General features: G+C 62.0%; 197 protein-coding genes, 7 tRNA genes and 2 pseudogenes (2 of these 206 only partly in view). 131 read left to right on the top strand and 75 right to left on the bottom strand.

Features of this window, described 5'->3' with window-relative positions:
- The 4 genes from SAZ10_RS19825 to SAZ10_RS19810 form a co-directional block, all read right to left on the bottom strand.
- Positions 1-778: the 5' portion of a D-TA family PLP-dependent enzyme gene (locus tag SAZ10_RS19825; protein ID WP_318611074.1), read on the bottom strand. The gene continues 293 nt to the left of window position 1, outside the view; the window shows 778 of its 1,071 coding nt (coding positions 1-778); it begins with the start codon at positions 776-778; its stop codon lies beyond the left edge, outside the window.
- A 2-nt stretch (positions 779-780) separates the two neighbouring features.
- Positions 781-1,662 (bottom strand): MurR/RpiR family transcriptional regulator, encoded by an 882-nt coding sequence (locus SAZ10_RS19820; protein ID WP_318611073.1) that lies wholly within the window; start codon positions 1,660-1,662, stop codon positions 781-783.
- Positions 1,663-1,889: 227 nt separating this feature from the next.
- Positions 1,890-2,957, bottom strand: coding sequence for a sn-glycerol-3-phosphate ABC transporter ATP-binding protein UgpC (locus SAZ10_RS19815; protein WP_318611072.1), 1,068 nt, complete (start codon positions 2,955-2,957; stop codon positions 1,890-1,892).
- 6 nt (positions 2,958-2,963) lie between these two features.
- Positions 2,964-3,734, bottom strand: a complete 771-nt coding sequence (locus tag SAZ10_RS19810; protein WP_318611071.1) for an SDR family NAD(P)-dependent oxidoreductase — start codon at positions 3,732-3,734, stop codon at positions 2,964-2,966.
- A gap of 170 nt (positions 3,735-3,904) precedes the next feature.
- Between SAZ10_RS19810 and SAZ10_RS19805 the strand changes: the two genes are divergently transcribed.
- From SAZ10_RS19805 to SAZ10_RS19785, 5 genes are all read left to right on the top strand, one after another.
- Positions 3,905-5,143 (top strand): sugar ABC transporter substrate-binding protein, encoded by a 1,239-nt coding sequence (locus SAZ10_RS19805; protein WP_318611070.1) that lies wholly within the window; start codon positions 3,905-3,907, stop codon positions 5,141-5,143.
- Between the two features lie 293 nt (positions 5,144-5,436).
- Positions 5,437-6,306, top strand: a complete 870-nt coding sequence (locus tag SAZ10_RS19800; RefSeq protein ID WP_318611069.1) for a sugar ABC transporter permease — start codon at positions 5,437-5,439, stop codon at positions 6,304-6,306.
- The gene (locus tag SAZ10_RS19795) at positions 6,303-7,136 is read left to right on the top strand and encodes a carbohydrate ABC transporter permease (RefSeq protein WP_318611068.1); all 834 of its coding nucleotides are present in this window, start codon (positions 6,303-6,305) and stop codon (positions 7,134-7,136) included. The genes SAZ10_RS19800 and SAZ10_RS19795 overlap by 4 nt, the downstream gene beginning before the upstream one ends.
- A gap of 13 nt (positions 7,137-7,149) precedes the next feature.
- Entirely contained in the window at positions 7,150-7,521 is a 372-nt protein-coding gene (locus SAZ10_RS19790) for a RidA family protein (protein ID WP_318611067.1), read from the top strand.
- An 85-nt stretch (positions 7,522-7,606) separates the two neighbouring features.
- Positions 7,607-9,085 carry a M81 family metallopeptidase gene (locus tag SAZ10_RS19785; protein WP_318611066.1) on the top strand — a complete coding sequence of 493 codons (1,479 nt, stop codon included), beginning with the start codon at positions 7,607-7,609 and terminating at the stop codon, positions 9,083-9,085.
- Here the strand turns inward: SAZ10_RS19785 and SAZ10_RS33635 are convergent.
- Positions 9,082-9,141: pseudogene (locus SAZ10_RS33635) on the bottom strand (DUF1232 domain-containing protein); the annotation flags it as partial. The gene SAZ10_RS19785 and the pseudogene SAZ10_RS33635 overlap by 4 nt on opposite strands.
- Positions 9,142-9,315: 174 nt before the next feature.
- The gene (locus SAZ10_RS19780; protein ID WP_318611065.1) at positions 9,316-10,101 is read right to left on the bottom strand and encodes a hypothetical protein; all 786 of its coding nucleotides are present in this window, start codon (positions 10,099-10,101) and stop codon (positions 9,316-9,318) included.
- Between the two features lie 155 nt (positions 10,102-10,256).
- Between SAZ10_RS19780 and SAZ10_RS19775 the strand changes: the two genes are divergently transcribed.
- The 15 genes from SAZ10_RS19775 to SAZ10_RS19705 all read left to right on the top strand — a co-directional run bounded on the left by SAZ10_RS19775 (position 10,257) and on the right by SAZ10_RS19705 (position 27,887).
- Positions 10,257-10,904 (top strand): DUF4129 domain-containing protein, encoded by a 648-nt coding sequence (locus SAZ10_RS19775; RefSeq protein ID WP_318611064.1) that lies wholly within the window; start codon positions 10,257-10,259, stop codon positions 10,902-10,904.
- Entirely contained in the window at positions 10,901-12,106 is a 1,206-nt protein-coding gene (locus SAZ10_RS19770) for a DUF4350 domain-containing protein (protein WP_318611063.1), read from the top strand. Before SAZ10_RS19775 ends, SAZ10_RS19770 begins: the two co-directional genes overlap by 4 nt.
- Positions 12,093-13,049, top strand: coding sequence for a MoxR family ATPase (locus tag SAZ10_RS19765; RefSeq protein WP_318611062.1), 957 nt, complete (start codon positions 12,093-12,095; stop codon positions 13,047-13,049). The genes SAZ10_RS19770 and SAZ10_RS19765 overlap by 14 nt, the downstream gene beginning before the upstream one ends.
- Positions 13,046-14,359 (top strand): DUF58 domain-containing protein, encoded by a 1,314-nt coding sequence (locus tag SAZ10_RS19760; RefSeq protein WP_318611061.1) that lies wholly within the window; start codon positions 13,046-13,048, stop codon positions 14,357-14,359. Before SAZ10_RS19765 ends, SAZ10_RS19760 begins: the two co-directional genes overlap by 4 nt.
- Entirely contained in the window at positions 14,356-15,390 is a 1,035-nt protein-coding gene (locus SAZ10_RS19755; RefSeq protein WP_318611060.1) for a stage II sporulation protein M, read from the top strand. Before SAZ10_RS19760 ends, SAZ10_RS19755 begins: the two co-directional genes overlap by 4 nt.
- A gap of 25 nt (positions 15,391-15,415) precedes the next feature.
- Entirely contained in the window at positions 15,416-16,252 is an 837-nt protein-coding gene (locus tag SAZ10_RS19750; RefSeq protein WP_318611059.1) for an RDD family protein, read from the top strand.
- A 119-nt stretch (positions 16,253-16,371) separates the two neighbouring features.
- Positions 16,372-16,445 (top strand) — tRNA-Cys (locus SAZ10_RS19745).
- 65 nt (positions 16,446-16,510) lie between these two features.
- On the top strand, positions 16,511-17,167 hold the full coding sequence (locus SAZ10_RS19740; protein WP_318611058.1) for a protein-L-isoaspartate O-methyltransferase: 657 nt from the start codon (positions 16,511-16,513) through the stop codon (positions 17,165-17,167).
- 164 nt (positions 17,168-17,331) lie between these two features.
- A complete protein-coding gene (locus SAZ10_RS19735; protein WP_412535249.1) occupies positions 17,332-18,741 on the top strand; it encodes a TolC family outer membrane protein in 1,410 nt (469 codons plus the stop codon).
- A 339-nt stretch (positions 18,742-19,080) separates the two neighbouring features.
- A complete protein-coding gene (locus SAZ10_RS19730; protein WP_318611057.1) occupies positions 19,081-19,938 on the top strand; it encodes a PopZ family protein in 858 nt (285 codons plus the stop codon).
- A gap of 61 nt (positions 19,939-19,999) precedes the next feature.
- Positions 20,000-20,383: a YbhB/YbcL family Raf kinase inhibitor-like protein gene (locus tag SAZ10_RS19725; protein WP_318611056.1), complete on the top strand. Its 384-nt coding sequence runs from the start codon at positions 20,000-20,002 to the stop codon at positions 20,381-20,383.
- Positions 20,384-20,676: 293 nt separating this feature from the next.
- A complete protein-coding gene (locus SAZ10_RS19720) occupies positions 20,677-23,457 on the top strand; it encodes a valine--tRNA ligase (protein ID WP_318611055.1) in 2,781 nt (926 codons plus the stop codon).
- A gap of 367 nt (positions 23,458-23,824) precedes the next feature.
- On the top strand, positions 23,825-25,012 hold the full coding sequence (locus SAZ10_RS19715; protein WP_318611054.1) for an outer membrane protein transport protein: 1,188 nt from the start codon (positions 23,825-23,827) through the stop codon (positions 25,010-25,012).
- Positions 25,013-25,345: 333 nt separating this feature from the next.
- A complete protein-coding gene (gene ilvD / locus SAZ10_RS19710) occupies positions 25,346-27,070 on the top strand; it encodes a dihydroxy-acid dehydratase (RefSeq protein ID WP_318611053.1) in 1,725 nt (574 codons plus the stop codon).
- Positions 27,057-27,887 carry a tetratricopeptide repeat protein gene (locus SAZ10_RS19705; RefSeq protein ID WP_318611052.1) on the top strand — a complete coding sequence of 277 codons (831 nt, stop codon included), beginning with the start codon at positions 27,057-27,059 and terminating at the stop codon, positions 27,885-27,887. The genes ilvD and SAZ10_RS19705 overlap by 14 nt, the downstream gene beginning before the upstream one ends.
- Before the next feature lie 21 nt (positions 27,888-27,908).
- Here the strand turns inward: SAZ10_RS19705 and xth are convergent, their stop codons facing one another.
- The 3 genes from xth to erpA all read right to left on the bottom strand — a co-directional run bounded on the left by xth (position 27,909) and on the right by erpA (position 30,948).
- The gene (xth, locus tag SAZ10_RS19700) at positions 27,909-28,700 is read right to left on the bottom strand and encodes an exodeoxyribonuclease III (RefSeq protein WP_318611051.1); all 792 of its coding nucleotides are present in this window, start codon (positions 28,698-28,700) and stop codon (positions 27,909-27,911) included.
- A 98-nt stretch (positions 28,701-28,798) separates the two neighbouring features.
- Positions 28,799-30,253 (bottom strand): NCS1 family nucleobase:cation symporter-1, encoded by a 1,455-nt coding sequence (locus SAZ10_RS19695; protein ID WP_318611050.1) that lies wholly within the window; start codon positions 30,251-30,253, stop codon positions 28,799-28,801.
- Between the two features lie 347 nt (positions 30,254-30,600).
- Positions 30,601-30,948, bottom strand: coding sequence for an iron-sulfur cluster insertion protein ErpA (gene erpA / locus SAZ10_RS19690; protein WP_318611049.1), 348 nt, complete (start codon positions 30,946-30,948; stop codon positions 30,601-30,603).
- 72 nt (positions 30,949-31,020) lie between these two features.
- Here erpA and SAZ10_RS19685 point away from each other — a divergent pair, with 72 nt between their 5' ends.
- The 14 genes from SAZ10_RS19685 to SAZ10_RS19620 all read left to right on the top strand — a co-directional run bounded on the left by SAZ10_RS19685 (position 31,021) and on the right by SAZ10_RS19620 (position 48,301).
- A complete protein-coding gene (locus tag SAZ10_RS19685; RefSeq protein WP_318611048.1) occupies positions 31,021-32,244 on the top strand; it encodes a deoxyguanosinetriphosphate triphosphohydrolase in 1,224 nt (407 codons plus the stop codon).
- A gap of 59 nt (positions 32,245-32,303) precedes the next feature.
- Positions 32,304-34,061 (top strand): arginine--tRNA ligase, encoded by a 1,758-nt coding sequence (gene argS / locus SAZ10_RS19680; RefSeq protein WP_318611047.1) that lies wholly within the window; start codon positions 32,304-32,306, stop codon positions 34,059-34,061.
- A gap of 102 nt (positions 34,062-34,163) precedes the next feature.
- Positions 34,164-37,502, top strand: coding sequence for an SPOR domain-containing protein (locus tag SAZ10_RS19675; RefSeq protein WP_318611046.1), 3,339 nt, complete (start codon positions 34,164-34,166; stop codon positions 37,500-37,502).
- Between the two features lie 153 nt (positions 37,503-37,655).
- A complete protein-coding gene (gene nagZ / locus SAZ10_RS19670; RefSeq protein ID WP_318611045.1) occupies positions 37,656-38,672 on the top strand; it encodes a beta-N-acetylhexosaminidase in 1,017 nt (338 codons plus the stop codon).
- A gap of 60 nt (positions 38,673-38,732) precedes the next feature.
- Positions 38,733-39,530, top strand: coding sequence for a ScpA family protein (locus SAZ10_RS19665; RefSeq protein ID WP_318611090.1), 798 nt, complete (start codon positions 38,733-38,735; stop codon positions 39,528-39,530).
- Positions 39,527-40,273, top strand: a complete 747-nt coding sequence (gene scpB, locus SAZ10_RS19660) for an SMC-Scp complex subunit ScpB (RefSeq protein WP_318611044.1) — start codon at positions 39,527-39,529, stop codon at positions 40,271-40,273. Before SAZ10_RS19665 ends, scpB begins: the two co-directional genes overlap by 4 nt.
- A gap of 64 nt (positions 40,274-40,337) precedes the next feature.
- A complete protein-coding gene (locus tag SAZ10_RS19655) occupies positions 40,338-41,441 on the top strand; it encodes an ABC transporter ATP-binding protein (RefSeq protein ID WP_318611043.1) in 1,104 nt (367 codons plus the stop codon).
- A 35-nt stretch (positions 41,442-41,476) separates the two neighbouring features.
- Positions 41,477-41,698 (top strand): twin-arginine translocase TatA/TatE family subunit, encoded by a 222-nt coding sequence (locus tag SAZ10_RS19650; protein ID WP_318611042.1) that lies wholly within the window; start codon positions 41,477-41,479, stop codon positions 41,696-41,698.
- Between the two features lie 50 nt (positions 41,699-41,748).
- A complete protein-coding gene (tatB, locus tag SAZ10_RS19645) occupies positions 41,749-42,498 on the top strand; it encodes a Sec-independent protein translocase protein TatB (protein ID WP_318611041.1) in 750 nt (249 codons plus the stop codon).
- The gene (gene tatC / locus SAZ10_RS19640; protein WP_318611040.1) at positions 42,495-43,349 is read left to right on the top strand and encodes a twin-arginine translocase subunit TatC; all 855 of its coding nucleotides are present in this window, start codon (positions 42,495-42,497) and stop codon (positions 43,347-43,349) included. Before tatB ends, tatC begins: the two co-directional genes overlap by 4 nt.
- A 257-nt stretch (positions 43,350-43,606) precedes the next feature.
- Positions 43,607-44,929, top strand: coding sequence for a serine--tRNA ligase (gene serS, locus SAZ10_RS19635; RefSeq protein WP_318611039.1), 1,323 nt, complete (start codon positions 43,607-43,609; stop codon positions 44,927-44,929).
- Positions 44,930-45,162: 233 nt separating this feature from the next.
- A complete protein-coding gene (surE, locus tag SAZ10_RS19630) occupies positions 45,163-45,921 on the top strand; it encodes a 5'/3'-nucleotidase SurE (protein WP_318611038.1) in 759 nt (252 codons plus the stop codon).
- Positions 45,918-46,571: a protein-L-isoaspartate(D-aspartate) O-methyltransferase gene (locus tag SAZ10_RS19625; RefSeq protein WP_318611037.1), complete on the top strand. Its 654-nt coding sequence runs from the start codon at positions 45,918-45,920 to the stop codon at positions 46,569-46,571. The genes surE and SAZ10_RS19625 overlap by 4 nt, the downstream gene beginning before the upstream one ends.
- 143 nt (positions 46,572-46,714) lie before the next feature.
- Complete coding sequence (locus SAZ10_RS19620) at positions 46,715-48,301, top strand: peptidoglycan DD-metalloendopeptidase family protein (RefSeq protein ID WP_318611036.1); 1,587 nt, start codon at positions 46,715-46,717, stop codon at positions 48,299-48,301.
- 49 nt (positions 48,302-48,350) lie between these two features.
- Here the strand turns inward: SAZ10_RS19620 and SAZ10_RS19615 are convergent, their stop codons facing one another.
- Entirely contained in the window at positions 48,351-49,226 is an 876-nt protein-coding gene (locus SAZ10_RS19615; RefSeq protein ID WP_318611035.1) for an ATP-binding protein, read from the bottom strand.
- Positions 49,227-49,397: 171 nt separating this feature from the next.
- Between SAZ10_RS19615 and yajC the strand changes: the two genes are divergently transcribed.
- From yajC to SAZ10_RS19595, 4 genes are all read left to right on the top strand, one after another.
- Positions 49,398-49,736: a preprotein translocase subunit YajC gene (yajC, locus tag SAZ10_RS19610; protein ID WP_318611034.1), complete on the top strand. Its 339-nt coding sequence runs from the start codon at positions 49,398-49,400 to the stop codon at positions 49,734-49,736.
- A 47-nt stretch (positions 49,737-49,783) separates the two neighbouring features.
- Complete coding sequence (gene secDF, locus SAZ10_RS19605) at positions 49,784-52,336, top strand: protein translocase subunit SecDF (protein WP_318611033.1); 2,553 nt, start codon at positions 49,784-49,786, stop codon at positions 52,334-52,336.
- Between the two features lie 2 nt (positions 52,337-52,338).
- Positions 52,339-52,728 carry an Mth938-like domain-containing protein gene (locus SAZ10_RS19600; protein ID WP_318611032.1) on the top strand — a complete coding sequence of 130 codons (390 nt, stop codon included), beginning with the start codon at positions 52,339-52,341 and terminating at the stop codon, positions 52,726-52,728.
- 258 nt (positions 52,729-52,986) lie between these two features.
- Positions 52,987-53,796: a phytoene/squalene synthase family protein gene (locus SAZ10_RS19595; protein WP_318611031.1), complete on the top strand. Its 810-nt coding sequence runs from the start codon at positions 52,987-52,989 to the stop codon at positions 53,794-53,796.
- Between the two features lie 44 nt (positions 53,797-53,840).
- Here SAZ10_RS19595 and SAZ10_RS19590 read toward each other — a convergent pair whose 3' ends face one another.
- The 3 genes from SAZ10_RS19590 to SAZ10_RS19580 all read right to left on the bottom strand — a co-directional run bounded on the left by SAZ10_RS19590 (position 53,841) and on the right by SAZ10_RS19580 (position 56,567).
- Positions 53,841-54,287, bottom strand: a complete 447-nt coding sequence (locus SAZ10_RS19590) for a hypothetical protein (protein ID WP_318611030.1) — start codon at positions 54,285-54,287, stop codon at positions 53,841-53,843.
- Positions 54,288-54,448: 161 nt separating this feature from the next.
- Complete coding sequence (gene trmFO, locus SAZ10_RS19585) at positions 54,449-55,858, bottom strand: methylenetetrahydrofolate--tRNA-(uracil(54)-C(5))-methyltransferase (FADH(2)-oxidizing) TrmFO (RefSeq protein ID WP_318611029.1); 1,410 nt, start codon at positions 55,856-55,858, stop codon at positions 54,449-54,451.
- 568 nt (positions 55,859-56,426) lie between these two features.
- Positions 56,427-56,567, bottom strand: a complete 141-nt coding sequence (locus SAZ10_RS19580; RefSeq protein WP_318611028.1) for a DUF1127 domain-containing protein — start codon at positions 56,565-56,567, stop codon at positions 56,427-56,429.
- 403 nt (positions 56,568-56,970) lie between these two features.
- Between SAZ10_RS19580 and SAZ10_RS19575 the strand changes: the two genes are divergently transcribed.
- The 3 genes from SAZ10_RS19575 to SAZ10_RS19565 all read left to right on the top strand — a co-directional run bounded on the left by SAZ10_RS19575 (position 56,971) and on the right by SAZ10_RS19565 (position 60,720).
- Positions 56,971-57,055 (top strand) — tRNA-Leu (locus tag SAZ10_RS19575).
- Between the two features lie 185 nt (positions 57,056-57,240).
- On the top strand, positions 57,241-58,680 hold the full coding sequence (tig, locus tag SAZ10_RS19570) for a trigger factor (protein WP_318611089.1): 1,440 nt from the start codon (positions 57,241-57,243) through the stop codon (positions 58,678-58,680).
- 162 nt (positions 58,681-58,842) lie between these two features.
- Entirely contained in the window at positions 58,843-60,720 is a 1,878-nt protein-coding gene (locus SAZ10_RS19565; protein WP_318611027.1) for an ABC transporter ATP-binding protein, read from the top strand.
- A 60-nt stretch (positions 60,721-60,780) separates the two neighbouring features.
- Here the strand turns inward: SAZ10_RS19565 and SAZ10_RS19560 are convergent, their stop codons facing one another.
- The 3 genes from SAZ10_RS19560 to map all read right to left on the bottom strand — a co-directional run bounded on the left by SAZ10_RS19560 (position 60,781) and on the right by map (position 64,634).
- Positions 60,781-62,880, bottom strand: coding sequence for a hypothetical protein (locus tag SAZ10_RS19560; RefSeq protein WP_318611026.1), 2,100 nt, complete (start codon positions 62,878-62,880; stop codon positions 60,781-60,783).
- A 140-nt stretch (positions 62,881-63,020) separates the two neighbouring features.
- A complete protein-coding gene (gene radC / locus SAZ10_RS19555; RefSeq protein WP_318611025.1) occupies positions 63,021-63,770 on the bottom strand; it encodes a RadC family protein in 750 nt (249 codons plus the stop codon).
- Positions 63,771-63,806: 36 nt separating this feature from the next.
- Positions 63,807-64,634 carry a type I methionyl aminopeptidase gene (gene map, locus SAZ10_RS19550; protein ID WP_318611024.1) on the bottom strand — a complete coding sequence of 276 codons (828 nt, stop codon included), beginning with the start codon at positions 64,632-64,634 and terminating at the stop codon, positions 63,807-63,809.
- Positions 64,635-64,879: 245 nt separating this feature from the next.
- Between map and SAZ10_RS19545 the strand changes: the two genes are divergently transcribed.
- The gene (locus tag SAZ10_RS19545; RefSeq protein ID WP_318611023.1) at positions 64,880-65,041 is read left to right on the top strand and encodes a hypothetical protein; all 162 of its coding nucleotides are present in this window, start codon (positions 64,880-64,882) and stop codon (positions 65,039-65,041) included.
- Positions 65,042-65,066: 25 nt separating this feature from the next.
- Here SAZ10_RS19545 and SAZ10_RS19540 read toward each other — a convergent pair whose 3' ends face one another.
- The 9 genes from SAZ10_RS19540 to nanR all read right to left on the bottom strand — a co-directional run bounded on the left by SAZ10_RS19540 (position 65,067) and on the right by nanR (position 74,792).
- Positions 65,067-67,031, bottom strand: a complete 1,965-nt coding sequence (locus tag SAZ10_RS19540) for a hypothetical protein (protein WP_318611022.1) — start codon at positions 67,029-67,031, stop codon at positions 65,067-65,069.
- Positions 67,032-67,043: 12 nt separating this feature from the next.
- Positions 67,044-68,141 (bottom strand): sn-glycerol-3-phosphate ABC transporter ATP-binding protein UgpC, encoded by a 1,098-nt coding sequence (locus SAZ10_RS19535; RefSeq protein ID WP_318611021.1) that lies wholly within the window; start codon positions 68,139-68,141, stop codon positions 67,044-67,046.
- A 28-nt stretch (positions 68,142-68,169) separates the two neighbouring features.
- Entirely contained in the window at positions 68,170-69,015 is an 846-nt protein-coding gene (locus SAZ10_RS19530; RefSeq protein ID WP_318611020.1) for a carbohydrate ABC transporter permease, read from the bottom strand.
- The gene (locus SAZ10_RS19525) at positions 69,012-69,953 is read right to left on the bottom strand and encodes a sugar ABC transporter permease (protein WP_318611019.1); all 942 of its coding nucleotides are present in this window, start codon (positions 69,951-69,953) and stop codon (positions 69,012-69,014) included. Before SAZ10_RS19525 ends, SAZ10_RS19530 begins: the two co-directional genes overlap by 4 nt.
- An 87-nt stretch (positions 69,954-70,040) precedes the next feature.
- Entirely contained in the window at positions 70,041-71,699 is a 1,659-nt protein-coding gene (locus SAZ10_RS19520; protein ID WP_318611018.1) for an extracellular solute-binding protein, read from the bottom strand.
- A gap of 157 nt (positions 71,700-71,856) precedes the next feature.
- Positions 71,857-72,906, bottom strand: coding sequence for an NAD(P)-dependent oxidoreductase (locus SAZ10_RS19515; RefSeq protein ID WP_318611017.1), 1,050 nt, complete (start codon positions 72,904-72,906; stop codon positions 71,857-71,859).
- 15 nt (positions 72,907-72,921) lie between these two features.
- On the bottom strand, positions 72,922-73,707 hold the full coding sequence (locus tag SAZ10_RS19510) for an HpcH/HpaI aldolase family protein (protein ID WP_318611016.1): 786 nt from the start codon (positions 73,705-73,707) through the stop codon (positions 72,922-72,924).
- A 27-nt stretch (positions 73,708-73,734) separates the two neighbouring features.
- Entirely contained in the window at positions 73,735-74,085 is a 351-nt protein-coding gene (locus SAZ10_RS19505) for an antibiotic biosynthesis monooxygenase family protein (protein WP_318611015.1), read from the bottom strand.
- Positions 74,082-74,792 (bottom strand): transcriptional regulator NanR, encoded by a 711-nt coding sequence (gene nanR, locus SAZ10_RS19500; RefSeq protein ID WP_318611014.1) that lies wholly within the window; start codon positions 74,790-74,792, stop codon positions 74,082-74,084. The genes SAZ10_RS19505 and nanR overlap by 4 nt, the downstream gene beginning before the upstream one ends.
- A gap of 250 nt (positions 74,793-75,042) precedes the next feature.
- On the opposite strand from nanR, the gene SAZ10_RS19495 reads away from it, so the two are divergent.
- Both SAZ10_RS19495 and SAZ10_RS19490 read left to right on the top strand, forming a co-directional pair.
- Positions 75,043-75,342, top strand: coding sequence for a hypothetical protein (locus SAZ10_RS19495; protein WP_318611013.1), 300 nt, complete (start codon positions 75,043-75,045; stop codon positions 75,340-75,342).
- A gap of 437 nt (positions 75,343-75,779) precedes the next feature.
- Positions 75,780-77,108 (top strand): glucoamylase family protein, encoded by a 1,329-nt coding sequence (locus tag SAZ10_RS19490; RefSeq protein ID WP_318611012.1) that lies wholly within the window; start codon positions 75,780-75,782, stop codon positions 77,106-77,108.
- 210 nt (positions 77,109-77,318) lie between these two features.
- Here SAZ10_RS19490 and SAZ10_RS19485 read toward each other — a convergent pair whose 3' ends face one another.
- Positions 77,319-78,584 carry an MFS transporter gene (locus tag SAZ10_RS19485; RefSeq protein ID WP_318611011.1) on the bottom strand — a complete coding sequence of 422 codons (1,266 nt, stop codon included), beginning with the start codon at positions 78,582-78,584 and terminating at the stop codon, positions 77,319-77,321.
- Positions 78,585-78,919: 335 nt separating this feature from the next.
- On the opposite strand from SAZ10_RS19485, the gene SAZ10_RS19480 reads away from it, so the two are divergent.
- Together SAZ10_RS19480 and SAZ10_RS19475 are read left to right on the top strand one after the other, a co-directional pair.
- Positions 78,920-79,813 carry a glycosyltransferase family 2 protein gene (locus tag SAZ10_RS19480; RefSeq protein WP_318611010.1) on the top strand — a complete coding sequence of 298 codons (894 nt, stop codon included), beginning with the start codon at positions 78,920-78,922 and terminating at the stop codon, positions 79,811-79,813.
- Positions 79,814-80,017: 204 nt separating this feature from the next.
- A complete protein-coding gene (locus SAZ10_RS19475; RefSeq protein ID WP_318611009.1) occupies positions 80,018-81,088 on the top strand; it encodes a glycosyltransferase family 4 protein in 1,071 nt (356 codons plus the stop codon).
- 15 nt (positions 81,089-81,103) lie between these two features.
- On the opposite strand, the gene SAZ10_RS19470 is transcribed toward SAZ10_RS19475, so the two are convergent.
- Positions 81,104-81,289 carry a hypothetical protein gene (locus tag SAZ10_RS19470; RefSeq protein WP_318611008.1) on the bottom strand — a complete coding sequence of 62 codons (186 nt, stop codon included), beginning with the start codon at positions 81,287-81,289 and terminating at the stop codon, positions 81,104-81,106.
- Between the two features lie 138 nt (positions 81,290-81,427).
- On the opposite strand from SAZ10_RS19470, the gene SAZ10_RS19465 reads away from it, so the two are divergent.
- The 9 genes from SAZ10_RS19465 to SAZ10_RS19425 all read left to right on the top strand — a co-directional run bounded on the left by SAZ10_RS19465 (position 81,428) and on the right by SAZ10_RS19425 (position 99,693).
- Positions 81,428-82,420, top strand: coding sequence for a DUF4007 family protein (locus SAZ10_RS19465; protein WP_318611007.1), 993 nt, complete (start codon positions 81,428-81,430; stop codon positions 82,418-82,420).
- The gene (locus tag SAZ10_RS19460) at positions 82,413-85,847 is read left to right on the top strand and encodes a hypothetical protein (protein ID WP_318611006.1); all 3,435 of its coding nucleotides are present in this window, start codon (positions 82,413-82,415) and stop codon (positions 85,845-85,847) included. The genes SAZ10_RS19465 and SAZ10_RS19460 overlap by 8 nt, the downstream gene beginning before the upstream one ends.
- 52 nt (positions 85,848-85,899) lie before the next feature.
- Complete coding sequence (locus SAZ10_RS19455) at positions 85,900-86,712, top strand: phosphoadenosine phosphosulfate reductase family protein (protein ID WP_318611005.1); 813 nt, start codon at positions 85,900-85,902, stop codon at positions 86,710-86,712.
- A 14-nt stretch (positions 86,713-86,726) separates the two neighbouring features.
- A complete protein-coding gene (locus SAZ10_RS19450) occupies positions 86,727-88,613 on the top strand; it encodes a hypothetical protein (protein WP_318611004.1) in 1,887 nt (628 codons plus the stop codon).
- Positions 88,610-90,163, top strand: a complete 1,554-nt coding sequence (locus SAZ10_RS19445) for a hypothetical protein (RefSeq protein ID WP_318611003.1) — start codon at positions 88,610-88,612, stop codon at positions 90,161-90,163. The genes SAZ10_RS19450 and SAZ10_RS19445 overlap by 4 nt, the downstream gene beginning before the upstream one ends.
- Complete coding sequence (locus SAZ10_RS19440) at positions 90,160-95,397, top strand: FtsK/SpoIIIE domain-containing protein (RefSeq protein WP_318611002.1); 5,238 nt, start codon at positions 90,160-90,162, stop codon at positions 95,395-95,397. The genes SAZ10_RS19445 and SAZ10_RS19440 overlap by 4 nt, the downstream gene beginning before the upstream one ends.
- Positions 95,394-96,563 carry a cysteine desulfurase family protein gene (locus SAZ10_RS19435; RefSeq protein WP_318611001.1) on the top strand — a complete coding sequence of 390 codons (1,170 nt, stop codon included), beginning with the start codon at positions 95,394-95,396 and terminating at the stop codon, positions 96,561-96,563. Before SAZ10_RS19440 ends, SAZ10_RS19435 begins: the two co-directional genes overlap by 4 nt.
- A 155-nt stretch (positions 96,564-96,718) precedes the next feature.
- Complete coding sequence (locus SAZ10_RS19430) at positions 96,719-98,782, top strand: AAA family ATPase (RefSeq protein WP_318611000.1); 2,064 nt, start codon at positions 96,719-96,721, stop codon at positions 98,780-98,782.
- Positions 98,779-99,693, top strand: a complete 915-nt coding sequence (locus SAZ10_RS19425) for a hypothetical protein (RefSeq protein WP_318610999.1) — start codon at positions 98,779-98,781, stop codon at positions 99,691-99,693. The genes SAZ10_RS19430 and SAZ10_RS19425 overlap by 4 nt, the downstream gene beginning before the upstream one ends.
- 458 nt (positions 99,694-100,151) lie before the next feature.
- On the opposite strand, the gene SAZ10_RS19420 is transcribed toward SAZ10_RS19425, so the two are convergent.
- From SAZ10_RS19420 to SAZ10_RS19410, 3 genes are all read right to left on the bottom strand, one after another.
- Positions 100,152-100,227: transfer RNA gene (locus SAZ10_RS19420), tRNA-Glu, on the bottom strand.
- A 334-nt stretch (positions 100,228-100,561) separates the two neighbouring features.
- Positions 100,562-101,830: a YcbK family protein gene (locus SAZ10_RS19415; protein ID WP_318610998.1), complete on the bottom strand. Its 1,269-nt coding sequence runs from the start codon at positions 101,828-101,830 to the stop codon at positions 100,562-100,564.
- A 300-nt stretch (positions 101,831-102,130) separates the two neighbouring features.
- Complete coding sequence (locus tag SAZ10_RS19410) at positions 102,131-103,981, bottom strand: class I poly(R)-hydroxyalkanoic acid synthase (RefSeq protein ID WP_318610997.1); 1,851 nt, start codon at positions 103,979-103,981, stop codon at positions 102,131-102,133.
- A 254-nt stretch (positions 103,982-104,235) separates the two neighbouring features.
- Here SAZ10_RS19410 and SAZ10_RS19405 point away from each other — a divergent pair, with 254 nt between their 5' ends.
- The 5 genes from SAZ10_RS19405 (at position 104,236) to recJ (ending at position 110,748) form a co-directional block, all read left to right on the top strand.
- Entirely contained in the window at positions 104,236-104,649 is a 414-nt protein-coding gene (locus SAZ10_RS19405) for a hypothetical protein (protein ID WP_318610996.1), read from the top strand.
- A 353-nt stretch (positions 104,650-105,002) separates the two neighbouring features.
- Entirely contained in the window at positions 105,003-106,220 is a 1,218-nt protein-coding gene (locus tag SAZ10_RS19400; protein WP_318610995.1) for an LL-diaminopimelate aminotransferase, read from the top strand.
- Between the two features lie 49 nt (positions 106,221-106,269).
- Positions 106,270-107,583, top strand: a complete 1,314-nt coding sequence (locus SAZ10_RS19395; protein ID WP_318610994.1) for a homoserine dehydrogenase — start codon at positions 106,270-106,272, stop codon at positions 107,581-107,583.
- A gap of 320 nt (positions 107,584-107,903) precedes the next feature.
- Positions 107,904-108,902 carry a class II fructose-bisphosphatase gene (gene glpX, locus SAZ10_RS19390; protein WP_318610993.1) on the top strand — a complete coding sequence of 333 codons (999 nt, stop codon included), beginning with the start codon at positions 107,904-107,906 and terminating at the stop codon, positions 108,900-108,902.
- 43 nt (positions 108,903-108,945) lie between these two features.
- On the top strand, positions 108,946-110,748 hold the full coding sequence (gene recJ / locus SAZ10_RS19385; protein ID WP_318610992.1) for a single-stranded-DNA-specific exonuclease RecJ: 1,803 nt from the start codon (positions 108,946-108,948) through the stop codon (positions 110,746-110,748).
- A 12-nt stretch (positions 110,749-110,760) separates the two neighbouring features.
- Here the strand turns inward: recJ and SAZ10_RS19380 are convergent, their stop codons facing one another.
- The 3 genes from SAZ10_RS19380 to folE all read right to left on the bottom strand — a co-directional run bounded on the left by SAZ10_RS19380 (position 110,761) and on the right by folE (position 113,167).
- Positions 110,761-111,732 carry a patatin-like phospholipase family protein gene (locus tag SAZ10_RS19380; protein WP_318610991.1) on the bottom strand — a complete coding sequence of 324 codons (972 nt, stop codon included), beginning with the start codon at positions 111,730-111,732 and terminating at the stop codon, positions 110,761-110,763.
- 85 nt (positions 111,733-111,817) lie between these two features.
- On the bottom strand, positions 111,818-112,276 hold the full coding sequence (gene hisI, locus SAZ10_RS19375) for a phosphoribosyl-AMP cyclohydrolase (protein ID WP_318610990.1): 459 nt from the start codon (positions 112,274-112,276) through the stop codon (positions 111,818-111,820).
- 252 nt (positions 112,277-112,528) lie between these two features.
- Complete coding sequence (gene folE, locus SAZ10_RS19370) at positions 112,529-113,167, bottom strand: GTP cyclohydrolase I FolE (RefSeq protein ID WP_318610989.1); 639 nt, start codon at positions 113,165-113,167, stop codon at positions 112,529-112,531.
- 239 nt (positions 113,168-113,406) lie between these two features.
- On the opposite strand from folE, the gene SAZ10_RS19365 reads away from it, so the two are divergent.
- The 6 genes from SAZ10_RS19365 (at position 113,407) to SAZ10_RS19340 (ending at position 118,032) form a co-directional block, all read left to right on the top strand.
- Positions 113,407-113,856 (top strand): iron-sulfur cluster assembly scaffold protein, encoded by a 450-nt coding sequence (locus tag SAZ10_RS19365; protein WP_318610988.1) that lies wholly within the window; start codon positions 113,407-113,409, stop codon positions 113,854-113,856.
- 5 nt (positions 113,857-113,861) lie between these two features.
- Positions 113,862-114,155: a nucleotidyltransferase family protein gene (locus tag SAZ10_RS19360; RefSeq protein ID WP_412535248.1), complete on the top strand. Its 294-nt coding sequence runs from the start codon at positions 113,862-113,864 to the stop codon at positions 114,153-114,155.
- On the top strand, positions 114,155-114,520 hold the full coding sequence (locus tag SAZ10_RS19355; RefSeq protein ID WP_318610987.1) for a DUF86 domain-containing protein: 366 nt from the start codon (positions 114,155-114,157) through the stop codon (positions 114,518-114,520). The genes SAZ10_RS19360 and SAZ10_RS19355 overlap by 1 nt, the downstream gene beginning before the upstream one ends.
- Positions 114,513-114,836 carry a membrane protein insertion efficiency factor YidD gene (gene yidD, locus SAZ10_RS19350; protein ID WP_318610986.1) on the top strand — a complete coding sequence of 108 codons (324 nt, stop codon included), beginning with the start codon at positions 114,513-114,515 and terminating at the stop codon, positions 114,834-114,836. Before SAZ10_RS19355 ends, yidD begins: the two co-directional genes overlap by 8 nt.
- Positions 114,837-114,987: 151 nt before the next feature.
- Entirely contained in the window at positions 114,988-116,970 is a 1,983-nt protein-coding gene (thrS, locus tag SAZ10_RS19345) for a threonine--tRNA ligase (RefSeq protein ID WP_318610985.1), read from the top strand.
- A 120-nt stretch (positions 116,971-117,090) separates the two neighbouring features.
- Positions 117,091-118,032, top strand: a complete 942-nt coding sequence (locus tag SAZ10_RS19340; RefSeq protein WP_412535247.1) for a lysophospholipid acyltransferase family protein — start codon at positions 117,091-117,093, stop codon at positions 118,030-118,032.
- A 1-nt stretch (position 118,033) separates the two neighbouring features.
- On the opposite strand, the gene SAZ10_RS19335 is transcribed toward SAZ10_RS19340, so the two are convergent.
- Positions 118,034-119,005, bottom strand: a complete 972-nt coding sequence (locus tag SAZ10_RS19335; protein WP_412535246.1) for a hypothetical protein — start codon at positions 119,003-119,005, stop codon at positions 118,034-118,036.
- 133 nt (positions 119,006-119,138) lie between these two features.
- On the opposite strand from SAZ10_RS19335, the gene SAZ10_RS19330 reads away from it, so the two are divergent.
- On the top strand, positions 119,139-119,726 hold the full coding sequence (locus SAZ10_RS19330) for a nitroreductase (RefSeq protein ID WP_318610984.1): 588 nt from the start codon (positions 119,139-119,141) through the stop codon (positions 119,724-119,726).
- Between the two features lie 8 nt (positions 119,727-119,734).
- Here the strand turns inward: SAZ10_RS19330 and SAZ10_RS19325 are convergent, their stop codons facing one another.
- Both SAZ10_RS19325 and SAZ10_RS19320 read right to left on the bottom strand, forming a co-directional pair.
- Positions 119,735-120,613: a CoA ester lyase gene (locus SAZ10_RS19325; protein WP_318610983.1), complete on the bottom strand. Its 879-nt coding sequence runs from the start codon at positions 120,611-120,613 to the stop codon at positions 119,735-119,737.
- Between the two features lies 1 nt (position 120,614).
- Complete coding sequence (locus tag SAZ10_RS19320; protein ID WP_318610982.1) at positions 120,615-121,067, bottom strand: MaoC family dehydratase; 453 nt, start codon at positions 121,065-121,067, stop codon at positions 120,615-120,617.
- A 204-nt stretch (positions 121,068-121,271) separates the two neighbouring features.
- On the opposite strand from SAZ10_RS19320, the gene SAZ10_RS19315 reads away from it, so the two are divergent.
- Positions 121,272-122,393: a DUF2336 domain-containing protein gene (locus SAZ10_RS19315; RefSeq protein WP_318611085.1), complete on the top strand. Its 1,122-nt coding sequence runs from the start codon at positions 121,272-121,274 to the stop codon at positions 122,391-122,393.
- 16 nt (positions 122,394-122,409) lie between these two features.
- Here SAZ10_RS19315 and aat read toward each other — a convergent pair whose 3' ends face one another.
- The 6 genes from aat to SAZ10_RS19285 all read right to left on the bottom strand — a co-directional run bounded on the left by aat (position 122,410) and on the right by SAZ10_RS19285 (position 127,764).
- A complete protein-coding gene (aat, locus tag SAZ10_RS19310) occupies positions 122,410-123,036 on the bottom strand; it encodes a leucyl/phenylalanyl-tRNA--protein transferase (protein ID WP_318610981.1) in 627 nt (208 codons plus the stop codon).
- A gap of 11 nt (positions 123,037-123,047) precedes the next feature.
- Complete coding sequence (gene accC / locus SAZ10_RS19305) at positions 123,048-124,391, bottom strand: acetyl-CoA carboxylase biotin carboxylase subunit (protein WP_318610980.1); 1,344 nt, start codon at positions 124,389-124,391, stop codon at positions 123,048-123,050.
- A 19-nt stretch (positions 124,392-124,410) separates the two neighbouring features.
- On the bottom strand, positions 124,411-124,884 hold the full coding sequence (gene accB, locus SAZ10_RS19300; RefSeq protein ID WP_318610979.1) for an acetyl-CoA carboxylase biotin carboxyl carrier protein: 474 nt from the start codon (positions 124,882-124,884) through the stop codon (positions 124,411-124,413).
- A gap of 34 nt (positions 124,885-124,918) precedes the next feature.
- Entirely contained in the window at positions 124,919-125,353 is a 435-nt protein-coding gene (aroQ, locus tag SAZ10_RS19295) for a type II 3-dehydroquinate dehydratase (RefSeq protein ID WP_318610978.1), read from the bottom strand.
- 133 nt (positions 125,354-125,486) lie between these two features.
- The gene (locus SAZ10_RS19290; protein ID WP_318610977.1) at positions 125,487-126,308 is read right to left on the bottom strand and encodes a DsbA family protein; all 822 of its coding nucleotides are present in this window, start codon (positions 126,306-126,308) and stop codon (positions 125,487-125,489) included.
- A gap of 52 nt (positions 126,309-126,360) precedes the next feature.
- Positions 126,361-127,764 (bottom strand): M48 family metalloprotease, encoded by a 1,404-nt coding sequence (locus SAZ10_RS19285; RefSeq protein ID WP_318610976.1) that lies wholly within the window; start codon positions 127,762-127,764, stop codon positions 126,361-126,363.
- A gap of 145 nt (positions 127,765-127,909) precedes the next feature.
- On the opposite strand from SAZ10_RS19285, the gene SAZ10_RS19280 reads away from it, so the two are divergent.
- The gene (locus tag SAZ10_RS19280; RefSeq protein ID WP_318610975.1) at positions 127,910-129,058 is read left to right on the top strand and encodes a pyridoxal phosphate-dependent aminotransferase; all 1,149 of its coding nucleotides are present in this window, start codon (positions 127,910-127,912) and stop codon (positions 129,056-129,058) included.
- 68 nt (positions 129,059-129,126) lie between these two features.
- On the opposite strand, the gene SAZ10_RS19275 is transcribed toward SAZ10_RS19280, so the two are convergent.
- Positions 129,127-132,165, bottom strand: coding sequence for an Rne/Rng family ribonuclease (locus SAZ10_RS19275; RefSeq protein WP_318610974.1), 3,039 nt, complete (start codon positions 132,163-132,165; stop codon positions 129,127-129,129).
- Between the two features lie 68 nt (positions 132,166-132,233).
- Here SAZ10_RS19275 and SAZ10_RS19270 point away from each other — a divergent pair, with 68 nt between their 5' ends.
- The 4 genes from SAZ10_RS19270 (at position 132,234) to prfB (ending at position 137,979) form a co-directional block, all read left to right on the top strand.
- Positions 132,234-132,659 (top strand): hypothetical protein, encoded by a 426-nt coding sequence (locus SAZ10_RS19270; protein WP_318610973.1) that lies wholly within the window; start codon positions 132,234-132,236, stop codon positions 132,657-132,659.
- 126 nt (positions 132,660-132,785) lie between these two features.
- Positions 132,786-134,033: an N-acetylmuramoyl-L-alanine amidase gene (locus SAZ10_RS19265; RefSeq protein WP_412535252.1), complete on the top strand. Its 1,248-nt coding sequence runs from the start codon at positions 132,786-132,788 to the stop codon at positions 134,031-134,033.
- A gap of 199 nt (positions 134,034-134,232) precedes the next feature.
- The gene (locus SAZ10_RS19260; RefSeq protein WP_318610972.1) at positions 134,233-136,686 is read left to right on the top strand and encodes a penicillin-binding protein 1A; all 2,454 of its coding nucleotides are present in this window, start codon (positions 134,233-134,235) and stop codon (positions 136,684-136,686) included.
- Positions 136,687-136,847: 161 nt separating this feature from the next.
- Positions 136,848-137,979 (top strand): peptide chain release factor 2 gene (gene prfB, locus SAZ10_RS19255; protein ID WP_318610971.1). Its coding sequence is split into 2 segments (ribosomal slippage): positions 136,848-136,913 and positions 136,915-137,979, totalling 1,131 coding nucleotides; the frame shifts between segments, so codons are not numbered across the junction.
- Between the two features lie 61 nt (positions 137,980-138,040).
- Here prfB and SAZ10_RS19250 read toward each other — a convergent pair.
- Together SAZ10_RS19250 and SAZ10_RS19245 are read right to left on the bottom strand one after the other, a co-directional pair.
- A complete protein-coding gene (locus SAZ10_RS19250; protein WP_318610970.1) occupies positions 138,041-139,294 on the bottom strand; it encodes a M23 family metallopeptidase in 1,254 nt (417 codons plus the stop codon).
- A 236-nt stretch (positions 139,295-139,530) separates the two neighbouring features.
- Positions 139,531-139,998: a peroxiredoxin gene (locus SAZ10_RS19245; RefSeq protein ID WP_318610969.1), complete on the bottom strand. Its 468-nt coding sequence runs from the start codon at positions 139,996-139,998 to the stop codon at positions 139,531-139,533.
- 242 nt (positions 139,999-140,240) lie between these two features.
- Between SAZ10_RS19245 and SAZ10_RS19240 the strand changes: the two genes are divergently transcribed.
- From SAZ10_RS19240 to SAZ10_RS19230, 3 genes are all read left to right on the top strand, one after another.
- Entirely contained in the window at positions 140,241-143,582 is a 3,342-nt protein-coding gene (locus tag SAZ10_RS19240) for a DUF3971 domain-containing protein (RefSeq protein ID WP_318610968.1), read from the top strand.
- A gap of 148 nt (positions 143,583-143,730) precedes the next feature.
- Positions 143,731-144,303 (top strand): LemA family protein, encoded by a 573-nt coding sequence (locus SAZ10_RS19235; protein WP_318610967.1) that lies wholly within the window; start codon positions 143,731-143,733, stop codon positions 144,301-144,303.
- A gap of 4 nt (positions 144,304-144,307) precedes the next feature.
- The gene (locus tag SAZ10_RS19230; protein ID WP_318610966.1) at positions 144,308-145,504 is read left to right on the top strand and encodes a DUF3137 domain-containing protein; all 1,197 of its coding nucleotides are present in this window, start codon (positions 144,308-144,310) and stop codon (positions 145,502-145,504) included.
- Between the two features lie 210 nt (positions 145,505-145,714).
- Here the strand turns inward: SAZ10_RS19230 and tyrS are convergent, their stop codons facing one another.
- On the bottom strand, positions 145,715-146,968 hold the full coding sequence (gene tyrS / locus SAZ10_RS19225; RefSeq protein ID WP_318610965.1) for a tyrosine--tRNA ligase: 1,254 nt from the start codon (positions 146,966-146,968) through the stop codon (positions 145,715-145,717).
- Positions 146,969-147,060: 92 nt separating this feature from the next.
- Between tyrS and SAZ10_RS19220 the strand changes: the two genes are divergently transcribed.
- Complete coding sequence (locus SAZ10_RS19220; protein WP_318610964.1) at positions 147,061-148,185, top strand: anhydro-N-acetylmuramic acid kinase; 1,125 nt, start codon at positions 147,061-147,063, stop codon at positions 148,183-148,185.
- Between the two features lie 396 nt (positions 148,186-148,581).
- On the opposite strand, the pseudogene SAZ10_RS19215 reads toward SAZ10_RS19220, so the two are convergent.
- Both SAZ10_RS19215 and SAZ10_RS19210 read right to left on the bottom strand, forming a co-directional pair.
- A pseudogene (locus SAZ10_RS19215) lies at positions 148,582-148,767 on the bottom strand (YegP family protein); the annotation flags it as partial.
- Positions 148,768-148,908: 141 nt separating this feature from the next.
- Positions 148,909-149,583 (bottom strand): alpha/beta hydrolase, encoded by a 675-nt coding sequence (locus SAZ10_RS19210; RefSeq protein ID WP_318610963.1) that lies wholly within the window; start codon positions 149,581-149,583, stop codon positions 148,909-148,911.
- Positions 149,584-149,817: 234 nt separating this feature from the next.
- Here SAZ10_RS19210 and SAZ10_RS19205 point away from each other — a divergent pair, with 234 nt between their 5' ends.
- The 8 genes from SAZ10_RS19205 to SAZ10_RS19170 all read left to right on the top strand — a co-directional run bounded on the left by SAZ10_RS19205 (position 149,818) and on the right by SAZ10_RS19170 (position 156,979).
- Entirely contained in the window at positions 149,818-150,975 is a 1,158-nt protein-coding gene (locus SAZ10_RS19205) for a cysteine desulfurase family protein (protein WP_318610962.1), read from the top strand.
- A 272-nt stretch (positions 150,976-151,247) separates the two neighbouring features.
- Positions 151,248-152,762: a Fe-S cluster assembly protein SufB gene (gene sufB, locus SAZ10_RS19200; RefSeq protein WP_318610961.1), complete on the top strand. Its 1,515-nt coding sequence runs from the start codon at positions 151,248-151,250 to the stop codon at positions 152,760-152,762.
- A complete protein-coding gene (locus SAZ10_RS19195) occupies positions 152,759-152,905 on the top strand; it encodes a hypothetical protein (RefSeq protein ID WP_318610960.1) in 147 nt (48 codons plus the stop codon). The genes sufB and SAZ10_RS19195 overlap by 4 nt, the downstream gene beginning before the upstream one ends.
- 29 nt (positions 152,906-152,934) lie before the next feature.
- Entirely contained in the window at positions 152,935-153,690 is a 756-nt protein-coding gene (sufC, locus tag SAZ10_RS19190) for a Fe-S cluster assembly ATPase SufC (protein WP_318610959.1), read from the top strand.
- A gap of 9 nt (positions 153,691-153,699) precedes the next feature.
- Positions 153,700-154,968, top strand: a complete 1,269-nt coding sequence (sufD, locus tag SAZ10_RS19185; RefSeq protein ID WP_318611083.1) for a Fe-S cluster assembly protein SufD — start codon at positions 153,700-153,702, stop codon at positions 154,966-154,968.
- On the top strand, positions 154,961-155,347 hold the full coding sequence (locus tag SAZ10_RS19180) for a VOC family protein (protein WP_318610958.1): 387 nt from the start codon (positions 154,961-154,963) through the stop codon (positions 155,345-155,347). Before sufD ends, SAZ10_RS19180 begins: the two co-directional genes overlap by 8 nt.
- Positions 155,340-156,578, top strand: a complete 1,239-nt coding sequence (locus tag SAZ10_RS19175) for a cysteine desulfurase (RefSeq protein WP_318610957.1) — start codon at positions 155,340-155,342, stop codon at positions 156,576-156,578. Before SAZ10_RS19180 ends, SAZ10_RS19175 begins: the two co-directional genes overlap by 8 nt.
- A gap of 5 nt (positions 156,579-156,583) precedes the next feature.
- Positions 156,584-156,979, top strand: a complete 396-nt coding sequence (locus tag SAZ10_RS19170; protein ID WP_318610956.1) for an SUF system Fe-S cluster assembly protein — start codon at positions 156,584-156,586, stop codon at positions 156,977-156,979.
- Positions 156,980-157,015: 36 nt separating this feature from the next.
- Here SAZ10_RS19170 and SAZ10_RS19165 read toward each other — a convergent pair whose 3' ends face one another.
- On the bottom strand, positions 157,016-157,339 hold the full coding sequence (locus SAZ10_RS19165; protein WP_318610955.1) for a DUF1236 domain-containing protein: 324 nt from the start codon (positions 157,337-157,339) through the stop codon (positions 157,016-157,018).
- A 188-nt stretch (positions 157,340-157,527) separates the two neighbouring features.
- Between SAZ10_RS19165 and sufA the strand changes: the two genes are divergently transcribed.
- Entirely contained in the window at positions 157,528-157,914 is a 387-nt protein-coding gene (sufA, locus tag SAZ10_RS19160; protein WP_318610954.1) for a Fe-S cluster assembly scaffold SufA, read from the top strand.
- A 91-nt stretch (positions 157,915-158,005) separates the two neighbouring features.
- The gene (locus SAZ10_RS19155) at positions 158,006-158,266 is read left to right on the top strand and encodes a DUF2171 domain-containing protein (RefSeq protein ID WP_318610953.1); all 261 of its coding nucleotides are present in this window, start codon (positions 158,006-158,008) and stop codon (positions 158,264-158,266) included.
- Between the two features lie 184 nt (positions 158,267-158,450).
- Here the strand turns inward: SAZ10_RS19155 and SAZ10_RS19150 are convergent, their stop codons facing one another.
- A complete protein-coding gene (locus SAZ10_RS19150) occupies positions 158,451-158,948 on the bottom strand; it encodes a GFA family protein (protein WP_318610952.1) in 498 nt (165 codons plus the stop codon).
- Positions 158,949-159,045: 97 nt separating this feature from the next.
- Here SAZ10_RS19150 and SAZ10_RS19145 point away from each other — a divergent pair, with 97 nt between their 5' ends.
- Positions 159,046-159,372, top strand: coding sequence for a TfoX/Sxy family protein (locus SAZ10_RS19145; RefSeq protein WP_318611082.1), 327 nt, complete (start codon positions 159,046-159,048; stop codon positions 159,370-159,372).
- A 49-nt stretch (positions 159,373-159,421) separates the two neighbouring features.
- On the opposite strand, the gene SAZ10_RS19140 is transcribed toward SAZ10_RS19145, so the two are convergent.
- From SAZ10_RS19140 to SAZ10_RS19130, 3 genes are all read right to left on the bottom strand, one after another.
- Positions 159,422-160,963 (bottom strand): DEAD/DEAH box helicase, encoded by a 1,542-nt coding sequence (locus tag SAZ10_RS19140; RefSeq protein ID WP_318610951.1) that lies wholly within the window; start codon positions 160,961-160,963, stop codon positions 159,422-159,424.
- Positions 160,964-161,277: 314 nt separating this feature from the next.
- Entirely contained in the window at positions 161,278-161,700 is a 423-nt protein-coding gene (locus tag SAZ10_RS19135; protein ID WP_318610950.1) for a VOC family protein, read from the bottom strand.
- A 107-nt stretch (positions 161,701-161,807) separates the two neighbouring features.
- Positions 161,808-162,581 carry an NAD kinase gene (locus tag SAZ10_RS19130; RefSeq protein ID WP_318610949.1) on the bottom strand — a complete coding sequence of 258 codons (774 nt, stop codon included), beginning with the start codon at positions 162,579-162,581 and terminating at the stop codon, positions 161,808-161,810.
- Positions 162,582-162,690: 109 nt separating this feature from the next.
- Here SAZ10_RS19130 and SAZ10_RS19125 point away from each other — a divergent pair, with 109 nt between their 5' ends.
- The 3 genes from SAZ10_RS19125 to SAZ10_RS19115 all read left to right on the top strand — a co-directional run bounded on the left by SAZ10_RS19125 (position 162,691) and on the right by SAZ10_RS19115 (position 163,576).
- On the top strand, positions 162,691-163,098 hold the full coding sequence (locus SAZ10_RS19125) for a GFA family protein (RefSeq protein WP_412535251.1): 408 nt from the start codon (positions 162,691-162,693) through the stop codon (positions 163,096-163,098).
- An 83-nt stretch (positions 163,099-163,181) separates the two neighbouring features.
- A tRNA-Thr gene (locus SAZ10_RS19120) sits at positions 163,182-163,257 on the top strand.
- 160 nt (positions 163,258-163,417) lie between these two features.
- Complete coding sequence (locus tag SAZ10_RS19115; protein ID WP_318610947.1) at positions 163,418-163,576, top strand: hypothetical protein; 159 nt, start codon at positions 163,418-163,420, stop codon at positions 163,574-163,576.
- Between the two features lie 63 nt (positions 163,577-163,639).
- Here SAZ10_RS19115 and SAZ10_RS19110 read toward each other — a convergent pair whose 3' ends face one another.
- Positions 163,640-164,068, bottom strand: a complete 429-nt coding sequence (locus SAZ10_RS19110) for a hypothetical protein (RefSeq protein WP_318610946.1) — start codon at positions 164,066-164,068, stop codon at positions 163,640-163,642.
- 140 nt (positions 164,069-164,208) lie between these two features.
- Between SAZ10_RS19110 and SAZ10_RS19105 the strand changes: the two genes are divergently transcribed.
- Together SAZ10_RS19105 and SAZ10_RS19100 are read left to right on the top strand one after the other, a co-directional pair.
- Entirely contained in the window at positions 164,209-164,376 is a 168-nt protein-coding gene (locus SAZ10_RS19105; RefSeq protein ID WP_318610945.1) for a hypothetical protein, read from the top strand.
- Positions 164,377-164,453: 77 nt separating this feature from the next.
- Positions 164,454-164,966, top strand: coding sequence for a hypothetical protein (locus SAZ10_RS19100; RefSeq protein WP_318610944.1), 513 nt, complete (start codon positions 164,454-164,456; stop codon positions 164,964-164,966).
- Between the two features lie 395 nt (positions 164,967-165,361).
- On the opposite strand, the gene bhcR is transcribed toward SAZ10_RS19100, so the two are convergent.
- Complete coding sequence (bhcR, locus tag SAZ10_RS19095; RefSeq protein ID WP_318610943.1) at positions 165,362-166,189, bottom strand: HTH-type transcriptional regulator BhcR; 828 nt, start codon at positions 166,187-166,189, stop codon at positions 165,362-165,364.
- Positions 166,190-166,366: 177 nt separating this feature from the next.
- On the opposite strand from bhcR, the gene gcl reads away from it, so the two are divergent.
- Genes gcl through SAZ10_RS19080 form a run of 3 tightly spaced genes read left to right on the top strand, consistent with a single transcriptional unit; the run spans position 166,367 to position 169,874 of the window.
- Positions 166,367-168,148: a glyoxylate carboligase gene (gene gcl / locus SAZ10_RS19090; RefSeq protein WP_318610942.1), complete on the top strand. Its 1,782-nt coding sequence runs from the start codon at positions 166,367-166,369 to the stop codon at positions 168,146-168,148.
- Between the two features lie 11 nt (positions 168,149-168,159).
- Positions 168,160-168,957 carry a 2-oxo-tetronate isomerase gene (otnI, locus tag SAZ10_RS19085; protein ID WP_318610941.1) on the top strand — a complete coding sequence of 266 codons (798 nt, stop codon included), beginning with the start codon at positions 168,160-168,162 and terminating at the stop codon, positions 168,955-168,957.
- Positions 168,958-168,980: 23 nt separating this feature from the next.
- Positions 168,981-169,874 carry a 2-hydroxy-3-oxopropionate reductase gene (locus SAZ10_RS19080; protein ID WP_318610940.1) on the top strand — a complete coding sequence of 298 codons (894 nt, stop codon included), beginning with the start codon at positions 168,981-168,983 and terminating at the stop codon, positions 169,872-169,874.
- Positions 169,875-169,931: 57 nt separating this feature from the next.
- Here SAZ10_RS19080 and SAZ10_RS19075 read toward each other — a convergent pair whose 3' ends face one another.
- Positions 169,932-170,786 carry an RNA methyltransferase gene (locus tag SAZ10_RS19075; protein WP_318610939.1) on the bottom strand — a complete coding sequence of 285 codons (855 nt, stop codon included), beginning with the start codon at positions 170,784-170,786 and terminating at the stop codon, positions 169,932-169,934.
- 235 nt (positions 170,787-171,021) lie between these two features.
- On the opposite strand from SAZ10_RS19075, the gene SAZ10_RS19070 reads away from it, so the two are divergent.
- Positions 171,022-171,106, top strand: a tRNA-Tyr gene (locus SAZ10_RS19070).
- A gap of 132 nt (positions 171,107-171,238) precedes the next feature.
- On the opposite strand, the gene SAZ10_RS19065 is transcribed toward SAZ10_RS19070, so the two are convergent.
- A complete protein-coding gene (locus SAZ10_RS19065; protein ID WP_318610938.1) occupies positions 171,239-172,051 on the bottom strand; it encodes a glycoside hydrolase family 16 protein in 813 nt (270 codons plus the stop codon).
- Positions 172,052-172,433: 382 nt separating this feature from the next.
- On the opposite strand from SAZ10_RS19065, the gene SAZ10_RS19060 reads away from it, so the two are divergent.
- The 3 genes from SAZ10_RS19060 (at position 172,434) to tuf (ending at position 175,082) form a co-directional block, all read left to right on the top strand.
- Positions 172,434-173,528 carry a CapA family protein gene (locus SAZ10_RS19060; RefSeq protein WP_318610937.1) on the top strand — a complete coding sequence of 365 codons (1,095 nt, stop codon included), beginning with the start codon at positions 172,434-172,436 and terminating at the stop codon, positions 173,526-173,528.
- Between the two features lie 138 nt (positions 173,529-173,666).
- Positions 173,667-173,740: transfer RNA gene (locus SAZ10_RS19055), tRNA-Gly, on the top strand.
- A gap of 166 nt (positions 173,741-173,906) precedes the next feature.
- Positions 173,907-175,082: an elongation factor Tu gene (gene tuf / locus SAZ10_RS19050; protein WP_318610884.1), complete on the top strand. Its 1,176-nt coding sequence runs from the start codon at positions 173,907-173,909 to the stop codon at positions 175,080-175,082.
- Positions 175,083-175,190: 108 nt separating this feature from the next.
- Here the strand turns inward: tuf and SAZ10_RS19045 are convergent, their stop codons facing one another.
- Complete coding sequence (locus SAZ10_RS19045; protein ID WP_318610936.1) at positions 175,191-175,508, bottom strand: hypothetical protein; 318 nt, start codon at positions 175,506-175,508, stop codon at positions 175,191-175,193.
- On the opposite strand from SAZ10_RS19045, the gene SAZ10_RS19040 reads away from it, so the two are divergent.
- Both SAZ10_RS19040 and SAZ10_RS19035 read left to right on the top strand, forming a co-directional pair.
- Positions 175,501-176,928 carry a hypothetical protein gene (locus tag SAZ10_RS19040; RefSeq protein ID WP_318610935.1) on the top strand — a complete coding sequence of 476 codons (1,428 nt, stop codon included), beginning with the start codon at positions 175,501-175,503 and terminating at the stop codon, positions 176,926-176,928. The two genes, SAZ10_RS19045 and SAZ10_RS19040, sit on opposite strands and share 8 nt — an antisense overlap.
- A 112-nt stretch (positions 176,929-177,040) precedes the next feature.
- A tRNA-Trp gene (locus SAZ10_RS19035) sits at positions 177,041-177,116 on the top strand.
- A gap of 150 nt (positions 177,117-177,266) precedes the next feature.
- On the opposite strand, the gene SAZ10_RS19030 is transcribed toward SAZ10_RS19035, so the two are convergent.
- Entirely contained in the window at positions 177,267-178,538 is a 1,272-nt protein-coding gene (locus SAZ10_RS19030; RefSeq protein WP_318610934.1) for a cytochrome P450, read from the bottom strand.
- Between the two features lie 191 nt (positions 178,539-178,729).
- Between SAZ10_RS19030 and SAZ10_RS19025 the strand changes: the two genes are divergently transcribed.
- From SAZ10_RS19025 to SAZ10_RS19005, 5 genes are all read left to right on the top strand, one after another.
- On the top strand, positions 178,730-179,512 hold the full coding sequence (locus SAZ10_RS19025; RefSeq protein WP_318610933.1) for an SDR family oxidoreductase: 783 nt from the start codon (positions 178,730-178,732) through the stop codon (positions 179,510-179,512).
- 126 nt (positions 179,513-179,638) lie between these two features.
- Positions 179,639-180,673 (top strand): threonine/serine dehydratase, encoded by a 1,035-nt coding sequence (locus SAZ10_RS19020; RefSeq protein WP_318610932.1) that lies wholly within the window; start codon positions 179,639-179,641, stop codon positions 180,671-180,673.
- Positions 180,670-181,584, top strand: coding sequence for an SMP-30/gluconolactonase/LRE family protein (locus SAZ10_RS19015; protein ID WP_318610931.1), 915 nt, complete (start codon positions 180,670-180,672; stop codon positions 181,582-181,584). Before SAZ10_RS19020 ends, SAZ10_RS19015 begins: the two co-directional genes overlap by 4 nt.
- A gap of 152 nt (positions 181,585-181,736) precedes the next feature.
- The gene (locus SAZ10_RS19010) at positions 181,737-183,179 is read left to right on the top strand and encodes an NAD-dependent succinate-semialdehyde dehydrogenase (protein WP_318610930.1); all 1,443 of its coding nucleotides are present in this window, start codon (positions 181,737-181,739) and stop codon (positions 183,177-183,179) included.
- Positions 183,180-183,266: 87 nt separating this feature from the next.
- Positions 183,267-184,538 (top strand): four-carbon acid sugar kinase family protein, encoded by a 1,272-nt coding sequence (locus tag SAZ10_RS19005; RefSeq protein WP_318610929.1) that lies wholly within the window; start codon positions 183,267-183,269, stop codon positions 184,536-184,538.
- Between the two features lie 46 nt (positions 184,539-184,584).
- Here SAZ10_RS19005 and SAZ10_RS19000 read toward each other — a convergent pair whose 3' ends face one another.
- The 5 genes from SAZ10_RS19000 to SAZ10_RS18980 form a co-directional block, all read right to left on the bottom strand.
- Positions 184,585-185,487: a DMT family transporter gene (locus SAZ10_RS19000; RefSeq protein ID WP_318610928.1), complete on the bottom strand. Its 903-nt coding sequence runs from the start codon at positions 185,485-185,487 to the stop codon at positions 184,585-184,587.
- Positions 185,488-185,572: 85 nt separating this feature from the next.
- Positions 185,573-186,952 (bottom strand): aminotransferase, encoded by a 1,380-nt coding sequence (locus SAZ10_RS18995; protein ID WP_318610927.1) that lies wholly within the window; start codon positions 186,950-186,952, stop codon positions 185,573-185,575.
- A gap of 147 nt (positions 186,953-187,099) precedes the next feature.
- A complete protein-coding gene (locus SAZ10_RS18990; protein ID WP_318610926.1) occupies positions 187,100-188,260 on the bottom strand; it encodes an acyl-CoA dehydrogenase family protein in 1,161 nt (386 codons plus the stop codon).
- Positions 188,261-188,379: 119 nt separating this feature from the next.
- Positions 188,380-189,645, bottom strand: a complete 1,266-nt coding sequence (locus SAZ10_RS18985) for an acetoin dehydrogenase dihydrolipoyllysine-residue acetyltransferase subunit (RefSeq protein ID WP_318610925.1) — start codon at positions 189,643-189,645, stop codon at positions 188,380-188,382.
- 4 nt (positions 189,646-189,649) lie between these two features.
- A complete protein-coding gene (locus SAZ10_RS18980) occupies positions 189,650-190,516 on the bottom strand; it encodes an IclR family transcriptional regulator (protein ID WP_318610924.1) in 867 nt (288 codons plus the stop codon).
- 199 nt (positions 190,517-190,715) lie between these two features.
- On the opposite strand from SAZ10_RS18980, the gene SAZ10_RS18975 reads away from it, so the two are divergent.
- The 8 genes from SAZ10_RS18975 to SAZ10_RS18940 all read left to right on the top strand — a co-directional run bounded on the left by SAZ10_RS18975 (position 190,716) and on the right by SAZ10_RS18940 (position 199,455).
- Entirely contained in the window at positions 190,716-191,729 is a 1,014-nt protein-coding gene (locus tag SAZ10_RS18975) for an ABC transporter permease (RefSeq protein ID WP_318610923.1), read from the top strand.
- A 41-nt stretch (positions 191,730-191,770) separates the two neighbouring features.
- Positions 191,771-192,586 carry an ABC transporter permease gene (locus SAZ10_RS18970; protein ID WP_412535250.1) on the top strand — a complete coding sequence of 272 codons (816 nt, stop codon included), beginning with the start codon at positions 191,771-191,773 and terminating at the stop codon, positions 192,584-192,586.
- The gene (locus SAZ10_RS18965; RefSeq protein WP_318610921.1) at positions 192,583-193,653 is read left to right on the top strand and encodes an ABC transporter ATP-binding protein; all 1,071 of its coding nucleotides are present in this window, start codon (positions 192,583-192,585) and stop codon (positions 193,651-193,653) included. The genes SAZ10_RS18970 and SAZ10_RS18965 overlap by 4 nt, the downstream gene beginning before the upstream one ends.
- A complete protein-coding gene (locus SAZ10_RS18960) occupies positions 193,646-194,680 on the top strand; it encodes an ABC transporter ATP-binding protein (protein ID WP_318610920.1) in 1,035 nt (344 codons plus the stop codon). Before SAZ10_RS18965 ends, SAZ10_RS18960 begins: the two co-directional genes overlap by 8 nt.
- Before the next feature lie 42 nt (positions 194,681-194,722).
- Positions 194,723-195,982 carry a CaiB/BaiF CoA-transferase family protein gene (locus tag SAZ10_RS18955; RefSeq protein ID WP_318610919.1) on the top strand — a complete coding sequence of 420 codons (1,260 nt, stop codon included), beginning with the start codon at positions 194,723-194,725 and terminating at the stop codon, positions 195,980-195,982.
- Between the two features lie 243 nt (positions 195,983-196,225).
- Positions 196,226-197,533 carry an LLM class flavin-dependent oxidoreductase gene (locus SAZ10_RS18950; RefSeq protein ID WP_318610918.1) on the top strand — a complete coding sequence of 436 codons (1,308 nt, stop codon included), beginning with the start codon at positions 196,226-196,228 and terminating at the stop codon, positions 197,531-197,533.
- Positions 197,534-197,591: 58 nt separating this feature from the next.
- A complete protein-coding gene (locus SAZ10_RS18945; RefSeq protein ID WP_318610917.1) occupies positions 197,592-198,476 on the top strand; it encodes a transketolase in 885 nt (294 codons plus the stop codon).
- Between the two features lies 1 nt (position 198,477).
- Positions 198,478-199,455 carry a transketolase family protein gene (locus SAZ10_RS18940; RefSeq protein ID WP_318610916.1) on the top strand — a complete coding sequence of 326 codons (978 nt, stop codon included), beginning with the start codon at positions 198,478-198,480 and terminating at the stop codon, positions 199,453-199,455.
- 150 nt (positions 199,456-199,605) lie between these two features.
- Here SAZ10_RS18940 and SAZ10_RS18935 read toward each other — a convergent pair whose 3' ends face one another.
- Positions 199,606-200,118: a flavin reductase family protein gene (locus SAZ10_RS18935; protein WP_318610915.1), complete on the bottom strand. Its 513-nt coding sequence runs from the start codon at positions 200,116-200,118 to the stop codon at positions 199,606-199,608.
- Between SAZ10_RS18935 and SAZ10_RS18930 the strand changes: the two genes are divergently transcribed.
- The 3 genes from SAZ10_RS18930 to SAZ10_RS18920 all read left to right on the top strand — a co-directional run bounded on the left by SAZ10_RS18930 (position 200,117) and on the right by SAZ10_RS18920 (position 202,213).
- A complete protein-coding gene (locus SAZ10_RS18930; protein ID WP_318610914.1) occupies positions 200,117-200,452 on the top strand; it encodes a hypothetical protein in 336 nt (111 codons plus the stop codon). The two genes, SAZ10_RS18935 and SAZ10_RS18930, sit on opposite strands and share 2 nt — an antisense overlap.
- Positions 200,453-200,468: 16 nt before the next feature.
- Complete coding sequence (locus SAZ10_RS18925; protein WP_318610913.1) at positions 200,469-201,368, top strand: LysR substrate-binding domain-containing protein; 900 nt, start codon at positions 200,469-200,471, stop codon at positions 201,366-201,368.
- 164 nt (positions 201,369-201,532) lie between these two features.
- Positions 201,533-202,213 (top strand): TetR/AcrR family transcriptional regulator, encoded by a 681-nt coding sequence (locus tag SAZ10_RS18920; RefSeq protein WP_318610912.1) that lies wholly within the window; start codon positions 201,533-201,535, stop codon positions 202,211-202,213.
- A 90-nt stretch (positions 202,214-202,303) separates the two neighbouring features.
- Here the strand turns inward: SAZ10_RS18920 and SAZ10_RS18915 are convergent, their stop codons facing one another.
- Positions 202,304-203,620, bottom strand: coding sequence for an LLM class flavin-dependent oxidoreductase (locus SAZ10_RS18915; RefSeq protein WP_318610911.1), 1,317 nt, complete (start codon positions 203,618-203,620; stop codon positions 202,304-202,306).
- A gap of 268 nt (positions 203,621-203,888) precedes the next feature.
- Between SAZ10_RS18915 and SAZ10_RS18910 the strand changes: the two genes are divergently transcribed.
- The 3 genes from SAZ10_RS18910 to SAZ10_RS18900 all read left to right on the top strand — a co-directional run bounded on the left by SAZ10_RS18910 (position 203,889) and on the right by SAZ10_RS18900 (position 206,746).
- Entirely contained in the window at positions 203,889-204,692 is an 804-nt protein-coding gene (locus SAZ10_RS18910) for a shikimate dehydrogenase (RefSeq protein ID WP_318610910.1), read from the top strand.
- A gap of 69 nt (positions 204,693-204,761) precedes the next feature.
- Entirely contained in the window at positions 204,762-206,102 is a 1,341-nt protein-coding gene (gene otnK / locus SAZ10_RS18905; protein WP_318610909.1) for a 3-oxo-tetronate kinase, read from the top strand.
- Positions 206,099-206,746 carry a class II aldolase/adducin family protein gene (locus SAZ10_RS18900; protein WP_318610908.1) on the top strand — a complete coding sequence of 216 codons (648 nt, stop codon included), beginning with the start codon at positions 206,099-206,101 and terminating at the stop codon, positions 206,744-206,746. The genes otnK and SAZ10_RS18900 overlap by 4 nt, the downstream gene beginning before the upstream one ends.
- A 47-nt stretch (positions 206,747-206,793) precedes the next feature.
- Here SAZ10_RS18900 and SAZ10_RS18895 read toward each other — a convergent pair whose 3' ends face one another.
- The 4 genes from SAZ10_RS18895 to SAZ10_RS18880 all read right to left on the bottom strand — a co-directional run bounded on the left by SAZ10_RS18895 (position 206,794) and on the right by SAZ10_RS18880 (position 210,785).
- On the bottom strand, positions 206,794-207,915 hold the full coding sequence (locus tag SAZ10_RS18895) for an ABC transporter ATP-binding protein (RefSeq protein ID WP_318610907.1): 1,122 nt from the start codon (positions 207,913-207,915) through the stop codon (positions 206,794-206,796).
- A 10-nt stretch (positions 207,916-207,925) separates the two neighbouring features.
- Positions 207,926-208,732, bottom strand: a complete 807-nt coding sequence (locus tag SAZ10_RS18890) for an ABC transporter permease (RefSeq protein ID WP_318610906.1) — start codon at positions 208,730-208,732, stop codon at positions 207,926-207,928.
- Positions 208,729-209,568 carry an ABC transporter permease gene (locus tag SAZ10_RS18885; RefSeq protein ID WP_318610905.1) on the bottom strand — a complete coding sequence of 280 codons (840 nt, stop codon included), beginning with the start codon at positions 209,566-209,568 and terminating at the stop codon, positions 208,729-208,731. The genes SAZ10_RS18890 and SAZ10_RS18885 overlap by 4 nt, the downstream gene beginning before the upstream one ends.
- Before the next feature lie 161 nt (positions 209,569-209,729).
- Positions 209,730-210,785, bottom strand: coding sequence for an extracellular solute-binding protein (locus tag SAZ10_RS18880; RefSeq protein WP_318610904.1), 1,056 nt, complete (start codon positions 210,783-210,785; stop codon positions 209,730-209,732).
- Between the two features lie 177 nt (positions 210,786-210,962).
- Between SAZ10_RS18880 and SAZ10_RS18875 the strand changes: the two genes are divergently transcribed.
- Both SAZ10_RS18875 and SAZ10_RS18870 read left to right on the top strand, forming a co-directional pair.
- Positions 210,963-212,360, top strand: coding sequence for an aminotransferase class III-fold pyridoxal phosphate-dependent enzyme (locus SAZ10_RS18875; RefSeq protein WP_318610903.1), 1,398 nt, complete (start codon positions 210,963-210,965; stop codon positions 212,358-212,360).
- A 131-nt stretch (positions 212,361-212,491) separates the two neighbouring features.
- Positions 212,492-213,061, top strand: a complete 570-nt coding sequence (locus SAZ10_RS18870) for a malonic semialdehyde reductase (RefSeq protein ID WP_412535245.1) — start codon at positions 212,492-212,494, stop codon at positions 213,059-213,061.
- A 216-nt stretch (positions 213,062-213,277) separates the two neighbouring features.
- Here SAZ10_RS18870 and SAZ10_RS18865 read toward each other — a convergent pair whose 3' ends face one another.
- The 5 genes from SAZ10_RS18865 to SAZ10_RS18845 form a co-directional block, all read right to left on the bottom strand.
- Entirely contained in the window at positions 213,278-214,237 is a 960-nt protein-coding gene (locus tag SAZ10_RS18865; protein ID WP_318610902.1) for an aminotransferase class IV, read from the bottom strand.
- 235 nt (positions 214,238-214,472) lie between these two features.
- Positions 214,473-216,083, bottom strand: a complete 1,611-nt coding sequence (locus SAZ10_RS18860; RefSeq protein ID WP_412535244.1) for an ABC transporter substrate-binding protein — start codon at positions 216,081-216,083, stop codon at positions 214,473-214,475.
- A 28-nt stretch (positions 216,084-216,111) separates the two neighbouring features.
- Positions 216,112-218,289 carry a dehydrogenase E1 component subunit alpha/beta gene (locus tag SAZ10_RS18855; protein ID WP_318610901.1) on the bottom strand — a complete coding sequence of 726 codons (2,178 nt, stop codon included), beginning with the start codon at positions 218,287-218,289 and terminating at the stop codon, positions 216,112-216,114.
- Between the two features lie 20 nt (positions 218,290-218,309).
- Complete coding sequence (locus SAZ10_RS18850) at positions 218,310-219,827, bottom strand: 3-hydroxyacyl-CoA dehydrogenase (RefSeq protein ID WP_318610900.1); 1,518 nt, start codon at positions 219,825-219,827, stop codon at positions 218,310-218,312.
- 19 nt (positions 219,828-219,846) lie between these two features.
- The gene (locus SAZ10_RS18845) at positions 219,847-220,629 is read right to left on the bottom strand and encodes an enoyl-CoA hydratase-related protein (RefSeq protein ID WP_318611079.1); all 783 of its coding nucleotides are present in this window, start codon (positions 220,627-220,629) and stop codon (positions 219,847-219,849) included.
- A 666-nt stretch (positions 220,630-221,295) separates the two neighbouring features.
- Here SAZ10_RS18845 and secE point away from each other — a divergent pair.
- The 8 genes from secE to rpoC all read left to right on the top strand — a co-directional run.
- Positions 221,296-221,499 carry a preprotein translocase subunit SecE gene (secE, locus tag SAZ10_RS18840; protein ID WP_318610899.1) on the top strand — a complete coding sequence of 68 codons (204 nt, stop codon included), beginning with the start codon at positions 221,296-221,298 and terminating at the stop codon, positions 221,497-221,499.
- A 26-nt stretch (positions 221,500-221,525) separates the two neighbouring features.
- Complete coding sequence (gene nusG, locus SAZ10_RS18835; RefSeq protein ID WP_318610898.1) at positions 221,526-222,053, top strand: transcription termination/antitermination protein NusG; 528 nt, start codon at positions 221,526-221,528, stop codon at positions 222,051-222,053.
- A gap of 169 nt (positions 222,054-222,222) precedes the next feature.
- Positions 222,223-222,651 carry a 50S ribosomal protein L11 gene (gene rplK, locus SAZ10_RS18830; RefSeq protein WP_318610897.1) on the top strand — a complete coding sequence of 143 codons (429 nt, stop codon included), beginning with the start codon at positions 222,223-222,225 and terminating at the stop codon, positions 222,649-222,651.
- 4 nt (positions 222,652-222,655) lie between these two features.
- Positions 222,656-223,357, top strand: a complete 702-nt coding sequence (gene rplA, locus SAZ10_RS18825; RefSeq protein ID WP_318610896.1) for a 50S ribosomal protein L1 — start codon at positions 222,656-222,658, stop codon at positions 223,355-223,357.
- Between the two features lie 374 nt (positions 223,358-223,731).
- On the top strand, positions 223,732-224,250 hold the full coding sequence (rplJ, locus tag SAZ10_RS18820) for a 50S ribosomal protein L10 (RefSeq protein ID WP_318610895.1): 519 nt from the start codon (positions 223,732-223,734) through the stop codon (positions 224,248-224,250).
- A gap of 52 nt (positions 224,251-224,302) precedes the next feature.
- Positions 224,303-224,686: a 50S ribosomal protein L7/L12 gene (gene rplL / locus SAZ10_RS18815; protein ID WP_318610894.1), complete on the top strand. Its 384-nt coding sequence runs from the start codon at positions 224,303-224,305 to the stop codon at positions 224,684-224,686.
- Between the two features lie 274 nt (positions 224,687-224,960).
- Entirely contained in the window at positions 224,961-229,097 is a 4,137-nt protein-coding gene (gene rpoB / locus SAZ10_RS18810) for a DNA-directed RNA polymerase subunit beta (protein WP_318611078.1), read from the top strand.
- A gap of 161 nt (positions 229,098-229,258) precedes the next feature.
- Positions 229,259-230,686, top strand: partial view of a DNA-directed RNA polymerase subunit beta' gene (gene rpoC / locus SAZ10_RS18805; RefSeq protein WP_318610893.1) — the 5' end (the start) only. It continues 2,769 nt past the right edge of the window; 1,428 of the gene's 4,197 nt are visible here — the first part of the coding sequence; its start codon is at positions 229,259-229,261; the stop codon falls past the right edge of the window.

Raw genomic sequence — 230,686 nt, 5'->3', positions numbered from 1 at the left:
TGGGGTGGCTGACCACGGTGGCGAGCACAGTCAGTGCGCAGTCGTGATAGGCGGTAGCGCCTTTGCCGACCTGGTAGCGGTCCATGTAGATGTAGGTGCCAGGACGGTATTCGGTGACGATGCGCCGGTCGGGGTTGCGCCACATATCCGGCGTGCCGCCGCTGGTGACGATTTCGCAGGCGAGGCCATCGCCTGCAAGCCGGTCGCGAATCGTAACCAGCCGCTCCTCTGCCTCTGCCGGATGGCCGGCTGCGGGATAGGTCATCAGGCCGCCGAAGGCGAGGCCCTGCGCTCCCGCGATCTGTCGGGCGAGCGCCAGCGCCTCCTCGGCATCCTGCACGCCGCAGCGGCCGCCGCCGGTGTCGCACTCAATCAGTACCTTGAGCGGCCGGCGCTTGTCGGCGAAGGTCTCGGCGAGGCCCGCGAGCGTGGTCGCGCTATCGGCGGTGACGGAGAGCGTCACGCGGTCGTGCAGGGCCTTCAGGCGTGCGAGCTTCTGGCGGCCGAGAATATTGTAGGGAAGGAAGATGTCGACGAGGCCGGCGTCGGCCATCACCTCGGCCTCGCCGATCTTCTGGCAGGTGATGCCGACCGCGCCGGCCTCCACCTGCTTTCGCGCGAAAAAGGGCAGCTTGTGCGTCTTGATGTGCGGGCGAAGCTTCACTTCCGCCGCGTCGGCATGGGCCTGGGCGCGAGCGATGTTGGCGAGCGCGCGGTCGAGATCGATCAGGACGGCGGGTGTGTCGATCTCGTCGACAGTTCTCGGGCGGGCGTTCATTTTCAATCCCCTATCGGCAGGCGTGGGTTGTCGACCTTGAGCATGTTCACGCTTTGCTTGATGCGCCTCAGATTCTCGAGGACCTTCGGGCCGCGCGCCTCGGCGGTCGCGGTGGCAATCATGTCGACGATGGCAAGCAAGGCGAAGCGCGACGAGGTGGGCTTGTAGACATTGCCGTCCTCGAGGGGCTGGAAATGGATGACGGTCTTGGCTGCCTTGGCGAGCGCGGAATCGGGCGCGGTGATCGCGACGGTCGCTGCGCCATATTGGCCGGCGACCTCAACCGCTTCGACGACCGAGCGTGCGAAGCCGGAGACCGAAAAGGCGATAAGGGTCGTGTCCGGCGCGGCGACGGCCGCATACATGCGCTGCAGCTGGCCATCGACTTGCGCGACCGCGGAGAGCCCCAGCCGGAAGAGCCGGTTCTGCATTTCCGTGGCCATCATCGAGGAGATGCCGCCCGAGCCGATGCACAGCACGTTCTGCGATGCGGCGATGCGGTTCGCGACGGCGACAAGGGTCGTCATGTCGAGGTTTTCCGCGACGCGCTCGATGGCAGCGATCGCGGCTCCGGTGATCGCCGAGGCAATGCGCTGCTCGCGGGCGTCGCGGGAAACGGGCTCCGGCGACAGATACGGACCGCCGATAGCTAGCGCCTGCGCGAGATAGAATTTGAAGTCGCGCAGGCCTTCGCAGCCGAGATTGCGGCAGAAGCGGGTGACGGTCGGCTCGGAAACCCCGATGCGCGCGGCGATATCGGAGATCGCCGCCTTCGACACGAAATCCGGATCGGAAAGAACGAGGCTTGCCAGCCGCCGGTCCGACTTGGTCCCGTCCTGCGCTACCATTTGGAGGCGCGTGATGATGTCGGCGGGGGTTTTCATGGCGGGGCGCAGGCCAACTGCTTGTGGAGGTCGCGCGCTGTCGCGCCCCCCTCTGTCCTGCCGGACATCTCCCCCGCAAGGGGGGAGATTGGACGGCCGATTTGATTTCGCCAACTGTCAACGTTGGCGATTGGCGAAACCCAGGATGACAGCCAATCTCTCCCCTTGCGGGGGAGATGTCCGGCAGGACAGAGGGGGGGAACGCAGAGCACAGACATCAACAGCTTTTACACCGGCAACCCCGTCACCTTGTCAAACAGGTGAATATTCTCAGGTGCGACAGTCACGGGAAGCTGGTCGCCGGATTTCACCTTGATGCGTTCGCGGAAGACAGCGCGCACCGTGTCGCTGCCGACCGAGCCGTAGACATGCGTCTCGGAGCCGGTCGGCTCGACGACATCGACCTTGATCGTCATGCCGTTATCCGAATTGCCGATGACGAAATGCTCGGGCCTGATGCCGGCCTCGATGGTGCTGGCCTGCAGCGCATCCTTGCGGGGCAGGGGCAGGCGGCCGCCATCGGTGGTTTGGAAATATGTCGCTGCCGGCGTCGCGTTGAGGGCGCCCGAGACGAAGCTCATCGAGGGCGAGCCGATGAAGCCGGCCACGAATTTGTTGGCCGGGTGATCATAGAGGTCGAGCGGCGCGCCGACCTGCTGGATCTGGCCCTGGTTCATGACCACGATGCGATCGGCCATCGTCATCGCCTCGATCTGGTCGTGGGTGACGTAGACCACCGTCGATTTGAGGCGCTGGTGCAGCGCCTTGATCTCGGTGCGCATCTGCACTCGAAGCTGCGCGTCGAGATTCGACAGCGGCTCGTCGAACAGGAAGACCGAGGGCTCGCGCACGATGGCGCGGCCCATGGCGACGCGCTGGCGCTGGCCGCCGGAAAGCTGGCGCGGGAAGCGATCGAGATAGGAGTAAAGATTGAGGATGCCGGAGGCCTTCTTCACCTTCTCGTCGACCTGAGCTCCTGTCTCGCCGCGGATGCGCGGGCCGAAGCCGATGTTTTCCGATGCCTTCAGGTGCGGGAACAGCGCATAGGACTGGAAGACCATGGCGATGTTGCGCCGCTGCGGCGGTAGCTCGTTGGCCCGCACGCCGCCGATGACGAGGTCGCCCGAGGTGATCGTCTCCAGACCCGCGAGCATGCGCAGAAGGGTCGATTTTCCGCAGCCGGACGGCCCGACCAGAACCACGAATTCGCCGGTCGCGATGTCGAGGTTGATGTCCTCCAGGATGCGGTGATGGCCGAAGGATTTCGAAAGGTTGCGGAAGGAGACGTCGGTCATGTTTCGCTATCCTCCCAGAATATCGTCGATGAAGGGCAGGTAGCCGGCGGTCACCCCGGCATCGACCGGCAGCACGACGCCGGTGATCCCGGAGGCGCGCTCGGAGGCGAGGAAGGCGACCGCCTCGGCCACTTCCGAGGCGTTCACGATGCGACCGAGCGGATAAAGGCCCTTCAGCCGGTCCATGATTTTCGGATCCCTGGCGAGGCGGTGGTCCCACGCCGCGGTGCGGATCGAGCCGGGCGCGACGACATTGGCGCGCACGCCGCTCCGGCCGAGCTCCACCGCGATCGATTTCGCATAGGCATTGATGCCGGCCTTCGCCGCGGCATAGGCCGGATTGCCGAAATGCGCGAGCGCGTTGACCGATGAGATGAAGACGACGCTGCCGGAGCCGCGGCGGCTCATGGCCTTCACCAGAGGATCGGCGAAGCTCATCACGCCGGCAAGGTTGAGGTCGAGCTCACGCTCGATCGCTTCCGGCGTGAGCCCGGCCAGGGTTTCGGCGCGTGTCCAGCCGGCATTGTTGATGAGCACGTCCGGCACGCCATCCTTGTCCAGGATCGTCTGAGCGGCCGTTTCGATAGAAGCTTTGTCGAGAAGGTCGAAGACGTGGCGCGAGGCGATACCTGCGCTCTTCAGCGCCTCCATGGACTGGTCGCAGCCAACGACGCGCGCGCCACGCTCGGCAAACAGCGAAACCAGGGCGGTACCGAGGCCGCCGCCGGCTCCGGTGATGACAACGCTTCTGCCCTCGAAATCGCCTGCTGCAGCCATGTTCCAGCCTCCGGATTTTTTTGATCTGGGCTACGCCGGAAAATGTAATTTAGCAACAGAATAATCTACTTGATCGCCAAAGAATAGCCGATAATGTAGGAAAGTCACATCAGTCTGTGCCGGCTCCGGCATGGGAAGCGTGCAAAGCGCAAACAAATGGGAGACTTGAAATGAATCTTGCGAAATGGACCGTCGGCCTGATGGCCGGCGTCGGAATGCTCGCGCTCGCCGCTCAGGCCGATGCCGGCGAAGTGCGCGTCACGGTCGCCGAATACAGCTCCAAGACCGGGCCCTATTTTGAACAGGTGAAGAAGGAATTCGAGGCGAAGAACCCCGGCATCACGATCAAGTACGAGATCGTGCCGTGGGACGTGCTGCTCCAGAAGCTCACCACCGATATCGGCGCCGGCACCAATGCGGACCTCTCCATCATCGGCACGCGCTGGCTGATCGACTTCGTCCAGCAGGACGTAGCCGAGCCGCTCGACAGCTATATGACGCCCGACTTCAAGGGCCGCTTCATCGACACGTTCCTGTCGCCGTCGATCATGGATGGCAAGACCTACGGCCTGCCGATCGCGGCCTCGGCGCGCGCCATGTATTACAACAAGGAACTGCTGGAGAAGGCCGGCATCAAGGAGCCGCCGAAGACCTGGGCCGAGCTCAAGGATGACGCAGCCAAGATCAAGGCGCTCGGCAACGATGCCTTCGGCTTCGGCTTGCAGGGCAAGGAGATCGAGACCGACGTCTATTATTATTATGCAATGTGGTCGTTCGGCACCGAGATCCTGAACAAGGACGGCACCTCCGGGCTTTCGACGCCGGGCGCGCTGGAAGCTGCCAAGCTCTACAAGTCGATGATCGACGAGGGGCTCACCGAGCCAGGCGTGACCTCGCTCAACCGCGAGGACGTGCAGAACCTCTTCAAGCAAGGCAAGATCGGCATGATGATCACCGCGCCGTTCCTGTCCAACCAGATCAAGGAAGAGGCGCCGAAGCTGAAATATGGCGTGGCGGCAATTCCGGCCGGCCCGACCGGCGCACGCGGCACCTATGGTGTGACCGACTCCATCATCATGTTCAAGAACTCCAAGAACAAGGAAGACGCCTGGAAACTGCTCGATTTCCTGTTCACCACCGAGCAGCGGGCCAAGTTCACCCAGGGCGAGGGCTTCCTGCCGGTGAACAAGGAGGAGGCCAAGATGGACTACTATGTCAACAACGCCGACCTCGCCGCCTTCACGAGCCTGCTCCCCGACGCTCGCTTCGCGCCGGTCATCCCTGGCTGGGAGGAGATCGCGCAGATCACCTCCGACGCCATGCAGAAGATCTATCTCGGCAAGCCGGATGAGATCGAGCCGACCTTGAAGGACGCGGCCGCCAAGGCGAACAAGGTGCTCGGGAAGTGAGATTTGCGGCGGCGCGCTTCGGTTGCGGGGCGCGCCGCTAGTTTGTGCGCTAAACTTCAGTAGTTGGCGCTGCCCCTCACTGCCCTGCCGGGCATCTCTCCCCGCAGGCGGGGAGAGAGACGCTCCCTTCGATGATTTCGCCAATCGGCGGCGTCGCAGAAGGGGCGCCGGCAAATCGGCCGGCCTCCTTCTCCCCGTTTACGGGGAGAAGTGCCCGGCAGGGCGATGAGGGGCAGCGCCAACGTCGAAAGTTATCTGCTACCTTCTGTCGAGGCTCTTGATTTCCAGCGCCGATGCATAGCCGCACGCTGCCCTATCTCCTCACCTTGCCGAGCCTGTTTCTGGCGGCGGTGGTGATCTTCTGGCCGGTCTGGGACCTGATCCAGATCTCGATGCATGACGTCAACCGCTTCGGCCAGCTTCGCGGCTTCAACGACTTCGCCAATTTCTACGCCCTCATCAATGATCCCGATTTCATCGCGGCGCTCTGGCGGACGGGGTTCTGGACGGTCGCGGTGGTCGGCGGCGCGCTGCTCCTCTCGATCCCTGTGGCGCTGATCCTCAACACGGATTTCTACGGTCGCGGCGTCGCCCGCGTCATCATCATGCTGCCATGGGCCGTGTCGCTCACCATGACGGCCGTCGTCTGGCGCTGGGCGCTGAACGGCGAGAGCGGCATGCTCAACTCGGCGCTGATGGGGCTCGGCATCATCAGCCAGAACATTCAGTGGCTGGCGAGCGCCACCACCGCTTTCCCGATGCAGATTGCGATCGGGATCCTGGTGACGGTGCCGTTCACCACGACGATCTTCCTGGGCGGGCTGTCGTCCATTCCCGACGATCTCTATGAGGCCGCGGCACTTGAGGGTGCGACTGCGTTCCAGCAGTTCCGTGAAATCACCTTTCCGCTCCTGAAGCCGTTCATCAATATCGCGATCGTCCTGAACACGATCTACGTGTTCAACTCCTTCCCGATCATCTGGGTGATGACGCAGGGCGGTCCCGCGAATTCGACCGATATTCTTGTCACGCACCTCTACAAGCTCGCTTTCCGCATCGGCAAATTGGGAGAGGCATCCGCAGTGTCGCTGGTGATGTTCGTGATCCTGTTGATCTTTACCATGATCTATGTGCGGCTCGCCATGCGGGAGAGCCGCGCATGAGGAGCCGCGACGCCAAGCTGAAGCGTTCGATCATCGCCTGGCTGCTGCTCGCGCCGCTGATCATCGTCACGCTGTTTCCCTTCGCCGTGATGTTCCTGACGGCTGTGAAGCCGCGCACGGAGGTGCTCTCACCGACCTGGTGGCCGAGCGAGTTCCGCTGGTCGAATTTCTCCGACATGTGGGTGGCGACCGGCTTCGGCAGGGCGCTTCTCAACTCGATATACGTCTCGGGGCTCGCGACGGTCGGCGCGATCCTTGTCTCGATCCCGGCCGCATACGCGATGTCGCGTTTCCGCTTCGCGGGCTACAGCGCATTCCGCCAGTTCCTGCTGATCTCGCAGATGATCTCGCCGATTGTCCTGGTGCTGGGGCTATTTCGGCTGATGGCTGCCTGGGGACTGATCGAGAGCACGACGGCGGTTGGCTTCGTATACATGGCCTTCAACGTCGCGTTCACCGTGTGGATGCTACAGAGCTATTTCGACACGATCGCGCGCGATCTCGAGGAGGCGGCGTGGATGGAGGGCGCCGGCCGCTGGCTCACTTTGCGCAAGGTGTTCCTGCCGCTCTGCCTGCCGGCGATCGCGGTCACGGCGATCTTCACCTTCATCAATGCCTGGAATGAGTTCGTCGTGGCGCTGACCATGCTGCGCAGCCAGGCAAGCTACACGCTGCCGATCCAGGTTTTCTCGCTGGTCGCCGGCCGCTACACGATCGAGTGGCATCATGTGATGGCCGCGACGCTGCTTGCTACCTTGCCCGTCGCGATTCTATTCACCTGGCTGCAGCGCTATCTCGTGAGAGGCCTTGCGCTGGGTGCCGTCAAATAACAGGAGTTAGGGAATGTCACGCAAACAGGTGTTCGGAACCTCGCATGTGCCGCTGTCGCCGGCGGTCAGGGCAGGGGACTTCGTCTACGTCTCGGGCCAGGTGCCAGCCCGCGCGGACGGCACCATGGTCGAAGGCGGCATCGAGGCCCAGACGAGGCAGGTGCTCGACAACGTCAAGGCAGCCCTGGCGCTCGCCGGCGCGACCATGGACGACGTGGTGAAGACCACCGTGTGGATCGAGGATGCCCGCGATTTCTCGGGCATGAACAAGGTATATGCTTCCTATTTTTCCAAGAAGCCGCCGGCGCGCACCACCGTCGAATCTCGGCTGATGCTCGACATCAAGGTCGAGATCGAGGCAGTGGCCTACGCGCCTGCCAAGTGACGTGCGCAGGCCCCTCTCCACCGCGTTTGCCGCAGGTGGTGGGCGGGCCATAGTGCAGCACTGTTGAAAAGATCGGGTCTTCCCAATGCGCATCTTCACCGCCTCGCTGGCTACCGAGACGAACACCTTCTCGCCAGTGCCGACCGACCGCGCTTCGTTCGAGGCGGCCTTCTATGCTGGGCCGGGCAAGCATCCGGAGACGCCGACGCTGTGCTCCTCGCCGATCGTGGCGCTGCGCCGTCGCGCGTCGGGCGACGGGCTGACGATCATCGAAGGCACTGCCGCCTGGGCCGAGCCCGGCGGCTTGCTGCAACGCGCGGCATATGAGGGGCTGCGCGACGAGATCCTGTCCCAGCTCCGTGCGGCGCTTCCCGTGGATGCCGTGATCCTTGGCCTGCACGGCGCCATGGTCGCGCAGGGTTATGACGATTGCGAGGGCGACCTTCTGGCGCGTGCGCGCGAGATCGTCGGGCCAGATGTCACGGTCGCGGCGGAGCTCGATCCGCACAGCCACCTGACGCCGAAGCGGGTCGCGGCGGCGGATATCCTCGCCGCCTTCCTCGAATTCCCGCATACGGATTTCTACGAGCGCGGCGAGCATGTCGTTCATCTCGGGCTGAAGGCGGCGCGAGGGGAAATCAAGCCGGTCATTTCGACCTTCGACTGCCGGATGATCCAGGTGCTGCCGACGAGCCGCGAGCCGATGCGCTCCTTCGTCGATCGCATCAAGGCCCTGCAAGGCAGGGACGGCGTGCTTTCCGTCTCTGTCATCCACGGCTTCATGGCGGCCGACGTGCCGGAGATGGGCACACGCATCATGGTCCTCACCGACGGCGACAAGGCCAAGGGCGATGCGCTGGCCGAGCAGCTCGGCCGCGAGCTCTACGCGATGCGCGATTCGCTCGCCATGGAGATGCTCACGGCCGACGAGGGCATCGCGCGTGCGCTCGCGGCGCGCGCCGAAAACCACGCCAAGCCGGCCGTGATCGCCGACGTGTGGGACAATCCCGGCGGCGGCGTGGCAGGTGACGGCACGATCGTGCTCAGGAACATGCTCGAGCGAGGGGTGAAGAAGCTCGGGGTTGCCACGATATGGGACCCGATCGCAGTGACGTTCTGTCATGCGGCGGGCGAGGGCGCTGTGATCGAGCTTCGTTTCGGCGGCAAGGCGGGACCGCAGGCCGGCGAGCCGATCGACGCGACGGTGCGCGTCGTACGTGCCGTCGAAGAGGGGTGGCAGAGTTTCGGGCCGAGCCGGGTGACACTGGGGCCGGCGGCGCTGGTACGCATCGAAGGCACCGAGATCGACATAATCCTGAACACCAATAGGACCCAGACCTTCGAGCCTGACATCTTCTCCAATCTCGGCGTCGATCCGCTGGCGAAGGACATCCTTCTCATCAAATCGACCAACCACTTCTATGCCGGCTTTGCGCCGATCGCGGCCGAAGTAATCTATGTCTCGGCGCCAAGCTCCTATCCGAGCAACCCCCGCGCTACCAATTACCGGAAGCTGACGCGGCCGATCTGGCCGCGCGTGCCCGATCCGTGGAGAACGAACTAAAGATTCAGATCATCCAGGTAGCCTAGCACCGAAATCCAGTCGGGTATCAGATCTAGAGCGGCGTGCGTTTAAATTGAACCGCCACGCCGCTCTATCTCTTTGTTTAAGCATCGGATTCGTCCGAAAACCGCTACGCACTTTTCGGTCCGATGCTCTAGAGGCCGAGCGTGTGGGCCGCGCCGGCACCGGCATGCCGACCCGGCGCTCCAGAGTCTCGCGTAAGACAGCACTTACGAGAATATCTTGGCCAGTTCCTGAACGCTCGTGCCTTCCTTGACCTGGCGCAGCTCGACATAGCTTACGGCGCTGGCGGTGGAGAACACCATGGAAAGGATGCTCTGGACCAGCGCCGCTACGACAAGGCCCAGCACTGAGCCGAGCACCGGCACGATCATGCCGAACACCCATTGGATGATGATCGCCGCTATGACGAGGATTAGGAAAAGGCCGAACAAGGCCCAACGGCTGCCTTTGGTCAGCGCTGAGCTCCGGCCCATGCTGCCGAGAACACCTTGCCGTTCCTGCACCAACACCGGGACTGCCAGGCTCCAACGCAGAAAAAGTATGATTCCGGGCACGATGAGCAGCGCGAAACCTATCACCACGCCTATGCCTGCCAGCAGACCGATTCCGATTGCCGGCAGGAGAACTGAAAGAGCGGTGGAGATGCAATCGCCGATCGACGGAGACCTGTCACTCAGGTCCTCGATGGTCGCTCGGATCAAGGCGGACTGGAGCAATGCGGCCAGAACGATGGAGATCAATCCGCCGATCACGCCGAAGAGTACTGTGCTGCCGATCATGCCTGGATCCGCCTGAAGCGTGTTTGGATCGGTGGCCGCGATGCCGTTCAATCGATTCCAAATCAGAAATTGAAGAATCAGTGTCGGAATACCCGAGAAGATCACGGCCAGTCCGATCCAGAGGCCGATGTTGCGGCCGATGACCGCGAAGGTGGTTCCGAACACCTTGCCGATCTCGAACCTGCTTCCGATCTGCGAAGTTGCGACTGCCATAGCTTGCCCCTCCATTGTGCTGACCAGCACTAAAAACCCAGCTTCAACTTGCCAAGGTTCACTGCCGCCGTCCAGACAACTTGAGCATGAGTTAACAGTCTCTCCACTTGCATTTGATCCATTACACCGTCAGTCTCGAATTGGGCGAGGGGTAAATGAACGCAAACGCAGCAGAAGCTGGTCAGTCCATGACGTCGGCCGCCATGCGGTTCGCCGAGGCGCACCGGCAGCTGCTGGCGGACGACACGATCCAGTTCGATCTGCCGGCGTTCCTGCCTCCCAAGCCGCCCGAATGGCTGCGCCCACTCAGCGAATTCCTGTCTTGGCTCGCGCCCTACACGATCTATTTGTTTTGGGGGGCTGTGATCATCGGCGGCTTGATCATCGCGCTACTGATCTTGCTCGAGCTGAAAGGCGTCGCCTGGCGCGTTCCGTGGCAAGGCGGGCGGGCATCGCCCGAGGCCGAGGAGATGTGGCGCCCCGACGGGGCACAGGCGCAGATCCTGATCGCGGAGGCCGATGCGCTGGCTGCCGAAGGCCGGTATGAAGAGGCTGTCCATCTGCTTCTGCGCCGCAGCGTTGCCGACATCGTCACCCGCATGCCCGATTTCCTGCGGCCTTCGCTGACGGCACGCGATATCGCGGGCCATCAGTCAGTGCCGCCGCGTGCACGCAGCGCCTTCGGGGAAATCGCTCGCGTCGTCGAGGCAGGGCTGTTCGCGCGTCGGCCGGTCGGATCCGAAGGCTGGAAGGAGGCCCGCCGTGCCTATGAGAGGTTCGCCTTCTCGGATTCATGGGCATGACCGTGGCATCCGATTCGCCCGCGGCCGAACAGCCGTTCAACCGCAGGACGCTGTTGGCGGGGATCCTTGCCAGCCTGCTCGCGGCGGCGGCCTTCTTCCTACTGTCTACCCATGCCCCGGATTTTCGCCTCGGAGCCAAGGGCGGCGCGACGCCGCTTTCGAAGAGCGGTATCGGCTTTGCCGGCTTGGCAGAGCTGATGCAACTCACAGGCGAGCCGCCGCGAATGGCACGCAGCGATGAGGACATCGACAGCCCGGCGACGCTGATCGTCACGCTATCGCCCGACAGCGATGCCGCCGCGCTCGACCATCTGCTGGAGCACAGGCAGTTCCGGACCACGCTCTTCATCCTGCCCAAATGGCAGACGATCCCGTCCCCGACGCACCAGGGTTGGGAAATGAAGCTCGGGCGCTTGCCGCCGGGCGAGATAGATCGCCTGCTCGACCGGATTGCGAAGCAGCGTCTCGGAACCGGCGAGAGCAAGGTCGGTACGGTCGTCATCGCCGGCCATGGCGTTGCCGTTCCGCCGCAACTGCAGTGGATCGAGTCGTCTTCGCGTGTGATCGCAGCAGGTCCGGGGGAGGGTGTGCTGGTCGCGGGTCGGGACAAGGCGCATTACGTGCTCGCCGATCCCGATTTCCTCAACAACGCCGCGCTGAAGGATCCGCAGAAGGCCGCGGCGGCGCTTGACCTGATCAATTCGCTGCGCGCGGCCGATGAGCCGGTGCTGTTCGATCTCACGCTGCATGGTGCGGGGCGCACGCATGATCTGGCCAGGCTGCTGGTCGAGCCGCCATTCCTGGCTCTCACGCTCACTGTCCTGGTCGCTGCGGCACTGGCGTTCCTGCATGGCCTCGTCCGCTTCGGATCGCCGCAGCCGGAACAACGCGCCATCCCGTTCGGCAAGCAGGGCCTTGTCGATACAACCACGACGCTGCTGCGCCGTGCCGGGTATCTGGGAGGGCTCGGCGGCCACTATTCGGCGCTCATGCGGAGCCGTGCGGCTACGCTGCTCGGCGCACCCCAATCTCTCAATGGCGAGGCGCTCGATGGGTGGCTCGATTCCCGTGACAAGAGCGAGCCCGGAGGTTTTAGCAGGAGACTGCGGGCCGCCGCTGCGGCGACGGGTGAATACGACATGCAGCAGACGGCACAGCAATTGCACGAATGGATTGCGAGGAGGCTCGGTGAAAATCGATGACGTAAAAGCCGCAGCAGCGCGGATCAGGAGCGAGGTCGGCAAGGCGATCACCGGACAGGCCGATACGATCGACCTGATGCTGACCGCGCTTTTTGCCGGTGGGCATATATTGCTCGAGGGCCCGCCCGGAACCGCGAAGACGATGATCGCACGCTGCTTTGCGCAGGCGCTTGGCGTCGCCTATGGTCGCATCCAGTTCACGCCCGATCTGATGCCCGGCGATATCGTGGGCGCGAATATCTACAACTTCCAGACAGGCCAGTTCACGCTGACGCGCGGCCCGATCTTCTGCGATCTGCTGCTTGCCGACGAGATCAACCGCACGCCGCCGAAGACTCAGGCCGCGCTACTTGAAGCCATGCAGGAGCACGCGGTCACCTTCGACGGCACGACGTATTCGCTCGGCAGCCACTTCATGGTCGTGGCAACACAAAATCCGATCGAGCACCAGGGTGTTTACCCGCTGCCTGAGGCGCAGCTCGACCGTTTCCTGTTCAAGCACCGGGTCACCTATCCATCCGTCGAGGAAGAGCGAGCAATCATCGCACGGCATGCCAGCGGCACGCCGACGCATGAGTTCGACGGTTACGACATCGAGCCGCAGATCGACCGCGCCTCGCTGGAGGCGGCGATTGCGGCCGTCGGATCGGTCACGCTGGTCGACGAGGTAGTGGACTATGTGGCCGCGCTGGTGCGCCGCACGCGCGCAAGCCCCGAGCTCGAGGTCGGGGCAAGTCCGCGCGCCGGCGTGATGCTGGCGCGCGCGGCACGGGCGCGCGCGGCACTCGACGGACGCGCCTACGTCATCCCGGACGACGTCAAGGCGCTCGCCGTCTCAGCACTCCGTCACCGCGTGATCCTCTCGGCGGCAGCACAGATCGACGGACGACAGGTCGAGGAGATCGTCGCCGACCTGGTCGATCAGACGGAAGCACCGCGTTGATCTACCCGAGCGGCCGAGCAGTATGGGCAGCCGCGGCCGGAGCCGTGCCGGCATTTCTGATCGCTCTGGCGCTGCCGTCGGCCTGGTATCTCGGCCTGATGTGGATCTGCCTGCTGCTTGCTTTTCTGGGTGTGGACGCGACCACGGGGCCAGGACTGACCGCGCTGACGGCGAGGCTCCAGGCGGCGCCGCAGGCAGGCGTCGGCGGGCAATTTGCGGTCACGGTCGATGCACGCTTCGCTGGTGAGGCTCCGACCGTGGTCGAGGCGCGCATCGGCCATGACCAGCGTGTTGCGCCGGTGGAGGTTGCCGGTGGGAAACTGGCGCTTGCCGGCGGAAGCGGGGCGCTCGCTGTGAATTTTCGAGCCTTGCGCCGCGGACTGGCGACGTTCGATCGAGTTTGGGTGCGCTGGCGCGGCCCGTTCGGGCTCGTATGGAAGCAGACGACTATCCCCACGGGCGGCATAGTCGCCATCCTGCCCGACGTCAGCAGTGTCCGCGATGCGGCTATTTCGTTCCTGCAGCGCGAGGCGATCCAGGAAGGACAGGCGCAAAGGCGCGCGGGCCAGGGCCGCGAATTCGAATCGCTGAAGGATTATCAGCCCGGCATGGGGCGCCGGATGATCGACTGGAAGCGCAGCGCATGTCATGGCAAGCTGCTTGCGCGCGAGTTCCGCATTGAACAGAACAACAATATCGTTCTGGCGATCGACAGTGGGCGCCTGATGTGCGAACCGGTCGACGGCATCCCGAAAGTTGACCGGGCCGTGACGGCGGCGCTGCTTTCGGCCTTCGTTGCGCTGAGAGGCGGTGATCTGGTCAGCCTGTTCAGCTTCGATGCGCGGCCGCGAGTGGCCAGCGGCTCGGTGCGCGGTGCCGGGAGCTTCGCCGAGATCCAGAAGCGGGCGGCCGAGATCGAGTATTCCACGGAAGAGGCCAATTTCACGCTTGCGCTGACGACGTTGGGCTCGAAGCTCGACCGGCGCTCGCTGGTCGTAATCTTCACCGACTTTGCCGATACGATCAGCGCCGAGCTGATGCTGCGCACCGTCGGCCGGATAACGGAGCGGCATCTGGTGCTGTTTGTACTGATGAGGGACGTCGAGCTGGAAAGCCTGGCCGACGAGCGGCCAAGGAGCCCCGAAGATGTGGCGCGTGCCGTCGTTGCCGGCAAGCTGTTGCGCGAGCGTCAAGTGGTGATCGGCAAGCTCAAACTGCTTGGGGCCCACGTGATCGAAAGCGACTATCGGCAGCTGGGGCCCAGTCTGGTCGAGCGCTATCTGCAGTTCAAACGGGACGACCTTCTGTGAACGAGGCAGCGCGCGAGCATGAGACAGTGCAGGAGCATTCGCTGCGTCAATCGCTTGCCAGCTTCCGTTCCGATCGCGAAGCGGGCTGGAAGGCATTCGAGGCGCTTCTCGACCGCGTCGAGAAGCGCTCGCCCAAGGCACTTGCGGAAGAAGAGCTGCTGTCGCTGCCGATGCTCTACAGATCGGCACTCTCCTCGCTGTCGGTGGCGCGAGCAACCTCGCTCGACAACGCGCTGATCGCCTATCTCGAGTCGCTCTGCCTGCGCGGATATCTCTACCTGTACGGCACGCGCCGCGGGCTGGCTCCGCGGATCGCGTCCTTCTTCCTGCATGACTGGCCGGCGGCGGTGCGTGACCTCTGGCGCGAGACGCTTGTGTCGTTCGCGCTGATGACGGTCGGCGCGATTGCGGGCTTTCGGCTGGTAGCTGCCGACAAGAGTTGGTTCGACGCAATTATTCCGCCGAGCCTGGCCGGAGGGCGCGGTCCCGATGCCTCGGCCGAGGTCCTGCGCACCATGCTTTACGATGGCGGCAGCGGGTTTCTCTCAGGTTTTGCCGCGTATCTTTTCACGCACAACGTCCAGGTTGCGATCCTTGCTTTCGCGCTCGGCTTTGCGCTGACCGTTCCGACCGTGCTGCTCGTCCTGTTGAATGGCTGCATGCTGGGCGCTCTCCTGCAGGTCTATTCATCCAAGGGACTGGGCATCGAGCTCGGCGGCTGGCTGGCGATCCACGGAACGACCGAGCTTTTCGCCATCATGCTCGCCGGCGCGGCCGGAATGCGCATCGGCACCCGGATCGCGTTCCCCGGAGACCTGACGCGAATGGCAGCAGCCGCGCGAGCTGGCCGCGTCGCGGCAAGCGCCATGGTCGGCGTCACGGTGATGCTGCTCTTCGCAGGCGTGCTGGAAGGTATAGGGCGGCAGACGATTACGGGCGATGTCACGCGTTATGCGATCGGCGGCGGCATGCTCGCATTCTGGCTGGCCTATTTTTATCTGGTGCAGATGGTGGCGCATGGCGAAAGCTAGACGGCGTCTACGAGCATCATCCACTGTGCGTTCGCTGGTGACGCCGGAAGGCGTGGATCTGCAGGTGAGATTGGGCGAGGCTGGCAGCCGCGCGGCCGCTTTCCTGCTCGATATGGTCATCCTGGTGGCGGCTGCGGTCGCGGCGACGATCATCACTCTGCTCGGGCTGGGCGCGCTCGGTTTCAATTTCGCGGAGCCGCTCGTTATCGCCTGGCTCATCCTGATTTTCTTCCTGCGTAACGTCTATTTCACTGCCTTCGAGGCAGGTCGGCGCGCCGCGACCCCGGGGAAACGGATCATCGGCCTGCGCGTCATATCCCGTGATGGCAGCGGGCTGTCGGTCGATCAGGTCATCGCCCGCAACCTGATGCGCGAGATCGAGGTTTTCCTGCCGCTTTCGATGCTGGCGGCGCGCGCCGAACTCGGGATCGCCGACACGCTGACGTCGATTTTCGGAATGGCCTGGGCGCTGCTGTTCAGCGTTTTCCCCTTCTTCAATCGCGACCGTCTGCGGATCGGCGATCTTCTGGCCGGCACCTGGATCGTCGAGGCGCCGAAACGCGTTCTGGCCGGTAGCCTCGCCAATCAGCGCACCGCGGCTGCCAAGGCATTTCGCTTCACCTCAGATCAGCTCGAGGCTTATGGCATCGCGGAGTTGCACAAATTGGAGGAAGTGCTGCGCGGCGGCAACGAGGCTGCCCTGCAGACGGTGGCGGCGACGATCCAGGCAAAGATCGGCTGGACGGGCAAGAAGCAGGGGGAGGTGCGCCCCTTCCTGATTGCCTATTACGACGACCTCAAGGCTCATCTCGAGCGCAAGCTGCTGCTCGGCAAGCGCAGGGCCGACAAATATTCCCGCTAGTCTCAGGCCCGGAACCGGATCCGGAACGGTCATTCAGAAATTTGGAGAACGCACAACGCCGCCTTGACGCGAATCCGGGGCTAACCTATTGAAGCCGCCTAGAACGCCGGCAGCGGCGGGGCCTCGTGGCGGAGTGGTTACGCAGAGGACTGCAAATCCTTGCACCCCGGTTCGATTCCGGGCGAGGCCTCCACCTCCTTCCGAATTTGCCGCCGCCTCTGCAGGCTAAATGTCTTCTTTAGCAGGGGCCGACCGGACATGAACGCCGATTTCTCCGAACTCAGGACGAAGATGATCGATGGGCAGTTGCGCACCACCGACGTCACAGACACAGCCGTCCTGGACGCGATGCTTGCCGTGCCGCGGGAAGCTTTCGTCGATGAGAAGCGCCGGCCGCTCGCTTATATCGACGAGGATATCGAGATAGCGCCGTCGCGCTACCTGATGGAGCCCTCGCCGTTCGCGAAGCTTTTGCAGCTTGCCGCGATCACGCCGGCCGACCGCGTCCTCGATATCGGCGCGGGTACCGGCTACTCGTCCGCCGTGCTGTCGCGGCTTGCCGGTTCCGTTATCGCGCTCGAAAGCGACCCGGCGCTTGCCGAGCGCGCGAAGGCCGCGCTGGCCGAAACCGGGGGCGGCAATGTCACCGTGATCGTCGGCCAGCTGGATGAAGGCTATGCTGCAGGCGCTCCGTATGACGTGATCATCGTCGAGGGCGCGGTCGGGAGACTGCCCGAATCGCTCTTCTCCCAGCTCGGTGAGGAGGGCCGCCTGGTGGTGATCGAGGGTCGCGGAAACGCGGGTATTGCCCGGCTTTATCTCAAAACCGGCGGTTCGATCACCGGTCGAAGGGCCTTTAATGCGGCAGTAAAGCCACTACCCGGCTTCGAAAGTACGCCTTCGTTCGAATTCTAAGCACGTCTCACTTGATCATTCGTGTCATGCGTGGCCATGTTGTGGGAGGTTTGCTTCCGGCCGGAAGTTGAGGCAAAATTGTCCATGGGGATCCGGCACGGGGGGTATTGTCCCGAATCGGGATAACTGTCACTGGGGGCTCTTTGAGACGGATGAGGGGTCACGTGTCGACATTGCGTAACAGCGCAGCTGCTGTGTTCCTTGCCTCTGCGGCCGTGTTCCTGGCCGTTCCTGCTTCGGCTGAGACGATCGGCGGGGCGCTGGCCAAAGCCTACACCCATAACTCCGCGATGAACTCGGCCCGCGCCGGCGTGCGCGTGACCGATGAGAACGTGGCGATAGCCAAATCAGGCTATCGCCCGATCATCCAAGGTGTGGGGAGCCTCGACTATACCTACAGCCACCTCTATCCCAGCAGTCGCAATCCAAACGCGGCATTCTTATCCGGCGGCAACCGCGAAACCGCCGCATCGTTCGGTATCCAGATATCGCAGACGCTGTTCGACGGACTTCAGACCAGGAACAATACGCAGGCGGCCGAGGCGCGCGTGCGCGCTGCCGACGAAAGCCTGCGCAATACCGAGCAGAATACGCTGTTCAGCGCGGCGAGCGCCTATATGGACGTGATTCGCGATCGTCAGATCGCGGTATTGCGCGAACGCAACCTCGAATTTTTGCAGGAGCAGGTGCGAGCCGCGCGCTCGCGCTTCGAGGTGGGCGAGGGTACACGCACCGACGTCGCCCAGGCGGAAGCGAGCCGCTCCCTGGCGATCGCGCAGCTTGCCTTGGCGCGCGCGACGGCGCAGACCAGCGCTGCGACGTATCACCAGGTCATTGGTGAAGAGCCGGGCAAGCTTGCCTCGCCCGGGCCAGCGAAGGGCCTGCCGAAGGGAATCGACTCGGCCTTCGCGATCGCCGCCGCCGAACATCCCGCAATCCTCGCCACCCTGCACCTGGTCGACGCAGCCGGCTTCGTCGTCAAGGCATCGGAGGGCGCGCTTTTTCCGCAACTTTCAGCCACGGCAAACGTGGCGAGCAATTACCGCCTTGACACCCCAGCTGGTTCGTCGGCGGACGGTACGGTCAATTCGGCCTCGGCGGGGTTGTCATTGACAGTGCCCCTCTATCAGGGTGGCCGCGTCGCCGCGACGGTGCGGCAGTCGAAAGAAACGCTCGGCCAGGCGCGCATCGAGGTCGACGTGACACGCGATCAGGTTCGCGCGGCGGTCGTCTCGGCCTGGTCGCAGTTTACAGCTGCACAGCAGAACGTGTCGGCCAATCGCGATCAGGTCGCAGCGACGCAGCTTGCACTTGCTGGTGTCATCGAGGAGCGCAAGGTCGGCCAGCGCACTACGCTCGACGTGCTCAACGCGCAAGCGGATGTGATCACTGCACAGATTAACCTTGTCAGCTCCGAGCACGACGTGGTCGTGGCGAGCTATGCGATCCTTTCGGCCATCGGTCATCTTTCGGCAGGCCGGCTTGGGCTCGCAGTGGCCGAGTACAATCCCAAAGAGCACTACAACGCCGTCAAGGACAAGTGGTTCGGCCTGCGCACCCCGGACGGTCGCTGAGCCGAGGCGCGCGCTCTACGCCGCTCGATCTTTGTTTGTTTGTGCCATTGGGTTTGACCGAAAAGCGCGGCAGCGTTTTTCGCTGCCGTGGTGCTTCGCTTTGGCCTCGTGCGCCGGCGTCCGTTCATTTCATCTCGGCGACACCGGTGCATCGGGCAGCGCGTTGCTTGCCGGCCACATATGGGTCGTCAGTTCCGATCGTCCCTGTTGAAATCGGCCCAGCCTTCGGATGAGGGATTCTCTCTCTCACGACAGTCGGTTACGCTTGGCTAGATGATTCGTCGCGCGGCCAGGGGAAGGCGCGACATAAACAAGGTCACAAGGGCGGCGGATGTGACGATGGCTCAAGCAAGCAGCGCTCAGCGCGAACCTTCGATGGAAGAGATCCTGGCGTCTATCCGCCGGATCATCGAAGATAGTGACAATGCCCGCAAGCAACCGGAGGAGCAGGTGCCGCGCTCTGTCGTGGAACCTGAGATGCCGGCCAAGACCGAGATCGAGACGTTCCGAGCCGAGCTCGGGCGAGTTGCCGAGGCTGGCGCCGACAGGCGTCCGGCCGCTGCAGCCGCTGCGCCTTCGGTTTCCGCCACGCGCAATCCGATGCCGGTGAGTGAATTCGCACCCAAGCCGTTCCGGCTGTCGGAGGTGCAGGCACAGATGGCAAAAGAGGCGGGGCAGCCGAAGGCTGCCGAGCCCGACAGAAAGCCGATCAGTCTGGCTGACGTGCAGCAGCAGCTTGCCAAGGACGCAAGCGCAGCTCAGCGACCGCAGGCAGTTGCTCCGGTCCCGACCGTTGCGACGCAAACGACCGCGGAAGCGCAGTCAAAGGCATTGCCGCAGGAGCCTGTGGCCGAGGCGAAGACCGAAGGCCTGGCCTCGGAGTCGAATTCCGAGAAGCCTGCCGGCGCCATGGCAGTCGGCTGGAGGCGCGAAGAGCCTCAGCCGAGGACCGATGCTCTCTCGTCGAGCCTGGAGGCGATCGCGAAGCCTATCATCTCGCCGGTTGCCAGCCGTCAGGTGGCCGCTGCTTTCGGGCAGCTCTCCGAAGCCTTCGCGCTGCGCGCCAACAAGACCTTCGACGAAATGGCCGAGCAGATGTTGAGACCGATGCTTCAGGAATGGCTCGACAACAATCTGCCGGTGCTTGTGGAGCGGCTGGTGCGCGAGGAGATCGAGCGCGTTGCACGCGGGATCTAACCAACATTGACTATCGGCTGACCCTGGCGTCATCATCGGCAGGATGATGACGGAGGTTGCCGTGTCGTCGAAGTCCCTGAAGTCGCTGATTATTGTTTGCGCTGCCCTGTTCGGCTCGACCGGGACGGCTTCGGCGTTCGGCCTGACCTTCGAGTGGGGGCCGACCAAGAAATGCTTCGATCCTAAGTCGCCCCCGGCGAAACTCGTCGACGTGCCCAAGGGCACCAAGAAGCTGCGCTTCAAGCTCACCGACCTCGATGCCGTCGGCTATCCGCATGGCGGCGATACGATCAGCTATGCCGGGAAGAACAGTTTCCCGTACGGCGCCTTCCACTATACCGGCCCATGCCCACCGTCCCCGCACACCTACATGCTCTCAGTCGAAGCGCTCGACGCCGGCGGAAAGACGCTCGCGAAAGCGGACGCCAGGAAGCGCTTCCCCTAAGAGTGATGATGTGCGGCCAAGGTTGGCACGAGCCGCCCGGGATCGCGGTTCCGAACGCTGGCAGGACTGATTCAGGGCCCCTCAGCGAACTCCGAGAATCGCGACGCTGGTTGCCAAAGTGTCCCAGGATCACCAAATGCGGTTGCTCGATCCCGTTGACTTGATCTAACCCTTCCGGTTTACAGCGTGCCTTCGCGACGCGTTGTCGGCTCAATTCTTAGTCTATCTACCGGCCGGCCGGTTATGATCCAGGCCAACGACCGACCTGCTCGGCACATCACGGACCGTTTCGAATGCTTGACAAGACCTATGACGCCAAAGCCGTCGAGCCAAAGATTGCCAAGACGTGGGAGGAGGCTGACGCCTTCCGCGCCGGCGCGGGCGCGGCCGAGGACGCCGAGCCTTTCACCATCGTCATCCCGCCGCCGAATGTCACCGGCTCCCTGCATATGGGCCATGCGCTCAACAATACGCTGCAGGACATACTGGCGCGCTTCGAGCGCATGCGCGGCAGGAACGTGCTCTGGCAGCCAGGCATGGACCATGCCGGTATCGCCACCCAGATGGTCGTCGAGCGGCGCCTAATGGAGCGGCAGATTCACCGTCGTGAAATCGGGCGCGAGGAGTTCATCCGCCGAGTCTGGGAGTGGAAGGCCGAGTCGGGCGGCATGATCCTCAACCAGCTGAAGCGGCTCGGCGCGTCCTGTGATTGGTCGCGCGAGCGTTTCACCATGGATGAGGGGCTTTCGAAAGCCGTCATTGAGGTGTTCGTCACCCTTTACAAGCAGGACCTGATCTACAAGGACAAGCGCCTTGTGAACTGGGACCCCAAGCTGCTCACCGCGATCTCCGATCTCGAAGTCGAGCAGGTCGAGGTGAACGGCAATCTCTGGCACCTGCGTTATCCGATCGAGGGAGCGAGCTTCGATCCCGAGAACCCTTCTACATTCATCACAGTCGCCACGACGCGTCCGGAGACAATGCTCGGTGATACCGGCGTCGCCGTGCACCCAAAGGATGATCGCTTCCTGCACCTCATCGGCAAAAAGGTGATTCTGCCGCTTGTGGGGCGCAGGATCCCAGTCGTCCCCGACGAATATTCGGATCCCGAGAAGGGAACCGGCGCAGTCAAGATCACGCCCGCGCATGACTTCAACGACTTCGAGGTCGGCAAGCGCCACAAGCTGCCTGCCATCAATGTGATGACGGTCGAGGCAGCCCTAAACCTCAGGGATAACGACGATTTCCTCGCAGGCCTTCAATCGACGCCTCAGCTGGAGGCGACGATCGATGCCTTGCACGGCCTCGATCGCTTCGAGGCACGCAGGAAGATCGTCGAGATGATGGAGGCAGGCGGCTTCCTGGCCAAAATCGAACCTCACCGCCACGCAGTGCCGCATGGCGACCGCGGCGGCGTGCCGATCGAGCCGTTCCTCACCGACCAGTGGTACGTCAAGGCGGCCGAGCTTGCCAAACCCGCGATCGAATCGGTCAGGGAGGGCCGAACCAGGTTCGTGCCCAAGAACTGGGACAAGACCTATTACGACTGGATGGAGAACATCCAGCCATGGTGCATCTCCCGCCAGCTCTGGTGGGGTCACCAGATCCCTGCCTGGTACGGACCCGACGGCCAGGTGTTCGTCGAGAGGACTGAGGAGGAGGCGCTGCACGCGGCGATCCAGCACTATATCGCCCATGAAGGGCCGATGAAGGCGCTGGTCGAGGACCTGCTCGAAAACTTCAAGCCGGGCGAGATCCTGACCCGCGACGAGGACGTGCTCGATACCTGGTTTTCGTCGGCATTATGGCCGTTCTCGACGCTCGGCTGGCCGGACGAGACGCCTGAGCTCGAGACCTACTACCCCACCAACGTGCTCGTCACCGGCTTCGACCTCATCTTCTTCTGGGTCGCCCGCATGATGATGATGGGCATCCATTTCATGGGGACCGAGCCGTTCCACACAGTCTATATGCACGCGCTGGTACGCGACAAGAACGGCGCCAAGATGTCGAAGTCGAAAGGCAACGTCATCGACCCGCTCGAGCTGATCGACGAATACGGCGCCGACGCGCTGCGATTCACGCTGGCCATAATGGCCGCTCAGGGCAGGGACGTGAAGCTCGACCCGGCCCGCATCGCCGGCTACCGGAATTTCGGCACCAAGCTCTGGAACGCGACCCGTTTTGCCGAAATGAACGGTGTCAAGCGCAATGACGAGTTCTGGCTCGGCGACGCACAGCTCACGATCAACCGCTGGATCCTCACCGAGCTGAAGCGGGCGGCCAAGGAGATCACCGACGGTATCACCTCCTACCGGTTTAACGAGGCGGCGGGCGCCGCCTACCGCTTCGTCTGGAACCAGTTCTGCGACTGGTATCTCGAGCTGCTGAAGCCGGTCTTTGCCGGCTCGGATGAAGCCGAGAAAGCCGAAAGCCAGGCGGTAGCGGCCTACGTGCTCGATGAGCTCTACAAGCTCCTCCACCCGTTCATGCCATTCATGACGGAGGAACTTTGGGCGCACACCGCCGGCGAGGAGGAACGCTCCAGCCTGCTTTGCCATGCGGCATGGCCCGCGCCCGAATTCGAGGATGCGGAAGCGGCCGCCGAAATCAACTGGCTGATCGACCTCGTCTCGGGAATACGCTCGGTGCGCTCGGAGATGAGCGTACCGGTTGCCGCGATCGCGCCACTCGCCGTCGTCGGCGCCGGACCGGTGACGCGGGCTCGGCTTGCCAGGCATGAGGCAGCGATCAGGCGACTTGCGCGGATCGGCGAGGTGTCGGAGACCGTCGCAGCTCCGAAAGCGTCGGCGCAGATTGTCGTGGGCGAAGCGACGTTCAGCCTGCCGCTCGGCGAATTAATCGACCTTCAGGCCGAAGCCGCCCGACTGCAGAAGGAGGTCGCGAAGACGACCGAAGAGATCGCACGGTTGCACAAGAAGCTCTCCAACGAGAAATTCGTCGCCAACGCGCCGGAGGAGATTGTCGCCGCGGAGCGCGAGAAACTCGCCGAATTCCAGGAGGTGCAGGCAAAGCTGCAACTCGCGCTTTCAAGGGTTCGGGATACGGCGTGAATCAGTGTCGAGCCTGCCGCGCTGGCAGCTGTGCCTGAAGATGAAGAAATCAGGCGGGCTGCCGCGCGAGCGGCTGCGCGTTCACCATTTTCGGCCGCATTGTTGCCATTTTGTAACAGGCCTTCCGTCGCTGTTCCATTAGCTCCATGTCATATGCTAAGTTATTATTTTATTTGATATTTCAGAGAAGGGTTAGCTCTGGTCGGGAGCCTTTGTTGCTCCGATCCCGATCAAGTGGCGACCGTCGAGCCCGGGCCGACGCGCGGAGCAATCTCAACCGATGAACTCTGCGTAATCTTTGCTGTTGCACGCTCTCCGAGATTTCGTTCTAGCTGGCGACAGATGCGAACCGAGGGGGAGTTCAATAATGAAGGGGGCGCTGCTGAAAACGGCCGCCTGCGCTGGCTTGCTTTCTATAGTGGCGACTGGCGCGGCAAATGCCGGCGGCTTTTCGCGGGGGACCGCGCCGATCGATCTTCTCTACGAAGACGGCAATTTCAATATACGGTTCGACGCCAGGGTCGTCCTCCCGCATCAAGAATATTCGAAGAATGCCAACCCGGCGTTGGTCGGTAGCAACTATTATGAAAAATATATCGTTCCTTCGGTAGGTTTTAAATTCAACATTTCGGATAATTTCCGGTGCGTCGGCACCTACACGCAGAACAACGGCTCCTCCGTAGAGTACGACTCCCCAAAAATCGTCAGCGGGAAAGTCAGCGAGAACTTCCATACTGATGAATTCGGCGCTACATGCGCCGTCCGATTTGCAGTTGGGTCCGGCGTTTTTTCTGTATTAGGCGGTGGCTTTGTCGAAGAACTAACATACAATCGGGTGACCGATCTCGGCACAGCGACAGGCATTCCGTTCCTTGTCGGCTTTTCGTCGCCCCTCAAACTTGACGGCCAGGAATATGGCTGGCGAGCGGGCCTCGCCTACGAAATCCCTGACATCAAGCTGCGCGCCGAGCTCTTGTATCGTTCGGGCACCAACTACGGCGCCGACGGCACCTTGGTCGTCCCGGGCGCTTTGGTCGGTGCGCCCCTGCCTTCGGTCACGCTACCTGCAACCGCGGTGGGCAGCCTGCCGCAGAGCGTCGAGTTGAATGTGCGGTCCGGTATCGCGGAGGGCTGGCTCGCGTTCGGTTCGGTTAGATGGGCGGATTGGAGTGTGCTCGATACCCTGTCCGTCACCACAGCTCTCAGTACCACAGTCGATCAGTACCACTGGCGGGACGGCTGGACCCTGACCGGCGGCGTCGTGCATGCTTTCACCGATACGTTCGCAGGACAGATAAGTCTTACCTGGGACGAAGGAGTGTCCACCGGTTGGGACCTGCGGGGTGAAACCTGGACGCTTGCCCTCGGCGGACGGGTCAGGGCGCCGGTCGGTGGCGAATTCCGCTTCGGCGCCGGTATCGCCTATCTCGCCTCGGAGGAGACGACCGAATATGCCGACGCATTCCTTCCCGGAAACCCGCATAGCGGCTTCAACGAGGCGACCGACACCGGCTACGCCGTTGGCCTGAACGTGGGCTACATCGTCCAGTGGTGAGCGGGATTCTGCCCAAGATCGATCTCCAAGGACCCGGCTTTGGCCGGGTTTTTGCTGATCTCTTCAAGGACTCCCGCGCATTTGCAGGCTCCAACACCTGCGATTGGCGGATGCCGCTGCGGGGTGGAAGGGCCTCTACTGGCCCGCTTAGATACGACACGCCCTGCTTGTGATGATTCAGCAACACTCTCTCAACATCCGTTGAGCTATAGGACGCAACGGGGACAATGCCCACTTCCCGCCATAAAACCGGCGCACGCGAAATACTGTATTGGACGGCGCGGGTATTAGACGCGGAGTGAGTATTGCCGCAGAGATGCGGCTGGGACAATTATGAACGCCAAAGTCATTTCGAAAGGCCATTTGCCGAGCCGTCATGTGACCGTTGGTGCGGCCCGTGCTCCGCATCGCTCATACCTTTACGCGATGGGCCTTTCGACGAAGGAGATCAACCAACCGCTGGTCGGCGTCGCAAGCTGCTGGAACGAGGCGGCACCCTGTAACATCTCGCTGATGCGCCAGGCGCAGGTGGTGAAGAAGGGCGTGGCGGCGGCAAACGGCACCCCGCGCGAGTTCTGCACCATCACGGTGACCGATGGCATCGCCATGGGCCATCAGGGCATGAAGGCCTCCCTGGTATCCCGTGAAGTGATCGCCGACTCGGTAGAGCTTACCATGCGCGGCCATTGCTATGATGGGCTGGTCGGGCTCGCCGGCTGCGACAAGTCGCTGCCCGGCATGATGATGGCAATGGTGCGGCTCAACGTGCCGTCGATCTTCATTTATGGCGGCTCGATCCTGCCCGGCAGCTATCGCGGCCGGCAGATCACAGTGCAGGATGTGTTCGAGGCTGTCGGTCAGCACTCCGTCGGCAATATGAGCGACGTGGAACTGGCGGAAATCGAGCAGGCTGCGTGTCCGTCGGCGGGATCTTGCGGCGCGCAGTTCACGGCAAACACCATGGCCACGGTCGCCGAAGCGATCGGCCTCGCACTGCCCTACTCCTGCGGCGCGCCGGCGCCCTACGAGATGCGCGACCGCTTCAACTACGCCGCAGGCGAGAAGGTGATGGAGCTGATCGCCAAAAAGATCCGGCCGCGCGACATCGTCACCCGCAAAGCGCTGGAGAATGCGGCCGCCGTGGTTTCGGCGACCGGCGGATCAACCAATGGTGCGCTGCATCTTCCGGCAATAGCCCACGAGGCCGGCATCAAGTTCGACCTGTTCGACGTTGCCAAGATCTTCCAGCGCACACCTTACATCGCCGACCTCAAGCCGGGCGGCAAATATGTCGCCAAGGACATGTTCGAGGCTGGCGGCATCCCGCTCCTGATGAAAACGCTGCTCGACCACGGTTATCTGCACGGCGATTGCCTCACAGTGACCGGCCGCACTTTGGCCGAAAATCTGGAGCACGTTTCTTGGAACGATCAGCAGGACGTGGTTCACCCGGCAGACAGGCCGATCACCAGGACGGGTGGTGTCGTCGGCCTGGAGGGGAACCTCGCCCCGGAAGGCGCGATCGTGAAAGTTGCGGGTATGTCGGAGCTCAAGTTCAAGGGCCCGGCGCGCTGCTTCGACTCGGAAGAGGCATGCTTCGAAGCGGTGACCAACCGGACGTACAGGGAAGGCGAGGTTCTCGTCATCCGCTACGAGGGGCCGAAGGGCGGCCCTGGCATGCGCGAGATGCTGGCGACGACGGCGGCGCTCTACGGCCAGGGAATGGGCAACAAGGTTGCCCTCATCACTGACGGCCGTTTCTCAGGTGCAACGAGGGGCTTCTGCATAGGCCATATCGGGCCCGAAGCTGCAGTCGGCGGTCCGATCGGATTGCTGCGCGACGGCGATCTCATTTCGATCGATGCCGTCGACGGACATCTGAGCGTAGAGCTCACCGACAAGGAACTGGCGGCGAGGGCCAAGAGTTGGAAGCCGCGCAAGACCGACTACCAGTCCGGCGCAATCTGGAAATATGCGCAAACGGTCGGGCCTGCGCGCGACGGTGCAGTAACCCATCCGGGCGCGGCGAGTGAAACACATTGCTATGCGGATATCTGAGTTTGTAAGGCTTGCCGCAGTCTCTGCGATCGTCACGGTGTCCAGCCTGGCCGCTGTGGACGATGCCTTTGCGTTCGATGACAAGGTGTTCGACGACAAAGGCCCGGACAAGGCTCCCGACAAGAGCTCCAATCCATGGGCGGTATTCCGCTTCGGTTTTTCCGCGTACAAGAACGGCCACAAGGATCAGGCTGTCGAGGCCTATCGCTATGCGGCCGAGAACGGCCAGATCGGCGCTACCTGGAAGCTTGCCCGCATGTATGCCGAAGGCGACGGCGTCCAGCGCAACGATTACGAAGCGTTCAAGTTCTACAATGAGATCGTGCAGCAGGATGTCGAGCCGGGCAGCCCGGAGGAGAGCTATATCTCCGATGCTCTCGTTGCCCTCGGCGCCTACCTCAAGGCGGGTATTCCCGGCACGCCGGTCGAGGCCAATCCGATCGCCGCTCAGGAATATTACATGCGTGCCGCCGCCAACTATCGCAACCCGAACGCTCAATTCGAAATCGGCAAGATGTTCCTTAAGGGCGAGGGGGGTGTTAAGGCGAGCATCCGCCAGGCCGGCCGCTGGCTTCAACTCGCTGCCGAGAAAGGCCATGCTGGCGCACAGGCGACGCTTGGCAACCTGCTGTTCCAGAGCGGCAAGGTCGTACGCGGGCTCGCCATGATGACAGCCGCGCTCGAGCACGCTCCGCCGGGCGATCAGCCCTGGATCCGAGGCATGCAGGAAGAGGCCTTCTCGCTGGCCGACGAAGCCGACCGCCGTGGGGCGATAGCGCTTGCGCAGGATATGCTCAAGGACGGTACCGGTCAGTAAGCGACGTGCGGTCAGTCAGTGTCACGCCGGATCGAGCGAAAGCTCGACCGATACGGGCACATGGTCCGATGGTTTCTCCCAGGCCCGGACATGCTTTTCGATCGAACCAGAAGCGAGAAGGTTGGCGGCCTCAGGCGACAGCATCAGATGGTCGATGCGGATCCCGTTGTTCTTCTGCCACGCGCCGGCCTGGTAATCCCAGAATGTATAGATCAACGGCGCGTCGGTGAGCGAACGGACCGCCTCCGTGAAACCGAGATTCTCCAGTCGCCTGAAGGCCTGACGCGTCTCGGGCTGGAAAAGCGCGTCGTTCACCCAGTTTTCCGGGAAGCGCGCATCGATGGGCTCAGGAATGACGTTGTAGTCGCCGGCCAGGACGAGTGGCTCCTCGAGCCCGAGGCGTTCAGTCGCCCAGCACTCGAGCCGCGACATCCATGCCAGCTTGTACGGGAATTTCTCCGAGCCTAGCGGGTTGCCGTTGGGCAGGTAAATGGAGGCCACCCGCAATGCACCGGATTTTGTCGAGAACACGCCCTCAATGAAGCGCGCCTGCTCGTCGCCATCATCGCCCGGCAGACCGCGATTGACTTCGTCGAACGGCAGCTTGGAGAGGATGGCGACGCCGTTGAAGCCTTTCTGGCCGAACGTCTCGACATTGTAGCCCAGCGCCTCGACTTCGGCTCGCGGGAACTGATCGTCCGAGCACTTGATCTCCTGCAGGCAGGCGATGTCGGGCGAGCTTTCGCGCAGCCAGTGGGTGAAGTTGCCGAGACGGGCACGGATGCCGTTGATGTTCCAGGTGACGATCTTCATGGCACTGCGATTATCACGGGAGCAGCCGAGCGATCACCTGAAAAAATCCGGGCGGCAGCGGGTGCCGCCCGGCTCCTGACAGATTCAGACAGGTTTTGTCACTCTGCAGGTTTTGTCACTGGGCCTACATTGGCGGCGCGAAGGCCGTAGTAGATCGCGCCAGCGATCGCCACGCCGAAGAACCAGCCATAAACACCCCACCAGGACGGCAGCAGGTTGGTGAGGTTCGGCAGGATGCTGGAGAAGAGGATGCCGATACCCGCGGCGATGAACGCGTTGACATGCCAGCCGTTCTGGAAACGGAACTCGCCGTTTTCCTGGTAGAGCTCCTCTACATTGAGAACGCTTTTGCGGATCAGGTAGTAATCGACCATCATCACACCGAAGATCGGCCCCATGGTAGAGCCGATGATGCCGACGAAGGTCGCGGCGCTGCCTTCCCACGGCGCAAAGGGATAGAGCACCAACGCGATCAGGCCTGCGATGTAGCCGCCCTTCTTGAAGTCGATCTGCTTGGGAAAGACGTTGGAGAAGTCGAAGGCCGGCGACACGAAATTTGCCACGACGTTGATGCCCAGCGTCGCAACCGCGAATGTCAGAGCAGCCACCAGCGCCAGGAACCAGCTCTCGAACTTCGCCGAGATCTGGTCCGGGTGGATCAGCACCTCGCCGTAGACGTCGAACGCGGCGATGGTGGTCACACCAGCGACCAGCGAGAACAGAATGAGGTTGATCGGCAGGCCCCAGATATTGCCGATCCTCACTGAGCGCTCGTCGGGTGAATAGCGCGAAAAGTCGCAGAAGTTCAGATAGAGAGCCGAGAAGTACGTGATCCAGATGGCCGCCACACCAGCGAGCGCGGCAAGGGAGCCGGGCGTGCCGGGAATGCCCGCGTCCTTGGTGTGTTCAAGGAGCACGTCCATTGGGATGTCGCTGGTGAAGGAGACGGCGCCGGCCTTTATCGACAGGTATATCGCCAGGATCAGCATCATCACCCATACCGCCGGTCCGGCGAGATCCTGGAAACGGCGCACCGTCTCCATGCCGCGCTGGATGATCAGGAGCTGCAGGGCCCAGACCACCACGAAGCAGATCACCTCGAGCAAGGAATGGCCGAGGAAGTGGACGTTCTGGTGAAAAGCCAACATGCCTTCCGAGCGGATGAGCAGCGCAACGATTGCGCCAGAGGCGGCGGCCGTTTGCGCGCCATACCAGAAGCAGGCGACGATTGCCCTTATCAGCGCCGGGAAATTTGCACCCCAGATACCGAAGGAAGCGCGTGCCAGCACCGGGAACGGAACGCCGGTCCGCACGCCTGCCATCCCTACAAGATTCATGAGGAAATAGATTACCAGCGAGCCGAGGCCGATCGCGACGATGAAGTTGAAGAACCCGTCGCAAAACAGAAACAGGCTCGCGGCGAGATAATATCCCCACAGGCTGTGAACGTCGGACGTCCAAACGTTGAAGATGGAGAACGGCCCCCAGTTGCGTTCGGTCGCTGGCGCTAAGTCTTTGTTGTAAAGCGCGGGCGATGCATTTGATATCGTCATATTGCTGTCCCCTTTCTCGGCCGCTTCTCGATTTCGTCGGCCTTATGCAGCGTGGGACCCGACAGAAAGGGTGTCAACGAAGCTGCGTAGCGCGTTGGCGGCAACAGATTCAGATGTAGTTGCAAGTGAGCTGATCCGCGGCAGGGGCGCGACCGAATTATCCAAAGTGATCAGGACGTTATTGCGACTCGATCGAGCATCTCGGCATGCCGGCTTCCCCGAAAGCAAAGAAAGAACTTTCAAGTTTATCTTGAAAAATCCAGGGGCGTGCCGCCCGCCCGATTACCGTGGCCGTCGGGTGACGGTCGGACGTGAGTCGCAGCGCGAGCGGCCGATGGTTATGGTGGTCAGATGGAGAAGCTGGTGCCGCAGCCGCAGGACGCCACGGCGTTCGGGTTTTTGATCTGGAAGGACTGGCCCATCAGATCGTCCACAAAGTCGATCACCGAGCCGCCCATATACACGAGCGAAAGCTCGTCGATGAGCACGGTGGCGCCATCCCTCTCAACGGCAACATCGTCGTCATTGCGGTCGCCGACGAGATCGAATTTATAGGAAAAACCGGAGCAGCCACCGCCTTCGACGGAGACGCGCAAAGCCTTCTTGCCGTCTTCCTTGGCCACGATCGCGGCAATGCGTTTGGCCGCCGCATCGGTAAGCTCGACTTTCATCCCGGTTTTGACGTCAGCACCCATCTGCGTCACCTTGCATTCGCACTTGGCCAATAGGTATGAAGCGCGGGAGAACAAGTCAACCGGCGGCACGGTATGAATGAGGAACGTTCCGATCTCGGTGACATAGGCTTCGGCTACCGTCCGCGAGCGGGCTATGCTTCCGATCCAGCGCGCTCACGGGGCCGCTTCTACGAAGAGCCGGCCAGCCCCACGCGCACGCCTTTCCAGCGTGATCGCGACCGCATCATCCATTCGACTGCCTTCCGCAGATTGAAGCACAAGACGCAAGTCTTCGTCGCCGAAGAGGGCGACCATTACCGCACCCGGCTCACACATACGATCGAGGTGGCACAAATCGCGCGCGCGCTCGCTCGAGCGTTGCGCTGCGACGAGGATCTCGCCGAGGCGATTGCGCTGGTCCATGATTTCGGCCACACCCCATTTGGCCATACCGGCGAGGACGCGCTGAACGAGAAGATGAGGCCCTGGGGCGGGTTCGACCATAACGCCCAATCGTTGAGGGTGGTGACGAGGCTCGAGCGTCGATACGCCGAGTTCGACGGCCTGAATCTGAGCTGGGAGACCCTCGAGGGGCTGGTCAAGCACAATGGCCCCCTGACCGGACCACACGCCGATCCAGGCAAAGGGGCCGTGCCGAAGACGATCCTCGACTTCAACGAATTGTTCGACCTCGAGCTCGACCGCTATGCGAGCGCCGAGGCGCAATGCGCGGCGATCGCTGACGATATCGCCTACAACACGCATGACATTGACGATGGGCTTCGCGCCGGACTGCTGTCCCTCGAAATGCTGGAGGAGGTGCCGCTCTCGGGCCCAATTCTCGCCGACGTGCGCAAGCACTACCCGCGGCTCGACCCCGTGCGCACCGCACACGAATTCATGCGCCGGCAGATCACTTCGATGGTCGAGGACGTCATCGTCACCGCCCACTCGGCCTTGCGCGAAATCGCGCCGAAGGACATCGCCGATATCCACAATGCTGGTCGGCCGGTCGTCACCTTCTCAAAGACCATGGCGGACGACGAGAAGAAACTGAAGGCTTTCCTCTACAAGAACATCTATCGCCACCCATCCGTGATGAGCGTCAGAGCCGGCGCCGAGAAGGTGGTGCGCGATCTGTTCGATGCCTATTTCGCCGATCCACGCGCCATGCCCGAAGGCTGGCGCGAAGGGCTCGATCGGGCCGAGGATCGGGTGAAGGCGCGTTATGCTGCTGATTTCCTGGCCGGCATGACCGACAACTATGCGTTGAAGGAGCATCGGCGTCTGTTTGACGATACGCCGGTTTTCGGCTAGGCCGGGCGCGATTTGGCCGCCTGCCTGGTCAGGTCGCCGCATTCCCGGAAACCATCGCCATGAACATCTTCGCCGACTTCAACGGGCGGATCACAAGGATCATAGAGACGCTCGACCTCAAGGGAAAGGACGGTCTCAGCCCCGATCTCTCGAAAATCGGAGTCGAGCCGCCGCGCGACCCAAGTCACGGCGATCTTGCCACCAATGCGGCAATGGTGCTGGCGCGGCCCACCGGGCAAAATCCGCGTGCTCTCGCCGAGAGGATCGCCGAGGGCCTAAATGCAGATCCCGATGTCATTGCGGCCGAGGTCGCTGGGCCTGGCTTCGTCAATCTGAGGCTCGCCGAAGGTTATTGGCACAAGCAACTTGCCGGCATACTGGAGGAAGGCGCCGATTTCGGCCGCTCAAAGATCGGCGGCGGACGCAAGGTCAATGTCGAGTATGTCTCGGCGAACCCTACTGGCCCGCTGCATGTCGGCCACTGCCGCGGCGCGGTTGTCGGCGACGTGCTCGCCAATCTACTGGATTTCGCCGGCTACGACGTCGTCAAGGAATATTACATCAACGACGCCGGTGTTCAGATCGACGTGCTAGCCCGCTCGGTGATGCTGCGTTATCGGGAGGCGCTGGGCGAGGAGATCGGCGAGATCCCACGCGGACTCTATCCGGGCGACTATCTCGTCCCATTGGGCGAGGCCCTGGCGGAGGATTTCGGCCGCAGCCTGCTGCAAATGCCTGAGGACGAGGCACTGGATATCGTCAAGGATCGTGCGATCGACGCGATGATGGCGGTGATCCGCGAGGATCTGGCCCTTCTCAATGTGCGCCACGAAGTATTCTTCTCGGAGCGCTCGCTGCATGCGGATAACGCCAAGGCGATCCGCGCCGCAATCAGTGATCTCACGCTGAAGGGCTATATTTATAAGGGCAAGCTGCCGCCGCCCAAGGGCCAGAAGCCCGAAGACTGGGAGGATCGCGAGCAGACGCTGTTCCGTTCGACGGAGGTGGGAGACGATATCGATCGACCGCTGGTCAAGTCGGATGGTTCCTTCACCTATTTCGCGGCTGACGTCGCTTATCTGAAGGACAAGATCTCCCGCGAGTTCCAAGATCTCATCTTCGTGCTCGGTGCGGATCACAGCGGCTACATCAAGCGCATGGAAGCGTTGGCGAAGGCCGTCTCAGGCGGCTCCGTCGATCTCACGATCTTGATCTGCCAACTCGTCAAGTTGTTCCGCAACGGCGAGCCGGTCACAATGTCGAAGCGGGCAGGGGAGTTCGTGACGCTGCGCGACGTGGTCGAGGAGGTCGGCCGCGACCCCATTCGCTTCATGATGCTTTACCGCAAGAATGATGCACCTCTCGACTTCGACTTCGCGAAGGTGACAGAACAGTCGAAGGACAACCCGGTCTTCTACGTGCAGTATGCCTCAGCGCGCTGTCATTCTGTCTTCCGGCAAGCATCGGAGCAGCTCGGCAGGTCTGAATTCAGCCGCTCCGACCTCAGCGCGGGGGCCTCCATGCTGACCGATCCGGGCGAGATCTCGCTCATCAAGAAGCTGGCAGAATATCCACGACTGATCGAGGGGGCAGCCCAGTCGCATGAGCCGCACAGGCTTGCATTTTATCTGTATGATCTTGCCAGCAGCTTCCATGCGCATTGGAACCGCGGTACAGAAAATCCAGACTTACGGTTTGTTAAGGTTACCGATCCATCATTGACCTTTGCCAGACTAGGGCTGGTACAGGCCGTTGCGGACGTGATCAAGTCCGGCCTCACGCTGATAGGGGCGGAAGCGCCCAAGGAAATGCGCTGATTCAACGGGTTCTCCTGTCACCTTTTGCCCACATTGCGCTGGTAATCGCGCCGATCGACGCTGCCGGCGCCGGGGTGTGGCGCTGCGAGTACGGGAAGAATAATGGCAGAGAGCAACCAGCGAAAAGTCGTTGACCCGATCGTTCTTGATGAAGAGGATCCTTTCGCCGAACTCACTCGGATCATGGGTTTTGACCCGCGGGTCTCAGCCCTCGCGCAGGCCAAGGAAAACCAAGCCAGGGAAAACCTCGCTGCGGGCCTGAAGACCGATCAGTCTACAGTTCCGCCCACGGCGCCGAAGGTCGCCGAAGCGCAGTTCCGTGCGCCCGAGGTCGAAGTGCCCGAGGCCTCTGGAGAGGATTTCGGGATCGACCTCGAAAAAGAGCTGCTTGGCGAATTTGCCGATTTTGATCAACCGCATCGCGAGGAACCTGCGGCTCCCTCTTATTTGCGGCATGCCGAGCCAGTCGAGGCGCCGGCCGCTGAAACCAACCCTGTCGCGACGGAGTTTGTCGAAGCCGAGCCTGTCGAAGCTGAGCTTGTCGAAGCTCATCCTGCCGCTCCGAAAGCCCAAGGCACTGCTCCTTCGGCCGAAGGTTCTGATGTCGGAAGCGAAGGCGAATTCGATGAGGCCTTTGCAGAGGCATTCGGTGCGGATATGGGCGCTGTCGATCGCGCCTTTGAGCTTGAGGAAACAGTCGATCCTCAACCCGTTCTCGAAAACGCTACGGTCGGCTATGTGGCGTCCGCTGACGTCGATGAGTCTCAGGCCGGCGCATCTGCACGGGACCACGGGGTTGAGTTCGATCTCGACGATCTCGATCTGCAGGGAGCGTCGCTTGATGACGAACTGCATGCGGCTCCAGCCGCGCCAACTGAACCCGCGCCCGTGCCGGGATATCATGTGGTCCACTACGATATCGCCGCTCGGGCCGATGGGCGCGACATGGCTGTGTCCGCAGAGGATCGAGCCATCTCGGACTTCGATCTCGACGATCTCGATCTTGACGATCTTGCTCAGCATGACGAACCTGCCCAGATCCCGGTCTTACAGGCCGAAGCGCGTGTCAGCGAGCCGGCGGCGGCCACCGCTGCGGATCCGCTCGTCGACGTCGATATGGACTTCGCTGCCGCTTTTGATCGCGAGTTCGCTTCAGATATCGAGGAGACGACCGACAGCCGGGGCGAGGCGCCGATAGTTGCGTCGCCTGCAGCCAAGACGCCGGTCGCGTCCAAACCAGCTCCCGAGGAGGCGGCCGCCAAAGCCGGCGACCAGTTTACGACCGAGGACGATGATTTCGAGATAAGCCTCGAAGAGGAACTGGGTGCGCTGCTTGCAGAGAAGCCAGCCGCAATCGAGCCTTCTATAGCTGCATTGGGACCTGACCGGTTTTCATCCGGGCGTCGGGACGCTCTCTGGTCCGGCGACAACCCTCGATCGAGCGCAGGCGATTCTCGCCCCGACACGGCGGCCGCCGAATATCGGCGCTCCCTGATCAATCCATCGCTTGTTGCCCGCCACGCCAATTTCCAGACGCCGGTGTCGCCGTCCTATTCCCAGACACCGCCGACAGCGACCTCCTATTCCCAGACGCCATCGGTTTATTCCCAGAAGCCATCTGCGCCAGCCGCTTCGCCGGTCGAGGATGACCTCGACGACCTGCTCGATGCTATGGAAAGCGGGGCCATGGAAAGCGGGGTCAGGGAAAGCGAGGCTTATGCGGACGGCTATTCGCCTGTCGAATCCGGCCCAAGTCCGGTCGCGCCTCATGGTCAGGCAAATTATGCGTTTGAGCCGCCCCTCCCTGCACCTCATGCTGGAATGGCGCGCGCTGACGATATCGCCGCCACTCAGGCCGCTCCGGCATCCGTCGGTAATGCGGAAGAGGCGCTATCCGATTTCGACGACGGTGCCGTGCCCGACATCGAGACAGTCGACGTGCCGGAAGCGGCCATCGCGGTCGCCGACGACCTCGACATTCCTGAAATCGTCTTTGAGGAGGAGCAGCCTCAGAGCGCGGCCTATGACGACATCGATGCCGAACTATCCGGGGGATTCGGCGAGGCGGCGGTGAGCGAGGAGCCAATGAGCCAGACGGTGAGGGGAATTGCGCGCCCGGCCGAGCGCACGGATTTGGATGCCGATTTCGAAACGCTCTTTCACCCCGCGACCGGCATGCCGGCCCAAGCCGGGTCGGAAGTCGGCTTTGAGCCGGCAGCAGTGGATTACCGCTACAACGTTCAGTCACTCGAATATCAGGATGACGATCTCGATCCGAGAGAAGAAACAGCTTCTTCGGGAGAGGATCGCTTCGTCGATTTCGACTTCAACAAGGATGTCGAACCGGACATCGCTCCTAGCCTGGCTGCTCGCGAACGGGCCCCGGCCCCGCGGCGGCGAGGCCTGCTGATCGCTTCCATCGTCGGCGGTGTTGCTGTGCTGGGCGGTGTCGGTGCTCTGGCCCTTTCCTTCGGCAATGGTGGCGGTGCGGGCATGCCGACGCTTGTCAAGGCCGATAACAGCCCGGTCAAAGTCAGACCGGAGAACCCTGGCGGCGCGACGGTGCCGAACCAGGACAACAAGGTCTATGACGCGGCGAAGGGCACCTCCGCCACGAGCGGCAAGCCGGTACAGCAGAAATTGGTGACGACCTCGGAAGAGCCGATCGACGTCGCCTCCGTTGCCCATGCGGATCCGCTCCCTGGTGTCAACATGGACGAAAACATCATTCCGAAGGCCGAGGATCGTATCGATCCGGCTGTGGATGGCGCTCAGGACACTCGCACGACCGAGGGCATCGTCGTCGCGCCGCGAAAGGTGAGGACGATGGTCGTGCGCTCCGACGGGACGCTGGTGGCGCGCGAGGAACCGGCTGCGAACGACCCTGCCGCGGCGACCGCGGCGGCTGTCAACCAGCCGGCCGTTTCAGCCAACGAGGAGACTGCCGCCGTCGCCTCCCTGGATCAGCCGGAGGCGAGCAAGGCTGTTCCCGTCAAGACGATCTCGACCAAGAGGGTTGCCGTAGCGGAGGATCAGGCGGCCGCGGCGCCAGAGGTCTCGGCACTTCCGCCTGCAAAGCCTGTCGTCCAGGCTGCCCAGGCGAAGCCGGCGGAAACGAAGTCCGCCGAAACGAAACCGACCGAAGTCAAGGCTGAGGAGGTCGCTGCTGCCAATGTCGAGCAAACTGCGATCGCCGCAGGTGCCTGGTCGGTGCAGATCGCCTCACAGCCCAGTGCAGAAAGCGCCAAGTCGACCTACCAGGATCTGGCCAAGCGCTATGCCAATGTGATCGGTGGGCACGGCGTCAACATCGTGAAAGCGGACGTTGCCGGCAAGGGCACTTACTGGCGCGTGCGCGTGCCCGCAAAGTCTCGCGACGAGGCCATCAACCTCTGCAACGACTACAAATCTGCCGGCGGCAACTGCTTCGTTTCGAAGTAGGCAGTTCCTGGAGACAGTTTACTTTTCCGCTTGTGTCGGCTTTGAAGCCCCACGGCATTCCTGCGGAAAAAGTAGGCTGTCCCCAGCACCAAACCGCCATAGGCACCGGCCGCGCCGTTTCGTTTTGGGCAGAAAGCCACTAGAATCAGCGGCATGAGCGAATCAAGAGCCGTCATCCTGGGCTGCGCCGGGAAGTCCCTCACTCAGGATGAGGTGCGGTTTTACCGCGGTGAACAGCCGTGGGGCTTCATTCTGTTCGCCCGCAATATCGGCGAACCGGCCGAAATAGCCGACCTGGTGGCGAGCATGCGCGACTGCGTAGGGCGCCAGGATGCTCCGATCTTCATCGACCAGGAGGGCGGCAGGGTACAGCGGCTGCGACCGCCGATAGCGCCGAACTATCCTTCCGGCTCCGCGCTCGGCGCACTTTATCATTCCGACCGCAAGGGGGGATTGCGGGCGGCCTGGCTGATGGCGAGGCTGCAGGCCTTCGACCTGTCCCGCTTCGGCATCAACGTCGACTGCCTGCCTGTGCTGGACGCGCCGATCGAGGGTGCGAGCGACGTGATCGGCACCCGTGCCTACGGCAAGGATCCGGAAACGGTCACAGCCTTGGGGCGGGCTTCGGCAGAGGGGCTCATGGCTGGTGGCGTGCTGCCGGTGATGAAGCACATTCCAGGCCATGGCCGAGCTTTCGCGGATTCGCATCACGAATTGCCGAAGGTTGATGCGCCGATCGATGAATTGCGCCGCGATTTTGCACCGTTCAAGGGGTTGCGCGACCTGCCGATGGCCATGACGGCCCATGTGGTCTACAGCGCGATCGATCCGACGGCGCCGGCAACGACGTCGCACAAAGTAGTCAGCGAGGTGGTGCGCGGCGAAATCGGTTTCGACGGCTTGCTCATCAGCGACGACACTTCCATGAAGGCACTTTCTGGGGATTTCCCCGACAAAGCCGCCGCGATCCTTGCGGCCGGCTGCGATATCGTCCTTCACTGCAACGGCGTAATGGAGGAAATGCGCGGCATCGTCTCGAGGACCGTGCCCCTGGTCGGCAAGTCGCTGGAAAGAGCGAACCGTGCGCTTACCTATGTTACCGGGCGTGATGCGGCTGTGGAGGCTGACATCCGCAATGAGTTCGCAAGCTATTTCGAAGCGGTGGCATGAGCCCCGCCAGGAGCAGGCGTGGCGGAAACAGGTGACGACAAGCCGGCCAACCCGGCGCCGATGGATCGGCTTTGGGCCGAGAACGATGACTCGCGGGCATCGGGCGAGCCGTCGCTGGTGGTCGATGTCGATGGTTTCGAGGGACCTCTCGACCTACTGCTGCATCTGGCCCGCAACCAGAAGGTCGACCTAGCGCGCATTTCCATCGTTGCGCTCGCGGACCAGTATCTGAAATTCGTCGAGAGAGTGCGGGCGATGCGGCTCGAGCTCGCGGCCGACTACCTCGTCATGGCTGCCTGGCTCGCTTATCTCAAATCGAAGCTCCTGATCCCGAAGCAGCCAAACGAGGAAGGTCAATCGGGCGAAGAAATGGCGGCTGTCCTGCAGTTCCGCCTGAAGAGGCTCGAGGCAATGCGCGATGCTTCGGCTCGCCTCGTCAACCGCAACCGTCTGGGCCGAGATGTGTTCGTGCGCGGGATGCCGGAGGCGGTCATCCTCGAAAGGCGCAATGAGTACTCGGCTTCGCTCTACGATCTGCTGACGGCCTATGCGGCACAGCGCCAGCGTCGGGCCATCACCAACGTGCGTATTGCCAAACGAGGCGTGTGGTCGCTTCAGCAGGCCCGGGAAATCCTCACGCGGCTGGTCGGCAGCTTCGAGGACTGGACGGCGCTGGACAGCTTCCTGATCGAGTATCTGACAAGCCCCGAGGAACGGCCGACGGCGATCGCCAGCTCCTTCGCTGCAAGCCTGGAACTGGTGCGCGAGGGCAAGATCGAGGTTCGCCAGCATGCGGCTTTCGAGCCGCTCTATCTGCGCAGCCGGCAGAAGGCCGCGCCAATCGAGGTGGTTTCATGAGTGAAGGCGGCAACGCTCAGATCATTCCTTTTGTGCTGGAGGACGAAACGGGCGAGGGGAATGAAGCTGAAGAGAATCCGGCGCTGCGCTTGCACATTGCCGAGGCGGTCCGGATGGCCGAGGCGATCGTCTTCGCCAGCGCCGAACCAGTGACTGAAAGGGCGCTGGTCGCGCGCCTGCCGGAGGGCGTGGACGTACCGCTCGTCATGAACGAACTGCATGCTCTCTATGAGAAGCGCGGCGTGAATCTGGTGAGGGTCGGCGACGGCTGGGCATTCCGCACGGCCGGGGATCTCGCCTTTCTGATGAGCCGCGATGCCGTTCAGCAGAAGAAGCTGTCGCGCGCCGCCCTCGAAGTCCTGGCGATCATCGCCTACCATCAGCCGGTGACCCGCGCGGAAATCGAAGAGATCCGTGGCGTCGAAACCTCGAAGGGGACACTCGACACTTTGATGGAGACCGATTGGGTGCGCCTGCGCGGACGCCGCCGCACCCCGGGCCGCCCGGTGACCTATGGCACTACTGACAAATTCCTGGACCATTTCGGGCTTTCCGAGATCCGCGACCTGCCGGGCATCGAGGAGCTGAAGGGCGCCGGGCTGCTGTCGGTCCGCATGCCGTCGAATTTCTCCATACCGCAGCCACCTGCCGATCCGGACGAGCTGACGCCCGACGAGGATCCGCTCACCGACATCGACCTCGAGGAGCTCGGTCTGTTGACACCCGGCGGCGGGGATGATTGACGGGGCTGAAGAACACCTGTTTTGAGCCTCGGATGTTCCGAGGCTCAGCCTTGAGGCCCACGCCATGAACCAGGACGCGCGGGTAGCCACCCGCGTCACGGCGGGCGTGACGTTTGCCGCCAAGCTCGCCTTCGACGACATCAGTCATTCCTTCGGCGCCGGCAATCCGACACTGCGCGAGGTGACGCTGAGCGCCGAGCCCGGAGAGGTGCTTTGTCTGCTCGGACCCTCCGGCTCTGGCAAGACGACGCTGCTCAGGATCGCCGCCGGGATCGAGGCGCAGACGGCCGGCCGCGTGCTGCTCAACGACCGCGAGATCGCAGGGCCATCGGTATTCCTCCCGCCCGAGCAGCGCTCGATCGGCCTGGTCTTCCAGGACTTCGCGCTTTTCCCGCATCTCTCGATCCTGGACAATGTCAGGTTCGGGCTCACCGCGCTGTCGCGCGAGGAGGCGAAGCGCGAGGCGATGATCGCGCTGGAGCGAGTGGGACTGGAATCTTATGCTGATTCCTATCCACATGTTTTGTCGGGTGGCGAGCAGCAGCGCGTTGCTCTTGCCCGTGCGCTGGCGCCGAGGCCAGCAGTGCTCCTTATGGACGAGCCCTTCTCCGGCCTCGATTCCCGGCTGAAGGATTCGGTGCGCGCCGAGACGCTCGGCATATTGCGGCACAGCCGCGCCACCGCGATCGTCGTCACGCATGATGCCGAGGAGGCGATGCGCATGGGCGATCGTATTGCGCTGCTCAGGAACGGCAGGCTGCAGCAGGCGGGCCGGGCCGAAGAGCTTTACCTCAGGCCGGCGGACCTTTTTGTCGCCGGGTTCTTCTCGGAGCTGAATGTGTTCGACACTCGGGCGAGTGGCGGAGCGGCGGATACGCCGGTCGGCAAGGTGGACGCGGCGGGTTTCGCCGACGGCACGCCAGTCAATGTGGCGATCCGAACCTCCGGCTTCGATGTCAGCGAAGTCAGCGGAGAGGTGCAGGCGCGCATCCTCTCGCGCCGTTACCTCGGCGTGGTCGAACTCCTCGATCTCGCGGTTTCCGGTGCGGAAACTCCGGTCCGGGCCCGGGTGCGGTGCGGCGCATTGTCATCCTCGGCGAGAGATATCTGGCTTTCCCTTCGCAAGTCTGACGTACTTGTGTTTGAAAGAGCCGACAAAAACGCATAAATCACGGGAACAGTCCCCTTGGGAGAAGAGTTGCAATGGGTTCATTTTCGATATGGCACTGGCTGATCGTTCTGGTCGTCGTGCTGCTGCTGTTCGGGCGCGGCAAGATTCCGGAGCTGATGGGCGACATGGCCAAGGGCATCAAGAGCTTCAAGAAAGGTATGTCGGAGGACGATTCATCCGACGACGATACCCGAACGGTTGAGCACCGCGCCGACGAGACCGTCGTGGCGAAGGAAAAGGCCACCAAGGGCTGAGACCCGCTCGCGGCCGCTGCCGGCCGTGCTAGCTAGCCGGAACGAAAGCTATGTTTGATATCGGCTGGTCCGAAATGCTGGTGATCGCGGTCGTCTTGATCGTGGTCGTCGGGCCGAAAGATTTGCCGCGCATGCTGCGGACCTTCGGCAAGACAACGGCAAAGCTACGTCGCATGGCCGGCGACTTTCAGCGTCAGTTCAATGAAGCGCTGAAGGAAGCCGAGCTGGACGACGTGAAGAAATCCGTCGACGAACTGCGTGGCCTTAATCCGGCGGACCAGCTCAGGAAGCAGCTCAACCCCTTCGAGCAGGCAGCTGCGGACGTTCGCGCCGGCCTCAGCTCGTTGAATCCGGGATCATTGGCGACTACGCCTGCCTCGGCTCCCGCCGCCACGGCAGAGGACGCCCAGCCGGCAGCGTCTTCCGAGCCGGCTTCACCCGTCACTCACGCGGCAGAGCCGCTGAAGAACGGTGCGACGGCAATGCCGGGCGTTGCCGGGCCCGAAGCCATGCCTGCGACGCCGGTAATGGCCGCGCTCAACGGCGCAGCGACGGCAGCTCAGCCTGCGGTTTCCGAAGCGGGCGCGAGCACGGAGACGCCTTCCGAGGCAAAAGCGGCCACCGCCGCGATCGAGCCGGTAATGCCGGCAAAGCCCAGAGCCGCGCCGAAAGGAAAGGCCGCCAACGGTAAGGCGAGCGCGGCGAAAGCCGGCTCGAAGCCAAAGGCGCCTGCGAAAGCGGCGGCAACCAAAAAAACCGCAGCGAAAGCTGCCAATAAAGCGAAGACAGACGCCTCGTGAGCAGCCAAGAGACAAAAGAAATAGATGAGGTCGAGGCTTCGTCGGCGCCGCTCATCGAGCATCTGATCGAGCTCCGTCGCCGCCTGATCTGGTCCATCGGCGGCTTCTTCGTCGCCTTTGTGGGTTGCTTCTTCGTCGCCAAGCACCTCTTCAACTTGCTGGTCATCCCATTCAAATGGTCCGTGGAGTGGGCGAAGCTCGATGTTTCAAAGGTCGAGCTGATCTACACAGCGCCACAGGAATTCTTTTTCACGCAGATCAAGCTTGCCATGTTCGGCGGCCTCGTCATTGCCTTTCCGCTGATTGCGACTCAGATCTACAAGTTCATCGCGCCTGGTCTCTACAAGAACGAGCGTGCGGCCTTCCTGCCGTTCTTGATCGCTTCGCCGCTGCTTTTTCTGTTGGGCGCGGCGCTCGTCTATTTCTTCTTCACGCCAATGGTGATGTGGTTCTTCCTGTCCATGCAGCAGGCGGGCGGTGACGGACAGGTGCAGATTTCCCTGCTGCCGAAAGTGTCGGAATATCTCAGCCTCATCATGACGCTGATCTTCTCCTTCGGCCTGGTCTTCCAGCTTCCGGTGGTGACCTCGCTGATGGCGCGCGTCGGGCTGTTGTCATCGCAGGCGCTCAGGGACAAGCGCAAATGGGCAATCGTTCTCGCCTTTGTCGTGGCCGCGGTGCTGACCCCGCCAGACCCGATCAGCCAGGTAAGTCTCGCGCTGCCGACCATCGTGCTCTACGAGATCTCGATCTGGACCGCCAGGATGATCGAGCGGAAGCGTGAGGAGGAAAGGCTGGCAGCCGAGAAGAAGGATGCTGCTCCTCCTTCGGCGAGCGGCCAGTCGGCCTGATCAGGGGTTTGGTCCGGCCGGCCGCTTTTCGCACCAGGATGCGATGCCGGCGGATGGTGACCGGACAGGTGGAATCCGTGCCGAATCGTTTGGCAGACATCTGACGCAGTTCGAGGACATTCGGCTTCATTTGTGAGCGGCAGCCGCTTGCCGCTTCGCGTTGGCGAGCTCGAGAAGGGCTGGCCTTGCGCCGTGGCGCGCGTCGGTTTACCCCCTCACGGGGTTTACTCGGCCCCGACCTTTACCAGGAAAGCGTCATGCTCGACATCAAATGGATTCGTGAGAACCCCGAAGCACTCATTGATGCGCTGAGGAAGCGCCAATGGTCGCCCGAGGAGTCGCGCTCCACGGTCGAGGCTATCATCGCCAAGGACGAGGCGCGGCGCCAGCACATCGTCAAGCTGCAGGAGGCGCAGGAGCGCCGCAACGCAGCTTCCAGGGAAATCGGCAACGCCATGCGCAACAAGGACATGGCTGCGGCGGAACAGCTGAAGGCCGAGGTCGCGGAGATCAAGAGCTTCATCCAGTCGGGCGAGGCGACCGAGCGCGAGCTCGACAAGGCGCTGGATGACGCGCTCTCTGTTATTCCCAACGTGCCGCTCGCCGACGTGCCGGTCGGCAAGGACGAGCACGACAATGTCGAGGTGCGGCGCTTCGGCACGGAGCTCATCTCTGCCCGGCAAAAGAACATGCCGAACAAGCCGCGCGAGCATTTCGAGATAGGCGAGGGGCTCGGCCTCATGGATTTCGAGCGCGCAGCCAAGCTTTCGGGTGCTCGCTTCACGGTGCTGAAGGGCCGGCTCGCGCGGCTCGAACGCGCGCTTGGCCAGTTCATGATCGACCTGCACACCACCGAGCACGGCTATGAGGAAGTGCAGCCGCCGCTGCTGGTACGTGACGAGGTCCTCTACGGAACCAACCAGCTTCCGAAATTCGAGGAGGATCTGTTTTTCACGCCGCATTCGGGTGGGCGACTGGGTCTCATCCCCACCGCCGAGGTTCCGTTGACCAATCTCGTGCGCGAGGAGATCGTCGCGCACGAAAGCCTGCCGCGTCGCTACACCGCGCTGACGCCCTGCTTCCGCTCTGAGGCCGGCTCAGCCGGCAAGGATACGCGCGGCATGCTGCGTCAGCACCAGTTCTACAAGGTCGAGCTGGTGTCGATTACCGACCAGGAGTCTTCGCTCTCCGAGCACGAGCGCATGACGGCTTGCGCCGAGGAAGTGCTGAAGCGGCTCGGCCTGCCGTTCCGCACAGTCGCGCTTTGCACCGGCGATATGGGGTTCGGTGCCCGCAAGACGTATGACATCGAGGTGTGGTTGCCGGGGCAGAACAATTATCGCGAGATCTCGTCCTGCTCGGTCTGCGGCGATTTCCAGGCGCGCCGCATGGATGCGCGCTATCGCCCGAAGGATGGCAAGGGCACCAGCTTCGTGCACACGCTGAATGGCTCGGGCACTGCCGTCGGCCGGGCGCTGATTGCAGTGCTTGAAAACTATCAGAACGAGGACGGGTCGGTCACGATTCCTGAAGTTCTGGTGTCTTACATGGGTGGAATGAAGAAGATCGAGGCCCAATGAGCCGTGCCTGAAGCGTTTGCTCCCCTTCGCGCCCCACTCTGTCCTGCCGGACATCTCTCCCGCAGGGGGGGAGATCGGCCGGCCGAGTTGGTTTCGCCAATCGTCAATGCTGCAGGATGGGCGCTGCCAAAATTGAAGGCTGATTTCCCCCTTTGCGGGGGAGATCGCCGGCGGGCCAGAGGGGGGCAACGTAGAGCTCAGTCCTTAGGTTCTTTCACTCGTGGAGCCGTCTGATGCGCATCCTCATCACGAATGACGACGGCATCCACGCGGAAGGGCTGGCGGTCCTGGAGCGTATCGCCCGGAAGCTGTCGGACGACATCTGGGTGGTCGCGCCGGAAATCGATCAGTCGGGCTTCGCACATTCGCTGTCGATTTCCGATCCGCTGCGGCTGCGTCAGCTCGACGAGCGGCATTTCGCCGTGCGCGGCACGCCGACCGATTGCGTGGTCATGGGCTGCCGTATGATCATGCCCGACCTGCCGGACCTCGTGCTCTCTGGTGTCAATTCTGGCTCCAACCTTGCCGACGACGTCACCTATTCGGGCACGGTGGCCGGCGCCATGGAGGGCGCGCTGGTCGGCATCCGCTCGATCGCCCTCTCTCAGGCCTATAACGTGCAGGACGATGTACGTGTCGTGCCCTGGGGCACAGTCGAATCGCTCGCACCGGCCTTGCTCGACAAGCTGATCCCGATGGAACTGCCGCCGGGCGTGTTCCTCAATCTGAATTTCCCGAATTGCCCGCCCGAAGAGGTCGAGGGAACGGCCGTCACCAGCCAGGGCATGCTGATGCACGGGCTCTGGATCGAGCAGCGCAGGGACGGCCGCGGCTTCCCTTATTACTGGATGCGCTTCGGCAAGGAGCGGCCACAGGCCCGGCCCGGGTCCGACCTCGCGGCCATGCAGGCAAAGAAGATATCGGTCACGCCGCTCAAGATCGACCTCACGGCGCATGAAGTGAAGGACGTGCTCGCCGAGGCGCTGGCATGAGCGGCCCTCTCGACGATCGCGAAAGCTTCGCAGCCTTCTTGCTGAGGCTACGCGGCAAAGGCATCGTGTCGAAGGAACTGGTAGCCGCGTTCGAATCGACGCCTCGAAGCAATTTCCTGCCTGGCCAATGGCAGTCGCTTGCCTGGTCGGAGCGCACTGCGCCGATCGAATGCGGCGAGGCGATCGAGGGCGCGGACCTGCAGGCGAGCGTCATTGCGGCGCTTGAGTTGAACAGCGGGCACCGCGTGCTCGAGGTCGGTACGGGCTCCGGTTTTACCGCTGCCGTCATGGGACGCCTTGCCGGGCGCGTCATCACGCTCGACCGCTACAAAACGCTTGCCGAGCAGGCGCGGCAACGTTTCGAGCAGCTCGGGCTGACCAATGTCGTCGCGCGGCAGGCAGACGGCAGCAACGGCTTGCCGGGAGAGGGGCCATTCGACCGCATCGTGGCCTGGACAGCCTTTGACGGATTGCCGCGACCGTTCGTCGATCAGCTCTCGAGCGGCGGCACGATGATTGCACCGATCGGCCCGGCCGAAGGCGAGCAGGTGCTCGCCAAGCTCACCAAGGTTGGTAGCCGGTTCGAGCGGATCGATGTGGCAATGGCGCGCCTGCAGCCGATCGCGAAAGGTGTTGCCGCGGTGCTTTAGAAAAGCTTGCAAGCTGCAGCGTCCGCGCAAATTCTTATCAAATACGTCGAAAATCACCTTTTAGAATCCAGAGCTTAACCGACCAGTAAGATTAACGCGCTTTAATCATGCCCAGTGTCGTTCGGGTACGCGCGGGTTTTCTCATGCGGTTGAGTATTTTGAGGGTCAACGAGCGCCGGCTGGTGCAAGGCGCCGCAATTTTCATCATAGGTGGACTTGCCTCAGGCTGCAGTTCGGATGTCATGCGCTTCACCTATGGCACCGATGGCACGTTCACCGGAGCCACCGCCAATCAGCGCCAGATCATAGCGCCCGACCAGCCCTATCCCGGGGACAATCCGGCGCCTGCTGCTTCAGTCGATGGTACCAACACCGGTCCGGTGAGCCGCGGCGTGGCCGCTGTCTCCGGGAACCCGGTTACCAAAAGCGCTCTGCCCCCGGTCGCCGGTACGAAAGTTGCTGCTGTCGATTCCAAGCCATTGGTAAGGCTGCAGGAGGGAAGTCCGCCGCCGGCACCCAAGCGGCTGGATTCGACGGTGACCGGTACCGTCACGACGACTGTCGTGCCGACCGACCCCGAGAACGATCCGGTCGGCTGGTCGCGCACCGGCGGGACGCAGGTGACCGCCAAGGATGGCGAGACTGTCTACAATCTTTCTCGTCGCTTCGGCGTGCCAGCCGACGTGCTGATGAAAATGAATGGGATTTCCGAAGCGAATGGCCTGAAGGTCGGCCAGAAAGTCATTATCCCGACCTATGTCTATCACAGCAAGGCGCCGGTTTCTGCGCCGGACAGCAATCCGAAGGTCGCCGCCGCGAAGTCCTCGCACGGCGTCAGGACCGACACGGTGCCCGGCAAGCTGCCGGCGACCGGCCAGCCGCTCGACAAGGTCGCCGTCCTGCCGAAATCGTCAAAGCCCAAGGAGGCCGAGGCTCAGCCGGCCGACACGGCGAACGACAAGACGGCAATTGCCGACAATGGGCCTGACAAGGCCAAATCGGAGAAGGTCGCCACTCCGGCAAAGGGTACCTATGTCGTTCAGGCGGGCGATACTCTTTCGAAGGTCGCCAAGAAGAATGGCGTCAGTGCCGCTTCGCTGAAGCAGGCCAACGGGCTGGACAATGGCCTGCTGAAGGTTGGCCAGACCTTGAAGCTGCCGGCCGCCGCCACCGGCGCTCCGGAGCAGGTGGCGAGCGTGGCCAAGGCGCCCGTCGATGCGGTCACTACCGGCACCACCGGGCCTGTCAAGAAAGTCACCAGCGCAGAGATTTCCGGCTATACGCCGCCGCAAAGGGCCGAAAAGAAGATCGAGGATGCTGATGTCGATACGGCAGCGGCCGCGCCGGACTCCACCGGGATCGGCAAGATGCGCTGGCCGGTGCGCGGCCGCGTCATCTCAGGTTTCGGCAAAGGATCTGGACGGTCCAACGACGGCATCGATATTGCGGTGCCCGAAGGCACTCCGATCAAGGCCGCCGAGAATGGTGTTGTGATCTATGCCGGCGATGGGCTGAAGGACTTTGGCAACACGGTTTTGGTTCGTCACGACGACGGACTTGTGACGGTCTACGGCCACGCCAGCGAGATCGACGTCAAGCGCGGCGACAAGGTCAAGCGCGGGCAGGAGATCGCCCGCTCCGGGATGAGCGGCACGACCGACGCGCCGAAGCTGCATTTCGAGGTGCGCAAGAACTCCGCACCGGTCAATCCCTCGACCTATCTGGAATAGAAGCCGCCCCTAACCTGAACAGGCCCGCCGCGTCACGGCGGGCCTTTTTTTAATCCTTGAGTTTCTGCCCCAACCTCCCGGCGAGGTCCTGGATGAATTGGAAGGCGACGCGACCGGAGCGGCTGCCGCGCGTCGTTGCCCATTCGAGCGCTTCGGCGTGTAGCGTCTCCGTGTCGATCCTCAGTTCATGATAGGCGACATAGGCGGCTACCATGTCGAGGTATTCGTCCTGCGAGCACTTATGGAAGCCGAGCCACAGGCCGAAGCGGTCCGACAGCGAGACCTTTTCCTCGACCGCTTCGGACGGATTGATGGCCGTCGAGCGCTCGTTCTCGATCATGTCGCGGGGTAGAAGGTGGCGGCGGTTCGAGGTCGCGTAGAATATCACGTTCGCCGGCCGTCCTTCGACGCCTCCCTCGAGTGCCGCCTTCAACGATTTGTAAGACGTGTCGTCGTGGTCGAAGGAAAGGTCGTCGCAGAACAGGATGAAGCTGAACTGTGCGGCCTTCAGGATCGCCATCAGCTTCGGCAGCGTGTCGATGTCCTCGCGATGGATCTCGATCAGCTTGAGGGGGGACTGCCGGCGTGTATCAGCATTGATGGTGGCATGCACCGCCTTGACCAGCGACGATTTGCCCATCCCGCGCGCGCCCCACAGAAGCGCGTTGTTTGCCGGAAGCCCGGCCGCGAAGCGCTGGGTGTTGTCGAGCAGGATGTCTCGCACGCGGTCGACGCCGCGGATCAGCCCGATATCGACGCGGTTGACACGCTGCACTGGCTCGAGAAAGCCCGGTTCGGGCACCCAGACAAAGCAATCGGCGACGGCAATATCGGTCCCGGGCGGCCTCTCTGGCGCAAGGCGTGACACGGCTGCGATCAGCTGGTCGAGTTTTTCCGACAGGGTTTCAATGGTCTTTTCAGTCATGATCTCGGCATCGCTTCCGTTGGGCGATCGCTCTAACACGCTGGAAGAAGGCCGAAAAGCGCGGCCGTCCCTGGTTTGAGCGGTTGCAATGGACCCCCTAATGACTATATTCCGCGCAACTTTGCGGGCCCCTTGCGGCCCGTTTTTCGATCCGAATGGGGAGCTTTGTTGATGTTGGTGACGCCGGCCTATGCGCAGACGACGGGAGCGACCCCGGACATTTTCATCAGCATTTTGCCGTTTGTCCTGATTTTCGTAATCATGTATTTTCTGATCATCCGGCCGCAGCGGCAGCAGCTGAAGAAGCGGACCGAGATGCTGGCGGCTGTCCGCCGCGGCGATACGGTCGTAACCGGCGGCGGCTTTATCGGCAAAGTGACCAAGGTGATCAACGAGACCGAGCTCGAAATCGACCTTGGTGGTGGAACCAAGGTGACGGCTCTGCGCTCGACCCTTTCGGAGGTTCGGGTTAAGGGCGAACCGGTCGCCAACCAGAACGCCAAGAAGTAGACGGATTCGCGGCGCCCGGAGTCGGCCGCCTGACCTGAAAGACGCACATGCTCTATTTTTCGCGCTGGAAAGCCATAGCCGTCTGGGTCGTGGTCGCGCTCAGTGTTCTGTTCGCCTTACCGAACCTGATCCCGCAGCATGTTCTCGCCACCTGGCCGTCCTGGGTGCCGAAGAAACAGATGACGCTCGGCCTCGATCTGCAGGGCGGGTCGCATATCCTGCTCGAGGTGGCGCGACAGGATCTCATCAACGAGCGGCTGAACGCCACGCGCGATGAAATCCGGACCAAGCTGCGCGACGCCAAGGTAGGCTATACCGGCCTGGCTGCAAGTGGCCGCACAGTGCAGGTCCGCATCCGTGACGCTGTCGACATCGAGAAGGCAAAGGATGCGCTCAAGGACCTTCTCGCCCCTGTGTCGGCTGGCGTGTTCGGCACGACAACGGTGCATGAGCTGAGCCTGGAGGAGCCGGAGCCGGGGGTCCTGAAATATACGCTTACCGACCAGGGGATCGACTATCGCGTCAGCACCGCTGTAACGCAGTCCATCGAAGTTGTCGGACGACGCGTCAACGAACTCGGCACGACCGAACCGATCATTCAGCGTCAAGGCAACGACCGTATCCTTGTACAGGTGCCGGGCCTTCAGGATCCACAGCGCCTCAAGGAGATTCTCGGCCAGACCGCGAAGCTGACCTTCCAGATGGTCGATCAGTCCGTGCCGGTCCAGGACGCCATCAGGGGCCGCCCGCCTGCAGGCTCGACAGTGATGTATTCGACCGACGATCCGCCGGTGCCGTATCTCATCGAGAACCGCGTCATCGTCTCAGGCGAGAACCTCGTCGACGCCCAGGCGACCTTCGATCAGCGCACCAGCGAGCCCGTTGTCTCCTTCCGCTTCGACGGCAAGGGCGCGCAGCGCTTCGGGCAGGCGACGCAAGAGAATGTCGGCCGGCTATTCGCCATCATTCTCGACAACCAGGTGATCTCTGCCCCGCAGATCCGCGAGCCCATCCTTGGCGGCAGCGGACAGATCTCCGGCCATTTCACGCCGCAGAGCGCCAATGATCTCGCCGTGCTTCTGAGAGCCGGCGCGCTGCCGGCGACCCTGACTGTTATCGAGGAGCGGACGGTCGGTCCCGGCCTCGGCCAGGACTCCATTCATGCAGGCAAGGTTGCCGGTATCATCGGCAGCATTCTCGTCGTCGGCTTCATGTTTGTAGCCTACGGCTTTCTCGGCTTCCTGGCCAACATCGCGCTCGCCGCGCACGTCGCGATGATCATTGCGGCTCTTTCGCTGATCGGCGCGACGCTCACCCTGCCTGGTATCGCCGGTATCGTGCTGACGATCGGCATGGCGGTCGATTCCAACGTGCTGATCTATGAACGTATCCGTGAGGAACGACGAAACGGGCGTTCGGTGATCCAGGCGATGGATCTGGGCTTTTCGCGCGCCTTGAACACCATCGTTGATTCGAACGTGACCTCGTTCATTGCGACCGTCGTTCTGTTCTACCTTGGCTCGGGCGCCGTAAAGGGGTTTGCCGTCACCTTCGCCATCGGCATCCTGACGACGGTCTTCACCGCCTTCACCTTTACGCGGCTGCTCGTTGCGACCTGGTTGCGCTACAGCCGTCCGAAAGAGTTGCCGCGCGCCCCCGTAACCTTCATACCTCCCGGCACGAAAATTCCCTTCATGGGAATGCGCCGCTGGACGTTCGCACTGTCGACTGTTCTGTCGATAGCTTCGGTCGTTCTGTTCATGACGGTCGACATGAACTATGGCGTCGACTTCAAGGGCGGTTCGCTGATCGAGGTTCAGTCCAAAGGCGGGCAGCCAGCCGACATTGGCGATATCCGCGCAAGATTGTCGCAACTCAACATCGGCGAAGTGCAGGTCCAGCAGTTCGGCGATCCGACGGACGTACTGATCCGTGTTGCCACGCAGGAGGCCGGCGAGAACGCGGAGCAATCGGTCGTCACCAAGGTCCGCGACGAACTGCAGAATCAGTATGATTTCCGTCGCGTGGAGGTCGTCGGCCCTACGGTTTCAAGTGAGCTTGCGCGGCAGGGCACGATCGGAATGCTGATCGCGCTCGTCGGTATCCTGTTCTATGTGTGGTTCCGTTTCGAATGGCAGTTTGCCGTGGGCGCGATCGTGGCCACGGTGCACGACGTGGTCATGACGATCGGCTTCTTCGTAATAAGCGGCATTGAATTCAACCAGTCATCCATCGCCGCAATCCTGACGATCATTGGCTACTCGCTCAACGACACGATCGTGGTCTACGACCGAGTTCGCGAGGATCTGCGAAAATACAAGAAGATGCCGCTGCCGCAGCTCCTGAACAACGCGGTCAACGAAACGCTGTCGAGAACAACGCTCACCTCGGTGACGACGATCCTTGCGCTGCTTGCCCTGGTATTGTTCGGTGGGGAGGTGATCCGTTCGTTCACGCTGGCAATGCTGTTCGGCGTCGTCTTCGGCACGTACTCGTCAATCTTCATCGCTGCGCCGCTCCTGATCCTGTTCAAGCTGAGGCCCGGCCAGGCGGTGGATGAGGAGAAGCCGGCGCCCTCCAGCAAGGCCCTGGCGACATAAGGGTGGGCAAGGGCATCGTGATGCGAGAGGCGCACTTCCCTGGACGTGCGCCGATCGAGGCCTACGGCAATGGCGGCTTCCGCTTCGCCGACATGTCGCATCGCGGCTCGCTCCTTTGCCTGCCCTCCGGCATCTATGGCTGGGAACCGAACGACCCGGCGGCACTTGTCGTCGACGATTTCGATCGTATCTTCGCCGAGGCCGATCAGATCGAGATCCTGCTTGTCGGCTGCGGCAAAGAATTGCGGCCCATCCCGAAGCCGCTCAGGGAAGCATTTCGCACTGCGCGGATTTCTGCTGATCCGATGTCGACGGGCGCTGCGGTGCGCACGTTCAACGTCCTGCTTGCCGAAGACAGGGCTGTCGCCGCAGCGCTGATTGCGGTCGAGTAGCGGTTACGATCGGTCGGGAACGTTGCGCTCTACGGTGCCCCCCTCTGTCCTGCCGGACATCTCCCCCGCAGGGGGGGAGATCGGACTTCCGCTTTGGTTTCGCCAATCGCGGATGCCGGAGATTGGCGAAACCATCGATGACGGCCAATCTCCCCCCTTGCGGGGGAGATGTCCGGCAGGACAGAGGGGGGCGCGACAGAGTGCCAACTCTTCCAATTATTCTGGAAGTCGGCCGTGACTCCCGCCGAGACGCAGGCAATGGAGTCAGTCCGCTCCGCCGACCGTGACCGCTATCTTTCGGTCCTCTATGCACCGCAGGACAAGCGCGCCGCGCTGTTCGCCCTCTACGCCTTCAACGTCGAAATCGCCGCTGTGCGCGATCGCATCCGCGAGCCGTTGCCGGGCGAGATCCGGCTGCAATGGTGGCGCGATGCAATCGCCAACGACGAAGCGCAAGGACATCCTCTGGCCGAGGCCCTGCTCGAAGCGATCCGCCGGTACCGATTACCGCGCAAGACATTCGAGGATTATCTCGAGGCGCGCGTCTTCGACCTCTATGACGATCCGATGCCCGATCGCAACGCACTCGAAGGTTATTGCGGCGAGACCGCATCGGCCCTGATCCAGCTTGCGGCGCTGGTGCTGGATCCGCAGGCCGCGGCGCGAGGAGCGGACGCGGCCGGCCATGCCGGTTGCACGCAGGCGATTACGGGCCTGCTGCGGCTCTTGCCGCAGCACCGCGCACGCGGACAGTGCTTCGTACCGAAGGATATCCTCGCTGCTGCCGGGACGACACCGGAAGAATTCGTTGCCGGAGACGGCGGTCCGGGTGCGGAACGGGCAGTTGCGGCAATGATCGCACTGGCGCGCGAGCATCTAGGCGCCTTCCAGCACGGCGTTCGCGAGTTGCCTCACTCACTGCGCCCGGCGTTTCTATCTGCCGCGTTGTCCGGCGCCTATCTCGACCGCATGGAAGGGCCCGGGTCATCACCGCTGCGTACGGTTGCGACCTTGTCGGAGTGGCGCCGGCACTGGCTTCTGTTCAAAGACGCCAGGCGCGGCTGGTGACACCGGCATGCTCCTGCTGCCCTGACCTTCTGGTCAGATCATGTCTATTGCGCATCTGCGACGGGAGTGCCCCAGGAGGACAAGAGCTGCTGAGTGGAGGTGCGCACCAAGGAATCGTAGACGGCAAGGCTCTGTAGACGTTGCGTGTCGCTGCTGCATTGCCGCACGAAACCGCCGGCATACCAGATGCATCCAAGACGCTCACCCGGCAAGGTGCCCGTCGCCCAATCCTTTACAATCCCGTCGGGAGCGACGCGGAAATAGGCCAGTCGATAACGGGAAGCGACGTTTTCCTTCTGCATGATGAACCCGGCATCGACATTCGTGCTCATCGATTCCACGTTGTCGATGTGCCTATAAATCGTATCGCCACTTGCCAGGCGAGACTGACCAATCATCGGCCCGTAGACAGTGGCGCCTCCCAGGCCCTCGAGCGTCATCTGCGTTTGAGAAGCGATCTGCGCGTAAGGTTTCCCCGTCGCATAACGCATGTAGTTGCGGTCGCCAAACGATTGGAGCTTTTCGGGGGCTCCGCAGCCCGCCATCAAAGCTGAAACCGCGACAAGAAAGCAGAATCGCAGCTGAGACATCTGTACCCCCCGTGCCGGGGCACAGACTATGGCCTCTGGGGCAGGCGGTAAACCTCTGGTTGTTATTCGGCCGCCTGTGCGGCCGCCGCGATACCTAGCCAGGCGCGGCAGTCCGCCAGCGCACGCGCCGTCATCGCCCGCTTCTTGGCGAGCGACTTTTCCTTGCCGCGCAACCTCTTGCCGGCAGTCTTCGGCGCCTCGATCGGCTGGAAGAGGCCGAAGTTCACGTTCATCGGCTGGAAGGAGCGCTTGCCAGGCTCATCGTCCGAGACGATGTGGCCGCCGGTGATGTGGCTCAACAGCGCGCCGAAGGCGGTGGTCGCCGGGGGCAGCTCGACTGAGCGGCCCAGCCGTTCGGCAGCCGCAAAGCGGCCGGCCAGCAACCCGATCGCGGCGCTCTCCACATAGCCTTCACAGCCTGTGATCTGGCCGGCGAAGCGCAACCCGGGACGAGCCTTCAATTGCAGGGACCGATCCAGCAGGACCGGCGAATTGATGTAGGTGTTGCGGTGCAGGCCGCCGAGCCGAGCGAACTCGGCATTCGCCAATCCCGGAATCGTGCGGAAGATACGCACCTGCTCGGCATGTTTCAGCTTCGTCTGGAAGCCGACCATGTTGTAAAGCGTGCCGAGAGCGTTGTCCTGGCGCAGTTGCACCACAGCATATGGTTTGACCGAGGGATTGTGTGCGTTGGTGAGCCCCATCGGCTTCATCGGTCCGTGCCGCAAGGTCTCGGGGCCGCGTTCTGCCATCACCTCGATCGGCAGGCAGCCGTCGAAATAGGGCGTGCCTTCCCATTCCTTGAATTCGGTCTTAGGCGCTTCGAGCAGCGCGTGGACGAAGCCTTCGTATTGGGCCTTATCCATGGGGCAGTTGATGTAGTCCTTGCCTGTGCCGCCAGGCCCAACCTTGTCGTAGCGCGACTGGAACCAGCAGATATCCATGTCGATCGTGTCGAAATGCACGATCGGCGCGATCGCGTCAAAGAAAGCGAGCGCGTCCGTGCCTGTCTTCGCAGCGATCGCTTCGGCGAGTGACGGAGAGGTGAGGGGACCCGAGGCGACGATCACCTGATCCCATTCCGCGGGCGGAAGGCCGGTGACCTCCTCGCGCATGACGGTGATCAAAGGGTGCTCCTCGATGCGGGCGGTCACTGCGGCCGAAAAGCCGTCGCGGTCGACGGCGAGCGCGCCGCCCGCCGGCACCTGGTTCCGGTCGCCCGAATTCATGATCAGCGAACCGGCCAGCCGCATCTCGGCATGCAGCAGCCCGACCGCATTGGTCTCAGCGTCATCGGAACGGAAGGAGTTGGAGCAGACGAGCTCGGCGAGCCCACTGGTCTTGTGAGCTTCGGTACCCCGCACGGGCCGCATTTCGTGGAGCACCACGGGCACGCCTGCTTCGGCCGCTTGCCAGGCCGCTTCGGACCCTGCGAGACCGCCGCCGATGATATGTACGGGTTTGACGCTCATGCGCGGGGAATTAATCCTGGGGCGAGCGAAATGCAAATCAGGAGTGAGGCAATAGGGCAGTAGGGCAATAAGGCAGTAAGGGAACAAGGCACAATTGAGGAAGCCGCCGAAGTTCCTCCCTATTGCCTTACTGCCCTATTGCCATACTGCCCTAAAGCACAACACCCGCCGGGGGAGGAGGTCCGGCGGGTGTCGTTTAGGTGGCCAGCATTCGGGAGGAGGAGAAAGCTGGCCTTATCCGTCAGGGTTTGGGAGGAGGTAAACCCTGACGAAATTCGTCAGATGCCTTAGCAGGCTCGAAAAAACAACACCCGCCGGGGGAGGAGGTCCGGCGGGTGCCGTTTAGGTGGCCAGCATTCGGGAGGAGGAGAAGCTGACCTTATTCGCCAGGGTTTGGGAGGAGGTAAGCCCTGACGAAATTCATCAGATAGTTTTGCGCTCTGCAAAAACAACACCCGCCGGGGGAGGAGGTCCGGCGGGTGCCGTTTGGGTGGCCAGCGTTCGGGAGGAGGAGAAAGCTGGCCTTATCCGCCAGGGTTTGGGAGGAGGTAAACCCTGACGAAATCCGTTAGATGGCCTTGCGCGCGACGGCGGGAATGTCGCTGCGGCTGATGCCGAGGTCGAGGAGTTCGCGGTTCGACAGCCTGTTCAGCTCGCTGACCGTCTCGCGGTAGCGGCGCCAGTTGCGATAGTTACGGATCAGGTTCATTTCGGTACTCGTTTCGTCGTTCGTTCGATCGTGTGTTCGTATGCCGCTGAGATAGGCGCGGCCGGCTCGGAATTGAAGCGCCGATGTTGCATGGCAGCATTGCGTTTTGTGCATTGCAGCATCGCTTGCCGGTCACCCAAATGACACGAATCAAAAGTGACGCGACGTCAGAAGCTTAGCGTGCGCTTCTCATGTGAGCCGGCATGACTATGCGTAAGGAGGTCGCGTGAAGACGGTTTGACTGCCTGGCTGAAGATCGCTTGCCAGAAGTTGTGCGGATATCCCTGTTCTTTTCCGGCTTGCGTCTGCCTAAAAAAGACCTGCTTTGCGGCCAAATTTCCTTTGATCGGGCAAGGGCTGATGATATAGAACGCCGCGCTTTCGGGGGCTGACAGCCTCCGAGGCGGGTGTGGTGGAACTGGTAGACACGCAGGATTTAGGTTCCTGTGGCGCAAGCCGTGGGGGTTCAAGTCCCTCCACCCGCACCACCCTGCTTCGCCGAACCTTCGAAGGGTCGTTTGCGACCCGAGAAGGACTGGAAGCGAACAGGAGTGTGTGGGCTGAATTCTAGCCGGTCAGTCGCACCAGAAGCCACCCCGGCACGACGAACCCGGCAAGGCAGAACGGCGAGGGCCGTGGCCAAGGCGGCATTCGTGGACAAGAAGGTTGAATGATGCAGGTAACCGAGACGCTTAATTCCGGTCTGAAGCGCGAAATCAAGGTGACCGTTCCGGCTTCCGACATGGAAGCCAGGCTTATGAAGCGTCTGTCCGACGTCAAGGACAAGGTACGCATCAACGGCTTCCGGCCCGGCAAGGTGCCAGTACAGCACCTGCGCAAGGTCTACGGCAAGTCCTTCATGGCCGAGGTCGTCAACGAGATCCTCACCAACTCCACCCGCGAGATCATCACCGAGCGCGGCGAGAAGGCGGCCATGCAGCCTGAGGTCAAGATGACCGAGGACGAAAAGGAGGCTGAGAAGATTCTGGCCGGCGGTGCCGATTTTGAGTTTGAGCTCACCTATGAGGTCATACCGGCGATCGAACTCAAGGACACTTCAGACATCAAGGTGACGCGGAAAGTCTACGACGTTCCCGAATCCGAGATCGACGAGCAGGTGAAGAGGGTCGTTGAATCGACCCGCTCCTACGAACCGAAGACCGGCAAGGCGGAAGATGGCGACCGCGTGACGATCGATTTCCTCGGCAAGATCGACGGCGAGGCCTTCGCCGGCGGCGAAGCCAAGGATCAGCCCCTGGTGCTGGGTTCGAAGGAGTTCATCCCCGGCTTCGAGGATCAGCTCGTCGGCGTCAAGGCCGGTGACGAGAAGGCCGTAACCGTGACCTTCCCGGCCGACTATTCGGCGGCGCATCTCGCCGGCAAGGAAGCGGTATTCGAGGTAACGGTCAAGGAAGTCGCCAAGCCCGGCGAGCTTGAGCTCAACGACGAGACGGCGAAGAAGCTCGGTCTGGAATCGATGGAGCGCCTGCGCGAGATCGTGAAGGGGCAGATCGAGAGCCAGTACGGCCAGATGACACGCCAGAAGGTGAAGCGCGAGCTGCTCGATGCGCTCGACGCGACCTACAAGTTCGAGGCTCCGTCCAAGCTGGTCGACGCCGAGTTCAACAATATCTGGAATCAGGTGAACCGGGATCTGCAATCCGCCGGCCGCACTTTCGCCGACGAGGACACCACGGAAGAAGAGGCGCGCGCTGAATATACGCGGCTTGCCGAGCGGCGTGTCCGCCTCGGGCTCGTGCTCGCCGAGATCGGCGAGAAGGCCAGCGTGCAGGTGAGCGACGATGAGTTGCAGCGTGCGCTGTTCGATTCCGTGCGCGGCGCCCCGCCTGCCCAGCAGCAGCAGATATTCGACTTCTACCGCAACAATCCGCAGGCGCTCGCAAATCTGAGAGCCCCGATTTTCGAGGAGAAGGTGGTGGACCACCTTCTCACCACGGTGCAGGTGACCGATCAGTCGGTCTCCAAGGATGAGCTGATGGCCGAAGACGCCGACGAGGCGCCGGGCAAGGCTTCGGGCGAGGCGAAGGCCGAACCCAAGAAGAAGGCTGCGCCGAAAAAGAAGAAGGCGGCTGCCGAGGACGAAGCCGAGTAAGTTGCAATCGCCTCTGCCAATCTTCAGCGGCCGCCTTCGAGGCGGCCGTTTGATTTCATCGGCAGGCTGTTCCGACGCCTCGCAATCGACAACCTGCCGAAACCTTCGAGGGCCAAGCCCGTTCCAACTCAACAGGGTGTCCAAGGGACAACTGGCGGCTGGGTGATACGCAGACAGAAGAAATCTCGGAACAAGGCTGCCGCAAATGGCAGCCTGACGGAAGCCTTGCGGCTAGAGCGGCCACGGCGTCTCTATCAGGCGGTCCGTTTCGCCTTTCCGCAGCGCTACGCGATTGCGATCATCGTCGGCCTGACGCTGACGGTTGCAGCCATCAACGCGATCGAACCGCTGATCATAAAAGCGGTATTCGACGCACTCGCAATTGGCCAGAGCGGGCGCGTTCTGGTGCTTGGCCTTGCGGCGCTAGCAGGGTTTGCAGTGCTGCGCGAGGCGATGAGCGCGCTCGGCAATTGGCTTACCTGGCGCACACGCATCGGGCTCCAATATGCGCTCCTCGAAGCTACCATTGGCAAGCTCCACAAGATGCCGTTGCGCATGCAGCGCAGCGAGGGCATCGGCGCGATCATGACCCGTCTCGACCGCAGCATCCAGGGCTTCACCGACGCCGTCAGCCTCGTTCTGTTCAACGTGCTGCCGTCAGTCCTGTTTCTCGCCATCGCGATCGTCATCATGTTTCAGCTCGACTGGCGACTGGCTCTGGTGGTTCTCGTCTTCGCGCCCGCTCCGGCGTTGGTTGCCTTGCGTGCCGGTCCCGAGCAGACGCGCCGGGAGCGAGCGTTGCTTGATCGCTGGGCACGCATCTACTCGCGCTTCAACGAGGTGCTTTCGGGCATTGTCGTGGTGCGCAGCTTTGCCATGGAGCAGGCGGAGAAAGCGCGCTTTCTGGCCGATGTGTCCGCTGCAAATCGGACCGTGATCCGCGGCGTTGCGGTTGATTCGGGCTATGGGGTGGCAAGCAACCTGGCCGTGACCATTGCCCGGCTATGGGCGATCGGCTTCGGCGCCTATCTTGCCCTGGAGGGCGAGGTGACGATCGGAACCGTGGTTGCCTTCTTGGGTTATGTCGGCGGCCTTTTCGGCCCGGTCCAGGGCCTGAGCGGCATCTATTCCAGCCTCCGAAAAGCGGCCGTTTCGCTCGATGAGATCTTCGGTATCCTCGATTTCCAGGAAAAGCTCGGCGACTCGCCTAACGCCACCGACATTTCCGGGATCCAGGGCGACGTCCGGTTCGAGAATGTTCATTTTCGGTACGAGCAGGACGGGCGGCCCCTCATCGACGGCGTTTCGTTCCGGGTGGCGCGGGGACAGACGCTTGCGGTCGTCGGTCCGAGCGGCTCCGGAAAAACGACCCTGATGGCGCTGCTGATGCGGTTCTACGACCCGCAGCACGGCAGAATCCTGATCGACGGCCGCGACATTCGCACGGTCAAGCAAAGCTCGCTCAGGCGCAATATCGGGGTCGTGCTGCAGGACCCGCTGCTCTTCAACGACACTGTCCGGGCCAATATCGCTTACGGACATCCCGAGGCCAGCCATACGGAAATCCTGGAGGCCGCGAAGGCCGCCTGTGCGCATGACTTTATCGAACGGCTGCCGGACGGCTATGACACCCTGGTGGGAGAGCGCGGTAGCTTCCTGTCCGTCGGGGAACGCCAGCGCATCACGATCGCTCGCGCACTCCTGAAGGATCCGCCGATCCTCGTACTGGACGAGGCGACGTCGGCGCTCGATGCCGAATCGGAGGAGGCGGTCCAGATGGCGATCGAGACGATGCTGAAGGGGCGCACCACATTCGTGATCGCCCATCGGCTGTCCACCGTCGTCAATGCCGACCGCATCATCGTGCTGCAGGACGGCCGCATCGCTGAGACCGGCAATCACCGCGAACTGGTGCGGCAGGGGGGCTACTACGCGTCGCTGGTCAAACGGCAGAGCAGGGGCCTCATCCCCAATGATATCGACCCGTCGACGCGATTCGATGCGACGGTCTATTCCGACATGCCGGCACCGGCGCTGTAGCCCAGCTCGTCCGGGATCGCCGGCCCACCTTCGATGATAGGCGGGCGCGCGCCGGGCGCGCTACAGCTCCAGCGTGAATAGCTGCTGCAGAACGAGATCCTTTTCGCTCCCGGGCCGCTTGCCGACGTCCCAGCCACGTGCACGTCGCCGGGGGCCTCCAGGCCAGGACGAGGTAACCTCGCTGATCTCGAAGCTCTCACCGGACTCGGAGAGCGCCCGGCTCGCGATATCGGTCATCAGCACGGAGCCCGGTCTCGCCAGGGCCTCGAGGCGTGCGGCGCGACGGAGGGGAACTCCGGTGCTGGGGATCGGATGGCCTGCGGCATCGGGCACGGAGCCGACTTGGCCCCAATCCAGCCCGAACCGCAGCTCGCATTGAGGGAAGTGCGAGTTGCGCAAGCTTGCAACGATGCTGCGCAGAGCGCGGATGACGTGGTGCGCGCTGTGGTCGACGATCAGAACGTCATCGCCGCGGGCCACGCTCGCGAACTGCACATGGATGCAAGCGTCCTCCACCAGCCGCCGAAAGAATACAGAGAACGCCTGGGCGGCGCCGGGGTCGGCCATCAACTGCGAATAGCCACGGATGTCGCCCTGGGCCACGAAGCGCATGCCGTCATCGTCGCGCCAAGCGGCGCCGGGTGCTATCAGGTTGCGCGTATCCATGTTGCTCACGAAATCCGGGCTCACCTGCTGAAGGTGGCTGGCGAGCACCGGATGCACCAAATAGGTGGCGCCAGGCGGCAGAACGTCGCGCGTCTTGAACGTCAGGTGGCCGTCGACAGCGATGGTCGGGAAGATCTGCCGAGGCCGCCCGTCGCGCTCGTCGCGAGCGACATGGCCGAGCAAGCCGGCTCGGTAGAGATCCCAGAAAACGTGCACATATCCTTCGGCATCCAGCGGCGGCACATGACCCAGCGCCCGCCGATTATATTCCTCCGAGATCGCGGCGAGCCTCTCGAGCGGCAGGACGTTCCAGCGGATCAGCGGGAACAGCAAGCTCTCGTCGAACCAGACCAGGTGCGGGGCGATCTCGGCGATGTAGAGGCGGCAGATCTCCCGCGCGGCGTCGAGCACGGTGCGCCGCACCTGGTCGGGATGGCGCTGGCTCGCTGGTCGCTGGGCGAGGCGCTCTCCAATCAGCATGAGATCGCGCGGTCGGCCCAGCGTGTGGCGCCAGAGAAAATCCTCGACCGGCTCGATGACGCCGGTGAAGTGATGGCGCAGCGCCCGCGAGGTGGGGCCGAGGAACCGCTCGAACGGCTCCTTGGCGTCCGGCATGGCCAGATTGCGGGTCCGCTCGAGTTCGATGTTGCGCCGGAAAATGGCGGTCAGGGCGTCCCGATCATAGTGAATCACGGAGGTTTGCGAGAGCAGGTTGACCGCGTTCGGCACCCGGTCCCTCAGCGCATTCAATGCCTCGATGCGGATCGCGGCATAGACCTTGACGTGAGGGTTTTGCGCGCGGAGCAGGTAGATGGCCGATACCAGCCCAAGCTGGGCGTGATACCAATAGGACGGCTCGAGCACCCCATGATAAGCCGACCGGCTATCGCGGCTGGCGATGTGGTGAACGAAGAACTCGTCGATATTGTCGATGAAGATCGCGGTTGGACGGTGGATCTGACCGTAGGCCGGCAAGAGCGCCGATTGGAGGAAGCGCTTGGCGGCGAAAAATCCGTTCGGCGTCAGATGCAGCAACTGTGCGAATATCTGGAACGGCGTCAGCAGCCTTGCATCAGTGACGATGTTGCTCAGCGCATCGCTCTCGGGACTTGGCAATGCATCGGGCCCTGACAACTGGGGCCGATGGTGCTTGATGACCGACAGCGCTATCGAGACCTCCCAGACGGTCGCCCAGAAGTCCTGCTCATCGAGCATGTAGGCGACCTGATCGCGGGAGAGCGAAGGAGCAGTCCCCGGGCCGACATCGACCATGGCGTTCTGCGGGATTAGCAGATACCCGCGGTCCTCGTAGCTGTGCCGCTTGTACTTGATCAGCAGGGTCTTGCCGTAGCCTTTGGGCGCCGCGACGATCGTCTTGTTCTTGTTGTCGAAATCGAGAAAGTCCTCGATGGCGGGCGTGCTGAGAATCTGGTCGCGCTCGACCGGTTGATTGATGTCGAGGTCGCGGGCATCAATGATCCATGGCTGCATCATGTGCCAGAACGTCTCCGATGATCGTGCCACGACCCCATGGCGGCATTTGCGGGCCCTTTTGAGGGCCAGTTCAATGTTCTATGCGCGGAAGGGAAGGCAATATCGGAACCTCGGGGCTAAAACCACCCCCGCAGGCGACCTCAGATTAGCGCCAGCCCCTTCATGCTGACATGGCTCTTCTTGCCGATGATGATGTGATCGTGGAGCGCGATGCCTAGTGGCTTGGCCGTTTCCATAATGATGCGCGTCATATCGATGTCGGCGCGTGAGGGTGTCGGGTCGCCGGACGGGTGGTTGTGCACGAGCACGATCGCCGTTGCGGAAAGTTCCAGCGCGCGGCGGATCACTTCGCGCGGATAGACCGGCGTGTGGTCGACGGTTCCCGTCTGCTGCACCTCGTCGGCAATCAGCGCGTTCTTCTTGTCGAGGAAGAGGATACGGAACTGCTCGCGCTCCTCGAAGGCCATGGCCGTGCGGCAATACTCCACCACCGCGCTCCAGGACGAGAGCACTTCCCGGCCTTTGATCTCGCCGCGCGCCATCCGCTGGGCCGCAGCCGCGACGATCTTCAGATCGAGCGCGACGGAAGGGCCGACGCCCTTCACCTCCTGCAACAGCGAGACCGGTGCGCCGAGCACTTCGGCGAAGGTGCCGAAGCGAGCCAACAGCGCCTTCGCAATTGGCTTGGTATCGGCGCGAGGGATCGATCTGAAGAGCAGGAGCTCGAGCAGCTCATAATCGGCAAAGTTGCTCGATCCGGCGCCGGCGAAGCGCTCGCGAAGCCTGTCGCGATGGCCGGCATAGTGCGGCTGAACTTTCGGCTTGGCCTTTGGGAGCGCGGCCGGCGTCAGCTCGCCGAAGAAAGCGCGTTCGTCATTGTCCTCGGCCACGGCTCGCCCCTTACCCGCCCCCGTAGGGCCGCGATGTTAGGACGGAAGGCCAGGCCGGTCGAGCCCTGCCGGCGAGAGTGTGAAGATCTCGCAGCCGGTCGCCGTGACGCCGATCGTGTGCTCGTATTGCGCCGAAAGCGAGCGGTCGCGCGTTACAGCGGTCCAGCCGTCGGAGAGAACTTTGACGTGCGGCCGGCCGAGATTGATCATCGGCTCGATCGTGAAGATCATGCCTTCGCGCATCTCGATCCCTTCGCTCGGGCTGCCATAATGCAGGATATTCGGCGCGTCATGGAAAAGCTGGCCGACGCCGTGGCCGCAGAAATCGCGCACCACGGAGCAGCGCTCGGCCTCGGCATAGGTCTGTATCGCCGCGCCGATCGCACCTGTACGCAGCCCTGGCTTGACCGCCGCGATGCCGCGCATCAGGCACTCATGGGTCACTTCCAGCAAACGCTCGGACGCGCGCTTGATCTGACCGACGGGATACATCCGGCTCGAATCGCCATGCCAGCCGTCGAGAATGAAGGTCACGTCGATGTTGACGATGTCGCCTTCCCGCAGCGGCTTGCTGTCGGGGATGCCGTGGCAGACGACATGATTGATGGAGGTGCAGCAGGATTTCGTATAGCCGCGATAGTTGAGCGTCGCGGGGATTGCGCCGTGATCCATGCCGTATTCGAAGATGAATCGATCGATCGTGTCTGTCGGAACACCGGGCTTGACGATGGCCACCAGCTCGTCGAGGCAGCGGGCGGTCAAGGCGCAGGCCTTGCGCATGGCGGCAAAATTTTCCGGCCCGTGCAGCCTGATCTGCCCGGTATTTCTCAAGGGGGCGGTTGCCGCGTCTAGATAGGTGACCATGAGGAGGTCCGAGGTTTCGATTGAGGGTTGGCGAGTGCCTACCATGTGACACCGAAAGGGCAGGTCTTCAACCCCATCCTGGCTTCGATCGCAAAGGCAGGGGCGGACCAACCGTGCACACCATCGTCGCAGGCACCAACCGCAGCAAAGGTGAGCGGGACGCAAACTTAAAACCCGAACGCTTTAATGTATAGTTCATTAATTAGTGAAATCTAATGTCGAGTCCTGCAAACTTGGGGGCGGACATGACCAAGAATTTCGGTCAGGATTTCGATCATCCCAGCCGCGAGCGCGGCCGCAAGCGGTCCGCATACAGGCTGCTGCCGAAACTCGTCGACTTCATCATCCCCGTCCTGCTCGGGCTGGCCGCCGCCCTCTATGTCGGCAAACACTGGCTCGGGGCCTGAGATCTCTCAGACAAGAGCGGAGCGTCTATGCAAGCTCGATCCTCGCGACGGAATACGCGTCGAGCTGCAAGTCGGCGGTGGTGAGATCGCCGGCAGCCTTGTCGAGGTAGTTCGGATCGCTGGTGAGGCGCTCGAAAGCAGCTGCGTCGAGAGTTGAGATGCGGCCAGCATTGGCCAGTTCGGTTGGCAGCAGTATGGATATGTCCTGGTCGGTCAGGTTCGAAAGCCAGAGTTCGGTTTTGCCGGAGCGCCTAACGGCAAGTCCGTCGACCTTGCCTCTTGCCGAACTTTCGACCTCGAACAATTGCGCGCCTGCCGCTTGAGACAACCCGGCGACCACATGGAATGCCGGGTACACTACAGCCCCCTCGACGTCGTCGAAATAAGGTTGGGCAAAGTCACAGCGGCGATAGACGAAGCCGAACGGTCCACTCGGAGCGCCGAGCGCAACCGCCTCGACCCCATCCCTCGCCAGGCGGGCGATATAGCCGAGGGACCAGGCGGCGTTGAACAGTCCCCGCTGACGCGGATCGATCCTGCTCAGGCAGACGCGCGCGTTGCCCTCATTTGGCGCCGTTGCATTCCCGTACGCATTTTCACGGCAGCCGAGTTGGCTTGGGCCGATCCGATAGCCGATTTCGTGGCCCATGAAAGCCCGCGTGGAGCGGATCTGGTACGGCAGGCTCTCCAGGGTCTCCATGACGGATCGGTCGTCCGCGGCATGCACACTGGGGCAGGTCGTATGCGTCACGTAATCGAGCAGGGCGGCCGGCGGACGCTTGCGATTGAGCTCGGTGAAATAGGTGGCCATGCCTCCACCCAGTCGCGCTCCGGGAAATGCTGCCCGCGCAGCTGAGTAAAGCTCCTCGAAGCTTGGCATTTCGGGCCATGGGGAGCCCGGCAGGACCGACTTCATGTGCTGGGCGAGAAATACGGCGACCGCGTCCGGTTTCAGGCCCGCCTCGCTCGCCTCCGTGGCCAGCGCGCTCAATTCCGATTGCGGAGCCATGCTGCCGCGCGTGATGATCTCCAGCACGATCTCGGCGCCTGTCGCTTGTCCGAGGTCGCGGTAGAGCTCGAGTTCTCTGCAGCCGTGACCCTGGCGGAGGTCGACCTGGCAGACCAGCCATTTCGGGGCCAGCCGCTTGAGGAGATCAAGCCGCTCGAGCGCGTACGGCGCTTCTTCCGCCGGCACGCCGATCCCGATCGCCGGCATCGTTCCGGATTCCTGGCCGATCGCGATCGCGACGGTTCCGTCGGATACTGCGTTCTTCGATGAGGCGGACGGCAGCTGTCGAGAAATCGAAAGCGTCACCGACTGTCGGATCGGTTCACCGTTCGGCAAGGTATAGGGCCAAGGCTCGGCCAGGGGACGTACATAAGTCTTGTAGGAGGCGTCGGACCAGTTGCGCTGGTCTTCCATCTCGAACGCGTCGCCCTGCATGGTGCAGGTTGCCCATAAATTCGGGGCGATCTGATGGGAGAGCGACCGTATGCCCTGGAAGGGGCACATGGGATCGATCGTATCGGGAAAGACGGCTTGCTCCTCGCGACCGTCCACGTGCGCGACCCGGACAGGGTAGCCGGCCACCCCTTCGACGGGATGGAGCACGATGAAGCCGGTTCGGTTCGTGACCACGTCCGTCTCGGGCGTGGCGATAGCCTCGAAGGAGAGGGAACCGTCGCTCTGTCCGGTTATAGCGGCTTCGTAGGAAAGCCTGCGCCGGTCATCACTGCAGGTGGCTGAATAGCGCACGGTGAACCGGTCGGCGGCCTCTTCGATGACGAGGTCGCGGATTTCAGGCGTGAAGGTCCCCCAATTCTCGTCGCGGACCAGAAAAGCGATCGCCCGCAGCACTTCCGTCCCGCCGAAGCGAACGTAGCGCAGAGCGCCGTTGTCGAGCTCGACCGAAAGCGGGCCCGCTCGAAGCACCCGCGTCGGCGGGTCGACGATGTCAGTGCCGCAGAGCTTAATGGCACGAGAGACCACCGGAATTCTCCTTCAGAGTGTCCGTTCGGTGCCCGCATCGAAGATGGACGCGCGCTGCAGATTGATGTCGATGGCGAGTTTTTCACCGGGACGGCCCACGTCATGGGCCTGCAACTCCGCGATGACCGGCTGGCCGGCCAGGCGGAACGTCGCATAACTGCGCGAACCGGTCGGCTGGACGAGCTCGATCGTCGCATCGTACCGCACAACCCCCTGGCCGGGCTCTCCGTGAGCGCGCGTCATATGTTCGGGCCTCAGCCCCAAAAGCACGTTCTGGCCGTCGGCAGCACCGCCCAGTTTCTTGGCCTGCGGAAGCGGTAGGACAAGGCTGCCATCGCCTAGGGTGAGCCGAAGCTCGCCTGCTCCGTTGAGCAGCCTGCCCGGCAGAAACGACATTTGCGGGGATCCCAGGAAACCAGCGACGAAACGGGTCGCCGGCCGCTCGAACAGCTCGAGCGGCGCGCCCTGCTGCTCGACCACGCCGTCACGCATCAGCACGATACGGTCCGCAAGCGTCATCGCCTCGATCTGGTCGTGCGTGACGTAGATCATCGTCGTCCCGATTTCCTGATGCAGGCGCTTGATCTCCGCGCGCATCCCATCCCGCAATTGGGCATCGAGATTGGACAGCGGCTCGTCGAAGAGGAACAGACGCGGGTTTCGCACAATCGCCCGTCCGATCGCCACGCGCTGCCTTTGTCCGCCGGAGAGTTGACGGGGATAGCGCGGCAGGAAGGCGGTTATTCCGAGCATCTCGGCGGCTCGCTTCACGCGCTTTGCGACCTCGGGCGGGGGCAGTTTCCGCGCCTTCAGACCGAAGCCGATGTTCCGCTCGACGGTCATGTGGGGGTAGAGCGCATAGTCCTGGAATACCATGGCGATGTCGCGGTCACGCGGACGCATGTCATTCACCACGTCGCCGCCGATCTCGATCGTGCCCTCGCTCACCTCCTCGAGCCCGGCGATGGTCCTGAGCAGAGTGCTCTTGCCGCAGCCGGACGGGCCGACCAGAACGGTGAATTCGCCGTCGGCTATGTCGAGATCGACGCCGCGCACCGCAGGAACAGCGCCGAAATGCTTGTGCAGCCCGCTGATCTTCACCCTTGCCATTGCATATCGATCCCTTGGAGCTTGGCCGTCATCCCCGCACCGCACCCAGCGTCAGCCCTCGCACAAGGTGTCGCTGCGCCAGAACGCCGAGGGCAATCGAGGGCACCAGCGATGCGATGGCGAGTGCGCTCGCTTCACCGTATTGCGCACCCTGAAAGCCGAGAAATGCGCGGAAGACGGTCGGAAGCGTAAAGGCGTATCGGCTGGTGAGGATCAGGGCGAAGAAGAATTCCGTCCAGCAGGCGATGAAGGCGAACACCGCCGCCGCCACGATGCCGGGTGCTGCGAGCGGCACGGCGACCTGCCAGAAAGCCTGCCAGCGCGTGCATCCGTCGACGAGTGCGGCATCCTCCATCGATTTCGGCATCTGCCGGAAATAGGCGAACATCATCCACACGGACACCGGAAGCGTGAAGACGGTGTAGGCGATGATCAGGCCGAAACGCGTGTCGTGGAGGCCGAAGGTGCGATAGATGAGGAAGATGGGCAGCACCACCGCGATCGGCGGAAGGAAGCGCTGCGACAGCACCCAGAAGGAGAGGTGCCGGCCGCCCGTGTTGAAGCGCGCAAAGCTGTAGGCCATCAGCGTTCCGAAGAACGCTGATAGGGCTGTTGCGGAGAGCGAAACGACGATGCTGTTCATCAGGCCCGTCAGCCCACGATAGGCAAACAGAGCCGCATTGTAATGGACAAGGGTCGGCTGACTGGGAAACCAGACCGGCGGAACGGCCAGATAGTCGTCGCTGGGCTTTATGGAGGTGATGAACATCCAATAGAGCGGGATGAGCACGAACAAGAGATAGATGCCGATGAAGAGCATGCGCCCCGCCTCGGAGCGAACCCGCCATCTTTTGGTCGCGCCACCCATGCTCATTGGGCCTCCGCGCGAAGCAGTCGCCTGACCAGAAGGCCGACAATGATTGCCGTCAGCACCAGGAATATCCAGCTGCCCGCAGTCGCCTGCGACAGGTGAAACTGGGTGAAACCGACGGTGTAGAGGTAAAACGAGGCGGTGTAGGTCTTCGTGCCCGGCCCGCCGCCGGTCATGATGAAGATCGTATCGAACAGCTTCACGGCGTCGAGCAGGCGGAAGGCCAGCGCAAGCAGCATCATCGGCGCAAGGTGCGGCACGGTGATCGCCCAGAAGGCCTGCCAGGCATTCACGCCGTCGAGCTCGGCTGCCTCATAGAGGTTGGGAGGGATCGAGGTCAGCCCGGCGAGCAGGATGACGAACATGAAGGGCGTCCACTGCCAGACGTCGGCGAGGATCAGGGAGATGTAGATCCACGGGCTTTCCGTCAGCCAGCCGATCGCGACCTCGCTCCCGATGATCTTGCCGAGTATATAGTTGGTCGGCCCGAACGGACGCTGCAGCAGCAGGGCCCAAGCCTGCCCGACGATCACCGGGCTTATGAACAGCGGCACGATGATGATGGACATCACGAGTCCTCGACCGGCGAAGTTGCGCACCATCGCCAGCGCTAGGGCGAGCCCAAGCGCGAATTCGAGGATGACATTCGCTGCCGACAGCATTGCCGTAAGCGCCAGGGACCAGCGCGCGACAGGATCGAAAATCACCAGGCTGAAGTTCTTGAGTCCGACGAATGCGTGGCCGGGAACCTGGAAATCGTAATTGACGAAGGCGACCCAGACGGAGAACAGCAGCGGGTAGACGGAGAGCGCCAGGATCAGGATGACGGCCGGCGCGATGAGCAGCCATTTGAAGTTGCGGTCGCTCCAGTTCGAAAAGGCGGAGAGCGGCGGAAGTGCTCCCACCCGCGCGCCTTGTTCCAGCCCGCTGCTGACCGCCATCCTCGTTTCCTTCCCTGCGATACCGCTCGAAGTGCTCGGATTTAGGGTCCCGCGCCGGCTGGTCTGCCGGCGCGGGGAAGGTTCTTCTCAGTCCAGAGTGACGGCCATTCCCATCTTTTCGACGGTGTGATCCGCGGACGATCCGGGCAGCTTCTTGTACTCTTCGAAGAAAGCCTTCTGGCTGTCCGTGCCCAACCGTTCCGTCGTCGCATCCCACTCCGCGGCCGCCGTCTCGAGCGCCGCCTTCGGGTCCGTGCCGGCCCAGACCGACGTGCACATCCGGTCGAGGGTGAGGGCATAGTCCTGCCAGCCCGGCATGATCAAATCGAGCAGAGCGACATTCGCCGAGTTGTTCAGGTTGCGCAGATAGTCCTTCGCCGTCGGGAAGAGCGAGCCGTAGAGGTCCGACTCGTAATGCGACAGCCGGTACGGATCGCGCAGCGAGTAAGGCAGCATGACGCGAGCCAGCGAGACAGGCGGCGAGACCGCCCACTGCATGAACAGATAGGCGGCATCAGGGTTGGCCGAGTCCGCCGCAAGCGCCTTGTTGTACCCGGTCGCCATCTCGGGATTGCTTGGCACGATGGCGTAGCCGACCTTGTCGGCGATCGACGATTGCGGGATGAAGTTGATCGCCTTGTCGCTCTGCGAATAGCCGGCCGTCATGCGGCCGGTCGGCGGCCACGAGTAGATCATCGCGACTTTGCCCTGCAGCCAGGCTGCCCATAGTGACACAGCATCGAGCTCGTTGTTGCCGGGGATGGAAGCCTTGTTCGCCGCGATCATGTTCTGAAGCGTCTTGATGCCGGCGGGCGAGGCGAGCTGCGCCTTCATGTTGGCGTCGAAGAACTGGCCGCCATTGGCACGGTATTGCTGCAGGAAGTCGAACTGGTTTCCGGGGCTGCCGGCCTTTCTGAAGTGGCCGGCTCCGTAGACTTTGGGCGCAAGCTGATCGGTGATGAATTGCGCGACCTGCGCGTAATCCTCCCATGTTTTCGGCACTTCGAGCGGCTTGCCGAACTTGGTCTGATAAGCTTCCTTGAGTTTTGCATCTTCGAAGATGTCGCGCCGGTAATAGAGCGCGAACATGTCGCCGTCGTCGAAGAAGCCCCAGATCTTGCCCTTGTAGGTTGGCAGCGCCTTGTAGAGCGGATGATAGTCGTCGAGATCCGCCTTGTTCAGGTACTTGGCGATATAGTCGTCGAGCGGCGCAATCACACCGCCATCCGCGAGCGAAGGCGTCCAGGCCGGCTCGATGTCGAGAATGTCGTAGGCGCCCGAGGCGGCGATGTGCTCGGCGACCGGTTTCGAGTACTGGTCGGGATGCGACAGCTCGACGACGTTCGACTTGATGCCGGTGAGCTGTTCCCACATCGGACCGGAGAAGTTGCGCGGGTCGAGCGCCTGCAGCCCGGATTCGTAGGTCATGTTCAGGGTGACGCCGGAATATTGCTTGGCGGCCTGGACCGCGCGATAAGCCGAGCCGTCGGCCGGCCCTTCGCTGGATGCTTTCAGCGCTGCCACCTGCGCCTTGCCGAGCGGCGTCGACGGATCGGCGAGTTCTGCGCCTGCCTGGGCAAGCGCCCATTCCGCCATGGAGCCGAGAACTCCACCGGCAATCGGCAGCATGCCGATCGCCTGCCCGAATTTCGTGATGAAGGTCCTGCGCGTCGGCTCTCCGCGCAGCCAGGCATCCACCTCGGCCGACAGTCCAGCTGCGAAATCCCGTCTTTCACGGTCGTTCATGCCAGTTACTCCTCCCATGGGATGCGATGCCGCCTCGCGGCTCGCATCCTTTGCTTCGCCCACCCGTGAGCGCTGCGGGAGGGGCGTTCCTGTCGTTGAAATCGCCGCCGGTACCGGGCGGCGCGTCCGCGCCCTTTGGATCGAATTCTCTTTCCTTCTATCCTCCGAATTGTGCCGCCATCCCGGCCAGGCGACGCGTCCAGGCCGGGCTCTGCAAAACGTCTCTATTGACGACGCCGCGAGGCACACGCCCATGTTGAAAATCGAGAACTGCCTTGACGTCGGCCGCGCCGTTGCCGGCGAAGCATTGATCGGTCCAGCAGAGCGCGTGCGGGGCCAGAATGACGTTGTCCAGTTGCAGGATCGGATCGCCCGGATCGGGCGGCTCCTGTTCCAGGACGTCCAGACCGGCACCGGCGATCCGGCGCTCCTGCAGCGCAGCCGTCAGCGCTTTCTGATCGACGATCGGGCCTCGCGCGGTGTTGATCAGGAAAGCAGTCGGCTTCATCAGCGCCAGCCGTTCGGCATTGACGAAATGCCGGGTTTCCGGCGCCAGCGGAATGCTGACGGACAGCACGTCGGCTCTCCTGAACAGCTCCTCGAGACCGACGAGCTCTATTCCCAATTCGGAGGCGACGGCCTTGTCGATATACGGGTCGTGGGCAATGAGCCTCATCTCGAAGGGCTTCAACAGGCGGAACACCTCTGCCCCGATATTGCCGACCCCGAGCGATCCGAAGGTGCGGCCGACAAGGCCGATACCCATGTGATCGGACCGCTTGGCGAAGCCGGCGGCGCCCTCCCGGGTCAGCCGGTCCTTGATCATGAGCTTGCCCGTGAGCGCGAGCATCAGCGTCACGATCGAGACCGCGACCGGCCGTCTCACCCCATCCGGGGTGATCACGAGCGCTATGCCGGCCTTGGTGCAGGCTTCGACATCGACCGTGTCGTAGCCCACGCCAAACCGGGCGACGACGCCGAGCCGGCCGCTGCTCGGAACGCTCTCCGGTCCGAACCGGTGCGCGAGCAAAATAAGGGCATCAAAATCTTCGAGCTGATCGCCACGGATCGGATTTGCGGGCTCGAGGAACTCCGTCTCGACATCCGGGGCAGCCATGAGCGGAGCGAGGTCGAAATCGGGATAGGTGGGCGAGCCGTCCGCCTTCCTGAAGTCTCCGGAGAGTGCGACGCGAAACTTGCCTGGCATGGTCAACCTCCCGGTTCAGCCCACTTCCTTGCAGCCAGCGCGAAGCTTGCCGATCGCTTCTGCCAGCGCATTGTGCAGCACCCAGACATCTCCGGAATAGCAGATGAAGTCGAAGCCCTGCGCGTTGAGCTCGATGCCCTGTTCGACGGTCGGCACGAGCCGCCCCAGGGCCTTGTTGTGCTTCCTGACGGCAGCCACCGTCTTCTCGATGGCTTGTTTGAATTTCGGATGGTCGAACTCGCCGGGAATGCCCAGCGAGACGGACAGGTCGAAATGGCCGACCCAGAGGCAATCGACGCCGTCGATCGCCGCCATCTCATCGGCGTTCTCCACCCCCTCTTCCGTCTCGATCTGGCAGAAAAGGGTGGTGCGCCGGTTGGAGGCGACGAACTTGTCGGCAACCGATCCGGGGCGATAGCGATCATGTGCCACCTGGAGCGCGACGCCACGCTTTCCGACCGGGTGGTACTTCATGGAATCGATGATGTGGCGGACCTCCGCCGGATTGCCCACCATTGGCAGCATGAGGCCTTCGGCGCCCATGTCCATGGCTCGGGCGATATGGTGGTATTCGCGTGAGGGCACGCGCACGATCGCAGGCAGTTGCGCCGCCTCGAAATAGCGCAGTGCGCTTTTCACCGTCTCGAACCCGAACCCCGAATGCTCGAGGTCGAACAGCACGAAATCGCAACCCGCCGACTTCAGGATGTGGCCAATGCCCGGCGTGGCAAATTCGACGATGAAGTGCCCGAGTTTCGGCTTCCTCGTGGCCGACAGTTCCTTGAGACCCGGCTCTGCCATTTCGCTCCTCCCACGCCTGTGTTGTTTCTACTCCCGCCGGTCGTAGCCGACCGGCTTTCCTTCCGATGTATTGGCAGGCAATCCGTTGCAAACTAGATCGCACTGCGTCACCGACTTTTGACTGACCAGCGATGCGCTTTCGCGATCGAAACGTTCGTAATGCAGCGAGTTGAGGTGGTCGGCGAATGCCGCCTCGTCCTCGTATATTTCGTAGAGCAGCACGCGGTCCGTCGCGTCCCTGGGCTCGAGCACGTCGAAGCGTCGGCATCCACGCTCATTCTCCACGGAGGCGCGAGCATTCTCGTCCACCAGGCGGCGGAACGCCTGCTGCGCGCCGGGCTTGAGCTCAAAGTCCACGATGATCGCGTAGGCGTTCATCCGCGGCTCCCGACGACATCGGTGTAACGCCGCGTCACATATTCGAGGTGCTCGCGCATCGCCTGCTCCGAGCGGTCGGGATCGCGCGCGGCGACTGCCTCGAAGATGGCACGATGGGCCTCATAGGCTTTCACGTCTTCGCCGGGGGCGAGCGTCGTATGACGCTGCTCCAGAAGCCATTCGGCGAAGGCTGCGTGGACCGCCGTGAAGATCGGATTGCGCGGCACGACGGCGAGCACATAGTGGAAGGCCACGTCCGTTCGCTCGAATTGCTTGAGGTCGCCGATCGAATTCTGGTTCTGATCGAGCGCGGCCTCGAAGGTGGCTATATCCTCGGCCGTCGCATGGAGTGCCGCGTGCCGGGCGAGCCCGATCTCGAAGAATAGTCGCGCGCTCTGGAAATTCTGGACGCCGTCGGGCGCTGCAAGCATGTGGCGCGCCGTCCCGGACAGTCCTTCGATCACGAATTGCGGCGTCGGACGGGTGACCTTTGCCCGTTCGCCTGAGCGCACTTCCACCAGGCCCATCTTGCGCAAATGGAACAGGGCTTCGCGGACGGCCGGACGGCCAACGCCGAAGTGGCGCATCAGGTCTCGTTCGGAGGGGAGGTGGTCGCTTTCGGCAAACTCGCCGTCGCGGATCATCTGCTCGAGATGGTCCGCGATATCCTCGTAGAGCTTGCGCTGCCGGACAGTGACCCCACGCACCTGGCATACCTTTCATACCAGCTACGGGAAGCACGCTAGGAGCGGCTGTTGGCAAAGTCAAATTGAATCGTGGGTTGCGGCCGTCGGTGGTTCAAACGCAGAGGGACAGGGCTGGTCCTTCTCAGGCGAATGGAATGATGTTCAACCCTAGATTGACCGTCAGACCTTTCGCGCCTACCTTTGTTTGCATCATTGGACTGTCATGCCACCCGATGGAAGCGTGCGCGTCCTTGCCAAGACGCCGATAACAATGCCCAAAACCGAGCTGCATGTAGAAAGCCAGATGAAAGCGTGTCGCTACCATAGCTTCCTTATTGAACCCGACGACAGCACAGGCCGATGGCGGGTCACCGACCCCTTCGATCAGTATCTCGGCGACTTTGCCAGTTTGCGGGAAGCTCGGAGTCAAATAGACGAGCTGGCAGGCGGAAGCAGGCTTGCCGGTGTCTTTGGCATGGGATTCGCCGCGCTGATCGGCGTAGCGATCTTCAAACTCTACGTCTGGGGCGGCCTGGCCCCGTTGCTCGACGCACTCCTTGCCGCTCCCTGATCGAGCGACTGTCGACCGGGGTAGGGGACGAGCGCCGTCATAGCGGCCGGCGTCCTTCTCTCCATTGGCGGGAGCGAAATTGGATCTGGCGCGGCGCTGGTGACTCCCTCCCCCTTGTGGGGAGGGATAGAGGGTGGGGGTGCCCCGGCGCTCAGCCTGTCGGTTAGCGATGCTCAGATGCCATCTCCGGCTCGGTTGGGCGTGCGCCGCACCCCCACCCTGAATCCCTCCCCACAAGGGGGAGGGGGGCACCAGAGTCGCGCCCTACAATCTGCCGTTTAGCGGTAGACGTGCCCGGTCCACCCTCCGCAGCTGCAGCCTAGGGCAAGTGTGAAGGGCGTCCGGCTGTCGCGTTGGACGAGATGCGGTTATCCTATGCAGAGAGCACTGGCTTGTGCCGGCTGACATTCACACGCAGCTCTGTACCGGTGACGGCTATGCCCGAACTGATGTCCTTGACTGAAATCCACCGGCAGCTGACCGATGAAGACTGGCGTCGGCTGCAGTTCACCACTTTGATGTACTACATCCACGCCACGAATCCCGACAACGGCCTGGTTCGCGACAGGACGGAGCAGGGGGCGCCAGCGAGCATCGCCGCAATCGGCATGGCGATGGCGTCGGTGCCCGTTATCGTGGAACGTGACATCATGGTCCGTGAATATGCGGGCAAGCTTACCCGCAGGCGGTTGCAATATCTGATCCAGCTCCCCCAGGGACCCGAGCCGGACGCCTCCGGCTACAAAGGCTTCTTCTATCATTTCCTGGACATGGAAAACGGTCACCGCGTCTGGCAGTGCGAGCTGTCGACGATCGACTCGGCGTTCCTGTTCGCAGGCGCCCTGACGGCCGCGACCTACTTCGATCGGGACACACCGGAAGAGGTGGAAATCCGTCAACTCGCCACCGAGCTCTATGAGCGTGCCGACTGGAACTGGGCCCGCGACGGCGGTGTCACGCTCACCCATGGCTGGCGCCCGGAAAGCGGCTTCATCCCGTATCGCTGGCGTGGCTACGACGAAGGCCTGCTGCTCTATTTTCTGGGGCTCGGGTCGCCGACCCATCCGTTGCCGCCCGAGAGCTACGCCGCCTACACCGAAACATACGAGTGGAAGAAGATCTACGGCCGCGAGCTGCTCTATTCGGGGCCGCTCTTCACCCATCAGCTTTCGCATATGTGGGTCGACTTCCGCGGCATCCGCGACGCCTTCATGCGTGAGCACGACAGCGACTATTTCGAGAACAGCCGGCAGGCGACTTTCGTCCAGCAGGAATACGCAATCCACAATCCGATGCATTGGGCCGGCTATGGAAAATATTGCTGGGGGTTCAGCGCGAGCGATGGGCCCGGCTGGGTCACGCGGGAGGTCAACGGCGTCAAACGGGAGTTCTTCGACTACATCGACCGCGGCGCTCCCTTCGGCCCCGACGACGGGACGGTTGCGCCCTGGGCTGTCGTCGCCTCGATGCCCTTTGCCCCGGAGATCGTCATCCCCACGGCTCGCAACTTTGCCCGGATGGACCTCGGCGCAACACGGCTTTACGGGTTCAAGCCATCGTTCAACCGGTCATTCGCCGTCGAAGACAGTCCTACCGGGTGGTGGGTCACTCCCTGCCACTTCGGCATCGACCAGGGACCGGTCGTGCTGATGGTCGAAAACTACCGGACCGGCCTGCTCTGGAAGATCATGCACCGCTGCCAGCCGCTGGTGGCCGGTTTGCGCAGGGCAGGGTTTTCAGGAGGCTGGCTGGAGGCTGCAAGTTGACTTTGGGTTGGGCTGCTGCGCGGAAGCGCGACGCTGGTGCCTCCCTCCCCCTTGTGGGGAGGGATTCAGGGTGGGGGTCCGACGCGCGCCAATCCAAGCCGGAAGTGCCATCTGCGTCAGCTAACCTTGCAAGGTGATCGCGAGGCACCCCCACCCTGAATCCCTCCCCACAAGGGGGAGGGGGTCGCCGGCGCCGCGCCCTTGACATCGTCAGACGCCTCTTTCCTGCCACTCACCCACGCGTACAGGGCCCTCCCGCGTCCCTCCGAACTCCACTCCCTTCGCCTCCACCCCGAAGCCGGCCAGAAGCGCCACGGCGACGGCAACCACCCCTACCACCAGCGCAAGCGCGAAGGCGTAATCGCCGCCATAGTGCTGGGCGATGCCCGCCTGGATCGTGGCATTGGCGGAAGCGAGCAAATTGCCGAGCTGATAGGTGAAGCCGGGAAACGTTCCGCGGATCGCGTTGGGCGAGAGCTCGTTGAGATGCGCGGGAATGATGCCCCAGGCGCCTTGCACCGCGAACTGCATGAGAAACGCGCCGATCGCGAGCAGCACCGGGCCGGAGGCGTAGACCCACAGCGGGATGATCGGCAGAGCAAGCAAGGCCGCGATGACGATGGCGCGCCTGCGTCCGATCCTTTCCGAGAGGAGGCCGAAGACGATGCCGCCGATTATCGCGCCGATATTGTAGATGACGGCGATCAGGCCGACGGTTCGTACCGAGAACTGCCGCTGCACCTCGAGGAACGTCGGATAGATGTCCTGCGTGCCGTGGCTGAAGAAGTTGAAGGCGGTCATCAGCAGCACCGAATAGATGGCCAGGCCGACATGCCGCCGCAACGTGCGCCACAAGGCCAGGCCGCCGGCTTCATTCTGGCGCGCCAGGAAGACCGGCGATTCATCGACCTTCGTGCGGATATAGAGCACCAGCAGCGCCGGCAGCGCACCGACCATGAACATGCCGCGCCAGCCGATCAGCGGGAAGAGCAGGAAGAAGACGAGCGAGGCAATCAGATAACCCGAGGGGTAGCCCGCCTGCAGGAGGCCGGAAATGAGCCCGCGCGTGTTCACCGGAATCGTCTCCATCGCGAGCGACGCCCCGACGCCCCACTCGCCGCCCATGGCGATGCCGTAGAGCGCGCGGAGCACGATGAGCGCGGTAAGCGACGGCGCGAAGCCGGACGCAAATTCCAGGATGGAATAGGCCAGAACATTGGCCATCAGGGTTATGCGCCGGCCGTACGTATCGGCGACGTAGCCGAAGAGCAGCGCGCCCACCGGACGCATGGCGAGCGTCAGCGTGATCGCGATCGTGACGCGCGCAATGTCCGTCCCGAACTCCTCGGCCACATATTTCAGGACGAAGACGAGGATGAAGAAATCGAACGCGTCCAGCGTCCAGCCAAGAAAGCTCGCGATGACGGCGTTCCGCTGCGAGGGCGTGAGCGAGCGGAGATCGGACAATGCAGGCATGGCTGCCTCCTGCCTCTGGTGCCCGCCGCTATTCTATATAGGGCGGAGACGGGACAGGGGCGGAGACGGGAGTCGAGCTTGTCCTGCGACGGGAGTGAGCGTGGAACCTGCGCGAGGATGGATGCAAAGCTTACGCGCAGACCTCGGTCGCCAGGCACCAGCATGAGGAACGCCAGGCACCAACGATCCACCGTCTCGAAGATTTCGTATGGAATCTGGCGATTGTCGCCCTAGTTCGTCATCAGCACGTGGATCCTGCAAATCCGGAGCACTGCTGTTTCAGGGCTTAGTGTGCGATGACCGCCAGGACGTGCGCCGGCGGTCGACTATGTCAAATGGACGTGTCCGTCATCCTCTGCACGCGAAACCGCGCGGCCATCCTGCCTGCTGCGCTGGATTCGGTGGTAGCAGCATCCCAGGCGGAACACGACATCAGGCTGGAGATCATCGTCGTCGACAATGGATCCAGTGACAACACTCAGGAGTCGTTCGCTGGCTGGAAAAGCTGTGTAGGGGTCAATGCGAAAGTCTTGTATGAACCGCGCCCAGGCGTCTCCTGTGCCAAGAACACAGGGATCAAGAGCTCAAGGGGTGAGGTCCTTGTGTTCGTAGACGACGATTGCCGGCTGTCGATCGGCTACTTCTCCGACCTCGTTCGACACTACTCGGGCGACACTGGTCCCGTCGTTCGAGGAGGCCGAGTCGAACTTGGGGACCCTTCTGACCTTCCATTCACTATCAAGACTGAAAACAAAGTCTCCCGACTGGGCGGCTTGATTCACCCTTCAGGGTTTGTTCATGGCGCGAATTTGACGATGGCCAGCCGTGTCATCGAGTTGATCGGTTCTTTCGACGAGCGTTTTGGGCCAGGCGCGCCTTTTTTGGCAGCCGAAGACACCGATCTGGTTTACCGAGCGCACAAAGCCGGCATCCCCGTCGAATATGTTCCTGATATGACCGTATTCCATTATCATGGTCGTCGCGATCTGAATGAGATCAAGCGTCTCAAGTTTGCCTACGAGTACGGCAATGGGGCGCTCCTGGCTAAAAACCTGGTATCCGGCAAAGTCCTCGATAGGCACTTCTACTGGAATCTGCGGAACAGCGTGTTTGAATTGTTTGGCGGAAAGAAATTCGACGTAGCTCTACAGCTGTCTCACAGGACAATTGTTGCAGGGAACCTGGCGGGAGCCTGGCGATACCTCTCTTACGCGCTCTTCAAGCGCTGATTGGGCCGGGATCGCTGAAACTGCTGTACTCCCCCCGTGCAACCCTAGACCGGTGGCGCAGGCGCTATAGATGGATCGGTTGGCGAAAAGCGAGCGGGTAGCAGCCCGAGGAGAGCGGGCTGCGCGAACCCTATTCACGCACCCGTAAAGCTCGAGCACGTCGGCGGCAGGAGATTGCGCGAGCGGCGACCATAGGAGCAGCAATTGCGCATCCTGTTTACCACCGGAAACGCTTACCTGCCGCAAATCGCTGGAGGCGCTCAATCGAGCACGCATCAACTGGCCACCGAACTCAGGAAGCACGGACATCACCCTGCCGTGCTCTGCAAGCTGAGAGGCGGCGATTGGACTGCATTTCGGGCACGGGTCAACAAGCGGCTTAAGCGCAAGCTTTTCGCCAGGGACGAAAGGATGGGCTACCCCGTCTTCCGCGCGTGGGATCCTACTGCTGCAACCGAGGTGGCCGAGCGGTTCAGACCAGATGTGGCTGTCGTCCAGAATGGCGACACCATGAAGATAGCGAGCAGCCTCGAGAGCAGCGGAATTCCCGTCGTTCTGTACTTTCGAAATGTCGAGTTCGACGAACTCGGCGGAAATCCAGCAGACCTGCGTCTCGCGAGCTACATCTCGAATTCGCAGTTTACCGCAGCCCGCTACAAGCAAGCCTTCGGCGTCAGTTCGACCGTCATCCCCCCTTTGATCGACGCCTCCTTGTATCGCACGACGAGTTCCCGAGAAAACGTCACGTTCATCAATCCGTATCCGATCAAAGGTGTGGATCTGGCAATCGAGATTGCACGGCGATGCCCCGACATACCGTTTTCGTTCAACGAAAGCTGGGCACTAAACGACGAATATAAAAGAACTCTATTGCGGCGTCTTCAGGAACTTCCGAACGTGGCGTTGTATTCTCGGACCTATAACATGAGGTCTGTGTATGGCAAGGCGCGAGTCGTGCTGATGCCGAGCAAATGGGAAGAGGCTTGGGGGCGCGTGGCATCGGAAGCCCAATTCAGCGGCATTCCCGTGCTCGGATCGACGCGTGGCGGTTTGCCGGAATCAATTGGCGAAGGCGGCATCGTGCTGGACTACGACGCTCCGCTGGACGACTGGGTTGCTGCGCTCCGACGCCTGTGGGACGACGACGCGTGCTATGCTCGGCTTTCTGCTGCGGCGCTCAGGCATTCGAAAAGGCCCGAGCTGAATCCGGGGCACCAGTTCGCCACCTTTCTGGAAGTGCTCCAGCTAGCCGCTTTCGGTGCGAAAGCTGCCTGACACGTATGGCTTGAGCTAAGCCCCGACCCCCAACTCGCCGCCCATCGTGATGCCATAGAGCGCGCGCAGGACGATGAGCGCGGTGAGCGAAGTCGCGAAAAAACTGGATGACCGTTCTGGTGGGCCGTCTTCTGCCTGTCCGGAGCCGGGCACGAGATGCGGTAAGCTGACGCTCGCGGGATGCGCCGGTGATTTCAGCAAGCTCCTTCGTCTCGGACGTTCGACGCGGCGAAAAGCCGCCGTTTGTACAGCCTGAATCAGGGTGTCCAGCTTGAAGGTGACCGCTCTGGGGATAGATCGCCAGAATGGAACGACCACTGGTAGAGTTCTGCGTGATTCTTGATTATCGTTCCGCCTCGTGAGCAAACTGACATGAGTAGCAGAAGTAGCAGAGAACAGACCGCCGACGCGTTTCGATTTGGCGGACATCAGACCTTTCCGCTTCGGATCGCCTGGCTTCCCAAGGTCGCCAAGGGCCTGAGTGAAGGGCGCGATGTTCTCGGCAGCGTGCTTGATGGCGTGGTGACTCTCGGCCTCGGCAAGAACATGGTAGAAGCCCTGCGTTGCTGGGCCGATGCCTATGGCGTGGCCTTCAGAGACACTACCGGTTGGCGCTTGACCGACGAAGGCGATGCGATTTTCGGCCCTAATGGGCACGATCGCTATCTGGAGGATGTGCAGACGCTGTGGTGGCTCCATTGGAAGATTTCCACACAAGAGCCCGGTCGATTTTTCGCCTGGGAGCTGCTGTTCAATCGTTGGAACGATCCCACCTTCACGGCCTCTGCGGTGTTGTCGGCTTTTGCGAAAGAGGCTGAGCGCAGCGGACGAAGCTTGTCAGAGGTCAGCCTCAAGCAGCATTTCGATGTCTGGCTGCGCACATATTGCACGCCGCGCGGTGGCCGCCTGGGCGAGGATGGGCTCGACTGTCCCTTGACCTCGCTGGGTCTCATTCGACCGGCTGGCGAACTCGAAGGGCTGGGGCGTCGTGAGCCGGTCTATGGCTTCGATCTCTCGCCGAAACGGGCGATAAGTCAGGCACTCTTTCGCTACTGCCTGATGGCCTGGTGGGAAGCGCGTAGCGGCAACGAAGACACCATTCCGTTCCACCAAGTGGTGAGCGAACCGGGCAGTCCCGGACGTGTATTTCGTATGCCCGAGAGCGAGTTGCGCAGTCGTCTGGAAATGCTAGGTCGGGTGGACGCGGAGATTAGGTTGGTCGAAAGCCTCAACCAACAGCAGCTTCGTCGGATCCGCAATTTCCCGCCGATCGCGCATCGACTGGCGACCATCTATTCCCCGGAAGCCGTGAAGCGCGCCGCCCATGCTTAAGACCGAAACCAAAGCGAAAACCATGCGCGATCTGCTCAAGATCCGTCCGCAGCATCTGCGCTCGGTTCAGATAGAACGCGATTATGCGGACCCGAGCGCTTCGGCCTACTACGTAGTCACGCCGTTCGTGGCCGCTACCTTCGAGCGGATCGGGCAGGGCCTGCAGTTTTGCAGCACCGCTCGGGCATGGCGCCTCACGGGCGATTACGGTTCGGGTAAATCGAGCTTCATGCTGGCGTTCGCCCGCCACGCTGCGCGCGCCGGCGCGGTGCTTCCTGTCGACCTGCGGACCGCCGATCCGGCAGTTCGCCTCGAGCCGGTGCTGGTGGTAGGTGAACGCGAGCCCGTTGCCGAAAGCCTTGTCCGGGCGCTGCGCCAAACTATTGGGCGCCTCGATCACGTGCCGCCGCGAGCGCTGGCGAAGCAATTGAGCGCGGAACATCCGCTGGGCCCCTCAGCGGTGCTTGACCTGGTTTCGGCCGTGGGCGACTGGGTTCGTACGCAGCAAATCGCGTCGGGTCTCCTCATCGTTTTTGACGAGCTCGGCAAGAATCTCGAATTTGCCGCCGGAGCGCCCGGAGACGGCGATCTCCAACTCCTTCAGAACCTGGCCGAAGCTGCCGCACGTAGCGGAGTGGCACCGCTAGTTGTCGTGGCCGTCCTTCACCAGGCAGTGACCGCTTATGCGCGCGATCTGCCCAGTACCGACCGGCGCGAGTGGGAAAAGGTCAGCGGCCGATTCGAGGAAATTGTGTTCGCGCCGCCGCTTGAGCAGAGCGCCGCGCTCGTTGCCGCTGCGCTCGGTCTCGACGAAAGCCAGCTGCCAAAGGCGCTTGGTTGCCGGGCCAAGGCGCAGTTGCAGACCGCTGTGGCGGCCGGCTGGTACGGCCCTGGTGCCAATCTTGACAGTCTCGATGCCATTGCTCCCGCCCTGGCGCCGCTCGACGCCTTCGTCTTGCCCGTCCTGTCGCGCCTGCTGCGCCGGTTCGGGCAGAACGAGCGCTCGCTCTTCAGCTTCCTGTCCTCGGCGGAGCCTGGCGGGCTACTCGCCCATGCCGGCCAGCCCCTAACGAACCATGAGCCTTATCGGCTGCACGACCTCTATGACTACCTTAGCCAGAATCTGAGCGGAACATTGGCTGGCGGCGCCAGTAGCGTTCGTTGGAACCTCGTGGAAGGCGTGGTTCGCTCGGCCGCTGCGAAGACGCCCTTGGAGCGGAACGTCTTGAAGACGGTAGGTCTCATCAACCTGCTCGACGACCCCGGCTTTTCGCTCACACCAGAGCTTCTGGTGCAGATGCTCGCGGACGAGACGGTTCGAAGCCAAGCCGAAGCTGCAGTGCGCCGACTGAAGGATGAAAGCCGGATCCTGTATGATCGCGGAGCCGGCGGCGGGCTGTGCTTGTGGCCCCACACCAGCGTCGACTTGCAGGCCGCTTTCGAACAAGGGCTCGCCGCGGTATCGCAAAATGCCGATTTGATCGCGGCCCTGCGCCCGGTGCTTCCGACGGAGCCGCTCGTGGCACGCCGCCACTATGTCGAAACTGGCACCATGCGGCACTTCGACGTAAGCTACGTTCCCGTGGTGGCGCTCGCCGATGCGCTACACGCATCGGCGCCCAAGGCGGCTGACGGCCATCTGCTGATCGTGCTCGCGCGCAATGAGCGTGAGCGCGAAACGGCCCTTGCGATGATCGCCGCTTACCAGGCTTGGCCAAAAACCTTAGTGGTGGGCGTCCCCCCGACAGTAGGCGAGCTCGCGCCGCTCTTGCGCGACTTCGATGCCTGGACCTGGGTCGCCAACGAGACGCCTGCGCTGTCTGGAGATCGTATCGCGCGGGAGGAAATCGCTCGGCAGATCGCGATGGCCGAGGATCGGCTGCGTCGTGCGCTCGCCGGCCTTATCGATTTCAAGGGGAGTGGCTCGGTGGTGACCCGCTGGTTCTATTGCGGGGCCCCGCTAGATGTCCGTTCGGGCCGACAGCTCACCGAAGCATTGTCGGACGTCTGCGATGCGGCGTTCCGGAAAGCGCCGATCGTCACAAACGAACTGCTCAACCGTCGCCAGCTCAGTTCGGCAGCGGCGCGCGCACGCACCCTCCTGATCGAGGCGCTCGCTCAGGCGGCGGACAAGCCGCTGCTCGGTCTCGATGAGACCCACATGCCGCCCGAGATGGCTGCCTATCTCTCGATCGTGCGCGCCGGCAATGTTCACATCTGCCGCGATGAGCGTTGGCAGATCGTTCGTCCAGATCCCGACCCCCTCAATATCGCGCCCGCACTCGACCGCATCGGCGAGGTCCTGCGACGCGAAGAGGATCGCCGCGTACCCTATCTAGAAGTGGCCGCAGCACTGAAGGGGCCCGATTACGGCATTCGCGATGGACTGATCCCGCTGCTCGTGGCGATCTATCTTGCCGCCTATTGGCACCACACGGCGGTCTACGAGGAAGGGACCTATCTCGAGAAGGCGGGCGGACCCGAGTTCATGCGCATGCTCAAGGAGCCTGAATTCTTCACGCTCCAGCATTGCGCGGTTGAGGGTGTGCGCACCGCCGTGTTCAAACGGCTGGCCGAGGTAGTGGGCGTGCCGAACGCGGCGGACTCGCCCGATCTGCTCGACGTGGTTCGCCCGCTCATGCAGTTCGTGGCGCGGCTGCCGGACCACGCGCGTCGCACGCGCAATCTCAACGTGACTGCGGCTTCTGTCCGCAACGTTCTGATACGGGTGCAGGATCCTACCGCGATGCTGTTCCGCGACCTACCGCGGGCATGCGGGCTCGAGCCGTTCAGCGCCGACGAAGAGTTGGATGAAGAACGGCTCGATGCGTTCGTATCTGCAATCGCCAAATCGGTGCACGATCTGCATGCCGCGTATCCCGCCTTGCTCGACCGAATTGCCGAATCGCTCGGCACTGCAATGGAATGCACAGGAAGCCTGGAGGTGCTGCAAACGACGTTAGCGCGACGGGCCGAGCCATTGGTGGCCTCCGTTACCGACCCCGAGCTCAAGAGCTTCGCGTTGCGCCTTGCCGATCAAAAACTGACGCCCAAGCTCTGGCTGGAATCGATTGCCAGCTTCCTGGCGAGGAAGCCGCCCGAGCGCTGGGCGGAGCCCGATGAGCGTGAGTTTCATAATCGCCTCAAGCTTCTTTCACGCCGGTTCATGCGCGTGGAGATAGCACATAAGGACAGCCTCAAGACGGAAGGCGCGGCAGGTGAGGCCGTCTTCCGGCTAGTTATTACCGCGGGGGACGGCCGTGAGCTCGAGGACCTGCTACGCGGACAGGCGGACGACGCCGATGTGGCGGCTCTCGAAAGGGAGCTTGGCGCACTCATCGATAGACACGGGCGTGCCGGCATGTTGGCAATGACGCGCGCACTCCTTGCGCGAGCCGAACGCGATGAACCGACTTCGGACGTGTAGGGACTGGACCAACGCGCATGAATCGTGAAAGATGGTCGACTAGGGGCTTTCAATGACGACCAGCACTCCCGTTCGCCACATCCTTAGTCTTTCCGGTGGGAAGGACAGCACGGCACTCGCCATATACCTGCGCGACCGCGTGCCGGAGATGGAATACATATTCCACGATACCGGCAAGGAGCTGCCCGATACACTCGATTACGTCGAGCGGCTCGAGGCGTATCTTGGCAAACGGGTTGTTCGCACGACCACGCGAGAGAGCTTCGATGATGTCCTGCGAACAAAGGGCGGCATGCTGCCATCCAACAAGCGTCGGTGGTGCACCGAGCTATTGAAGCTCAAGCCATTCGAGACCTACGTCGGTGAGGAGCCGTGTATCAATTATGTCGGCATTCGCGCCGACGAGGATCGCGTCGGCTATGTCAGCCACAAGCCTAACATCAAGGCCGTCTTTCCTTTCCGTGAGGACGGCATCGACTATGATGGTGTGGTGCGCATTCTCGAGGATGCGGGACTTGGCATGCCGCCTTACACGAGCTGGGGCCGCACCCGATCGGGCTGCTTCTTCTGCTTCTACCAGCAGAAGATCGAGTGGGTCCGTTTGAAGCAGCACTATCCTGAGAGGTTCGAAGAAGCCAAAGCCTATGAAAAGCCCAATCGGGTCAATGGACAGGTCTTCTATTGGGGTGACGAACCCCTGGCGGAACTCGAGGCGCCGGAGCGCATGGCAGAAATCGAGGAGAATTGGCGCAAGTCGCAGGAGCGCAAGCGTGCACGGCGGTCAAATCGGCCTCTTGCAAATGTGCTGGGCGGGCTCGGGCTAGACGATAGCCCGCGCGACGGCTGCATGATCTGTCAGCTCTGAGGCTCGCTGGCGCGATGCGCAGGGATTTGGCGTCGCTGTCGCCGGGAGGGCGATGGATATCATTCCTTCGTGGCTACGGCCCGGTCAATCGCGTCGACGGCATGTATGCCGAAACGATCCAGGCTCTGGCAGGCCGCTATGGCGTACCGCCGCTTCGCTTTGACCATCCCGTCGCAAAGCAGCTGGCAGAGGCTTTAGACCCGAGCTCGGGCACGCTTTGCAACGTTGTGCTGACAGGGACGGCCGGCGACGGCAAGACCTCGCTTTGCAACGAAGTCTGGGAACGACTTGGCGGCGACAGCAGTCGAACGTCCGGTGCCAACCGCGACGATTATCTAGTACTGCCAGTGGAGGTCGGCGCACGGCGGATCAGAGTGCACTTCATTTTCGAGTTCAGCGGGTTCGCGCCGCCGCGCGGTGAGCGTTGGCCGGAAGAGAAGCTGTCGCTGCTCGAACTGTTCGGCAAGTCCGTTCTGGGGCAGGCGAACGACGACATCTTCGTGATTGCCGCGAATGACGGAAAGCTGGTTCAGGCAAAAGAAGGGCTCGTAGAAGGCAGTGCGGCCCGCCATGTCTGGCGGGACATCGAAAGGATGCTAGCAACGGGCGCCGAACCGGGTGCCGGCCGCAATCTGCTTTTCCTGAATCTTAGCCGCATGTCGACGCGCGACCTTCTCTCTAGAGCGCTGAAGTGCCTTCTTGATCGGGAGGAATGGCAATGCTTTGACAAGGAAGTCGACGATCCCGCCTTCAGCTCAGGCTCTCCACTCCGCCTGAATCATTCGGTGATGGCGGATTCGCTGTTTCAGAACCGTCTCCTGGCCCTGGCGGAACTGTGCGATGCCAATGGGCTTCACGTCTCGATCCGCGAGATCTTGCTACTTCTGGTAAATGCGCTCTTAGGCGACATCAAGTCCGATGAGCGCGTTCTGCGGCTTGATGGGCTCCGTGCTCTCGCGCTTGAGGGAAGGGCCCATGAGGCATCGATTTATCGAAATCTGTTCGGTCATAATCTGAAGGACAACCGGCGCGAGCAGTATGCCGTCTTCCGCCACCTGGGTACTTTCAGGGTAGGGTTTGAGACCACCAACGTGCTTGACGCACTCCTGGTTTTCGGAGCAGAGGACGAAGACCTCCGCCAGGACCACCAGCGATACGTCGCCGCTGACGATCCGCATGGTGTCCGCACGGAGTTCGAACGGCTACGCCGCGCTTATGTCGATGCCGATGAGGATCGCGGCGAGGCAACAGAGTTTCTCGCCGCCCTTGCGGATGAGCGTCGACGCCTGTTCTTTCGTTTGCCCGACAGGGATGCTCGCCTCGATCCCTGGCGGCTCACGATGTTCCAGTCGGCAGCCAGTTATCGCCGTTATATCCTGGGTCCTTTATCCCGGAACGAGGAGGTGGATCCCGCGATCATCAGGCTTCTCGTGTGCGGGCTGAACCGGATCTGGACGGGGATGCTGATAGGCGAGAGTGACATGCTTTACGTGAGCACCGGGCTCGATACGAGCGCCGCACCGGTCAGCGACGTCCTGGTATGGCGGATTCCCCTGATACCCAGTGATTTCGGCGAAAGGATAGAGATTGATCGCGGGCCGGACGACATGCCCCTTTTGCGAGTGAGCCTCGGGATTGGCGGAAGGAGCGCAACTTATCCTCTGCATTTGCTCCGTTACGAGTTCCTCACGCGGGTAGCCGAGGGAGCGCTTCCGAACAGCTTCTCCAAGGAGTGCAATGAGGACGTTCTGGCATTCAAAAGCCGACTGCTCTCGGAATGCGGCGCCGCGCGCCGCCTCACTGAAAGCGCCAGCCCAAACCGGCGGGGGCGTCCTCTCTCCCTCTTGATTCAGGATGCCGAAGGCGAGCCGCGAGTGAAAATGCTGGGGGTCTCGTTTTGAACATCCTCGCTCCCGACAATGTCCTGACTGCGTCGGCGGGCTCTCGGGCCTTCGAAAGCGTCAGTATCTGGCTCGGCGAGGCGGTGTTCGGACACCGCATCTGGTATCGTCAGACGCCTTGGCTGATTCTGCTGGAATTTCTCAACGTGGCTGAGGCGTTCCAGCGCAAGTCCGCCCTGCTCGATGAGCAGACGAGCCCGTCCTATAGCCTGCGCTTCCGGATGGGTCTGCGGCAGATACTCTTCAACGGCAGCGATCTCGAACGCATCGCCTCGCTGAATGTCGACGATGAATCGCGGTGGACCGAATGGCTCGCCCAGATGGGCAAGCAGCAGTGCATCCCCCGCGAGGGCTTTGGCTATCTTCGCGAGCGCTTCAAATCTTTCTCCGATTTTGCCCAGCTCGTGCGGCTCTTGCGGCAGACGGGGATAGAAGCTGGCTCCAACAAGCGCTGGTCCTCCCGCTTCATCTTTCCCCTGGGACCCGCGGCACTCTTCTCCGACGCCGCCGTGGACAAGAGTGCTCGGGTGGTAAGGGACTATACGGTCTTCGGTCGCTCGGGCGAGATGCTCTATCAGATGCTCTGCCGTTCAGATCACGCAGACGAGCTGCGTGCACATCTGGAGCGACTGCTTGCGCCGGAAAACGAGCGAAACAGGCTGGTTGGGCTGCTTTGCGCCCCCTCGGACGACGAGGCGGACCGGCGCGAGGAGGGCGAGTCTTTCCTTCCCTATCGCAAACACCCCGCGTTCGATCGGCTGGCCGCGGATTGGCTGAAAGTGCTTGGACTGGGCCTACCGGATGGAGATGCTTTGACCCATCTCGCACCGCTCGCAGCCTTTCATCTAATGCTCTATCAGCTTGAGACCGCGGCAGCGGCGCTCGGATCCGACAGGCCCGTCATCGTATGCGAGATGATCGCGCCGCGCCGCGAACTGGTACGGCAGCACGCTGTGAACTCGTTTATCGAGAACGACGCGTTGATACGCCGAGCGTTGACCGAGCGCCTCATGCACAGATTGACGGAGATCAGGAAGCTTGCCGATGCGCAGGATGCCACCGATCGCGATCGCCAGGAGTTTATCCAGGACCGACTACGCGAGGAATTCAACCTGAAATTGGAGCGCGTGGGGACCGATGCCGAGCTCGATCTCGAACTGGGCAATCACGTGGAGCGAAAACTCGACCAGAACGACGGGCTGGTCCACTTGAATTACGGCCGTTCGGTGGGCTTGGTCTCGCGTCGTGGCACAAACCGCAATCGGTATGCTCCAACCGACGCGTTTCTCAAAACTCTGGTCCTTGTGCGGGTTGACCGCCGGCAGGAGCTCGGACTTTTCCTTGCGGACCTCCGGGAGCAATACGGACTCGTAATCGGCCCGGAGGAAGCAGGTGCGGTGCTTGACCGAGAGGCGTTCGATCTGTCTTCCTTCGATCGTAACCGAGATCGCCTCGAGGCGCGTCTTGCGAGTATGGGGCTGCTAAACCGTCTCTCGGACGGATGTGCCTACGTGCTCAATCCTTATGACTCCTCAGAGGAGCGCCCATGACCGCGCTCCGCCTGGCGGGCAAGGTGGCCGCCAGCATCATCAGGAACACTTTAGACGCCGGATCCGGTGAAGAAGGTTTTGCGCGCTTTCTCCTCGCCTCGCTCGCCGATGACGAGATACTCGGCGTGGTGGCTGAGGTCCGCGCTGACGCGCAGCTAGCATCACGCGTGGAGATCCTTCTGCCCCGCTACCGATTCGAGAAAGCTGAGGGCGTCCCGGCAGACCTGCTGACGGACAAGACCGAGACGGTCCTTCGCCACCTTGCGTGCGAGCGTGAAGGCCGTGTCATGGTGCTCACTGACGAAAGCCAGCGGCAGTCCCTCGCGCAGTTGGTGCGCATCGATTCCGACGCCCTACTGTCGCGCTCGCAGGTAAGCACCTGGATAGACGCTGCCGGCGGAATAGGCCTCGATCCGGAACGCCGAAAGCACTTGGAACTCGCGTTAACCGGTATTCTGGATGTTGGACGCGCACCCCTCCGTCAGTTCGCGGCATACGTGCTCGCGGTGGCGGATCGCCTGCAGCAGAGGGATACCGTGGAGCTAGCGCTTGGCAGCTCGCTCATGGCGCTCCGAATCCCACGCCACGACCATCTGTTCGACGACTTATCACCCGCTCGCAAGCGGTGGCAATCGACTTGGCGGGATCGGCTGCTGCCGCATTGGCGGCGCTCCTGCTATTTCGCGAAGCGCGATCTTCAACAACTCCCTTTACCGAAGCTGCGCCTCGCGAAGCGTCTCGAGCAGCTACAGGATAATTTGCCTTCCGAGCTTATTGAGACGCTGCGCGCTTACGCCGAGGCTCCCGAGGCAATTGGCCCTGCCACACTCGCGCCGTTCGCATACGACTGGTCCCAACTGGAGCCATTCTTCGAGGAGCTGCCGACCCAGGAGAAAGAGACGATCGGGCGGCGGACCCTAGAGTATTACGAGCGGCACGATCCTGAGCTGCTCACCCAGGACGAGTGGGTTTATGTCAGGAGCCTGGCAGGACGCCGCGGAGTGCGTCCGACGCGTCAGCCGGAGGATGAGCAGTTCTACCGGTCTCACTCGCGCGAACTTCAGGAGGATTCGCGCCTCTCGGCCATGTGGGAGCGTTTCATCTACGGGCAGCGCGTCGAATGCACCGATCTCGTCGATGGGATCGTGCAGTGTCTGCGCCGGCTCTATGATGGAAGATCGACTGGCCGCCGAGTTCTCGTGGTCGAGGGTATTGAACGCTTCCCTGCACAATTTTCGTCCCTGAACGAAGGTGTGTGCAGGGCATTTGAGCGGTGGTACTCGGGCCTGCCGACAGCGCTCAATGGTGTCGTCGAATTTCGAAGCGTTCGGGCTTTCAAGTATTCGGAGCTCGCGGGCGATCTTCACAACCGCGGCGAGCGCCGCCGCGAGCAGCCCACGGGGAAGAAGGCTCGCCAGCTGACCTTCAAGGTTTGGCTCGAGTCTATTGGAGGCGAGGAGGTGCAGACCTCGGCCGACGTTCGCCTAGTCTGGGAATGCGAGCTCGATGCCGTCGGCATTCGTCTTGACGAAGATCTCGAGAGGCTGGCTGACGACAACACGCGCGGACCCGTGGTGAAATGTGTCGGGGGCAAGCGATCGGTTTCGCGCTCGCGCTCGGGTGTCATAGATCTGTCCGACACCAACTGTCTTGAGCCGGAACTATCCCGCGATCGCGGTTCTTTCGTCCCGCGCCGCGCGCAGCGGACGTGGATTGACGCAGAGTGGAAGGCAAATCTGGAGCGGATGAAGACGGCCGCGCTTATCACGGCGCCGGCCTACATCAAGCTCCTCGAGGCATTCCGGCAATTCTACGACGACTACAAGGAGGCGATCTCCGACCTCAGGAAGTCCGGGCTCTCGGGGCTGAGCGTCGCCCGCCAGGCGGCAAGCTATGGTTCGCTGCTCTCCACGATCGCAGAACATGCGACCACTCCGCTTGCCGTGGATGCCCTGCTGCACCCCTTGCTTGAGATTGGCGTGGCGTCGGTGGAGCCGGCTTTCGGACATGCAATGGGCGCCATTATCTGCCCGTGGCATCCGATCCGTCTGGCGGGGCTTCGTGCCCGTTGGCTTCGGCTCGCCCGTAGCATCTCGCCTATCTTGGCGGATGAGTCGGTGACGTTCACCGACAATGGAGCTTTATTCTTTGGGGAGCTGCGCCGCGATCTTCAACAAGCTGCGGAACCCGATGTCCTGCCCGTGTGGGACGGTGAGAAGCCAGTTTTGCTGGCTCGGACCGATCACCTGAACGGTTACTCGCTGCATGAACGCGCTATTACTCCCGAAGGAGGAGCAGTCGCGACGGGTGACAGCGTCAAGGCGGATGCACGGCAGATTTCAGCCATCGTGGAGACATATCTCAAGCTTCAGCCTCACGAGCGCGACAACCTCTCCGTGGTGCTCTACAACTCGGATGCGGCCGCTCTGCCGCAGGCTGTCGTCGACTCGATGCGCGATTCCGGCGCAGGAGATGGCGAGGCCATGTGCCAGGTGATGCTGAGGCATACCGATGGCGTCAGGCTCCGCGAGCTTTATCGTCAGCTCGTCAGCAGCGCTCCGGAGCAGGACGTGATGTATGCGAGCGAGAGCACGCGAGACTTCATGTCGCGGCTACGCATCTCCATGATGATTAACGAAGGCCCCACGGCTGCCTCGGCCGGAGCACCGCCCTGCGATATCGTCTTCTGCCATGACGTGGTGGCGCGCCGGGCTCGCCTGGACTGGCGGGCAATGCCGCGCCAGGTGCAGGAGGCTGAGGAATTTCGACCTGGCGAATGGTCGCGGCGAATCCCAATCGGCCAAGGAGAGCATGATTCCGTTGCGCTGCTTGCACGGCCGGTTCAGCCCCAAGAGGGATGGAGCTACCTGCACGCGGTCGCATCCTTGTTCGAGCTCGGGCCGGCGAACGCGGCTTGGCGGGACGAAGGTTGCCTGGTTCCAGTGAGAAAGACGGACATCCGTGCCGCGGAAACCCGCGACATCATCGATGAAACACATCGCCTCGGCAACTGGGTGGTCAACATCGATTCACTACTCGATAGGCGGCAACTCCAGGAGCGCGGGATCACCGTGATCCGCTACAAGAAGGGCGAGGGTGAGGGGCGAAACCTCATTATTTCCTCGAAGGCCTCGGACACGCTTCTTCGTGCCACGATCGAGTCACGGATCCGATCGCTCGATCCGTCTTACGGCCAGGACGAACTTGCTCGCCTTGCGGCCCGTCTGGTCACCGACGCCAACGCCATTTCCGGTGACCTTGTGCTTCGGGCCGCAAGGCGTGGCAGCAGCGCGAGCGAACTCATCGGTGTCGTGCTCAGCAGGTATTTGGTGGACGCGCAGCTTGGGACGGGACGCGAATCGGCCTGGGTGTTCCTCGATGACTACGCCAATTGGCTGGGTCAGGACGAGGAAAGGATCGCGGACCTCCTCTGTCTCTCACCGCATGTCGACGAGGACGGGGTTCCGGTCTTGGACGTGGTCGTCACCGAGGCGAAGTTCGTAGGTGCGGCGGCGGTGTCTACGAAGGCGAAGGAATCGGCGCGCCAACTTGCGGACACACTGCTCCGCCTTGAGCGCGCGCTCGATCCGGAGAACGCAGTTGCCGACCGGCGCATCTGGCGCGCGCGCCTGACAGAGATGCTGGTTGATGGTCTTCGTGGGGCGGCTCTCCGCGATGGCATAGATTGGGCAACGGTACTCAGGGACGAGACGCGCAGTCGCGTGAGAGTGCGCGGATACTCCCATGTGTTTGGTCATGCTCCGCCGGATGCGCTTCCGAGCGTTGTCGACGCGTACGTGGGCGTAGCCAAGACGGGTGGCCGGCAGGAAAGGTATTCACCCGACAGCCTGCGCGAAATCCTTCGTGCCTATTGCACAGGGGGCGATCCAATGCCGGTGCGCCGTCGCCTGTGGAAAGGGGAGGACCTACCCGCGAGGCCCTTGCCCGTCAGTGGCGGGGGCGTTGTACCATCAGGCCCTCCTGCTCCGCTTTCGGCGACCAGTAACCAATTGGCAGTGGATGAGGCCGCCGAGCCCGCGGCACCACCTTCCGAGGAACCCATGCCTCCCGGCGGGCAATTCCTTGCTGTGCTGAATTCCTACGCGGCGGCCCAAGGCGGCGGTGAGGAGGATGGACGGTGGCTTGAAGACGTGGCGACCCGCTGCACAAATGCGCTGATGCGCTATGGCATGTCGGCTCGGCTGATCGAGAGTGTCTTAACACCAAATGCAGCGCTCCTGAAGTATCGCGGGGCGGACGATCTCACGATCGGGAAGGTTGAGAACCGGACTCAAGAGCTCGAGACCACCCACGCGCTCAAGGTGCTGAACGTCAGGGCACAACCGGGCAAGATCGTCATCTCGATCGAGCGCCCCAATCGTGCGCGGCTGACGCTGGCCAACGTGTGGAAGGACTGGGCGCAGCTGCGCGCCGATCCCAGCTCGGGCAACAACCGGCTCTTGATTGCATTGTTGGAAGACGATGGAACTCCGTTGTTCCTGGTGCCGCAACCAGCTCCGCACACCTTGGTTGCTGGGAGCACCGGTAGCGGCAAGTCCGTGCTGGTACAAAACATCATTGTTGGCATCGCAGCGACCAACACACCGGCGATGGCGCAGATCGTCTTGATCGATCCCAAAGCAGGCGTGGACTACTTTGCGTTCGAGGATCTGCCCCATCTTCAGGGCGGCATCGTGTCCGATACGGAGGAAGCGCTCGCGCGTCTCGAGGCACTCGTGGCGGAAATGGAGCGGCGGTACCTGCTTTTCCGCGATGCGCGGACAAACAACGTCGAGGGCTACAACAAGAAGCACCCCGGCGAACCATTACCGACCATCTGGGTCGTGCACGATGAATTCGCGGATTGGATGCAGATCGACAGCTATCGCGCCGTTGTGGAGTCGGTTGTCAGCCGCTTGGGTGTGAAGGCCCGCGCTGCAGGCATCTATCTCATCTTCGCAGCGCAGCGGCCGGACAACACGGTCTTTCCGATGCAGCTCCGCAGCAATCTCGGAAACAGACTAGTGCTCAAGGTCGACAGTCCTGGAACCTCTGATCTTTCGCTAGGGCAGAAGGGCGGAGGCGCCGAGAAGCTGCTTGGCCAGGGACACCTCGCGGCTCTCATCGGAGGCGCTTCCACTCCGCAATACGCACAGGTTCCCTTCGTCGATGAGGCGGAACTGACGGAGCTCGTGAACGCGATCGCGGCAGATGACCTGGGACGCCGAGCATGACGATCCGAGCTTACCTCGACAACAACGCCACGACACGTCCGCTGCCGGCGGTGGTGGCGGCGGTGCGCGAATGCATGCAGGATTGCTACCTCAATCCCTCCTCTGCGGCGGCAGCTTTACTTCAGCAGGGCAGCGACCCCGCGCCTCGCGCCCGCAGGGCATTGGGTAGGCTCCTAGGGACCGGCCCGGAAGGCTTCTTGTTTACGTCGGGTGCTTCGGAAGCGAATAGCTGGGTGGCATCGAACGTCAGCCCAGGCTCCCATGTGGTGGCAAGCGCGATAGAGCATCCATCGCTTCGTATTGCGCTCCAGGCGGCTACGCGGCGCGGCGCGCGAGTTTCGTGGGTCGCACCGGATGCGAACGGCGTCATATCGGTGGATGCGGTGCTTTCAGTTATGCGGTCCGATACGGCCCTGGTCAGCGTCATGTTAGCGAACAACGAGACGGGAGCAGTTCAGCCTATCGCCGCAATCGCCGAGGCCGCCCGAAAGCGATCGCCGCAATGCCTCGTGCATACCGACGCCACTCAGGCGGTAGGCCGTATGCCGCTGGATCTGGACGGGGCGCTGGCGGAGGTCGATCTGGTCTCGATGTCAGCGCACAAGCTGCACGGTCCCCGCGGAGTGGGTGCGCTCTACGTCAGACAGGGGATCGTGCTGGATCCGCTGGTCCATGGCGAGCAATCGGAAGGGCAGCGAGGAGGCACGCACAACTCGCCGGGAATTGCGGGATTCGCCGTGGCCGCAGACGCAGGGGCCGCCAGGATGTCCAACTGGCTTTCGGATGTCCTTCCATTGCGGCGCAATATCGAGGCTCGGCTGTTGCATCTGCTTCCCGGCTCGTGGGTGAACGCGGCCAAAACGGAGCGCCTACCGAACACCATCTCCATCACTTGGCCTGGTCTCGACGCTGCAGACCTTGTCGATAGATTGGCTCTGGCAGGCGTATGCGTGTCTACCGGTGCTGCTTGCAGCGCGGGCGCAAGGGAGCCGTCCCCGGCCCTTATTTCGATGGGGCTGTCGCACACGGATGCGTTGGCCACATTGCGATTGAGCCTCTCCCTCGACACCACTTCGAGCGAGGTAGATGCGGCCGTTTGCGAGATTGCAAAGGCCTTGGGCCGCAGCAATCACGACCCATTGATGACGGACCGGCTGGCATGCTGAGGGTTCGCCGGAACAGCGTCCAGCTGCCGAGCACGTTGCTCACCGACGAGGCGCGCCAGGCGCGCCTTGCCATCGTCGACTATCTTCGGCTTGATCTCGCCAAAATGGAGCAGCGGCGGGCCCCCCTGAACGAGCGGCTCTACCGTAGCCCCTCGGTGGTCGAGGCGCTCCGACACCTGTTCATGGACAAGTGCGCGTACTGTGAGGCGGCCATCCCTCACGGCGAAGAAGAGGTGGAGCACTTTCGGCCGCTTGGCTACGCGCGGGGTCTCGACAGTGTAGAGTCGCGTCAGCATTACGTCTGGCTGGCGTATGAATGGGAGAACCTTCTCCTCGTCTGCGGCACATGCGGTAAGGCCAAGGGCGGCCTTTTCCCAGTTGCCGGTATGAGGGCGCGGGTGCGAGCAACTTTCGACGAGGTTCTCGCTTTTGAGTCGCCCGAATTGATCGATCCGAGCAGGGATGATCCATGGGACGAAATTCGGATGTCGGCAGATGGGACGTGCCGCCCCCTGCGCCGTAGAGGCGAGGTTACCGTAGCGGTTTTCCAGCTCAATCGCCCCTCGCTCGTGGCGCGCCGCTCAGATGATCTCAATGAGCTGCGCGCGCGCTTTCCGAGAGCCATCAAGGACGGCGATCGCGAGCATCTCTCGCTTATGTTCGACCTGTCGCGGGAGTTCGTGGGTTCTCGTCTCGATACCCTTCACCGAGCGCTTGTCACCTGGGCGAGTCCCGGCGTCCGGGTTCCGACGGTTCGGCAATCTCTCCCGGAATGGTTCCGCAGGACCATTGAAAGCGCAACCACCGCCGATCGAGGCCGGCTTTCCGACCTTCTTGAAGACGTATTCCTGGAGGACGCGAAACTTCCCGAGCTCCGTCCTACAGAACTCGACCGGCTTGCGGATAGCGGTATGCGCCTTCCGCCGGCGGCTCTTGGGGGCGGTGCACGTCGGCGGTTTCCCGATCGCGAAATAAAGGCCGTCGAGATTTACGATTTCAAAGGTGTGGAGCGGCTCACCCTGGAGTTCGCGAGGACTACCGAGCGACGTCGCGAGCTGCCGTGCCTAATGCTGCTCGGCGAGAACGCTGCCGGAAAGAGTTCGGTGCTGGAGGCCGTAGCGCTCGCCCTGGCCGGCACGAGAGCGGTGGCGCGGCTCGGTATCCCGGGATCCGAGTTCCTTCGCCGCGATGATCCAGTGGGATGGGACATAATTGATCCACCCGCTCCACGGGTGGTCGTACATTTCCGTGACGAGGGCGAACCAGCCGAGTTCGGTGTCAGCGCAGATGGTCGCCGCCTAGAAGGGACCGCACAACCTTCTGTTCTCGTATTGGCCTATGGTGCCCGGCGCCAGTTTTCAGACAATTCGCGGCCATCTCGCCAACCGTTTGGCCTGATACGCAATCTCTTCGTTCCGAACCGCGCGCTTCCCAGTGCAGGCCCGTGGCTTCTGCGCATCAGCGAAGACGAAACTACTTTCAATGCCGTGGCCCGGGGCCTGCGCGAGGTGCTGGCTCTCGACGTAAACGACGAGCTCGTCATGGACGGGGCCGGGCGTCTTTCGGTTCGTGTCCTTGGGAGGCTCGTTCCGGTGGAGCGGCTGAGCGAGGGGTATAGAAGCCTGTTTTCTTTAGCGGTTGATATTATGCGCAACCTGCTCGGAAGCTGGCCGGACCTCGAGCGCGCTCGAGGTGTCGTACTCATCGACGAGATAGAGACGCACCTGCACCCGCGCTGGAAGATGCGCATTGTCGCGGCGCTTCGGCGCGCGTTCCCAGGCGTCCAGTTCATCATCAGCACCCACGATCCGCTGTGCCTGCGCGGGATGGATAACGGTGAAGTGGAGGTCATCGAACGGGATGCCGAGGGAAGGGTGCACCGTCTGGGCGATCTCCCGGCCATTCGGGGTATGAGCGCAGAGCAGCTCCTGACGTCCGACTACTTTGGGCTCTTCAGCACCGCGGATCCCGAGCTCGAATGGGAACTGGCCCGGACTGTCGAGGGTTCGGAGGCTCTACGATCCGACCGCTCGCGCGACGATGACTTGATCTCAAGGATCGTGCTTGGCGACACCATCAAGCAGCAGCTCGTCCATGAGGCACTGGACCACTATCTTGAAGAGCGGGAGCAAAGGCGAGGCCAGGTTCGTGCGCGGCGGGAAGCCGTAGAGGCGGTGCTGAAGGTGCTGCGCGGCGATGCGGAGGAGCAAACCGCGTGAGGTTCGTCGCTCGGCCGGCAGGATCTGAGCCTGCGTGTCTTTCCAACCCGGGGAAGGCAATCCGTGATGAAAAGCGATCCGCGGCGAAGTACTACTTCAGGCTGGACTACACCGCCCCCGAATTCAAGTCGTTCAAGTTCACCGCCTATCGGATGCACGAGGTCTCGATCGCGCTCGCTGATATATTCCGGCACAAGTGCGCCTACTGCGAGCGGGACATACGAGCTGGGGGGGACTCTGAGATCGAGCATTTCCGACCGAAAGGAGGCGTCGAGGGTGAAGCGCATCCCGGTTATTGGTGGCTAACCTACTCCTGGCTGAACATGCTGCCGAGTTGCAAAAGCTGTAATCAGCGCAGGCTGGCTCACGTACTGGAAAATGCCGTCAGCCCGGAGGAGTTCGATCGACTGCTGAATTCGACCCCTACAGTGAGCCACGGCAAACAAAACTATTTTCCCATTGCCGGACTGAGGGCCGTTCATCGCAAGGACGACCTCACGGCAGAGGACCCGCTCCTCATCGACCCGACGATCCGAGACCCCGCTGATCACCTCACCTGGGACCATGATGGTCCTCAAGTTCTGGTGAAGCCGCGCATGATTGAAGGCGTTCCGGATCGCTACGGCAAGGAATCGATCAAGGCCTATGCCCTGAACCGGGTCAACCTCGTGCATCGGCGGATCGCTGTCATGAAGACACTTCGTGCGCAGCGGACTCGCGTTCTCCAGAGGCTGGCCAGGACGGCGCAGGACGACCCGGGCTGGCACGCTGCGCTCCATGATGCTCTGGAAGATGCCCACTTCATGCGCACGGCGTACGGCGAGGATCAGGAATTCACGGCGATGGCGGCAGCCTTCTTCGATGACTTCGAAGCAGAGCTCCACGGCATGCAGGTGGCTGCCGCTGCCTGAGGATTTCCTGGGCAGCTTTGCTAAGCCGCGCGCGTCAGGGGTTGACCTTCGACGCAGCCGTCGCGATGCTCGGGGACGGTGCGACGCAGGCGATGTCGTTTCGCGACCACGTGCGGGCAAGCGGCATAGACACTTGCAGATCTACGCCCGAATATATTTTCATCGACGCCTCTGGCCGTTTGGCAGCGCAGCTTCGCCAGGCATCCACGATAGTATTTCGACTGGGGGAGGCGGACGGCATTCGCACGTAGTTCGCCCGCGGGCCCACCAGAATGAACGTCTGCATTCTCGCGCATCCTTACCATAACCGGTCGGATTGCCGAACGCGACGTTAGAGTATCTGCTCGGCAATGATCGCTACTGGCGTGAAGCGGCCATCGAAGGGCCCGGATTACAGAAGTCGTCTTTGGATCAGATAAGACCCCTGGTGCCCAGCTTTGTTCGGGAATGGAGATGGCTGGTACGCCCAACGGGAATCGAACCCGTGTTTCCGCCGTGAAAGGGCGGCGTCCTGGACCGCTAGACGATGGGCGCAGCGCGAAGCGGCTTATAGTTGCGGATTATCGGGGCGGCAACCCATCGCGTGGCGGTTTGACGAAGTTTTTCGTCGGAGTTTGGCGCAGGGGTCCCGCCGGGGGCGGAAACCCTGGAAAGCCAAGCAGTAGGGCTAGAGCCTTCTGCTTTCAGTCGGCACCGTCGCGCCCTGCAGACCCCTCAACCGTCTCGGCGCTTCGCGCCGAGCCACCTTCTCCCACAGGGGGAGAAGGGGGAGCCTGGCAATTAGCTTGCCGCAAATCGCGAACGTCGGAGGTTGGCGGAGACGCAAATGCAGCGCGCAGCGCCTGCGTCGGGCGAATTGCAGAACGCCTTAGCTGTTACGCCGGCGGCAGCGCCAGTTCCAGTCGCGCTCGGGGCCGACGTCGATATGCACCGATTCGGTGTGGCAGTAGGTGCCGACGCCGCCGCGGCCGGGCATGGAGCGGATGAAGGTCGCAAGCTCCCATCTGCTCACGCCGGGCACCTGCACGTCGGCGGCGGCGCAATACATGTGCAGCGAGTTCCTGGCGCCGCGGGCGCGCTGGTTGTGCTGGGGGTCGCGATAGCCTGAGGTAACGACGAGCCGCTTCCCATAATGCTGCTCGACCGTCTTCAGCATGCGCACCAGCGAGGGCTTCAGGCAGGCAACGTCGACCTGGTCGGTCTGGGTGATGAGGCCATTGGGCGCAAGCCTCGCCATGCCGGCCGCGGTTGCCACCCGAACCGGACCGTAATCTTCCTCTTCGTGCAGGTCGACGTCGCTGTCATCGTCATTGAGGCCGGACTTGCGCTTGATCTCGAACAGGGACGACTGGCGCACGCCGGGGAGGGCGTCGAGACGCTCGGTCGCGCCATTGCCGCCAAGCGAAGCGGCCTGCACTTCTGCTTTTTCGCCGCCCGTCGAGGCCAGCATGAGGACAGGCTTGGGGGAGGGCTCCGGCGCAATCACCGGCTTGGCCTTGGCCTGCATCTCGATCAGCGGCTCGCCGCCTCTCTGCGATTCCGGCTTGATCAGCGGCGTGGCGTTTGCGGGCGTGGCGCCGAACAGCGATTGGAAGAATCCGCGCTTTTTCGGCGCCTCCGGCCGCGGCTGGTTGGGGTCGGTCGCCGTGACGTAGACGGGATAATCGGCAGGCACGGCAACGGCCGCTGCCTTGGCGCCAGTCTTTTGCGAGTCACTCTTTGGCGAATCATCAGCCACCGCCGCGGCGGCGCTCTGTGCTTGCGCATCAGAGGCCGCCGCCTGCGCTGCCTGAGACTTTGATTCCGTAGGGTTGGTCGGCGCTGCAGTTGCAGGGGCCGTGGTCTGCGCGCCCGAGAAATCAGGGAAGGCGCTGCCGGGCTTCACGGCCGGCACATAGGCGACTGTTTCGGGAAGCGCCGTGGTGCCCTCGCTCGACATCACGAGCTTGCTCGCGTCCTCGGCTGGAGCGGTGTCGGCAGCGACGGAGGCTCCGGCCGATGCGCCCGAAAGGGCAGGGTCCGCAAGGTTGAAAGTAGGATCGCCTGTCGAGGAACATGAGGCGACCAAAGCGGAAACCAACGCCACCGAAACGATGCGCCATTCCCCGGTCGCGTTTCGCGATCGCGCTTTCGTCAATCCGCTTCCCCTTCTCCAATTCCCGGCCGGGCTGGCGCGATATGCGCTCTGATTCTGTTGCGGAGCTGATGTCTCGTGGCCGGTAAATGAGACGTAGCTTATTCGCGCCCTGCTCGCAACCACCGGCTATGAATGAATTGAGGCGAGAACATGTTCGCTGGCCATCATTCCGCCAGATTTGACTCAGCGTCATCATAGAACGATTGAAGAACATCGGGTGCGGCGGAGTGTATTGAGGTTGACGCACGAGCGGCAGCAATGCCGCTGTTTGCAAGGCTATCCACGGAGTCCCGGTCCGATCTAGGCGCGAACCTTCACGTAATCTCCCGGCGCCTCGCCAAGTATACTTGTTTTCTTCCCCGGCTTCCTGGCGGACACGCGTCGGCTGTCCTTTTCCACGATCCATTTTTGCCAATGCGGCCACCACGAGCCGGGATGCTCGGTTGCCTCGGCAAGCCAGGCCTCGAACTCGCCGGCCGGCTTGCCGCCCGTCCAGAACTGGTACTTCATCCTGTGCGGCGGGTTGACGACGCCGGCGATGTGGCCGGAGCCGGCCATGACGAACTCGACATCGCCGCCGAAGAATCGCGAGCCGAGAAAAACGGAACGCGCTGGGGCGATGTGGTCCTCGCGCGAGGCCAGGTTGTAGATCGGGATCTTGACGTCGGCCAGCGACACGGCGCGGCCGGCAAGCATCATCCGACCCTTGGAGAGCCGATTCTCCAGGTAGCAATTGCGCAAATAGAAGGAGTGGTTGGCCGCGCTCATCCTGGTCGAATCGGCGTTCCAGTAGAGCAGGTCGAACGGCATCGGCTCCTTGCCGCGCATGTAGTTGTTGACGACATAGGGCCAGATCAGCTCGCCCGAGCGCAGCATGTTGAAAGCCCTCGCCATCTTGTTGCCTTCGAGGAAGCCCTTCGAGTTCATGGCGTGCTCCAGCGCCGTCACCTGGTCCTCGTCGACGAACACCTTGAGGTCGCCGGCATGGGTGAAGTCGACCTGCGTGGTGAAGAAGGTCGAGGAGCGGATGCGCTTGTCGCCTTGCTGGGCCATAAGCGCGAGCGCGGCCGCAAGCAGCGTGCCGCCGACGCAGTAGCCGATGGCGTTGATCTCGCGCTCGCCGGTCGCCTGCTCTATCGTGTCGAGCCCGTATTCGATGCCCTCGCGAATATAGGCTTCCCAATCCTTGGTGCCGTGGCGCTCGTCCGGATTGACCCAGGAGATGACGAAGACCGTGTGGCCCTGGTCGACCGCCCAGCGGATGAAGGATTTCTCCGGATTGAGGTCGAGTATGTAGAACTTGTTGATCCAGGGCGGGCAGATCAGCAGCGGCCGCTTCAGCACCTTCTCGGTCGTCGGCTCGTACTGGATGATCTCGGCAAGCTCGCTGCGGGCCACCACCTTGCCGGGCGTCGTGGCGAGGTTCCTGCCGACTTCGAAAGGCGAGTGGTCGGCCTGCCTGAGCTTCAGGTCGCCTTTGCCCGCCTCGATATCCTCGGCCAGCATCTTCATGCCGCGCACCAGGTTCTCGCCATTCGAGGCGACGGTTTCGCGGAAGAGCTCCGGATTGGTGAAGATGAAGTTCGACGGCGAGACGGCATTGGCGACCTGCTTCACATAGAAGCTCGCCTTGTGCTTCGTGTGCTCGTCGAGCCCCTCGGCATGCTCGACGAGGTCATTCGCCCAGCGCGTCGTCACCAGATAGGTCTGCTTCAGGAAATCGAAGAAGGCGTTCTTTCCCCATTCGGGGTCCTGGAAGCGCTTGTCGCCTCGCTCGGGCTCGATCACGTCGGCCACCGGCTCTTGCGTGCTGACCCGGCGGACGGTGTTTGCCCAGACATTGAGATAGCCGGAAAACAGCCGCGTCTGTGCCTCGAGCGCCCGGCCGGGATCAGACAGCCAGTATTCGGAAAGCCTGGACAAGGTCTTGACCATGTCGACGACGGGTTCGGCGACCTGATCGCGAAGCTCGCCCTTCTCGCGCGGGGCAGACCAGGCTGCCGCGGCCTTGCCTGCCTCCTCGATCATGCGAGCCAGGTTCAAGGCGAAGCGCTCCGGGTCCTTGACCAGGTACTGATCGAGCGATGAAGTCTCGTTGGCTGATGAAGTCTCGGGCGATTCCTTGCCGGAGCCGTCCTTCGATTTGTTCATGCGCCGCATTCCCTCCACAGTCCCGATCCCGAACTTCGCATGCGCTTGAATATAGGCATCCGAGCGAATTTCGGGATCACAGGGACACTGGCAACTTGTTGATTCCTGGTGTCGTTTTGATTTCGAACTTCGCTCAGAGCCTGATATCAAAATTCAGGCGAACTTCGAAATCGCGACACCAGCGCCTTGTTGACATAATATCATGAGACGTGTTTGACGGTACAAGCTCAATGCCGCGCAGCGACCGGAACAGAATGACGCAACGCCTTGACCGGCTTTCTTTTTCGCGCTCCGCCGCGGTCGCGCTGGCCGGATTCGGCCTGCTCTCGGCAGCGCTTGCGGGCTGTGCTTCCACGAGCAACGGGAATACGGTGCCGAGGGCGTCGTCATCCGGCCAGGTGGGCACCGCCTCAAGCAAGAGCGTCGACACGGGTTTGAGCGAAGGCCCGAGGAACACCGGCACCTTTCCCAATCTGAACATCCCGCCGAAAGCTGCCACCGCGCAAATCACGCCTGACGAGAAGACCGCCGACACGGAATCGCTGCAGGCGGCCCAACAAGCAAAGGCGGCGCGGGCCGCAGGAGAGGCTCCGACCGATCCGGCAGTGCTGCGCAAGCTTGCAGCGACGCATACGGCCGATACGCTGAAGGTGATCGAAGGGCAGTAGGCTTGCCCATCGCCTTCTGGAGTACCCCTCATCCGTCTCGGCGCTGCGCGCCGAGCCACCTTCTCCCACAAGGGGAGAAGGGGGAGTTTGGCATTTAGGTTGCCGCGAATGGCCGACGTCGGAGATTGGCGGAGACGTAAGATGCAGCGCTCCCCCTTCTCCCCCTGTGGGAGAAGGTGGCTCGGCGCGTAGCGCCGAGACGGATGAGGGGGCGGCAGCGCGGTGACGTTCCCGGAGAGGACGCAGCCCGAAAACCTTTCTGGCGGCCGCGCTGTTGCCTCAGTCCAAACCTATCGACCGCCCTCCCGAATGAGTGTATATCGCGCCACCCCCTCTAGACGCCGGAAATCGCCATGGAAGAGTTTCACAAGGTTCGCAGGCTGCCGCCCTATGTCTTCGAACAGGTGAACCGGCTCAAGGCCAGCGCGCGCTCGCGCGGGGCCGACATTGTCGACCTCGGCATGGGCAATCCCGACCTGCCGACGCCGAAGGCCATCGTCGACAAGCTCTGCGAGGTCGTCCGCGACCCGCGCACCCATCGCTATTCGTCCTCGCGCGGCATTCCCGGGCTGCGTCGCGCGCAGGCCGCTTATTATGCCCGCCGGTTCGGCGTGAAGCTCAATCCGGAGACGCAAATCGTCGCCACGCTGGGCTCGAAGGAGGGCTTCGCCAACATGGCGCAGGCGATCACGGCGCCGGGCGACGTGGTGCTTTGCCCGAACCCGACCTATCCGATCCACGCCTTCGGCTTCATCATGTCGGGCGGCGTCATCCGCTCGCTTCAAGTCACACCCGACGACAGTTTCATCCCGGCCCTGGAGCGCGGCGTCCGTCACTCGATCCCGAAGCCGCTCGCGCTGATCCTCAATTACCCGTCGAACCCGACAGCGCATGTGGCGAGCCTCGATTTCTACAAGGACGTCGTCGCATTCGCGAAGAAGAACGACATCATCATCCTTTCAGATCTCGCCTATGCCGAGATCTATTTCGACGGCAACCCGCCGCCTTCCGTGCTGCAGGTGCCGGGCGCGATCGATATCGCCGTCGAGTTCACCTCGATGTCGAAGACCTTCTCCATGCCCGGCTGGCGCATGGGCTTCGCGGTCGGCAACGAGCGCCTGATCGCGGCGCTGACCCGCGTGAAGTCCTATCTCGATTATGGCGCCTTCACGCCGATCCAGGTCGCGGCGAGCGCGGCACTGAACGGCGACGGTTCGGATATTGAAGAAGTGCGCGATGTCTATCACAGGCGGCGCGACGTGATGGTCGAATCCTTCGCTCGCGCCGGATGGGACGTGCCGGCCCCGCAATCGACCATGTTCGCCTGGGCGCCGCTGCCGGAACCGTTCCGTGATCTCGGCTCGCTGGAATTCTCCAAGCTTCTCATCGAGCATGCCGAGGTCGCGGTCGCGCCGGGGATCGGTTTCGGCGAATATGGCGACGGCTATGTCCGCCTCGCACTGGTCGAGAACGAGCATCGTATCCGCCAGGCGGCGCGCAACATCAAACGCTTCCTCGCTTCGTCGACGAAGCAGCCGAACAATGTCGTGCCGCTTGTCGCGCGGCGCTGATACCGGTTCATCAGAGTTCCTGGACTGACAATTGGGGGGCCACGAGGTCATGGCGGAAGCATTGCGCATCGGAATTGCCGGGCTCGGCACAGTCGGCGCTTCGGTGTTGCGCGTGTTGACCGAGACGGCCGTCGAGCTCAAGCGGCAGTGCGGCCGTGACCTGGTTGTGACGGCCGTTTCGGCACGCGACCGCAGCCGCGATCGCGCCGTGCCCCTCGGTGCGGCGGAATGGTTCGACGATCCGGTCGAGCTCGCAAGGCAAGCCGATATCGACGTTTTCGTCGAGCTGATCGGCGGCGCCGAAGGTGCGGCGCACGATTCGGTCAAGGCAGCCCTCGAAGCGGGCCGCCATGTCGTGACCGGCAACAAGGCGCTGCTTTCCAGGCATGGTGTCGCGCTCGCCGAGATCGCCGAGCGCAAAGGCGTGCTGTTGAACTACGAGGCGGCTGTCGCCGGCGGCATTCCCGTGATCAAGACCATGCGCGAGTCGCTCGCCGGCAACTCGATCACGCGTGTGTTCGGCATATTGAACGGGACCTGCAACTACATATTGACGCGCATGGAGGCCGAAGGGCTCTCCTTCGATGCCTGCCTCAAGGACGCTCAGCGGCTGGGCTATGCCGAGGCGGACCCGACTTTCGACATCGAGGGCCAGGACACGGCGCACAAATTGTCGATCCTGACCAGCATCGCTTTCGGCACCCGCATCGCGCCCGACGATATCTACATGGAGGGCATTTCCAACATCAGCCAGGCCGACATCCGGGCGGCGGCCGAGCTCGGCTACCGCATCAAGCTTCTCGGGGTCGCCCAGAAGACCGACAGCGGCATCGAGCAGCGCGTCCATCCGACCATGGTGCCGACGGCCTCGGTGATCGCGCAGGTGCATGGCGTCACCAACGCCGTGGCGATCGAGACCGATATCCTCGGCGAGCTTCTGCTTTCCGGGCCCGGGGCAGGGGGCAACGCCACCGCCTCGGCAGTGGTCGGCGACATCGCCGACATCGCCAAGAGCCGGCCAGGCTTCCAGCACGGCCCGGTGTTCGGCCGTCCGGCCAAGGAGCTCAAGCCCTATAAGAAGGCGCGGATGCGCAGCCATGCCGGCGGCTATTTCATCAGGCTGACGGTGTATGACCGGATCGGCGTCTTTGCCGCGATCGCCAAGCGCATGGCTGATAACGAGATTTCACTGGAATCGATCGTTCAGCACGCTGACGGCCTCGATTCGTCCGACAGCAAGACGGTAATCCTCGTCACGCACGAGACGACCGAGGCGGCTGTCCGCAAGGCGGTCGACGGCATCACCAAGGACGGCCACTTGATCGACAAGCCGCAGGTGATCAGGATCGAACGGGCGGACTAGGTGTGTGGGCATTGGTCTGCGATCCGACTCGCCTACTGGAGGACCCCTCATCCGTCTCGGCGCTGCGCGCCGAGCCACCTTCTCCCACAGGGGGAGAAGGTGGAGCCTGGCATTTAGCTCGCGGCAAATCTCGAACATTGGAGATTGGCAGAGACGTGAAACGCAACGCTCCTCCTTCTCCCCTTGTGGGAGAAGGTGGCTCGGCGCTTTAGCGCCGAGCCGGATGAGGGGTCCTCCAGTAGGCGAATCCGACAGCCGACTTCTGCATCGCAGTTTGGGACGCGACAGGTTGCATCGCCCGAGATATGGTTCTCGACGAGATGAGCGAGGCCGCAAAAGAATCCTCCAATTCCAGCAATTCGGCGCTTGCCCGGATCCTGACCCTCGAGCTGGTCCGCGTCGCCGAGCGAGCGGCCGTCGCCGCCGCGCGAATACGCGGCCGCGGCGACGAGCGGGCTGCCGATCAGGCTGCAGTCGATGCCATGCGCGCCGAATTGAAGAAGCTGCCGATCGACGGCACCGTCGTCATCGGGGAGGGCGAGCGCGACGAGGCGCCGATGCTCTTCATCGGCGAGAAGGTCGGCACGGGCGAGGGACCCAAGGTGGACATCGCGCTCGACCCGCTCGAGGGCGCGACGATCTGCGCGAAGAACCTGCCGGGTTCAATGGCGCTCATCGCAGTCGCCTCGGAGGGTGGCCTGCTTTTCGCGCCGGACGTCTATATGGAGAAGATCGCGATCGGGCCGGGCTATCGGGCCGGGCTGGTCGATCTCGATGCGCCGGTCGTCGAGAACCTCACCAACCTGGCGAAAGCCAAGGGCGTGCCGATTTGCGAGATCACCGCCTGCATCCTCGATCGGCCGCGACATGCCGGACTGATCGAGGAAGTGCGCAAGGCAGGCGCGGCGATCCGCCTGATCGGCGACGGCGACGTTGCCGGCGTCATCGACACCACCAAACCCGACGAGACCGGCATCGACATCTATCTCGGCTCGGGCGGGGCTCCGGAAGGGGTGCTGGCAGCCGCAGCGCTGCGCTGCATCGGCGGGCAGATCCAGGGCCGGCTCCTTCTCAACGACAAGGATAAGCTCGCCCGGGCCGACAAAATGGGGATTGCCGATCCGAAAAAGGTCTACAGCGCCAATGAGATGGCGCGTGGCGACGTGCTGTTCGCCGCGACCGGCGTGACCGACGGCAATCTCTTGTCCGGCGTGCGTTTCAGGCGCGATGGCATCGAGACGGACACGCTGGTGATGCGATCCTCTTCGGGGACGGTCCGCGAGATCAAGGCGCGTCACCAGGACGTGGACAAGTTCTGAGCGCGCCTTCCCGAGACAGGCCGTGCACGGCTATTAGTGGGGGATGTACGCGAGTTTCCGCGAATCGGGCGCCGATGACCGCCTTTTTCTGGGCGTGCGCGAGTCCGCGCGCGGCATGGCCTGGCGGCATCGGCTTAGCGGGCGCCAGGAGGCAGTCGCGCTGGCGATAGCGCAAGGGCACGGCGTGCCCGAGATCGTGGCGCGCGTGCTTGCAGGTCGCGGCGTTACGGCGGAGGGCGCCGAGCGTTTTCTTGATCCGACGATCCGCGACCTTCTGCCCGACCCTGCGTCGCTGACCGACATGGCGAAGGCCGCGGCACGCATCGCGGATGCGATCGAGCGGCGCGAGCGGGTTGCGATCTTCGGCGACTATGATGTCGACGGCGCGGCATCCTCCGCGTTGCTCAAGCGGTTCCTCGCGCATTACGGCGTGCCGGCCGAGATCTATATTCCCGATCGCATCTTCGAAGGCTACGGGCCCAATCCCGATGCAATGCGCGAGCTCGCCGGCCGCGGCGCAACGCTGATCGTCACGGTCGACTGCGGCACCAACAGCGCAGTCGCGATCGAGGCGGGGCGCCAGGCCGGTGCCGATGTCGTCGTGCTCGATCACCATCAGGTCGGCGGTGCGCTCCCAGATGGCGTCGCCGTCGTCAACCCGAACCGCGAAGACGACCTCTCCGGGCAAGGCCATTTGTGCGCGGCGGGCGTCACGTTCCTGGCGCTCGTGCAGGCGGCGCGCGAGCTGCGGCTGCGAGGAAACGGCGGCGCGCCGGACCTGCTCGGCTATCTCGACCTCGTCGCGCTCGCGACCGTGTGTGATGTGGTGCCCCTCGTCGGCGTCAACCGCGCCTTCGTCGTCAAGGGCCTGCTTGCAATCCGCCGGCAGGAGAATGCCGGGCTGGCTGCGTTGACGCGCGTCTCGCGCATCGGCGAGCCGGTCAACACGTTCCATCTCAGCTTCCTCATCGGACCGCGCATCAATGCCGGCGGACGGATCGGCGATGCCGCGCTGGGCAGCCGGTTGCTCGCCACCGACGATCCGGTCGAGGCGGACGGCATTGCCGGAACGCTCGACCGGCTGAACCAGGAGCGCCAGACGATGGAGCAGGAGATGCTTTCGGAGGCGCGCGCCGAAGCCGATCTCGAGCTCGCTGCCGGAGAGGGACCGGCGATCGTCGTCACCGCGAGCGAAAAATGGCATGCCGGAATCGTGGGGCTGATCGCCTCCCGTCTCAAGGATCATGCCCGACGGCCGGCTTTCGCGGTCGCTTTCAACGCCAACGGTATCGGCACCGGCTCCGGCCGCTCGGTTTCGGGATTCGACCTCGGCCGGCTGGTGCGCGCCGCCGCGGCCGAAGGGCTGATCGTCAAGGGAGGCGGCCATGCGATGGCGGCAGGCATCACCGTCGAACGGGCGAAGCTCGGCCTGCTGCGCGCCTTCTTCGAGGAGCGTGCCGCAGTCGAGGTCCTGAGGCTCAGGACAGAGGAAAGCCTCGAGATCGACGCCGCGCTCTCCGCCGAAGGCGCCACGCTTTCGCTTCTCGACGCGCTCGAAGCAGCCGGCCCCTATGGAGCCGGACATGCCCCACCGGTGCTGGTCCTCCCGCGTCACCGTCTTCTGGACGTTCGTTTGGTTGGCAACGGTCATGTCCGCGCCGACCTGCAGTCGCCGGCCGGCGGTCGTCTGCAAGCCATAGCGTTTCGCGCGGAGAACACGGCGGTCGGCGATTTTCTTGTCAGGAACCGCGGCGGCACCGTACATGTCGCGGGCTCGCTTTACGGCAACTACTGGAACGGCAACCGGAGCACGCAGTTTCGCATACAGGATGCGGCGCTGGCGTAGTCCGACGGCGGGCTACCCCAGCACCGCCTGCAGGCGGGCCAATTCCGCGACCTGCGCCTTTGCGGTTTCATAGCCAATCCGGATCGCCTCGTCGGCGCGATGGAATTCGGACAGGCCGATGTGACCGAGCTTGGGGTGCAGCGACAGGTCCGGCGGGTCGCCCGCGAGCCTTGCCCGCGAGATGCGCTCCTGGATGATGTTGAAGGCTTCGACCATCACGCCGGTGATGCCCAGCCGCGCCTCGTGTGGCGTCGAACCCACGCCGCCGCGGCCCTCCGGTGTGGCGTCCTGCTCCACGACGAGCTCGCCGGCGCTGTGCTTGATGACGGCCGCGCGTCCGTAGACGTCGTAATTGAGGTTCACGGCAACGACCAGCGGCTGCTCGTAGGCCCGGCAGACCGATACCGGAACCGGATTGACCAGGGCGCCGTCGACGAGCACGCGGCCGTTGCAGGTCACCGGTTCGAAGACGCCGGGCAGCGCGTAGGAGGCTCGCATGGCGGTGATCAAGGATCCGCTCGAGATCCAGATCTCGTGGCCAGTGCGGATCTCGGAAGCGACGCAGACGAAAGGCCGGGCCAGATCCTGGAAAGTGAAGCCCTTCACATGCTCCTGCATGCGCTGTGTCAGCCGCATGCCGCCGAACAGACCATTGCCGCCGAAATTGATGTCGAGAAGTCCGAAGATGCGGCGTTTCGTGAGGCTCCGGGCGAACTCCTCCAGCGCGTCCAGCTTGCCGGCAAGATAGCAGCCGCCGACCAAAGCGCCGATGGACGTGCCGGCGATCATGTTGACCTCGATGCCAGCTTCCTCGAGGGCGCGCAACACCCCGATGTGGGCCCAACCGCGCGCTGCGCCACCGCCCAGGGCCAGTGCTATTCCGGATTTCTTGGCGGGCTTCGGATCAGGTGCTCCGGTGAAGGACGAGATCTGGTTGATCTCTCGTGCGTCTGGCCGGTTTCGAATGGACGCCCAGTCGAGCATCACAATCCCCTTTATTGCATTTTCTTCTATACAGGTTGGCCGTATCGAAAGAATGAAGGTGACTGGTTTGCAAATCGCAAATAGTTCATCGGGACCCCCGATACGTCTCGGCTGGATCGAACAGGCGAGGACTTCCGTCAGCCACCAAGCCGATTTTGCCGTCTGCCGACACGACCCTTCGATAGAAGCAGGAACGTCGCCCAGTGTGGCAAGTTGCATCGTGACCGGACACGTTTACGCGGAGCAAAATTACGTCCTGGTCACAATCCGTGAGGATTTCTGTGACGTGCTGCAGGTTTCCTGACGTCTCGCCTTTTTTCCAAAGCGACTTACGCGAACGGGACCAGTAATGGGCGATGCCCGTCTCGATCGTGAGCGACAGTGCCTCGGCATTCATATGCGCGACCATCAGCAGCGTGCCGTCGCCCGCATCCGTCACTACGGCAGTCACAAGGCCGTTCGCGTCGAAATTCGGTGAGAAGACCGAGCCCTCTTCGAGGACGTGCTTGTCTTTGGACGGCTCAGGAAAGGAGATGCTGCTCATCGACGGCTTGTACCAATTGCGAGGTCTCCAATTCCGAAATTCCTGCGAGCTCCGACATCAAGGTCCGAGCGGGTTTCGGAATCAAAGAAGGATAACGTTTGCAGTGTCGTTTTGATTTCGAGCCCGCTCGCACGATATCGAAATCGAGCGCAGTTCGAAATCGGACCTGTGGTGACGAATTGGCCTTCAGGTCAAATCTTGCCGCATGGCGGCGCTTCCGTCGCGGCGCCCCGGCATGCCTTGCAGCTGGCGTCAGCTCGCTGAGCCGCCCCGGACCATGGTCACGAACCGGATCTGCTCCTGGGGATTGTCCCGGAAAGTCCCGGTAAAGGCAGATGTCAGAGTGGTCGAACCCTGCTTCTTGATGCCGCGCATAGCAATGCACATGTGCTCGGCCTCGACCATGACGGCGACGCCGCGCGGATTGAGCACACTCTGGATGGAGTTGGCGATCTGCGCCGTCAGCGTCTCCTGGGTCTGGAGGCGGTGCGCGAAGATATCGACCACGCGGGCGATTTTGGAAAGGCCGACCACTTTGCCCGACGGCAGATAGCCGACATGCGCCTTGCCGATGATCGGCACCATGTGGTGCTCGCAGTGCGAATGGAATTGGATGTCCTTCACGATGACGAGGTCGTCATAGCCTGCGACCTCTTCGAAGGTGCGGCCGAGTTCCTCGGCCGGATTGCGGTCATAGCCGTTGAACATCTCGCGATAGGCCTTCACCACGCGGGAAGGGGTATCCCTCAGACCTTCGCGATCAGGATTGTCACCTGTCCAGCGGATCAGCGTCTGCACGGCTGCCTCGACCTCGGCCTCGCTCGGCCGGTCGGTCACGGGCTTCTCCAGGTAAGCGGATTGCGGCATGAATTTCTTGACGACGGCGTCCATGAAAGGCGTCTCCAGTAGTCCCACTCTGAGGAGGGACGAGTTGAACGGACACGGCCTTTTTCCGGTATTGGCCTGAGGACCTGCCTTGGCCCCGAAAGTGGCGTGCTTGGCCGCGTCAGGCAGGACTGGGAGTGCCTTGCCGGCCGCGGACGACAATCATTATATAGGATCGAGATCGCGCAATGAAAGTCACGCCGGCGCCACACAGTGTTCGACTTCCGGCGGTGGAGCGAAAAACGATGATCGACGACGTCTATAACGCGAAAATTCTTGGCTTCGCCGGCAACATCGGCCGGATCGGCCGGCTCGCGAACCCGGATGCGACGGCAACTGCGCATTCCAAGCTCTGTGGCTCGACGGTTACCATCGATCTCAAGATGAAGGATGGCGTGGTCACCGACTTCGCACACCAGGTGAAGGCCTGCGCGCTCGGTCAGGCCTCATCGTCGATCATGGCCGACAACGTGATAGGCGCCAGCGCAGAGGAGCTGCGTGCCGTGCGCCAGACCATGCTCAAGATGCTCAAGGAGAACGGCCCGCCGCCGGAGGGCGGGCGATTTGCCGACCTCAAATATCTGGAGCCGGTTCGCGACTACAAGGCGCGCCACGCCTCGACCATGTTGACCTTCGATGCGGTGGTCGACGCGATCGGTCAGATCGAGCGCAGGCAGGAAGAGGCGGCGGCGTAGGGGGCATGATGAAGCCATCCGAGGCTCTTTCCAGACATCGGGATGAAGTTCTAGAGGTGATTGGCCGCTATCCGGTCAGCAATCCTCGTGTTTTTGGATCGACCGCGCGGGGTGAAGATACGGATGACAGCGATCTTGATATTCTTGTCGATCGCGCTGGCGTGCTGACCTACTTCGATCTTGCAAGGCTGGAAATCGAGCTCGAACAATTGCTTGGGGTGCCGGTGGGCGTCCACACGCCGGGCGAGTTTAGACAGGCAATGATGGCCCGTATTGAGGCGGATCGGCGTGCACTCTGATGGGCGAAGCGGGTCGATCAGCAGCGGAGCTTCTGGCTCACCTTGAATTTTGGAGTGACCGCATCGCCCGTTACCTGGCCGGTATTTCGCGAGACGAGTTTGCCTCGGACGAGATGCGGCAGGTCGCGATTTCCAAATGCATAGAAGTAGTCGGCGAGGCGGCTGGGAATATATTGAAGCGCGATAACGATTTCGCGATATCGCATCCGGAATTGCCCTTGGCGGAGGCGTACAGGATGCGGAATCGCCTGTCCCACGGCTACGATACTGTTGATTGGGAGATCCTTTGGGATACTGCCACCAATTCAGTGCCTGCTGTGGTATCCCAGATCCGCCTGATTCAGGCGCGAAATGGAGATGGTTAAGACCCGCAACTTCTCCGGCCCATGGCCTAAGACGCCCGGGCGCATTCTGGGCACGTCGCTTGTGCGCCTCTACCAACTCACGCTGTCCGGCTTCATCGGCAACTCCTGCCGACACTTCCCGACCTGTTCGGAATACGCCTATGAGGCGATCGCGCGCCACGGCTTGTGGGCCGGCGGCTGGATGGGCCTGTTCCGGGTCATGCGCTGCGGACCCGGCGGCACGCATGGGGTCGACCTTGTGCCTGACCATCTCGACCGGCGTTACGTCTGGTTCACCCCATGGCGCTATTGGAGCATCTCGCGCAAGGTCAGCTGAAAGACTAGCACATCGGTTCGCCTTCGAGCCGGGAGTCAAGTCGCCATCCTGCTTTACGCGGCCGATTTCGGCCACTAAAAGACCGCCGTCGCCGGACGCATCCGGCATTTCACCACCCGCGCTCGTTTGCGGGACTGGATAGGAGCACAGAATGTCCAACATCTCCCTTACATTTCCCGATGGTTCCGCCCGCGAATATTCGGCCGCCACGACCGGCGCTGCGCTCGCGGAATCCATTTCGAAGTCGCTTGCCAAGAAGGCCGTTGCCTATTCGCTCGACGGAACACTGCGCGATCTTGCCGATCCTATTGGCAAATCCGGCAGGATCGAGATCGTCACCCGCGATGATCCGCGTGCGCTCGAGTTGATCCGCCACGACGCCGCGCATGTGCTCGCTGAAGCCGTGCAGGAGCTGTGGCCGGGAACGCAGGTCACCATCGGACCGGTGATCGAGAACGGCTTCTATTACGATTTCGCGCGCAATGAGCCTTTCACGCCCGATGATTTCCCCGCAATCGAGAAGAAGATGCGGGAGATCATCGCGCGCAACCACCACTTCACAAAGGAAGTCTGGCCACGCGAGAAGGCGAGGAAGTTCTTCCGCGACAAGGGCGAGGCTTACAAGGTCGAGCTCGTCGACGCGATCCCTGAGGACCAGGAGATCAAGATCTATTCGCAAGGCGAGTGGAGCGATCTCTGCCGCGGTCCGCACATGCCGTCGACCGGCTATGTCGGAAGCGCCTTCAAGCTGATGAAGGTGGCGGGCGCTTATTGGCGCGGCGATTCCAACAACCCCATGCTGACCCGCATCTACGGCACGGCCTGGGCGGATCAGGTCCAGCTCGACCACTATCTGCACATGCTGGAGGAAGCCGAGAAGCGCGATCACCGCCGGCTCGGGCGCGAGATGGACCTCTTCCATTTTCAGGAGGAAGGGCCAGGCGTCGTGTTCTGGCATTCCAAGGGCTGGAAGATGTTCCAGCGCCTCGTCAGCTACATGCGCCGGCGCCTCGACGAGCACGCCTATGAGGAGGTGAACGCCCCGCAAGTGCTCGACAAGTCGCTATGGGAGACGTCGGGCCATTGGGGCTGGTATCGCGACAACATGTTCAAGGTGCAGGTCGCGGGCGACGACACCGAGGATGACCGTATCTTCGCGCTGAAGCCCATGAACTGCCCCGGCCATGTGCAGATCTTCAAGCACGGCCTGAAGTCTTATCGCGACCTGCCGATAAAGCTTGCGGAATTCGGAGCGGTCCACCGCTACGAGCCATCCGGTGCATTGCACGGCTTGATGCGGGTGCGCGGCTTCACGCAGGACGACGCACATATCTTCTGCACGGAAGAGCAGCTCGCTGCCGAATGCCTGAAGATCAACGACCTGATCCTGACCACTTATGCCGACTTCGGCTTCAACGAGATCACGGTCAAGCTCGCGACGAGGCCGGAGAAGAGCGTCGGCACGGATGCCATGTGGGAACATGCCGAGGACGTGCTGTCGCGCATCCTGAAGCAGATCGCAGCCGAGTCCGGCGGCCGTATCAAGACCGGCGTCAACCCGGGCGAGGGAACATTCTACGGCCCGAAATTCGAATATGTGCTGCGGGACGCCATCGGCCGCGAATGGCAATGCGGCACGACCCAGGTCGACTTCAACATGCCGGAACGGTTCGGCGCCTTCTATATCGGTCCCGATTCCGAGAAGAAGCAGCCGGTGATGATCCACCGGGCGATCTGCGGTTCGATGGAACGTTTCCTCGGCATCCTGATCGAGAACTATGCAGGTCATTTCCCGCTTTGGTTCGCACCGGTGCAGGTTGTCGTGGCGACGATCACCTCGGATGCCGACGACTACGCGACCAAGGTCGCGGAACGGCTGCGCGGCGCGGGGCTCGCGGTCGATCTCGACCTGCGCAACGAGAAGATCAACTACAAGGTCCGCGAGCACTCGCTGACCAAGGTTCCCGTGATTCTCGTCTGCGGCAAGCGGGAAGCGGAGGAGCAGACCGTCAATCTGCGCCGACTCGGCTCCCGCGATCAGGAATCTCTGCCGCTGGAAGTCGCGGTCAACCGTCTTGCAGAAGAAGCGGTGCCGCCCGACATTCGGCGCCGGGCGTTGCAGGCTGCTGCTTAGCTCAGCTTTCCACTGCGCTGATCTCATTCTCTAAATCAGATCGGGCGGGAAACAGATTTCCCGCCCGCCTTTCATAGGCCTGTTACAAATACAGGCCATTCATCCGGAATGTTGAACGCAATGCGCCGCAAGGAAATACTCTTTCCTGAGCTTTCCTATGCCAACCCCGATCACACCCGGCTAAAGCGCTGGTTCATCCGCTCGGTGGAAGGGCTGTCGGGGCGTGACCGCTATGCCCGGCTTTATGAGGTCTGGCGCAACGAGACAGCGCCGACGGGCGAGCGAATCTTCGGGCGTATGCTCGAGATCATCGATGTCTCGCTCGATGTCGAGGGTTTCTGGCCGCCTGCCGACCTGCCGGATGCCCCCCTCGTGATGGTGGCCAACCACCCGTTCGGCATAGGCGACGGCATTGCTATCCTGTCCATGGCCGAGCAGCTTGGCCGACCGTTCCGCGTAATGATCAATGCCGAACTCCTCAAGATCCCGGAAGTTCGTGCCTATTCTTTGCCGATCGACTTCAGTGAAACGAAGGAAGCGCTGAAGAACAACCTAGCGGTCCGCAAGGAGGCCCTTGAGCTGCTCAAGGCGGGCGTCACCATCGTGGTCTTTCCCGGCGGCGGCGTTGCCACTGCGCCGAACGGCTTCGGCAGGGCCAGGGACCTGCCATGGAAGATGTTCCCGGCCAGATTGATCCAGGAAGCCAGGGCGTCGGTCATTCCCGTTCATTTCACCGGCCAGAATGGTCGATTGTTCCACATCGTCAGCGGCCCGATGAACATGGTCGAAGAGGAAAACAAGCTGAAGCGCATGGTCGGCCAGGTCTCGCTCACTTTGCGGACCTCGCTCTTGATCCGGGAGTTCACCAAGCTTTCGGGAAAGTCGATCAGCGGTCGCGTAGGCAAGATGATTCCGTGGTCGGAGCTGGAGCCGATACGCGACCGCAAGGAGCTGATCGCCTATCTCTACCGGGCGGTCTTTTCACTGCCTTCGCAGAAGCCGCGTCGCCGCCGCAATCGGCGGCCGCGTCTCCGCAAAGAGCGCGCCGGGCTCGCTTATTAGTTTAGTCGGCTTCGTCGGTCTGATCGGCGGCGTCTTCGCTGGCGATGACCTCGACTTCCTGGTTCTTGCCCGATTCGACCCGGAAGTCTTTCTGATAAAGGCGATCGCGGTTCTTTGCGATGATGGTGTATTCGCCCTCGGCGAGCACCATGGAGGCATATGCCCCGACGAATTCGCGGACCGGATCGCCGGAATCAGAGATGATGGACCAGGACGTATCGGCAATCGCTTCGCCGCCTGGCTCGCGCACGAGCTTCATCGTCAGTTCCGCGGCATGATGCTCGATGGTTGCCTCCACGAGCTTGCCTGCTTCGACCTTGATGTCGGAGCGGGTCACGGCGTTGACGGAGCCGTAGGTCGAGACAATCTGGTAATTGCCGGAGTTCAGGCGGATGACCGTGTTGGGGCTGACGTCAGGGATGATGAGCGCACGTTGGCCCTTGGCGTCCGCCTTCGCTTCATAGACCGAGAATTTCAGCAGCGACGGTTTTACGCGCTCGCCACCTGCGAGAACCGCATTGAGTTTCAACCCGCCTGCATCGAGCACCAAGCTCTCGTGCTTGCTGTCGCGGCCGACCGTAATTTTCTTGGTCGCGCCGGCACGCCCAAACGAGGCGTGAACCAGATAGCTGCCCGGTGCGAGCTGGAAGCTGCTCGAGCCTCCTTGCGCCGAAGCGACGAGCGGCAGCTTGCCGTCCGGCCCTGGCTTGGGGCCGAAGATGCGCCAGACCAGACCACGTGTGATATCTGCGCCGTTGGAAGTAAGCTGTGCCGCGAGCGTGATCTTGCCGAGACCGACCGCTGTCTGGGCGAGCGGCAGCTCGTCAATCGCAGGCGCATAGCTGTTCAAGGCGGGCGACGAGAAGCCGCTCGCCGAGCCCATGTCGGCCTCTTGCGCGAATGCGGCCGTCGCGGCAAAAAAAGCCACGGCCACACATTGCCCCCTCACGAGCAATCTGGTCACCCCTCTCATGTCTTGCGTTGAAACCCAAGCTGGTGGCAAATTCAAGGCCCGTCAATGGCAACACGCCATCAGCCAGAGCGAATACCCCGATCTCGCAGCAAGTCGCCGGGTCCGCTTCAGCCAGCAACCCGTGGATTTAAACATGTCATCATCCGATATCGTCGATTTCCTTGCCAACCGAATCTCACCGCCGATCCCCGATCTCAACGAGCCCGCGCCGGGCGATGCCGAGATCGAGCAAATGATTCGCATCGCGACCCGCGTTCCCGACCACGGCCGCCTGGAACCCTGGCGGTTCATCATCTATCGCGGCGAGGCGCGGCTGAAGGTCGGAGAGAGGCTTGCCGAGCTTGCCGAGAAGAACGAAGGACCGCTGCCTGAAGGTCCCCGCCGCAAGGAGCTCACTCGCTTCTCGCGCGCGCCGCTTGTGATCGGCGTGATTTCGAGCCCGAAGGATCATCCGAAGATCCCGCAATGGGAGATGTTCCTGTCGGGCGGCGCCGCTGCGATGAATCTCGTCCATGCGGCCAACGCGCTTGGCTACGGCGCGCATTGGATCACGAACTGGTATTCCGATTCGGAAGAGGGGCGGCGCATCCTTGGCCTTGCCCCGCAGGAGCGGGTCATCGGCTTCGTTCATATAGGCAGCTATGCGGGCACGCCGCCCGATCGTCCGAGACCCGACGTCGCCAAGCTGATCTCCGAGTACAACGGGCCGTGGGAGGCCTGACGCGTTGTTCAGAGCATCCCGGCAGTAGCGGCGCGAGCGAGCAGGCGCTCGGCGCGGCGCAGATGCGGTCGGTCGTACATCTGGCCGTCGAGTCCCACGACGCCCGGGTTCCCAGCTTCGGCGAAGGCTCGCACGATCGCTTTCGCCTGCTCGATTGCGTCGCCCGACGGCGTGAAAGCTTCGTTGATGAGCGGCACCTGATCGGGGTGGATCGCGAGCTTCCCCGTGAAGCCGTCGCGCGCTGCCTCTGCGCATTCCAGCCGAAGTCCTTCCGAATCGCGGAAATTGACGAAGACCGTGTCGATCGCCGCAACCTCTACCGCCGAGGCGGCAAGGATCGTCAGCGTACGGGCCAGCCGAAAGACATCGGTATAACGACCGTTGCCTTCACGAGTCGCCATGGCGCCGATCGCAGCGGAAAGATCCTCCGCGCCCCATGTCAGCCCGGCCAGCCGGGGGCAGGAGACGCGATAGGTCGAGGCTGAAAGCACTCCGAACGGGGTCTCGGTCATGATGCCGACGATCTCTGTGGCGCCGTCGTCCAGGCCGTTCTCGGCCTCGTGCACGCGCAGCATTGCGGCCAATTGAACGACGTCCGCGGCGGAGTTGCATTTGGGCAGCATAATGCCGTCCGGCCTAGCCTTCACGACAACGGCGAGGTCCTCGTCGGTCAGTCCCGTTGAGAGATCGTTGACCCTCACGTAGATTTTGGGGCCCAGGCCGCGCTGCAGGTTGGCGATGAAACCATGCGCCAGGGCGCGCGCCGCAGGCTTGCTCGCGGGAGCGACCGAATCCTCCAGATCGACGATGACGACATCTGCGCCGGAGGTGGACCCCTTTGCGAGCTTCCGCTCCGAATCGCCGGGCACGAACAACAGAGAGCGCATGTCAGGCGAGCCGCTTGCGGATCATGGCGTGCCGCCGACATTTCGCGACAAGTGTGCCGTCCTGATTGAAGGCTCGGTGCTCGAACTCGACTATCCCACGGTCGGGTTTCGATTGCGACTCGCGCACGCTGATCACCTCCGTCTCGACCCGGATCGTGTCGCCATGAAAGACCGGGTGCGGAAAGACGGTCTCGGTCATGCCCAGATTGGCGATCGTGGTGCCGAGCGTCGTATCGTGCACCGAAATGCCGATCATCAGGCCCAGCGTGAACAGCGAGTTGACGAGCGGCTTGCCCCATTCGGTCTTGGAGGCAAAATCAAAGTCGATGTGCAGCGGCTGCGGGTTCATCGTCATGACCGAGAACAACACATTGTCGCTTTCGGTGACCGTGCGGGTGATCGAGTGCCTTACCAACTGTCCAGCGCTGAATTCCTCGAGGTAGAGGCCTGTCATGTGATCCTCACCTGGTCCATGGGACCGAAACATGCGCAGCGTCTTTTGAACAAATCCGCTGCGCAAACAAAAAGATAGAGCGGTGCGGCGATCCAACCTGCCCGCACGCCGCCCTAACCAAGTCGGTTAATGAATATGGTGAACGCTTCATAAACCAATTCTCCCTAACTTCCGGCTCGTGGGTTGGGGTGCAAAGTATCCGTGATGGTGGTCAGCCATTTTCTCAAGTGGGTACACACGGCGCGGGTCGCTCAGCGCGCCGCAGCCGCTGCGGCACTCGCTGATGCCTATATCAACCGCGATCTTCCCTTCGAGGATCGTTGCGCGGCAGAGGCAGCGCTGACGCTACTTCTGGATGATCCCTCCTACAAGGTCAGGCTGGCGATGGCAGACAGGCTGTCGATGAGCCATTACGCTCCCTTGCAGGTCATCAACGCCCTGGCATCTGACCAGGCCGAGATCGCTGCGCTCGTGCTGTCGCGTTCGCCGCTGCTCTCGGACGCCGATCTCATAGACCGGATTGCGTCCGGATCGGCGACTATCCAGGCCGTCATTGCTCGACGGTCGAGCGTTTCGATGTCGGTGTCGGCCGCGATCGCGGAGGTCGGCGAGGCGGACGCCTGCGCGGAGCTGTTGGCCAACACAGGCGCTGCGGTCGCGTCGGTCAGCCTGCGTCGTATCGCCGAGCGGCACGGTCATGTCGCGCGGGTTCGCGAGGCGATGCTCGCCAACCCCCTGCTGCCGCCGGACTGCCGGCACATGCTGCTGGTCAAGCTCGGCGAGGCGCTGAGGGCCGCGCCGCTTGTCGTGGCCTTGATCGGGCACACGCGGGCCGAGCGTCTCACCCGAGAGGCCTGCGCCAAGGCTTGCATTACCCTTGTCGACGGCACGCGTATGGAGGAGCATCCGGCGCTGGTCGAGCATCTGAGGCTTGCCGGCGAGCTCACGCCATCTTTCCTTGTCAGGGCGGTCGCGCACGGGAAGATAGATTTCCTTGGTTCTGTCCTGGCGGCTCTGACAGGGCAGGGCACGGCACGAATCACGTCAGTGCTCGCCAGCGGCCGAGACGTGGCCGTTGTCGCGCTGCTCAATTCGGCCGGCTTGCCGACGCCGGTTCACAAGCCCGTCCTGATCGCGCTCAAGATCTGGCGCGAGGTGGCAAATGGCAAGCGGGTCGCGGGGTCTCAGGAGGTAAGTTGGTTGATGCTGCGGGAACTCGGCGATCCGCCAGTCGACGACAAGCTTGCTGGGCTGATCAGATCGATCCACCTCGACTCGCTGCGCGAGAATGCCCGCTGCCACGCCCTCGCGATCGCTGCGGCTTGAGCAAGCTGTTCAACGCTCACGGCAGGAAGCGATTAAACACTGCCTCTCCTTCGAGCGCTTTCTCGAGGAGTTGCTCGTATTTCTTGCGCGGTACATCGATCGCGCCGAAACGCTTCAGATGTTCGGTAGTGAACTGCGTATCAAGGAGGACGAAGCGGCGGTCGATCAGACGCTCCACCAGCTTGACCAGGCAAACCTTCGACGCGTCGCGCTCGCGCGAGAACATGCTTTCGCCGAAGAAGGCCCGACCGAGCGTCACGCCATAAAGCCCGCCGGCAAGGCGGCCATCACGCCAGGCTTCGACCGAATGGCAGTGCCCGCGTCGATGGAGCTCGACATAGGCCTCGCGGATAGGCCCGTTTATCCAGGTGTTGCGGCGCTCGTCGCGCGCCTCCGCGCAGCCATCGATGACGCCGTCGAAGTCGACATCGATGGTAACTTCGAACAGGCCGCGTCGGATCGTCTTGGCAAGGCTTCGCGGGACGTGGAAGGCATCAAGCGGAATGATGCCACGAGTCTCCGGCCGTACCCAGAACACTTCCGGATCCGAGGCGCTTTCGGCCATAGGAAAGACGCCCGAAGCATAGGCCTTGAGCAGAAGGTCCGTCGGGATGCGATGACCAGGCGCATATGGGCGGGTCATGTCGCGGCTCGCTACTCGCTGGATGCGAGATATTTCTCCAGCCAGTGGATATCATAGTCGCCGTTGGCGATATCGGCATTCCCGACGAGATCGCGAAACAGCGGCAATGTTGATTTTATCCCGTCAACGACGAATTCGTCCAGCGCGCGACGCAGCCGCATCATGCATTCGACACGATTGCGACCATGAACGATGAGCTTGCCGATCAGGCTGTCGTAATAGGGCGGGATACGATAGCCGGAATAAGCGCCTGAATCGACGCGAATCCCGAGGCCGCCTGGCGTGTGGAAATGCGTGATCGTCCCGGGCGAGGGCGTGAACGTGCGCGGATCTTCGGCATTGATCCGACACTCGATGGCATGGCCGAGGAAGCGTATGTCTTCCTGTTTGGCCGACAATCCCCCGCCGGAGGCGACGCGAATCTGCTCGTGCACCAGGTCGATGCCGGTGATCGCTTCGGTCACCGGATGTTCGACCTGGAGACGCGTGTTCATCTCGATGAAATAGAACTCGCCGTCCTCGTAGAGGAATTCGACCGTGCCGGCGCCCGAGTAGCCGAGATCGGCGATTGCATTGGCGACGATCCCGCCGATTCTCGATCGCTCTTCGGCATTGAGAGCCGGCGACTGGGCTTCTTCCCAGACCTTCTGATGACGGCGCTGCAGCGAGCAGTCGCGTTCGCCGAGATGAATGGCCTTACCGGCACCGTCGCCGACCACCTGGACCTCGATGTGACGCGGCTTCACCAGGAATTTCTCGATATAGACGGCGTCGTCGCCGAAAGCCGCACCGGCCTCCGAGCGCGCCGTCGCCAGCGCGATGGCCAACTCGTCGGCGGAACGCGCAACCTTCATGCCGCGTCCGCCGCCGCCTGCTGATGCCTTGATGATGACGGGGAAGCCGATCTCGGCGGCGACACGGTGGGCCTCCTTGTCGTCGCTCACCGCCCCGTCCGAGCCGGGCACGACCGGAATGCCGAGGCGCTTTGCCGTGCGCTTGGCCTCGATCTTGTCGCCCATGATGCGGATATGCTCCGCTGAGGGGCCGATGAAGGTGATGTTGTGGGCAGCCAGGATGTCGGCGAACTTGGCATTCTCCGACAGGAACCCGTAGCCGGGATGGATCGCGTCGGCGCCGGTGATCTCGCAGGCTGCGACGATCTGATAGATGTTGAGGTAGGATTCGCGCGACGGCGGCGGGCCGATGCATACGCTCTCGTCCGCGAGCCTCACATGCATGGCGTCGGCATCGGCGGTCGAATGAACGGCGACCGTCCTGATGCCGAGCTCCTTAGCGGCACGCAGCACGCGCAGCGCAATTTCGCCGCGGTTGGCGATCAGGATCTTGTGGAACACCGGCAGTTTCTCCCGAAGCCTATTCGATGACCACGAGCGGCTCACCGTACTCGACCGGCTGCGCGTCCTCGAACAGGATTGCCGTCACCGTGCCGGCACGCGGCGAAGGTATCTGATTCATCGTCTTCATGGCTTCGATGATAAGCAGCGTCTGGCCTTCGCGCACCTTCTGGCCGAGCTGGATGAATGGCTCGGCATCCGGGGAGGGCGCGACATAAGCGGTTCCGACCATTGGCGAGGTAACAGTATTCTTCGAGAGGTCGGGCGCCGCCGCGGGCGGGGCTTCCACAGCGGCTAGGGGAGCGCTGGGGGCAGGATTTGCCGCTACCGGGAAAGGGGCGGCGACGGCAGCATGAACATTTGACGTTTGTCGCGACACACGTACGCGCAAATCTCCCTGCTCGACCTCGATTTCGGTCAAATTCGTTTCATTTAGTATCCCCGCAAGTTCGCGGATCAGTTGCTGGTCAACGCCGGTCTTCTTTGTCGACATGAACAGTCGGTTCCTTGTTAGGCTCACGGGCCGGTCAGAGCTTGGTAGCGAGGGCCTGCAGCGCCAGGGTGTATCCGAGCGGCCCAAAGCCGCAGATCACCCCGACCGCTACAGGCGACACCATCGAGTGATGGCGAAACGCCTCGCGTGCATAGATATTCGAGAGATGGACCTCTGCGACGGGGGTCGGCGCAATCGCACGGATAGCGTCGTGAATCGCAATCGAGGTGTGGCTGTAGGCGCCGGCATTGATGACGATACCGGCGGCCTTGTCGCCGGCTTCATGGATCCAGTCGACCAGCACACCCTCGTGGTTGGACTGCCGAAAATCGACTTCAATACCCAAAGCCTTGCCGGCCTCGCGGCACTCCTCAGCAATCCCATCGAGAGCCTTCGAGCCATAAATCCCCTGCTCGCGCTTGCCGAGCATGTTGAGATTGGGACCGTTCAGCACAAAAACCGTTTTCACCGGAAGACCTTTCGCTGGCGCCGGCCGGCGCCGCAACCTCTATAGTGGCGACGAAGGCACACGAAAAGAGCGGGAAAGCGCGAAACGCACGCCTTTCCCGCTCAAATCGAAGCCGAATCGAGACTCGGCCGGCTCAGCACGCCGTAGTTGCGCAGGCCCCCTTGGCGGCTGCGAGCTTCTCGTTCAAGACTTCCAGACCCTGTGCGCCGAACACCACCTCGTCTCCGATCACGTAGGACGGCGTGCCGGTGATCGCCAGCTTGTTGGCGAGATCATAGGTCTCGTTGAAGATGTCGCCGATGGACGGATCCTTCATCGCTTCGCGCAGCTTGGCCTCGTCGGCGCCGAGCGAAACCGCGATCTTGATGGCAGTGGCCTCGCTGGCACGGCCATGGCCGCCGAGAAGCTGGTTGTGGAACTCGCCATATTTCTCCGGCATCATCTTGTGGAAAGCCATCGAGACGACGCTCGCCTTCTGGGAATCAGGGCCGAGGATCGGGAACTCCTTGAGGACGAATCGCAGATCGGGCTGTGCCGCCGTAATGGCCTGCATGTCCTCGATCGCTCGCTTGCAGAAGCCGCAGTTGTAATCGAAGAACTCGACTATTGTGACCTTCCCGTTGGGATTGCCCACGATCCCATCATTGGCTGAATTGAAGATCTTGCCCTTATTGTCCTTGATGACACCGAGCTGCGCGACCTTCTGCTCCTCCTTCTGCTTGGCTTCGAGCGCCTGCTGCACATCGAGCAGCACCTCGGGATTGGCGAGCAGGTAGTCGCGGACGACCCCTTCGACCGCCTTGCGATCGAGTTTTTCGTTGGAAGCGACCTGCTCGACGCCGGACACATCGTATGCAGCATTAACCGGCCCCGGTCGGCCGGCCAGGAAGCCGCCTGCAAAAACGGCTGCCGAGACTATGGCGCCGACGGCGCCCCACAGAATTGCTCTTGTCATATCCGCTCCAATTGCCGACCGCTTTCCCACGATCGTGGGCCGCGCGGCAAGGCTAGTTGTTCTTCTTCCCGGGTACTTTGAAGTTGATGATGTCCTGCGCGCGAAGCCAGCCGGGTGAGCCTCGCTTCATTGCCTGCTGGGCGCGCGCCGCGAAGATCTTGGCATCCTTGTATCCGCCACCGTAAAAATACCCTTCCGCGGTAGCAAGATCGGCATCCGCAATCTCGCCGAGCTGGCCATAGGCCTGTGCGAGATAGCGATAGCCGGAAACGTTCTCCTTGTCGCGATCAAGCCCTTTCTTCAGGGCAGCGGCGGCCTTCTCTGCCGAAGCGGAATCGCCGATAGCGAGCAGCGCCTGCCCATATGAAACCTGCAGCAAGCCCGATTTTGCGGGATCGAGACTCACAGCTTTCGCATAGGCCACGGCGGCTTCCTTGGGCTTGTTTTCCTTCAAGAGCACGTCGCCGCGCAGCTCGTAGAGATAAGGATTGGCCGGCATTTTCTTGATCAGGGCATCGGTCTTCGCGAGCGCGGATTTCAGGTTGCCGTGCAGGAAGGTATAGATCGCGTCGCCGTAGGCTGCCGGGATTCCGGTCGGATCCTTGCGGAACATGCGCGTGGTCGACGCTTCGCCGGTAAAGGCCGCAATCTTGGCGCGCATCATGTCGTGCCTGAGCTGCAGCTCCGGAGCATCGACGTTGTTGTAGTAGGGGCTGGATTCCGCCAGCGTCTGCAGATTGGCGATACGGTCGCGCGGCATCGGGTGGCTGACCAGGTAAGGATCGACCTGGGTGCCGGACAAAGACAGCGCGCTCTGGAAACGCGCGAACGTCTTCAGCATGCCCTTGGCCGACTGTCCGGTCTTTTCGAGGTACATCACTGCAGATCGGTCGGCGGCGGTCTCTTCGCCACGCTGGTAGCTCAGCAGTGTACGCCGGGCCAACTCGGTGCCGCCCATCGTAATACCCATGCCACCCTGAGCGAGCTCGCCATTGTTGGTGGCGGCGCCTGCGGCCATCGCGCCGAGGCCCAGCAGGCCAGCAACGATCGCCATGGTCTGGGCACGCGCCAACTGGTCGCGCAGCCTTTGCTGATGGCCGCCGGCCAGATGGCCGGTCTCATGGGCCACCACGCCGATGATCTCGTTCGGAGTCTCGGCCGTCATCAGCGCGCCGGTATTGACGAAAAGGCGGCGCCCGTCGACGAAGGCGTTGAAGCGTCTGTCATTGACCAGCACGATGGTGATGCCGGATTTCGACACCCCCGCCGCCTGCCAGATTGGCCGTGCATAGTCGCGTACCAGGGCCTCGATCTCGGCGTCGCGGACGATAGGGACGCTCTGTTGCGCATGGGCAGTCCCAGGCACGGCCGTCGCCAGATAAAAGCTGGCGAAGATTGTCGCCGCCGCTTTTCTAGAAAGCGCTGACAGTGCGGATGGGAAAAGCTCTCGTTTCATGACCGATCGCACTGGTAAACCATTGGCCGAGTAGTGAAAAGGCAGTGGTACCGACATCATGAACTTGTGACCGCCATATCAATCAGGCATTTGTGCGACGCAGCCGCGAGACTATCCCTTGCGGCCGAAATTTCGGAGCCTGACAATGGTGTTCTCCCTGTCCCGTCGCGGTGATGTAGAACCTTTTCATGCGATGGATGTCCTTGCCGAGGCGAATCGCCTGAAAGGCCTCGGACATGATGTCATCTCGATGGCAGTCGGTCAGCCTTCCGACCCGGCGCCTAAAGCCGTGCGGGAAGCCGCCGCACGCGCGCTGGTAGCAGGCCGGATCGGATACACCGATGCGCTCGGGATAGCTGGCCTGCGCGAGGCAATTGCCGCGCATTATCGCGAGCACTATCGCATCGATGTACCGCCTCAGCGAATTGCGGTGACTACAGGTTCGTCAGCGGCCTTCAATCTCGCTTTCCTGGCGACGTTCGATGTCGGCGACAGGGTCGCTGTTGCTGCACCAGGCTATCCCGCCTATCGGAACATCCTCTCGGCGCTTGGGGTCGAGGTGGTCGAGATCGAGCTAGCCGGGGCAGGGCACCTTACGGCCGGGCATCTCTCCCAGGCTCATGCCCACACTCCGCTCAAGGGCGTGCTGTTCGCGAGTCCTGCCAATCCGACAGGGTCGGTGATCCCGGCCGGGGACCTCGAAGAGTTGCTGCGTGTTGCCGGCGAACTCGGCATCGCGGCGATCTCGGATGAAATCTATCATCGCCTTGCCTATTCGGCACCCGACATCACGGCACTGTCCTTCAGCAAGGACGTGACGGTGATAAACTCCTTCTCGAAATACTACTGCATGACCGGCTGGCGCGTGGGCTGGATGGTGCTGCCCGAGCCGTTGGTCCGGCCGGTCGAGCGCATCGCGCAGAGCCTTTATATCTCGCCGCCGGAGCTGTCTCAGCTGGCGGCCATCGCAGCCTTCAGCGCGAGCGAGGAGCTCGATGCGATCAAGGCACGGTATGAGGTGAACCGCAAGCTGTTGATGCGGCGCCTGCCCGAACTCGGCTTCCGGCTGGCCGCCCCCATGGATGGCGCATTCTATGCGTTCTGCGACGTTTCAGGCCTCACCAATGACAGCATGGCATTCGCCCGGCGTATGCTCGCAGAGGCACATGTCGCGGCGACTCCGGGACGAGATTTCGATCCGTTCGAAGGGCATCGTTTCATGCGCTTCTCCTATGCCGGCAGCAATCAGGAAATGATCATGGCGATCGACCGGCTGGCACGCTGGCTCAAATGACGGACACGACATGAAAAAACCGGGGAAGACCCCGGTTTTCTCATGTTTCAATCCGGTTGAGGAGCTGATCAAAAGAAGCTCTTGCGCTGCCACCAACCGCCTTTCTTGGGGCGGCTTTCCTCGGAGCCTGTCGAGGAGACGACGACCGGTTCGGTGGGCGCAGCGTCGCTGCCCGGCCGCCGGCGTGTCCGGTGGATGGGGCCTTCTTCCTCATCGGATTCAGACGCTGGAGCCTCTTCGTCGGTCGTGACAGGCTCCGGCCAAGCTTGCTCCGCGCTCACCGCCTGCTGTTCATCAGCCGCTTCGGCAGCCTTTTCCGTGCGTGGTTCAGGAGCCTGCATCTCCCCTTCTTCGGCTGCCTCTGCGCCGCCGACCTCTTCAGCGGCATGCGGACGCTCGGTCTCCGTCGCGGAGGCTGAAGGTTCGGTTTCGCCGGCCGGTTCAGGGAGATCGTCCTCGGACTCACGGTGAGAGCTCGAATCCTCGTTGGCCGTATCTTCGCCAGCGGCTTCATGGTGGCGATTGCGCCGACCGCCCCGCTTGCCGCGCCGGCGCTTCTTATGTGCGCCCTCGGCATGATCGGTCGCGTCCGAGGACTCGTCCGCTTCAGCGTTTTCCTCACTGCGGTCTTCAACCAAATCGGCTTCGGCCGCATGCATGTCGGAAGATACTGGCTCCGCACCATGCGCGGCGCCATGCTCGCCGTCACGATCCCCGCCGCGCTTCCGGCGGCGTCTGCGCCGCTTGCGGTCGCGATGCTCGCCATGGCCGTCGTGCTCGGCATGCTGCTGGGCGTCAGCAGCTTCCGTCTCAGCCGCTTCGACTGTGTCTGCTTCGATCTCGTCTTCATCTTCGAGCGGTGCGGGCAGGATCGGTTGCAGGTCCTGCGTCGTCACCGGCTTTTCGGCGACGGCACCGCGCAGGATCGCATAGGGCTGCGCACCGAGCGTCTCGTCGGCCTCGAGCGTGATCGTGACGCCGAACCGACGCTCCATCTCGACCAGCGTGCTGCGCTTGTGGTTGAGCACGTAAAGCGCCGTCACGGCAGGCGTCTTGCAGGTGATGTGATGGCGCGAGTCCTTGAGGAGGAACTCTTCGATCGCGCGCACGACATGCAGCGCGACCGATGAATCGGAGCGTACGTGCCCGGTGCCGCCGCAATGCGGACAGGGCTTCATCGTCGATTCGAGCACGCTCGCGCGGATCCTCTGACGCGACATTTCCAGCAAGCCGAAATGTGAGATGCGGCCGACCTGGATGCGTGCGCGATCGTTCTTGAGGCAGTCCTTCAGTCGTTTCTCGACCGCGCGGTTGTTGCGGTTCTCCTCCATGTCGATGAAGTCGATGACGATCAGGCCGGCAAGGTCGCGTAGCCGAAGCTGCCGCGCTATCTCCTCCGCCGCCTCCAGGTTGGTCTGCAGCGCCGTATCCTCGATCGAATGCTCCTTCGTCGAGCGGCCCGAGTTCACGTCGATCGAAACCAGCGCCTCGGTCTGGTTGATGATGATGTAGCCGCCCGATTTCAGCGTCACCTGCGGTTGCAGCATCTTGTCGAGTTGCGCTTCGATGCCGTTGCGGGCGAAGATCGGGATGGTGTCGCGGTAAGGCTGAACCACCTTGGCGTGGCTCGGCATCAGCATGCGCATGAAGTCCTTGGCCTCGCGATAGCCCTCCTCGCCGGAGACAAGGATCTCGTCGATGTCCTTGTTGTAGAGGTCGCGAACCGAGCGCTTGATGAGGCTGCCTTCCTCGTAGACGAGGGCAGGGGCGGTCGATTGCAGCGTCAGGCTGCGGACATTCTCCCAGAGCCGCATCAAATATTCATAGTCACGCTTGATCTCGGCCTTGGTCCGGCTCTCGCCGGCAGTCCGCAGGATGACGCCCATGCCTTGCGGCACGTCCAGATCGGCGACGACCTCCTTCAGCCGCTTGCGATCCTGAGCATTGGTGATCTTGCGTGAAATGCCGCCGCCGCGGGCCGTATTCGGCATCAGCACAGAGTAGCGGCCGGCAAGCGAAAGATATGTGGTCAGCGCCGCGCCCTTGTTGCCGCGCTCTTCCTTCACGACCTGAACCAGAAGGATCTGACGGCGCTTGATCACCTCCTGGATCTTGTAGTTGCGGCGAACCGGCCGGCGGCGATTGCGGATCTCATCGAGCGCGTCTTCGGCGCCGACGGATTCCACTTCGCCGTCCTCTGCATGCGAATGGTGGATCTCTTCGACTTCGACGACCCCGCCGCTTTCGCTTTCCGAGACAGCGGTATTGTCGGAGGCGGTGTCCTCCTCCTCGGCAGCGCTATCCTTGACCGCCTCTGAGATCACGTCGGCATCGACCACAGCAGCCATGGAAGCGGGTCTGTCCTGCTTCGGCGCTTCGGGGTCGGTCTGGCCGTCTGCCGCGACTGCGTCTCCGAAGGTCTCCATCGAAGTCTGATCGGCGGATTCGGACGATGTTTCCGAAGCACTCCCATCAGGGTCGAGCGCGGCCGACACCGGACCGCTGTCGCCGGCATCGGCGACACGATCGTCGTCGTCCGTGTCGGATGAAGCGGCTTCGGGTGCCTGCGATTGCGCGTCAATCTCAGGCCGGGTTTCTTCCCACGATCCACCCGCGCCGTCATCCGCCGAGGCCGAACTCTCGGTCTCGACGTCCGCTGCTTCGGCCTTTCCGTTTTCGGCGCCGGCTTCAGCCGATTCGCCCGACGCATGGTGTTCGTCGCGCTCCCGATGGCGACCGCCACCACGCCGGCGGCGCCGACCACGGTTGCGTTCACCGCGATCCTCGGTCTCGCCGTCTTCGTCGTCTTCACTCTCGGCGGCTTCGGCCTCGGCGCGCAACAGCGCCTGACGATCGGCTACCGGAATCTGGTAGTAGTCTGGGTGAATTTCGCTGAATGCCAGGAAGCCGTGGCGGTTGCCGCCATATTCGACAAAGGCGGCCTGAAGCGAGGGTTCGACGCGCGTCACGCGCGCCAGATAGATGTTTCCTTTGAGCTGCTTCTTGTCCTGTGATTCGAAATCGAACTCTTCGATGCGGTTACCGCGTGTGACGACAACTCGCGTTTCCTCCGGGTGGGAGGCGTCTATAAGCATTTTGTTGGGCATTATTCATGTTCCTCCCGGTCTCCGCGGGTCGGGCCGGGCGGGCATTTCTGCCTCGCCCGAGCATCGACATGCTGCGGGAGCCGGACCATCTTGCGTCCGCCGGCAATTGGCGTGGCGCGAGGATGAGGCCCACCGCCGCCAAAATGGCGCGGCTCCTTTCCGGCCTGTCCAATTTCGCGCTTGAATCCATTTTCAAAACCAGCGGAACCATTTCAACCAAGGTCCGAGTTACCGGACCAGCCTTTTCGCTCGTCGAGAGCCGGGACGGACTGCAGTCCGACCGTTTTCCTCACACAAGGCTTCCGCGTCACCGGAAAAGCCTTGAAGAAATCTACCAGGATCGCCTGTGCCCGCATCGGGTCGCGAAACGAACAGCCTTTCGTCGCCTCCACAAACATCGAACGGCGCTTGGGCCTGTTCCGGGCATTGCAGTGATCCGGAACCGCTTTTATGATTTGGCTGCTTTCATGGCAACCCTGTTTCGACGCCTCTAAATTGCCTGAGCTGGCACCCGAAAGTGGCCGAAATTCTTGGTTAACCATAAGCGGCTACCAGTCTTTCATCGCTTCGTGCCGGTTTCCCTTTTGTGCAGTCGGAATAACTTGATGCGGCAGTCGATCATGCCCTTGGCCCTCTTCGTAGCTCGCAAAGCGAGGGTCATGCATGCCGCAGCGGCACAGCGTATCCGCAGTCTAATATGGTTGTTCGTTCTGGTGATCGCCAGCGCAGCCCCTGTCGCAGCCGATTCTTCGCTCAGGGCGACCGATTTCAAGATGGCTGGGAATGCCACCGAAATGCGGGTGGTGCTGCACTTCGACCGCGAGCCCGACCCGAAGTGGTTCCTGCTCCGTGGGCCGCACCGGCTGGTCATCGATCTGCCCGAGACAAGCTTCGTGATCGACCCGACGTCGCTGAGCCCGAGAGGTCTTATCAAGAATGTGCGCTTCGGCGCGCTGGACCAGGGCAAGTCGCGCCTGATCTTGACGGCCAAGGGGCCGTTTTCGGTCGACAAGGTGGATGTTATGCCGGAGGAGGGCGGCCAGGGATACCGCCTCGTTGCCGATATCTCGGCCGCGTCGGACCGCAAATTCGACCAGGCCCTTGCCGACCAGTCGCTGACTACAGCTTCAACCGACAAGGGCGACCGGTTGGGCAAGCCTGTCGCGCTTCCGGCCAAGCGCTTCACCGTCGTCATAGACGCGGGCCACGGCGGGATCGACGGCGGCGCCGAAGGCGCTAGCGGTACCGTCGAAAAGGCGATCACGCTGTCATTTGCCCAGGAACTTCAGAAGCAGCTCGCCGGGACCGGTAAATACGACGTCTTCATGACGCGCGACACTGATGTTTTCCTTCCTCTCGACGAGCGGGTGCGTATCGCGCGCCAGCACGAGGCCGACCTGTTCATCTCGATTCATGCCGATACCATCAGCCTCAAGGGCATTCGCGGTGCCACAGTCTATACCGTTTCGGACAAGGCCTCCGATGCGGAAGCCCAGGCGACGGCCGACCGGGAGAACCTTTCGGATACGCTTGCCGGCATCGATATCAAGCAGGAGAATCACGAGGTGTCGGACATTCTCGTCGACCTCATCCGGCGTGAGACGCACACGTTTTCAGTACGCTTTGCGCGCGCATTGGTGGAAGAGCTTTCGCCGGCCGTGGAGCTCATCAACCATCCGCATCGCTCAGCCGGCTTCAGGGTGCTCAAAGCTCCCGACGTGCCTTCCGTCCTGGTCGAGCTTGGCTATCTATCCAACCCCAAGGACGAGACGCAGCTGCGCGACCCGGATTGGCGGTCCAGGGCGGCAGACCGCATCGCCTCCGCCATCGCCGCCTTCGCTGCGACCAAAACCGCTACTGGCGGCTAAGGCGGCTCGTGCTAACTGCTCGTTGTAATTCAACCACAGTCCGTGGTTTAATTGGGCAAATTGAATCTGGCAGCTTGGTGCTGCCGTATTTTGCCCATATCGGCGCGACAAGAATTTTTCCATAGGGATCGGGAGTGCTTCGCTCAGGCGCGGCAGCGGCCACCGGCGCCGCTTTCCCGGTCTTTAGACTGGAGCGGGCATGATACGTCTCATCGGCTATTTCTTCGGCATCGTCACGACACTCGGATTGCTCGTCGCTGCCGGTGTCGGCATCTATCTCGGCAACCTCACCAGAGAACTCCCGAATTACGAGGTACTTGCCAAATACGAGCCGCCGGTGACGACGCGCATCCATGCTTCCGACGGTTCGCTGATGGGCGAGTTCGCGCGCGAGCGTCGTCTTTACTTGCCGATCCAAGCGGTGCCGGACCGAGTCAAGGCGGCCTTTCTCTCAGCCGAGGACAAGAATTTCTACAACCATCCAGGCGTCGACATTGTCGGTCTCACGCGTGCGGTCATCACCAATTTCAAGAATATGGGTGCAGGCAAACGTCCGGTCGGCGCTTCGACGATCACCCAACAGGTGGCTAAGAATTTCCTGCTGTCGGCCGACCAGACGATCGACCGCAAGGTCCGCGAGATGATTCTCGCCTTCCGCATCGAGCAGGCCTACTCCAAGGATCGCATTCTCGAGCTCTACCTCAACGAGATCAATTTCGGCCTCGGTGCTTACGGTGTCGCCGGAGCGGCGCTCACTTACTTCGACAAGTCGGTCAATGAATTGACGGTCGCCGAGGCGGCGTATCTGGCAGCCTTGCCGAAAGCCCCGTCCAACTATCATCCGTTCCGCCATGAGGAGCGTGCGATCGGTCGGCGCAACTGGGTGATCGACCAGATGGTGGCGAATGGCTATGTGAACCCGGAAGAAGGCGAGAAGGCCAAGGCCGAGCCACTCGGGGTCAAGGCACGCCGCAAGGGCAGCTATCTCTTCGCCGGCGACTACTTTACCGAGGAGGTGCGACGCGAGATCATGGCCCGCTATGGCGAAAACGCTCTCTATGAGGGCGGGCTCTCGGTACGCACGACGCTCGATCCCAAGCTGCAGCTTATTGCGCGCAGGTCGTTGCAGAACGGCCTGATCAAGTTCGACACGCTGCGCGGCTATCGCGGTCCCTATACCAAGATCGATATCTCCGGCGATTGGGGCGAGGCGCTTGCCGCGGTGAAGGGCCTCGACGACGTGCCCGAATGGAGACTGGCCGTCGTGCTCGACAGCTCCGGTTCGGGCCTGTCGATAGGCTTCCAGCCGCCGCGCGACGCGGCGGGCAAGGTGACCGACAAACGCGAGACCGGCACCATCTCGGCCGAGGATATGAGCTGGGCCATGCGCTACAAGCAGGACGGCAAGCTCCTCAAGGCCAAGTCGCCGGCCGATGTTCTGCATCCCGGCGATGTCGTGTTCGCGGGAAAGAAGGACGACGGCAGCTATATCCTGCGCCAGCCGCCGGAAGTGTCCGGCGCGATGGTGGTGATGGACCCGCATACGGGCCGGGTTCTGGCAATGGTGGGCGGCTTCTCCTATTCGCAGTCCGAGTTCAATCGTGCCACACAGGCCTATCGGCAGCCGGGCTCGTCCTTCAAGCCGATCGTCTATTCGGCAGCCCTCGACAACGGCTACACGCCGGCGTCGGTGGTCATGGATGCGCCGATCACCATTCACATCGGCAACGAGACCTGGACGCCGAAGAACTACGACGGCAAGGGCGGCGGGCCATCGACGCTTCGCACCGGCATCGAGCGCTCGCGCAACATGATGACAGTCCGGCTCGCCAATGACATGGGCATGAAGCTGGTCGCCGAATATGCCGAGCGTTTCGGCGTCTATGACCACCTGGATCCGTTCATCGCCAATGCGCTGGGCGCCGGCGAGACAACCGTGATGCGCATGGTTTCCGCCTATTCGGTGATGGCCAATGGCGGGCGCCAGATCAAGCCGTCGCTGATCGACCGCATCCAGGACCGCTATGGAAAAACCGTTTTCAAGCATGATGAGCGCAGCTGCGAAGGCTGCGTCGCGACGGCCTGGGACAATCAGGCGGAGCCGGAGCTCATCGACAATGCCGAGCAGGTGCTCGACCCGATGACCGCCTACCAGATCACGTCGATGATGGAGGGCGTTGTTCAGCGCGGCACGGCGGTCACGATCTCCGAGCTCGGCCGCCCGATCGCCGGCAAGACCGGCACCACCAACGATGAGAAGGATGCCTGGTTCATCGGATTCACACCCAATCTCGTCGCTGGCCTGTATATCGGCTATGACAAGCCGCAGGGGCTGGGCAAAGGCGTGACCGGCGGCGGGCTCGCTGCACCTATCTTCAAAGAGTTCATGCGCCAGGCACTGGAAGGCACGCCTGTGGTCGATTTCCGGATGCCGGAAGGCATGAAGGTGATTGCAATCAATCGCAAGACCGGCATGCGGGCCAACGAGGGCGATCCGAGCACCATCATGGAGGCCTTCAAGCCCGGCACCGGGCCGGCTGACAGCTATTGGGTCATCGGCATGGGAGACGAGCTCGGCACGGGTGTCGGCGGTGACGCGATTTCACCGCAGGCCAACCGCGCCATCACACAGGGAGCCGGCGGCCTGTACTGACGGGCTGCGAACGGGCGAGCTTGTCTGCGATAGCAGCAGACATTATGGCCGCATGCAGGCAGGCCTTTTGGGCCTGCCCCATTTTTCTTTACAGGGGCGGGGCCCATCCCTATGTTCCGCGCCGACTCAACGCCCCGACGGGGCCAACAACGAAGATCAGAATGCGTCAGGAAACCCAGATTCTCGTCGATGAGATCAAGCAGGCGATCGCCCTGCTGAGGAGGCATCTTTGACTGGGATCAGGCAGTCAAGCGTCTCGAATACCTGAACATGCGGGCGGAGGATTCCGCCCTGTGGAACGACCCGACGGAAGCGCAGAAGCTGATGCGCGAACGCCAGAGCCTCGATGACGGCATCCGCTCGATCGAGGGACTGACCCGCGCGCTCGACGACAATGTCGGGCTGATCGAGCTTGGCGAAGAAGAGGGCGACGAAGATGTCGTCGGCGAAGCCGAGGCTGCCATCCGTTCGTTGTCGGGCGAAGTCAAGGCACGCCAGGTCGAGACCATGCTCTCGGGCGAAGCGGACGCCAACGATTCCTATCTCGAAATCCACGCCGGAGCCGGCGGCACCGAGAGCCAGGATTGGGCCTCGATGCTGCTTCGCATGTACACGCGTTGGGCCGAACGTCGTGGCTTCAAGGTCGAGGTGCTGGAAATCCACGATGGCGAAGAGGCCGGCATCAAGTCCGCTACGCTGCTCGTCAAGGGGCACAACGCCTATGGCTGGCTGAAGACCGAGTCGGGGGTGCATCGGCTGGTCCGCATCTCGCCATACGACAGCAACGCACGCCGGCACACCTCGTTTGCGAGCATCTGGGTCTATCCGGTCATCGACGATTCTATCGTGATCGAAATTCCGGAATCGGAGGTGAGGATCGACACCTATCGCTCCTCCGGCGCGGGTGGGCAGCACGTCAACACTACCGACTCCGCGGTTCGAATCACCCATATCCCGACCGGCATCGCGGTCGCTTGCCAGGCCGAGCGGTCGCAGCACAAGAACCGTGCCAAGGCTTGGGAGATGTTGCGTTCGAGGCTCTATGAAGAGGAGCTGAAAAAGCGCGAGGCGGAGGCGAATGCCACCGAAGCCGCCAAGACCGACATCGGTTGGGGTCACCAGATCAGGTCCTATGTTCTGCAGCCTTATCAGCTCGTGAAGGATTTGCGGACCGGCGTCGAGAACACGAGCCCGTCGGACGTGCTCGACGGCGATCTCGACGAATTCATGGAAGCCTCGCTGTCGCAGCGCATCCAGGGCGGAGTGACGGCGCAGGTTGCCGACATCGATTGACGTCGCGCCTTGCAGCGCGCGACGTGTGCCGGCGAGAGCGCCCTCGGAGCGACGAGGTTCTTCAGAGCAGCTTGCCGACCGTCATTCCGGCTTTCAGGAAACTGAGCGGGTCAATAGCGTCGCCGTCGCGTCGCACCTCGTAGTGGAGGTGAGGTCCGGTAGAGCGGCCGCTGGTACCCGTTTCGCCCAGCACGCTGCCGCGTGCGACACGGTCGCCGACCTTCACTTCGATGCGACTCAAATGTCCATATCTGGTCGAGAAGCCGTTGCCGTGATCGACCTCGACCATGCGGCCGTAGCCTCCGTTCCAGCCGGCGCTGCTCACGATCCCGGGTGCCGTCGCGCGGGCGGGCGACCCGATGGCCGACCTGAAGTCGATGCCCGAATGCAACGCAAGCGTGCCGAGCAGAGGATCCTTGCGCACGCCGAAACCGCTGGTGATCGGCTCTCCGGGCGCGGGGTTGGCGATGGGATAAGCACGCGCCTCCTTCTTCAGCGCGTCGAGCTGGTCGAGGGCCTCGTCGAGCTCCTTCACCTTGGTGTCGAAAGCGGTTGCCGAATCGACGGCGATCAACGGGCCGCCGATGCCTTGCTTGCCGTATTCGCTGTCGACCGGAAGTCCCGCCGCTTCGAGCGCGTCCGCTATCTTGTCGGCAGTGTCATACGCGTTGGCGGCGAGCGCGGTGACTCGGTCCAGCTGTTCCTTTTCGATGCTCCGCAGCGACTGGTTGATGGCGACAAAGAGCCTGTCCGCATGGTCGGCCGAAGAATCATCCATGGCCAGATCATTGCGGGTGGCCCAAGCTGAAAACGGCTGAGAGGCAGCATTTGCCGTCTTGACGGGTGCGAAGGCGTTGATTGCTGCGCGTAGATCCGGCTTGCCCACGGGCGCCGGCGCGTCTTCGGGGAGCTCCGTCGCCGCGCGGTCGAGAACCGAGCCCAGCCGGCCATGGCGGGCCGAGAGCTGCGTCTGCCTTTCAAGTAGCTCGCTAACCTTGTTTTCCATCAACTGCTGATCGAGGAGCTGACGGCTGGTGATGCGATCCACCTGTGCCCGCAATGCTGAAATGCGGTCTTCATAGGCCTGCTGCATACGTGCCTGGCGGGCAAGGTTGGCGCCAATCAGATCATCACGCAGTACAAGATAGGATGTTGCGAGGAGGTAACCGATCGCGATCGAGAAAAATGCCGAACCGGCGAGCGCGGCGAGCCAGGGCCTCACCGTAAAATGGCGAATCTGGTCACCACGGGCAATGATGACAGTGTGAGGCTCCTTGCGCCTGCCGAATACCGCTGACCGACCAGATGCTCTCACGGATGTCTGTTCCCATGCCCCAGGGACCGAGAGCCTGATTACACATTGTTAGGGTTAACAAAGCTTTTCACATGCGAACATTGCGCGTGTGGGTTTAGCGGTTCGGACCCCAAAAGGCGCGACCGCTTTCAAAAGAACCTATCTCTGGACAACGAGATGAGCGGCCTGGCAGACCAGCCGAAACGCTCGCGACTCTAAAATGGCGGTTGTGTTCGGGGGAGGGATCCCGTCGCGAATTACAACGACTGAACGGCCTCGAGGACCTTTTGCGCGTGGCCGCGCACGCGCACTTTTTCCCAGATGTGGGCTATGCGGCCGTCGCGGTCGATTAGGAAAGTCGTACGGACCACGCCCATATACTTGCGGCCGAACATCGTCTTTTCGGCCCAAACGCCATAGGCGTTGAGCGTCTTCAGCTCCTCGTCGGCAGCAAGGTCCTGCGCGAGGGAGTACTTCTTCTTGAACTTGTCGTGTTTGCGGGGGCTGTCCGGCGATACGCCAATAACCATGGCGCCGAGCTTCGTGAATTCAGGCTTGAGGGTGGAGAAGTCGATTGCTTCGGCGGTGCAGGCTTCGGTGTCATCCTGGGGATAGAAATAGAGCACAACGGGCTTGCCTGCGAAATCGGAAAGCCTCAATACGCCACCACCATTTCCTGGCAGTTCGAATTCGGGAGCTTTTTGTCCTACTGCGAGCTCAGTCATATCTGTGCCCTTGTTTGCAGTCATGAGGCGAGCGGGCGGGTCTCGGGATATAGTGCCGCGGGGAGGGATTCGTCCAGACTGGAACGCGGGATGCTTTCGATGCCGGGCGTGGCACAAACGGACAAGCGTTGGATCTAAAGCTACCAAAACACCAGAAGATCCGGTTCCGCCGCGATGAGATAAGCGAGCTGAGCGCCTTCCCGTCGGCGAAAGGTCATGGCCATCTGATGCGCCGAGGCCGCGTGAGACGCTGGCTGTTGCGTGGCTTTGCGACTGCCGCGACGCTGCTCACGTCGCTCGTCCTGGTGATCGGACTGTCAGCCTATCTGCTTGCCACGACGGGCATCAGCACGGAAGAGCTCGGTGACGAGGCCGAAGCCGCGCTCAAGAATCTTACCGGTGTCGAGGTGGATGCCGCACTCGGTCCGGCCCGCATCTCGATCGACCGATCCCTGCTGCTTGCAGTCAATGTTCCCGATGTGAGCTTGCGGACAAGGCAGGGAGGGCTCCCCCTGATCGAGGCAGGTTCGATCGACTTCGGCCTGCGTCCTGTCCCGCTCCTGTCCGGCAGCGTCCAGCTTGGCAGTGCCCGCATCAGAGACGCGCGTATCTTTGTCGGGGCCCTTGGTTCCGGCGGCTCGTCGGACTTGGTGGCGCCGATTAGGAACTCCGACGGGCTGATCGATCCCGATCTTGTAGCGTCGGTCGTGTTCGAGGCCGCGCACCGGCTCTACGACGCTTTCAGCGTCGGATCGACCAGGTCGATCGAGCTCGACAATGTCGAATTCATGCTCGCTCCGGGTATGGTGATCGGCGGCCTGAGGATCGATGAAGCGCAGCTTGCGCAAAGCGGCGATTCCGAAATGCACTTCACCGCAGACCTCGAGGTCGACGGGCGGGCGGTGGCAGTCGACGGCAGTGCAATACGTGATCCGAAGACGAAGCGCATCAGCGCCTTGGAGCTGCAAGTCAGCGCAGAAGGCCCGGCGGACGGTGCGGACGAAAATGCAGAGCCGTCGATCAAGGCCGCCGGCCGTGCCGGCACCGCCAACACACAGGCAGATCCGCGCGCCGTTGACGTGCTAGGACCCGTCGACTTCAGCCTGACCGGCGAAGAGGGCGCAATCGACATGCCCTCCAAGCTCAAGGCGTCCGGATCGATCGGCCGGTCCACCTTCGCGATCGACCGACGGCATTATCTCGAGGGCGAGGTGGACTTCGCAGCCTCGATCACCGCGGGCGAAAACAAGGTGAGAATCGAGAAGCTCGCGATCCGGCAGGACCGATCAAACTATGTGCTTTACGGCCCAGTTGGACCACGGCCCGTCACCGATGGCGAGCCGCCTGCCTATCGCTTCGAACTGGCGAGCAACAACTCGACCTCCGCTCCGGCTGGCTCGCCTGAGCCAGCGATGGAATTTTCAGTAATGCTTGCTGGCGCGTTCGAACCGGCAGCCGGGCGGCTCAGCCTGCCCAATGTGGATCTTCGCACCGGCAGCGGCGCGCTGCATGTGCAGGGCGCCGTCGATTTCGTTGCAGGCAAGCCACCAGGCGTCGATCTTTCCGTGACCGTGCCTGAAATGTCGATCAGCGACTTCAAGCAGCTGTGGCCGTTCACTGCGGCCGAAACCGCGCGAAACTGGGCGATGAACAATTTGTTCGGCGGCCGTGTCACCAATGCCAAAGTTGGGTTTCGCGTGCCGCCCGGCCGTCTCGGCAACGGTATTCCGCTTTCCGCCGACGAAGTGTTCGGCCATGTCGAGATTTCGGGCGCCCGGTTCGATATCACCGGCGACGTTCCGCCGATGCGTGACGCAGTCGGCGCGATCGATTTTCGCGGCAACGACGTCGATGTGACGCTTGCTTCCGGCACGATCTATCTGCCCGATGGAGAAGGCGTATCCGCAAGGAACGGCATTCTCACGGTGCGTGATGCTTACAAGCTGCCTGTCATCGGCCAGCTCGAGATCGATGTTGCCGGTGATGCATCCTCGGTGGCCCAGCTTGCCTCCTACGAGCCAATCGACGGGCTGAGTCGCACCGGCATGTCTGCTGACGAGTTTTCCGGCGCCATCTCGGGCCATGTCAGCACGCAAATTCCCCTTTCAGGAGGCATCGACACAAGACAGCTGAAATGGCTGGTGTCGCTCGACTTCAAGGACCTGGCGCTGTCGAAGCCGATCGAAGACCAATTGGTCAGTGAGGCGAACGGCAACATCACGCTCGATCCACGGAAGGCCGTGATCAAGACGAAGGCCCGGCTCAATGACGCACCGGCCGAGATCAGCATGATCGAGCCACTCAGGCCTGACGGACCGAAGCCGAGCCGCGATGTCTCGATCGTGCTCGACGATGACGCGCGCGAGGAAATCGCGCCTGGCATTGGTACGCTCGTCCAGGGCCCGATCAAGGTGTCGTTCACCTCCGGCGAAGGTGGAAGCAAGGCGGTCAAAGCTGACCTTACGGACGCCAGACTCGAACTGCCTTGGGTCGGCTGGAGCAAGGGGCCTGGAATTGATGCCGCCGTGGAGTTCTCACTGCTCGCCACGGACAGCGCAACCAAGCTCCAAAATTTCAAGCTCGCCGGAAAATCCTTCGCGATCAGTGGTGATCTCACCGTAGTCGATGGCGCGCTTTCCAGCGCCAGGCTGGGCTCGGTCAAGCTCAACAGGGGTGATGATGCGCGCGTGTCGATCGACCGAAACCGCAAGGGCTTCGATATCAAAATCGTTGGCGATGCGCTCGATGCTCGCTCGATCATCAAGATGCTGAAAGACATGAAGGAGGGCGGCGGTAGCTTCGGCGGCAGCCGACCGATTTCCCTCCAGGCAAAGGTCGCTCGCGTGAGCGGCTTTCATGGCGAGACGCTATCGGATGTCGCACTAAGCTACACAGGTACCGGTTCGACGGTCAGCGTCGCCAATTTCTCCGGCACAACATCGTCCGGTGCTGCCGTTTCAATGCGGGACCAAACCAAAAGCGGCATGCGCTCCATGGATATGCGTTCCGCCGACGCCGGCGCCCTGCTGCGTTTCATGGACATTTACGAGCATATGGTCGGCGGCAACATCAAATTCGCGCTGTCAGGGCCGGCCGACGGGACGTTGACCGGCCAGGTGGACACCTCGAATTTCGAGGTGGTCGACGAGCCGAAGCTGGGTTCGTTGGTGTCGAGCGCGCCAGCCGAAGGCGGCCGCAGCCTCAACGAAGCCGTGAAGCGCGAAATCGATACGTCGCGCGTCACGTTCGAGCGAGGCTTCGCCACCATCGCCAAAAGCGATGACGCCCTGCAGCTGCAGAATGGTGTCCTGCGAGGCCCGCTGATCGGCTCGACTTTCCAGGGGACGCTTTACGACAAGGCGGGAAACATGGACATGACCGGTACCTTCATGCCGGCCTATGGCCTCAACCGCATCTTTGGCGAGTTGCCGGTGGTCGGCATGATCCTCGGCAACGGCCGCGACCGAGGCCTGATAGGGGTCACCTTCAGGCTAAGCGGCGATGCCGACAGGCCGAACCTTCAGATCAACCCGCTGTCGGCCATTGCGCCCGGCATCTTCCGTTCGATTTTCGAGTACCGTTAGAGCAGCATGAGTGGAAGTGGAGTCATTCATCCTGCTATCATTCTTGGTTTTGCAGCACGAATTTCCAAGCTATAGCCTCTATTGCGCAGCGTATGCCTGCGCCATGTGTCGACGGACAACCGATTGCCCGGCGGCGAAGGGGGAACAAATGAGCCTGTTTTGGTGGACCGCTGCCGGCGCGGTCGTTCTCATCCTCTATGCCTGGTACGCGACCATCGTGGCCCGGCGCAACCGTGTGGCCGAGGCGCTGGCCGGAATCGACGTGCAGCTCAAGCAGCGCCACGACCTCATTCCCAACCTGCTCGTCGTGGCGCGCCGTTTCATGGAGCACGAGAAGACGCTTCTGGAGGAGATCACCGCGCTGCGGGCGGACGCCATGAGCAGGGCCAACGGGAAGGGACCGGCCCAGGCTGCCGAGCGCTTCGCGGCGGAAGGCCGGCTGGATCAGGGCATGGCCATGCTGTTCGCACGCGCCGAGAACTATCCGGCGCTGAAGTCGGACGGGCCGATGATCGAGGCGCAGCGCGGCTACCAGGAGGTGGAGACCAACATCGCCGCGGCGCGGCGCTTCTACAACACCGCCGTCGGCGAACTACGGAACGCGATGCAGATATTCCCCGGGCCGCTGCTGGTCGGTCTCGCCGGCGTCTCGGTGCCGCCGCCGTTCTTCGAAGCGCCGCAGGAGGCGCGCACGCCGGTTGACGCTGCCCAGTACCTGTAAGGTCATGCCGAAAAGCAGCGCCCGTCTTGGCAAGGCGGTCATCACCGGCGCCGCCGCTCTTGCCGCGGCCGCTTTCACCGCAGTCCTGGTCGTCAGCCTCTGGCATTCGCCCGACCTGGCGGGGCTTGTGGGCGGCCTGGTGCTCGGCTTCGTCACCGGCCTGGTCGTGCTGGGCGTGGCCGCCGGGGCCACCCTGTTCTGGCTGCTGGGTTCCGTTTCGTCGCCCGACCCTGCAGCAGCCGATGCCCTGATCACGCCCATCAAGCCGGTGCTCGACGAACTGGAGGCGACGCGGCGGGACACCGTGCGCGAGATCAACAGGCGGGCGCGGTGGCGGGTGCCGCTCTGCGCGGTCGGCGCGTTCGCGCTGGCGGGCCTCGATGGGACGGCCGATCTCTCCGATCTCGTCTTCACCGCCGCCGGTGGCGGCTTCGCCGGCTATGCCTGGGCTTCGCTGGCGCTCGGCAACCGCTACCGCAGCATGTACAAGCAGCGTGTACTGCCCCTGCTCGCGGCGCGCTTCGGCGACATCACTTATCGTCCCGCGGCCATGCCCGACATGCGGCAACTGAGCGAGGAACGCCTCTTCCGCAGCTTCGACCGGGCGACCGCCGAAGACGAGTTGGCCGGCACCTATCGCGGCCTCGCCGTCAGCATCGTGGAACTGACGTTGCATGTCGGCTCCGGCGACGAGCGACGCACGAGCTTCGATGGGCTGCTTGTCGTGATCGGGCTGCCGTGGCGGCTGAAGGGCACCACGGCGGTCGTTTTGCAGAGCGGCTTGTTCGACAGGGTGCACGACTGGCTGGCGCGCAACGGACGCGAGCGGGTGCGGCTGGAAGACCCGCGCTTCGAGAACTTCTACCAGGTCTGGGGTAACGATCAGATCGGCGCGAGGGCGCTGCTCACCCCGGCCTTCATGGAGCGCTTTCTGGCGCTCGGGGACCGGCCCGGCCTCGGCCGCCCACAGGCGCTGGCGCGCGACGATCGCCTGCTTCTGACGGTACCGAAGGCTGGCGGCGGCGACTATTTCGAGCCGCCCAGCTATCTAAGGCCGGCCGCGAGCCGCGAGGCGATCCTGCGGCTCGACCGAGACATCACCGGCGTTCTGGCGATGGCGGACGCGGTCATCGACCTCGACCAGCGCTCCGCCGCATTTGGCGGGCACTGTGCACCGGCTGGCACGCGGGGCGATGCATGAACCGCATCGGCGGCCGGCCCTCCCCAGGGCGTCAGCTCACGGCGCTGATCATGGCGGCGGTGCTCCGGCCCTCGCCACGGGCGACCGGCCACTCCGCTTCGCCAACTTCACCCTTCAGCGAAGCAGGGGATCAAACGGACGCTGACTCCCTATCCGAAAAGTCTGAAACTGTTTGCTGCACTGACTTTCGGTTCGGCATCCTGTTTACAGCTACACCGGCCGCACGAGGACGTGCTTCTTGCGGCCAAGCGAAAGCTTGATAACGCCCTCTGACCCGAGATCGGAGAAGTCCACGACACGACGCTCATCCTTTACCGGCTCGTCGTTGAGGCGCACGGCGCCGCCTTGGACATGACGCCTTGCCTCGCCGTTCGATGCGGCAAGCCCCGCTGTGACAAACAACGAAAGCAAGCCAAGGCCGGCCTCTAGCGATGCTTTCGGTACCTCGACGGTCGGCAGGCTTTCGGCAAGCGTACCTTCTTCGAAGGTCTTGCGCGCTGTTTCGGCGGCGGCCTCGGCTGCTGCGCGGCCGTGCAACATCGCAGTAACCTCGGTCGCCAGAACCTTCTTCGCCTCGTTGATCTCCGACCCGCCGAGGCTTGCAAGCCGCCCGGCCTCGTCGAGAGGAAGTGTTGTGTAGAGCTTCAGGAAGCGCCCGACGTCAGCATCTTCAGTGTTGCGCCAGTATTGCCAGAAGTCATACGGACTCAGCATTTCTCCCGCGAGCCAGACGGCGCCGGAAGCACTCTTGCCCATTTTCGCGCCAGACGATGTGGTGAGCAGCGGAGAGGTCAATGCGAACAACTGCGATGCGCCCAGCTTGTGGCCAAGATCGATGCCGTTCACGATGTTGCCCCACTGGTCGGAGCCGCCCATCTGCAGCCTGCAGCCATAGCGCTTGTGAAGCTCGACGAAGTCGTAAGCCTGCAGGATCATGTAGTTGAATTCGAGGAACGACAGGGATTGCTCGCGCTCGAGTCTCAGCTTCACGCTCTCGAAGGAGAGCATGCGGTTGACGGAGAAGTGTCGACCGACATCGCGCAGGAAATCGACATAGTTGAGGGACAGCAGCCAGTCGGCATTGTTGACCATCAGCGCGTCGCGAGGCCCTTCACCGAAATTCAGGTAAGGAGCGAAGTTGCGGCGGATGCCGGCGAGATTGTCGTCGATATCCCTCGGCGTGAGCAGTTTGCGAGCCTCATCCTTGAAGGACGGATCGCCGATCATCGAGGTTCCGCCGCCCATCAATGCGATCGGGCGGTGGCCGGTCTGCTGCATCCAATGGAGCATCATGATCTGGATGAGTGAGCCAGCGTGCAGGCTTTTTGCAGTGGCGTCAAATCCGATATAGCCGGTCACCGTCTCCCTCGCGAAGAGATCGTCCAGACCCTGAGGATCGGAGATCTGGTGAATGAAACCGCGCTCGTCGAGCACGCGCAGGAAATCGGATTTGAAGGCGGACATTTTCTGTTTCCCGGGAAATGCGCCGGCTGAGTTGGCAAGCCACGACGCGCGCCTTTAGCATCTGGACGAGTGGAATCACAAGGACGACGGCTATGGCCTTGATGACGGCGATTGGGCTGATGAGCGGAACATCGATGGACGGCATCGATGCGGCCATGCTCAGAACCGATGGCGAAAGCCATGTCGAGTTCGGGCCAACGGCCTTCTTCGGCTATCCCGCTCCGTTCCGCCGCGCGATCGAGGCCGGTCTCGAAGCTGCCAAGGCGATCAGCCGACGCGAAGACAGGCCCGGCGATCTGGCCCAACTGGAGGAAGCTATCACCGAGCGCCACGTGGAAGCGGTCAGGTCACTGCTCGAGCGAGCTCCGGCCGATTGGCGCAGGCCGGAGGTGATCGGCTTTCACGGCCAGACTGTTTTGCATCGACCGCAGGCCGGCATCACAGTTCAGCTAGGCGACGGTCCGTTGCTTGCACGCGCGACCGGCATCCCGGTCATCTATGACATGCGCGCCAACGACATGAAGGAAGACGGGCAGGGCGCACCGCTGGTGCCTGCCTACCACGCCGCATTGGCCCGCTCGCTGCCTGAGCCCTACGCCAGGATGAGCCCCGTCGTATTCGTCAATATCGGCGGGATCTCCAACATCACATATGTCGGCAAAGGGGACCCGATCGCGTTCGATACGGGTCCCGGCAATGCACTGATCGACCAATGGGTCGCACGTGAAGGCGGCGTGCCGTTCGATGCCGATGGCACGATCGCCAGCGAAGGGAGCGTGGTGCGCACCGTCGTCAAGCGGTATCTCGACAATCCGTTCTTTGCAAAGAGCGGACCGAAGTCGCTGGACCGCGGCGACTTCACTCTTGCCGAGGCCGATGGAATGGACCTTGCCGACGGTGCACGCACGCTGGCTGCCGTTTCCGCGGAAGCGATCCTGAAATCGGTCGAGCATCTGCCCGACAGACCAAGCCTCTGGATCGTCTCCGGTGGCGGCCGGAAGAACCCACACATGTTCCGCGACCTCAAAGAGGGCGCGGCCAGAACTCTAGCCGAAGTTATCCTCGCCGAAGACGCCTGCTTGCGCGGTGACTTCATCGAGGCTGAAGCCTGGGCTCACCTTGCGGTTCGCTCGCTGAAGGGCCTGCCACTCACCTTTCCAACGACTACTGGGTGCCGGAAAGCCGCGAGTGGCGGGGTGCGCGCCCGCCCGATCTGACTGCGCGTAATCGCAGTCAGCTTGTCAGGCCTTGGCCTTCTTCGCAGGTGCCTTCGCCTTGGCGGCCGGCTTGGTGGCGGCCTTAGCGGCAGGCTTTGCTGCAGCTTTGGTAGCCGGCTTTGCCGCTGCTGCCTTGGCAGGTGCCTTTGCTGCTGGCTTCGCCGCCGCCTTAGCTGCAGGCTTTGCCGCCTTTGCTGCAGGCTTAGCTGCAGCTTTGGTAGCCGGCTTTGCCGCTGCCGCTTTGGCCGGTGCCTTTGCTGCTGGCTTCGCCGCCGGCTTGGCTGCAGGCTTTGCCGCCTTTGCTGCAGGCTTGGCTGCTGCCGCCTTGGCCGCAGGTTTTGCTGTGGTCTTCTTAGTCGCTGCCTTCGGCGCTGCTGCCGCCTTGGGTGTAGCTTTCTTAGCCATGTCTACGATCTCCTCGATGTTGGCTGCAGCGATGTTCTTCTTCAGGGACTCGATCGATCTGATCGCCGAGGCCTTGGCCTTGTAGCCTTCTGAAGTGAACATAATCTCGCCATTGCTCGCACGATAGCGGAATCGCGTTTCGCCATTCTTGGCCTTGTAGACTTCGAATCTGCTCATCCGTTTACCCCGCTTCCACGCAGCGATTCGCTGCACAAGAAACGTGACACGACAATGGTTAACTGTCGAGTAATGATCCCGGCTAATCTTCAAAGAGTCGCTGGTCAGCGAAAAGTGCAGTGGCTGGAAGGGGATGGCGAGTTATCTCAGTCGTTTCGGCCGGGGGTCCGCGAGCTCGCCGGCGAGGCGGCGGTCCAGATAATCGGCACATTCGCCCAGCAATACATCTTCTATGCCGGTGAAGAAGTGGTTCGCGCCCTTCAGAGTTTTCTGAGTAATAGTGATGCCCTTTTGTGTATGGAGCTTGTCAACAAGCGTTTGTACATCCTTGGGCGGGGCGACCTTATCGGCATCGCCGTGGATGATGAGACCGGACGACGGGCAGGGGGCGAGGAACGAGAAATCGTAGATGTTGGGCTGCGGCGCCACCGAGATGAAACCTTCGATCTCCGGACGGCGCATCAGAAGCTGCATGCCGATCCACGCACCGAAAGAATAGCCCGCAACCCAGCAGCTTTTTGAATCGGGATGCAGAGACTGAACCCAGTCGAGCGCGGCGGCTGCGTCGGACAGCTCGCCGGTGCCATGATCGAACTCGCCCTGGCTGCGGCCGATACCACGAAAGTTGAAGCGCACCGTCGTGAAGTCGCGCTTCTGGAACATGTAGAACAGCTCGTAGACGATCTTGTTGTTCATCGTCCCGCCGAATTGCGGATGCGGGTGAAGCACGATCGCGATCGGTGCATTCTTCTGCTTAGACGGCTGATAGCGGCCCTCGAGACGTCCGGCCGGACCCGCAAAAATGACCTCAGGCATTCGTTACTCCGCACTCACCAGCTTCCGCGCGCCTCGCGTCGGCAACCCGCCCAATGCGGCCTTGACGCGGCGCCAGCGGCTCCATAGAAGCTAGTTTAGAATTGTTCAAAACTGGGGCAGTAGCCGCACCGCCCCGTCGGCAAAGCGGGTAAATAGGACGGCTGACCTTGAAAATTCAAGGAAATAACGCAACTGACCCCGCGACCGCGAATTGAGAGTTGGTATCGGCGGAAGATGGCCGAAAGACGCGCATATCTCGATCACAATGCGAGCGCACCGCTGCTGGCTTCGGCGCGTGCAGCGATGCTTGCCGCGCTCGATGTGGACGCAAACCCGTCCTCGGTGCATGCCGAAGGTCGCGCCGCTCGCAAGGTCGTCGAGGCGGCGCGGCGCTCGGTCGCCGGGCTGGTCGGAGCCCAGCCCGGGCACATCGTATTCACCTCCGGCGCGACGGAAGCAGCTACCACCTTGCTTACGCCGGACTGGCAGATGGGACGCGGCGCCGTGAGGATGTCGCGGCTTTATGTTGCCGCCTCGGATCACCCGTGTTTGCTCTCAGGCGGCCGCTTCGGAAAGGACCAGGTCCACGTGCTTCCGGTGGGGAGTGACGGCCTGCTTGATCTCGATGCGCTGCGAGCAGCGCTTGCTTCCCATGAGAGATCCGAGGGCTTGCCGCTGGTCGCTGTACATACAGCCAACAACGAGACCGGTGTTATCCAGCCGGTCGCAAAGATTGCCAGGCTCGTCGGCGAGGCAGGCGGGGTGCTTGTGCTGGATTCCGTGCAGGCGGTCGGACGTGTCCCCGTCGATATCTCGTGCGGCGACTACCTCATCGTGTCGTCGCACAAGGTCGGCGGACCTAAGGGCGCCGGCGCTATCGTTGCCAAATCCGACCTCATGATGCCGATGCCGCTGGTGCGTGGCGGCGGGCAGGAAAAGGGTCACCGCGCAGGCACGGAAAACCTCGCGGCCATCGCCGGCTTCGGGGCGGCTGCGGCGGAAGCTGCGCAGAGGCTCGGCGACATGAATGCCGTTCGGGCACGTCGCGACCGTATCGAGGATATGATCCTCAGGCTCATGCCTGGAGCGATGATCTTCGGCAAGGACGCCGAGCGCCTGCCGAACACCACCTTCTTCGCGTTGCCCGGCATCAAGGCCGAGACCGCGCAGATCGCCTTCGACCTGGCAGGTGTGGCCGTCTCGGCCGGTTCCGCCTGCTCCTCCGGCAAGGTCGGGCCCAGCCATGTGCTGAAGGCGATGGGATTTGGCGACGACGCCGGCGCGCTACGCGTCTCGATTGGCCATTCGACCAGCGACGAGGAGCTTCAACTGTTCGCGGACGCTCTGGCCGCGATCGTCGGCCGGCACGAGCAACGAACGAAGGCCGCTTAGAGCATGATCCCGAAAAGTTGCAGACTTTTCGGGCAAGATCATGCTGTTAGAAACAAAGGCTGAAGCAGGACGAATGACCTACTGCATTCATCCTGCTCCAGATGCGGCATGCGGCCACAAGGCCGCGGAATTGGTGCGGTTTTTGCTCCTTTAAAATGGAGTAACCGGGTGAAGTTTGAGCCGGGCTGCACTATATGAGGGCCACGCCGTCGCGGCGGTGCCATAGTTTGAAGACTGCCGGGCCTTGACCCCGGCGAGGATGGAGAACGCATATGCCTGCTGTGCAGGAGACGATCGAGCAGGTCCGTAAAATCGATGTGGACCAGTACAAATACGGATTCGAAACCTCGATCGAGACGGACAAGGCCCCCAAAGGCCTGAACGAAGACATCATCCGCCTGATCTCGGCCAAGAAGCACGAGCCCGAATGGATGCTCGAATGGCGTCTCCATGCCTATCGCCGCTGGCTGGACATGGAGGAGCCGAGCTGGGCGCGCGTGGCCTACCCGAAGATCGACTTCCAGGATGTCCACTACTACGCGGCGCCGAAGAGCTATGCCGGGCCGCGCTCCCTCGATGAAGTCGATCCGGAAATCCTGAAGACTTACGAGAAGCTCGGCATCCCGCTGAAGGAGCAGGAGATCCTGGCCGGCGTCAGGAAACCGAACGGCGGTGATGGCGAGGCCGACGACAACGTCTACAAGTCGGGCCGAGTCGCGGTCGACGCTGTGTTCGATTCCATCTCCGTCATCACGACCTTCAAGAAGGAGCTGGCAGCCGCTGGCGTGATCTTCTGCTCGATCTCGGAGGCGATCCGCGAGCATCCCGAAATGGTCAAGAAATACCTCGGCTCGGTCGTGCCGCAAGGCGACAATTTCTATGCAGCCCTGAATTCGGCCGTTTTTACCGACGGCTCCTTCGTCTTCGTGCCGAAGGGCGTGCGCTGCCCGATGGAGCTTTCCACCTATTTCCGTATCAACGAGCGCAACACCGGCCAGTTCGAGCGCACGCTGATCATTGCCGAGGAGGGCGCCTACGTATCCTATCTCGAAGGCTGCACGGCGCCGCAGCGCGACGAAAACCAGCTGCACGCCGCGGTCGTCGAGCTGATCGCTCTGGACGACGCCGAGATCAAGTATTCGACCGTGCAGAACTGGTATCCTGGCGATGCCCAGGGCAAGGGCGGCATATACAACTTCGTGACGAAGCGGGGCGACTGCCGCGGCGATCGCTCGAAGATCTCGTGGACGCAGGTCGAGACCGGCTCGGCAATCACCTGGAAGTATCCATCATGCATCCTGCGTGGCGACGACTCTCGCGGCGAGTTCTATTCGATCGCCGTCTCGAATGGCTATCAGCAGGTCGACAGCGGCACCAAGATGCTGCATCTCGGCAAGAACACGTCGAGCCGGATCATTTCCAAGGGCATCGCCGCCGGCTTCTCGCAGAACACCTATCGCGGCAAGGTGAGCGTGCATCGCAAGGCCGAAAACGCGCGCAACTTCACCAACTGCGACTCGCTCCTGATCGGCAACAACTGCGGCGCGCACACGGTGCCCTACATCGAGGCCAAGAACTCTTCGGCCAAGCTGGAGCACGAGGCTACCACCTCGAAGATCTCCGAGGACCAGAAGTTCTATGTCATGCAGCGCGGCATTCCCGAAGAGGAGGCGATCGCGCTCATCGTCAACGGCTTCGTCAAGGAAGTCATCCAGGAACTGCCGATGGAGTTTGCCGTCGAGGCGCAGAAGCTTATCGGCATCAGCCTTGAGGGAAGCGTGGGGTGAGCAAGGAACCCAAACGTCGCCATGTCTATCTGCGCGAGCGGATGGAACGTGCGGGACGGTGGGTGGATTTGTTCGACTGGCTTCAATTGGCGCTAGCTGGAATGAGATTCGTCGGAGCGATGCTGCTCGCTCTCGTGAAGTAGATTACGCAAAGTCGTGAGAACTAAGAAAAATGCTTGAAATCAGGAACCTCCATGCCCGCATCGTCGAAGACGGGACCGAGATCATCCGCGGGCTGAACCTGACGGTGAGGGATGGCGAAGTGGCCGCCATCATGGGGCCGAACGGCTCCGGCAAATCGACGCTGTCCTATATCCTTGCCGGTCGCGAGGATTACGAGGTTACCGAGGGCGACATCCTCTTCAACGGTCATTCGATCCTCGAAATGGATCCGGCCGAGCGGGCAACTGCAGGCATCTTCCTGGCCTTCCAGTACCCTCTCGAAATTCCCGGCGTGCCCACGATGGAGTTTCTCAAGGTGGCGCTCAACGCGCAGCGCAAGGCGCGAGGCGAGCCGGAACTGAAGATTCCCGACCTCCTGAAGAAGGTGAAGCAAGGGGCCGAAGCCCTCAACATGGACATGGCCATGCTGAAGCGGCCGCTCAATGTCGGCTTCTCAGGCGGCGAGAAGAAGCGCGCCGAGATCCTGCAGATGAAGCTGCTCGAGCCGAAGCTCTGCGTGCTCGACGAGACCGACTCCGGCCTCGACATCGATGCGCTGAAGATCGTAGCCGAGGGCGTCAATGCACTGCGCTCGCCTGACCGCTCGATCATCGTCATCACGCATTACCAGCGGCTCCTGCAATATATCGTCCCGGACTCCGTGCATGTGCTCTTCAAGGGTCAGGTGGTGAAGTCGGGCGACAAGGAGCTAGCGCTGGAACTCGAGGCAAGCGGCTATGCAAACCTTGTCGGCGAGGCGGCTTAGGTGACCACCATGAACGTGCAGATCAAACCTCCGCTCACGGCTGCTGAAACGGCCCTGATCGATGCCTTCGGGGAGCGGCTCTCGAACCTGCCCGGTGATGCGGCGATCGCGGTGAAGCGCGACAACGCCATCGAGTCGCTGAAGGCAGGACTGCCGACGCGGCGCGTCGAAGCCTGGCATTACACCGATCTCAGGCGTCTGCTGAACGCCGTGCCCGCTTTCGACGCGTCGAAGGTCGCCAAGTCCGTCGACCCCCTGATTGCGGGCTCGTCGGTGCTGCCGGTGCTCAACGGCGTTGCCGCCAAGCGTACCGTCTCGATCGAAGGCGTCGGCGTGAAGCGGCTCGAGGAGATGCTGCAGGACGGAAGCTTCGCGCCGGCGCTCGAGCTGCGCGGCACGGACGATGCGGTCGGCGCGATCAATGCCGCCTTCGTCGCGGACGGTTTCTTCCTCGACATCGAGGCCGGTGCCATTTTGGAAAGCCCCATAGAGGTGCAGAACGTCCAGGATGGCGGGCAGGTGCATGTCCGTCTGCCGGTCCGCGTCGGCGCCGGGGCTAAGGCGACGATCGTCGAACGCCAGACCGGCGGCGGCGCTGCCCTGGTGAGCTCGGTCAGCCACCTGATCCTAGGTGACGATGCCGATGTCAGCTGGCTGATCGTCCAGGATCATGCGGAAGGTGCCACCCATCTCGGCCAGTTCAATGCCGAGCTTGGCAAGAACGCCAAATTGACGCTGTTCGTCATGAATGCCGGCGGCAGGCTGGTGCGACAGGAAATTCGCGTTGCCGCAAAAGGCGAGGGCGGTGTCTTCACCCTGCGCGGGGTCAACCTGCTCTCCGGCGACACGCATACCGACGTCACGATGACCCTCGACCACGCCGCGGCGCATACGAATTCGACGGAAGTCGTGCGCAACGTGGTGACGGGCAAGGCGCGCGGGGTCTTCCAGGGGCGCATCAACGTGCACCAGAGGGCGCAGAAGACCGACGCCAAGATGGCCTGCAATACGCTGCTGCTTTCCGACGAGGGTGAGTTCTCGACCAAGCCGGAGCTGGAGATCTTCGCCGACGACGTGCAGTGCGGCCATGGTGCGACGGTCACCGAGATCGACAGCAATCATCTCTTCTATCTGATGTCGCGCGGCATCGACGAGAAGGCGGCGCGCGGGCTGTTGGTCAAGGCCTTCCTCGCCGAAGTCATCGAGGAACTGGACGAGGAGCCCATCGTCGACGCGTTGGAGGGCGTGCTTGGAGATTGGTTCGCAGCGCATGGCTAGAACAAGCCTCGACCACTGCGTGATCCACGTCTCCGATTGGGAGAGGGCGGTGGATTTCTACACACGCGTGATCGGCGCCGAGGCCGTCCCGGCGAAGGGCGGCGGCTGGGTGTTTCGGCTGGGCGAGCAGCAGCTCAATGTTCATGGCCCCGACAAGAAGGGCGATCCGCTCGCTCGCATTCCAGTCGCTCCGGGCAACAGCGACCTTTGCTTCCGCTGGCACGGACCGATCGAACACGCACGACGCCACCTGGAAGCCGAGGGTGTGGAGATCGAGCTGGGGCCGATTGCCCGCTATGGCGCAAAAGGCGACGGGGCTAGCGTATATTTCCGCGATCCGGACGGGTCGCTGATGGAGTTCATCAGCTACGATGCTTGACACCCCTGCCAACGGCTATGATGTTGAGGCGATCCGCCGCGACTTCCCGATCCTCGCCCGCAGCGTCTACGGCAAGCCGCTCGTTTATCTGGACAATGGCGCCTCAGCGCAGAAGCCGAAGGCAGTGCTCGACGCGGTCAATCACGCTTATGCGGAAGAATACGCCAACGTTCACCGCGGCCTGCATTTCCTGTCGAATGCCGCAACCGACGCGTATGAAAAAGCGCGCGAAACCGTGCGCCGTTTCCTCAACGCCCCCAGCACCGAAGAGATCGTCTTCACGTCCAATACGACGTCTGCGATCAACCTGGTCGCCTATGGCTGGGGGATGCCGCGGATCGGCGAAGGCGATGAGATCGTGCTCTCGATCATGGAGCACCATTCCAACATAGTGCCGTGGCATTTCATTCGCGAGCGGCAAGGCGCGAAGCTCGTATGGGCGCCTGTCGACGACGACGGCATCTTCCACATCGAGGAGTTCGAGAAGAAGCTGACGGATCGCACGAAGCTCGTCGCCATCACGCAAATGTCGAACGTGCTCGGCACAGTGACACCGATCAAGGAAATCGTTCGCATCGCCCACGCGCGCGGCATTCCGGTCCTCGTCGACGGCAGCCAGAGCGCCGTTCACATGCCGATCGACGTCCAGGACCTCGGCTGCGATTTCTTCGCCTTCACCGGCCACAAGGTATACGGGCCGAGCGGCATAGGCGTGCTCTACGGCCGCAAGGAGATGCTGGAAGTAATGCGTCCCTTCCACGGCGGCGGCGAGATGATCTTCGAGGTGACGGAGGATAACGTCACCTATAATGATCCGCCCCATCGTTTCGAGGCGGGCACGCCGCCGATCGTCCAGGCGATCGGGCTCGGGGCAGCGCTCGACTATATGGAGAAGGTCGGCCGCGAGCGCATCGCTGCGCATGAGGCCGGCCTCAAGGCCTACGCCCATGAGCGGTTGCGCTCGATCAACTCGCTGCGCATCTATGGTGACGCGCCGGACAAGGGCGCCATCGTCGCCTTCAATCTGGAGGGCGTCCATCCGCACGATGTCTCGATGGTGATCGATCGTTCGGGTGTTGCCGTGCGCGCCGGAACGCATTGCGCACAGCCGTTGCTCTCACGGTTCGGCACCACCTCGACATGCCGCGCGTCCTTCGGCATGTACAACACGCGCGCGGAGATCGATGCTCTCGCCGAGGCGCTGGAGAAGGCGCGCAAATTTTTCGGGTGACCATCATGGAAGACGCAAACGCGAATCCAGAAACCGCAGCCGTCGAAGACGGCGCGAAGCCGCAATTTGCTGCCTCGGCCATTCCGCCCGAAGAGGTAGCCCGGCTGACCGACGACATCGTCGCCGCACTAAAGACGGTCTACGACCCTGAGATTCCGGCCGATATCTACGAGCTCGGACTGGTCTACAAGGTCGATATCGAGGATGACCGTACGGTGAAGATCGACATGACCCTTACCGCGCCCGGCTGCCCGGTGGCGGGCGAGATGCCTGGCTGGGTGCAGAATGCGGTCTGCGCTGTCGAAGGCGTTTCGGACGTTGAGGTGAATATGGTGTTCGATCCGCCATGGACGCCCGACCGAATGTCGGAAGAAGCCCGGATCGCGGTCGGCTGGTATTAGGCGGCGGGCGCCGATCGAGGCACCCGCCGCGTGAGACTACTCTTCTGAGCCGATGATGTGCACGATCCTGCGGGTGCCAGGATCGACGAGGACCGTACGGTTATCGAGAATCACATAGTCATATCGAGTCTCGACTTGGGGCACGTTCAGGGGACGGATTTCGACAGCCTCCGGAACCGTCGCACCGACGGTCACGTCGAAATCCGGCGGAGGCGCTACAGGCTCGACGTGCTCCTTAACGACGTATTCGCGGATCACAGTGTCCTGTTCCGGTGTGATCACGATATCCTCGGCCGCCGCCACTCCGGTACCTGCCAGAAGCAGAAAGCCCGTAATGGTGGGCAAAAGTCGGGTTTTCATGGTCATCTCCTCGTTGAAAATCCTGGGATCAACGAAACGGCGAGCCATGTGTTCCAATATGCTCGGTTTGATATGTTGCATCAGCTGCACAGCTTGCGAGATCGCAGGGTTGCGTAGGTCGCGATTATTCACCATTTTAAGGCAGGATCTTTCCGCGGGCCTTTAACCCGTGTGCAATGGAGCAAGGTATGGGACGCTTCGCCGTCATCACGATGACCGAGAGGGCCGCTACGCGGGTGCGCGAGATCGTTGCAACCCGCGACAATGCGCAAGGTATACGGCTTGGTATCAAGAAGGGCGGGTGCGCCGGAATGGAATACACGGTCGACCTCGTCACGGACCCGAATCCGAAGGACGACCACATCGAACGCGACGGTGCTCATGTCTATGTCGCACCGGAGGCAGCGCTGTTCCTGCTCGGCACCGAGATGGATTTCGAGGTAACGACGCTGAGGACCGGTTTCACGTTCCGCAATCCGAACCAGAGCTCGGCTTGCGGCTGTGGCGAGTCCGTCGAGCTGAAGCCTGCCGATCTCAAGGCGCTTGCCGAGGCGCGAGCCGTCGGCGCGGCCTGAGGCCTGGCCGAATTTATTCGCTCCGCTGGCCGTGGCCATGCATCCTTAGCTGGTTTCCTCCGTTATCAGGAGCCAACCAGAGGAGGCCACCATGGCTGATGCCGCCAACATCAAGGAGCATATGGAAGTCATCGGCGCGGACGGCGTCCATGTCGGTAAAGTCGACCGCGTCGAGGGCGACCGCATCAAGCTGACCAAGGCGGACAGCGGAGAGGGCCACCACAAAGGCCACCATCATTTCGTTCCCCTCAGCCTTGTCGCTGAGATCGAGGGCGACAGGGTTCGCCTTTCTGCAAATGCGGATGTTGCAGTCACTTTCGAGGAAGAGAGCGGCGGCCAATCCGCATCTTAGCAGCTGACGTCGGACAGAACCGGGCTAGCCCTCTATCAGTTTGTTTTTGCCGCATTTGTGCAGCGCCAAGTGATTCCACTTGGCTGCAAAAAGCTATAGCGCATCGGACCGAACCGAAGGGCCTCGTCAACGAAAGGCGTTAGCGGTTTTTGGACGAATTTGATCCGCAGACTATAGATGGACCTCAGTCGATCCAGAGGCCGTGCCTCCTGTGCCAGTCGGCGATCGATTCTTCGGGGTAAACCTCGAATACCAGGTCACCCTCGCGGATGTCCGGCTCGACCCAGGAGGGCTTGTATTTCAGCATGAGATGGGTCCGCTGCGGCGGCTCCGGCAATTCAGTATCGATTGCAGAGGCGAAGGGGTGGACCAGTTCCGGCCAGGTCGGATCGTAGAGCCACAGAGCCGAACCGCACTTGCGACAAAAATTGCGCTCGCCGGTCGAGACTTCGCGGACCGCATGCTCATCGTCCTCGATCTCTGCGCGATAGACGCCGAGATTGTGTTTGCCGGTGATCTTGAGCGTCGAGGAGTCAGCGCCGAGATTGATGGCGAATCCGCCGCCGCCTTGCTGCTTGCGGCAGATCGAGCAGTAGCAGAGTTGATAGGGGACAGGCGTATGGCTGTCGACGGTGAAGCGCACCGCTCCGCAACGGCACGACCCTTCGAGTTTCATCGGCATTTGAGGCTCACGCTGATTGTCATGTGTTGGCAGGTTGATGAGGCCAACATAGCGCCGGCCAATGGCAAAGCCAGCGCACGCCTGCCATACTGCTGACATGGACAACGAGGCGATCAGCGATCTCTTTGCCGGGCTCGGACCGGTCGACATCCGCCGGATGTTCGGTGGCAAAGGCATTTACCATCGAGGCGTGATCATCGCAGTCGAGATACGCGGCGAACTGATGCTCAAGGGCGATCCGGAACTTGCGCCGGAGCTCGAGGCAGCAGGCTGCAAACAGTGGACCTATATCGGTTCGCGGCACGGAAAACGGGTAGCCATGCCTTACTGGACCGTGCCGGACAGCGCGGTGGACGATCCCGACGAAATGGCGTTCTGGGCGAGGAAGTCCTACGAGGCGGGGCTGAGGTCCGGCAAGAGCTGAGCAGCGCAGAAATGTCACGGCGCTCGATGAGAACCGCGACAAGAAGAACCTAGACTTTGACGGCGACCTTCATGAAGGCCGGCATGTCGTCGCCAAAACCGACGACGGTATTCGCTTCGTCATCGCGGCGGCGATGCGGGCGGTCGTTGCGGGCAGGGCGCTCCTCACGTCCCGGCTCCTCTGGTCCGCTCTTGCGCTGCGAATTCTCGGATCTGATCGCCTGTTTGCGCTGGCGGCGAGCTTCGATGACTTCGGCCGGAACAAGCGAAGGCTGTTCGGCGACATCTTCCGCGGTGGGCTCGACCGGGGGCGTTGCGTGCCGCTCGCCGCGCGGCTTGCGATCACGCTTCTCGCCGCGCTTCTCACCGCGAGCCTTCGCCCGGCCACGGCGCGGCTGCTCCTCTTCGCCTTCACTGGTGAAGATCGTCGAGAGGTCGCCATCGTGCCATTCGATTTTCTGGCCGATCAGCTTCTCGATCGCATCGACGTTCTTCGTGTCTGACTTGGTGGCGATGGTGAACGACTTGCCCGAGCGGCCTGCGCGCCCCGTGCGTCCGATTCGGTGGACATAGTCCTCCGCGTGGATCGGCACGTCGAAATTGAAGACATGGCTGACATCGGGAATGTCGAGGCCACGTGCCGCGACATCCGAGGCGACGAGCAGCTTCAGGCGGCCGTCGCGGAAATTGGAAAGCATGGTCATGCGGGCACGCTGGTCCATGTCGCCGTGCAGGGCGCCTGCATCGAAATCATACTTGATAAGGGAACGGAAAAGCTCGGATACGTCGACCTTGCGGTTGCAGAAGATAATCGCGTTCTTGAGGCTGTCTGCCTCCGAGCGGATCAACTCGCGCAGCACCGCGCGCTTCTCCCAGGGCTTGGAGCCGGACTTGACTAGCCGCTGAACGATATTGGTCGCAGTTGTCGCGGCGCGGGAAACCTCGATGCGCACCGGGGCATGCAGGAACTGCTCGGTAAGCTTGGTAATTTCCGGCGGCATTGTCGCTGAAAAGAACAGCGTCTGGCGCGTGAATGGGATCAGCTTGCAGATGCGCTCGATGTCGGGAATGAAGCCCATGTCGAGCATGCGGTCGGCCTCGTCGATGACGAGGATCTCCACGCCGGTCAGCAGGAGCTTGCCGCGCTCGAAATGGTCGAGCAGCCGGCCGGGCGTGGCGATCAACACGTCGGCGCCGCGCTCCAGCTTCTTTTCCTGGTCGTCGAACGAAACGCCGCCGATCAGGAGCGCGATGTTGAGCCGGTGGTTCTTGCCGTATCTAACAAAATTCTCCTCGACCTGCGCCGCGAGCTCGCGTGTCGGCTCGAGGATCAGCGTGCGCGGCATGCGCGCACGGGCGCGGCCCTTTTCCAATCGCGTCAGCATCGGCAACACGAAGGATGCGGTTTTGCCGGTGCCGGTCTGGGCAATTCCCAACACGTCCTTGCCTTGCAAAGCGTGAGGAATGGCGCCGGCCTGGATTGGGGTCGGAGTCGTATAGCCAGCATCAACCACCGCCGAAAGCACTTTCGGCGAGAGGCCAAGATTAGCAAAGTTCAACGCCTCTAGGGCGGTCTGGTCTTCAGATGACACGTGTCAGGCTGTCTTTATGTCCAGCGACGAAGCCGCGGCAAGCGCCCCCGCTTGCGAGATTTGTGCACTGCAGTACGGAGAAGCGCGGATTTTGTCAACACAAACGACCGGAATTCCCGGCCTTGTGACACGACATACTTAATAACGCACGCAACCGTGTTCAAGTCGCCGACGCGCGGCAGCCTTCTTTTCGGCCGGCTAGATCTGCCTGAATCATAGAGCGGTTGCGATTCAATTGGATCGCCACCGGCTCCATCTTTTTGTTTACGCATCGGATTTCTGCGAAACCGCTGCGCATGTTTCGGTCCGATGTGCTAGACCGCCAAGCTCCATTTTGGATGCCAGACGATCTCCCACAGGTGGCCGTCCGGGTCATGGAAATAGCCGGAATAGCCGCCCCAGAACCGGTCATGCGGCGGATCGGTTACCACTGCGCCGGCCGAGGCGGCCTGCTTCATAACCGCGTCGACGGCTTCCTTGGAGGCAACCAGATGGCCGATCGATACGGCCCCCAGCCTGGATTGTGTGGCCGGGACGTTCGCATCTTTGGCGAGGGAATCGGTCGGGTAAAGCGAGAGCGTCAGGTCGTCGTCGAGGTTGAAGAGGACGATCGCGCCGTCTTCCCACTCCTGTCCAACAATTCCTTCAGTCGGAAATCCAAGGCCATCGCGATAGAAGGCGAGCGAGCGTTCAAGGTCGCTCACGCCCAATGTGATGATTCTGATCTTCGGGTTCATGATCAGTCACTCCGGTTTGCGCGTGCGTGGATGAGACGCGTTCACCAAAAGGATAGGGCAGGCAACCGCGCTGGCTTGAACAAAACGGCCAAGTGGGCCTGGGTAAGTCAGTAGCGGAACTGCTCGGCGAGGATGCGGTCGTCCCAGGAATGGCTGGGATCGAACAGCAATGTAGCCGTCTTTTCGGACGACTCGCGCACAGTGACGGAGATGACCGACTTGATCTCTTCGTTGTCGGCCGCCGCATTGACCGGCCGCTTCGATGGTTCGAGCGTCTCGAAGTGAACGACGGATTTGTTGGGCAGCAGCGCGCCGCGCCAGCGCCGCGGCCGGTAGGGGCTCACCGGGGTGAGGGCCAGAAGAGGCGCATCGAGGGGCACGATCGGCCCGTGGGCCGACAAGTTGTAGGCGGTCGAGCCCGCAGGCGTCGCTACCATAATGCCGTCGCAGACCAGCTCTGCCAGCCGCACCTTGTCGTCGACGGCGATCCTGAGCTTCGCAGCCTGATAGGACTGGCGGAACAGAGACACTTCGTTGATGGCGAGCGCAGACGCTTCTTCACCGGTCTCCGTCACGACATGCATCTCGAGCGGACGGATGGTCTCGGCAATCGCCGCCTCGACTCGCTTCTCCAGATCCCTCTCGCGGAACTCGTTCATCAGAAAGCCGATAGTGCCGCGATTCATCCCGTAGACGCGCTTTCCGCTGCCCATCGTGTGGCGCAGCGTCTGCAGCAGGAATCCGTCACCGCCGAGAGCGACGACGATATCGGCCTCAGCGACGCTGTGCTGACCGTAGATGGTGGTGAGCCGCGCCGCGGCGTTGCGGGCGTCATCTGTGTCGGACGAAACGAAGGCGAAGGTCGGTGTCGGTTTTGGCATCACTTTCGGCCAGTGAGATTTCTGGCGGGAGGCGTATCGGTTAGCATGGTGTGTCAGCGCCTGCAAAGCTGCCTGAGCTTCTGGAGGCAAGTTTCGAGGAGACCCTATGATGAAGATAGAAGGTTCATGCCATTGCGGCGCGATAAGCTATCAAGCTGATGTCGATCCCGGCGAAGTAAGCATCTGCCACTGCACCGATTGCCAGGCACTGACGGGTTCTGCCTTTCGGGTGACGGTCCCTGCAGCAGCGGCAGACTTCAAGCTCACTGCGGGAAGCCCGAAGATCTACGTCAAGACTGCAGACAGCGGAGCCAGGCGCATCCAAGCCTTCTGTGGGGATTGCGGCTCGCCCATCTATACGACGTCGGCCGAATCGAATCGCGGAACCATCGGCGTTCGCGTCGGCACGATCCACCAGAAAAATGAGCTGCGTCCATCGCGGCAGTTTTGGCGCCACTCGGCACTGCCGTGGGTGCCGGCAATGGAGGATCTGGAGACCCTCGCCGGCGATGCCTAGCGGCGAGCGTTTGTGAAAATCGAGGCGGCCTTGCTGGACAATTGACTTTACTGCGGCGGCAAATGTGCTAACCGGAGCGCCGTGCCCTTGTAGCTCAGCTGGTAGAGCAGCGGTTTTGTAAACCGTTGGTCGCGGGTTCGAATCCTGCCGGGGGCACCACTCTTCAGATTGTCCGACCCGGAGATATAGTTCAGGTTTATACCTGACAGATGGGCAACACTTTCGGCCCTATTTTGGTCGATCTGCTTCCCCCCGACAATTGCAAGCCGGATTAAACTGCGACCGCGGAACCATTCTGCCGCTTGGAAATTCCAACAGCATGAAGAATGATCCCTATGCTCAACTCGCGATCGGAATGACGATCGGCGTCAGCATCGGTGCCGCCTTGGGAGCAGTGGTTGGCAGCTTTGAGATGGGCTTACCTGTTGGTCTTGCACTTGGCGCCAGCGTGAGCGCCATGTTTTACCACCACAGCTGACTTAGACTGGCGGGACCACTGGGCTGTAACTCAGCTCAGCCGCACTGGGACGTGAGTGTGCCGTTAATCCGTGGGCCAGGACCAGTATCCGGCCTTCTCGGCGCGCCGCACGCCGGCCGCGATTTCTGCGCGGATGTGATTGCATGAACGCGCGGTGGTGATCGTACGGGCACGTTTCGTGGCTGCCGTCCAGGCACGCGCGACCATGTCGAGGTCGGATCGCTTCTCGGCATCGCTTGCAATGGCGAGCGACTGCATTTCGACCTCGCCGCAGCGTTCTTCCAGGAGCTTGGCGAGGCTGAAGGTGTAGCTGAAGCTGGATTCGGCCCGCGCGACCGGGTCGGGCTTCACCGCGACGGGCACGAGTTGCGGGACTACTTCCGGCCAGGTCCAGGCGGCGTAGCCTATGGCGGCCGCCACGCCGACCAGCACCGGAACCAGACGCCGGGCGATGAAGCCGAATGACGGCAACCGCTGAACGGTAAGCGCCATTTTATCCATGCATAATATCTAATGTTCTAATGGTTAGCGTTCCGTTACGCCGTCCACGCCGACAAAATCTCGCCAGAACTATGAGTGACAGTTGAGCCGCGTCGCTGGCCGGCGCTGGCGCGCATTCAAGGTCGCTGGAAATGATCCGCTTCGTTGCGCTATTTGTTTTTCTCACCGTCGCAGCCTTCCTGCTGTCGGAAATTGCGCGCCGGATGAAGCAGGCCAAGATCGACTGGACGGGTGTTGCTTTTGCAGTGGGCTTCGTCGTGCTTGCCTTCTGGCTGCGCCATCTGACCGGGATGCGCTGAGCCGACAAATGGCTGGCAAACAGCCATGGCTATGGCATCCTGACTGCTGCGCGGGGTGAGCCTAGCGGAGTGATTCGATGCACTACCGAACCCTGCCCACTCTTTCCGCTGTTGGAATTTTCATTTCAGTCGCCGCGGCGTCGGCTTCCGAGAATCGGCTCGGCATCTGGCCTGGCATGACAATCGAAGAGGTGGCGTCGGCATTGAAGCCGCGCTGCCCCGACATCATGATCGTAGGAAGCGACGAGCGGTCCGTCACTTGCCGGATCGGCGGGGTCGGCGCGACCGTGATCAACGCTACAGCGTCGACCAAGGGGCGCACCTACTACATCGACTGGCGCGAGGCCGCCGATGATGAATTGATGAGCTATGTGAAGCGGATCGCCGGCGAGCTCGGTCTGCGCGGGCCGGGCAAGGGCTGTAAGTTCTACGATTACGAGCTGCGCTGCTGGCGTGCCAAGGACGGCTCCGTGCTCTACAGCGGCGAGCGTGACGCGCAGAAGCGATATATCAGCTACATCGTGAATGATCGGATCAAGGAAGAAGACGAAGGTCCCGCGATCGAAGCGCCGGTTAACCGGGACGAATAGCACGGGCAGCCCGGAAGCTCTGGAGCAGAACCGGCCGCGTAGATCAACGAACGGCGGATGGCCTGCCTGCGCCGCGCCGGGTTGAAGAGTCCCTGTGCAGACCTATCGACTGAATCTTGCCCTTGATCCCGGGCACTGTGCGATCAAGCCTGCTTGCTATTTCTGCGGCCGAGGAACCAGCTTCGACCAGCTTGCGGAGCTGTTGAATCTCGTCCGGCGTCCATGGCTGACCGTTTCTTCCGGCCATAGTGGCGCCTCCGATTCTTGACGGCAGCCGAACCGTCAGGAAGGAAGAAAGTTCCTCCGTAACAACCGATAACTGCTCAAGGGAGCCGTTAGAGGCGCGAATGAGGGCCCGAGCCCGCTCGTGAGAGCACCGGATCAGTGATCTCCGCTCAGCCCTGGTCCGGCAAAATGCCGCCGATCATCGTCGTGACAGCAGCGGCGGCCCGGCGAACTTCCGGTCCGAACGCCGCTAGCCTGTCCGGTGTCACTCGCACGGTCGGACCCGAAATCGAAATCCCGCCGACCGGCTCCGCAAACTCGTTGAAAATAGCCGCTGCGATACAGCGCATCCCGGGGAACCGCTCCTCATCGTCCACCGACCAGCCGCGTGCCCTGATCTTTTCCAAATCGGCCTCGAGATCGCTGCTATGCGACAGCGTCTTTGCAGTGAAGGGCTCTAGCCTCGTCTCCTCGATGATCGCCTCGAGTCGAGCCGGCGAGAGATGAGCAAGGATTGCCTTGCCGATGCCGGACGCGTGAAACGGGCTTCGGGTCCCGGGGCGGAAAAAGGCGCGGATCGCCTGGTGCGTCTCGACCTGGCTCACGAACACAACGCAATCATCTTCGGCAACACCTAGATTGGCGGTCTCGCCGGTCTTCTCCATCAGTTCCTGCATGACCGACCGCGCACGGTCGACCAGCTTGCGGCTTCTGAGGAATGCCGAGCCGATGCGGAAGGCCTCCACCCCGACCGACCAGAGCTGCTGCTGTTCGGCGAACTCGACCATGCCGTGGCTCTGGAGAGTCGTCAGCATACGGTAGGCGGTGGAGGCGGCCAGTCCGGATCGCTCCGCAACCTCCGACAGCGAAAGCCCGTCGCTGCCGGCAACAATCGACAGGATCCGCAAGGCCCGGTCGAGCGACTGCACCGCTGTCGGGTCGACAGGAGCATTGAAGGCGCGTGGCCTGCCGCGGCGGCGTTTTTCGATGATCTCCATCCTGCGATCCTAAAAAAATTTTTTGCAATGTGGAATATTCGCTCCATTGGAAAACGGAAAATGCAACGAGTCCAAAGTGAAAGCACAATTTCCCAAGGAATGAAAAAAATTTCTGAAAAATTGAAAAATGCGGGATGCTGCCGCATGCTTGGCCGGCAAGATGAAAGGAGACGGTTCATGGCCAGGATGCGCGCGGTCGATGCCGCAGTTCTCGTCCTCGAGAGGGAGGGCATTTCCTGCGCCTTCGGCGTGCCCGGCGCGGCGATCAATCCGCTTTATTCCGCGATGAAGGCTCGCGGCACGATCCGCCATATCCTTGCACGCCATGTCGAGGCCGCCTCGCACATGGCGGAAGGCTACACGCGCGCCAAGGCAGGCAATGTCGGCCTTTGCCTCGGAACTTCAGGCCCGGCCGGAACCGACATGATCACGGGCCTCTATTCGGCATCGGCTGATTCCGTTCCGATCCTCTGCATCACCGGACAGGCGCCGCGAGCTCGGCTCACCAAGGAAGACTTCCAGGCCGTCGACATCGCTTCGATCGCGGCGCCGGTCACCAAATGGGCAGTCACCGTCATGGAGCCTTACCAGGTGCCGATGGCGTTGCAGAAGGCCTTCCACTTGATGCGTTCCGGCCGGCCCGGGCCGGTCCTGATCGACCTGCCTGTCGACGTCCAGCTCGCCAAGATCGAGTTCGACGTCGAGACCTACGAGCCGCTGCCGGTCGAAAGGCCGAGGATGAGCCGCAGGCAAGCCGAGAAGGCGGTAGCCATGCTGAATGCTGCCGAGCGGCCGCTGATCGTTGCCGGCGGCGGCATCATCAATGCCGACGCTTCGGACCTGTTGATCGAATTCGCAGAGATCACCGGCGTTCCAGTCATCCCCACGCTGATGGGCTGGGGCGCGATTCCCGACGATCATCCGTTGATGGCCGGTATGTGCGGCCTGCAGACGTCGCACCGCTACGGCAATGCGACCATGCTCGCCTCCGATTTCGCGCTTGGTATCGGCAATCGCTGGGCGAACAGGCACACCGGGTCGGTCGACAAGTATACTGCCGGCCGAAAATTCGTTCACATCGACATCGAGCCGACACAGATCGGCCGCGTCTTTGCTCCGGACCTAGGTGTCGTTTCAGACGCCGGGGCGGCGCTCAAGATGCTGCTCGACGTGGCCACGGAATGGAAGGCCGCCGGGAAGCTGCGGGACTGGTCGGCCTGGGCGAGGGAATGCCGGCAGCGCAAAAAGACGATGAAGCGCAAGACGCATTTCGACCAGACGCCACTCAAGCCTCAGCGGGTCTACGAGGAGATGAACAAGGCGCTGGCGCGCGACACCACCTATGTCACGACGATCGGACTCAGCCAGATCGCCGGCGCGCAATTCCTCCATGTCTACAAACCGCGCAACTGGATCAATTGCGGCCAGGCCGGTCCGCTCGGCTGGACGCTGCCGGCGGCGATCGGCGTGCGCGCTGCCGATCCCGACCGCACGATCGTGGCGCTATCAGGCGACTACGACTTCCAGTTCCTGATCGAGGAGCTGGCGGTGGGTGCACAGTACCGACTGCCTTTCATCCACGTCGTCGTGAATAACGCCTATCTCGGCTTGATCCGGCAGGCGCAGCGCGGCTTTGCGATGGATTATGAGGTGAGCCTCGCCTTCGAGAATGTGAACAGGGCAGAGGATCCCGAGGCGGGCTATGGCGTCGACCATGTCGCCGTCGCGGAAGCCATGGGCTGCAAGGCAATACGCGTACGCCGGCCGGAAGAATGCGCCGCCGCGTTCAGGGAGGCCGAGCGGCTGACGAAGGAATTCCAGGTCCCGGTGGTCGTCGAGTTCATCCTGGAACGCGTCACCAACATCTCGATGGGCACCGAGATCGACAACATCGTCGAATTCGAGGAGCTTGCCGCATCGAACGAGGATGCGCCCACCGCCATAGCCCTGTTGGATTGAGGGAGGGAGCCATGCCGAAGTTTTCCGCCAATCTTTCGATGCTCTTCACCGAGCATGACTTCCTCGACCGTTTCGCCGCGGCGGCGAATGCGGGTTTTGAGGCGGTCGAATATGTCGGCCCGTACGATCATGCGCCGGAAGTCATTGCCACTAGGCTGAGGCAGAACCGGCTGACGCAGGCGCTCTTCAACCTCCCGCTGGGCGACTGGAGCAAGGGAGAGCGCGGCATTGCCATCCTGCCGGACCGTGTCGAGGAGTTTCAGCAGGGCGTCGAGATGGCGATACGCTACGCAAAGGCGCTCGGCTGCAACCAGGTGAATTGCCTTGCAGGCATCGCTCCGCAAGGCGCCGATCGCACACAACTCCAGAATACTTTCGTAAGGAACCTACGCTATGCCGCAGAAAAGCTTAGCGAATCCGGCATCAGGCTTTTGGTCGAGCCGATCAATACACGCGACATTCCTGGATTCTTTCTTACCCATTCGCGGCAGGCGCTCGACCTCATCGACCGCATTGGATCGGACAACCTCTATCTGCAATACGACATCTATCACATGCAGGTCATGGAGGGAGATCTCGCCCGTACCATCGAGAAGAACCTCAACCGCATCTCGCATATCCAGATTGCGGACAATCCCGGCCGCAACGAGCCGGGAACGGGAGAGATCAACTATCAGTTCCTCCACGAACACCTTGATCGCATTGGCTATTCCGGCTGGGTCGGAGCCGAGTATCGGCCCACGGGCGGAACCGTCGAAGGGCTTGGCTGGTTCAGGCAATTCGCACGGAAGGGAACAGCTGCGGCCTGAACTGCTGCAATCGGAGAAAGAAAGTGGAGACAATCGGTTTTATTGGTCTCGGCATCATGGGCGCGCCGATGGCAGGGCATCTGCTCGATGCCGGCTATGCGGTTTTCTCCAGCGAGCACCGCAAGCCGCTGCCCGCCGAGCTGGTCGCAAGGGGCCTGAAGGCAGTCCGTGGCCACGACTCGGTCGCGCGGGCGGCCGACATCGTCATCACGATGGTCTCGGACACGCCGCAGGTGGCCGAGGTGTTGTTTGGCGACAAGGGCGTGGCGCAGGGGCTGAGCCCAGGGAAGCTCGTCATCGACATGAGCTCGATCTCGCCGATCGAAACGAAGAAATTCGCTGCCAGGGTCAATGAGCTCGGCTGCGACTACCTCGATACACCAGTTTCCGGCGGCGAGGTTGGCGCCAAGGCAGCCTCGCTCACCATCATGGCCGGCGGGTCCGAGAAGGCCTTCGAGCGTGCCAGGCCCATCTTTGAAAAGATGGGGAAGAACATCACCTTGGTGGGCGAAAATGGAGTCGGCCAGACGACCAAGCTCGCCAACCAGATCGTCGTCGCGCTCACCATTGAGGCTGTCGCGGAAGCGCTTGTTTTCGCAGCAAAAGCCGGCGCCGATCCAGCCAAGGTCAGGCAGGCGCTGATGGGCGGGCTGGCGAGCTCGCGCATTCTGGAAGTGCATGGCGAGCGCATGGTGAAGCGGAGTTTTCAGCCCGGCTTCCGCATCGAGCTACACCAGAAGGATCTGAACCTTGCGCTTGAAGGCGCGAAGGCGCTTGGCGTCGCGCTCCCCAACACGGCATCGACGCAGCAGCTTTTCAATTCATGCGCGGCCAATGACGGGGCAAAGGAGGATCATTCCGCGCTGGTCAAGGCGCTGGAGAGGATGGCAGGGCATGAGGTGGCGAAGAGCGAATAGTGAGTAGCGAATAGCGAATAGGGACTCGCTAAATCACTCAACCCGCCAGCCCTTTCGCTACTCGCTATTCGCTAGAAATCTCCTCGCCGCATAAAGAGCCACCGCTGCCGCATTCGACACGTTCAGCGAGCGGATCGCGCCGGGCATGTCCAGCCGGGCGAGGGTGGTTACGGTTTCGCGGGTCTTCTGACGCAGCCCCTTGCCCTCGGCGCCGAGCACCAGCGCGATCCGTTCGCCCCTGATTGATTTCTCCAGCTCGGCCGGCCCGTCCGAATCGAGCCCCACGGTCTGGAACCCGGCCGAATGCAATTCGCCAAGTGCGGCGGCAAGGTTCCGCACTTCGATCAGGTCGATGTGCTCGAGTGCCCCGGAGGCCGACTTGGCGAGCACGCCCGATTCATGCGGGCTGTGACGCTCCGTGGTGATCAGCGCGCCGGCCCCGAAGGCGACGGCCGAGCGCATGATCGCGCCGACATTGTGCGGGTCGGTCACCTGGTCGAGCACGATTACGAGCTCTGTTTCGGCAAGCTCGGAGAGTGTCTTGGGTTTGAGCGGCTCGGCCTCGAGCAGCACCCCCTGATGCACGGCCTCGCTGCCGGTGACCTTCTCGATGGCTCGCGGCTCGGCAAGCTCGGCCGGGAAGGGCAGGGTGGCTATGTCGGAAATACCCAGCCGCTCCAGCGCATTGCGGGTTACCAGCATGCGGTGAATCCTGCGGCGCGCGTTGGCGATCGCGGCCTGCACTGTGTGGATGCCGTAGAGCCGCACAAGCCCGCGTTCCGGATCGGCGCCCGGCGGCACCGCTTTCCTGGGGGGCTTAGCCGGATGGCCGCCATGGCGTTCGCGGTGGGCGCGGCGCAACCTCGCGTAATGGCTATCCTTGGGCGTGTGGGTCTTCTTGTCATCTGGCATGGCGCTTCTATACCGAGGTCGGCCGATGTTGGATATGGCGCCCAGATGAGTTTGCGCTCTTGCCGGTGTAACCTGCTCCAGCGGCAGGTCTCCTGCGGCAAAAGTAAACTTGTCCCCAACGCCTCGTTTCGGTTGACAGGGTATGACCCAATCGCCATAAGGCGCTTCGCGGATTTCCGGGCGCTTGGCTCGGAGCATCCGCAAATGCTCGCAGCACGGCTCCGGCGGCAGTCATGGAGGGGTGCCCGAGTGGTTAAAGGGGACGGACTGTAAATCCGTTGGCTCAGCCTACGTTGGTTCGAATCCAACCCCCTCCACCACTGCCGGCCCGGGCCTTGCGAGGCGAGTTTAAGTAGAGTCAGCCTGTGAAGGTTTGAGACAGGTGAGCAGCGAACCAGCTGCTTCCGGTTTGGTCTGGCCGGCCAAAGCCATAGACCTGATCTCCACTCAGTTTAGTCCAAGCTGCAAGCAATCGATTCCGGAAACTGGCAATGATCGCCAGGTGCCGTAAAGGCGACACGCTCGATCTGCAACTTGAGAGGTTCGCTCGGTTCGGCGAATCGTCCCAGCCAACCGCTCAGGGTGTCGCTGCCCCATACGTTCATGAAAATGTTCGAGGGGTGACTGGGCAGTCCGCCCGGATTGTCGACAGTGCGGACAAGCTTGCCGTCGATGTACCAGCGAATGCGGTCTTTTTCCCAGACGAAGGCGTAGTCGTGGAAGTCCGCGTCCGCGCCACCCGGAACCTCTACGAGCTGCTCGTGACCGCCCTTGCCGCCGGTGAAGTAGTTGAGCTGGACTTTCGACGGATTTTTGCCGAGCACCTCGAAATCGATCTCGTCGTGCGGCTGCTTGTCTGTCTCGCCGATATAGGTGAAGAAGCTCAGGTCGAGACCTGGTCCGGCGGCTGTCTTCATCCGTACTTCGTAGGTCCCGTAGCCGTAGCGTTGCTTGGTCCGGATTTCCGAGCAGGCGTAGGCCCTGTCTTTGGTTTGCTCCTTCGCGAAGCCCAGATTGAGCACGCCGTCCTTCACACTCACCTGATGCTTGGACCAGGTGCAATTCTGGTGTTTGCCGTTCGTCCAGCCGTCCGAAATATACCAGCGGGATGTGTCGAGCTTGTCGAAGTTCTCGACGAACGAACCCGGGGATTGAGCTTCCCCTGCACGCGAGAGCGATGTGCTGGTCAGCCCGAAAGCTGCAACAGCCCCGAAGAGAACCGCCGGGAGGGCAGCCTGTCCGAAAATCCGCGAATTGATGGTCACTTTGCGTCCACTCCTGTTTGACCGCGCCTCATCTCACCGCTTCCTCGCGACGAAGGAGCAGTAGAGGGCGCGCCTCCGTCGACTGCTCGTCGGCATTGGCACCCCGCCAAAAATTCTGAATAGCCAAACTGCCCATGACAGCCTCTTCTGCGTTTCGAGGTCTGAGGGATGCGCATTTGGAGGAGAAAAACTGAACTGCGCGAGCCTTCTCCTCCGACGAAGGAGCGCAGCATATGGAAGGCTTGCTCGGGAAATATGGGCGCAAGTCCAAAGGTCAAGTGTCGGCTGCCGCAATCGGTTTCAGCCGGGCGGCGGCTTCCGAAAGGTGCCGCATGGATCGTCGGCCGCGGTTCATCAGGCCTGGAACAAGGCTCGGCGAGCGATGAGGCTTTTCCTCTGCGGGGACGTGATGACAGGTCGCGGGATCGATCAGATCATGCAGCGGCCATGCGACCCGGTCCTGCATGAGCGTTACATTCGCTCGGCTCTCGGCTATGTCGAGCTGGCGGAACGCGCGTCGGGCACGATTCCACGGAAGGTGCCGTTCAACTACATCTGGGGCCAGGCGCTCGACGAGATCGACAGGCGCGAACCGGATTTCAGGATCATCAACCTCGAAACCAGCATCACGGCCGACGGCACGCCTGAGCCGAAGGGGATCAACTATCGAATGCATCCCGACAATGTCGGATGCATTGTCGCAGCGGAGATCGACTGCTGTGTTCTAGCGAACAACCACGTTGCCGACTGGGGATCGGACGGCCTCGAAGGCACAGTGGCAGCGCTGCAGCGGGCCGGGATCGCGACGGCGGGCGCGGGCAAGGATGCGGAGGCCGCTGCCCGGCCCGCTATTCTCGAACAGATCTCGGGAAGCCGGCTCCTCGTCTTTGCCCTTGCTTCACCGTCAAGCGGTGTTCCCCTTCATTGGGCTGCCGACAAGCGGCGAGCGGGCGTGAACTTCCTTGCGGATTTCGGTGAACAGGCTGTCGCAAGCGTGGCACGGGGTATCGATGCGTTCAGACGGCCAGGCGATCTCGTGCTCGTCTCGATCCACTGGGGGCCGAACTGGGGTTACGAAGTGCCGGCAGAACATAGAAGCTTTGCCCATGATCTGATCGACAGCGCCGGGGTCGACATCATCCACGGGCATTCGTCGCATCATCCGCTGGCCATCGAGGTCTATGCCGGGCGGCCGGTCCTTTACGGGTGCGGGGATTTCATAAATGACTACGAAGGCATCCGCGGCTACGAAGAGTTTCACCCGGATCTCGCGGTCGCCTATTTCCTGGAGACCGATGATCACAGCCGTCGGCTGCTCGGTCTGGAACTGGTGCCGTTCCGGCTGAAGAAATTCCAGCTGGTTGAGGCCTCTGCGCGTGATGCCTTATGGCTCGAGAAGACCCTGGATCGCGAGTGCCGGCGTTTCGGCGGGCATGTTCGGCAGACGGGAGAGAACACGCTCGCCCTGTCCTGGTAACGGGACCCGCCCAATTTGCCCCGGGCGTCGATCACTGGAAACCCGCAGGCTGCCACGTCAAGTTCGACGCCGCGCTTCCTAAGCTTCGTAGACCCTTGACCTGCGGGACCTTCGTCGCATAGCTAGGGCCCACCAAGCGCGGGTGTAGCTCAATGGTAGAGCAGCAGCCTTCCAAGCTGAATACGAGGGTTCGATTCCCTTCACCCGCTCCAAGTTTCTCCTATATGAGGCACATCTTCAACTAACGCTGCGGATGGTCGGCTTCCGCGGTCGTTGCAGCCGCAGGGTCCGGTTGCCCTACAGGGCCTTGTGTTTTGTGGTCTTTGCCGCTAAGCGCGCGCAACCGAAACCGAACCGTAGGCGTCCAAGGAAAGAGAAATGGCCAAGGGTAAATTTGAGCGCAACAAGCCGCATGTGAACATCGGGACGATCGGGCATGTCGACCATGGCAAGACGAGCTTGACGGCGGCGATCACGAAGTTCTTCGGCGAGTACAAGCCATACGACCAGATCGACGCGGCGCCGGAGGAGAAGGCGCGCGGCATCACGATCTCGACGGCGCATGTGGAATATGAGACGGCGGTGCGCCACTACGCACATGTCGACTGCCCCGGCCACGCCGACTACGTGAAGAACATGATCACCGGCGCGGCGCAGATGGACGGCGCGATCCTGGTTGTGTCGGCGGCCGACGGCCCGATGCCGCAGACGCGCGAGCACATCCTTCTGGCCCGCCAGGTCGGCGTGCCGTCGATCGTGGTGTTCCTGAACAAGGTCGACCTCGTCGACGACCCGGAGCTTCTGGAGCTGGTCGAGCTCGAGGTGCGCGAGCTGTTGTCGAAATACGAGTTCCCCGGCGACGACATTCCGATCGTGAAGGGCTCGGCGGTTGCCGCCCTCGAGGACAGCAACAAGGAAATCGGCGAGAACGCGATCCGCAAGCTGATGGAAGAGGTGGACCGCTACATCCCCACCCCTGAGCGTCCGATCGACAAGCCGTTCCTGATGCCGATCGAGGACGTGTTCTCGATCTCGGGCCGCGGCACGGTGGTGACGGGGCGCGTGGAGCGCGGCATTGTGAAGGTCGGCGACGAAATCGAGATCATCGGCATCAAGCCGACCTCGAAGACGACGGTGACGGGCGTCGAGATGTTCCGCAAGCTGCTCGACCAGGGCCAGGCCGGCGACAACATCGGCGCGCTGCTGCGCGGTGTCGACCGCGAGGGCGTGGAGCGCGGCCAGGTGCTTGCCAAGCCGGGCTCGGTGACGCCGCACACCAAGTTCAAGGCCGAGGTCTACATCCTGACCAAGGAGGAGGGCGGGCGCCACACGCCGTTCTTCACCAACTACCGTCCGCAGTTCTACTTCCGCACGACGGACGTGACCGGTGTGGTGCAGCTGCCGGAGGGCACGGAAATGGTGATGCCGGGCGACAACGTGTCGATCGACGTCGAGCTGATCGTGCCGATCGCGATGGAGGAGCGTCTGCGCTTCGCTATCCGCGAGGGCGGCCGTACCGTCGGCTCCGGCATCGTCGCCAGCATCGTCCAGTAAATCTGGACCAGCGGAATTTCCGCAATACTTGTTCAAGAAAGGCAGCCCCACGGGGCTGCCTTTCTTGTTGACGGAATGAAATTGCTTGCGGCTACCTCTGCGCGATGCCTAATAGAGCTGGGCGGAGGCAAACTCATTGCAGCGCAATGGATGCGCGAGGTCGGGGAAACTGCGCGTCTGGTTGGTGCCAGCGCTGCTAATACTTGTTTGTTTCTTTTCACCGGCCATTGCTGATGCGGCGAAGAAGAAGCAGTCGCCCGAACCCGACATATCCATGCAATTTGCCGTCGTGCGCGGCAGCAGCCCGATTTGCGAGCCGAATTGCCCGGAATGGATATCGGCCGAGGGAAAAATCACCGTCGATACGGCGTCCCGCTTTGAAAAGTTCCTAAAAACGGTCGGCACGCGCAGATTGCCGGTGATCATACAGTCGCCCGGCGGAAGCATCGATGCGGCCTTGAAGATGGGCCGAATAATCCGCGCCAGGGGGCTGGATGTCGCCGTCGGCTACACCGTCTTCGCCTCGTGCGCTCCCCGCCAAAAAGGCTGCGCGGCCGCCAAGTCCGGCGGTTACAGGGGAATGGCCGCAGCCGGTTTCGCTTATTGCTACTCGGCTTGTCCGCTGGTGCTTGCCGGCGGCGCCAGGAGGCTCGTCGGATCCTGGGCGCAACTCGGCGTCCACCAGGTGACAACTGTCGTCACTCAGCAGAAGGTTGTCTACCGCACGACGACCCGCATCGTGGACGGCAAGAAAGTCGTGACCAAGAAGATCGTCAGCCGCAAGAATGCCGGGTCCTACACCACCACGAAAATGGGCAAGGACCTGCGCCGCAAGATCACCGCCTATCTGACCGATATGGGCGTAAGCACCGATCTGCTCGAGCCGATCAACAGGACCGCGGCATCAGACATTCTGCAACTCAATCAGGGTGAAATGCTTGCCCTGAACCTGATCACCAGTCTTGATCAGGTTGACGTGCTGACCAGGCCGTCGATCTGCAAGGCACAGCCCCTGCCGGAAAGCTGTCGGGAAATTCCGGTTGCCGAAGCTGCCGCCACGAGCGAGCCCGCAGCCAAGCCAGGCGGGATCAAATTTTCTGATACTAGGCCGGCTCCCGCCGAGCAGACCGGCATCAAACGGACCGAGACCACGCCGGCCAAAACCAGCTCCGCCGCAGCGACGCAGGCAGGGCCCATGCGTTTCGCCGTCGTTCGCGGCAGTGGTCCCCTCTGCGATCCCGATTGCCCGGAGTGGATTTCTGCGGAAGGCATCGTCACCGGCGAAACGCCGGAGAGGCTGAGAAAGCTTCTTGAGGAGATCGGCGACCGGAGGCTGCCCCTGCTTGTCAGCTCACCAGGGGGCGACCTGCTTGGCGCTCTGGCTGTCGGCAGGCTGATTCGCGAGCACAAGCTCGATGTCGCAGTTGCACGTACGCAATTTGCCGGATGTACGCCGCAGCAGGAGGGATGCGCCGCCGCCGACGGGACATTCCAGGGGACTACGGTCGACGTCGATGCCGAGTGCAGGTCGGCGTGTTCGCTTGTGCTTGCCGGCGGTATCAGGCGCCTTGTCGGCCCCCGCGCCATTTTGACTGTCCATTCAATGGGTCTCGAGCGGCGCGTCGCCGACTTCCTCGACGAGATGGCGATCAGCCGCCAGTTCTTCGTGATAATGCAGTCCACAATGTACTCGAAACACCTGCAACTCGAACCAGCTGGGATGTTGAAGCTCGGCTTGACGACCGGCTTGGAGGCGGCTGACGAACTCACAGCTCCCACGATCTGCAAATCGGCTTCTCGGCCGGGTAACTGCCGCCTGATCACGACGGCGGACCTCGCCCACTGAAGGGACGTCGACGGTTCGGTGGACAACCGACGTTGCAGCAGCTTGCATCTGTTACGGCGCTCTTTACATAACGCGCGGAAGCCCTTAGGAAGCTGCCTGCCTCAGGGCCACTAGGGGTATAGCTCAGTTGGTAGAGCGGCGGTCTCCAAAACCGCAGGTCACAGGTTCGAGCCCTGTTGCCCCTGCCAGTCAAAACGCCCGATTCTAGGTCAATGGCCTTAGCTGCGCTAAGGATCGGCACGGGTCCGTTCGAGAATGCGGATATCGTGCTGCACGACCAGATCAAGCTCAAGCGCAGTGCCGGGACCTGATCCTTGGTCCCGCGAAGATCACTTCTGCTAGCGCCGCTTCACGACCATCGGCATCGCTTTGATCTGATTTAGCATGTGCTGCGGAATCCATTGAGTGGGTGCGTCGGCGTGCACAAACTCGATACCGTTGTCCAACAAGGTTTCCAACAATACCCGGATCAGCATCACCCCGACATGTCTGCCAGGGCAAATGTGGATACCCTTGCCGAAGGTCGTCAGCCCTGCGTGCAGCCGGTGGATATCAAAGCGTTCAGGTTCCGGGAAAACCGAGGGATCATGATTGCCCGCTGCCCAAAGCATCGTAATGATGCTTCCCGCCGGTATCGTCTTGTCCTTGTAGGTGAAATCCTTGAGTGCATATCGTTTGAGCAAGATGATGGGCGGCTCCAGCCGAAGGGCTTCCGCGATTGCTCGCGCCGCAAGCTGGGGCGATTCACGGATCTCCGAAATGGCGGATGGATGATTGGTTAGAACGTGAAACGCGTTGGCCGACGCAAGTGCCGCGGTGTGGAAGCCGTCCACAAGATTGCCGGCTAGCATTTCGCCGACCGATTTTGGCGCGACGCCCACCTCGAACGGATCGTCAAACCTCAGCGCGGAAAGTTTGTCGGCTATCTCGGTGAGTGCGCTGTCGTTGCATTTCAATCTTCTCGCAGCCGCGGTCTCCAGGATCCGAGCGTATTCGGCAAATGCAATGTCGAGTGCCTGCACGTCCTCCGAGCTGCGGTTGAGATGGAAAAGCCTCGTCATCTCCTGGGAGCACTTGCCGATGGCGCGGCTCTCATCTTCCGTCAGATGAAGCAGTGAGCTCCAGAAGGAGGTGGTCATTCTCTCGGCTATAGCCGACGGGAAATCCAGTTCGCTGCAATCCTGAAACTGGTCGACCAACTCCTGAGCTGTTTGGCGGGCAACCGTCTCAAGCACGGCCATCTGCTTCGGCCCAAGCCAATTGATCAACATCTGCCGGGCGGGGCCATGCAGGGGAGGGTTGAATGTAAAGACCTGGCTGGAAATTACGTCCGCGATATCCGAACCTGGCGGGCGCTCCGTGCTCCCGTCCTGAGCAAATCTAGTGGGATACAATTTGCCAATCGGCAGGTTGCCGATTTCCGGCGCCGTCCCAAAAGCTTGCAGGTCTTCATGGCGAAAAACCACAAGGTGGTTCTGATCGGTCCGCAGAAAACGCGGCTCGTCGGCACGGAAAATGGTTCTGCAAAACGCCCTGAAGTTATCGCGACCGCCCGTGAAGCCTGCGTCTGCCAGAGATGGCAAGGCAGCGATGTCCAGAATCTCAGGCATGTTTGCGCCATTCCTACGAAGTCATCAACTTGCCGGGTCAGATGAGGCCCGGCCAATCCGTCGTTCTCGAGCCACTTGTGTGGGGGCTACGTCATGTGACAATCTTCAAATCGAAACAGCTTCCACTATTGGCAAAATAAAATCGAGAAACTGGTGTGGCAATGGGAAATCGCGCTCCGAAAATTATGCTCGTGACAGGTGCTGCAAACGGCATCGGCGCGGCGATTGCGAGTCTTGCTATCCGCCAGGGGCACAAGGTGGCGATCGCCGACATAGACGTCGCGGCTGCGCAACGGCTGGCAGGATCGCTTGGCGAGGCAGCGCTACCGCTCGACCTGGACATAACTTCGGAAGCGCGGTGGACAGCGGCGATCCAGGCGACTTGCGATCACTTCGGTCGCCTGGATGTTCTCGTCAACAATGCGGGCGTGGTTCATCCCGGCTTTGCCGGGGAAGTGGCGCTGGAGTTGCACGAGCATACTTTCAAGGTGAACGCGCTTGGGCCGATGCTCGGAAGCCTTGCCGTGATCCCGTACTTCCGCAAACTCGGTTCCGGCCATATTGCGACCGTTTGTTCCATGACCTCCTTTCTGACCTTGCCGGGCCTGGTCAGCTATGCCGCGTCGAAACACGCGCTGCGAGCGATGCATTTCGGACTGGCGCTGGAAGAGCGCGGATCGCCGATCGACTTTACCATTATTCATCCCGGCGCCACCGAAACGGCGATGCTGGAACGGGAAGCCGAGAAGGGCGTGGCCGCTGCCTTCTCCCGCGCGCCTGCGACCCCGGAAGAGATCGCCGCAATCGTCCTGAAGGCCATAAAGGACAAGAAGACAGAGGTATGCATTCCGGCGGCTCGAGGCAGGGTTGTCAAAGCGATCGGCGCAAATCCGCGGCGGCTTTTCGAGCTGGTTGGAAAGAATGAACAGATCGGTGCGGCAATGCTGGCGGAGCGCCAGCTCAAACGGCACTGATCCAACTGCCGGCTAGGCGAAGCAGGAGCAGAGCAGTCGCCCCACATGCGTTCAGCGGCCCGTCTAGTTGGCAACTTCAATGGGCATCCGCGCGCCCAAACACCTACCCAGGAGACTTGCATCGCCATGGCCGGAGGTAACGTTCCAGACATTGCAGCCATCCAGGACGCCGCCAGAAGGCTTGTCCCGGTGTTGTGCAGCCTGCCCCTCATGGAGAGCGAGCGGCTGAACAGCCGTGTTGGCGGCCGCCTGCTGGTCAAGGTCGAGACTCTACAGCCAACCGGCAGCTTCAAGATTCGTGGTGCATGGAACCGTATCGCTCAGCTGTCGCCTGATGAGCTGGCGCGAGGCGTGCTTGCCTTGTCTTCCGGCAATCATGGACGCGCGGTTGCCTGGGCCGCAAGGGCCACCGGGGCGCGTCGGACGGTCGTGCTGATGCCCCAGGACGCGCCGGCCAACAAGCTCGAGCAGACGCGCGCGCTTGGAGCTCAGGTGGTCGCGTATGATCGTCGAACTGCCGATCGAGGCGATCTTATCAGCCGTTGGTGCCGCGAGGAAGGGCTTGTCTACATCCCGGCATTCGACGACCCTCATGTCGTCGCCGGGGCTGCAACGGTTGCCTACGAGGTCGCGAAGGAGGCCGCCGCGTCGAACATCTCGCTTCACGGGTTCGCCGCCGCCTGTTCCGGGGGAGGGTTGATCGCGGGCAGTGCGCTTGCGCTCGGCGCGTTGTCGCCGGTGACGGAGGTCTGGGGCGTAGAGCCACAGGGTTATGACGACACCGCGCAGAGTCTGGCCCGCGGCGATCGCGTCGCGGTACAGGCATCTGGAGAAACCATCTGCGACGCATTGCTGTCGCTGACCCCAGGCGAGTTCACTTTCGAGATCAACAGAAGGCGGCTGGCGGGCATCATCTCGGCGAGCGACGATGATGCGAGACGCGGCATGCGTGCGGCATTCGAGGAATTCGGTCTGGTGACGGAGCCAAGCGGCGCGCTCGCGCTGGGCGCGCTATTGGCCGACAGGAAAAGGACAGAGGGGCGGACTTTCGCGGTCGTGCTCAGCGGCCGAAATGTGGACAGCGATCTCTTCGTCCGCCAATTCGCGGATCTCGATACCAGCACGACGCCTGCTTCTTTCAATCAGGTTGAAGCTCGATGAGGGTCGTCACTGACGAGCTCGTCTATCCCGAGGGCCCGGTCGCCATGTCCGACGGCTCGATCATTCTGGTCGACATAGCGGACGAAGCTTTGAAGAGAGTGTCCACCGCCGGGGAGGTTTCGGTCGTTGCCCAAATACCGGGCGGGCCGAACGGTGCGGCTCTCGGACCCGACGGAAGGGTCTATGTCTGTAATCACGGTGGCGTCGAATGGATAGACGTGCAGGACGGCCGGCTGCGCAGCGGGCCCCAGCGCGCGAGCTACGAAACTGGAAGCATAGATGTCGTCGACCTTGGAAGTGGGCGGGTTGAACGCCTCTACGACCGCTGTGGCGAGCATCCTTTGCGGGGACCGAATGACCTGGTCTTCGATGCCGGAGGCGGTTTCTGGTTCACCGACATGGGCAAGCGCCGGCAGCGAGATATGGATCTGGGCGCCGTCTACTGGGCCGCCAGCGATGGATCGGAGATCCGAGAAGTCATATCTGGGCTGATCTCGCCGAACGGCATCGCCCTGTCTCCCGACGGGCGGACGCTTTACGTCGCCGAAACCTATACCGGGCGCATATGGTCGTGGACCATCGACGGACCAGGGCGGGTTCGTAAATCTCCCTGGCCATCTCCCGCGGGAGGAACGCTTTTCGCCAGTCCTGGAGGGCTGACGCGCTTCGATGGGCTCGCAGTGACCGACTCAGGCGCGGTCTGTGCCGCGGCGCTGGACCTCTGCGCCATCCTGGAATTCAGAGGGCTCGGCAGCCAATGCATCGTCCACCCGGTGCCGGATCTGCTGGTGACCAACCTGTGTTTCGGTGGCGGCGACATGCGGACATGCTTTGCCACGCTCTCGCATCACGCCAGGCTTGTCGCGTTGGACTGGCACGAACCAGGCCTCAGGCTGCATCACTCTCGGTAGTCGGAAGTGCCAAGAAAATCGACTATAGGCGTAGCAAACGGCCCCAGCATGTCATATCAAACGCCCACATCGAGATTGCTGGTCTGACGAGCCGATACAGCAGGCCGAATGCAGAAGGCCGCCTGAGGCGGCAACACAAGGAGATTTGTGGAATGTCATACCCCGAACACGTGCTCCTGCACATCAATGGTGAGTGGAAGGCGGCCGCGTCGGGCAAGACACTGCCAATCATCAACCCGGCCAACGAGACGGTTCTGGGCAAGCTCGCTCACGCCGAAATCGCGGATCTCGACGAGGCGCTGGCGGCGGCGGAAAACGGCTTCGAAATCTGGAGCAGGACGTCGGCGTTCGAGCGCTACAAGCTGATGCGCGCAGCTGCCGCTATTCTTCGCGAGCGTGCCGACGCCATAGCGCGCATCATGACCAGCGAGCAGGGCAAACCGCTGGTCGAGGCAAGGATGGAAACACTGTCTGCGGCGGATCTGATCGATTGGTTTGCCGAAGAAGGACGTCGCACTTACGGGCGGGTCATTCCAGCGCGTGCAGGAGGCGTCAGCCAGATCGAAGTCAAGGAGCCGGTCGGGCCGGTCGCCGCCTTCACGCCATGGAATTTTCCGCTCAACCAGGTCGTGAGAAAACTGTCGGCGGCGCTGGCCACCGGATGTTCCCTCATCATCAAGGGACCGGAAGAAACGCCGGGATCCCCTGCCGAGCTCGTCAGGGCATTCGTCGACGCCGGTCTGCCGGCGGGAGTCGTCAACCTGGTCTATGGCGTACCGGCCGAGATTTCCTCCTACCTCATACCGCACCCGGTCATTAAGAAGATATCGTTCACCGGGTCGACCGCTGTCGGCAAGCAGCTGGCCTCGCTGGCGGGGCAGCATATGAAGCGGTCCACCATGGAGCTCGGCGGTCATTCCCCGGTAATCGTGCTGCCGGATGCGGACGTCGAACGTGCGGCAAAGATCATGGCGGGCTCGAAGTTCCGAAACGCGGGCCAGGTCTGTGTGTCGCCGACCCGCTTTCTCGTCGACCAGGGCGTTTATGACCAGTTTGTCGAAGTCTTCACGACGGCGGCCAAGGCAATCAAGGTAGGTGACGGGCTTGTCGACGGCACGACCATGGGCCCCTTGGTCAGCGAGCGGCGTGTCGAGGCTGTGGGTGCCCTCGTGCAGGACGCCGTTCAGGCCGGCGCGGAGGTGACGACCGGCGGCAAGAGGATGGGCAATGCCGGCTATTTCTTCGAGCCGACAGTTCTTTCCCGGGTTCCGAAGACCGCCCGGATCATGAACGAGGAGCCCTTCGGGCCTGTCGCCCTGATGGTTCCCGTCGACGGACTTGACGAGGCGATCGATGAAGCCAACCGGCTCAACTACGGCCTGGCAGCCTACGCATTCACTCGCTCGGCCGACAGCGCGGCCAAGATGAGCAGCCGCGTGCGGTCCGGCATGCTCTCGATCAACCATCTTGGCCTGGCGCTGCCGGAGGTTCCTTTCGGAGGGATCAACGATTCCGGCTATGGCACGGAAGGTGGTGCCGATGCCCTGGAGCCTTACCTGAACACCAAATTCGTCACCCATCTGCAAGCCGAATGACGGCATCGGCTGCGGGCCGCGAGCCGACAAAGTCGGCTTGCGTCCGCGGCTAGTTATTGATGACGCTGGAGAGGAGCTGGCGGCTGCATGAGTGTCAGGTTCGCCGTTATTGCCGACGATTTTACCGGCGGACTTTTCGTGGCCAGCAACCTCGAAAGGATCGGCATTCCCGCTCTTTATGTCTGCGACCCAGACATCCTGCCGACCGTGGGCGACCAGGAGGTCTTGGTCGTCGCCACTCGTCTGCGCTTCATACCCTCGGCCCAAGCAGTTGCCACGCTCGATTCCTTGACGAGCGCGCTCGACGCCATCGGTACGCAACACATTTTCTACAAATACTGTTCGACCTTCGATTCCACGGATGAAGGGAACATCGGGCCTTGTGCCGACCTTCTGATCAAGAAGTATGAGCAGCTGCGTCTGGTTTTCGGCCCCGGCTATCCCGACCTTCGCAATTATGTGCATGAAGGCTATATGTTCTACAAGGACCGCCTGATTTCGGAATCGATCAAACGGTTCGATCCGATCACACCCATGGACGATCCGGACATGGCGCGGGTGCTGCAACGCCAGACCGCCGAGAAGGTCGGGCTTCTGCCGCATCGCGTCCTTCATCGCGGCTCCGAGTTCGCGCGCGACTATGTGCGGGACCAGCAGGATACTGGCGTTCGCTATTTCCTTATGGACTGCGTCGACAATGACGATGTCGCGCTTGGCGCGGCAATCTTCCGGCATGACCGTGTCACCACGGGCGCGGATGCCTTGGCGATCGAGCTGGCTTCGCAATGGAAAAAGGAAGGTGCAGCACGCGGTCCGCACGATCGGCCCAGGCCGGTTCGCGGGCAGGGCGGGGAGGCGGTTCTGGTCGGGAGCTGCAGCGACGTCACGCTGCGCCAGCGCGATCACTTCGCCCTGAGAAACCCGGTTCTTGATATCGACATTTGCGAGGCGGCTGACGACGTATTGACGGGAAGATCCCTGGAATGGGCGGACAGACACCTCGATGCCGGACGGGCGATCGGGTTTTCTGTGGCGGCCGATCCGCCTTCCGTCACGCGGGCGCAATCCATATTCGGCGTGATGGGGGCGGCTCGCAAGGCTGAAGCGATCCTGGCCGGAATTGCCAAAGGACTGGCGGAAAGAGGCGTTCGCAAGTTCGTCGTGTCGGGAGGTGAATCCGCGGGTGCGGTTGTTCTGGCGCTCGGCATCCAAAGCATGCAGGTGCTTCCGTTCGATGAACTCGGCGCCGGCTCCTGCATTTCGCGTGACGACAGGCGCATTTCGCTCTTCCTCAAACCGGGAAAGATCGGTGCGGAGGATGTGTTTTCGCAGGCGCTGGAGAAAATGAGGAGCCCTTAGAGCGGCTGACGCCCGGATGAATCCGGGCTGCCGCTCTATCAGGACTTCAGCGGATACCTGGCGGATTGGCGGGTTTGACCCGACGGATACGTTCGCGCATGACCGTCAGCAGTCCGGCGCCGGCGATAATACCCACTCCGATCACCGCCAGCAGGTCGGGATATTCATGGAATATGATGATGCCGAAGAGCATCGCCCAGCCGAGTTGCGAGTAGGCGACCGGCGCGATCTGGTTCGCATTTCCATAGCGCGCGGCGCTCACGAACGCCCATTGGCCGAGACCTACACAGACGCCTGACAGCGCCATCAGGAGCAGATCGTGCGAGGCCGGCATGGTGAAGCCGCGCAGCAGCATGCCGACGCCATTGATGACGACGAGATAGAGAAACAGCGTTCCGAGTATGCTTGTCTTCTTGGCCGTCGAGCCAAGGCTTCGCATGATTATGATCGACGTGCCGGTGGAGAGCCCGGTGATCACCGCAGCGAAATGTCCAAGCTGGAACGTTTGGAAGCCGGGCTTGACCGCCAGCAGGACGCCGGCAAATCCGAGCAACACGGCGAGCCAGCGCCAGAACCCGACCTGTTCCTTCAGGACCAGGACGGACATCACAGTGACAAAGAACGGGGCAAGAAAGATCAGCGAGTAAGTGTCGACGAGCGGAATTGTCGTAAAGGCAAAGATGGCGCAAAGGCTGGACGACACGCCGCACAAGGCACGGAAGTGAACGGGCCAGGGCCGTTTCATTCTCCAGAACTCGACCCAGCGTTCGTTTTCGTGACGCGTGGCCAAAAGAACGGCGGAAGCGAAGACGTTCTCAAAAAATCCAATCTCGAAAACGTTCAAAGGCCCGTGCAGGGCCTTGGTGAACGCGTCGGAGATCGAGAAGCATGCATAGGCTGCGAAGGCGCAGACATAGACGTTGGTGAAGGCAGATGGCCGGACTGGCATCAGATGGAGACTGCGTGATGTTTGTTGCCGGCCAATAAACCGCGGCCGCCGGAATGCGGGAGCTACCGGCGCGCCTCGGCTCTTTTCAGATGGACTTTGCCTGGACGGCCTTCTCTGTTTCGCGAAGAGCCTTCTCCATCTTGGAGCCGATCTCTTCCACGTCACGCTCGTCGATTATCAATGGCGGGCAGAAGCCGACCGTGTCGCGCATAGCGCGAACCACCAGGCCATGCTGATAGGCGCTGGCAGCAAGATGAGCTCCGATCTGACGCGCCGGCGCGAAGGGCGTCCCGGTCGATGGATCTTCGACCAGTTCGACCCCATACATGAGCCCCACTCCACGAACATTCCCGACGATTGGCGAGCCCTTGCTTATGTCGGTGAGCACGTGCTGCAGAAGCGCGCCGATCTTGCGGACATGGGTGACGATATCGAGCTCTTCGTAAATGGCGATCGTTTCCGCCGCGACGGCTGCGCCGACAGGGTGAGCCGCGTTGGTGAACCCGTGGCCGAAAGAGGTGCCACCTTCATTATAGCGCTCGACGGCTTCAAGGATTCTTGGCGAGACCACTACCGCGGCAAGCGGGAAGTAAGACGAGGTAATGCCCTTGGCGAGTGACATCATGTCCGGCGTCATGCCAACAGTCTCGCATCCGAACCAGTTGCCGGTGCGGCCGAAACCGCAGACGACTTCATCGTCGAGGCATAGGATATCGTATTTTACGAGGACCTTCTGTACGGCTTCAAAATAGCCTGCGGGCGGCGGAATGATGCCACCGCCGGCAATGACCGGCTCGGCAATGAAAGCAGCGATCGTGTCCGGACCTTCCCGAAGGATCATCCGCTCGAGTTCGCTCGCCAGGCGGGCGACGAATTCCGCCTCGCTCTCGCCCGGCAGCTTGACGCGATAATTGTTGGGGCACAGCGTGTGAATGAAGCCGGGCAGGGGAAGCCCGAACTCCCTGTGCATCATCTCGAGCCCGCACATGGATCCCGCCACTATGGTCGACCCGTGGAAGGCGCGGTCTCGCGCGATGATCTTGCGCTTGGTCGGCTTGCCGCGTGAAGCATGATAGAGCCAGGCGAGCTTGACCATCGTCTCATTGGCTTCGGAGCCCGAGGTCACAAAGAAAGCCTTGCCGCCTGGCATGCCGCTCAACTCGACCAGCTTCTTGCTCAGACTCGCCGCCTTCGGGTTCGTCCGTCCATAGAAGCTGTGGTAGTAGCCGAGTTCTTCGTACTGCGTCGCGGCCGCTCTTCCCAGTCGCTCATTGCTGAAACCAAGCGAGGCGCACCAGAGCCCAGCCATGGCGTCGATGTAGCGTTTGCCGTTTTCATCGATGACATGCGTGCCGTCGCCCTTGACCACGACATAGGCCCCCTCACGCGACAGCGCCTGGGGGTTGGTTTGAGAGTGCAGGTGGTAGGCCAGGTCGGTCGCGTTGATTTCGGAATGCGCGTTCACGGAAAGCTCGATCATTGAATTGGGAAGGTAGCGGTCATGATAATGAAAGAAATTCGATTATCAACAATTGGGGATGGGTGCACACGGCCGATTCATTGAAGCCAGCACATTGTTGAATCGAAGAGTGCATGTGGTCGGCCCGATGCTCTAAGCCGCGGCGGCGGCCTCCTTGATCATGTTCTTGGCGATCAGGATCTGCTGGATTTGCGTCGTCCCCTCGTAAATCCGGAACAGTCGCACATCGCGGTAGGCACGTTCGATGCCATATTCCTCCATGTATCCTGCTCCGCCGTGGATCTGGACCGCCCGATCCGCGACTCGGCCGACCATCTCACTGGCAAACATCTTGCAGCAGGCGGCCTCGGTGGAGACGCTTTCATTTCGATCTTTCGATCGCGCCGTCTCAAGCACCATGCATTTGGCGGCATAGGCTTCGGCCCGGCTATCCGCGAGCATGGCCTGTATCAGCTGAAATTCAGCAATCGGCTGCCCGAACTGCTTTCGCTGCATGGCGTAGGCAAGGCTGTCCTTGATGAGGCGTTCGGCCATGCCGACACAGAAGGCAGAAATATGCAGCCTGCCTCTGTCCAGGACCTTCATGGCCGTCTTGAAACCCCGGCCCTCGCAGCCGCCCAAGACCGCCGTGGCCGGCACGCGGCAATCTTCGAAAATTACGTCGCAGGTGTGCGAACCGGCCTGTCCCATCTTCTTGTCGATCTTGCCGAGCGAAAGGCCGGGTGCCCCTCTTTCGACCAGGAACGCCGTGACGGCGCCGCCGGGTTTTTGACCGGTCTCGGTCCGGGCGAAAACGGTAAACAGATCAGCGTAGGGCGCGTTGGTGATAAAGCGCTTCGTGCCGTTGAGCACGTACTCGTCGCCACCGCGTCGTGCGGTTGTGCGCAACGAGCCTGCATCGGAACCGGCCTCCGGCTCCGTCAGGGCAAAAGAGCTGATCATCTCGCCCGTCGCCAATCTTGGAAGATAAGCGGACTTCTGGGCTTCAGTGCCATCCATGACCAGGCCCTGCGAACCGATGCCGTTGTTCGTGCCGAACGCCGACCGGAACGCTGGAGAGGTATGCCCTAGTTCGAAGGCGATGCGGGCCTCTTCCTCCATGTTGAGGCCGAGGCCGCCATATTCCTGTGGTATCGAAAGCCCGAACAGCCCGAGCTCGCGCATTTCCTGCCTGGTCTCGTCGGGTATCCTGTCGAGACGGGCGACATCGGCTTCAAGGGGAACCAGGCGCTCCTGGACGAAGCGTCGAATGGTGTCGCGAAGCTGTTCGAAGAGATCTGCTTCAAGGGCCATGGAGTTGCCTCACGTAGGATGCTTGCGATGCTGCTTGGGCGGAGGGCTGCGTGTTCAGCCTCCGAAGAGTCGAGCCCAGGCTCATTGAGGTGGTGGCCATGCCCGATCGCGGAAGGCGATCAATTGTCGGAGCGGCCCAACGCCAACATCTCATTGACAAGAGAAAGAGTGAGCTCCGGCTGCTCGAGGTACGGCATGTGACCGCATTGCCGGAAAGCGTGGAGGCCCACACGGCCGGGCAGGGAATGGCAGTGGGCACTGGGGATGATCCGGTCCTGGAGACCGAAGATGATGCGGACGGGGATGCGGAGCCGCTCGAGGTCGGGTCGGATCGAAAAGGTCTGCGTGCCGTCGCAGAAATAGCGTTCGGCCAGACTGGCCAGCGCGCGCGACAGCCCGTCATCCTTGCGCTGCTCCACCACGCTGCGGACGAACGCCTCGGAGATAAGGCTGGGGTCGAACACGAGCTCATGCAGCCAAGGCAAGAGGCTCGAAGGCTGTTTGGCCGCGACAAAGCCGCTAATGAACTGGTGGCGGATTTCGGGACCGAGCCCCGCAGGTGATATCAGCAGCAGCGAGTTGACCCTGACGAGGCCGCGACTGGCGAGTCTCGTCACCACGGCCGCGCCAAAGGAATGTCCGACGAAAGTGGCCTCGTCGACGCCTTCGAATGCCAGTCGCTGCTCAACCATGGCGCAGATCGCGTCGAGATCTTCGGGGATAGTCCTTGGCGATCGTCCGTGGCCAGGCAAATCGACAGCCAACATTCGTGCTCGCGGCCGGCCGGCAGCCAGCAGTCCCCGCCATGCGTTGCTGTCGGATGCGAAGCCGTGCAGGGCGATGAGTGTGCCCGGGCCCTCCTTCTGTAGCCAGACCGCGTTCAAATGGGTCTCTGGTGCAGGCAAGGAAGAGAGCGTGGCCGACACCGATCGGTCGACCACGTCACGCTTTTGAATTCGCCCTCTTGGCCCGGAGCCGCGGATACCGCGCAGATCGATCTGCTTGTCCGCCGCGATGCGCCTAGCGAGCGGCGTGGCAACGATACGCGCCGGAGATGTGCTCCGCGGCGCAGGATCGGTCCTGCCGCTGGCGGGATTGGCCGGTGGCGCCTGGTTGGCGACCGGCTTGCTTGGGACTTCAAGCTGCTCGCCATTCTGCAAGATTTGGGCAACGACTTCGCCGACCCGGACTTCTTCGCCGGCTTTCCGGACATGCGCTACTACGCCGGAGGTCGGAGCTTCGACCTCAACCGACGCCTTGTCGCCGTCGATCTCGAACAGGGCTTCTCCCTGGCCCACATTCGCGCCGTTTTCCTTCAACCAGCGCGAGATAGTGCCGGCGTCGGTTTCCAGGCTGACTTTCGGAAAGATGACTGCAGTGGCCATGAAACTATCCTTCGTTGGCAGCCTGCTGCAGAGCCACTGCTGCTGTCTGTTCGTCCATTGGCGGCAGAACGGCGCCGGTCAGCCGATTCTGGAGTTCGTCGAGCAGCAATTTGAGCTTCGGGACAAAACTCGAGATACAGGCTTCGACGGGCGCAAGATCTTTGATGCCGCCGCAGGTGATGGCGACCAGCGGGGAACCATCTGAGGGCCTGAAAGGCATGCCCACCGCGTTGATATAGCTGTACCAGTCTCCAAACGATGCCACGAAGCCGTGCTTCGCATAGCTTTCGAGGCCGCTGTCGATGGCGCGCAGGATCTTGTCCTTTGTGTCGGGATTGGTTTCGAGCAGCCGGCGGACGACCCGCTCGCGCAGGGATTGCTCCATCGCCGCGAGATAGGCGAGGCCCATCGAGGTCTGCCATATCGGCAGGCGCGAGCCGACGTTCAGCCTGAGCGTGACGGGCGTTTCCGGCCTGCAATTCGCGACGTAGACCATTTCCAGTCCGTCCCGCATGCCCATGGCCACCGCGACGCCGGTTTCGAAAGCCAATGTCTGCATGAGCGGCTTTGCCATATAGACCACCGCGTTGCTGCTCAGGCCTGAATAGCCCAACGAAACAGTGGCCGGACCGATCCTGTATCGGCCGAGCAGGGGGTCGTAGATCAAATAGCCCAGACCGAGCAAAGTGTAGGTCAGCCGCGATATGGTGGCTTTAGGCAGGCCTGTTCGCTCGATCAATTCCTGGTTGCCCAGCGAAACGTCTCCAGGAGTGAAAGCACGCAAGATCTGCAAGCCGCGCACCAGGGCGGAGGCGTGTTGGCCCGGCTCTTCTTCCGACGGCGCCACAATCGGTTTATTGCGTTTTCTCATGCTGCCTCCCAACAGCGCGTAGCGACTTTTGTCAGACCCATCCGGGCCCGTCGGGATCCCATTCTGTCAAGCGCAAACCAAGCTCGACAGGCTGTGCACGAATTTGGAACTTAATTTCATTTCTATTGACTGGTGTTTTCAGCCTTGTCAATATCGCCGCACTTTCGCTCAAGCGCAGGTGTGAACCAAGAGACCGCCGATGCTGAATCAAATCCTGAGGCGCAGCATTGCGATGCCCTTCATTTTGCTGGGCATCGTCACAATGGCGTTTCTGCTTACCGCAATCACCAAGGGTGATCCGCTCACAGCCGTCGTCAGCGAACAGCAGATGAACAATCCGGAAATCGTCGCCGCCGCCCGGCAACGTTGGGGACTCGATCGACCTTTGCCGGAGCGGTACCTGATCTATGTCGGCAACCTTCTGAAGGGGGATATGGGCACGTCCTTCGTCACGCGCCGCCCGGTGTCTGCCGACCTTGTTGCGCGGCTGCCCGCCACGTTCGAACTGGTCATCTCGGCGATGATAATCGGCAGCGTGATCGGCATCGTTTTTGGTCTTCTTGCCGCCTACTATCGCGATACTGCGGTCGATCAGAGCGCTCGCATATTCTCGCTTTTCGGCTCCTCCGTGCCGATTTTCTGGTTGGGCCTCGCGCTGCTTTTCGTCTTTTCAGTCAAGTATCAGATACTGCCTGGACCAGGCCGGATTGATCCCAGGCTATCTCCGCCGCCGATTGTGACCGGCTTCATGACAATCGACTCCCTGCTCGCGGGCAACATGACTGCATTCAGGGACGCGCTTGCCCATCTCGTGCTGCCTTCGATCGTCCTGGGCTGGACCGTAGCCGGGACGATATCGCGGCTTGTTCGCGCCAACATGCTGGAGGTGATGGAGCGCGAGTTCATCCTGACCGCGCGGGCGAAAGGAGCAGGGGAGATCCGTGTGGTGCTGCGCCACGGCTTCCGCAATATTCTGGTCCCCGTGCTGACCGTGATCAGCTACTCGTTTGCCTATCTCATTACCGGCGCGGTTCTCACCGAGGCCGTCTTTGCCTGGCCGGGAATGGGCAGCTATGCCGTGACCGCTGCGCGTTCACTCGATTTCCCGGCAATCATCGGCGTGACCATCGTCGGCGGCACGATGTTCCTCATCACCAACCTTCTCACGGATATCGCCTACGTTCTGGCCAATCCGCGCGTGCGCCTGAACTGAAAGAGCTGCCATTGTCTTCCGATCGAGCTTCATCGAGGCGCCTGAGCTTACCGGAATGGGCTTCACCGGCCTTCGTGGTCGGCGGCCTAGTCGTCCTCATCTGGCTGATCGCCACCCTGTTTCCGACATGGCTTGCCCCTCACGATCCGCTCACCATTGCAGGCAGGCGGCTGCAGGCCCCGAATGCAACCTACCTGCTGGGAACCGACGCCCTCGGCCGTGACGTTCTCTCACGCACGATCCACGGTGCACAGCATTCGCTGCCGATAGCGCTTCTGGTCGTGGTCAGCGCCGTGGTGATCGGATCCGCCGCTGGGGCGATTTCCGGTTACAAGGGCGGCATCATCGGTGCCGCCATCATGCGGTTGGTCGATATCACCCTTTCATTTCCGCCGATCCTGCTGGCGATGGCTGTCGCGGCCTCGCTCGGGCCAGGACTACGAAACGCGGCGATCGCGATGGTCGTGGTGTGGTGGCCGGTTTATGCCCGGCTCATGCGTGCTCAAGTCCTCGAGGTGCGCGAGCGCGAACATGTCGAGGCTGCGGTCGCGGCCGGAGCAGGTCACTTCCGCATTCTCACCAAGCACATACTACCGCTTTGCTGGACCCCTATTCTCATCAGCGCCACGATGGACCTCGGACAGGCGATCCTTCTTGCCGCATCGCTGAGCTTTATCGGGCTCGGCGCCACTCCACCTACCCCTGAGTGGGGCGCGATGATCTCCGACGGCGCGACGTTCTTCTACAGCTGGTGGATCGCGTTCGGGCCGGGCATGGCCATCCTGACGGTGGTCCTGGGATTCAACTTCATCGGTGACGGCCTGCGCGACTACTTTGATCCGAGGTCGTCCAAATGAGCGCGGCCGACATCGCCAATTCAAACCCCAGTGGCCCAAACCCCGATGGCGAGCCCTTGCTGCGCATCCGCGATCTCAAGGTCGGTTTCTCGGCGCAGAATCGAGTCTTGCCGGCTGTCCGCGGCCTCAGTGTCGAGTTGTCCAAGGGGGAAGTTCTCGGCATTGTCGGGGAGTCGGGGTCAGGCAAGTCGCTCGGCATGCTCGCATCGCTCGGGCTGCAGGCGCGAAATGCCGTCGTCAGCGGATCCGTCGTCTTCAAGGGCCAGGAACTCATAGGCCGGCCTCGCCGCGAAATGCGCTCCCTGCGCGGTTCGGAGATCAGCATGATCTTTCAGGACCCGCTTTCGTCGCTCAATCCGGTGATGACTGTCGGCGACCAGATCCGCGAAGCCCTTCTGCTCCACAACAAGAACATGAGCAAGGCGAAGGCCACCGAGCGCGTGCTCGAGCTGTTGCAACTGGTGGCCATCCCGCAGCCGGACCGGCGGATCAACCAATACCCGCATGAGTTTTCCGGCGGCATGCGTCAGCGCGTGATGATCGCCATGGCGGTCGCCAATAATCCCGAACTCCTGGTTGCGGACGAACCGACGACAGCGCTCGACGTCACCGTGCAAGCCCAGATCATGACCATGCTGCGCGACCTCAAGGAAAAGATGGGGCTTGCGCTCATCCTGATCACTCATGACCTGGGTGTGGTCGCCGGGCACGCGGACCGGGTCGCCGTCATATATGCGGGGCAGGTCGTCGAGGAAGCCGAGGTACGCGAGCTTTTCGCCAATCCTCGTCATCCCTACACGCGCGGCCTGATCGCCTCGATCCCCAAGCTGACGGCATCGAAGGAAAAGCTCTATTCGATCCCCGGCGCACCGCCCATGCTTGGCGCGCTGCCAGAGGGGTGCGCCTTCCATCCGCGCTGCAGCTTTGCGCAGGACGTCTGCCGCAAGGTATCGCCTCCGACCGTCGAACTCGGGCGTCACCGCGCCTCGTGTCACTTCGCCGAGAGCTTGCCGTCGTGGGACGATACAAGCCGTACGGCGCAATCGAAAGAGCGCAGCCATGGCTGAAGCCCCAAGCGCCGATCAGATCCTGGCGGGCGAAAGCGTTGCGTTGTCCGTTCGCAATCTGTGCAAGACTTTCCCGGTCATGGGCGGCACTGTGGTTCGCCGGGAAGTTGCGCAACTGAAAGCCGTGACCGACATCTCCTTCGACCTCAGGCCCGGTGAAACGCTGGGATTGGTCGGAGAATCCGGTTGCGGCAAGTCGACACTTGGCAGATGCCTGCTGCGGCTGATCGAGCCCACATCCGGCAGCGTGAGCTTCAACGGGGTCGACATCGTATCGCTCGGCCCTCAGCAGATGCGCAAGATGCGTCGTCACCTTCAACTCGTCTTCCAGGACCCGTATGGATCGCTACATCCGCGCATGCGGATCGAGGACAGTATCGCGGAACCGTTGCGCATATCGACGATGAGCCGTGCCCAAAGACGAGAGCGGGTGCTTGAGATGCTCGATCTCGTGAGCCTCAGCGCAGCTCATGGCAGGCGCTATCCGCACCAATTGTCGGGCGGTCAGCGTCAGCGCGTGGTGATTGCCCGAGCCCTGGCATTGAAGCCGGAAGTGCTCGTCCTGGACGAGCCTGTCTCGGCGCTCGACGTGTCGGTCCAGGCGGGCGTGCTGAATCTTCTCCAGGAAATACAGGAGAAGATGCGGACGGCGTTCGTCTTCATCGCGCATGATCTGTCCGTCGTGCGCCACATCTCCCACAAGGTCGCGGTGATGTACCTTGGCCGCTTTGTCGAGGTCGCGCCGGCGGAAGAACTCTACAGGAAGCCGCTCCATCCCTATTCGCAGGCGCTGATGTCGGCGGTGCCGGTCGCCGACCCGGATCTCGAGCGTGGACGTAGGCAGATCCTGCTGAAGGGGGATGTGCCGAGCCCGATCAACCCGCCGTCGGGTTGCCCATTCCGGACCCGCTGTTTCAAAGCACAGGAGAAGTGTGCCGAGGTGACGCCACCGCTCGTGGAGATCGAGCCGGGGCACCATGCGGCATGTCATTTTCCGGGTCCGGCCGACATCGGGCTCACGGCCTGAGCCCCGAATTCGTAGCAAGCTCGAGCAAGGAAGCGAGAACCTATGTCGGAATCCGTCGGGGAGAAGCCTGCGGGCGAAGTCGCATCCGGCTTGCCGCTGGCCGGCATCAAGGTGCTGGACCTTTCCCGTGTATTGGCCGGTCCCTGGGCGACGATGAGCCTGGCCGATCTCGGTGCCGAGGTTTGGAAGATCGAGAATATCGATGGCGGCGACGATACCCGTGCCTGGTCGGTGCCGAGCTACAAGGGCGTCAGCACCTACTACCTTTGCGCAAATCGCGGCAAGTCCAGCATAGCGGTCGACATCAAGCATCCCAGGGGGCACGAAATCATTCATCGTCTGGCCGCGAAGGCCGATGTCGTGATCGAGAATTTCCGGGCCGGTACGGTTCAGCGGCTGAAGATCGACTACGAGACGCTAAAGGCAATCAACCCCAGTATCATCTACTGCTCTATCTCAGGCTACGGACAAACCGGGCCCGAGTGGGATCGGCCAGGCTATGATTTCGTAGTCCAGGCAGAGAGTGGCCTGATGTCGATCACCGGTCCCGTGGATGGAGAGCCTCAGCGTATAGGCGTCGCCATGACAGACATCATTGCCGGCATGGTTTCGGTTCAATCGGTTCTGGCGGCGCTTTATCAGCGCCGGGAAACCGGTCAGGGGCAGTACATCGACATCTCGCTGCTGGAATGCGCCCTGAACACCTTGATCAATGTGGGCAGCGGCTACCTGAACGCCGGTGTCATTCCGCGGCGCTACGGCAACGCTCACCCTACAGTGGTGCCTTATCAGATCTGCGAGTGTTCCGACGGCAGCTTCGCGCTCGCCGTGGGCAACGACAAGCAATTCGCAGCGCTGTGTGAGAAGGTCGTGGGCGTTCCGGAGCTTGCCAAGGATCCTCTCTACAAGACCGCGGCGGCACGGGCGCTGAACCGCGACAGTCTGCTCGCCACGTTGAGCCAATCGTTCCGCTCCAACACCCGCCATCATTGGATGGAGGCCTGCTTGCGCCATGGCGTTCCCGCAGGCGAGGTGAAGTCTGTGCCCGAAGCTTTCGAAAGTCCGACGGTCAAGGCCCGTGACGTGGTGCAGACCTTGCACAGCCCACACATCGGACCGGTGTCGCTCGTCAGGCCGGCCCAGGGGCTCAGCGCTCAACGCGACGCCTCATATAAAGCCCCGCCCATGCTTGGCGAGGATACGACCGCCGTGCTGTCGGAGGTGCTTGGCTATGCCCCCGAGGATGTCGAAAGCCTCATTGATCAAGGCGTTGTGCGCCAGTATTCGCCTTCGGCCGCTTGATGATGCGGCGCAGGCCGCTTCCCCGGACGCAGTATAATGAAAGGTTATGCTGACCAAAGGATTTTGCAAGTGTACGGCGCGGCCGAGGAGTGCATAAAGCAGGCGCAATCGGCGGATTTGTCATGTCTCAGCGAGACGCGTCCGAAGGCTGCTACACGCCGTGACGCATAAGAGTTTCTTTCGCAGAGACACGGTGCGTCCGGCACATTTCAGGCCCAGTACGGGCGAATTTGGGTGAGTTCCATGGGACGCCAGCTGCATTTCGTCGGCTACTGCACGATCGGTCCGTCATGGCACAACAACGGCAGCTGGCGCCACGACGAAAGTGATGGGACCGACTTCCTGAATCCCGTCCGCTACGAGAACATCGCTCGCATCCTGGAAGACGGAAAGTTCGACGGGCTGTTCTTCGTCGATGTCCAGACCCTCTACGATACCTATGGTGGCGTCGTCGATCCGTGCATCAAATATGGCGGGCATATGTGCATGCTCGACCCATTGCAGATGCTGACAGCGATGGCGCGGGTGACCAAGCACATCGGGCTGTCGGCGACCATGTCGACCTCGCTCTATCACCCGTTCCATATTGCCCGCGCCTTCGCGTCGCTCGACCACATCAGCGGGGGCAGGGCCGCCTGGAACATCGTCACCTCGGCGACCGATCGCGAAGCGCAGAACTACGGCATGGACCGGCTGCTGGATAAGGCGCAACGCTACGACTATGCCGACGAAGTGGTCGAGGCCTGCACGGCGCTCTGGAACAGTTGGGGGGCAGATGCGCTGGTGCTCGATCGGCATGCCGGCATTTTCGGCGATCCCGGAAAAGTCCGTTACGCCAACTACGCCGGCAAATATGTGAGGACGCGTGGCCCGCTGATGACGCCACATTCCCCGCAGGGCAGCCCAGTGCTTATGCAGGCGGGGTCTTCGGAACGCGGGCGCCAGTTCGCTGCTCGCTGGGCTGAGATCGTCTTCACGCTGCAGAACAACAAGGCTGACATGACGGCCTTCTATCGCGACATCAAGGATCGCGTTGCCAATGCCGGGCGTGATCCTTCGCACTGCGCCATTCTGCCGGCGACCGATATCGTCATCGGCGAAACGGAGTCGATCGCGCGGGAGCGAGCCGACTACATCAACTCGCTGGCCAATGCCGAGCTTGGTCTTTCCGAGATGTCGAACCATATCGGCGTCGATCTGTCCGGCTTCCCGATGGATCAGCCGCTCAGCGAGATGGAGATCACGCAAGGCGCTCGAGGCGTATTCGACATCATCATGAGCGGCGGCAAAGGGAAAACGCTGCGCGATGCCGGATACCAGTACGCGACGACGCAGATGTCGCCGCAGCTGATCGGGACGCCGATGATGATTGCCGATCACATACACGAGCTTTTCGAGGCGGAAGCTTGCGACGGCTTCGTCATCTGTCCGTCGATTACCCCCGGATCGTTCTACCAGTTCGTGAAGTCGGTAGTGCCCGAACTCCAGCGCAGGGGTATTTACCGCCGGGATTACACCGGCAAGACGTTCCGGGAAAATCTGCGCGCCTGATTCTGTCGGAACGCGGCCTTGGCCGGATGCGGAACTATGAACCTGATCGAGGAATGAAATGAGCGGTTCTTCAACGAACAAGGCGCGGAGCAACAGTTTCGAGCCGACGCCGGAAGTTGTGGCAATGCTCAGGGAGCGCGCCCGTTTTGTGCGGCTGGAAACGATCCGGCTGATCGAGATCGCGAAGACCGGCCATTACACTTCGGTGTTCTCGGCGGCGGAAATCTTTGCGGCGCTCTATTACGACGTCATGCGGTTGCGCCGGGGCGATCCCAAATGGGCCGGGCGCGACCGTTTCACGATCGGCAAGGGGCACGCCGCCGTCGGCTTGTTTCCGATCTATGCCGATCTCGACTACTTCCCGAAAGAGTGGCTCGACCAATACACGCGCCTCGGCAGCCCGCTTGGCGATCATCCCGACATGAGGAAAGTGCCCGGCGTCGACTTCTCGTCGGGCTCGATCGGTCATGCGCTCTCGAACGCGTTGGGCATGGTGCTGGCGCAGCGTTGGACCGGAGAGAAGGACTATCGGGTCTTCTGCATGATGGGCGACGGCGAGATGCAGGAAGGGCAGGTGTGGGAGGCTGCGATCAACGCGGCCCAGCACCGGGCCAGCAACCTCATCGCCATCATCGACCGCAATGGCTACCAACTGGATGGCCGTGTCGACGAGCTGATGAACATCGAGCCGCTCGATGAGAAATGGCGCGCATTCGGCTGGGAAGTTCATCAGGTAGACGGCCATGACGTGGCGAAGGTAACGGAGCTGCTGCGACGGGTGAGGGCTGATGACGAGCGCACGAAGCCCTGCATGATCATCGCGCAGACCAGAAAGGGCAGGGGCGTTTCATACATGGAGACCGAGCCGGGCTGGCACCTGGGCTATCTCGACCCTTCCGATGCCGAAAAGGCAATCGCTGAGATAAACGCACTGGATGCTTGAAATGAACGGTCCGCTTTCTCCCAATTCCTGGCAATACCGCGCCCTGAATGCGGTCAATCCCGGCCTCGATCATTTGTCCAACGGGCTCATCGATCTCGTGAAGTCAGGCCACAATGTCATGGCCGGCTCGGCCGACTTGCAATATTCAAACGGCCTGAACCGCTTCGCCGCCGCGTATCCGGACCGCTACATCTCCTTCGGCATATCGGAGCAGAATATGGTGAGCACCGCCGCCGGCATCGCGACTTGCGGCGTTGTGCCATTCGTGGCGACTTTCGCATCCTTCCTGGCCCTGCTCGCCTGCGAGCAGATCAGGATGGACGTCGCATATTCCGCGCAACCGGTTCGCCTCATCGGCCATCATACTGGCATCTCGCTCGGCTTCTACGGCACATCGCACCATGCTACGGAAGACATCGCGATCATGCGCTCGATCGCCGATCTTGCGGTGGTGTCGCCGGCGGATGGTCCGCAACTGGAAGCGGCGATCCGCGCCTCCGCCGACTACGACAGGCCGATCTATTTCCGCATCGGCCGCGGCCGCGATCCCGTCGTCTATGACGGCTTGCCGACATTCGCGTTCGGCAAGGCGCATGAGCATCTCAAGGGAGAGGAACTGACCATTATCGCCTGCGGGATGGCTGTGCATGGCGCGCTCGAGGCCGCCAGAGCCATGAACGCGGGTGGGAGATCCGTCGGCGTGATCGACATGGCGTGCATCAAGCCGCTCGACCGCGAGGCCATTCTCGATGCGGCGTCCCGCTCAAAGAAGATCATGACGGTCGAGGAGCACAACGTCCTGGGTGGACTTGGCAGTGCGGTCGCCGAAGTGCTTGCCGACGAGGGACTCGGCGTAAAGCTCAAGCGCCACGGCATCTACGACGAGTACAGCCTGATCGCGCCGCCCACCCATCTCTACGCCCACTACAAGCTCGACGCCGCCGGCATCCGCAGCGTCGCCGAGGCGTTCATCGCCTAGCGCAGTCCCGGAGAAGGGCTCGTAGCCCTTCCTCCGCCCGAGCGGACACACAGACTGCGAGGCAGACTCCATCGCCGATGTTGTCCGCCCCGCGGTTTGCAGTCTTGCGAAATTTGACTGTGGGAGGACGTAAATTTCAGAGCAGGCAGCTCAGCCGGGCTGCACTTGATGGAACGTCCGCTTGAAATGGATGAGCGGCTCGCCACCGAAGTGCTCGATATCGCGGACGTCGCCGATCATGATCTCATGGTCGCCGCTCGGAATGATGCTGCTCACGTCACAGCTGATGCAGGAAACAGCGCCCTCGATGAGAGGCAAGCCAAGGTCAGAGAGACGGTGGCTGACGGAAGCGAATTTATCGGCAGCCTTGCTGGCGAATAGCATGCAGATGTCCTGCTGCTCCCGGCTGAGGAAATTGATGCAGAACCGCTTGGTCGCTTTCAGCACCGGCAGCGTGTTGGATGTCTTGTCGAGCGAGATCAGGAACTGCATCGGATCCAACGACAGTGCAATGACGGCACTCATGGTCAAGCCATGCAGGCTGCCGTCTCCGGCGGCTGTCGTGATCACCGCCACCCCCGATGGCCAATGGCTGGAAACCGTCTTGAAAAGGTCGGGGCCAATCGGCAGAGCGGCGGGCTTGGCGATGACGGGGGCGTTCATGTGCGGTGCGTCCTATGATCGCGCTTTCGGTATTGCGAGCATGCCTAAGGGCGATCAGGGCGTAAACGCGCAAAATTCTCGACAACCCATAACAAATCCTTTTGCCAGCACTTACGCAGCCAAAACCGCTGCTACCACTAAGCCTTTGCTATGCCCCGATATTTCCGGCTGCACCAGTTTTCAGCGGAAATCAGGATTTGGTGCGCAAAATGTGCGGCGCAATGGGGGCGGCGGGCAAGCGCTGACTTGCGGATCAAGGCCGTTTGGCATTAAAAATCCTTATGTCTTTGCTGCGCAAAAGCATCCCTTCCCTGGCGTCGCTCATCTCGTTTGAAGCAGCCGCGCGGCTGTTGAGCTTCACCAAGGCGGCCGACGAATTGAACATCACCCAGGCGGCTATCAGCAGGCAGATTCGCGAGCTCGAGAATTTCCTCCAGATTCCGCTTTTCGAGAGGGGACATCGGTCGATCGAGCTGACACCCGCCGGCGCCATGCTGAATGCGTCGCTGCCCATGCACCTGACGGCAATCGCTTCACTCGCGGATCGGGTCAGGGAGTTGCGCGACCCGCAGGCAATCGTCGTGGGCACAACCCACGCTTTTGGCACCTATTGGCTGGCGCCGCGGCTTGCCGAGTTCAGCAAGCTCAACCCGGACGTGGATCTGCGCCTGGCGGTGAACGACGAACTCGTCGACATTTCGAAGCAGCGGATCGATATGACTATTCGTTTCGGCGGCGGCTCATGGCCGTCCATGTCCGCCGGGTTCCTGGTCGGTTGCGAAGTGACGCCCGTGTGCCATCCATCCTATTGGGATGGCCGTAAGCGTCCAACCCGCCCTGCCGATCTGTTGGGCGAGATGCTGCTCGGCATCGAAGGACGCTCGGTGCAAGGCGGGGGCTGGAGCGACTGGTTCCATGCCCATGGCGTCGAGGCGGCAAAAGGCAAGCATCAGATCACGGTCAACAACTTCTCGGTCCTGATGCAAGCGGCATTGAGCGGGCAGGGGATCGCCCTGGGAGGAAGTCCTCTGGTGGACGATCTCTTTGCGAGCGGCGTGTTGGTGCCGGCGATGGATGTCGCCCCCTACAGAGTGAAGGCTTCCAACTACTATGTAGTCGAGCCAGCCGGACAAATCCGCAAGCATAGCTGCGAGAAATTCTGCGCCTGGCTTTACGACAGGATGCGGCGGGATGCGACGATGACAAACAACGAGCATCTCTTGGTAGAAACTCGAGAACCGCGCAGTTGACGGCCAGTCTTGTCAGGCAATGTTCAGGGCTGCGAGCGCTCAAGCCGCAGATTTAAGCCGAAGCATTCGCCAAGACTGGGTCGATCGCTTGCAAGGGCTGGTGTCTTGACCTCTGGACGGGTTTCTTTTTGTCTCGGAATCAAGGCTTTCCGCAATTCGAGGTGATGATGAGCAACGATGTCGATGAGAAGGCCGCTGCGGATCGGCAGCCGAAGCGCATCGTCGCGCGGCAGCCTCAGCGCAAACCCGGGCAAGTGCGTTTTCGCAAGCTGCTCGACGCGCTGGACGAGCTGCTTGCAACCAGCAATGTTCAGGATATCGGGCTTTATCAGATAGCTGCCAAGGCAAAGGTGCCGAACGCGTCGGTCTACCACTTCTTCCCCAGCACGGAAGCGGCACTGCTTGCGCTTGCGGAAGTGCACCACAACGCGTTGCTCGAGCTCTCGATGCTCCGGCTGGAGATTCGGCCGGCGCGTTGGCAGGATCTGTTTCGGCAGAAGGTGATAAGTGCGGCCGAATACCACAACAGCCACCCCGCGGCGCTACGATTGTTTCTTGGCGCCAATATCAGCGTGGAGGTCAAAAGCGCCGACATATCGCAATACCACCGGCTCGTCGACGGCAGGTCGCAGCTGCTTTCCTACTACTTCCATGTGCCGGCAGTGCCAGATTGGGAACGCCGTCTCGCCACATACTTCGCCATGATAGATGGCGTTTTCTCATTGTCCTACAGCGAGAACGGTTACATCAGGGAGGACTATGTCGCGGAAGCGCATTTGGCGGGCATCGCCTATCTGCGCTGCTATCTTCCGGAAATTCTCGTGCCTCGCGATCTCGGCGAGTAGAGTCTTCCAGCGCGCCTGACGGGACAAGAATAGAGCGGCTTGGCGGTTCACAATACTGAACCGCTCGCTGCCGCCCCGGATTTCGACCCGTCAGTTCTGCAGATTCTCGCGGAACGTCGCGTACTGATACTCCTTGCGGAATATTCCTCGGCGTTGCAGTTCGGGGACCACGGTCTTGACGAACTGGACGTAGGTTCCGGGGCTGATTGACGGGCATATCATGAAGCCGTCGCAGCATTCTGCCTCGAAGAAGTCCTGCAAGTGGTCGGCGATCATTTTCGGCGTGCCGATCAACTGCGGTGTCATCTGGCTGGTCGCCCAGGCCTTGCCGGCCTGTCCCAGCGTGAGCCCGTCCTTCTTCGTCCCCTGGAGCATCACATCGAGGATTCCGCGGCAGCCTTGGGACAGCTCCAGGTCCTCCAAGGGCTTGTCGAGGGGCTCCTTGGACATGTCGACGCCGAGGGCGTTCGAAATCTCGGCGACGCCGAGCGTGGGGCTTGCATACTCGTTGATGGCTGCGGCGCGTTCCTTCGCGATCGATTCCGTGTCTCCGAGAACGATGTCGACGGCGGGAACGATGGCGCATTCATTGGGCCGTCTGCCGCTGCTGACGACTCGATCCTTGATGTCGCGATAGAAGGCCTGCATGTGCTCCTTGGAGTTCTGCAGCGTGAAGATGACCTCGGCCCAGCGCCCCGCGAATTCGCGGCCACGCGGCGATGAGCCTGCCTGCATGATGACCGGCTTGACCTGCGGCGAGCTTGGCACCGTCAGGGGGCCGCTGGTGCGCACGTAATTGCCTTGGTAGTTCACGTAGTGAACCTTTTCGGGATCGGCAAAGACGTTGTTGTCGCGATCGCCGACGACCGCTCCCGGCTCCCAGCTCTTCCAAAGCCCATTGCAGGCCTCGAGCACCTCGTCGGCCATGTCGTAGCGCTTGTTCTTGTCCATCAGCGCATCCATGCCGAAGTTCTTGGCCTCGCGATCCATAGCGGATGTGACCACGTTCCATCCGGCGCGGCCCTTGCTGATATGGTCGAGCGAGGCAAAGGCGCGCGCGATGTGGAAGGGATGGTAGAAGGTCGTCGACATGGTCGATGCGAGGCCGATGCGCGAGGTGACGCGGGCCATGGCGGCAAGAAGCTGCATCGGGTCCATCATGCACTGCTGACCGCCTTCTTTCAGGTTGGTGCGGTAACCGCCCGCATATGAATCGAACAGCATCAGGAAATCGACGAAGAACAGTCCGTCGAATTTGCCATGTTCCAGGACGCGGGCGATCTCCTCGTAGCGGGCGGGATCGAGCATGTCCAAACCGTCACTCTCCGGATGCCGCCAGCTTCCGTAATGATGCCAGGTGGGCCCCGCCAGCACGTAGCCTATCAGATGCATTTGCCGCTTTGACATCGGTGGAATCCTCTGCGTGGCCAAGCCAGCGTAATGTGAGAGAGCGTTAGGATTACAGAGAAACTTATTTGTTATCAACTGGCATTCTGAGGGAAATTGCTGCGGCAGACATGGTCGTGGGCGTCAGTCGATCCGTCCCGAAAATCACTTGAGTTTCATATAGAAGAGGCGCAAATGCTACCAGTGCGGGTCCGTCTGGGATAGGTTGGCGGATCGAGAACGTAGTCGATATTTGTCATACTACAAAGCTGGACCTGCGGAGGGATGGATGGATACACGCCGCATAACCGGGCAGACCAAAATCATGCTGCTGATGGCGGACCCGGTCTCGCATGTGGTCGGAACGGAAGCCATCACGGCTTTCATCCGCGCCAGCGGTCATGACTTCATCTGCGTTCCCGTACATGTCGGAGCGCAGCACCTGGCCGCCGCCATCGACGCGTTGCGGGGATTTCGGAACTGTGTCGGATCGGGCGTCACCATTCCGCATAAGATTCCCGTTCTGCCATTGCTGGACGAGCTGACTGCCCGTGCCCGGACCATCGGAAGCGTCAACTACATTCGACGCGATCCGGACGGAAAGCTGACCGGCGACAATGTCGACGGCAGCGGGTTCGTGCGCGGCGCCGCTGAGGCCGGCATCGAGCTCGGGGGGCTGCGTGTGCTCTTGCTGGGAGCAGGCGGCGCCGGGCGCAGTGTGGCTTTTGCTTTGGCCGAGGCGGGCGTCGCGGAGCTGGTCATCTCAAATCGTAACCAGGGCAAGGCTCTCGCCCTCGTCAGTTCGGTCTCTGCCGCCTATCCCGGCGTGCGGGTTCGGATTGGCGATACCGACGCCAGCGGCTTCGACATGGTCGTTAACGCGACATCATTGGGGATGGCCGGCAAGGATGACGGCGACCCGGTCGACTTAGCGACGCTTTCATCAGACATGATCGTTGCCGACATTGTCATGAGGCCTGAAAAGACCAGGCTGCTGCAGGCTGCGGAAGACAAAGGTTGCCGGTTGCTGTTCGGTCGCCAGATGATGGACGGCCAACTGGCCCTGGCCCAGGCATTTCTCGGCTTGACATGAGTGTTCGTGATTGCCGAGGCACCGGGTGTCGCTATTCAAGGCTGGACAGGGCTTAGGGAGAATAGGTGGATGTTGGCAGAACGAGAGCGCCCGCTGCTGTTCGGCGGGATTGCCGACGACCTCACCGGCGGGTCCGAACTAGCGTCCATGCTGGTGGCGCGGGGGGTGCCGACGAGCTTTGCAACCGACATCGGCGCGAACATCCCCACGGGCTCGCTCGCGCATGTCATCGCGTTGAAGACACGCGTAATACCGGCGCAAGATGCGGTCGATCTCGTCATACGCGCGGCTCGACGACTGCTTTCGGCAGGCTGCGACCAGATATTCTTTAAATACTGCGCGACTTTCGATTCCACTCCGGCCGGAAATATCGGCCCGTGCGCGGAAGCGCTCGCCGATCTGCTCGGCGCTAAACTGGTCCTCTTCTGTCCTGCCCTTTGCGAGACGCAACGGACGGTGTTTCAGGGCTATATGTTCGGCGGTTCGCAGATCCTGGCGGAGTCGCCCAAGCGGTTCGACCCGCTCACGCCGATGACCGATTCCAACATCGTTCGCGTGCTTGCCGCGCAAAGCCGGTGCCCGGTCGGACTCGTTGCGCATCCAGTCGTGGATCGGGGCGCGGACGCAATCATGGAACAATGCGACATGCTCACAGGGGAGGGCATACGTTTTGCTGTGATCGATACGATCTATGAGCGCGATCTGGCTTCGATCGCCGAGGCGGCGGCCCGGATGCCTTTGCTGACCGGAAACGCGTCGGTAGCCGCTCATCTTCCGACCTCATGGCGGCGCGACGGCAAGCTTGCCGATCCTCAGCCGGCCGAGTTGCCGGCGGTAGAGGGCCCCGCCGTCGTCCTCGCCGGCAGCGTGGCACCTCGCACCGCCGAGCAGCTCGCTGATTTCGGCCGCCAAAACGAGGTCGTCACGATCGATCTATCCCGTGTCATGGGCGGCGAGGATGTGCTTGCCCCGGCCTTGCTATCCGCCGATCGCGCGATCAGCTCGGGCCGGGCGATCGCGATCGCCACGATGGCGCCGCAAGACGAAGTCGAACGCCTTCAAGGCAGATATGGGCGCGACGTGGTCGCCCGGGCCGCGGAAGATTTCCTGACTGATCTCGCACAACGCCTGATCTTCGAACACGGCGTTCGGCGGCTTGTCATCGCCGGTGGCGAAACGGCCGGAGCCATTGTTCCCAAACTACCCATCACGCGCTTCGTCGTTGGACCTTATCAGGGCTTGGGCACGGGACGGATGGTTGCCGAAATGCCGTTCCCGGTCGCGTTGATGCTCAAGTCCGGCAAGCTTGGCGGGCTTGACGTTTTTTCCACCGTGCTCGACGAGATGCGCCGGCCGGTAAGGATCGAACCCTATCTCGATGAATGGCCGCCGCAGGCGAGGGTCCAATGATGCAGTCGACCATGCGTCAGTCGCTTGTCGATGCGGTGCGCGCCATCGCGTCAAAAGGTTTGAACAGCGGGACCTCCGGCAATATCAGCCTGCGGCTCGAGGGTGAAGGCATGCTTATAACGCCGACGGGCATTTCACCGGAAAAGCTCGATCAGGCCGCCATGGTCGAGATGACCCTGGATGGCAGCTCGAACGGTCAGATGCGCCCGTCGAGCGAATGGAACATGCATGCGGCGATCTATAAGGCCTTGCCCCAGGCTCAGGCCGTGGTGCATGCTCATCCTGACCACTGCGTGGCGCTATCATGCCTGAGGCAGGGTCTTCCGCCGTTTCATTACATGATCGCCTCCTTCGGAGGCGACGACGTTCCCTGCTCCGACTATGCGCCTTTCGGCACCGCCGAATTGGCGAAGGTCGTGCTGCGTGCGCTCGCGGAGCGAAACACCTGCCTGATCGCCAATCACGGTATGATCGCCTATGGACCGGATCTCGCCACCGCGGTCGCGCGGACCGAAAAACTGGAGACCCTGGCCCGGCAGTACATGCTTGCCAAGACGATCGGGCGCCCCGTCATGCTGACGGACGATGAACTGAGCGTGGTCAAGAACCGATACAGGACCTACGGCCAGCAGAACCCGAAGTAAGAACGGAGAGCCCGGCCGTCGATCGTGGTGTCGACGATTGGCTACGACTATTCGCCGAGAATAGTCATGTCGTCCGCCGACCAGCCCACATCGACCGAGCTTCCGGTTTCGAAAACCTCCGTATTGCCCTGGGGCAGCACGCGCACCTTCAGCGCGCAGCCAGTGCCGTCCAGCTCGACCCGGTAGCGGATGCTGCCTGGGGTATACAGGCTCTCGCGCACTATGCCGGTATAGACATTGTCCAGGCCTCGCGCCTTCGGGCCGACTGTGACGCGCTCCGGTCGTATGCAGGCGAAGCGGCCCGAGCCGGGATTCCCATCCGTGCGGATGGCGGCCCGGGTGCCGTCTTCCAACACGATTTGGCAAGGCTGACCGGCCTGTTTCTGCGAGACCGATTTGACCGGAAAGATCGAAGCCTCGCCGAGGAACTCGGCGACGAAGCGGCTGCTCGGCTGTTCGTACAGTGAGCGCGGACTGCCGATCTGTGTCATGGCGCCGTCGCGCATGATGGCGATGCGATCGGCCAGGAACGCCGCTTCCTGCTGGTCATGAGTGACATAGATGACGGTCGCGCCCAACTCCTGCTGGAAGCGCTTGATCTCTTCCTGCATCTCGTCACGAAGGTTCTTGTCGAGCGCGCCGAGTGGTTCGTCCATCAAAAGGATCGACGGCCGATAGATGGATGCGCGCGCCAGCGCGATGCGCTGCTGCTGTCCACCGGAGAGCTCCGACGGCATGCGCGACGCGAACGCCTCCAGTCGCACCATGGCAAGGCTTTCGCGCACGCGCTTTGCGATCTCGTCTTTCGCAATGCCGCGAATCTTTAGCGGATAGGCCACGTTCTGGGCGACCGACAGATGTGGGAACAGCGCGTAGTTTTGAAACACCATGCCGATGTTGCGACGATAGATCGGTTCGGGAATGATGTCCCGGCCGCCGACCATGATCTGCCCCGCGGTCGGATCGATGTAACCCGCGATCATGCCGAGCAGCGTCGACTTGCCCGAGCCACTCGGTCCGATGATGGCAAAGAAATCGCCGGAATCGATCTCGACCGACGTGGGCACCACGGCTTCGAAATTGTTGTACCGCTTGCAAAGATTGCGAATGGAAACCGCTGCGCCCCCTGCGGCACGGTTCTGACCTGTCGTCGCGGATCGACCTTGCATCTGCAGCATCCTAATTATCCTTGCCGAGACGGGGCAACAAAGTTGCCGCGAGAATGAGTAGGCTGGTCACGGCGAGAATGACGGTGGCCGCGGCAGCGATTTCAGGGGTCACCTGGAAGTTGAGCTGCTCCCACAGCAGCAAAGGCAGCGTCCGCGTCGATGGGCTGCTCAGGAACAACGCGAGCACCAGCTCGTCAAGCGACGCCGCGAAAGCGAAGATGAAACCGGCGATAACTGCCGGCCGTATCATCGGGAAGGTGATCAGCCGGAAAGTCTGGAACGAATTGGCACCGAGCGTCATCGAAGCGATCTCGATCCGGTTGGAGTATGAGGCCAGGGCGCCGCAGACCGTGATGAAGGGAAAGGGCAGGCCAATGACCGCATGCGCCAGGATCACCGCCCACAGCGTTCCTTGAAGACCGAGCCATACGCTGATCGGGAACAGACCGATCGCCAGAACGATTTGCGGAAGAATCGCGGGAGCGACCGAAAGAGCACTCACGATCGTGGAGCCCGGCACCTTAGCGCGAACGACGGCCAATGCCGTGGAAATTCCGGCAATTGTCGCCAGAGCCGCAGCCGACGCTCCGATCAACATGCTGTTCAGAATTGCCGAGCGGTAGTCGTCGTTGCCGATGAACTGCTGATACCAGCGTAGGGAAAATTCGGTCGGGGGAAACGAAAGATAGGATTTGCTCTGGAAGGATACTGCCACGACGACCAGGATCGGAACCAGAAATCCAATGAGGAGCGCCCCAACCAGGCCGTTCAGAAAGCGGCTCCAGGCCGCCCAAAGTTTCTTCTCGGGCACGCTCACGCGAAAACTCCCGCCTGTGCCTTGCCCGTGCGGCGGGAAGCCAATTGGCTGAACCGCAGGAGTGCAAAGATAACGATCGTGAGCAGAAGGACGATGATCGCCAGTGCCGATGCCAGCGGCCAGTCCAACAGCCTGTTGGCTTGTTCGCTGATCAGCATCGAAACCACCGTCAGGTCTCCTCCCAGAAGGGATGGCGTGACGAAGAAACCAAGCGAGGTTACGAACACGATCGTGCAGCCCACCGCCACGTTGGGCAAGGAAAGCGGCAATGTGACTGCGAGGAACTGACGCAAGGGGTTGGCGCCCAGGACGGCGGCGGCACGCGAAAGATTGGGGTCTATGGTCCGCAATCCGTTGAGGATCGGCACGACTATGAACGGCACCATGATGTATGTCATGGCGATCATCAGCCCCAATCCGTTGTCGATGAACCGGATCGGATCCTCGATGAAGCCGATGCCGACCAGGATGGAGTTGACCGGCCCTTTGCGGCCGAGAAGGATCATCCATGCGAAGGAGCGAATGACTGTGCTTGCCCAAAACGGCAGGAAGATCAGGAATATGCCGACGGTGGCCCATCGCCCGCGGAGCCGCGCGAGCACATAGGCGATCGGATAGCCGATCAGCAGGGAGAAGATCGTCACCATCGCGGCAACATAGAACGTGTTGTAGAGGACCGTTCGAATGCCTTGATCGGTGACGACCTTGGCGTACTCTGCCGCGATCCCTTGCTGGCCGCTGAAACTCTGCGTCCCGATCACCGCCATCGGCGCAAGGAAGAACGGTGTCAGCAGCAAAGTGATGGGCAGGTAAAGCAGGAAGCTGCGATGCTTCATGGCGTCAACGGTTCCTAAGCTGCCGATCCGGATGTTCTGGATAGCGCGATCACTTCAGAAAATTGTCCGGCTCTCGCACAAGCAAGGGGCCGAATTGGAACGAAATAAGGAACTGCGCGAGCAAAGCATTGCCCGCGCAGTTCCTACTTGGGAGGATTCGGCTATTTCGCTACGACCCAGGTGTTGAAGCGCTCGTAGATTTTGGTCCCGTTCTCGAGCCAATAATCGCCGTCGATCGGGACCGACAGCTTTCTGTTCTCCGGAGAGCTCGGCATGCGCGCACGTTCTTCGGGCGACAGGATGTCGAACGCCTTGTCGTTCGTCGGCCCGTAGGGGATCAGCTTGGAGAAGGCGGCCTGGACCTCAGGATCCATGCAATGGGCGATGAACTGCATCGCGACGTCGCGGTTGCGGCCTCCCTTCGGCAGGCTCCAGATGCCAGGAGTATGCAGCGAATAGTCGAACGTATAGTCGATCGGACCGCCCTGCTGTTTGACTGGGTCGACGCGACCATTCCAGCACATGCCAAAATCGGCGTCGCCATTGGCCAGAATCTGCGCGCTCTGGGCGCCGGACGTCCACCAGGTGATGGATGAACGGATGCCATCGAGCATCGCAAAGGCGCGGTCGAGATCAAGCGGGTAGAGTTTGTCTAGCGTCTGACCTGCGCCGAGTGCCGCGACTTCCATGGTCTGCGCGGCATTCTTCCAGAGTGTTCTGCGACCCTTGATCTTCGGATCGAAGAACTCCTGCCAGTTCTTCGGCCGGCCATCGGCGGCATCCGTGTTCCAGCTGAGAACGCAGCCCGCAACGTAACACGAAGTCCAGTATTTGCTGGCGGCCCCCTTGATGAGGCTCTCCTTCGGCACGACGCTGTAGTCGATCTCGTCGAGAAGGCCTGCCACGGCCAGCGGCGCTGCCTCTGATGAATCCGTGTCGGTCACGTCGATGTCGACGGCGCCGGACTCGACCATTGCCTTGAGCCGCGCGCCCTCCATGTAAGGGGCGCTGATGATCTTGATGCCCGTCTTTTTCTCGAAGGTGTCGAAGCAGGCGGCCTTGAACGCATCACCCAGCGCACCGCCGCCATTGGCGACGGAGAGCGACGTGGGCGCCGCCCGACCAATCGCCGGCATCGCAAGAAGCGATGCCGCAGCTGTACCCGCTCCCAGCTTCAGGACGCTGCGTCTGCTCAAACCATTCTTGATCGTGTCCATAGATTCCCCTTTTGGATTTTGATTTCCTGCTTTGGCGGTGCCGCACTCTACCCGGCGCGCCGGACAGGGAGTCCCGAGGGCAAACTCGCTCCTCCGACAATCAAGCCTGCCATCAGCACTTCTCCCGGGATGCTCCGCACCGCAAGCCGGTCTGCAGTGGCACCAAGTGCGCGCGCATTGTCCGGCTTCGAAGTTTGTAGCCGAAAAGGTACCGGCAATCCATCGGTTTCATCGTTGATAGCAGATATTTTTATTGTTATACGCTGCGGCACAAACAGGGGTTTCAAAATTATGCCTTGGTCGAATCGTCGCAATTCAGAGCTGCTGGAACGCGCCCGCCGGGTCATACCAGGTGGGATGTATGGCCATGAATCGACAGCGCTTTTACCGGCTGACTTCCCCCAGTTCTTCAGCCGCGCGAACGGCACGAGAGTGTGGGATGTCGATGGCAATGAATATATCGACTATATGAGCGCTTATGGGCCGAATCTTTTCGGTTATGGAAACTCCATTATCGAAAGCGCGGCTCGCAGGCAGGCAGAGCTCGGCGACACCATGACCGGACCGTCGCATTTGATGGTCGAGTTGGCCGAAGCGATGGTTTCGATGGTATCCCATGCCGACTGGGTGATGTTCTGCAAGAATGGCAGCGACGCCACATCGATGGCGATGACGACCGCGCGGGCGTATTCGAAGCGCCGCAAGATCCTGGTCGCGACCGGCGCGTATCACGGGTCACAGCCCTGGTGCACCCCGAACCGGACCGGTATCGTCGACGACGAGCGGCGCCAGATCATTGCCTATGAATACAACAACATCGAGAGCCTGGAGGCGGCGGTGCGGTCGGCTGATGGCGACGTCGCCGGTATTTTCGCGACACCGTTCAAGCATGAGGTTTTCGCGGACCAACTCGTTCCCTCCCAGGCATTCGCGCAGGCCGTCCGCAAGATTTGCGATGCCGTGGACGCGCCGCTCATTGTCGATGATGTCCGGGCCGGCTTCAGGCTGGCGCGGGACTGCTCCTGGTCACTCCTGGGTGTTGAGCCCGACATCAGTTGCTGGGGCAAGGCGATTGCCAACGGGCATCCGATCTCGGCAATGATGGGCTCGCAGCGATTCTACGCAGCAGCCCGTTCCATCTTCGCCACCGGTTCGTTCTGGTTCTCTGCCGTTCCGATGGCGGCGGGCATCGAGACCCTGCGCCTGATCCGCGAAACCAAATATCTCGAACACACCATGGAGCTGGGAGAAAAGCTGCGGGAGGGTCTCGACGAGCAGGCGGCCGCTTTTGGCTTTTCGCTGCGCCAGACGGGTCCGACGCAGATGCCGCAAATCCTGTTCCGCGACGATCCGGATATGCGCCTTGGTTATGCCTGGGTGGCGAATGCTCTCAAACACGGGGTTTACTTCCACCCGTACCATAACATGTTCCTGAATGCGGCCATGACGGCCGCCGACATCGATCAGACGCTGAAGGCAAGCGAACAAGCCTTCGCAGAGCTGAAGGCTGATCGCACTCGAATTCCCGCCAATGAGAACCCGCTGGTTCTCGCAAAGCTCAAAGTCGCGCGCTGAAAGCGAGCTCGCTGCGGTCCGAGGGAATGCGGATCGCAGCCATTTCGGGGGCGAACTACCGAATGATCAGGCGCTCGGTCTCGCTTGGGGCAGGGCGCTTCCGATTTGACGCCCAAACGATGCGGATCGCGATGAACGACTACAGTATTTTCACAAGGGCCCGCACCCATAACAAATGGACGAATAGACCTCTTTCCGACGAGACGCTCAGGCAGCTTTACGACCTGTTGAAGATGGCGCCGACTTCGGCGAATTGCTCGCCGGGCAGGTTTGTCTTCGTCAGGTCGCCCGAAGCCAAGGAGAAACTCCGACCGGCCCTGAGCAGCGGCAATTCGGCCAAGACCATGGCGGCTCCGGTCACGGCGATCGTGGCGTATGACGAGGCTTTCTACGATCGGCTGCCGGAACTTTTCCCGCATACCGATGCGCGCTCATGGTTCACGTCGAGCCCGGATGTGGCGCATGAGACGGCGTTTCGCAACGGTACCTTGCAAGGCGCTTATCTTATCCTGGCCGCCCGCATGCTTGGGCTCGATGCCGGCCCGATGTCCGGGTTCAAGAACCGTCTCGTCGACGAGGCCTTTTTTGCCGGGACAAGCTGGAAAAGCAATTTCCTGGTCAATCTTGGCTATGGCGATCCCGCTGGCCTGTTCCCGAGGCTGCCCCGGTTAGCCTTCGAGAGCGCTTGCCAGATCGCCTGAACGGCCAATTCAGCAACGGCCAGGACGCGGCCTTTCTGGCAGCCCGCAGCCTACATATGGAAGTTCACCTGAGCCTATCGTTGTCGGTGTGCCGGCTGTGCGCCCATGCATGTCGACCAAGGTCCGTGGCGGTCTTGCGAGAACGACATGCATCCAAACAGAGACTTAAAGTGCGTCGGCCAGAATCGGTTGGCAGCGACGCACTTTCGCAACATCTCAATAGTTGATTGCGAAGCTGCGCATCGGATCGTAGTGGGCTTCCCAGTAAGCCTTCCAGATCGTCTTGCTGATCGGTCCAACCTCTCCGCCGCCAATCGGTGCTCCGTCCAGCCTGGTGATGGGCATGACACCGCCGGCCGTGGTGACGAACAGCAACTCGTCGCAATTATAGGCGGCACTCACGGGGACGTCCTCGACGCGGCATTCGATGCCATGAGACTGGGCGACCTCCAGCACGGTCTTGCGCGTCACGCCTTCCAGCACGCCGCGCTTCGGTGTTCGCAAAACACCGTCCTTGATGATGCAGACGTTGAAGCCGGAGCCCTCCGTCAGATTGCCGTCTCCATCCGTCAGGATCGGGTAGTTGGCGCCGCGATCGCGCGCCTCGAGCATGCCGCGCACGAAATCGCCCCATTGCAGGTTCTTGACCGTCGGGTCGATGGCGCCGGGCGGCACGCGACGGACGTCCCGCGCGATTATGGCGGAGCCGCCGGTCTTCTGCAGCTCTTCGCCCATGACCCACACGAACGGCTGCACCATCAGGTAGAGGTTGTTCTCGATCTCATCCGGGCTGTACTGGCGGATGAATTTCAGGCCGCGCGTCACGATCATGCAGACATAGGCGTCCCGGATGCCGCTCCTTGCCGCCATTTCAACCAGCTTCTGCCGGATGCCGTGCCGATCGAGGGGGCTGCGCAGTCGCAATTGCTTCAGGCTGCGTTCGAAGCGGTCAAGGTGGTCGTCAAGACGGAAGAACCGACCGTCCCAGATCGACGGCACATCATATGTCAGATCTGAATGGAGAAACCCCTGATCCAGAATCGGGATACGGGCCTCGTTGATCGGATAGAGCTCACCTTCGATATAGGCGACACCCTTGGCGAACGGATTGTCGCTGGCCTCGAGTTCGGCAAGCCGCCTGCGATAGCCATCGAAAATGAAGTCGGTATAGGCCACGAAAATCTCCTCGATAGTCGATTTTTATCGATTATGAAAATGCGATTAAGAGGCTTGTCCTGTCAATGAGAGTCAGGACAATTCAGTTTTGTTCTGCCCCATGTTTCTGAAGAAGCAGAGTTGTGTCAGCGGATCCGCACAGTTGTTCTGCCTAACCGCTTTTGTGCAACTCCTACGGTTGATGGAGGCGTGTCTGCGAGGCTTTTCCAAGCCTCGCAGACATCTGAAGCCGTTCTCAATCGTCGAGCGAGATCTCATAGAGAGGAACGTTGGAGCTTGGCGAATTGCGCACGCCATGCACCTTGCTGCCGTAAGCCAGAATGGTATTCGGGCTCATCATCGGAATGATGATATTCTGCGCCTTAATCTTTTCACCGATGTCAAAGTAGATCTTCTCCGCCTTTTCCGGTGGTGACTTCAATGCCTCGGCCAGCATCGTCTTGGTTTCGGGCAGGACGAAAGACGGATCGCGTTCGGCGCCGCCGCGCTTGGCCCAGGGCGAGTCCGGCGCAAGCCCAAAATAGTTCACGTACTGAGACGTTCCGTAGTAGTCGGGCGCGAAGAAGACGAAGGTGATCGGGATGTGATCTTTCGTGGCCGCCTCGCGCCAGTTCGGAAACTCGACGGGCTTGAGTTCCAGCTTGATGTTCACCGCAGCCAGATCCTGCTGGATCTTCTGCATCGCCAGCGAGAAGTCGACGCCGTAGACGTTCAGTTTCGGATAGGTCGCTTCGAGCGTGAAGCCGTCGGCATGTCCTGCCTTGGTGAGCAGTTCCTTCGACTTTTCCACGTCGTATTCCGGAATCGCATGTCCCGCTGCGCCTGGGAAATCCAGAGGGAAAGGAACCGAGATCAGCCGGCCGTTGCCCTCGCCCAGCGTGAATTCGACAAGCGACTTGCGGTCGATAGCATGCGAAATGGCTTCGCGGATTTCGGGAGTGAGCGGGAACGGATTGGCGACCGCGCCTGGGCTGATGGCGAGGTAGACAAAATTGTTGGACGGGGCCGATTCCGTCTTCACATCCGGACCGATGAGCGTCTTGGCCGTTTCGGGATCGATGTTCATTGCGATGTCGGTCTGACCACTCTGCAGAAGCTGGGCCTGGGCCACAGCGTCGCCGACCTGGCGGATGACGACCTCGTCAATCTTAGCCGGTTCGCGCCAATAGTTTTCATTGCGCTTCAGCCGGAGTTCGGCACCCGGCTGGTAGGAGTCGAGCACGAATGGACCTGCGCCGGCCGAATGAGCCAGGAACCAGGGTTCGGCCTGGTCGGACTGCGCGGCGTCTTCAGCTGCCGTAGCCTTGCCTTCCGACTGGGCAACATCGCTGTTGATGACGCCGAAATAGCTTGCCGCCAAAACGTTCAGCAGTTCCGAATTCGGCTCCGAGGTCTTCACGACGACCGTCTGAGCGTCGGGAGCCTCAACCGATGCAATCGATGAGGCGAGGTCGGCCGGGCCGCCCTTCATGTTCTTCAGGCGCTCCCACGACCATTTCACATCCTTCGCTTCAACTTTGGAGCCGTCGGAAAAAACGGCCTTGGGATTGAGCTTAAACGTGAACTCGGTCTGATCGTCGTTGACCGTCCAGCTCTCGGCAATGACAGGCACGACCTTGTTGTCCTTGTCCAACGCCAGCAGCCCCTCATAGACCGCTGCGTTGTAGATCATGCAGGTGTCGCACCAGCTCCTGTCCATATCCAGGGAGTTGATGTCCATGTCGCGGGCAATGACCAGTGTCTTGGCCTCAGCGGGCATGGCGGAGGCGCCCAGACCGGCAAGCATTGTCGCTGCCGCCAGCAACTTCCAGTTTCTCGAAATACGATTGTAGTTCCCCAGTCTCATTTCATGCTCCTTCTATTGGTCTTTCAGTTCAGGCACCTGTGGTGATCAACTCCATCGCCTGCCGCAGCTTTTCGGCGGAACCCAGCGCGGCCTTGTTCAGGACGGCCGAAACGACAGGCGCCGAAAGACTGCCGGTGACGTGGAGTATTTCGTGGTCGAGATCATCGAAGGCGCGCGCCTGGATCTCGGCAATCCAATGGCGGCCGAGGGAAAGGCCGCTGGCGACCTGCTCGACGATGATGACCCGGTTGGTCTTTGCGATGGATGAGAGGACAAGAGGCCAGTCCGTCGTGAGCTGGCCGATGCTGCGCATGTCGATGATTTCGGGGTCGATACCGGTTTCTTCCGCCACTTTCACGGCGGCAGGTACCATGACGGATGTTGCGAGAACCGTGCATGCAGAACCGGGTCGGACGATCTTGGCCGTACCGAACGGGATGCAGTAGTCGCGCTCGTCGCGTGGGACCAGGCTTTCGCGCTGATAGAATTCGACATGTTCGATAATCGCGACGGGGTCGTTGGTCCTGAGCGCCGTATTGAGCAACCCTACATAGTCGAATGCGGTCGTCGGCGAGACTACGTGCCATCCGGGAAACAGTCTGAACAGCGCGGCAGGATCACCCGAATGCTGGGAGCCGTATCCGGTGTGGGGGGACACACGCACCCGCATCACGAGCGGCACGGGAAAGCCGTCGCCGAACATGTGTCTTACCTTGGCGACGCCGTTGCCGATCTGGTCCGCCGCGACAAAGCAGAAATCGCCGAACATTATTTCGACGACGGGACGCAGACCGCGCAATGCGGCGCCGAGCGCCACGCCGGTAAAGCCGTTTTCCGCGATCGGCATTGCCAGCACGCGACCTGGGAACTGCTCGAGGGCCGACCTAGTGAAACCGCTCACACCACCGCGCAGCCGGTGGACGTCCTCCCCGAGAACCACGATGGTCGGGTCGGCAGCCATCGCCGCGCCGAGTGCTTCGCCGGCGGCAGTGACGAAACGGGTCTTTACCAGCTGCTCAGGCGCAAAATCTTCGATTTCGCGATATTTAAGCCCCTCGGCTTCGGAAGGCGGCGCCAAGATTCCCGTGTCCACCGATTGCGGGGAGGGCCACAATGTGTCCGGTATGCGAAGCTGGTTGCTTCCGGGTGCCGTTTCCGTCAAGCGGTTGGCGGCCGACTGGACGACAGCGGTTACGCGCTCATCGATCAGGGCCAATGCGGCATTATCGAGTATTCCCAGTTTGCCAAGACGCGTCTCGGCCAAGCGCAACGGGTCTCGCTTCAACCATTCCTGCTCTTCCTCGCGGCTGCGATACCCGAAATCGCTTCCGGTCTTGCTGCCGCTCTGGTGGAAGTATCGATAGCATTTCGCCTCGATCACGACCGGGCCACGACCGGCACGGATGGTTTCTACAGCCTCAGACATCGCGCGGTGGACCGCGACCACGTCCATGCCGTCGCATTCGATCCCGGTAAACCCAAGCATTGGACCGCGCGAGGCAATCCTAGGTTCGGCCGTCACGTCGTCGATATGCGTGGACACCGCGTAGAGGTTGTTTTCGACAAAGAAGACGACAGGCAGCTTGTAGACCGCCGCTATGTTCATCGATTCATAGGCTGCGCCCTGCAACGAGGCGCCATCGCCGAAAAAAGCCACCGAAATACCGTCCCGGCCAAGGACGTTGTCTGCAAGCGCGTAGCCGACCGCATGCGGAATGTTGCCGCCGACAATGGCGCTCGTGCCGGCTACGCCCGACTCGGCATGACGCATATGCATCGACCCGCCGCGACCCTCGCAGTAGCCGGGAGAGAGGCCCATGATCTCCGCCATGAAGCGATAGACGGCGTCATCCATCTGCGGCGTGAAATCCTGGCTAAGGATGTCGAAGCCCGGCTCGGTCTGCGCATTGACCAGCTTCGTCAGCACCTGATGATGCGCGCGATGCGTGCCGTTGATCTGATCGCAGGCGCGAAGCATCGAGACGGCTCCGACAGCAGCCGCCTCCTGACCGATACTGGCATGGGCCGGGCCGTGGATGAGACCTGCCTTCTCGAGATCGAGGATCTTCTCCTCGAAGCGCCGGATCAGTTTCATCTGGGCGTAAAGGCGAACGAGATCCCGCGCGGGCACGCTCGACCAGTCGGATTCGTCAAGCTCGATCCGATACCACGGCGCCGAAGGCTTCAACTCATGCTTTTGGGCCAAATCGTCTCCTCCCGGCCAGCTTATTCGTCCAGTGCAAGTCCCAATTCGGCGCGCCGTCGCAGCCAAAGACTTGCTCGGTAACGGGGATCCCGGGTGCGGTCATGGATCGCATCCAGGATGCGCAGAATACGGGCGGGGCCGAGCTTGTTGCCCCATTCCAGCGGTCCTTGCGGATAGCCGAGCCCGAGCCGCACGGCAGCGTCGACATCCGCCGCCGACGCGATCCTCTGCTCGACGATCTCGGCGCCAATATTGACGATCATTGCAACGACGCGCTGGCAAACCGCCCCGCAACTGTCATTGACCAGGGTGGCCTTACGGCCGGTACTTCTGACCAGTGCCAGGGCTGCGCTCTTGGCTTTGTCGGATGTTGCCGCCGATGTGACCAGCGTTACATGATGGTCCAAACCGAAGTAAGGGTCGAACCCAACGCAGAGGGCGGGTGGCAGGCCGAGACGGGTCGCCGTCCCGGCAACGTCATGTCCCTCCAGCCCCACGAGGATGAGCTCCGCCCGCTCCAGGGCGCGACCCCCGGGGCCGGAGACAGTGGTGCCGGCCGACTCGACCAGTTTTTGCATGTCGCCGCCGCCGTTGCCGGCCAGCACGGTGACGTGATCCGGAATCGCCGCACCCGCGATCGGCTGGATCGGTTCCGGCTGAACGACTCTACGGCTGTCTTCGTATGTATAGAAGCCGCGTCCCGTCTTGCGCCCCAGGAGACCCGCCGCCATTCGCTGGGCAGCGATAACGGAAGGGCGGTAGCGCGGGTCCTGATAGAACTGCGTATAGATGCTTTCCATAACCGGGTGAGAGACATCGAGTCCGGTGAGGTCCATCAGCTCGAACGGACCCATCTTGAACCCGGCGGCGTCGCGCAGGATCGCATCGATCTCGCTGATTGAGGCCACACCCTCCCGCAGCATTGCCAGCGCTTCCGTGCCGAAGGCGCGGCCGGCGTGATTTACGATGAAGCCTGGCGTATCGCTGGCGACGACAGGGCGATGGCCGAAGCGGGTTGCAAGGTCGACCAACGCGCGCTCGACCTCGGGTGCGGTGTGAGCACCGGAGATGACCTCAACCAGCTTCATGATGGGGACGGGATTGAAGAAATGGTAGCCGGCGACCCGCTGAGGCCGCTTCGCCGCCGACGCGATGGCGGTCACCGACAGGGAAGATGTGTTCGTTGCGATGATAGCATCCGGCCTGACGATCTTCTCAAGCGCCTCCACAAGCTGACGCTTTGGCTCCAGGCGTTCGACGATTGCCTCCACAACGAGATCGCAATCGGCAAGGGGCTCTAGTCTATCGACCGGCTTCATACGGGCGAGGAGCTTTTCGACCGCTTCGGCGCTTACCTTGCCGGCGGCTGCCCTGGCGCGTTGCCGCGACGCAATCTGTTCGATCGCCGCATGCGCCTTTCCGGGCGCGTCGTCGACCAGCAATACATCGACATCGACCGCGGCCAGAACTTCCGCGATACCGGAACCCATTACCCCGGCACCTACTACCCCGGCTATGTTGATCCGAACGGCGGACACCCCTCCTGCGCCCGCCAAGTCATCGCCCCTTGAACGTGGGTTTGCGCTTTTCGAGAAAGGCGGCAACGCCTTCCCGCTTGTCGGCGGTATCGAACAGTAACTGGAACGCCTTCCGTTCCATCCTCAGCGCCGTTTCCAATGGTGCGTCTTCGCCATTGAGGACGGCTTCCTTGATTTGCTCGACTGCCAACGGGGGGAGGCGGCTGATCTTCTGAGCAATCTGCAGCGCCTGCTCCAGAGCCTTGCCGTGATCAGCGAGGGTGCTGACAAGGCCGGCCCGCTCGGCGTCCTCAGCCGGGAACATGTCGCCCGTCAGAACGAGCATCAGCGTCTTGTATTTTCCGATCGCTCTGAGCAGGCGTTGCGTTCCCCCGGCGCCCGGCATCAAGCCTAGCTTGACTTCAGGCTGTCCGAAGGTCGCCGTGCGTGCGGCAACGATAATGTCGGCGTGCATGGCGAGCTCGCACCCGCCGCCCAACGCGAATCCCTCGACCGCGGCGATGATCGGCTTGGGGCATCTGGCGATCACGTCCCAGTAGCGGTGGGTACGTTGCAGAAGCATGTCTGCCGAGCCGACTTTCTCAAATGCCCTCACGTCGGCGCCCGCGGCGAAGTTGCCGCCGCGCCCGGCAATCACTATCGCTCGGATTTCGGGATCTTCCGAAAAGCCGGCCACGGCAGCGGCCAGTCCTTCGCGGACCTCCAGGTTGAGCGCATTGCGCACCTCCGGGCGATTAATTTCAACCAGCCCAACGTTCTCGACGGGACGACTCTCTATGACAACCGGAGATGGAGCGCTCATAGAACTCAATCGGTGGAATTTAATTTCAATACGGCGACTATAGTCGGCGACTGCGGGGGCTGCAAGCGCAGTAAGCACGTCAAAACACCGCGCCCACAGGCCGATGGCTCAAGGCATCCCGCGGCGCATTTGAACCAAGTCCTGGATTCGCCCGGGCGGTTTCGCCCGTCCGAGGGGGGAAGGGGGTTGGATAGCTCGCGGACACTTGCGGAAATGCGCGAAATGCAATAATCGCGATCTCCAACACCGCAGGCCATAGGTTCGAGCCCTGTTGCCGCCGCCAGCCTTGCTCGGCAGAAGCGGGAAACGTCACATAGCCGGTGACGCGGACGACTGGATGGTTCGCGGATCGGCGTTCGGGACTAAAGCTGAGCTCAGCACTTGCGTGCACCCGGAATCGGCTTTATATGGTGACAGACACGCGGCGCGTGGAGCTGGGGACGGCTTTACGCGCCCGAAATGCGTGGGCAAAAGAATGTGCGCCGATTCGGCGTTGCTTCGGGCCCAGGGCATCGGACTCGAGCCGAAGCGCTGCATCAGCGGAAGCTTGGGGGAAATCCGAAGCTCCAGCAGAACGATAGAGCGAAAAGCTCAAGCGGAACATGCCCCAGGTCAGGGGCGACAAGAAGCCCCTTGCGAGGGGAGGCTTCGGGAACAGAGCGGCAGATGGCGTCCAGGACGATCAATCCTTTCACATTTCTTCAGCAGGTGAGGGCCGAGACCGCGAAGGTGACTTGGCCTTCGCGGCGCGAGACCATGATCTCCACAATCATGGTCGTGGCTTTCGCCTTCATCGCGGCAATCTTCTTTTTCGCCGCTGACCAGCTGATGGGCCTTGGCGTCGAGCTTATCCTCGGCATTGGGCGCTGATAAGGCCACCACGGAGAACGATCGAGATGACTGCGCGGTGGTACATTGTCCACGCTTATTCGAATTTCGAGAAGAAGGTAGCTGAGGATATCGAGCACAAGGCCAAGCAGAAGGGCCTTGCCGGCGAGATCGAGCAGATCGTCGTGCCGACCGAGAAAGTCGTCGAAGTGCGCCGCGGCCGCAAGGTGGACGCCGAGCGCAAGTTCTTCCCGGGTTACGTGCTCCTCAAGGCCAATCTGACCGACGCCGTGTTCAGCCTTGTGAAGAACACGCCGAAGGTCACCGGCTTTCTCGGCGATTCAAAACCTGTGCCGATCACGGAATCCGAAGCTCAGCGCATCCTGAGCCAGGTTCAGGAGGGCGTGGAGCGCCCGAAGCCTTCGGTGACGTTCGAGATCGGCGAGCAAGTGCGCGTGTCGGACGGCCCGTTCGCCTCCTTCAACGGCTTTGTCCAGGAGGTCGACGAGGAGCGGGCGCGCATCAAGGTGGAAGTTTCGATCTTCGGGCGCGCCGTGCCCGTCGATCTGGAATTCGGGCAGGTCGAGAAGGGCTGATCCGAATGGTCGCCGCGCAACGCGCGGCGCGGGGCGGAATGCTTCGGCATGCTGTCCTGGACGGTGGGAGGCGAAGCGGCTTAGCCGGCCGCGCGGACCGAACCACCAGACTGCAACCGCCGGGCTCCGTTTGAAGAGAGAGCCGGCATGACAACAAGGCAGGAAAGAGATGGCTAAGAAAGTTGCAGGCCAGCTCAAGCTTCAGGTCCCCGCGGGATCGGCGACGCCGTCGCCGCCTATCGGGCCTGCGCTTGGTCAGCGTGGCATCAACATCATGGAGTTCTGCAAGGCGTTCAACGCCCAGTCGCAGGAGATGGAAAAGGGCGCGCCTATTCCGGTCGTGATCACCTACTATCAGGACAAGTCGTTCACTTTCGCGATGAAGACGCCGCCGGTGACGTATTTCCTGAAGAAGGCCGCGAACCTGAAGTCGGGCTCCAAGGAGCCGGGCAAGTCGAAGGTCGGCACGATCGCGCGCGACAAGGTGCGTCAGATCGCCGAGGCCAAGATGAAGGATCTGAACGCAAACGACGTCGAGGCGGCCATGCGCATGGTCGAGGGCTCCGCCCGCTCGATGGGTCTGGATGTGGTGGGCTAAGACGATGGCGAAGATTGCAAAGCGTGTAGCCAAGTCCCGCGAGGGCATCGACCGCAGCAAGTCCTATGCGCTCGCGGAGGCGGTACAGCTTCTTAAGGGTCGTGCCACGGCGAAATTCGATGAGACGATCGAGATCGCGATGAACCTTGGCGTCGATCCGCGCCATGCCGACCAGATGGTGCGCGGCGTGGTCAACCTTCCGAACGGAACCGGGCGCTCGGTCCGCGTCGCCGTGTTCGCGCGGGGCGCCAAGGCTGACGAGGCCAAGGCCGCCGGCGCCGACGTCGTCGGCGCGGAAGACTTGGTCGAAACCGTGCAGAAGGGCGAGATAAACTTCGACCGCTGCATCGCGACCCCGGACATGATGCCGCTCGTCGGCCGTCTCGGTAAGGTGCTTGGCCCGCGCGGCATGATGCCGAACCCGAAGGTCGGCACCGTGACGATGGACGTTGCGGGCGCGGTCAAGGCCTCGAAGGGCGGCGCGGTGGAGTTTCGCGTCGAGAAGGCCGGGATCGTGCACGCTGGCGTCGGCAAGGCATCGTTCGATGCCAAGGCGCTGGAAGAGAATGTGCGCGCCTTCGCGGACGCCGTCTCCAAGGCGAAGCCAGCTGGCGCCAAGGGTAACTACATCAAGAAGGTGTCGATCACCTCGACCATGGGACCCGGGCTGAAGCTCGACATTGCGAGCCTCAGCGCAGCGTCCTGAAAATAGAGCGAGGATCGGGCGTCAACCGCCCGATCCTCAAACAAGAATTCCGGGCCGAGAGGTCCGGATTCCGGCGGCCGGAAGGCTTCCGGAACATCCTGTCCGAGATTGCAGGCGGCTCGCCTTAATTCGTCAACGGGCCTGCATGAGACGGGTGAGACCGGACAAAGGGGCTCAACTGGGCTCCGATGGAAGGTTCGAACCGTGTTGGCCTTTTGTCTGCGCGCCAGATCCGAGTGATCGGTACGGCGTGGCGAAAGGGGGCAGGATCCTCGAGCGCCGTTCGGGTGATCCAGGAATGGAAGAGCCCGGCCGGCAAAAGGCAACCCGACCGAAGTCCCGCAAATGGGGCTGAGGTCAACTGGAGATAGGCAGTGGACAGAGCGGAAAAACGCGAACTCGTCACGGGCCTGAACGACGCTTTCAAGGGCGCTGGTTCAGTGGTCGTGGCCCACTATGCCGGTATCACCGTCGCGCAAATGAACGATCTTCGCACGAAGATGCGTCAGGCCGGCGGTACCGTCAAAGTCGCGAAGAACCGTCTCGCCAAGATCGCTCTTCAGGGCACGGAGTCCGAAGGCATCATCGATCTGTTCAAGGGACAGACGCTGATCGCCTATTCGGCAGATCCGGTCGCGGCGCCCAAGGTCGCTTCCGATTTCGCCAAGGGGAATGAGAAGCTCATCATTCTCGGCGGCGCGATGGGGAAGACCGCGCTCGACGCAGACGGTGTGAAGGCACTCGCCTCATTGCCGTCGCTCGACGAGCTGCGCGCCAAGATCGTCGGCATGATCCAGACGCCGGCAACCCGGATCGCCCAGGTCGTCAACGCCCCCGCGGGTCAGCTCGCGCGCGTGTTTGGCGCCTATGCCCGGAAGGACGAGGCGGCGTGAGGCCGTTCCTCGCCATCATCAACACTGTTCGAACTTTTTGAAGGAAACAAAAATGGCTGATCTCGCAAAGATCGTGGAAGACCTTTCGAGCCTGACCGTCCTCGAGGCGGCTGAGCTGTCGAAGCTGCTCGAAGAGAAGTGGGGCGTTTCGGCTGCCGCTCCGGTGGCGGTTGCCGCTGCCGGCGGTGCGGCGGGCGGCGCTGCTGCCGCTCCGGTCGAGGAGAAGACGGAATTTGACGTCATCCTCGCCGACGCCGGCGCGCAGAAGATCAACGTCATCAAGGAAGTCCGCGCGATCACCGGCCTTGGCCTCAAGGAAGCCAAGGATCTGGTCGAAGGGGCTCCGAAGCCGGTCAAGGAAGGCGTTTCCAAGGCCGACGCCGACAAGTTCAAGGCGCAGCTGGAAGCAGCCGGCGCCAAGATCGAGCTGAAGTAAGCGTTACGGGTTTCGGCGGGCGGGTCACCCCGTCCGCCGGTCCCCGCGTAACCGGGGGAAGTTGGGGAGAACCTCTTTCCTGAGGGCCGGGAGCAGGCCTTCAGGAAACGGGTTTTCTCCCGTTTTTAGGACCAGCCGCCGGTAGTCCCGTGATTATGGGCGGCAGGCAGGAAGTTGAAGGACCGCTGCCCCCAATCCTGGGACTATCGGCGGTCGAGAATGCAAGGCGCGCCGGGAGCGGGCGTGCCCCAAGAGAAGGCAGCAAGGAGCGATGATGGCCCAGACCGTCACTTTCAATGGCCGCAGGCGCGTACGCAAGTTCTTCGGGAAAATCCCCGAAGTCGCGGAAATGCCGAATCTGATCGAGGTCCAAAAGGCCTCCTACGATCAGTTCCTCATGGTGGACGAGCCGGAAGGCGGCCGTCCGGACGAGGGATTGCAGGCCGTTTTCAAGTCGGTATTCCCGATTTCGGATTTCTCCGGCACTTCGATGCTGGAGTTCGTGAAGTATGAATTCGAGGCGCCGAAGTTCGACGTCGACGAGTGCCGCCAGCGCGACCTCACCTATGCGGCGCCGCTGAAGGTGACGTTGCGCCTCATTGTGTTCGACCTCGACGAGGACACCGGCGCGAAGTCGATCAAGGACATCAAGGAGCAGGACGTCTACATGGGCGACATGCCGCTCATGACGTCGAACGGCACCTTCATCATCAACGGCACCGAGCGTGTGATCGTCTCGCAGATGCACCGCTCGCCGGGCGTCTTCTTCGATCACGACAAGGGCAAGTCGCACTCGTCGGGCAAGCTTCTGTTTGCCGCGCGCGTCATCCCCTATCGCGGCTCCTGGCTCGACATCGAGTTCGACTCGAAGGACATCGTGCATGCCCGCATCGATCGGCGCCGCAAGATTCCGGTGACGTCGCTCTTGATGGCGCTCGGCATGGACGGCGAGGAGATCCTTTCGACCTTCTACAACAAGCTCACCTATGAGCGGGATGGCGACCATTGGCGCATTCCGTTCTCGGTCGACCGCTTCCGCGGCCTCAAGGCCGTGACCGACCTGGTCGATGCGGATTCGGGCGAAGTGGTCGTGGAGGCGGGCAAGAAGATCACCGCCCGTCAGGCCAAGCAGCTCGCCGACAAGGGCCTCAAGGCGATCAAGGCTACCGAGGACGATCTCTACGGCAGCTATCTCGCCGAGGACATCGTCAATTACGCCACCGGCGAGATCTATCTCGAAGCCGGCGACGAGATCGACGAGAAGACGCTGAAGGTTCTTCTGGATACCGGCGCCGACGAGATCGCCATTCTCGACATCGATCACGTCAATGTCGGCGGCTACATCCGCAATACGCTGGCTGTCGACAAGAACGAGAGCCGCCAGGACGCGCTGTTCGATATCTACCGAGTGATGCGCCCTGGCGAGCCGCCGACGCTGGAGACCGCGGAGGCGATGTTCAAGTCGCTGTTTTTCGATCCCGAGCGTTACGACCTTTCGGCGGTCGGCCGCGTCAAGATGAACATGCGCCTGGAGCTCGATTGTCCGGATACCGTGCGGGTGCTCCGCAAGGAGGACATCATCTCCGTCGTCAAGACGCTGGTTGAGCTGCGCGACGGCAAGGGCGAGATCGACGACATCGACAATCTCGGCAACCGCCGGGTGCGCTCGGTCGGCGAGCTCATGGAGAACCAGTATCGCGTCGGCCTGCTGCGCATGGAGCGCGCGATCAAGGAGCGCATGTCGTCGATCGAGATCGATACCGTCATGCCGCAGGACCTGATCAACGCCAAGCCGGCGGCCGCAGCCGTGCGCGAGTTCTTCGGCTCCTCGCAGCTCTCGCAGTTCATGGACCAGACCAACCCGCTGTCGGAGATCACGCATAAGCGGCGCCTCTCCGCGCTCGGGCCGGGCGGTCTTACCCGCGAGCGCGCCGGTTTCGAGGTGCGCGACGTCCACGTCACGCACTACGGCCGTATCTGTCCGATCGAGACCCCTGAAGGCCCGAACATCGGCCTCATCAACTCGCTGGCGACCTTCGCGCGCGTCAACAAGTACGGCTTCATCGAGAGCCCGTACCGCAAGATCCTCGACGGCAAGGTGAGCGAAGAGGTCGTCTACCTGTCGGCGATGGAGGAGGCCAAGCACTATGTCGCGCAGGCCAATGCCGAGCTCGACAAGCAGGGCCGCTTCGCGGATGAGTTCGTGATCTGCCGCCACGCCGGCGAGGTCATGATGGCGCCGCGCGAGAACGTCGACCTGATGGACGTGTCGCCGAAGCAGATGGTGTCGGTCGCGGCTGCGCTGATCCCGTTCCTTGAGAACGACGACGCGAACCGCGCGCTGATGGGCTCCAACATGCAGAGGCAGGCCGTGCCGCTGGTGCGGGCCGAGGCGCCGTTCGTCGGCACCGGCATGGAACCGGTGGTCGCACGTGACTCGGGTGCCGCGATCGCGGCACGCCGCACCGGTGTCGTCGACCAGGTCGATGCGACCCGTATCGTCATCCGCGCCACCGAGGATCTCGAGCCGGGCAAGTCCGGCGTCGATATCTACCGGCTGATGAAGTTCCAGCGCTCGAACCAGAACACCTGCATCAACCAGCGCCCGCTGGTGAATGTCGGTGACCGGATCCATAAGGGCGACATCATCGCGGACGGTCCGTCGACGGATCTCGGCGATCTGGCGCTCGGGCGCAACGTGCTCGTCGCGTTCATGCCGTGGAACGGCTACAACTACGAGGACTCGATCCTTCTGTCCGAGCGCATCGTCGCCGACGACGTCTTCACCTCGATCCATATCGAGGAGTTCGAGGTCATGGCGCGCGACACCAAGCTCGGTCCGGAGGAGATCACGCGCGACATTCCGAACGTGTCGGAAGAGGCGCTGAAGAACCTCGACGAGGCCGGCATCGTCTATATCGGCGCGGAAGTGCAGCCAGGCGACATCCTGGTCGGCAAGATCACGCCGAAGGGCGAAAGCCCGATGACGCCGGAAGAGAAGCTGCTGCGCGCCATCTTCGGCGAGAAGGCCTCCGACGTGCGCGACACTTCCATGCGCATGCCGCCCGGCACCTTCGGGACGGTCGTCGAGGTGCGCGTCTTCAACAGGCACGGCGTCGAGAAGGACGAGCGCGCCATGGCGATCGAGCGCGAGGAGATCGAGCGGCTCGCCAAGGACCGTGACGACGAGCAGGCGATCCTTGACCGCAACGTCTACTCGCGCCTTGCCGACATGCTCGCCGGCAAGGATGCGATCGCGGGACCGAAGGGCTTCAAGAAGGGCACCAAGCTCTCCAAGGAGGTCCTGGAGGAGTACCCGCGTTCGCAGTGGTGGCAGTTCGCCGTCGAGAACGAGAAGCTGCAGGGCGAGCTCGAAGCGTTGCGCGGCCAGTACGACGACTCCAAGAAGGCGCTCGAGCAGCGTTTCATGGACAAGGTCGAAAAGGTGCAGCGCGGCGACGAGATGCCTCCGGGCGTCATGAAGATGGTCAAGGTCTTCGTGGCGGTGAAGCGCAAGATGCAGCCCGGCGACAAGATGGCCGGCCGTCACGGCAACAAGGGCGTCGTCTCCAAGATCGTGCCGGTCGAGGACATGCCGTTCCTGGAGGACGGTACCCATGTCGACATCGTGCTCAATCCGCTCGGCGTGCCGAGCCGCATGAATGTCGGCCAGATCCTCGAGACGCATCTCGGCTGGGCCTGTGCGGGCATGGGCAGGAAGATCGGCGAACTCATCGAGGCGTACAAGGAGAAGGGCGACATCAAGCCGCTCCGCAACACGCTCGAGGAGCTCATTCCGGCCAACGACCGCAACGAGCCCGTTGGCAGCTACGACGACGACTCGATCATTCGTCTCGGCGAGCAGATGCGCCGCGGCGTGTCGATCGCGACGCCGGTGTTCGACGGTGCGCATGAGTTCAACATCAACGAGATGTTGGAGAATGCGGGCCTGCACACCAGCGGTCAGTCGACCCTCTTCGACGGACGCACCGGCGAGCCGTTCGATCGCAAAGTGACGGTGGGCTACATATATATGCTGAAGCTCCATCACCTCGTGGACGACAAGATCCACGCTCGTTCGATCGGTCCGTACTCGCTCGTCACCCAGCAGCCGCTGGGCGGCAAGGCGCAGTTCGGTGGCCAGCGCTTCGGCGAAATGGAGGTGTGGGCGCTCGAAGCATATGGCGCTGCTTACACGCTGCAGGAGATGCTGACCGTCAAGTCGGACGACGTCGCAGGCCGCACCAAGGTCTACGAAGCGATCGTGCGGGGCGACGACACGTTTGAGGCGGGCATTCCCGAGAGCTTCAACGTTCTCGTCAAGGAAATGCGCTCGCTGGGTCTCAACGTCGAGCTGGAGAACACCAAGATCGAAGAGGCACCGCGCGCGCTGCCCGACGCGGCGGAGTAAAAGACATGGCGCGGCCGGAGCGGAGGCTCGGGCCGCGCCCGCCAAATTCTCAGAGGTGGCCAGGGAGCGGCTGCCTCACCAGCCCGCGCCCAGCGCGGGATCAAGATTGGGCCTAGGCCCAGAATGTTCGAAAGGGACCTCGGTCCCACAAGGAGAACGGCATGAATCAAGAGGTCATGAATCTTTTCAACCCTCAGGTGCCGGCGCAGGTCTTCGATTCTATCCGGATCTCGCTGGCTTCGCCTGAGAAGATTCTGTCCTGGTCCTTCGGCGAGATCAAAAAGCCGGAGACGATCAACTACCGTACGTTCAAGCCCGAGCGTGACGGTCTCTTCTGCGCCCGCATCTTCGGTCCGATCAAGGACTACGAGTGCCTTTGCGGCAAGTACAAGCGCATGAAGTACAAGGGCGTCATCTGCGAAAAGTGCGGCGTGGAAGTGACGCTGTCACGCGTTCGCCGTGAGCGCATGGGCCATATCGAGCTGGCGGCCCCGGTCGCCCACATCTGGTTCCTGAAGTCGCTGCCCTCGCGCATCGGCACGCTGCTCGACATGACGCTCAAGGATATCGAGCGCGTCCTCTACTTCGAGAACTATATCGTCACCGAACCCGGCCTCACGGACATGAAGCTGCACCAGCTCCTGTCCGAGGAAGAGTACATGATGGCGGTCGACCAGTATGGTGAGGATTCCTTCACCGCCATGATCGGCGCCGAGGCGATCCACGACCTGCTCGCCGGCATGGACCTCGAGAAGATCGCTGCCGACCTGCGCTCTGAGCTTGCCTCGACGACGTCTGAGCTCAAGCAGAAGAAGCTGCTGAAGCGCCTGAAGGTGGTCGAGAACTTCATCGAATCCGGCAACCGGCCAGAGTGGATGATCATGAAGATCATCCCGGTGATCCCGCCGGACCTGCGTCCGCTGGTGCCGCTCGACGGCGGCCGCTTCGCGACGTCGGATCTGAACGATCTCTACCGTCGCGTCATCAACCGCAACAACCGGCTGAAGCGGCTGATCGAGCTCAGGGCGCCCGGCATCATCATCCGCAACGAGAAGCGCATGCTTCAGGAGGCCGTCGACGCACTGTTCGACAACGGCCGACGCGGCCGCGTGATCACCGGCGCCAACAAGCGTCCGCTGAAGTCGCTGTCGGACATGCTGAAGGGCAAGCAGGGCCGCTTCCGCCAGAACCTGCTCGGCAAGCGCGTCGACTATTCCGGCCGCTCGGTGATCGTCACCGGTCCGGAGCTCAAGCTGCATCAGTGCGGCCTGCCCAAGAAGATGGCGCTCGAGCTCTTCAAGCCGTTCATTTATGCGCGGCTTGACGCCAAGGGCTATTCGTCGACCGTCAAGCAGGCCAAGAAGCTGGTCGAGAAGGAGAAGCCCGAGGTTTGGGACATCCTCGACGAGGTGATCCGCGAGCATCCAGTGCTCCTGAACCGCGCGCCGACCCTGCACCGCCTGGGCATCCAGGCGTTCGAGCCGACCCTCATCGAGGGCAAGGCGATCCAGCTTCATCCGCTGGTCTGCACGGCTTTCAACGCCGACTTCGACGGCGATCAGATGGCGGTGCACGTGCCGCTGTCGCTG

This window comes from Mesorhizobium sp. BAC0120 (genome assembly GCF_033542235.1).
In the GTDB taxonomy this organism is placed as follows: Bacteria; Pseudomonadota; Alphaproteobacteria; order Rhizobiales; family Rhizobiaceae; genus JAWRCU01.
This window is presented reverse-complemented; position numbering and strand designations above follow the sequence as displayed.

Coding starts and splice junctions, on each gene's coding strand:
- SAZ10_RS19820 (WP_318611073.1), bottom strand. CDS start 1,662: ATGAAAACCCCCGCCGACATCATCACGCGCCTCCAAATGGTAGCGCAG.
- SAZ10_RS19815 (WP_318611072.1), bottom strand. CDS start 2,957: ATGACCGACGTCTCCTTCCGCAACCTTTCGAAATCCTTCGGCCATCAC.
- SAZ10_RS19810 (WP_318611071.1), bottom strand. CDS start 3,734: ATGGCTGCAGCAGGCGATTTCGAGGGCAGAAGCGTTGTCATCACCGGA.
- SAZ10_RS19805 (WP_318611070.1), top strand. CDS start 3,905: ATGAATCTTGCGAAATGGACCGTCGGCCTGATGGCCGGCGTCGGAATG.
- SAZ10_RS19800 (WP_318611069.1), top strand. CDS start 5,437: ATGCATAGCCGCACGCTGCCCTATCTCCTCACCTTGCCGAGCCTGTTT.
- SAZ10_RS19795 (WP_318611068.1), top strand. CDS start 6,303: ATGAGGAGCCGCGACGCCAAGCTGAAGCGTTCGATCATCGCCTGGCTG.
- SAZ10_RS19790 (WP_318611067.1), top strand. CDS start 7,150: ATGTCACGCAAACAGGTGTTCGGAACCTCGCATGTGCCGCTGTCGCCG.
- SAZ10_RS19785 (WP_318611066.1), top strand. CDS start 7,607: ATGCGCATCTTCACCGCCTCGCTGGCTACCGAGACGAACACCTTCTCG.
- SAZ10_RS19780 (WP_318611065.1), bottom strand. CDS start 10,101: ATGGCAGTCGCAACTTCGCAGATCGGAAGCAGGTTCGAGATCGGCAAG.
- SAZ10_RS19775 (WP_318611064.1), top strand. CDS start 10,257: ATGAACGCAAACGCAGCAGAAGCTGGTCAGTCCATGACGTCGGCCGCC.
- SAZ10_RS19770 (WP_318611063.1), top strand. CDS start 10,901: ATGACCGTGGCATCCGATTCGCCCGCGGCCGAACAGCCGTTCAACCGC.
- SAZ10_RS19740 (WP_318611058.1), top strand. CDS start 16,511: ATGAACGCCGATTTCTCCGAACTCAGGACGAAGATGATCGATGGGCAG.
- SAZ10_RS19730 (WP_318611057.1), top strand. CDS start 19,081: ATGGCTCAAGCAAGCAGCGCTCAGCGCGAACCTTCGATGGAAGAGATC.
- SAZ10_RS19720 (WP_318611055.1), top strand. CDS start 20,677: ATGCTTGACAAGACCTATGACGCCAAAGCCGTCGAGCCAAAGATTGCC.
- SAZ10_RS19715 (WP_318611054.1), top strand. CDS start 23,825: ATGAAGGGGGCGCTGCTGAAAACGGCCGCCTGCGCTGGCTTGCTTTCT.
- ilvD (WP_318611053.1), top strand. CDS start 25,346: ATGAACGCCAAAGTCATTTCGAAAGGCCATTTGCCGAGCCGTCATGTG.
- SAZ10_RS19705 (WP_318611052.1), top strand. CDS start 27,057: ATGCGGATATCTGAGTTTGTAAGGCTTGCCGCAGTCTCTGCGATCGTC.
- xth (WP_318611051.1), bottom strand. CDS start 28,700: ATGAAGATCGTCACCTGGAACATCAACGGCATCCGTGCCCGTCTCGGC.
- SAZ10_RS19695 (WP_318611050.1), bottom strand. CDS start 30,253: ATGACGATATCAAATGCATCGCCCGCGCTTTACAACAAAGACTTAGCG.
- erpA (WP_318611049.1), bottom strand. CDS start 30,948: ATGGGTGCTGACGTCAAAACCGGGATGAAAGTCGAGCTTACCGATGCG.
- SAZ10_RS19685 (WP_318611048.1), top strand. CDS start 31,021: ATGAATGAGGAACGTTCCGATCTCGGTGACATAGGCTTCGGCTACCGT.
- argS (WP_318611047.1), top strand. CDS start 32,304: ATGAACATCTTCGCCGACTTCAACGGGCGGATCACAAGGATCATAGAG.
- SAZ10_RS19675 (WP_318611046.1), top strand. CDS start 34,164: ATGGCAGAGAGCAACCAGCGAAAAGTCGTTGACCCGATCGTTCTTGAT.
- nagZ (WP_318611045.1), top strand. CDS start 37,656: ATGAGCGAATCAAGAGCCGTCATCCTGGGCTGCGCCGGGAAGTCCCTC.
- SAZ10_RS19665 (WP_318611090.1), top strand. CDS start 38,733: ATGGATCGGCTTTGGGCCGAGAACGATGACTCGCGGGCATCGGGCGAG.
- scpB (WP_318611044.1), top strand. CDS start 39,527: ATGAGTGAAGGCGGCAACGCTCAGATCATTCCTTTTGTGCTGGAGGAC.
- SAZ10_RS19655 (WP_318611043.1), top strand. CDS start 40,338: ATGAACCAGGACGCGCGGGTAGCCACCCGCGTCACGGCGGGCGTGACG.
- SAZ10_RS19650 (WP_318611042.1), top strand. CDS start 41,477: ATGGGTTCATTTTCGATATGGCACTGGCTGATCGTTCTGGTCGTCGTG.
- tatB (WP_318611041.1), top strand. CDS start 41,749: ATGTTTGATATCGGCTGGTCCGAAATGCTGGTGATCGCGGTCGTCTTG.
- serS (WP_318611039.1), top strand. CDS start 43,607: ATGCTCGACATCAAATGGATTCGTGAGAACCCCGAAGCACTCATTGAT.
- surE (WP_318611038.1), top strand. CDS start 45,163: ATGCGCATCCTCATCACGAATGACGACGGCATCCACGCGGAAGGGCTG.
- SAZ10_RS19625 (WP_318611037.1), top strand. CDS start 45,918: ATGAGCGGCCCTCTCGACGATCGCGAAAGCTTCGCAGCCTTCTTGCTG.
- SAZ10_RS19620 (WP_318611036.1), top strand. CDS start 46,715: ATGCGGTTGAGTATTTTGAGGGTCAACGAGCGCCGGCTGGTGCAAGGC.
- SAZ10_RS19615 (WP_318611035.1), bottom strand. CDS start 49,226: ATGACTGAAAAGACCATTGAAACCCTGTCGGAAAAACTCGACCAGCTG.
- yajC (WP_318611034.1), top strand. CDS start 49,398: ATGTTGGTGACGCCGGCCTATGCGCAGACGACGGGAGCGACCCCGGAC.
- secDF (WP_318611033.1), top strand. CDS start 49,784: ATGCTCTATTTTTCGCGCTGGAAAGCCATAGCCGTCTGGGTCGTGGTC.
- SAZ10_RS19595 (WP_318611031.1), top strand. CDS start 52,987: ATGGAGTCAGTCCGCTCCGCCGACCGTGACCGCTATCTTTCGGTCCTC.
- SAZ10_RS19590 (WP_318611030.1), bottom strand. CDS start 54,287: ATGCGTTATGCGACGGGGAAACCTTACGCGCAGATCGCTTCTCAAACG.
- trmFO (WP_318611029.1), bottom strand. CDS start 55,858: ATGAGCGTCAAACCCGTACATATCATCGGCGGCGGTCTCGCAGGGTCC.
- SAZ10_RS19580 (WP_318611028.1), bottom strand. CDS start 56,567: ATGAACCTGATCCGTAACTATCGCAACTGGCGCCGCTACCGCGAGACG.
- tig (WP_318611089.1), top strand. CDS start 57,241: ATGCAGGTAACCGAGACGCTTAATTCCGGTCTGAAGCGCGAAATCAAG.
- SAZ10_RS19560 (WP_318611026.1), bottom strand. CDS start 62,880: ATGATGCAGCCATGGATCATTGATGCCCGCGACCTCGACATCAATCAA.
- map (WP_318611024.1), bottom strand. CDS start 64,634: ATGGTCACCTATCTAGACGCGGCAACCGCCCCCTTGAGAAATACCGGG.
- SAZ10_RS19545 (WP_318611023.1), top strand. CDS start 64,880: ATGACCAAGAATTTCGGTCAGGATTTCGATCATCCCAGCCGCGAGCGC.
- SAZ10_RS19535 (WP_318611021.1), bottom strand. CDS start 68,141: ATGGCAAGGGTGAAGATCAGCGGGCTGCACAAGCATTTCGGCGCTGTT.
- SAZ10_RS19530 (WP_318611020.1), bottom strand. CDS start 69,015: ATGAGCATGGGTGGCGCGACCAAAAGATGGCGGGTTCGCTCCGAGGCG.
- SAZ10_RS19525 (WP_318611019.1), bottom strand. CDS start 69,953: ATGGCGGTCAGCAGCGGGCTGGAACAAGGCGCGCGGGTGGGAGCACTT.
- SAZ10_RS19520 (WP_318611018.1), bottom strand. CDS start 71,699: ATGAACGACCGTGAAAGACGGGATTTCGCAGCTGGACTGTCGGCCGAG.
- SAZ10_RS19515 (WP_318611017.1), bottom strand. CDS start 72,906: ATGCCAGGCAAGTTTCGCGTCGCACTCTCCGGAGACTTCAGGAAGGCG.
- SAZ10_RS19510 (WP_318611016.1), bottom strand. CDS start 73,707: ATGGCAGAGCCGGGTCTCAAGGAACTGTCGGCCACGAGGAAGCCGAAA.
- SAZ10_RS19505 (WP_318611015.1), bottom strand. CDS start 74,085: ATGAACGCCTACGCGATCATCGTGGACTTTGAGCTCAAGCCCGGCGCG.
- SAZ10_RS19495 (WP_318611013.1), top strand. CDS start 75,043: ATGCCCAAAACCGAGCTGCATGTAGAAAGCCAGATGAAAGCGTGTCGC.
- SAZ10_RS19490 (WP_318611012.1), top strand. CDS start 75,780: ATGCCCGAACTGATGTCCTTGACTGAAATCCACCGGCAGCTGACCGAT.
- SAZ10_RS19485 (WP_318611011.1), bottom strand. CDS start 78,584: ATGCCTGCATTGTCCGATCTCCGCTCGCTCACGCCCTCGCAGCGGAAC.
- SAZ10_RS19480 (WP_318611010.1), top strand. CDS start 78,920: ATGGACGTGTCCGTCATCCTCTGCACGCGAAACCGCGCGGCCATCCTG.
- SAZ10_RS19460 (WP_318611006.1), top strand. CDS start 82,413: ATGCTTAAGACCGAAACCAAAGCGAAAACCATGCGCGATCTGCTCAAG.
- SAZ10_RS19455 (WP_318611005.1), top strand. CDS start 85,900: ATGACGACCAGCACTCCCGTTCGCCACATCCTTAGTCTTTCCGGTGGG.
- SAZ10_RS19450 (WP_318611004.1), top strand. CDS start 86,727: ATGCGCAGGGATTTGGCGTCGCTGTCGCCGGGAGGGCGATGGATATCA.
- SAZ10_RS19440 (WP_318611002.1), top strand. CDS start 90,160: ATGACCGCGCTCCGCCTGGCGGGCAAGGTGGCCGCCAGCATCATCAGG.
- SAZ10_RS19435 (WP_318611001.1), top strand. CDS start 95,394: ATGACGATCCGAGCTTACCTCGACAACAACGCCACGACACGTCCGCTG.
- SAZ10_RS19410 (WP_318610997.1), bottom strand. CDS start 103,981: ATGAACAAATCGAAGGACGGCTCCGGCAAGGAATCGCCCGAGACTTCA.
- SAZ10_RS19405 (WP_318610996.1), top strand. CDS start 104,236: ATGACGCAACGCCTTGACCGGCTTTCTTTTTCGCGCTCCGCCGCGGTC.
- SAZ10_RS19400 (WP_318610995.1), top strand. CDS start 105,003: ATGGAAGAGTTTCACAAGGTTCGCAGGCTGCCGCCCTATGTCTTCGAA.
- SAZ10_RS19395 (WP_318610994.1), top strand. CDS start 106,270: ATGGCGGAAGCATTGCGCATCGGAATTGCCGGGCTCGGCACAGTCGGC.
- glpX (WP_318610993.1), top strand. CDS start 107,904: ATGAGCGAGGCCGCAAAAGAATCCTCCAATTCCAGCAATTCGGCGCTT.
- recJ (WP_318610992.1), top strand. CDS start 108,946: ATGTACGCGAGTTTCCGCGAATCGGGCGCCGATGACCGCCTTTTTCTG.
- SAZ10_RS19380 (WP_318610991.1), bottom strand. CDS start 111,732: ATGCTCGACTGGGCGTCCATTCGAAACCGGCCAGACGCACGAGAGATC.
- hisI (WP_318610990.1), bottom strand. CDS start 112,276: ATGAGCAGCATCTCCTTTCCTGAGCCGTCCAAAGACAAGCACGTCCTC.
- folE (WP_318610989.1), bottom strand. CDS start 113,167: ATGGACGCCGTCGTCAAGAAATTCATGCCGCAATCCGCTTACCTGGAG.
- SAZ10_RS19365 (WP_318610988.1), top strand. CDS start 113,407: ATGATCGACGACGTCTATAACGCGAAAATTCTTGGCTTCGCCGGCAAC.
- SAZ10_RS19360 (WP_412535248.1), top strand. CDS start 113,862: ATGATGAAGCCATCCGAGGCTCTTTCCAGACATCGGGATGAAGTTCTA.
- SAZ10_RS19355 (WP_318610987.1), top strand. CDS start 114,155: ATGGGCGAAGCGGGTCGATCAGCAGCGGAGCTTCTGGCTCACCTTGAA.
- yidD (WP_318610986.1), top strand. CDS start 114,513: ATGGTTAAGACCCGCAACTTCTCCGGCCCATGGCCTAAGACGCCCGGG.
- thrS (WP_318610985.1), top strand. CDS start 114,988: ATGTCCAACATCTCCCTTACATTTCCCGATGGTTCCGCCCGCGAATAT.
- SAZ10_RS19340 (WP_412535247.1), top strand. CDS start 117,091: ATGCGCCGCAAGGAAATACTCTTTCCTGAGCTTTCCTATGCCAACCCC.
- SAZ10_RS19335 (WP_412535246.1), bottom strand. CDS start 119,005: ATGAGAGGGGTGACCAGATTGCTCGTGAGGGGGCAATGTGTGGCCGTG.
- SAZ10_RS19330 (WP_318610984.1), top strand. CDS start 119,139: ATGTCATCATCCGATATCGTCGATTTCCTTGCCAACCGAATCTCACCG.
- SAZ10_RS19325 (WP_318610983.1), bottom strand. CDS start 120,613: ATGCGCTCTCTGTTGTTCGTGCCCGGCGATTCGGAGCGGAAGCTCGCA.
- SAZ10_RS19320 (WP_318610982.1), bottom strand. CDS start 121,067: ATGACAGGCCTCTACCTCGAGGAATTCAGCGCTGGACAGTTGGTAAGG.
- SAZ10_RS19315 (WP_318611085.1), top strand. CDS start 121,272: ATGGTGGTCAGCCATTTTCTCAAGTGGGTACACACGGCGCGGGTCGCT.
- aat (WP_318610981.1), bottom strand. CDS start 123,036: ATGACCCGCCCATATGCGCCTGGTCATCGCATCCCGACGGACCTTCTG.
- accB (WP_318610979.1), bottom strand. CDS start 124,884: ATGTCGACAAAGAAGACCGGCGTTGACCAGCAACTGATCCGCGAACTT.
- SAZ10_RS19290 (WP_318610977.1), bottom strand. CDS start 126,308: ATGACAAGAGCAATTCTGTGGGGCGCCGTCGGCGCCATAGTCTCGGCA.
- SAZ10_RS19285 (WP_318610976.1), bottom strand. CDS start 127,764: ATGAAACGAGAGCTTTTCCCATCCGCACTGTCAGCGCTTTCTAGAAAA.
- SAZ10_RS19280 (WP_318610975.1), top strand. CDS start 127,910: ATGGTGTTCTCCCTGTCCCGTCGCGGTGATGTAGAACCTTTTCATGCG.
- SAZ10_RS19275 (WP_318610974.1), bottom strand. CDS start 132,165: ATGCCCAACAAAATGCTTATAGACGCCTCCCACCCGGAGGAAACGCGA.
- SAZ10_RS19270 (WP_318610973.1), top strand. CDS start 132,234: ATGCTGCGGGAGCCGGACCATCTTGCGTCCGCCGGCAATTGGCGTGGC.
- SAZ10_RS19265 (WP_412535252.1), top strand. CDS start 132,786: ATGCCCTTGGCCCTCTTCGTAGCTCGCAAAGCGAGGGTCATGCATGCC.
- SAZ10_RS19260 (WP_318610972.1), top strand. CDS start 134,233: ATGATACGTCTCATCGGCTATTTCTTCGGCATCGTCACGACACTCGGA.
- SAZ10_RS19245 (WP_318610969.1), bottom strand. CDS start 139,998: ATGACTGAGCTCGCAGTAGGACAAAAAGCTCCCGAATTCGAACTGCCA.
- SAZ10_RS19235 (WP_318610967.1), top strand. CDS start 143,731: ATGAGCCTGTTTTGGTGGACCGCTGCCGGCGCGGTCGTTCTCATCCTC.
- SAZ10_RS19230 (WP_318610966.1), top strand. CDS start 144,308: ATGCCGAAAAGCAGCGCCCGTCTTGGCAAGGCGGTCATCACCGGCGCC.
- tyrS (WP_318610965.1), bottom strand. CDS start 146,968: ATGTCCGCCTTCAAATCCGATTTCCTGCGCGTGCTCGACGAGCGCGGT.
- SAZ10_RS19220 (WP_318610964.1), top strand. CDS start 147,061: ATGGCCTTGATGACGGCGATTGGGCTGATGAGCGGAACATCGATGGAC.
- SAZ10_RS19210 (WP_318610963.1), bottom strand. CDS start 149,583: ATGCCTGAGGTCATTTTTGCGGGTCCGGCCGGACGTCTCGAGGGCCGC.
- SAZ10_RS19205 (WP_318610962.1), top strand. CDS start 149,818: ATGGCCGAAAGACGCGCATATCTCGATCACAATGCGAGCGCACCGCTG.
- sufB (WP_318610961.1), top strand. CDS start 151,248: ATGCCTGCTGTGCAGGAGACGATCGAGCAGGTCCGTAAAATCGATGTG.
- sufC (WP_318610959.1), top strand. CDS start 152,935: ATGCTTGAAATCAGGAACCTCCATGCCCGCATCGTCGAAGACGGGACC.
- sufD (WP_318611083.1), top strand. CDS start 153,700: ATGAACGTGCAGATCAAACCTCCGCTCACGGCTGCTGAAACGGCCCTG.
- SAZ10_RS19180 (WP_318610958.1), top strand. CDS start 154,961: ATGGCTAGAACAAGCCTCGACCACTGCGTGATCCACGTCTCCGATTGG.
- SAZ10_RS19175 (WP_318610957.1), top strand. CDS start 155,340: ATGCTTGACACCCCTGCCAACGGCTATGATGTTGAGGCGATCCGCCGC.
- SAZ10_RS19170 (WP_318610956.1), top strand. CDS start 156,584: ATGGAAGACGCAAACGCGAATCCAGAAACCGCAGCCGTCGAAGACGGC.
- SAZ10_RS19165 (WP_318610955.1), bottom strand. CDS start 157,339: ATGAAAACCCGACTTTTGCCCACCATTACGGGCTTTCTGCTTCTGGCA.
- sufA (WP_318610954.1), top strand. CDS start 157,528: ATGGGACGCTTCGCCGTCATCACGATGACCGAGAGGGCCGCTACGCGG.
- SAZ10_RS19155 (WP_318610953.1), top strand. CDS start 158,006: ATGGCTGATGCCGCCAACATCAAGGAGCATATGGAAGTCATCGGCGCG.
- SAZ10_RS19150 (WP_318610952.1), bottom strand. CDS start 158,948: ATGCCGATGAAACTCGAAGGGTCGTGCCGTTGCGGAGCGGTGCGCTTC.
- SAZ10_RS19145 (WP_318611082.1), top strand. CDS start 159,046: ATGGACAACGAGGCGATCAGCGATCTCTTTGCCGGGCTCGGACCGGTC.
- SAZ10_RS19135 (WP_318610950.1), bottom strand. CDS start 161,700: ATGAACCCGAAGATCAGAATCATCACATTGGGCGTGAGCGACCTTGAA.
- SAZ10_RS19130 (WP_318610949.1), bottom strand. CDS start 162,581: ATGCCAAAACCGACACCGACCTTCGCCTTCGTTTCGTCCGACACAGAT.
- SAZ10_RS19125 (WP_412535251.1), top strand. CDS start 162,691: ATGAAGATAGAAGGTTCATGCCATTGCGGCGCGATAAGCTATCAAGCT.
- SAZ10_RS19115 (WP_318610947.1), top strand. CDS start 163,418: ATGAAGAATGATCCCTATGCTCAACTCGCGATCGGAATGACGATCGGC.
- SAZ10_RS19110 (WP_318610946.1), bottom strand. CDS start 164,068: ATGGCGCTTACCGTTCAGCGGTTGCCGTCATTCGGCTTCATCGCCCGG.
- SAZ10_RS19105 (WP_318610945.1), top strand. CDS start 164,209: ATGATCCGCTTCGTTGCGCTATTTGTTTTTCTCACCGTCGCAGCCTTC.
- SAZ10_RS19100 (WP_318610944.1), top strand. CDS start 164,454: ATGCACTACCGAACCCTGCCCACTCTTTCCGCTGTTGGAATTTTCATT.
- bhcR (WP_318610943.1), bottom strand. CDS start 166,189: ATGGAGATCATCGAAAAACGCCGCCGCGGCAGGCCACGCGCCTTCAAT.
- gcl (WP_318610942.1), top strand. CDS start 166,367: ATGGCCAGGATGCGCGCGGTCGATGCCGCAGTTCTCGTCCTCGAGAGG.
- otnI (WP_318610941.1), top strand. CDS start 168,160: ATGCCGAAGTTTTCCGCCAATCTTTCGATGCTCTTCACCGAGCATGAC.
- SAZ10_RS19075 (WP_318610939.1), bottom strand. CDS start 170,786: ATGCCAGATGACAAGAAGACCCACACGCCCAAGGATAGCCATTACGCG.
- SAZ10_RS19060 (WP_318610937.1), top strand. CDS start 172,434: ATGAGGCTTTTCCTCTGCGGGGACGTGATGACAGGTCGCGGGATCGAT.
- tuf (WP_318610884.1), top strand. CDS start 173,907: ATGGCCAAGGGTAAATTTGAGCGCAACAAGCCGCATGTGAACATCGGG.
- SAZ10_RS19045 (WP_318610936.1), bottom strand. CDS start 175,508: ATGATCACCGGCAATCTGCGCGTGCCGACCGTTTTTAGGAACTTTTCA.
- SAZ10_RS19030 (WP_318610934.1), bottom strand. CDS start 178,538: ATGCCTGAGATTCTGGACATCGCTGCCTTGCCATCTCTGGCAGACGCA.
- SAZ10_RS19020 (WP_318610932.1), top strand. CDS start 179,639: ATGGCCGGAGGTAACGTTCCAGACATTGCAGCCATCCAGGACGCCGCC.
- SAZ10_RS19015 (WP_318610931.1), top strand. CDS start 180,670: ATGAGGGTCGTCACTGACGAGCTCGTCTATCCCGAGGGCCCGGTCGCC.
- SAZ10_RS19010 (WP_318610930.1), top strand. CDS start 181,737: ATGTCATACCCCGAACACGTGCTCCTGCACATCAATGGTGAGTGGAAG.
- SAZ10_RS19005 (WP_318610929.1), top strand. CDS start 183,267: ATGAGTGTCAGGTTCGCCGTTATTGCCGACGATTTTACCGGCGGACTT.
- SAZ10_RS19000 (WP_318610928.1), bottom strand. CDS start 185,487: ATGCCAGTCCGGCCATCTGCCTTCACCAACGTCTATGTCTGCGCCTTC.
- SAZ10_RS18990 (WP_318610926.1), bottom strand. CDS start 188,260: ATGGCCCTTGAAGCAGATCTCTTCGAACAGCTTCGCGACACCATTCGA.
- SAZ10_RS18985 (WP_318610925.1), bottom strand. CDS start 189,645: ATGGCCACTGCAGTCATCTTTCCGAAAGTCAGCCTGGAAACCGACGCC.
- SAZ10_RS18980 (WP_318610924.1), bottom strand. CDS start 190,516: ATGAGAAAACGCAATAAACCGATTGTGGCGCCGTCGGAAGAAGAGCCG.
- SAZ10_RS18975 (WP_318610923.1), top strand. CDS start 190,716: ATGCTGAATCAAATCCTGAGGCGCAGCATTGCGATGCCCTTCATTTTG.
- SAZ10_RS18965 (WP_318610921.1), top strand. CDS start 192,583: ATGAGCGCGGCCGACATCGCCAATTCAAACCCCAGTGGCCCAAACCCC.
- SAZ10_RS18960 (WP_318610920.1), top strand. CDS start 193,646: ATGGCTGAAGCCCCAAGCGCCGATCAGATCCTGGCGGGCGAAAGCGTT.
- SAZ10_RS18955 (WP_318610919.1), top strand. CDS start 194,723: ATGTCGGAATCCGTCGGGGAGAAGCCTGCGGGCGAAGTCGCATCCGGC.
- SAZ10_RS18950 (WP_318610918.1), top strand. CDS start 196,226: ATGGGACGCCAGCTGCATTTCGTCGGCTACTGCACGATCGGTCCGTCA.
- SAZ10_RS18945 (WP_318610917.1), top strand. CDS start 197,592: ATGAGCGGTTCTTCAACGAACAAGGCGCGGAGCAACAGTTTCGAGCCG.
- SAZ10_RS18940 (WP_318610916.1), top strand. CDS start 198,478: ATGAACGGTCCGCTTTCTCCCAATTCCTGGCAATACCGCGCCCTGAAT.
- SAZ10_RS18930 (WP_318610914.1), top strand. CDS start 200,117: ATGTGCGGTGCGTCCTATGATCGCGCTTTCGGTATTGCGAGCATGCCT.
- SAZ10_RS18935 (WP_318610915.1), bottom strand. CDS start 200,118: ATGAACGCCCCCGTCATCGCCAAGCCCGCCGCTCTGCCGATTGGCCCC.
- SAZ10_RS18920 (WP_318610912.1), top strand. CDS start 201,533: ATGATGAGCAACGATGTCGATGAGAAGGCCGCTGCGGATCGGCAGCCG.
- SAZ10_RS18915 (WP_318610911.1), bottom strand. CDS start 203,620: ATGTCAAAGCGGCAAATGCATCTGATAGGCTACGTGCTGGCGGGGCCC.
- SAZ10_RS18910 (WP_318610910.1), top strand. CDS start 203,889: ATGGATACACGCCGCATAACCGGGCAGACCAAAATCATGCTGCTGATG.
- otnK (WP_318610909.1), top strand. CDS start 204,762: ATGTTGGCAGAACGAGAGCGCCCGCTGCTGTTCGGCGGGATTGCCGAC.
- SAZ10_RS18900 (WP_318610908.1), top strand. CDS start 206,099: ATGATGCAGTCGACCATGCGTCAGTCGCTTGTCGATGCGGTGCGCGCC.
- SAZ10_RS18895 (WP_318610907.1), bottom strand. CDS start 207,915: ATGCAAGGTCGATCCGCGACGACAGGTCAGAACCGTGCCGCAGGGGGC.
- SAZ10_RS18885 (WP_318610905.1), bottom strand. CDS start 209,568: ATGAAGCATCGCAGCTTCCTGCTTTACCTGCCCATCACTTTGCTGCTG.
- SAZ10_RS18880 (WP_318610904.1), bottom strand. CDS start 210,785: ATGGACACGATCAAGAATGGTTTGAGCAGACGCAGCGTCCTGAAGCTG.
- SAZ10_RS18870 (WP_412535245.1), top strand. CDS start 212,492: ATGAACGACTACAGTATTTTCACAAGGGCCCGCACCCATAACAAATGG.
- SAZ10_RS18860 (WP_412535244.1), bottom strand. CDS start 216,083: ATGAGACTGGGGAACTACAATCGTATTTCGAGAAACTGGAAGTTGCTG.
- SAZ10_RS18845 (WP_318611079.1), bottom strand. CDS start 220,629: ATGAGCGCTCCATCTCCGGTTGTCATAGAGAGTCGTCCCGTCGAGAAC.
- secE (WP_318610899.1), top strand. CDS start 221,296: ATGGCGTCCAGGACGATCAATCCTTTCACATTTCTTCAGCAGGTGAGG.
- nusG (WP_318610898.1), top strand. CDS start 221,526: ATGACTGCGCGGTGGTACATTGTCCACGCTTATTCGAATTTCGAGAAG.
- rplK (WP_318610897.1), top strand. CDS start 222,223: ATGGCTAAGAAAGTTGCAGGCCAGCTCAAGCTTCAGGTCCCCGCGGGA.
- rplA (WP_318610896.1), top strand. CDS start 222,656: ATGGCGAAGATTGCAAAGCGTGTAGCCAAGTCCCGCGAGGGCATCGAC.
- rplL (WP_318610894.1), top strand. CDS start 224,303: ATGGCTGATCTCGCAAAGATCGTGGAAGACCTTTCGAGCCTGACCGTC.
- rpoB (WP_318611078.1), top strand. CDS start 224,961: ATGGCCCAGACCGTCACTTTCAATGGCCGCAGGCGCGTACGCAAGTTC.